This is a genomic window from Acinetobacter sp. IK31 (genome assembly GCF_035615195.1).
GTDB lineage: Bacteria > Pseudomonadota > Gammaproteobacteria > Pseudomonadales > Moraxellaceae > Acinetobacter > Acinetobacter calcoaceticus_C.
Map to the genome: position 1 here is coordinate 1 of NZ_JANBOB010000002.1, position 230,686 is coordinate 230,686.

Consider the following 230,686-nt stretch of genomic DNA (forward strand, 5'->3'; position numbering starts at 1 on the left):
AAGGCACAAGCGTGAAAGATAAACTCAAGGCGATTTATCTTTTACATACCGACTTAGAGGGGCTGTACTATTTGCTATTTAAAGCCATTTTTGAAACGAAAATGAGCTATCCAAAAGCCTATCAAGTTGCGATTAAATATAGAACATGGCTGATCAATGAAATCTATAGCCAGCTTAGAGCACTTAAAACCAATGCGACTTTTCAGGATGCAAAGCTATTTTTATATATGATTGAAGGTGGAATCATTCAGCTTTTAAGTTCAGATGGGGCAGATGATCGGGAAAGGGTGTTAGATTGTTTTTTTTGTGGGGTTCGTTTAAGACATATAAATGAGCTAGCTGATATAACGACTTAAAATAAAATGGATTTCTCTGTTAAGAAATCCATTCAGTAATTTAGATACCTTCAACAAAGCTAACCATCACATCGCAACAGCCTTCGCGTTTACTTTTGGCAAGCTGATATTCAGGTGAAAAATAGCATTCACGTGCAGTTACCATATCTGGAAACTCAATCACCACATGGCGTTCAAATGCTTTTCCTTCTAAGACTTCTGAAGCTCCGCCACGGGCAAGAAATTTAGCTCCATACTTTTGAAAAGCTTGTGGAGCTGTTGCTATATATTGTTTGTACTGTTCCATATCATGAATAGTGACATGAGCAATCCAGTATGCAGACATATCGTATTTCCCTATATTTTTAAGCTAAAACTATCTAAATTTTTCTAAATTGTGTTATCTCAGGCCTCTAAAATATTTTTAGCAATGGCAGCCGCTTCGGTAACATGCTCAGCAACGGCTTGTTTTGCCATTTCAGGGTCTTTATGAAGATAAATTGCTTCACACATATTTTTGATGCGTTGATAACCTGAGATTTCACGTTTTGTCGATTTCATGGTCATGGCACGAAGACGACTAATTCGACCATTTAAGCGTTGAACAACTTCCCATGCAATATAGTGTTTTGCGGTTGTGAAGATGGTTTGATAAAGCTGGGTTGAAGTCGCAATAATAAGATTGATGTCATCGGCAGCAAAAGCAGCTTTAAGATCTTCTAATAGAAGTTTTAATTTTTCAGCAGTTTCTTCATCTAGGTTTTTGGTGCAGTCCACAACAGCACTTTGTTCTAATAAAAGGCGAATTTCATAAATTTGTGAAGCAATTTCCCAGTTAAGTAGAGAGACGATCGGGCCTTTATTGGGCAAAATCTCAACTAAACCTTCTGCCTCTAAATAACGTATCACTTCACGAACCACAGAACGGCTCACTCCGAGCTCTTCACATAACGTTCTTTCAACCAGTCTTTTTCCTGATGGGAAATAGCCGGTAATAATAGCATTACGTACTTTATCTAAACACAGCTCACGTAAAGTTACGGGCGGGTTTTCAATTTTAAGATTCATAAATAATTAAATTTTCCTGTTTTTTAACATGTTGAGTTTCATTACATGTTTTTCAATAAAAATTAGCATAGCAAACTCTTGCTTTTTTTTCAGTATGTATTATGGTATACCATAATACGAATGACAAGATAATTTACTTGCAAGGAAGAGCAATGGAACTCATACGTAAAACAGTGCTTCATGTAGAAACAACTTATGTTGATGGTGGCAAAGAAGCAGCAAAGCCTTTAAAAATGGTGGCAGCCGCAGCGGTCATTAAAAATCCGTGGGCAGGCCAAGGCTATGTAGAAGACCTAGCACCAGAAATTCGCCGTATTGCACCCATCTTAAGCGAACATTTAACCAAACTTATTCTTGATGAAATCGGTTCTGGTGAAGCAGTTGAAGCTTTTGGTAAAAGTGCGGTGGTTGGCTTAAACGGTGAACTTGAACATGCATCAGCTTTAATCCACACCTTACATTTTGGTAATACTTACCGTAGTGCAGTCGGTGCGAAATCTTATTTGGCATTTAATAATACGCGTGGCCCAGCAAATGCACCGATTTTAATTCCAATGATGGATAAAAATGATGAGGGCCGCCGTTCTCATTACTTAACACTGCAATTTGCAATTCCAGATGCACCTGCTGCCGATGAACTTGTTGTTGTGATTGGTGCAGCAACAGGTGGTCGACCACATCATCGTATTGGTGATCGTTATAAAGATTTGGAAGAGTTAGGCCATGATGTCAAAAACCCTGCAGCTGTCAAATAACCGTATTGCTCACTATTTTGAGCAAGGCGAAGGAGAGCCTCTGGTTCTGATCCATGGAGTGGGGATGCAAGCTGCGGCATGGTATCCACAAATTGAATATTTTTCTAAACATTATCATGTAATTTCATTGGATATGCCGGGACATGGGCAAAGTACCAAATTACCGGCAGAAGCAAAATTACAAGATTTTGTTGAATGGACCATCGAATTTATTACAGCCTTAAATCTAGGTCCTGTAAATTTAGCTGGACATTCAATGGGATCTCTCATTACGACAGGAGTCAGTGTTACCCGTCCTGATTTAGTTAAACGGATGGCTGTACTCAATGGTGTATATAAACGTACAGCACAGGCACGTAATGCTGTAATCCAAAGAGCTGAAGAGTTAAAAACAGGCCGTATTGATGTTGAGACTCCGCTACAGCGCTGGTTTGGTGAAAGCGAAGTAGAGCGTATAGCAGCAGCCAAAGTGAAATCATGGTTGGAAAATGTCGACTTGTCTGGTTATACAACTGCATATTCTGCGTTTGCGCAAGGTGATGAAACCTATGCAGATGATTGGTCAAAGATAACGTGTCCTGCTTTGGTGTTGACCGGAACGGATGATCCGAATTCAACAGCAGAAATGGCACAGCAAATGGCGAATCAGGCAAAACATGGCACTGCAATTGTCATTGAAAATGAACGTCACATGGTGAACTTAACTGCACCTGACAAAGTGAATAATGCAATGCAAACGTGGTTGGAAACCAGCGTTTAATTTGCCACACATTGCTGAAGGAATATAACAATGAGTGAAATGGATACTATTAATAAAATACGTGAACTACGTGATGCTTTCGGATCATTTATGACGGGCGTTACGGTGGTCACAACCTGTAAAGAAGATGGAACACCACTTGGCTTTACAGCGAACTCTTTTGCTTCGGTGTCTTTGGACCCAGCTTTACTTCTTGTAAGTATTGCAAAGACATCAAGCAATTATCATAACTTTGCAAACACACCTCATTTTGCGATCAATATTTTGGCAGAAGAGCAAAAAGATGTTTCTAATACGTTTGCTCGTCCAAGCGAAGACCGTTTTGCAAATCTTTCATGGTCAAAAAGTGCTTGCCAAAATCCGCTTATCGATCATGTCAGTGCATGGTTCGACTGTACAACCTATCAAGTTGTTGATGCAGGGGACCATGCAATTTTAATTGGTAAAGTTGAAGATTTTGCTTCAACCGGTTTTGCAGGTCTTGGCTATTATCGTGGTGGATATTTTACACCAGCCAAACTTTCTGCCGAGGTCATCTCTGGTCCGAAAGTCGTGATGAGCGCAATTATTGGTCATGAAAATACCATTTTACTTGAAGAAACTGCCGATCATAAATGGACTATTCCAAATGTAATGGTTGATAAAGACGGTGCAGATAAAGCGCTTGAGAAAATTTTTGCACAATATCAGCCAGATGCTTCTGCTAACTTCATTTACTCTGTATATGAAAACGTTGAAAACCAGCAGCAATATATTTCATTTTTATGCAATACACCCGTAGCTCAAGCAACTAAAGGTCAGTTTGTCGATTTAAATGACCTAGAGAAACTTGAGTTTGTAGACAGCGCTCTAGAAAGTATGTTGATGCGCTATCGTAAAGAAAACCATTTAAAAACTTATGGTGTTTATTACGGAAATCAGACAACAGGTACAGTTCGTCAAATCGTTAAAGAGGAAGTTTAATCATGCGTTTTTCATTATTTGTGCATATGGAACGTGTTTCTGATCAGCAAACCCAGAAACAACTCTATGATGAAATGATTGAGCTTTGCCAGATTGCAGACCGTGGCGGTATGCATGCGGTTTGGACAGGCGAACACCATGCCATGAACTTTACCATTGCACCAAACCCATTTTTAAATCTGGTTGATTTAGCGAATAAAACTCAAAATGTTCGTCTAGGTACTGGCACGGTGGTAGCACCATTTTGGCATCCGATTAAACTTGCAGGTGAAGCTGCAATGACCGACATTATTACCAATGGTCGTTTAGATATTGGTATTGCTCGTGGTGCCTATTCATTTGAATATGAGCGCATGGTTCCGGGCATGGATGCATGGAGTGCTGGTCAGCGTTTACGTGAAATGATTCCCGCAATTAAAAACCTTTGGAAAGGAGATTATGAGCATAAAGGTGAATTTTGGCAGTTTCCAAAAACGACTTCAGCACCTCAACCGCTTCAACAACCGCACCCACCAATTTGGGTTGCAGCCCGTGATCCAAATAGCCATGAATTTGCTGTGCAAAATGGCTGTAATGTACAGGTAACGCCTTTGCATTTTGGTGATGAAGAAGTTGAAAAGCTCATGGGACATTTCAATGCAGCTTGTGAAAAGTTCAATGAAATTCAGCGCCCTGAAATTATGTTGCTGCGCCATACTTATGTTGCAGACAGTGAAGAAGATGCACAACTGGCAGCAGATGAAATCAATGCATTCTATAACTACTTTGGTGCTTGGTTTAAAAATGAGCGTGAAATTACTCAAGGTTTAATTGCGCCTATCACAAAAGAGGAAATGGCTGCACATCCTTTTTATACACCAGAAGCGATGCGCAAAAATAACGTGATTGGACAAGCTCAAGAAGTCATTGAACGCTTAAAAGCTTATGAAGCAATGGGCTACAACGAATATTCTTTCTGGATTGATACGGGCATGAGCTTTGAACGTAAAAAAGCATCATTGGAACGTATGATCAATGAAGTTATGCCGGCATTTGCATAGAGGCGAATATCATGACAGCAGACTTTCAGCTTTATATTAATGGTCAGTTTGAATCTGGTGCAGCAACTTTTGAAAGTATTAATCCTGCAACGGGTGAGGTCTGGGCAAACATGCCGGAAGCTCGAACCGATGAAGTGAATCGAGCGGTTGAGGCAGCATCTCACGCGTTAAAAGCACCTGATTGGGCGGGTTTAACTGCTTCACAGCGGGGTAAATTACTTTATAAGTTAGCTGATTTAATTGAAAAAGCTGCACCGCAGCTTGCTCAAATTGAAACCAGTGATACAGGCAAAATTATTCGTGAAACCTCTAGCCAGATTGCCTATGTTGCTGAATATTATCGATACTATGCAGGTATTGCCGACAAATTAGAGGGTAGTTTTCTACCGATTGATAAAGCGGATATGCAAGCATGGATTGTTCGTGAACCAGTAGGTGTAGTTGCTGCAATTGTTCCTTGGAACAGTCAGTTATTTCTATCGGCAGTAAAGGTTGGCCCAGCTTTAGCGGCAGGTTGTACCGTCGTGCTAAAAGCCTCTGAAGATGGCCCTGGGCCATTATTAGCTTTTGCTAAATTGGTCCATGAGGCTGGTTTCCCGGCTGGAGTGGTCAATGTGATTACAGGTTTCGGACCTGAATGTGGCGCCGTGCTGAGTAGTCATCCTGCTGTTGCCCATGTTGCGTTTACGGGTGGTCCAGAAACTGCGCGGCACATTGTACGTAACTCGGCTGAAAATCTTGCCAAAGTCTCACTCGAATTAGGTGGTAAATCTCCATTTATTGTATTTGCTGATGCAGATATTCAAAGTGCTGTAAATGCTCAGGTCGCTGCTATTTTTGCTGCCACTGGGCAGAGTTGTGTAGCAGGTTCTCGTTTACTGGTTGAAGAAAGCATTAAAGATGAATTTGTTCAGCGTTTGGTTGAGCGTGTACAAACCATAAAAATTGGTTTACCTCATGAGATGGCAACTGAGTTTGGACCACTTTGTACCTTACGCCAACGCCAAAAAATTGAGCAAGTCGTTGCAAGCTCAATCCAGCAAGGTGCAAAACTTCTTACCGGTGGTAAAAGCCTTGAGCGAGCAGGTTATTACTATCCACCGACCATTTTAGATTGTACTGATGCACCTCAAGCAGATTGCATTACAACTGAACTATTTGGTCCGGTTTTATCAGTAGATAGTTTCAAAGATGAAGCGGAAGCCGTGCAAAAAGCCAATAGTACGCCTTACGGACTGGCAGCAGGAGTCTTTACCACCAATTTAAGTCGTGCTCATCGTATGACTAAAGTGATTGGTTCGGGAATTGTTTGGCTAAATACCTACCGCGCTGTTTCTCCACTCGCACCTTTTGGTGGACATGGGCTTTCGGGGCATGGTCGAGAAGGCGGCGCAAATGCTGTTTTAGATTACACCACCACTAAAACAGTTTGGTTACGTACCTCAGATGAGCCAATTGATGATCCATTCGTCATGAGATAAGTCATGACTTGGGTCAGAAACTATATCGGGATTTTAATTTCAAGGATGAAAAAATGAATCAGTCAAATTTAACAATCAACTAAAGCCTTTAAATAGTTAAAAAGTAAAACTAGATGTATTGATGCTCAATAATAGTATCAATCGGACGGGCTTTACCTTTTTCTTGGCTAAAACAACACAAACAGATCAATGATCGGTTTGTAAAAGGAAATAAAAAGATGAAGCCAAGTCATATTGAAATGACTTTGGCTGAGCAGATTTTTTGATGTTGAGGAAATGAATTCCTCAAAGAGAGATTAAGGATATGAGCCAAAACGAAAATAGCAATAATGCTTTCGCAATCGAAAGCCATTCTATTGATTATGTTGCTCCCTCTGAACGTAATGGGAAAGTTCGCGATCTATTCACATTATGGTTTTGTACCAATATTGCACCGCTTGCCGTAATTACGGGAGCAATGTCAGTTTTAACGTTTAACCTCAATATTGTAAGTGCATTGCTTGCGATCTGCTGCGGACATTTTTTTGGCGCAGCAATTCTAGCTTTGACTTCTGCACAAGGACCACAGGTCGGCATTCCTCAAATGATTCAGAGCCGCGCACAGTTTGGGCGTTATGGGGCATTGCTAGTTGTACTGTTTACAACACTCATCTATTTAGGTTTTTTTATTTCTAACATTATTTTGTCAGGGAAAACCCTTCATACCGTTGTTCCAGCGATTCCTGTGCCAATTGCTACAGTTCTGGGGGCAATTGCTGCAACAACGATAGGGGTGATCGGTTACCACTTTATTCACAAGTTCAATAAAATTGGGACTTGGTTCATGGGTGGTTCATTGCTCATTGGCCTAATGATTATGGTGCCGCATATTAATGCAGATGTGTTAGCCAAAGGTTCTTTCCACATGAAAAGCTGGTTTGCCATGTTTGGGTTGTGTGCTGTATGGCAAATTAGTTTTTCACCTTATACCTCAGATTATTCACGATATTTACCAAAGTCGATTGGTATTTATAAACCATTTATCTTTACCTATTTAGGCGCATCTTTAGGAACTATTTTTGCCATGGCATTTGGCACGATTGCGGTCAGCATTGGTTCAACCACAGATGCAATGGAAGCGGTAAAGTCTGGTACTGGGCTATTCGGTTATGTTCTTATGATTTTGTTCTTATGCAATATCATTGGTCACAATGCCATGAACCTATATGGTGCGGTTCTGTCGTGTATTACCTCTATTCAGACTTTTGCAGGGCAATGGATGCCAAGCCGAAATATCCGAGTCGTGTTATCAATCATCGTGTTAATTCTAGCGACTTTAACTGCGCTTTGGGCATCAAGTAACTTTATTAGTTTCTTCTTAAATGTGATTTTTGCCTTGTTATTTATTTTGGTGCCATGGGTTTCTATTAATTTATTAGATTTCTATGTAGTTAATAAAAAGTCTTATGACATTCAATCAATCTTTGCACGTGATGGTGGTATTTACGGCAAATTTAATGCAAAAGCGCTTACGGCTTATTTCATTGGTATCGCGGTACAAATTCCGTTCTTAAAAAATGCGTTCTTTACAGGTGCATTAGCCGATGTAATTCCGGATGCGGATATTTCATGGGTCATTGGATTGGTGGTGAGTCTGGTGGTGTATTACATCTTTAATCTAGGAAAGATTAAATGTTCTGCACCCGCGTTAAATGCAAAATTACCTCAATAAGCATTGTAGTGAAAGGAATCCGACAATGAAAAAAAGCTATTTAAAAGCGGCTCTAAGCACAGCATTGATGGCCGTAATCTATCCGAGTTACGCAGGTGTAAATTTTGGAAATAGCGATAGTGAATACGGGAAGCTCACCGTATCAGGTTATGTTCGCGCTAACTATCAAGATAAACACTATGGAGAGTCTGCTTCTGATCAAAAAATTCGTTTTGATGCTGCGCAATTAAAATTGGACTATGAGCGTGGATCGTTATTTGGTCACGCGGAATATCGTTGTTATCAATATGATCGTCTATGTGATTTCTCAACATTGATTGATGGTTATGTGGGGTACAAATTAAATAAAACAGATCAGGTGGTGGCAGGTGTTCAGCCGATTCCATTTGGACCGGGACGTTTCTGGGGCAATAGCTTATATGGAAGTATGAGCACAACAGCCGGTTTAGAAGATGTTCATAATCTTGGTTTGAATTATCACTTTGAATTGCCAACAGCAACCAAGTTTGATGTAGGGTATTTTGCGGTAGATGGTGGAAACTACACAGGCTCTACCCAAGATTCAGGTCGCTACACTGCAAATTATGTCAGTTCAGACGATCCGAATAAAACTGATTTGCAAGAAAAGAACATGTGGGTAGGCCGAGTGACTCAAGATGTAAATCTTGGAATTAATGGTTTAACAACACAGCTCGGTGGTTCATATTGGACATCCGATATTGAAAATAAAGCTGCTTCGAGTGATGGGCGTCGTCATGCATGGGCACTTTTTGGTAAAGCCAATTATGGCAATTTTAATGTGACCCTTACAGGCGGTAAAAATGACGTAACTAATCAGGACCAGCTTAATCCAAATCATTCGCTTATGGGTTCTTATGACGGTGAATATTATGTGGCGAACAAAGGAACGTTCTATACAGCAGACGTCGGCTATTCTTTCAAAAATGTTAAGCAGATCGGGAACATTACGCCGTACTTTATGTACAGTCAGTACGACAAAGATCAGGACAATATGAAAGATTCGATCCGTAATATTATTGGTGTGTCTATTGACCATAAACAGCTATCTTTGGTGGCTGAATACATCATGAGTAAAAATGACCCATTCATTGGTGGGACTCAAGATTCATTGGCACAAGGGGATGATAACCAGTGGAATAAGTTGCTTAACTTAACGCTGTTTTATTATTTTTAAAGATATTTAAACATTCGGGCATACCGAAAATTTTTTAAATTAATTTTTGGTATGCCATAATACAAAGTTGATGGTGAGCTATTTAATTTATGTATCGCTCCACTATCAATGCAGAAGATCTCAACAGGATAATGATCATGCAGCTTAATGAACTCGCTTTATTTCGTCAGCAAGCCTTTGTTGCTGGAAAGTGGTGCGATGCGGACCATCAACAAACATCCAAAATTTTAAATCCGGCGACATTAGAAGTTATTGGTACTGTCCCAAATATGGGTAAGGCTGAAGCCGAGCGTGCCATTGAAGCTGCCAAAGAAGCTTGGCCGCTATGGAAAAATAAAACAGCAAAAGATCGATCAATGATTTTAAAAAAATGGTTCGATTTAATTATTTTAAATGCAGATGACTTGGCTTTTATTTTAACGAGTGAGCAAGGAAAGCCTTTAGCTGAAGCTAAAGGTGAAATTTTATATGCTGCAAGTTTTATTGAATGGTTTGCCGAAGAAGCAAAACGAGTATATGGCGATATTATCCCAAGCCCATATCCTGATGCTCGAATTGTCGTAAATAAACAGCCTATTGGCGTCGTTGCAGCTATTACGCCGTGGAATTTTCCGGCTGCCATGATTACGCGCAAGGTTGCTCCAGCCTTGGCGGCAGGTTGTCCTTGTATTGTAAAACCGGCGCCTGAAACGCCTTTTACTGCTTTGGCTTTAGTGGACTTAGCCGTGCAAGCTGGTGTACCTGCTGAAATCTTTAGTGTGATTACAGGCGATGCAGTTCATATTGGTGATGCGATTTTTGAAAGTGATGTTGTACGCAAATTTACTTTTACGGGGTCAACTCCAGTCGGCAAAATGCTGCTTGAGCGTTCAGCAAAAACCTTAAAAAAAGTTTCCTTAGAGTTGGGTGGCAATGCGCCGTTTATTGTATTTGATGATGCCGATTTAGATGCAGCAATTGAGGGGGCACTCATTGCTAAATTTAGAAATGCAGGGCAAACCTGTGTGTGCGTTAATCGATTTTTAGTGCAGGCTGGCATTTATGAAAAATTTATTGCTGCTTTGAGCTTAAAAATTCAAAACTTTAATATTGGTAATGGATTAGAAGCAGGGCATGACATTGGACCTTTAATTAATGCCAATGCGGTGAAAAAAGTTGAAGCTCATATTCAAGATGCCTTAGATAAAAAAGGTCGTCTTGTGGTTGGTGGTAAAAAGCATATAGCGGGTGAATTGTTTTTTGAACCGACTCTTATTGCAGACGTTACCGCTGATATGGATGTGGCAACTCAAGAAACGTTTGGTCCACTGGCTGCCATATTCAAATTTGAAACCGAGCAACAAGCTGTTGAAATGGCAAATGCAACTGAATTTGGTTTAGCTGCATATTGTTACACCAAAGATTTAGGTCGTGCTTGGCGAATGAGTGAACAGCTTGAATATGGCATGGTCGGAATTAATAAAGGCCTTATTTCAAATGAAGTTGCGCCTTTTGGTGGAATTAAACAGTCGGGTTTGGGGCGTGAAGGTTCCAAATACGGTATTGAAGATTATCTGGAAATTAAATACACCTTGTTTGGAGGATTGAATATATGAGTAATGAAAAATTTGAAAAGGGTTTAGCAATCCGTAAACAAGTTCTTGGTGAAGAATATGTAAATAATTCAATCAACAATGCGGATGAATTTAATCTTCCTCTTCAAGAGCTAGTTACTGAATATTGCTGGGGAGCTGTTTGGGGACGTGAAGAGTTAAGTAAGCCTGAGCGTAGTTTGATTAACTTGGCAATGATTTCGGCTTTAAATCGTCCACATGAATTAAAACTACATGTCAAAGGTGCACTACGGAATGGTGTGCCTAAAGAGAAAATTCGTGAAGTGCTCTTACAGGTTGCAATTTACTGTGGTGTACCTGCTGCTGTAGATAGTTTTCGTATTGCTAAAGAGGCAATTAAAGAGTTTGAATCTGAGCAATAAACTTTCGCTTTGCGTATTAAAAAGGCCTTGTTCAAGTAGACGAGGCCTTTTTAATACATTATTTAAATCACATTTCTGAGTTCATTTGCCGTGTTGCGCAGCAATGGCAAAATTTGGTGAACCAAATAATCTTCTTGTATACGGTTGGTTTCAGACATGCAGTTAAGTGCTGCTACCGCTTGACCTCGTGCATCAAAATCGATCACGCCAATACGTTCTTGTTGTAATAGTAGTGGATTGTTTTTTGCGCAGTTTAGGTGGTTAATATAATTTGAGGCCTCAGAATGTGCTAGACAATCAATAAAATTAAAAGCCAATTTGTCACCATATCTACGGATGTGGTTTTTTATGTTTTTAACACATTTACTTTATTACTTAATCAAACAAATGCTGAGCTGATAACAAAAAATATTAGACCGGTCGTCTATCAATCTATATAGTTAGGCCTCACTTTGTTGACCTTCTAGTTTAAAAGAGAAAATTAATGTCTATTATTCTTCATCATTTAAATGCTTCACGCTCATTTCGCATTCTGTGGTTACTTGAAGAAATTAAACAACCTTACGAATTAAAAAGTTATTTTCGAGATAAAACTACAAATCTTGCACCTCAAGAATTAAAAAATATTCATCCTTTAGGAAAATCACCTGTGATTGAGCTAGATGGAAAAGTAATTGCTGAATCAGGTGCCATTGTAGAAATTTTGATTGAAAAGTTTGCTCCTCAACTTATGCCCGCGAAAGATTCAGACAGTTATCTTGATTATTTACAATGGATTCATTTTTCAGAAAGTTCGGCTATGGTTCCATATTTATTAAATATTTTTAATTCGATTGAGTTAAAAAATGGCACTCAATTAAAGTTCTTGGATCAATATGCGCATGCTGAATTGGATAAAGTTTTTTCATATTTAGATCAACAATTAGAAGGCAAAAAATTCTTAGTAGACAATTGCTTAACGGGTGCAGATTTTATGATTGGTTTCGTAGTCTATGGTCTAATTAATTCTTTAAATATTCGATCAAAATATCTTAATATTGAACAATATGTAAAAAGTCTAGAAAGCTTAGAAAGCTGGCAAAAAGCCATGTCTATAGAACAAAATCTTCCTCACCAAATCAATGCCTAAAAAATTGCTGTAAGTAATTTTTTCAATATTTTTTAGCGGCTCAATTGGCTCGTATTGGTTCTGGCAAACCAGCGAGTTAAAGGGTTTGCCATTTAAAATCATGAGTTGAAACTCTTGTACCTCTAATTGATGACAAGAGTTTCTATGTCTATTTAAATCACATTTCTAAGTTCATTTGCCGTGTTGCGCAGCAATGGCAAAATTTGCTGAACTAAATAATCTTCTTGTACACGGTTGGTTTGAGACATGCAGTTAAGCGCTGCCACCGCTTGACCTTGTGCATTAAAAACAGGCACAGCAATCGCAATCACACCAAGTTCATGTTCTTCTTTTGAAAGACAATAATCTGATAATGAAATGCCCTTAAGTACTTCAAAAAAATTGGATTCATCTACAACGGTAAATGGGGTTAAGCGTTTTAAACCGTAAGTTTTTACCCATGTGTGCTGAGCTTCTTCAGGCAGTGCTGCAAGCAACACTTTACCTGTGGAAGTTGCATGGGCAGGCAGTCGGTTTCCTAAATGCATGCCGTAAGGGCTTACGCGTAAATTATCTTGCTGCGGTAAATAACTGCGGGCAATCGGCACGACTTCGTTATCGTCCAGAACCACAATTGAAAAAGTCAGAGACGTTTGCGCGCACAAAAGATTTAAAAATGATTGAGCAACTTTAGGCAGATGGGCAGAGCTTAAATAAGAACTTGAAAAGCGCAGCACGCGATGGGTGAGCCAAAAGTAATGTTCATCTGTTTCTAAATAGCCTAAGTATTTTAAAGTTTTTAGATAACGCCTTGCCGCCGTGCGACTAATACCGGTTCGTTCGGCCACTTGAGTTACATTCAGCCGTTGTCGATCTGTTCCAAAAGCTTCCAGTAACGCTAAGCCTTTTGCTAACCCTGCAATGTAGTCTTCTTGACGAATTTTCTCATGCGAGTTCGGGTGCTCTAAAAAAGCATCGAGAGAAGGCATCCTTTCATTCCTGTTATTTTGGTTGTTTCTGTCCGCTATTCGGACAAACTAAATGATAAACGGTTATTTTCGTCTTGGATACATAGTGCACAAAACTTAAAGCCAGTAATTTAAAAGTCAGGATAAAACAAGGATGAAGTTATGGATATTTTAAAGACACAGGTTGCAATTATTGGTTCTGGACCAGCAGGGTTATTGCTTGGGCAACTTCTATATAAAGCTGGGATCGATCATATTATTGTTGAGCAACGTAGTGCTGAATATGTGGCTTCACGGATACGCGCAGGAATTTTAGAGCAAGTTTCGGTCGACTTACTTAAACAAGCAGGCGTTGACCAAAATTTAAAAGACAAAGGATTACCGCATTCAGGCATTGAAATCTTAACCAATGGTGTAAAACATCGGGTTGATTTGGCCGCACTAACGGGTGGAAAACAAGTGACCGTATATGGTCAGACCGAAGTGACTAAAGATTTAATGACTGCGCGTGAAGCAGAGCAGCTGACTTCATTTTATGAGGCTCAAAATGTACAGGTTAAAGATTTCTACAATGCTCCAAAAGTTGAGTTTGAGTACCAAGGTAAAGCCTTTCAAATTCAGTGTGACTTTATAGCAGGTTGTGATGGTTACCATGGCGTCTGCCGTGCCAGCGTGCCTGAAGATAAAATTAAAACTTTTGAAAAAGTTTATCCGTTTGGCTGGTTAGGTGTGTTGGCAGATGTTCCACCTGTAGCCGATGAGTTGATTTACGTACAGTCTGAACGTGGATTTGCTTTATGCAGTATGCGTTCTGAAACGCGTAGCCGTTATTATTTACAAGTCCCTTTAACAGATCACGTAGAAGACTGGTCGGATGAAAAGTTCTGGAATGAGTTAAAAAACCGCCTAGATCCTGAAAGTCGTGAAAAGCTCGTTACTGGGGCTTCTATTGAAAAAAGTATTGCACCGTTACGTAGCTTTGTGACGGAACCAATGCGTTTCGGGAAACTGTTTTTAGCAGGTGATGCTGCACATATTGTTCCACCGACAGGAGCAAAAGGCTTAAATCTCGCTGCGTCTGATATTGCTTATTTATCAAGTGCACTCATTCAATATTATGTCGAAGGTTCAGAACAGGGTATTGATGAATATTCTGAAAAATGCCTACAACGTGTATGGAAAGCAGAGCGTTTTTCTTGGTGGATGACTCATTTATTGCATCGTTTTGAAACAGAAAGTGAGTTTGATCATAAGATTAAACAAGCAGAGTTGAGTTACGTGCTTGGATCTGTCGCAGGTAGAACAACATTGGCTGAAAACTATGTTGGTTTACCTTATGAAATTAAGCAAATTGATAGTTTTAAGCACGCAAGTTAAAGGCTAGATAAAAAATAAAAAGGGCATGAATATGCTCTTTTTTATATAAAAAACTAAATGGGAAGAGATAGGTTAAGAGATTGTTTTGTTTAAAAGATCGGCATTAATAAAAGCTTTTGTCACATTTTTTCAGTATATTGCTATTAATTTCTTTATTTATAAATTTTAAGTTTGTATGGAACAGGACCAAGCACGCATACCTAAATATATTCCTATCCGCGATGCAATTGCCCATGACATTGAATCTGGCGTATTAGAAGCCCACGCAAAACTCCCGTCGGAAAGAGTGCTTTCTGAACAATTCCAAACCACTCGAGTGGCTGCACGTGAAGCTTTACTGGCTTTGGAAACTGATGGTTTGATTTATCGATTAGACCGCCGTGGTTGGTATGTTCGTTCTCCTCGTATTATTTATCACCCGCAATCTACAAAAAACTTTAATCAGTTTGTGATTGAACAGGGCTATGAACCTTCTACGGAAGTGATTTCGAGTGAGCTTACGCAGGCCACTTCTTGGGATGCCAAGCATTTAAAAGTTGAAAAAGAGCATCCGATTTATTCAGTTTGGCGACGTCGTTGCATTAATGGACGACCTGTTTTGGTTGAACATTTACGTGTTAACGCCGAGCTTTTTCCTGAGTTTTTAACTCATGATCTCAAGCAATCCATTACTTTACTCATGGCAAATCAATATAACTGCCATATCACCAGAGCCGATATAAACCTGTATCCAACGGCTTTATCAGAACAACAGGCTAAAGCACTTCATGTGAATGTTGGTGCGCTTGGGTTATATATTCGTCGTAGCAACAGAAATGAAGAAGGTATCATTACCGATGTTGACCAAGAATATTGGCTACATGATGTTTTAGATTTGCATTTCGAAGCGCGAGCATAAAAAAATGCAATCTGGTTTAAACCAGATTAATTAAACTGTCATATAAAACTGTTCAAATACGATCATCAAATAATTGCATTCGATGGTTTGCAGATGAAACAGTATGTTCAACAGACAATTAAACTCAGCACTGCATCAATTTTAGGTGTAGTGGTCGCTATGCAAATGGGATGTTCATCGGCGACATCAAAAAACTCAGAAGAAATTATAGTCTATACGGCAGTGGAAGCCGACCAGCTTAAACAATATCAAAAAAAATTACATCAAGCCTATCCAGAGCTAAAAGTAAAATGGGTACGTGATTCAACAGGTGTGATTACTGCTAAGCTTTTAGCAGAGCAGAAAAATCCTCAAGCAGACGTAGTTTTTGGTGTGGCATTAACCAGTTTGCTGGTCATGGAAAAGAAAGACATGCTTGAGCCTTTTAAACCAGAAGGTGTTGAAAATTTAAAACCGGAATTTGTAAGCCAAGAATCTGTACCGACTTGGACAGGCATGGATGCATGGGAATCTGCAATTTGTGTTAATAAAGTCGAATTAGAGAAACGTAAATTACCAATTCCCAAAACTTGGAAAGATTTAACCAATCCTATTTATAAAAACCTAATTGTGATGCCAAATCCAGCCTCAAGTGGAACAGGGTATTTAGATGTCACGGCTTGGATGCAAATTTGGGGTGAAAAGCAGGCATGGAATTATATGCAGGCTTTAGATAAAAACATTTCACAATATCCTCACTCTGGTTCAAAACCTTGCAAGATGGCGGCACAGGGGGAAATTCCAATTGGCGTTTCTTTTGGTTATCCAGCATTTAAATTAAAAGCAGAGGGTGCACCTTTAGAAGTGGTTTATCCAACTGAAGGTTTAGGCTGGGAAATGGAAGCCTCAGCAATTGTGAAAGGAACTAAAAAATTAAGTAGCGCACAAAAATTTATAAATTGGTCGGTAAGCAAAGCGGCAAATGAAGCCTATGCCCATAACTTTTCAATGGTGGCCTACAAAGGCATTGAAAATACCACTATGGACTTCCCGAAAAACCTTTCTCAAATGCTCGTGAAAAATGATTTTTATTGGGCGGCCGAGCAGCGTGAACGTATTTTGGCTGAATGGTCAAAGCGTTTTGAAAAGTGATCTTTTGGATAAGGGCTTCATTATGCAAATTCCTTCGTCATTACAATCATCGCTGCTTGGTCAAAACCAAAAGGCCAAGTTGGCAGGGCATTTATTGTCGACATTAACGACCTATAAATATCCTGAACATGGCCCCTCGGTTTTAGAAGTGGTGGATATACAAAAAAAGTTCCAACACTTTCAGGCTCTAACTCATATTAATTTAGACCTGAAAGCTGGTGAATTCGTTAGCTTTGTGGGGCCGTCAGGATGCGGTAAAACCACATTGCTACGCATAATTGCAGGACTAGAAAAACCTGATTATGGAAAAGTCATAAAAAAGGGCACAGATATTACATTGTTGAGTGCTGAAAAACGCCACTGTGGCATTGTGTTTCAGAACTATGCGTTATTTCCAAATCTAAACGTTGAAGAAAATATTGCTTTTGGCTTAGACAAAAAAAGGTGGGATAAAGCACAGCGTAGTCAAAGGGTCCAACAGCTATTAGAACTGATTGAACTACCCAATATTGCGAAAAAATATCCGAACCAATTGTCGGGTGGGCAGCAGCAACGTGTTGCGCTTGCTCGGGCAATTGCACCGGAGCCAGATATTTTACTGCTGGATGAACCGCTTTCTGCACTCGATGCACAAGTGCGTCTAAACCTAAGACAAAAGATCCGTTCAATTCAATCGCAGCTTAGTTTGCCAACCATTATGGTGACGCACGATCAAGAAGAAGCATTAAGTATTTCTGACCGTGTTGTAGTGATGAATCATGGTGTAATTGAGCAAATTGACACGCCGCACAATATTTATTACAAACCACAAACCCAATTCGTTGCAAAGTTTATTGGCACCATGAACTTTTTTAAAGCGGTTTGTTCAGTACCGAATCAGCTCGAAGTTTTAGGTTTTATTCCTCTAAATTTGGAGCAGCAAAAGCTTAAAGCTGGGCAAAATTACAGCATTGGTTTTAGACCTGAAGCTGTCGAGTTGGTTGATGATTTAGGCAGTGATAAAGAGTCATTGTATTTACCCGTTAGAGTATTAAGTACTGAATTTTTAGGTGCGAAACGTCGTTTATTTTGCACCATTCATATCGATGGAATTGAGCAGGCAAAACATCTTTTACAAATTGAAATTGAAAATACAAAGTTTAAATCTTTGCAAGAATTCATGTTTATAAAAGTGCCTAATCAACTCATTCATGTCTTTGACGAACAAGGGTACGCACTATGTTAAATGAAGCTGCTTCAGCGGTTTTAAAAACACAGCCGCGTCGAAAAACTGAATATTCGTTAAGATCAAATATTGTTTTGGCTAGCGTCGCAATTGCTTTAACTTTAGCTATTATTGCTCCATTAATGTTGCTATTTCAAACTGCATTTTTTGATGAAAATCAAAATTTTGTTGGTCTTAAAAATTTTTATAATTATTTTGGAAGTCCAGCTTTACTCAGCTCTGTATTTAATTCGATGTGGATTGCTTGTACCGCCACTGTCATTACAGTATTGCTTGCTAGTATTTATGCTTTTGCATTAACCAACGTCAATATGAAAGGTAAAGGCTTCTTTAAATTGGTGGCTTTTTTACCGATTTTAGCGCCATCACTTCTGCCTTCTTTGGCACTGGTTTATTTGTTTGGTAAGCAAGGTGTGTTTAAACCATTGCTGGGCGATATACAAATTTATGGTCCTATCGGTATTTTAATCAGTTATTGCTTTTGGCTATTTCCTGCAATTTTGATGTTGATGATGGTGTCTTTTCGCAGTGTCGATCAGCGTTTAATTGAAGCATCTTTGTCGTTTGGCAAAAATATCTGGAAGACGCATTACCACGTCACACTACCTGCAATTCGTTATGGGCTAATCAGCGCAAGTCTGGTGGCTTTCATTTATGTACTGACCGATTTCGGCATTCCAAAAGTCATTGGCGGTTCATTTAATATGATGGCGCTTGATGTCTATAAACAGATTATTGGTCAGCAAAACATGAGCATGGGTGCAGTGATTTCCATCTTATTATTGCTACCAGCTGTTTTCGTGTTCATTTTCGATCGAATACAAAGCAAGCGTCATGCGCGTTTTCAAGCTTTCCAGACTAAACCTTATGTCTCTGCATCGAATAAAAAACTTGAAGTGGTTCTGAGCTTATTTTGTGGTTTGGTTTGTGGTTCGATTTTACTGATTATCTTTACGGCAGTACTCGCCTCATTTATCCAGTCTTGGCCTTACGATCTATCTTTGACCTTGGCACATTACAGTTTTGAATATGTCGATGGCGGAGGTTGGGCGGCGTACTTCAACTCGGTTCGAATGGCACTCTTTAGTACGGTTTTTGGAACAGCACTGATTTTTATGGTGGCACTATTAACTGAGCGTTTTAAGGCACATCCACTCATTAAAAACTATGTACAAGCTTTGGTTTTATTGCCACTTGCTGTACCAGGGTTGGTTCTAGGTATTGCTTACATTTTGTTTTTTAACCAGCAAAGTAATCCGTTAAATGTGCTGTATGGAACCATGACCATTTTAGTGATTTCAACCATTGTCCATTATTACACTGTGCCACATCTTACTTTAACGAATGCCATTAAACAGATTCCGCTACAACTCGATCAGGCAGCAGAAAGTTTAGGTACAACGAAGTGGAAAACCTTTTGGAAAGTGTATTTGCCCATGTGTTTCCCAGCCCTATGCGATGTGTCGGTCTATATTTTTGTGAATGCTATGACCACTGTATCCGCTGCTATTTTCCTCTATTCACCAGACACCAGTTTAGCTGCAGTTGCTGTTCTAAATATGGACGATGCAGGAGACACGGTCGCTGCTGTTGCTATGAGCATTTTAATTTTGACGACCTCATGTGTTGTAAAACTGGTGCATTGGTTATTTACCAGAAAAATTATGGCAAGAAGTCAGCAATGGCGTGAAGGCTCTCACTAAGTTTTAGCTAAACACAATTTTTATTTAACCGACTGAAAAAGCAATGCTTTGTTAAACAAGGCAAGGGTTTGTTCATCTTAAATTTCGCAAATTGGAAGTCTTATGAATCACATACAGTTTGATTTAATTGTTGTCGGTGCAGGCATTTTAGGTTTGTCCGCTGCAATACAGGCGCAAGAACAAGGCTTAAAAGTCTGTATCTTTGAGAAAAATGCCCAACCTGTGGGGGCAACTCGTCGTAATTTTGGAATGGTCGGAACATCAACATTAACGCATCCAGAGAAACAGTGGCGAAAGTATGCAGTTGCAACACGTTCTTTTTACCAACGAATTCAGGCTGAAACCGATATCTCATTTGCTCAAAGACAAGGCGTATATCTAGCCAATACAGCACTTGAATGGCAAGTTTTAAATGAGTTTGCCGTGCGTGCAAATAACTACCAAATTCCAGTTCATTTGCTAAATCATGATGAACTACTCACCCAATTTTCCTATTTAAATCCTTCGCAGCAGTTTCAAGGTGGGTTGGTTTTCGAAGAAGATTATTCGGTAGAACCGCATGTGATTGGGCAGCGACTATTGGCATATGCCGAAAGTAAAGGTGTAGAGATTTATACCAATGCGTGTGTCGTTCAAACCCAATATCAGCAGGAAAGTTGTCAGGTTCGTTTGGCAAGCGGTGAGACTTATCGGGCAAATAAAGTTTTGATCTGTCACGGCGAAGTCATCGATGTTTTATATCCAGATCTCTTACAAAGTTTGAACCTGAAACGTTGTGGCTTACAAATGGCGCTGACTCAACGGTTCCGCCAAAACTTAAATGCTTCTATCTATTCAGGCTTATCTATTTCACGTTATCCGGCTTTTGAAATTTGCCCAAGTCATGCAGAACTGATTAAAACGTCACAGCAGGGATTCATTAAAGAATTCGGTATTCATATTCTGATTAAACAAAACGAATTTGGTGAGCTGATCGTGGGTGATAGCCACGAATACCATTCGATTAATGAAGCGCCTCAGTTTGAGCAACGTGAAGATATTAACCAGTTTATAAAAACTTACTGTCACGAAAAATTGGGACTGACTTTACCTCCGATCCAAAAACGTTGGAATGGTTATTACCTGACTCATGAACATGAGTTGGCCTGCGTCACTGAAGCTGAAAAAAATATCTTTCTTGTGAGTGCTATCGCGGGGAAAGGCATGACCACAGGGGCTGGATTTATCAAAGAAGTATTAGAACAAAATATTTATTAGTTTGTAATCTGGTTTAAACCAGATTGGCATATATTGAAATTAACACAACCGAAATGAGCAATCTTATGAACATGCAACCACAACTTGATATGGATTTAGAAAACAAATATTTGCTACTAACTCCAGGACCATTATCCACATCGGCAACCGTGCGCCGTGCCATGCAAAAAGACTGGTGTACTTGGGATCAAGAATATAATTCGCTTGTACAAGATATTCGTAATCGACTAGTCAACTTGGCAACCAGTCAACCTAAAAAATATACGACTGTCTTGATGCAAGGTAGTGGTAGTTTTGCAGTGGAGTCTGTGCTTGGTTCAGCTATTCCGCGTGATGGCAAAATCTTGATTATCAATAATGGCGCCTACGGTGCACGCATGGTGCAAATGGTGCGTTGCTTAAATATTGAAGTTGTAGAACTCAGTTATTTAGAAACCCAGACACCAGATTTGCAAGAGATTAAGCGTATTTTAGAAGATAAAACAATTAGCCACGTTGCTTGTGTGCACTGTGAAACAACCACAGGAATTTTAAACCCGATTCAAGAAATTGGCCGTTTGGTTAAAGCAGCAGGAAAAATCTGGATTGTGGATGCCATGAGTTCATTTGGTGGTGTTCCAATGGATATTGCTGAGCTTGAAATTGATTTCCTGATTTCAAGTGCAAATAAATGCATTCAAGGTGTCCCGGGTTTTGGTTTTATTTTGGCGAAGCGTGATTGTCTAGAAGCATGTAAAGGTTTGGCACGTTCGGTTAGCCTCGACTTATATGACCAGTGGAATACCATGGAGCAGCATAACGGTAAATGGCGTTTTACCTCACCAACCCATGTAGTACGTGCATTTTATCAGGCATTGCTTGAGCTTGAAGCCGAAGGTGGAGTTGCTACACGTTATCAACGTTATTTAAAAAACCAAGAAACCTTATCGCAAGGTATGCAACAACTGGGCTTTGAGTTGGTACTCAGTGAGCAGTGTCCACAATCACCCATTATTACCACTTTTCTTTACCCAACAGTCGAAAAATTTAGCTTTCAGTCATTCTATGAAACGCTAAAAAAAACAGGTTATGTGATTTATCCAGGCAAAGTCACAGATCTTAATTGTTTCCGTATTGGCAATATTGGCGAAGTTTATATTCATGACATTGATGGGCTTCTTGCTGCCATTGCCAGCTACTGCGAAAGCCATCTAAACCAAGCTGCAACAGCATAATTTTTATTAAATTATTTAAATTAAAGGGAATACATCATGACGACGAATAATACGCAAATTCAAGCTGTTGTTTTTGACTGGGCTGGCACAACAGTAGATTTTGGTTCACGTGCACCAATTTTGGCTTTTATGGCTTTATTTAAAGACAACAAAATTGAAATTACGGTTGAAGAAGCTCGTGCCCCAATGGGTTTAGAAAAGCGTGACCATATTGCTGCTGTTTTAAAAATGCCGCGTGTGGCAGTTGCATGGCAGGAAATATATGGACAGGCTGCAAATGAAGCAGATATTGACCGTCTATATAAAGACTTTATTCCTTATCAATTAAAATCGATTCCAACATGTTCTGCGTTAATTCCAGGTGCATTGGAAACTTTTGAAAATATTAAAAAACGTGGTGCAAAAATTGGTAGTAACACAGGTTATGCATCAATAATGATTGGGCGATTGGTCAAAGATGCTGCCGATCAGGGCTATCGACCAGACTGTATTGTTACTGCCAGTGACGTAAAATTCGGACGTCCATATCCTGAAATGCTATGGAAAAATCTAATTCAACTTGATGTATCCGACATCAAAACAGTTGTAAAAGTAGATGATACCGTGGTGGGTATTGATGAGGGTTTAAATGCAGGATGCTGGACGGTCGGGCTTGCGATTAGTGGCAACGAAGTCGGTTTAAGCTTTGAAGAGTGGAGTGCATTATCGACAGATGAACAGATTATTCTAAAAGATAAGGCATATCAAAAAATGAATGCGTCGGGCGCTCACTATGTGATTGATAGTGTCGCTGATTTACCAAATGTTTTAGATGATATTGAACGCCGTTTGGGACTAGGTGAACGACCTTAAATATTTTAGGTCAATATCTTTTTAAGCTTAGCTCCCTTGGGAACTAAGCTTACCTAAAAAATTAAAATGAAGAGTAGATAAACTCTACATGTTTGGAAATAAGGAGCAACCTTGCGGAAGAAAACTCCTTATTTGCTTCTAACGATTTAAAACACATGTTTAGACCGTTAGAACCATCAACCATATAGGCACATGACCTATATGGTATTTTGTGATGGATCTTTTTTACGACTTTTGTGGGTCATATAATTTTTCTTTAATGAATAAGGCGGGGATCACACCACAAATCAGATATGCGGCTCCCATTACAACAAAACCTAAACCAATAGAACCGCCAGATGCTAAAAAGCCGATGGTTGCAGGTGCAAGGGCTGCTCCAAGACGACCCACATTATAAGCACCGCCAATTGCTGTACCACGGATGGCTGTCGCAAAACTTTCAGTCATATAGGTTGCATTTACGCCGTAAGGAATACCGTATAGGAAACCGAAGGTAACGAGTAAATATAAAATATTGCTTGGTGAGTTATAAAAAACAATAAGTGGTAAGAAAATAGCAGTACCAATCGCACCAAAGGCATAGGTAAAACGACGGCCTAATTTATCTGCCATCATGCCTGCAAGGACTTTACCTAAAATCATGGCGGTATATGTACCGACCATATAAGCCGTCATTTCTTTAAACTTCATACCTAACTCACTTTCTAAGTAAGAAGGCATCCAGTTATTTACACCATAGTAGCCAAACTGTAAGAAGCCCGCGGTTAATGCCCAAAGGATAAACATATTACGGTTCTGTTTATCTTGAAAAATAAGCTTAAACGCTGAGGTTTTCGATGTGTTTTGAGCCGCAACAGGTTGTTGTAGTCGAGCCTGTTGCCAAGCTAAAGGTTCTGGTACAAAAATATGCATTAAAACGGCAATAATGACGGGAATAATTGCAACGTAAAACAGCATGCGCCAGCCATGATCGGGAATAATCCAGCCTGCAAGTAAGGTCGCAACAATATAGCCGACGGTCCAACCCGCTTGTAAAGTTCCGAGTACGGTTGTGCGGTAACGTGTCGGTACATATTCGGCCATCAATGTATTACAAGCAATGTAGAGCGAGCCGAGCCCAAGTGATGCAAAAAATCTTAAAATACCGAATTGAAGAAAGCTCTGAGTAAAACCTAAACCACAGGTGAGGAGTGAGAAAATTAAAATAGAAATAACAACAATACGCACGCGACCAAATTTATCACACGCCCATCCCCCAAAAATTCCACCAACAGCCATACCTGCTAATGTGAAACTGCCCAGCATACCTGCTTGTACTGAACTTAATCCAAAATCTGCCTTAATACTATTTAAGCTATAAGACAGCAGCATCAAATCTGCACCATCCACCAATAGCGCTAGAAATGCAAAAATAAATGCAATTTTCCAAGTATGAGGCTGTATACGTGAAAGACTTTCTTTGTAATTTGTAGCCATAATCCATTACCTACATTTGATTGAACGCACTTCAAATCTTTTTAAAGTGCTTAAAATTTGATTAAGACGCAGCACGAATCATGTTTCGGGCAATAATCATTTGTTGAATTTGGGTGGTGCCTTCATAGAGACGGAACAGACGAACATCTCGATAAAAACGTTCAATCGCATATTCACTGATGTAACCTGCACCGCCGTGAATCTGTACGCAGCGATCAGCGACTCGACCACACATTTCGGTTGCAAACATTTTTGCGCAGGAAGCTTCAGTGCTGACGTTTTGTCCTGCATCACGTAGACGTGCAGCGTCTAAAACCATGCATCTAGCTGCATAAATTTCGGCTTTTGAGTCAGCAAGCATGGCTTGAATAAGTTGGAATTCGGCAATGGGTTGCCCAAATTGCTTACGTTCGATGGCGTACTTTAAAGAGTCGTCTAGCATTCGGGTTGCTGCTCCAACACTCAAAGCCGTAATATGCAAACGGCCTTTATCCAGTACTTTCATGGCAGTTTTAAAACCTACACCTTCAACCCCACCAATCAATGCAGAAGCAGGGATACGACAATTTTCAAAAATCACATCACAAGTGTGAGCGCCTTTTTGCCCCATTTTTTTATCGCGTTTGCCCAAAGAAATGCCGGGTGTTTGGCTGTCGACAATAAAAGCAGAAATACCACCAGCACCCTTAATATCAGAACTTGTGCGTGCCATAACTGTAAATATGCCAGCATGAGGGGCATTGGTAATAAAGCGTTTGGTGCCATTTAAAATATAAAAGTCGCCATCTTTTACTGCACTAGTCTTTAAAGATGCGGCATCAGAACCAGCATCGGGTTCAGTTAAGCAAAAAGAACTGATTACTTCACCGCGAGCTAAACGTGGCAAGAAAAATGATTTCTGAATTTCGGTACCGTCAATAATGAGACCACTTGAACCAATACCATTATTGGTACCAATAAGAGAACGAAAAGCAGGAGAGGTCCGTCCTAATTCAAAAGCAACATAGACTTCTTCTTCCATTGTAAGTCCAAGGCCTTCGTACTCTTCAGGAATGGTTAAACCAAATAAGCCCAGCGCTTTCATTTGCTCAATAATATCTTGAGGAATTTCATCCGTTTCAGCGACTTCATTCTCATGAGGAATTAATACACCTTCAACAAATTGTCGAATCATATCAACAAGTTGATTTAGTGTTTCCTTATCTCGAATCATAGTCTCATCCTTTTACTACATACTAAAAACATCAATGTGATGTTCGCAAAATCACCAATATTTGAAGCGATAGTAATCAAAGGATGAACGCAAAACAATATATTTTGAAAATTAATTTCGCAATGCGATATATTGTTATTGGTATTTGATTGGCTAATTTATTGATTTATCTAAGCTATATTTTCTTATAAAAATTCATCATTTTTAGTGGAAAATTAAAGTTTGATTTTTAAAATGAGGTGTGTATATTAAAAATATATATCGCTATGCGAAATTTTAAATGGATAAATTTTCCTATAGGAAATGAATCACCAGATAGAGTGGGATGAAGATGGGTGCTTTAAATGGAATTCGGGTGCTTGACTTAAGTCGGGTATTGGCTGGGCCTTGGTGTGGACAAACGCTGGCCGATTTAGGTGCAGAGGTCATCAAAATTGAAAGACCCAAAGTAGGTGACGATACCCGTTCTTGGGGACCACCTTGGATGAAAGATGACTCTGGGTCTGATACTCAAGAAGCAGCTTATTATCAGTCTACAAACCGCAATAAATTATCGGTTGCCATCGATATTGCCAGTCCTGATGGCCAAGAATTGATTAAAGCTTTAATTCAAGACACAGATGTGGTGATTGAGAACTATAAAGCGGGTTCTTTAAAAAAATATGGTTTGGACTATGAGTCTTTATCTCCAATTAATCCGAAATTGGTGTATTGCTCAATTACAGGTTTTGGTCAAAATGGCCCGAGAGCAGAAGAACCTGGTTATGACTTTATTATTCAGGGAATGGGCGGACTCATGTCAGTCACAGGTGAGCGTGATGATTTACCGGGCGGTGGTCCCCAAAAAGTAGGTGTGGCCTTTTCTGATTTAGCTACAGGACTTTATTCTACGATTGCCATACAAGCTGCTTTACTTAACCGTCATGTGACGGGTTTAGGACAATACATTGACATGGCTTTGCTTGATGTCCAAATTGCGACTATGGCAAATCAGGGAATGAATTATCTTTCATCGGGTAATATCCCTAAGCGTTATGGCAATGCACATGCCAATATTGTGCCTTACCAAGTATTCAAAGCTTCTGACCGTGATTTTATTATTGCATGTGGAAATGACACTCAATTTATTCAGCTCTGTAGAAGTATTGGTTTACCCGATTTACCCAATGATGCGCGTTTTGCCCGAAATGCAGACCGAATTAAACATCGTGATGAAGTTATTGAAATTTTATCAAACCATTTCTTAACTAAAACTGCAGATGAGTGGGTAGATGCGATTTATGCTGCTAAAGTTCCGGTAGGGGTAATCAATAACTTGGAGCAAGCTTTTCAAGAGCCACAAGTCATTGCTAGAGAAATGTTGGTCGAGATGAATCACCCGCAACGTGAGAAATTGAAGGTAATTGGTTCGCCAATCAAACTTTCAAGAACCCCTGTTGAGTACAAAACCGCTCCTCCGCTGTTAGGTGAACATACTCAAGTGGTTTTAGGTCGAGTCGTTTCTCTAGAAAAATTAGATGAGCTTAAGAAAAAAGGTGTGATTGCGTAAGCTGGTTTTAAAGCGAAGGGTTAAAATTATTTTTAAAATTAGAAAATAAAATATTTAGCCTTTCGCTTGAATGGTTTAAATCAAGTTATATTTTAGATGCAGACTAGGACGTTTGCTTTTTTGCTATTTATAGAAAAAATAGATTATAATTTTCGCAGTGCGAAACAAAATATGGATTGGTATAAATATGAATGATGCAGTAGATGCAGAGCAAACAGAAAAATTATTAGCGCCTTTAAGACATGAATTATTACATCCGATTCAAGACATGCAGGATGAAAATGATCGCCAATTTATTACTGCATTAGCCCGTGGTTTAGAGCTATTACGTTGTTTTACGCCAAAACATCAGCATTTAGGGAACCAAGAACTCGCACAAATGACGGGTTTACCTAAGCCAACCATTACTCGTCTAACGCACACTTTGTCTCGTTTGGGTTATATCAAACAAGTCCCCAATTCGAGCAAATTTCAACTTTCAGTTGGGGTTCTTGCTTTTGGTTACTCGATGCTTTCTAACGTGTCGATTCGTTCTATTGCTCATCCATATATGAAAAATCTGGCAGACTATGCTGGCGCTGCGGTCGCAATGGCAACACGTGATCGACTCAATATGATTTATCTTGACGTGGTGCAAGGTAAAGGCAATATGACCATGCGCCGTCAGGTCGGAACTTATTTACCGATTCATTTAAGTTCGATGGGACGTGCATGTTTGGCTGCAATGCCTGAAGATGAAAGAGAGTTTTTGCTTGATGCGATTCGTAGCAAACACAAAGAAGACTGGATCAAGATTAATCGTGATTTAGACAAAGCTTTTAAAGACTATCAAGATTTTGGATATTGTTTTTCAATTGGCGAATGGCATAAAGATGTGAACTCAGTTGCAGTTCCATTGATTCATGAACAACATGGTTTACTGGTGTTCAACTGTGGCGGTCCAAGCTTTATTATGAACCGAGAAAAACTTGAAGAAGATATTGCACCACGTCTTTTGCATATGGTGAATAACATCCGTACTGAGATTAGTTAATTGTACTGAATTAAAAAATCAAAAAGGCCAGCAAAGATATTGATTGCTGGCCTTTTTCATAAGTTGTATTTCAAATGACGTGCTTATGGAAATTCGGTTTTCTTTTTTCTTTGAAGGCGCTTAGAGCTTCTTTAAATTCTTCACCTTGCAAACAATGAGAAAAAATAGTCGACTCATGATCAATACGATTGAGTAGATCATCAATCGGCATATCTCTTAATAATTTTTTGCTGAGCTGTAAAGCTTGACTTGGTTTGTGAGCGAGTTTAATTGCCACATCTTCAACTACCTGATTCAGCTCAGTTGCCTCAAATATTTCATTTACTAGACCATAATCTTTTGCCTGTTCCGCCGAAAATTTTTCGCCGAGTAAAATAATTTCAGAAGCCCGAGCAAAACCTAATAATCTCGGTAAGATGTAACTAGAACCTGCTTCAGGCACAAGTCCGAGGTTCACAAAAGGAAACTGAAAAATAGAATTTTGACTTGCATATACGAGGTCACAATGTAAAAGCATGGTGCTGCCAAGGCCAATTGCCACGCCATTTACTTTAGCAATAATTGGTTTTGGAAACGTTGCTAAGCTTTTTAGAAACACAATCGAAGAGGGTGGTTCGGTACTGGTTGTATTACGCATTTCGAATGCATTTACATCATTTCCACTGGTAAATGCAGACCCTTCGCCTGTGAGTATAACAACATGAACTTCTTGATTGATTGCTGCCTCATCTAATGCCTGACTGAGTGCAGAATACATTTCATAATTAATCGCATTCTTTTTGGTGGGATTGCTCATCGTTAGTGTGAGTATGTTTTTATCTAAATGTTGCTTAATCACACCTATTGTCAATTTATTTTGACTCATATCATCGTGCCGCATCATTCATTCCTTTTGCTTAACTATTTGAAAAATATTTACTTTATTTTTGATTTAAACCAAATATTCTTAGATAGATTTAAAATTAAAACTTTAAATTAATAAGATGATCCTATCGAAAATAAATTCCATTATCAATTAATTTGTTTTATATTGTGGTATAAAATTTTGTATTGCGAAATTTTAAGCTTTATAAGTTTAGAAATGTTTATAGGATTTATGGGTAATAAAGTACCTAGACATGCTAAGGAAATCAGAAGCTAGGTATATAAAAATTGAGTGGAAATAATATGAAGACGAAAATTACAGAATTATTTGAAATCGAGCACCCGATTATTCAAGGCGGTATGCATTATGTCGGTTTTGCGGAGCTTGCTGCTGCGGTTTCAAATGCAGGTGGATTAGGCATTATTACTGGCCTGACGCAAAGAACACCTGAAAATCTAGCAAAGGAAATTGCACGCTGTCGAGAAATGACTGATAAACCTTTTGGCGTAAATTTAACTTTCTTGCCTACCGTAAATACACCAGATTATCCGGGTTTTGTAGACGCAATTATTAAGGGCGGAGTCAAGGTTGTAGAAACAGCGGGTCGTAATCCTGAACAAGTCATGCCTTATTTAAAGGCTGCTGGCATTAAAGTTATTCATAAATGTACATCTGTCCGACATAGCCTAAAAGCCCAGCAAATTGGATGCGATGCAGTTTCTGTAGATGGTTTTGAGTGTGGAGGGCACCCAGGTGAAGATGATGTACCGAATATGATTCTATTGCCTTTAGCAGCCGATGCATTAGAAATTCCATTTGTTGCTTCAGGCGGGATGGCGGATGGACGCTCACTCGCGGCAGCTTTAGCCATGGGGGCAGATGGAATTAATATGGGAACACGTTTTATTGCAACTCAAGAAGCTCCAGTTCATGCAAATGTGAAACAAGCAATTCTGAATGCAACTGAAAGAGATACCCGTTTAATTATGCGAGCTTTACGCAATACCGAGCGCGTGCTGAATAATGTAGCAGTTGAAAAAATTGTAGCGAAAGAAAAAGCGCTTGGTGACAACATTAAATTTGAAGATATTATTGAAGAGGTTGCAGGGGTTTATCCTAAAGTCATGATAGATGGCGATGTAAATGCCGGAGCATGGTCATGTGGGTTAGTTGCAAGTTTGATTCATGATATTCCGACCTGTGATGAATTGGTCAGCCGTATTGTTAAAGATGCAGAAGATATTATTCGTGGACGTTTATTGGGGCTTTTATAAAATTTAACTTTAGCTCATAACGTTTATCACGAAATTATTGAAAGTTTCGTTTAAGATCAGTACAAGCTTGCTAGTTGTGCTGATCTTTTGCATCGGCAATACAATAATAAAGACACAAGACGGCAAAAATTAAGCCTAAAATACAGACACCCGTCCAACCAAAATGTTTCCAAGCATAACTGCCCGCTGTGGTGCCTAAAGCTCCACCAGCAAAATAACCCGTCATATAAATCGCATTAAAACGTGAACGTAATTCTTGATTGAGCTTAAATACAATACTTTGATTGGTGACATGAACTGCGGAAAGTGAAGCGTAGAGAATGAGTAGGGCAATAATGTAAAAGGCGAAATGGTAGGGTAAAAGTGAAAAAAGAATCCAACTTAAAATTAGCCCGATACCGCAATAAATTGAAATTTTATGGATATACCCTTGGTCAATAAATTTTCCTGAAAAATTGGCAACGAAAGTTCCTAAAACACCAACAAAACCGAAAAGACCAATCGTAAAGTCACTAAAAAAATAGGGAGCGGGAGCCAAAAGTAATGACATGGTGGTAAAAGTTAAACTCACACAAGCAAATGTAAAACCACCAATATAAGTTCGAGTTCTTAAACGTCGATTTTGAATAAAAATTTGTGGAAGTGAGCGGATGGTTTTTGCATAGTTTTCAGATTTGGTGGGTGGGAATAATCCAATATTACGATGCAAAATAATGGCGATGACTAGTAATAAAAAACCACTGACCAGATAAATTACATTCCATGCAAAAAGCGTAGACATTAGACCTGATAGGGAGCGAGCTAATAAAACTCCCATCATGAGACCACTTAGTAAAAAACCAACCACACGACCACTTTGTTGAATGGGAACCAGACTTGCGGCAAGCGGTAACAAAAGCTGGGCTGAACTGGAAAATAGGCCAGTAATGATTGTACCTAGTAAGAGCAGATAAATATTGTGTGAAAAACCACTAATAATTAATCCACTTGCAGCCAGTAACATAAAGATGAAGAGCAACTTACGCTTTTCTAAAATGTCACCTAGTGGCATTAAAAAGAGTAGACCACATGCATAGGTAATCTGGGCTAAAGTCGGCACCCATGCCGTGGTGGTTTCGGTTAAATTTAAGCTTAAACTAATCGAATGAATGAGTGGTTGGCTAAAATAATTTCCACCTGTACAGATGCCTGCTGCAATAGCCATTAAAAAAATGGTTGGAGTATAGAGTGCGTTTTTCATCATGCCTTTTTGTTATAATGAAAGAGGAACCTTAATCGTCACAACCATTACTTTTTTGAGCAGGGTTGTTAGGGCGTTTAATTCAAAGCATCTTGAATGTTGTGCACCATATGAATTAAACGTGGTCCAATTTCACCTTCAAGTTTTTCTGGATTTAAATGGAAACTTGGCGCGCCGCAGTTAAATACATAAAGACCATGTTTTGAGCTAACCAATGGTACAGCGACCGAGTTCACTTCTTTATGCCATTCACCTAAAGACAAACAATATCCGTAATCTTGGTAATCTCGGAAAGCTCGTTCTAGGGAACGTTTAATTGCAGGCCAGTTTTCAGCGTTTTTTTGTTTAAGCGCATCAAGTAAAAAATTACGTTCGCGTTCTGGGGTTGCCGCTAAACAGGCTCTTCCCATTGAACTACTATGAAGTGGCAAAGTCGAACCAATAGGGCGGCGCATATTTAAGGCAGTTTCAGTTTGTACAACATCGATATACACCATGTTCAGACGGTCACGTGTTGCCATTGCCACAGGGGCTTGCACATATTGGCTCATCTCTTCCATATATTGATGGGCAATAGTACGGATAGAGATATTCGACAACGCTGCATATCCTAAAGATAAAACACCAATATCTAGCGTATATTTGGTCGAATTAGGCAACTGTTTTAAATAACCCAAAGACACTAAGGTATTGGTAATACGTGCAATGGTCGGTTTAGGTAAACCTGTCATTTTTGCGAGTTCTTGGTTACCAAGTACCTGATTGCTTGCAGAAAAACATCTTAAAAGTTCTAAACCACGTGCTAAAGAAGCAATAAATTGAGGGTTATTTTCCCGATGAATATGTGAAATAGGATCTAGACGTATCTCATCAAAATTTATTGGTTTTTCAGTGTCCGAGTTTTGAGACATTCGATCCTCAAATATAATAAAGCAAAAGTTTTGCCATTATATTTCGCTCTGCAAAATAAATCCATTCATCACTGCGCTGTTGTGATGAATGGATATCTAGTTCGATGATTATGAAACGTTTTCAATCACCATAGCGAGGCCTTGGCCTACACCAATACATAGGCTTACGACAGCATATTTTTTATTTCGGCGGATAAGTTCACGTGCCACTGTTAAAGCAAGACGAGCGCCAGAAGCACCAAGTGGATGTCCAATGGCAATCGCACCGCCATTTGGATTTACGCGAGAGTCATTAAAATCAACATTTAAACCCTTTAGGCAAGACAAGACTTGGGAAGCAAAGGCTTCATTAATTTCAATAATGTCCATGTCATCTAAAGTTAGCCCTGCACGTGCAACTGCCTTTTTAATGGCTTCAATAGGACCAGCACCCATAATGCGTGGTTCAATACCAGCTGCCGCTGCTGACAAAATTTTTGCCATTGGTTTTAAACCATATTTTTGGCCTGCGGCTTCTGAACCAATGAGTAATGCTGCTGCACCGTCATTAATACCTGAAGCATTACCAGCAGTGACCACACCGCCTTCAAATAAAGGTTTTAACTTTGTGAGTGCTTCAACAGTTGAACTTGGGCGAGGGTGCTCATCTTCAGACACCAGTTTTGGCGGTAATTTTTTGCCTTGGAAAACTTCAATTGGGGTAATTTCACCCGCAAAAAAACCTTCTTCTTTTGCTTTTTGATATTTGGCTTGTGACTGAGCTGCAAATAAATCTGCTTGCTCACGGGTAATACCAAAATCGGCAGCAACATTATCACCCGTTTCAGGCATTGAATGGCCGCCGTACTGAGCAATAATTTTTTTATTCGGAAAACGAGAGCCAATGGTAGTGTCATAAATTTTAGCATCACGGCTATAAGCACTTTCGGCTTTACCCATCACAAAGGGCGCACGTGACATACTTTCTACACCACCAGCAAGATATAACTCACCTTCACCACAAGTAATGGCGCGAGCAGAGTCAATTACAGCAGCTAAACCACTAGCACATAAACGGTTTACGGTTTGACCGGGTACAGTGACAGGTAATCCCGCAAGTAAAAGTGCGTTTCTTGCAACATTACGGCTATCTTCACCTGCTTGGTTGGTATCACCTAAAATTACATCTTCAATATCAGCACCCGGAACACCAGTTTTTTCAAGTAACTTTTGAATGACTGTCGCTGCTAAATCATCTGGACGAATTGAGGCAAGTTCACCTGCATGGCGACCAATTGGGCTACGTAAACCATCATATATATATGCATTTAACATTGAGAAGTTCCTTTTCAAAACTCATTAGTAAAAGTAAGCGGTAAATTAAGCGCGACGCGACGTTGCAACCATGGGCTAGGGCGGTAGCGTGGATCGTGGGTTAAATTCGATATGCGGTTTAGAATAAGTAAGATTTTTTCGCTACCGATTTGATCGCCCCATTCAATTGGGCCAAATGGATAACCTAGACCTAAGCGGACAGCAGCATTGATATCATCTACTGTTGCAACATTTTGCTGGGCAATATCGCAACCTAAATTAATGACCATGGACAAAACACGCTGAGCAACAAAGCCAATACTTTCAGCAATCATGCTGACCGTATTTCCATCTAAATTGAAAATAGAGTGAGCTGCCTGACGGTAGTCAGCTTTCGTAACAAGTGATGGCATTAAGGTTCGATGCTTTGCAATGCCATAAAGCATGTCTATAGCAACAGCTTGTTCTGGGTTAACCCCTAGGCGAATAGCCGCTTGAGTTGTATCTTCACCGTAACAAGCCAGTAAACATAAACTGTCTGATTGCGGTTCAGGATTGGTGTCTAAAGTAATATTTTGCTGAGTTAAATAGTCTTCGAGCTGTGTTTTATCTTCAGAGAAATCTGCCGCCACCCAAACTTTTGGATATTGTTCTAAACGCTCTACAAACTTAGCGGGTTCTTCACCTGTTTTTGAACTAGTTTCATAATTATAAAAACCTTGATTGGTTTTGCGTCCAAGTTGTTTGGCGTCTAACAGTTGCTTGGTTAAAGGACTTGGTTTGTAGCGTGCTTCTTCATAATATTGATGGTAAATCGATTCCATCACAGGATGTGAAACATCAAGTCCTGTTAAATCGAGCAGTTCAAAAGGCCCCATTCTAAAACCAACACCATCACGTAAAATTCGGTCAATTTCGCTAATATCGCAGACGTTTTCATTTAAAATTTTGAGAGCTTCAGTTCCGTAAGCCCGACCCGCATGATTAATAATAAATCCTGGTGTGTCCTTAGCAACCACCGGGCGGTGGCCCATAGCACGTGATAGTTTATCTAAAGCATCAATTATACTTGGATCAGTTTTTAAGCCTCGAATGACCTCAACAACTTTCATGAGTGGAACAGGGTTAAAGAAATGGTAGCCCACCACACGTTCAGGTTTTTTGCAGTTTGCAGCAATTGCCGTGATAGAAAGAGAAGATGTGTTGGAAGCTAGGATAGTATTTTCGGAAACAACCTCTTCAAGTTGTTGCATCAAACTTTGTTTGATATCCAGACGTTCAACAATGGCTTCTACAATCAGGTCACAATCTTTTAAATCTTCAATTTGTTGCGCAACAATTAAATGACTATTTGCCGATGCTGCTTGTTCAGCCGTAATTTTATTTTTGTCGACCAACTTTTGAAATGTAGCAGCAAGTTTTTCTTTTGCTTGTTCTGCTGCACCTGCTTTAGCATCATATAAATAAGTGGTATGTCCTGATTGTGCAGCAATTTGAGCAATACCGCTGCCCATAATACCGACACCAATCACAGCCATACTTTTAATATCATAAGTCATGTCGATCATCCTGATTATTGATCTGTATTTGAAATTAAGCGGATAAATAAGGGTTGGTGATTTAGCTTAAGCATTGTTTATCACCATCAATTGGTAAGATCTGGCCTGAAATAGAACGACCACTATCTGAGGCTAAAAATAGGCATAAATCTGCAATATGCTTTGGATTTACAAAATATTTGAGTGACTGATTTTTCAGTGCATTTTGTGTGACTTCTTCAAGTGAGCTCTGGGCTACATCTGCGCGGGCCTGTAAAACTCGTTGGACACGGTCACCATCAACAGCGCCCGGAAGAATGGCATTAACTCGAATATTATCTGCACCGAGTTCCATAGAAAGTGTTTTGGTAAAACCAATAAGTCCCCATTTTGAAGTGGAATACGCCAAACGGTATGGATAGCCTAAGCGACCTGCAATTGATGACATATTGATAATCACACCAGAATCTGACTGTTTTAAATAGGGAATCGCTAATTGAGTAATTAAAAAAGTGCTATTCAGGTTTAAATTAATGACCGTGTTCCAATCTTCAAAACTCAGTTCATCTGCTGCAATGGTCGGGCCTGAAATGCCTGTGTTGTTAACTAAAACATCAATATGACCAAGTTTTTGGACTGCTTGGGCAAACATAAGCTTAATTTGCTCAGGCTCTGCTAAATCACATGCATATATGTACAGCTTTGGATAATCTTTCTGAAACTGTTCTAGACTTTGAGCATTAATATCACAAACGAAAACTTCATAATCGTTGTTTAAAAATGCCTCAGCAATGCATCGTCCAATCCCTGAACCGCCTGCACTAATAAATACTTTTTTAGCCATTTTCATTCCTTTGTTGTTATCAATTTAAATTATTTACCTTGATAAGATGGTTTGCGTTTTTCAATAAAAGCTTGAACACCTTCATTTTTATCTTCGGTAGAGAACAGCAGTTGGAATGCTTTACGCTCTAGGGTTAAGCCTGCATTTAATGGAACATCTTCACTCATAAGTGCAACTTCTTTAATTTGTTGCAGAGCAATTGGCGGCATTTTTGCTAGGCTTTGCGCCATTTGAATAGCGGTGGGAATAGTTTGGTCGTCTTCAGTCACTTGTGAAACAAGCCCAATGATATAAGCTTCTTCAGCCTTCACCATTGCACCTGTCATAATCATGCGCATGGCATGAAACTTACCGACTGCACGAAATAAACGTTGTGTGCCGCCAGCACCCGGCATTAACCCGACTTTAATTTCTGGTTGACCAAAAGTCGCACCTTTGCCTGCAATAATAATATCGGCATGCATTGCCAATTCACATCCGCCACCCAATGCATAACCATTTACCGCAGCAATGACAGGTTTAGGGCACTGGGCAATCGCATTCCAGTAGCGCTCGGTATGGCGTAATAACATTTCTGTGGAAGTTGCGGTTGCCATTTCTTTTAAATCTGCACCTGCGGCAAAAACTTCTTCGCCGCCCGTCAGTACAACAGCATTGATCTCATCGTTAAAACTTAATTCTGTGAAGACTTGTGCTAATTGTTTGCGAACTTCAGTGTTGAGTGCATTTTTAGCTTCAGGTCGGTTTATTTTTACTACAGCTATTTTTGAAATAGAAAAGTCGATTTCTACGAAATTGTTCCCTGTGATTGCACTCATTTTCGAATTCCTTGTTTCGCATATCAAAACTATATTCCTTTTATGATGCTTATTTTGGAATTTATTTCAAGTCTTATTTAGTTGAATAGAGTGTTTATAAATCCATTTTGATTGTAAGTTATTGATATTATGTATTGGCTTGTTTTTAAATTTCGTTAAACGAAATTAATTTTCAAAAAAGCTTGAAATTTGTATTTTCGTTCTCGTACTATGAAACACATCCGCAGTAAACAAGATTTAAAACATGGTAGCCAGAAAAGCTAAATATGGCTGATGGGTACGATGGAAATATATAAGAAGGGAGACCATTAATGATCCGTGATGAAGGGATGTTGGAGCAATTACTTTCAACAATTCGAGATTTTGTAAAAAATGAATTGATCCCTCGTGAAAACGAAGTGGTAGAGAAAGATAAAATTCCGGATGACATTGTGCAGCAAATGCGTGAACTCGGTTTGTTCGGACTCACAATTCCAGAAGAATATGGTGGCTTAGGCATCACCATGGAAGAAGAGGTAAGAGTCGCATTTGAGCTGGGACAAACTTCACCAGCTTTTCGTTCTTTAATTGGTACCAATAACGGTATTGGTTCAAGCGCGATTTTGATTGATGGCACAGAAGAGCAAAAACAAAAATATTTACCACGTTACGCAAGCGGTGAAATTATTGGTTCATTTTGTTTAACCGAGCCTGAATCTGGTTCTGATGCTGCATCTTTAAAAACCAGTGCAGTAAAAGACGGCGATTTTTACGTTCTAAACGGCACCAAGCGTTTTATTACCAATGCGCCGCATGCTGCAACTTTCACGGTCATGGCACGAACTAATCCTGAAATTAAAGGGTCGGGGGGTATTTCAGCTTTTTTAGTAGAAGCAAATACACCAGGCATTACTTTAGGCAAAATTGACCAAAAAATGGGACAAAAAGGTTCGCATACGTGTGATGTGATTTTTGAAAATTGCCGGATTCCTGCTTCTGCACTCATTGGTGGTGTTGAGGGAATTGGTTTTAAAACTGCAATGAAAGTGCTTGATAAAGGTCGTTTGCACATTGGGGCATATAGCGTGGGTGTTGCAGAGCGCATGCTAAATGATGCACTTCTCTATGCTATTGAACGTAAACAATTTGGCCAACCGATTGCTAACTTCCAGCTTATTCAAGCCATGCTTGCGGACTCAAAAGCCGAGATTTACGCTGCTAAATGTATGGTTTTAGATGCAGCTCGCCGTCGTGATAATGGTGAAAACATTAGTACAGAAGCATCTTGCGCAAAAATGTTTGCGACCGAAATGTGTGGCCGAGTTGCCGATCGTTGTGTACAGATTCATGGTGGGGCGGGTTACATCAGTGATTATGCCATTGAACGTTTTTATCGAGATGTACGTTTGTTCCGTTTATATGAAGGAACCACGCAAGTTCAACAAATTATTATTGCTAAAAACATGATTAGGGAAGCTACAACCTAATAAAAAATTAAATGCCATGAGGCATTGGATGCCTCATGTTCCTCCTGAGGATATGGACATGACAACAGAAACACTGAAGCAGGAAGCAAGCCCTGAAGGGATTCAAACCCCCAAAAAGATTTGGATTACTGCATTTATCTTTGCCTTTCTTACCTTGTTATGTGATGGCGCAGATTTGGGTTTTCTCGCGCTCAGCTTAACCAGTTTAAAAACGGAATTTCATTTAACGGGTGTACAGGCAGGTACTTTAGGAAGTTTAACACTTTTAGGTTCAGCAATTGGCGGTCTGATTGGTGGTTGGGCGTGTGACCGTTTTGGACGCGTGCGCATTATTGTGTTTTTTATTGCTTATTCTTCAGTTTTAACCTGTGCGCTTGGTTTTACTGATTCTTATATGCAGTTTGCCATTGTACGAGTCTTTGGCTCGATGGGGCTGGGTGCATTATATATTGCCTGTAATATTTTAATGTCAGAAATGGTGCCGACTAAACATCGTACCACCGTATTGGCAACCTTGATGACGGGTTATACCTTGGGTTCATTACTTGCAACCTTGTTAGCAGGTCATATTATTCCTGAGCATGGTTGGCGTTTTCTGTACTGGATTGCAATTACTCCTGTGGTGTTGTCGATTTTGATGCACTTTTGTGTGCCTGAACCTGCATCTTGGAAAAAATCACGTGAACTGAAAGCATTAGCTGCAACGACAGTCGATCCAACCCAAAAAGTGAAACGTCAGAATCCTTATCTTGAAATTTTAAAAGATAAAAAACACGGCACCATGTTTGTGTTGTGGATTATCAGTACAGGTGCATTACAGTTTGGTTATTACGGGGTAAGTAACTGGCTACCTGCTTATCTTGAATCTGATCTGGGGATCAAATTTAAAGAAATGGCGATGTATATGGTTGGTACCTTCCTGATTATGATGTTTGCCAAAGTAATTGCCGGCATTGTTGCGGATAAATTGGGTCGCCGTGCTGTGTTTGCTTTTGGAACCATTGGTACAGCACTGTTTATTCCTGTCATTGTTTATCTAAATACACCAACCAATATTTTATGGATGATGCTGTTCTTCGGTTTCCTTTACGGTATTCCATACGCCATTAATGCCACCTATATGACTGAAAGCTTCCCGACTTCGATTCGTGGTTCTGCGGTTGGGGGTGCCTATAATATTGGCAAGGTTCTGTCAATTTTCTCTCCACTTACAATTGGTTATTTATCGCAAAGTGGTTCTATTGGTTTAGGGCTATTGGTGATGGCAGCTGCTTATTTTATCTGCGGTGTGATTCCACTGTTATTTATTAAAGACCGATTATTTAACCCGCAAAAAGCTGATTAATTCAGCAGTGTTTCAGACTTGATCATGATCAGGTCTGAACCTAAATCATGCACGGTTACCAGTTAATTTATTGCATGAAAAAAAATGATAAATAGAAAGATGGATGATTTTTATAAAAATATTCTCTTTCAAATAAATGAGCTTAGGAATACTCACTTTTATGTAATGGATAGGTAAAAATATGAAAATGGAAGCTATAAGTACATTCCAAGACAATGAGGTTACTCAGACACCTAAAAAAGTCTGGGTTCTAGCCTTTATATTTTCATTTCTCACTTTACTTTGTGATGGTGCTGATGTTGGCATTCTAGCTTTTACTCTGACCAGTATTAAGGCCGAATTTGGTTTAACCACAATTCAGGCAGGTGCATTAGGCAGTTGGTCAATTTTTGGTATGGCGATTGGCGGACTGATTGGTGGCTGGGCAAGTGACCGTTTTGGACGAGTCCGTATTATTGTCATTTCAACGGCAGCATTTGCCATACTGTCGAGCCTGACGGGGTTTGCACAGTCCTATGGCCAACTCGCGATCTTAAGAATTATTACCTGTATGGGATTGGGTTGTCTCTACATCGGCTGTAATACTTTAATGTCTGAGATGGTGCCGACCAAATATCGTACAACGGTGTTAGCAACACTGATGACTGGTTATACCCTCGGTTCTTTAACCATTACAGGTCTATCAGGTTGGATTATTCCTGAATTTGGCTGGCGGATGCTGTATTTCATTACGATTATCCCGATTGTTTTGGCTGTTCTCATGTTCTTCTTTGTGCCTGAGCCTGAGTCATGGAGAAAAGCCCGTGCTTTAAAACTTGTTAACCCTGCTGTTGGCACTGCCAAAAAAGCTGAGAATCCGTATATCGCCCTATTTAAAGATAAAAAACACGGCAAGATGCTCATGCTTTGGTCATTTAGTTCTGGGTTCTTGATGTTTGGTTATTTGGGGGTGAGTAACTGGTTGCCTGCTTATCTAGAGTCCGAGTTAGGGATTAAATTTAAAGAAATGGCAATCTATATGATTGGAACATTTTTGACCATGATGTTTGCCAAAGTGCTTGCTGGTTTTGTAGCAGACCGAATTGGACGCCGAGTTGTTTTTGCCTTCGGTACGATTGGAACCGCACTGTTTATACCAGTGGTGGTGTATATGCATACGCCTGAAAACATTGGTTGGCTGATGCTGGTTTTTGGTTTCCTTTATGGTATTCCGTACGCTATTAACGCAACTTATTTAACCGAAAGCTTCCCAACCTCTATTCGAGGTACAGCAGTGGGTGGTGCATTTAATATTGGACGTATTGGAGCGATCTTTGCACCATTAACCATTGGTTATTTAGCAATGCATGGTTCCATTGGTGCAGGTTTATTACTGATGGGTATTGCATATTTTGTCTGTGGGCTTATCCCAACCTTATTTATTAAAGATCGTTTATACGATCCTCAAAAAGCTGAATAACTAAGGAGAGTGAAGAAATGATTAATAAAGTGACCAGTGATATTGAACCGATTTTAAAAGCTATTCCTGATGGGGCAACCATCATGACAGGTGGGTTCGGTGTTACGGGGCAGCCTGTTGAATTAATTGAGGCCTTAATTGATTTAGGCAAGAAAGAACTTACCATTATTAATAACAATGCAGCTTCTGGTGATCGGGGTTTAACGAATCTGATTATTGCCGGTTGTGTTAAGAAAATGATTTGTTCATTCCCTAAATCTGCTGGGTCAACAGTTTTTCAAGATTTATATCGAGCTGGAAAGATCGAGCTAGAGCTGGTTCCGCAAGGGAATTTGGCATGCCGTATTCAAGCAGCAGGCGCAGGATTAGGAGCTGTTTTTACTCCAACTGGCTATGGCACCAAAGTTGCCGAGGGTAAAGAAACCCGAACCATTAATGGTAAAAATTATGTACTTGAATATCCACTTGAAGCTGATTTTGCATTGATTTATGCAGATAAGGCAGACCGTTGGGGTAATTTAACTTATCGCAAAGCGGCCCGTAATTTTGGCCCGATTATGGCAAAAGCCGCAAAAAATACCATTGTTCAAGTTAATGACACGGTAGAGCTAGGAACGCTTGATCCAGAGTGCATTATCACACCAGGAATTTTTGTTCAGCACGTTGTAAAAGTAGGAGATATCTAATGTCAGTTCAAAAACGTTCTCGTGAAGATATTGCCAAACTCATTGCCAATGACATTCCTGAAGGCTCTTATGTCAATTTGGGAATCGGACTTCCTACTAACGTTGCCAAATTTTTGCCAAAAGACAAAGAAATCTTTTTACATTCGGAAAATGGTGTTTTGGCTTTTGGTCCACCGCCACAGCCAGGTGAAGAAGATGAAGACTTAGTCAATGCCGGAAAAGAACTTGTCACTTTATTAGAAGGTGGGTGCTTTATGCATCATGGCGACTCGTTTGACATTATGCGTGGAGGCCATTTAGACATTTGCGTTATTGGTGCATTCCAAGTCGCGGTAAATGGAGATTTGGCAAACTGGCATACGGGTAAAGCAGATGATGTTCCAGCCGTAGGCGGCGCTATGGATTTGGCGGTCGGCGCAAAAACAATTTACGTCTATATGGAACATGTCACAAAAAAAGGTGAGTCCAAAATTGTAAAAGAACTCACATATCCAATGACAGGTGAGCAGTGTGTAGATCGTATCTATACCGATTTATGCATTATTGAACTAAAAGATCAAAAAGCTTATGTCACGGAAATGGTGGAAGGTCTAAGTTTTGAGGAATTACAGGCAGTTACAGACTGTGAGTTGATAGATGCACGTGTAGCCTAAATTACACACGGAAAAACGCTTCTTTAAGGATTAAAAGATGAAAAAATTAATTTTAGCTGCAGCTTGCGCTGCGGCCTCAGGGACTATTTTTGCAAATTCTTCAGATACGACAGAACAAAGAATTAATTTGCTCGAAAGCGAACTACAAAAGCTAAAAGCAGACCTTGCCGCTCAAAAAGAAACTCAAAATAATTTACAGGTCAAACAGGCTCAAATTGAAGAAAATGTCGAAAAGAATAAGAGCATTGAAACAGCTAAGCCGATTGCTCCGTCATGGGTGACTTGGACCGACAATGTTAAGGTTTACGGTATTGCTCGTATTGATGCAGCGGTCGATTTTAAATCTTCGCCTGATTCGGGAGGCAGAACGACAAGTAGCTTAAACCGCACACCTTTTGAAAGTGAAAAACGTTCAAATCATGCGCGTTCGGATGCCATGATTAATGCGAGTCGACTAGGTGTTTATTTTAATAGTCCCAATAAAGCAGTAACGGGAAATATTGAAGCCGATTTCTTTGATAGCTCTAACATGGGAACGGGTGATGGTAAATTCCGTATTCGTCATGCATTTTTCACTTATAAAGATTGGATATTCGGTCAAACATGGTCACTCATGTCCAACATGGAAACACGTACAGAATCTGTGGATTACACACAATTTGTGGGAACTTCTTATACACGGACTCCGCAAATTCGCTATGACTGGAAAATTGATGCCAATAATGATTTAAAAGTGGCTCTAGAATATACAGGTTCCCGAGTCTCAGCTTTTCCAACTTTAACCGGACGCTATACCTTTAAACAAGGACCTTTAACCGCACTGGCTCAAGGTTTTATTAATGAGAAGTCAGCAGATGTAGCCACCTCAACAGTTAAGAAAGTAAGTTGGGGCGCAGGCGGCGGGTTAAAATACCAATTAACGCCACAGCAATCGGTGCAAGCAAATTATCAATATATTGTTGGTGATCAAAAATTTATGCCGTACACCACGCAAAGTGGCTTGGCAAATTCGACAAGTTTAAATGCTGCGGGTGATTTTTCTTTAAATGAAGAAAAAACAGATTTGGTTATGAATAAGTTGAATAGCGTAAATATTGGTTATTCATATAAATTCAATGAGCAATGGCGTGCAAACTTATCGGCTTCAATGTTTGATTATGATGATGACACGGCTTATGCAAAACTCAATCCCGATGCCAATAAACGTTTAACTGACTATGCCGCTAACGTGTTTTATTCACCGATTGAACAAATGGATATCGGCATGGAATACCATCAAGGTAAACGAGAAGTCTTTGATGGCAGAACAGCTGATGTATCGCGTGTAAACTTTGTGTCGATGTATAAATTTTAAAATAGGGCGTAATTAAAAAATGGAAAAAATAGTTCGACCCGATGCAGACAATATTTTGTCAAAAAGCTTTATTTTTATCATGGCGATGACATGCGGGATTTGTGCGGGCTCGAACTATTATAACCAGCCTTTAATTTATTCAATTGCCAAAGCCTTGCAGGCTAATGCCGAGCAAGTGGCTTTAACCATTGTGATTGGACAACTGTCTTATGCGGTAGGTCTGTTTCTATTGGTTCCACTCGGTGATTTCTTTGAAAAGCGTAGTTATATTTGCTTGCTCATGTGTTGTACGGGGCTTGCGCAAGTGGGGCTTTCTTTTAGCCAAACCTTGCCAGTGTTATATGGCTTTACCTTTTTAGCGACATTCTTTTCTATTGCAACTCAAGTTTTGGTTCCTTTCGCCGCAGGTTTGGCAGGTCCGAAAAAAAGCCCGCAAGTTGTTGGGACTCTCATGAGTGGTTTGTTCTTGGGAATTTTATTGGCGCGCTCTATTGCGGGTTTACTTTCTACGGTTTGGTCTTGGCATGCCGTTTATTTAATTAGTGGCATCGTCATTCTGGTTTTTGCTTGGATCATGTGGTCAAAATTACCAGTTGCGCGTAAATCTCATCAACTCAATATTTTACAAATTTACAGTTCATTATTTTCATTAGCGGTACACCAACCTCATCTGCTTCGCCGTGGTTTTGCTGGCGGAATTGGCTTTGGTATTTTGGCCCTTATTTTTACAACCATGACATTCCTTTTAGCCAATGCTCCTTATCATTTTAATGATTTCCAAATTGGTCTATTTGGGATTGTCGGGTTAGCAGGGGTGTTTGCTACACCGTGGGCAGGTAAGAAAATTGCAGCGGGACTTGAGAATAAAGTTGCACTGGTTAGCATGGTTTTATTAATTACTGCATGGATACCACTATTTTTTGCACAGCAATCTTTAGTGGCCTATGCGGTTGGCGTAATTATGGCTTACTTTGGGCTGTCGGCATTTCATGTACTCAACCAAAATCTGGTTTATCGAATTTCCGCGCAGGCTCGTTCTCGCATTAACTCAATTTATATGACGCTCTATTTCGGTGGGGCGGCCTTGGGCTCTTTTATTGCAGTTTATGCGTGGAAACACTGGGGATGGGAAGCCTGTGTAGCCTTAGGTATAAGTCTAGCCATTGTGAGTTTTATGATTGATCGCTTAGATTTCTATGAAATGGACAAAATTGCCAAGCAAGAAAAAGCTCCATAAGCAGGAGCTTAACACGACTTTTATTTTCGAATAATCATTAATGTGGCTGTGGCAAAAGCATACACTTTTCCGTTTTCATCCACGATTTTACCTTCGGTACTAATAATATTGCGCCCCGCATTAATCAACTCGGCCTTAGCATAATAAGACGTATCAACTTGCATGGGACGAATCATCTTTACATTCAAATCAATAGTCCCATAACCAACACCATGTTCGAGTAAAGTATGCGCAGCACTTCCGGTAGCAGTATCTAAAGCTGTAGCGCAAAAGCCGCCATGTACACCGCCTTGTATATTTCGATGTTCTTTTCTAGGGGTAACTTTATAAGTGGCTTTACCTTCGGAAACTTCTACTAGTTGCATAGGGATGGTGTGAGCCATAGGCGATGGAGAAACTTCGCCATTTTTTAAAGCTGTTAAAAATTCAAGACCTGTGTATTTCGGGCTATCCATAAATCGTCCTTGGATGATTAAGCAATGTAATAACAATACTATAAATTGATTTTTTACGGAATAATATTTTGCAATACAAAATTAAAATAACAATCAATTTTTTATTTCTATACCCGTATATTTAATAATTTTATTTAAATACAATATTTTAAATATTTAATGGATGTTTTTACTTATTAAATTTTATGAAAATAGTGAAAACTAGTTTTGCTATAAGAAATTTTTTGATATTTTGGTTGAGTTGAAAAAATAAAAGTCTATTTAAGGAAAAACATATCTGCCTGCATGAAACAGACAGTGAAGTGAAAGGGAAAAAACTATGCCTTTATACAAAGCTCCATTACGTGATATGCAATTTGTTCTGCATGAAATGCTTCAAACAGAAGAGAACTACCAACGGTTAAGCAAATATCAGGAAAGCGTAAATCGAGAATTAATTGATCAATATTTAGAGGCAGCAGCAGATTTCTGTGAAAATGAATTGGCACCTATTAATCAAAATGGTGATCAAGAAGGGTGTCATTTAAATCAAGGCGTAGTGACTACACCGAAAGGTTTTAAAGAAGCCTACCAAAAATATGCCGAACTTGGGTTTACCTCACTAACCGCCGACCCTGAATATGGTGGGCAGGGTTTACCAACTCTATTACGCATTGCGATTTCTGAAATGTTGTGTGGTTCTAACTGGGCTTGGGCAATGTATCAAGGGTTATCTCATGGTGCGATGAGAACAATTGAACACCACGGAACAGAACAGCAAAAGCAGCAGTTTTTAACCAAGTTAATTAGTGGAACCTGGACTGGAACCATGTGTTTAACCGAATCACATGCGGGCTCGGACCTTGGTTTAATTAGAACTAAGGCTGAACCAAATCCGGATGGTAGTTACTCAATTACTGGGGAAAAGATTTTTATATCGGCAGGTGAACACGATCTTTCTGAAAATATTATTCATATTGTTTTAGCTCGACTACCTCAGGCACCCTCAGGCACAAAAGGTATTTCTTTGTTTATCGTGCCTAAATTTAATGTAGACGATGAAGGTAATTTGCAAGAGCGCAATCAGGTCGTCTGTAGTGCCATTGAACATAAAATGGGTATTCACGGAAATGCCACCTGTGTACTTAATTTTGATGGTGCTCAAGGTTATTTGATTGGTCCGGAAAATCGTGGGCTTAATTGTATGTTTACCTTTATGAATACGGCACGTATTGGAACGGCAGTACAAGGGCTCGCTGCTTCTGAAATTTCATTTCAAGGCGCATTAAGTTATGCCAAAGAACGCCTCGCCATGCGTTCATTATCTGGTCCAAAATATCCAGAAAAGAATGCCGATCCGATTATTGTGCATCCTGCCGTGCGTTCAATGTTAATGACACAAAAAGCATTTGCTGAAGGTGGACGTGCGCTGGCTTATTTTCTAGCTCAACATGTAGACATTGTCGAAAGTTCAGCCGATCAAGAACAGCAAAAACAGTCCGATAATCTACTGGCTTTTTTAACACCTATTGCTAAAGCTTTTCTAACTGAGTCTGGTAATGAGTCTGCAAAACATGGTGTTCAGGTGTTTGGCGGGCATGGGTTTATTGTTGAGCATGGAATGGAGCAAATTGTACGCGATGCACGCATTTCAACATTATATGAAGGAACAACCGAAATTCAGTCTTTAGATTTGCTTGCACGCAAAGTTCTAAAGTCGGAAGGCAAGCTCTTAAAGAATATGACGGATCTAATTGATCAATTCATTATTCAATATCAATCCAATGAAGTGCTGAAACCTTATTTAGAAAAATTAGGTGAACTTAAGCAACAATGGTTATCGCTCACTAAAACAATTGCCGAAAAAGCAAAGCACAACCCCGAAGAAATTGGTGCTGCTTCTATAGATTATCTTTATTTTTCGAGTTACGTCGTGTTTGCCTATCTTTGGGTTCGAATGGCTCAAGTTGCCCATGAAAAATTAGAGGCGGGTACACAAGAGGAAGCTTTTTATAAAGCGAAACTAAGTACAGCTAAGTTTTTCTATCAAAAACTTTTGCATCGTACCCAAAGCCATGCAGCTGCAATTGAGTCGGGGGCTGAATCTGTTATGGAGCTTGATCAAGAAGATTTTGCATTTTAATTAATAGTAGTTTTTGAGAGTCAATGGGCGGGATTTTCATTTGGAATTTTACCCATTGATTAAATTTGTAACTTTAGACTCATGAGTTTTTGGTAGGAAAAACCAATTTAGCCAAAGGAATAGATCACTAATATAAGCATTAAAACGTGAACTTTCATTAAATATTGATGTTTGATAAGGACTAAGGAAAGAAAATCATGAATGCTTATTATCAATTACTGAATAGATCAATTGGTCCTCAAGGTGAAGTCATTGCTCATTATTGCTCAACTGTTCATGCACAAGGGGCTTGGAACCCTCATGAACAGCATATGGCACCCGCAAGTGGAGTAATCGCAGCGGAGTTAGAGCAGTTTTCACCACGACAAGATATGCGAATTGGTCGAATTAGTTTTGATATTTTCGGTCTTATTGCATTTGGTGAATTTACGATTAAGACCCAAGTGATTCGTGCTGGAAAAACAATTGAGCTGATTGAAGCTGAAATGCAAGCACAAGGTAAAACTTGTATTGTTGCCAGAGCATGGCGAATGTGTACTCAAGACAGTTCCGATATTGCCGGGCTTGAAGATCAGCCAGTTCATCATCCGGACTCTTTTACAGAGTGGAAGGGTATGAAAAGATGGCCGGGTGGTTTTATTCAAACACTAGTGACAAAAATTGATGATGAGTATCGCGCTGGTAAAGGCATTGTTTGGCTAAATAATGATAAAGAAATGGTTGAAGGGCAGCCGACCACAGATTTCGCACACTTAATTGGAATGGTGGATACCGCAAACGGAATTGTACCAAGACAAGAAGGTGAATTTATGTGGGGGTTTCCAAATCTTGATTTGCAAATTCACATGCATCGTTATCCGCAAGGTAAATGGTTAGGTTTGGAAACTGTTCAGCAATATGGATCGGATGGCATTGGCTTAACAAGTGCAGTTTTACATGACCTCTATGGTCCATTTGGAAGAAGCGAGCAGATTTTAACTTTACGTAAGATGACCAAATAAATATTTGAACCCATAAAAAAGTCATCCCTGAGGATGACTTTTTTATTTTAAGATTTAATTTTTAAGCAATTTCTTAGCTACGAACTTTAATCAGTGTTGGTGTAAGTTCATCCCAACGTACTTTTGCAGCGTCCATTGCTTTCATTTTGATATGTCCATAGCCACGAACTTCTGCTGGTAATTTTGCAATTTCTTCAGCAACAGCCAAGTTATGATTTTCTGGAGCTTCAATAAGTGCTTCAACAAATGCGATATAACGGTCACGCCATGCTTGTTCATGTTGACGCTCTTCTTGACGCGCAAATGGATCAAGGAAAGTTTCACGAAGCCATTGCAAGCGAGCAAGCATCATCATTGGGAAGCGCATCCAGTAACCAAACGCACGTTTACGCACATTTTTCAGGCCACCGAGTAACGCTGGTGGAGCAAGATGGTATGTTAAACGTAAGCCTTTGCCGAACTGTGTTTCAATCGATTCTTTGAAGCTTTTGCCTGTTAACAAACGTGCAACTTCATATTCATCTTTATACGCCATGACTCTGTATAACTGAGTTGCGATGGTGCCAGTTAATTCTTCTGGTAACTTTTTAGCAGCCAGTTCTACAAGGGTACGGTATTTAGTTGCGTAAGCGTCATTCCAATATTCTGTAAGACGAGCAGAGCGGTCGTCAATAAGTTCAGCCAAGGTTTGCGGTGTTTTGGTTTTTGGCATTGCTGCGAGTAAACGTGCAGCTAAAGTCGGATCACTTGCGAGGTGACAACCCACACGGAAAGCTTCAAGGTTCTTTTCAACTGCCGTACCATTTAACTTAATTGCTTTTTCAATACTTTCACGTAATAGCGGGATGCGGCCAGATTGCCATGCCATACCGAGTAATATCTGGTTGGTATAGATTGCATCGCCCATTAGTTGTGTTGCAATACGAGCGGCTGGTAGAGAAACCAGTTGACCTTGATGAACATGACCACGAAGACGATCAATTAAATCGGTAATCGGTGCAAACCAGTCACGAGATTTAATAAATTCAGAAGTAGGCGTGCTGTCTTCATTAACAATGACTAAAGCATCATCTCTTAAGCGAGAAAGAGCTGCAGTACCACCCGCGACTACAGCATCGGCACCAATGAGTAATTCACATTGTCCTGCCGGAATTTTGGTAGAGGAAATTTGATCATCACTTGCTGCAAGTTGTACATATGAATAAACCGTACCGCCTTTTTGAGCAAGTCCAGCCATGTCCATAACACGTGTCGCTTTGCCTTCTAAGTGAGCGGCCATACCAAGGAGGGCACCAATAGTTACAACACCTGTACCACCAATACCACCGACCATAATACGACTTGGAACATCATATAACTGAGGAATGATTGGTGATGTCGGCCAGCCTGCGCCAATTCCTTCAAATTTTGCTGGACGTTTCATATCACGTGTATGAACCGTCACAAAACTTGGACAGAACCCTTCGGCACAAGTGAAGTCTTTATTACAACTACTTTGGTTAATTTGACGTTTAGTACCTAAAGCTGTTTCTACAGGTTCGATAGATAAACAGTTTGATTTTTTCGAACAGTCGCCACAGCCTTCGCAAATATCACTGTTAATGTATAAACGCTCAGCTGGGTCAGGGTAGGCATCACGTTTACGGCGACGGCGTTTTTCACTTGCACAAGTTTGTACATAAATTAAAGCGGTAACACCTGAAACTTCACGCAATTCACGTTGAACAGCATCAAGTTCATTGCGGTGGCGAATTTCTACACCTGGTGCAATACCATCTTCTTCGTTTAACAGTTTAACTTCATCAGTCACAATGACTTGTTTTTTAATACCTTCGGCATCGAGTTGGCGAGTTAATTGTGCAACGCTCAAATGCCCATCTACATGTTGACCACCCGTCATAGCGACAGCATCGTTGTAGAGGATTTTGTAGGTAATATTAGTTTTTGCAGCGATAGATTGACGGATTGCTAAGTAACCCGAGTGGAAATAGGTTCCATCACCAAGGTTCGCGAAAATATGTTTTTCATTAGTAAAGTGCGATGCACCCACCCAGCTTACACCTTCACCGCCCATTTGAGAGAAGGTTTCGGTACCACGGTCAAGCGAAACAGCAATATAGTGACAACCAATACCACCCAGTGCTCGGCTACCTTCAGGGACTACAGTTGATGAGTTATGTGGGCACCCACTACAGAAATAAGGTTTACGCTCAGCTAGATCGATTACACGTTTTGATTCTTGCTCTGCTTTTAGCAGTAAGTCGATTCTATTTTGAATTTGTACTTTTAAGTTTTCTGGAATATCTAGTTTTAAGAAGCGAGTAGCCAGCATTTTTGCAATAGGTTCAGGCTGAAACTCATAGTGACCAATGAGCGGTGCTTCTTCAATAGAGGTACTCCATTCACCTTTACCATCAGTTGCTTTACCAATCACATGTGGACGTTTGCCATCAGGAAGTGAGTACAGCTCATCTTTAATTTGTGCTTCAATAATTGGCCGTTTTTCTTCAATGACAATCAGTTCTTGCAAACCTTCTGCAAATTCACGAACACCTTGTGGTTCTAAAGGCCAAATCATTCCAACTTGGTAAACACGTAGCCCAAGCTGTTGGGCAGTTTCATCTTCAATACCTAAAATGCGTAAGGCTTCAATTGTATCTAAATAACCTTTACCACTTGCGGCAATACCGATACGGGCATTTTCACAAGGCCATGTTACGGTATTGATTTTATTCGCGCGGGCATAAGCCAAAACAGCAGGTAAGCGATATTTATAAAGACGTTCTTCTTGCTGAATGCCGTGGTCTGGCCAACGAATATTAACGCCGTCGGCAGGGAAATCGACATCTTCTGGTATAACTGGGGTGACTCGGTTTAGATCAACATGAACTGAAGCGGAAGTTTCCACAATTTCACTGACCAGTTTCATTGAAGACCATAGGCCAGAAAAACGTGAAACTGCAATGGCATGAACACCAAAATCTAAAATCTGTTGAACGGATGTTGGATAAAAAATTGGAATACCGCAACCAATCATGACATGTTCTGATTGGTGAGGGATTGTAGAAGATTTACAAGAGTGGTCATCACCAAATAAGGCAACCACACCACCACGTTCAGAGGTACCAGCTAAGTTAGCATGACGGAGCACATCGCCTGAACGGTCAACACCTGGGCCTTTGCCATACCACCAAGAAGACACTCCATCATATTTGCCTTGACCTGAAAGGTTAACTTGTTGGGTGCCCCAAATGGCAGTAGCAGCTAAGTCTTCATTTACACCAGGTTGAAATACGACATTATGGGATTTAAGTAATCCTTCAACTTGCCAAAGGAAACTATCATAGTTACCAACAGGGGAACCGCGATAACCAGAAATAAAACCAGCAGTATGATAGCCATTGATTGCATCACGGCGAGTCTGGGCAAGAGGCAAGCGAACAAGCGCCTGAATGCCAGTCATATATGCTGTACCGTTATCACTTATATATTTATCTTCAAGTGACACATCCTTTGTTGCAATAATATTTGGAGTGACTTTTGTAGCGATGTTCATTTATATCTCCTTAGAATTTTTAGTAGTTCGAACTACTTTCTTTTTTCAACATCCAGTTGAATATTTGGAGCAAGTGACATACAAAATAAAAAAAGATCGGTTCCTCTTCTTAAAAAGAATTAGTGCCAATGTATGTACATTTAGTCATTGTGGTTGATCTAAACTGGTGCAACAATCCGTAATTTAGGAAAAGATATTTACGTTATGCGCAAAAATCTCGATGGTGGACTTTTGCATGCAATGCATGCATTCCTGAAAGTGATTGATAGCGGGAGTTTCACGGCAGCAGCTGAGCAGATGGATCTGACCACAGCACAGGTTTCACGTCTTATCAGCGAGCTAGAAACACGTTTAGGTACAAAACTCATACAACGATCGACGCGCCAACAGGCACTGACCGATATTGGTGCGGCTTATGCGGAACGTTGTCGACAAGTCATTTCAATGGTGGATGAGGCTGAATCAGAAGTCGCTGGAACCGCTTCAAAACCTAAAGGACGTTTACGGGTATTAAGTATGGGAAGCTTTGGGCATCACTATGTTTTTCCAGTCATGGCCGAATTTTGCAAAAATTATCCAGAGTTAACGGTTGAATATACGACATCGCAGTACGTTCCAGATCTGTTGGCGAAAGGGGTGGATGTAAGTCTCTATCTCACTGAATCTTTGACAGATTCCCGCTTTGTTGCTCGCAGAATAGGCACTATTTTTTCTGTTTTATGTGCTTCACCTGCGTACTTAGAGAAACATGGAAAACCTGAGTCACCAGAAGATTTAAAAAATCATGCCTGTTTACGCTTGGTAAACCCATCGATTACAGCAGATTGGCACTTGTTAAATGCAAAAGGTGAGTCATACCAAATTGATATTGGTGGGCAACTCATTGCAGATAACCCAGAGTTATTATTAGATGTGGTGCAACAGGACATGGGAGTGGCCTTATTACCGATGTTTTCGGCATTAGAAGCAGTTCAGAATGGAAGATTATGCCATATCTTGCCAGAGTGGCGTTCGCCCGATATTGGGGTTTATACCTTATTGCCTTCACGCCATTTTATTGATGCAAAAACACGCGCATGGTTGGACTGGGTGGAAGAATATATTTCGCCAAGAATTGAAATGGATGCATCTTATTTTTATAAATAATGAGATCAGTATTTAAAAACTAAGGTATAAAAAGGATGAAGAATAAGACTGATTAGAATAAAAATAGGGTAGAGAATGCTTCTGTTGAGAGAGGCATTTAATACAAAGATTAATTCAAAATTTTAAATAAATTGCATAAAGAAATTTAGTCCCAATTCATGAATAGAATGAGATAGAAAGTAGACGCGATGATCTGGTACTCAGCCTAATATATTCAGCCTCATACCAGATACTGAGCTATTTTAATTATTGAATTTATTGTTACGCACACTTTGTCTGCCAATAGGCATTTGCATAATTCGACAAGCTTTTTCGGTTTAATACATTGCTAATATTTTGGCTGGCTTGCATTAACTTTTCTAAGTCGATACCAGTCTCAAAGCCCATGTGTGACAGCAAATAGAACAGATCTTCGGTGGATACATTGCCAGAAGCACCTTTGGCATAAGGGCAACCGCCAAGTCCCGCAAGGGATGAATCAAAAACGCGAATGCCTTGTTGTAAAGACTGATAAATATTGGCAATTGCCATGCCATAGGTATTGTGAAAATGTCCTGCCAAAATCTTGCTGTCTAGTTCAGAGAGGCACGCTTGCCAAACCTTTTGAACTCGATCTGGCGTTGCGGTGCCAATGGTCTCACCTAAAGACACTTCATAGCAGCCCATGTCATAGAGCCGTTTAACGACTTTCACCACTTGCTCAGGTGCAATCGCACCTTCATAAGGGCAATCGACAATACAAGAGACATAACCACGCACACGTATGTTCTGTGCTTTCGCTACGGTCATGACATCGCTAAATTTTTCAAAGCTTTCATCAATAGAGCAGTTAATATTTTTACGGGTAAAGCTTTCAGAAGCTGCGGTAAAAACCGCAATCTCTTTGCATCCTACCGCTTGAGCCGTCTCAAAACCTTTGATATTTGGAGTAAGCAGACTAAATTGCACATCTGTGGTCTGCGGTAACCGCTTAAATAGCTCATCACTTTGAGCCATTTGCGGCACCCATTTTGCCGAAACGCATGAACCCACTTCAATTGATTTCAGACCTGCATTTATCAAGTCATTAACGAAGTTTAAGCGTTGTTCAACCGTTAAAGCCTGCTTTTCATTTTGGAGGCCGTCTCTGGGGCCGACCTCCACAATTTTGACAAACTCACTCATGCAACTTCCTCCTGAGCAGGCTGAAATTCCACAAGCTCATCGCCAGCTTTGACTTGATCGCCAACTTGGAAATAGGAGTCTACAATCACGCCATCTTTAGGGGCGCGGATGGTGTATTCCATTTTCATGGCTTCAAGCGTCATTAAAATATCGTCTTTTTTCACGTTATGATTTGCACTCACCAGAACTTGCGTGACTACACCCGGCATTGGTGCTTTTAAGTGGCCTTCATCGGCTTGGCTATCTGCCTGATTAAAGTCTTGGCGAATATAAGCAAACTTATAGCTTTGCCCATTTTGGAATAGCGTAATGCCTTGCTGACTTTGATTAAAAGATAGCTTTTGCTTAGTACCATCAATTTGAACAGAGGCAGTATGTGAATCAATCAATTGACCAGAAATAGGGTAGCTTTGTCCGTTATATTCTGCGGTAAAACCGTGCTCATTTGAGGCAAATTTGATTTGGAAATTTTGGTTTAAATAGTTCAGTTTAATACTGTGCTGATAGGTAATATTTAAACGCCATAGCGGTTGAGCCTGCCAAAGCTGTTTTTGGCTTGAGCTGTTGTTGTTAAGTTTACTTAAAAACTCAATAAATGCTGCTGCCACCACAAGTTCTGGTTTGATCTCTTCAGGGCTAAACAAGAAGTTTTGTTCGCGTTGAATCAGGTTGGTATCAAGCTTGGCTTGTTTGAATGAGTCGCTGCGAACAATCTTTTCAAGAAATGCAATGTTGTTCCCTAAACCGTCAACATGGAATTGACTTAAGGCATGTTGCATTTGAATGAGTGCAGCTTCACGATTTTTACCCCATACAATGAGTTTGGCAATCATAGGGTCGTAATACGTCGTGATTTCGTCGCCTTCAACAATACCGCTGTCTACACGCACATATTGGTTTTGAGTTGGGTAGTGCAAATAGTCAATTTTACCAATTGCAGGTAAAAAGCCTTTTTCAGGTTCTTCGGCATAGATTCGTGCTTCGAGCGCATGCCCGTGAATCTGCAATTCGTTCTGTAGTTTTGGTAAAGGTTCGCCATAAGCTACGCGAAGTTGCCATTCAACCAAGTCTTCACCGGTAATCATTTCAGTCACTGGGTGCTCGACTTGTAAACGGGTATTCATTTCCATGAAATACGCCGTACCATCTTGTTCCACAATAAACTCGACCGTACCTGCACCGACATAATCTACGGCACGAGCAGCATCAATTGCAGCTTGACGCATTGCATCAAGCTTTTCGCTCGGCATTTGTGGAGCAGGGGCTTCTTCTAGCACTTTTTGGTGACGACGTTGCACAGAGCAGTCGCGCTCAAATAAATGAACATAGTTGCCATGTGTGTCACCAAACACTTGTACTTCAATATGACGCGGTTGAATCACATAGCGTTCAATCAAGACATCATCATTACCAAAACTTGATTTGGCTTCACGTTTACACGAGGCTAAGGCATGCAGAAAATCTTCACTGCGCTCAACCAAACTCATGCCTTTGCCACCACCGCCAGCACTGGCTTTAATTAAAACTGGATAGCCAATTTGGTCTGCCTGTTGTTTTAAAAAGTCGGCATCTTGGTTGGTTCCGTGATAACCCGGTGTTAAAGGGACGCCTGCTTTTTCCATTAAAGCTTTAGACGTGGCTTTTAAACCCATAGCTAAAATGGCATCGACTGGCGGGCCAATAAAGCAAATATTGTGTTGCTGGCAAGCAAGTGCAAACTGGTCATTTTCGGATAAAAAGCCGTAGCCCGGATGGATCGCTTGGCTACCTGTATCAATGGCAGCTTGAATAATGTGGTCAGCTTGTAAATAACTTTGCGTTGCAGGTGACTGACCAATGTAAATCGCTTCATCTGCAAGTTTGACGTGTTGTGCATTTGCGTCTGCGTCTGAATAAACAGCAACTGTAGCGATACCCAGTTTTTTTGCGGTACGAATTACACGGCAGGCAATTTCACCACGGTTCGCAATTAAAATCTTTTCAAACATAATGATCGTCCTTAATTGTTGTTATTTGAGGTGGCAGTCCACGCAGGCTGTTGCTTATTTAAAAAGGCACTCAGACCTTCTTTTGCCTCGGCACCTTGACGAACTTGAGCAATATGATGCGCCGTCTGTTGTAGCAAATCATTACTCATAGATTGGTTGCTCACCATTTGAATGAGTTGTTTTGATGCAGCCTGAGCGTGGGGTCCACCAAGTAATAGAGCATCAATAATTTCTTGAACTTTTCTGTCTAAGTCTTCCGCATCTGCGACTTCATGTGCCAAGCCAATTTGTTTGGCGTCACGTGCCGAAATACGCTCAGCAGTTAAGAAGTAACGAGAGGCTTGTCTTGCACCAATCGCACGAATCACATAGGGACTAATCGTAGATGGGGCAAGTCCTAAACGAACCTCAGAAGTTGCAAATTTGGCATCTGTACTGGCAATGCAAATATCACAAGCCGATGCCAAGCCCATACCGCCACCAAAGGCAATGCCATGAACACGGGCAATAGTTGGCTGTTTAAGCGTTGCAAGTGCATCTAACATTTGCGCGAGTTTTAGAGCATCTGCTTCATTTTCTGCTGAAGATGCTTGACCTGCCTGTTTCATCCAATTCAGGTCAGCGCCTGCCGAAAAACTTTTGCCACGACCCGCTAAAACCAGAACACGAATATCATCACGTGTATTAATTTGATTAAAGCAGGCATGTAGCTCTTCAATCACTGTGGTATTGAAAGCATTGTGCAGTTCAGGGCGATTCAGCCAAACATAGGCAACTTGACCTTGTTGTTCGAGTTGTAAAAATTGATAGCTCATATACACCTCTTACATGCGGAACACGCCAAATTTGGTTGGCTGGATAGGGGCATTCATGGCAGCAGCAAGGCTTAAACCAAGTACTTGACGGGTTTGAGCTGGGTCAATTACACCGTCATCCCAAAGGCGGGCAGAAGCATAATATGGATGGCCTTGGCGCTCGTATTGCTCACGAATGGGTTGTTTAAACTCATCTTCTTGTTGAGCTGACCACTCGGCACCTTTTTGCTCAATTTGATCGCGTTTTAAAGTTGAAAGTACGCTGGCTGCTTGTTCGCCGCCCATCACTGAAATACGAGAGTTCGGCCAAGTCCATAAAAAGCGTGGTGAATAAGCGCGTCCGCACATACCGTAGTTACCTGCACCAAATGAACCGCCAATAATCAGGGTGAGTTTTGGTACATTTGCGGTTGCAACTGCCATGACCAGTTTAGCGCCATTTTTTGCAATCCCTTCATTTTCGTACTGGCGCCCCACCATAAAACCAGTAATGTTTTGCAAAAATAACAATGGAATATTGCGCTGTGTGCAAAGTTCAATAAAGTGTGCACCTTTTTGTGCAGACTCTGAAAATAAAATCCCGTTATTGGCAATAATCCCGACTGGCATACCATAAAGCGACGCAAAACCAGTAATGAGGGTTGAGCCAAAACGTGCTTTAAACTCATCAAAACGCGAACCATCTACAATGCGAGCAATCACTTCACGAATATCAAAAGGCTTACGTGCGTCACTTGGCACCACACCATAGAGTTCAGATGCGTCAAAAAGTGGTTCATCAATTTGCTTGTTTAAATCATTTGGCTTTTTATTTAAGTTCGCGACAATGTTCCGTGCAATCGCAATCGCATGTTCATCATTTTCTGCTAAATGGTCAGCCACACCTGAAAGACGTGTGTGTACATCACCACCGCCTAAGTCTTCACTGCTCACTACTTCACCAGTTGCAGCTTTTACCAGAGGAGGACCGCCTAAGAAAATGGTGCCTTGATTACGTACAATAATGGTTTCATCAGACATGGCAGGTACATACGCACCACCTGCGGTACAGCTTCCCATTACGACAGCAATTTGGGCAATACCTAGGCTCGACATACGTGCCTGATTATAGAAAATACGCCCGAAGTGATCGCGGTCAGGGAAAACCTCATCTTGCATTGGTAAATAGGCGCCACCTGAGTCCACCAAATAAATACAAGGCAAGTGATTTTGTTCGGCAATTTCTTGGGCGCGTAAATGCTTTTTAACCGTAAGTGGGTAATACGTTCCGCCTTTAACCGTTGCATCGTTGGCAACGATCATGCAAGTTACGCCGTTCACCTGACCAATACCTGCAATTACACCCGCGGCAGGAACATCATCTTCGTAAACGTTGTACGCTGCCAATTGACCAATTTCTAAAAATGCCGTTCCGACATCAATCAGTTGATCAATACGTTCACGGGGTAGAAGTTTCCCTCTAGCCAAATGTTTTTGACGGGCATTTTCACCACCACCTAAAGCAATACGCTGGGCAACTTGGTTTAGATCTGTGACCAATGTTTGCATGGCTTGCTGGTTTGTTTTGAAGTCTTCACTTCGAACATTAATCTTGCTTTGTAATTGGTTCATAAGATGCGTCCTTATTTATAATTATTATTTGGTTTCATTGAAGAGTTCGCGGCCAATGAGCATGCGGCGAATTTCAGAAGTTCCAGCACCAATTTCATAAAGTTTTGCATCACGCCATAAACGACCAGCAGGGAATTCATTGATGTAACCATTACCGCCTAAACTCTGGATTGCTTCGCCTGCCATCCATGTGGCTTTTTCAGCAGAATATAAAATGGCACTTGCAGCATCTTTACGTAGGCTGCGGTCATGGTCGGCTTTGTCACAAGCAGCACCAACCGCATAAACTAATGCTTTACATGCCAACCAAGTTGAATACATATCGGCAAGTTTGCCTTGCATAAGCTGGAATTCACCTAAAGCCTGACCAAACTGTTCGCGTTGATGCAAATATGGAATTACCACATCTAGACAGGCATCCATAATACCTAAAGGGCCGGCACTTAAAACTGCACGTTCATAGTCCAAACCACTCATGAGTACTTTTGTACCATTACCCACGCCACCAAGTACGTTTTCAGCAGGCACTTCCACATTGTCAAAAAACAGTGGGTAAGTGTTAGAGCCACGCATACCTAACTTGTCTAAATGGTTACCGTGACTAAAGCCCTTCATGCCTTTTTCAACTAAAAAAGCAGTCATACCTTTTGCACCAGCTTTAGGGTCAGTTTTTGCATAAACTACAAGTACATCTGCATCACCGCCGTTTGTGATCCACATTTTTGAACCATTCAAAACGAAATGATCACCTTTTTGCTCAGCACGTAATTTCATGCTAACCACATCAGAACCAGCATTGGGTTCAGACATAGCAAGGGCACCTACATATTCGCCAGAAATCAGTTTTGGTAAATATTTCTGTTTTTGTTGCTCGTTACCGTTTCGATTAATTTGGTTTACACATAAATTAGAATGAGCACCGTAAGAGAGGCCAATGGCTGCCGAAGCACGAGAAATTTCTTGTAAGGCAATAATATGAGCTAAGTAACCCATATTGGCACCGCCATATTCTTCAGAAACCGTCATACCTAAAAGGCCCATATCTCCGAATTTTTTCCAGAGATGTGCAGGGAATTTGTTGTCTTGATCAACTTGTTGGGCAATTGGTGCAATTTCCTTTGCACAAAATGCGGCTACTGAATCTTGAAGCGCAATTAAAGTTTCATCTAGACCGAAATTCAAGCTGTGGAGGTTCATGATATTTTCATCCTATTGGTTATATTTGTTGTCCATAAAATATTTTGTGGGTATTTGATATGTACCATACAATGATTTTTTAAAAAAGTGAATACAGATTCATAAAATGATTTACAATTCATTTTATTTGTTAGAGAATAAATTATGAGCTATAAACGATCATCTTTAATGCAAGAGCGGATGGAGCAAAATCGAAAGTCGATTTTGAGTTCAGCCAGAAAATTAATTTCAGAGGGAGGGTTTAAAGACGCGCAAATACAAACAATTGCAGAGCAAGCGGGCGTTTCAAGTGGTCTGGTTTATCGCTACTTCGATAATAAAAGCCAAGTGCTCATTGAAGTTTTGTCTGAGGCCATTAACACAGAACTATTGGTGATTGATTCGATTACTGAAAGTGATTTATCGGCAAAACAGAAATTACATAAGGCTGTGGCAACTTTTGTAAAACGGGCACTCAATAGTCCTCAGCTTGCATATTCACTCATGTTTGAACCCGTCGATTCAACGGTTGAACATGAGCGTTTTCGTGTGAAGCAGTTGATTAAACAAAGTATTAAAAAAATACTTGCAGATGGAAATGCAAGTGGTGAGTTTATCTTGGATGATTTAAATACAGCAGCACTTTGTGTTGTTGGTGCAATGACCTACGTGGTCGTTGAACCCCTTGATCCTGCTCAAAATACAAAGTTTGATCATGCGCACAGAGACTATTTTTCAAAACAGATTGCTGACTTTTGTGTGGATGCTGTGCAGAAGAAATAGGGCATATAAAGGATAAACATTACAAAGTAGGCGGTTTGGAAAAGTAGTTGCAGTAACAACAATTAGATCAGGTACGAAGAGAATTACAAAGAATCAAGGAGAATGATTCAATGCAACAAGAACGGTTAAGCTACGCCTCGGGACCAAGCACACAGCCCTTATTGGGTATGACCATTGGTGAACAATTTGATCAGGCTTGTCGGCAATATGCAGAAAAGGAAGCAATTGTCAGTTTTCATCAAAACAGACGGTTAACCTATAAAGCTTTACAGGATGAAGTAAATGCTTTTGCTTGTAGCTTGTTGAAATTAGGTTTAAAAAAAGGAGATCGGTTAGCCATCTGGTCGCCTAACTGTGTGGAATGGACAGTTACCCAATTTGCAGCTTTTAAAGCAGGCATTATTTTAGTCAATCTAAATACAGCTTATAAAAGCCATGAGCTTGAATATGTGTTGAATAAAGTCTCATGCAAAGGATTGATTATTGCTTCTCAATTCAAAACGACTGATTACCAAGAATTACTCACAAAAATTGCCCCTGAGTTAACCAACAGTTCTGATAAAGTGCTCAGTTCAGAACGACTGCCATATTTAAAATTCGTGATTAAAATTGATGACCAGCAACACACCGGCATTCACCGTTTTAGTGATTTAGTTACAACACCAAACTCCGAGCAGCTTGAACAATTAAAACAGTTAACCAAGCAACACCAGTTCGATGAAACCATTAATATTCAATTTACCTCAGGTACAACGGGTAACCCCAAAGGGACCATGTTGACCCATCATAATATTTTAAATAATGGTTACTTTGTTGGCGAAGGGATTCGTTTAACCCCTCAAGATAAAGTCTGTATTTCTGTGCCATTGTTTCATTGTTTCGGTATGGTGATGGGGAATTTAGCGTGTGTTACACATGGGGCAACCATGGTCTATCCATCGGCGGTATTTAATCCTTTAGAAACGTTAAAAGCGATTCATCAAGAACGTTGTACGGCAGCATATGGCGTACCAACCATGTTTATTGCAACCTTAGAACACGAACAGTTTAATGAGTTTGATCTATCGAGTTTAAGAACGGGCATCATGGCAGGCAGCCCGTGTCCACGTGAAATTATGCAGCGGGTCATAGACCGAATGCATATGTCTGAAATCACGATTTGTTATGGCATGACTGAAACCTCGCCAGTCAGTGTACAAAGCTCGGTAAATGATTCAATTGATAAACGAGTAAGTACAGTTGGGCATGTTCATCCGCATGTTGAAATTAAAATTGTCGATTTAGAAGGACAGATTGTTCAGCAAGGAACTTTGGGCGAGCTATGTGTTCTTGGTTATTCAGTGATGGCTGGCTATTGGGGCGAAGAAGAAAAGACAAAAGAGGTCATTGATTCAGCTGGCTGGATGCATACGGGTGATATTGCAGAAATGGACCAAGACGGCTTTATTAAAATTAAAGGTCGTATTAAAGACGTCGTGATTCGTGGTGGGGAAAATCTCTTTCCTAAAGAAATTGAAGACTTTTTATATACCCATCCCGATGTGAGCGATGTGCAGGTAATAGGCTTGCCAGATGCGAGATATGGCGAAGAACTCTGTGCTTGTATTATTTTGCATGAACATCATCAAATTGATGAAAATAGTATTCGTCAATTCTGTAAAGAGCATATTTCCCATAATAAAGTGCCGCGCTATGTCCGATTCTTTAATGAATTTCCAATGACTGCTTCAGGCAAAGCCCAAAAGTTTAAGTTACAAGAAATTATGCGTGCTGAACTTAATTTGACAGGAAATGTCTTTGACTAAACAAGCCAAAAGCCCAGTCAAAATGCAGCAAACTATAAATTGAAAGGCAGTTTAAATAGAGGATAAAACAAAATGGCAAAAGACTTTAATAGCCCAAAAGTAGTCGAAGGATATGATGAGCATATCCGTAAATTAATTCCGGGTTATGAAGTGATCCATCAACAGGTGGATGCCATTTTGCAATCAGTGTTGAAACCGAACTCTCACATATTAATTGTGGGATGTGGCACAGGTTATGAACTCGAATATTTACTTAAAAGACATCCGAACTGGAAATTTACAGCCGTTGACCCATCTTTAACGATGCTTCAAAAAGCCCAAGAACAGGTTGAACTTTTAGATAAATCTTCACAAGTAACCTTTATTCACGGTGAAACTTCAGCTTTACCTCTTGAGAATTGCTTTGATGCTGCACTGTCTATTCTTGTAGCACATTTTATTGCTGATGATATAAAACCTGCGTTCTTTAAAGATATTTATGATCGCTTAAAAGAAAATGCTGTTTTGCTCACCTACGATTTAATGACGTGTATAAACCCTCAGCAGCTTCAAGCTTTACGTTATTTATGCTTGGCACAAGGCTTAACTGAGGAACAATGCCAGAAAATGTTAGAGCGTATGGCTCAAGACTTTTTTAGCCTAACCATAGAAGGTTATATAAAACTTTTGCAAAAGACTGGCTTTGAAAGCGTGCAGTCTTATGCACAGGTTCTGACTTATCAGGGTTTTATTGCAAAAAAATAATGCCAGTAGAGACATAGGAATGTTGTCTTAACACCCAAATATTCTCAATGAGGAAGAGAATATGAAAACTGAAAAAAAATAGAAGAACTCGCTTTACTTAAAACAAATTAAAAAGTGGTCCTAATGCCGCTTTAGGGAGGTTTTGTCTAAAAATATGATGGAAGGTCTTTCTTGAGAAAGAAAGTCAAATTTTCAAGGACCTATCTAAATAGTTACATAACAAAAAGGATGTCGAGATCTTTGAGTCAATTTAAAGATCAAAAAAGGAAAGTTTTATGATAAATGCTTTAAATACAACGGTTCAAAAAAGCCTATTGGCGGTTTCTGTGACCCTGTTTGTGTCTTCTGCCTTTGCAGGCAAAACAGATCCTGAAATAGAACAACTTCGACAAGAAGTGAAAGAACTACGAGCTATGCTACAAGCAAATATACAAGCTCAAAAATCTTTATCGCAAGGACGAGTTGAACTAGCAACTTCTGCAACTCCTCAAGCTGCGCAGCCAATACAGCAAGGGTTAACTAAGTCTGGTGCAGAATTTAACCTCTATGGATATATACGGGCAGATGCTTCTTATCAAATGAAGGGCGCATCTACGATGTATAACAACATTAGTGGGGTTCCACTCGAAAATACTCCTGAAGAATCTGCTCAAAAAGACCAGTTGCACAGCACAGTTAATGTGACACGCTTTGGGTTGAATTTTAAAACTCCAACAGCCGTGGGTGATGTGGGTGGAAAGTTAGAAATGGACTTTTTTGGGGCAGCCACTCGTGATCAGTTCCGTATACGCCATGCTTATTTAACTTTTGATAAATGGCTTATCGGTCAAACGTGGTCGACATTTATTGCACCAGAATATTATCCAGAAACGATTGATGCAGGCACATTTGTAGGTGGAGCATTATTAAGATCACCGCTGGTTCGCTATAGCGACAACTTAAGTGCAAATACAAGCTTTGCAATATCGGTTGAAGATCCGAAATATACCGCTACATCAGACCCTGATAACAAAATGCGTTTACCAGCTTTGGTAGGGCGCTTAAATCATAAATTTACAAATGGCTCGATGCTATCAGGTCGTAGTTTTGTGGCCGAAAAGAGAACCAATAATGATGAAGAAGTGGCTTGGGGTGTAGGCCTAGGGGGGAAATATCAGATTACGCCAGATACATTACTCAAAGCTGATTATTACCATGTCAAAGGAGATGGACGTTTCCTACTATGGAGTAACAGTGGCTATGCAATAGATGATCAAAACAATATACATAGCAATGAATTTGACACTGTTTCATTGGGCATAACTCATCAGTTTACGCCACAAATTCGTTCAACCTTAGGTTATGGCTATATGAAAGCCAAAGATGATAACCGTTTTGCCGAATTACAACGCACTAGCACAACTCAAAACAAAGAACTTTGGCAGGGCTGGGTGAATGCACTTTATAACCCTTACAAACCAATTACTTTGGGTGTCGAATATGTTTATGGCGAACGCGAAACTTTTGATGGGCGTAACGGGACCGATAACCGCTTCAACATGATGGCGAGTTACGATTTTTAATTAATTCAATAAGACCTTGAATAATCTTTTTTTCTTTAGGGTGCAGTATGTCGTTTTAAAAAATTGAATATGAATTTATCTCACAGGAGGTGAGTAAATGACAACATCTAAATTAAATGTAAATGAAATTATTGATCAGGCCAAATTTAGATCTTATCACTGGAGTATTTTGCTTTGGTGTTTATTAATTATTATCTTTGATGGTTATGATCTGGTTATTTATGGTGTCGTGCTACCTTTGCTGATGCAAGAGTGGTCATTGACGGCTGTACAAGCAGGGATGTTAGCGAGTACGGCTCTATGCGGAATGATGTTTGGAGCAATGTTCTTTGGAACTTTGGCAGACAAAATAGGCCGTAAAAATGTGATTTTAATTTGTGTCGCCCTTTTTAGTGGCTTTACCTTTTTAGGTGCTTTTGCATCAAGCCCACTTGAGTTTGGGGTGCTTCGATTCTTAGCGGGACTAGGCATTGGTGGAGTCATGCCAAATTTAGTTGCGCTCACATCAGAATATGCACCCAAACGTATACGCAGTACCTTAGTGGGGACCATGTTTAGTGGCTATGCCATTGGGGGGATTCTTTCAGCATTGATTGGCAGTTATTTGGTTGAAAGTCAGGGATGGCAAATTATGTTTTTGATTGCAGGCATCCCTTTATTTTTGCTGCCTGTTATATGGAAGTTTTTACCTGAGTCTTTAACCTTTTTGGTTAAAACTGGTAAAACGGAACAAGCACAGCGCATTATTCAAAAAATTTCACCTGAACAAACCATGACGATCAATACGCAGTTAGTGCTTAATGAAGATAATGTTCCAACAGGTAGTTCTGTAAAAGGATTATTTCAACAAGGCCGTGCATTCAATACACTCATGTTTTGGTTAGTTTTCTTTATGTGCTTACTCATGGTATATGCCTTAAGTAGCTGGTTACCAAAACTCATGCTTGCCGCAGGGTATTCACTCGGAAAGAGTATTTTATTCCTATTTGCCCTAAATGTCGGTGCAATGATCGGTTCGATCGCTGGTGGTATTCTTTCTGATAAATTCCATTTAAAACCTGTAATTATGGTAATGCTGCTAGCGGGTGTTGTGGCATTAATCGGTTTAGGCTTTAACTCACCAGCCTATGTTTTATATGGTTTGGTGACTGTTGCAGGAGCTGCAACCATTGGTACCTCAATTCTTCTTTATAGCTACGTTGCTCAATATTATCCATTAAGTGTGCGTTCTACTGGAATTGGCTGTGCTTCCGGTGTTGGCCGAATTGGGGCAATTGTTGGGCCAATCTTAACGGGAATGTTATTAGGATTGGAATTACCACATACGATGAATTTTGTGATGATCGCAATTCCTGCAATTCTTGCTTTTTTAGCAGTCATGATGTTGAGACGACATGCTATTGAGAGACCAACCATTGCACCAAAAATTACTGCTGAACTAGAGGGCGGTTAATAAAAACTGGTACAGGTGGGAAAATACCTACCTGTACCTACATTTTATTTCTTAAGTAATAAGTTTAAATGAACCAGATTTGCCATTTGTTGATTACCGCGATCATTGGGATGCAAATGATCACCTGAGTCATAAATCGGGTTTAATCGATCAGGATGTTTCGGATCTTTCAGACCTTGATCAAGATCAAGTACGCCGTCAAATGTACCGCTCGTTTTAATCCAGCCATTAATACGCTGACGTAATTGATCTTTATCTAGTTGATAATAATTGTCTAAAGGAGTGTTAGGCAGCGCACCTGCAAAAGGTGGTAGGGTTGCCCCAATCACCTGAATACCCTGACGATGTGCTTCACTCACAAGTTGTTTATAGCCTTGAGTTAATGCTTCAAAAGATGGCACATTTTTTTTAGGGTCAAAGGCTGTGCCAGGCCATGAAATATCATTAATACCAATTAATACAATTAAGGTTTTAATGCCCGAATATTGGGATATCTCGTTTTTTAAACGTTTTAAAGCACTATCTCCCATACCATCTGTAAGTAATCGATTTCCTGAAATTCCACTATTAATCACGGCCATTTGATGAGGTGATAAACGCTTAGCTAAGAAATCAGTCCATCTACTATCGGCATCTAAAGTTGCAGTAGCACCATCGGTAATTGAGTCTCCAATGACTGCAACCACATGAGCTTTGTGTTTGGGCTTCACCTCTATTGCCGACAGTAACAACCTTGCTGTTGTTGTTTGAGCATTGAGGGGCGTAACAACGTTGTCTGTCTGGTTTCCAGCAATGAGCCAGCTCGTTTGTTTAGCATCCCAATGGAAAGTTTTAAAATGGGTGGGCTTTTCAATAAATGCATTTACCATCAATTTACTATGGTTGGGGACAGGCAGGGCAATTGTGTCACTCAAAAGCTGTTTACCTGGCAAAATTTCGGCTGTGGCTTGTCCAGAAAAATGAACAGGATAAAGTTTTTTTGCTTGAATATTTTTCCCATTCACTAGCCCGACCGTTGTTTTTTTAATATGAAGCGGTTCGTTTCCATATTGATTGGTAAATACCAATCGAATTGATTGACCACCTAAACTAATTTGGCTGATTTGTCGGATTGTTTGGTTAGATAATTGCTCAGGAATATGAGTAGGGAAAATAAAGTTCTTATCCCAAACTATTTGTGGGCTAGCAGACCAACTGGTGACCCATTGACTCGTTTGTACCTCTGCTTGTGCTACGGTAGAAAATAAGGCTAAAGACAATAAAGCGGATTTATAAAGTTTCATCTCGTGAATCCTTTAAAACGAATTAGAGTCATCTTGAAACAAATGAGTGGCTTGTTATAGCGGTCTAAGCGGAATAAGATTTGTGAATATAATTCATAGATAAATTTTGTTATGGCTAATTTTGATATTAATCGATCTGGCGAGCTGGCAATTTTTATTCGCGTGGTCGAGTTAGGAAGCTTTTCTGCTGTAGCAAGAGCATGCGACATGACGCCGTCTGCTGTCAGTAAATTAATTGCTCGGCTCGAAAAAAGACTTGGCATAAGATTACTGAATCGTTCAACACGTCAGTTTCAGCTCACAAGTGAAGGGTGCCAGTTTTATGAACAAGGCCTGCAAATACTCAGTGAGCTAGACGAGCTTGAACAATCTGTTACTGCAAATCACACACCTCAAGGACGAATAAGAATCCATACCAGTCTTTCATATTGGACCCATTTTTTGTTGCCGTGTATTTCTTTATTTAATCAGCGCTATCCACAAATCGAAATAGAGGCTCATTTAAGTGATGAAGTGATCAATTTGGTTGAACAGCGAATTGATGTTGCAATTCGGACAGGTCCCTTAAAAAATTCAAATCTAGTGGCGCGCTCACTCGGAAGTACTACAAAACATTATGTATGTTCATCCACATACATTGAGCAATATGGCTGTCCACAGCATCCAGATGAACTATCTGAACATCAGCTTTTAGATGTGAGTTATCAACGCCAAAATAAAACATGGCTGTTTAAAAAAGCGAATCAAGAAATCACACTCGTACCTACTCAGGTTTTAAGAGTAAATCATGGAGAGGCGATTTTGCAGTTAGCACTTGCCGATGTTGGCATTGCACAGCTAAATGAATTCCAAGTTCGAAAAGCGCTAGAACAAAAGCAGTTAATTAAAATTCTTGAAGACTGGAATATTAATGCTTCTGAAGAATTTCATGCTGTCTGGATCGGCCATGATAAATATGTTCCTAAACGTGTAAGGGTTTTTTTAGATTTCTTGGTAGAGCATGCAAATATCAGTTAGGTTGGCTTTTTCTTGCACTTAACTGACATTGGTGAATTGTTTCATTCATGGTTTCCACAAAGTTCATGTCCGCATCAATATTTTGTAAGCTTACTTTTGGTAGGTTTTCTACAAATTGTGGCGAATAATGTTCTTCTAAAGCGTTATAAATACAATTGCATTGTGAGAGCGCACGGCCTGACCACATACAATGAGTATTGAATTCGTTTTTACTAATAGGTCTGCAACCTAATAAACTTATTAATAGGGTGCACACTAAAACAATACGATATGAAAAAAACATCACTATTGCTCTTCGTTGGTTGTTGTTATCGTTAAGTTATGCTTATAGAGGGGGCTAATCTTTAGCTGGGGTTAAATCTTGAGATTTTTTCCGTGTAAAGATAAAAGTCGGAATAGGCGAAAAGATGAGAGGAATTCTTTAAAAGTGTTTTAAGCTGAACGTTAAGATAATGAAGTTTAAGAAAAATAAAATAATATAAAATAATAGTCATTAGAGACTCCTTGATAAAAGAAGTTGCGCCCAATCACTGCTATTAATTATGGTGGTGAAACGAAAGAGGGTTAGCAGACTGATACCTAAGAAACCAGCACACCCGAAGGTGTCCCACTCCCGTTCCTCCGTCAAAGGCACGAGGGGCTTCACACCAAAAAACGTGTTTTTAGTGCACTTAGGTAGACGATCTGCTAAAACCGACTGACAAAATAGGTCAGCCGGAGCATGATAAGCTGAGCATTAAAGCGGGTCAATTGCAAAAATAAAAGATTGGTTTATATAAACAAATAATAATATTTTTAAATTGTGATTAATAAAATAAGCAATTATTTAAAATTTAAACGACAGATTATTTATTATACCTAATCTTAATAATTGATTTTAAATGTTTATATATCAAATATTTATTAATTGTTAATTTATATATTGTTTGCAATCATTGACTTAATAAGACACAAACTCAGAAAGGGTGAGCAATTTTATTTTTACGAATATAACAATCTTAAATAATTAGCTAATGCCAAAATTTAATTAAAATATCAATTGCAAGAATGGTATTTTTTAATCATTTACTTAATTTTGATTTTTACAAAAGCTTGCATAATCTACAAAAGTTAAGAGAACCACAGCGGTAGGCCAACAGAAGATCATGTTATTCATAAGCCTACATCTTAAAACTTATAAGGGTGACCTCAATGTTAAGAATTCTTTGTGCAGTTAGTATGGTCGTTGCAATTGCTATGGGTATGAGTGCATGCCAAGATCGAGATTCAAGAGATGAAGGAACTCATGGCGCGAATGACCCCACAACTCCTCAACAAATGGATAAAAATTCATAAGTATTTTTTTTAAGAAAACTCACTTTGAAGTGGGTTTTCTTATCGTTATTTTCTATAAAATATGTAACATAATAAAAAAGATAATTATATGAAAATATAAAATTAATCAATAAATTAGTGGGTTATTGTCTTTCTATGAATTTGTTGTTACTGAATTGTTTCTAGGTTAATTTATAGTTTCAAAAAATTAATAAAATAAACACAACAAATTACTTATATTCATCCAAAATTCATTTTAGTGATGACAGTTTTATAAAGGTAAGGATATGCCCCAGTACTTAAGAATAGCTGAGAAAATATATCAAAATGTTAAAGAAAAAAAAGGCTTTACAGATGAGCCTATGGAAGATCTTAATAATTTGATGATTGAACTCAGACATGAGCTTAAGGGGACAAAGCTTAAGCTTTTATATAATTATATTGATTTTGCTGAATTACTTATTAAACCTCTACAAGAATCTAAAATTAAATTGGATTTAAGTATTATTCCAAAGAGCAAGAATACTCAAGAATTTGTACTATGGCTTGCAGGTTTTATTGAGCGGATTACAACGGGCGGGCAAGAAAAGTTGCCCCCCATTCGAGCTAAGGTTGTTTTACCTACCTATGTTTACGACGAAACTTATCCTTCTTCAGCAAATCCTATAAATAATGGAGAAGAAATTATTGAATATTTTAAGAAAAAAGAAAGTTAAATCGTAAATTTTCTTAATGCCTGACATGAGTAAAATCATGTCAGGCATTAAATAATAAGACAGACGTTCAGCTTAGTTGGTTTTCAATTTAATATTTAAAGGTGGTTAAACATGTTTGTATATTTTACGGATGGAACCTGTATTAACGACTCTGAAATTTATGGCGTAAAAGCAAAACATGAGCAGAATAAATATATTGTAGAAGTTACTATTAAGCCTACCCATACGCTATCTAATGTTTCTAGCGTTCAGTTCAAAAAAGAAGTGTTTGATGATCCAAAATTAGCAAATCAATACCTCCACAATAATTTTAATATGCCGCCTTTTTTCTAAAATATTATGAATTTCATGATCTTAATAGATTTTTTTTATAGACATAAAAAGAGCTTATTTCCGAGGGCCAATCAGAAATAAGCTCATATTTTTAAAGCAAAAGAAGATGTTGTATTAAATATTATCTATCGTTCCAAGCATCTTTAATTGCTTGTTTAGCATGTTCCCATTTTAAACGAGATTCGGCTTTAAGCTCTTCCCATTTTTGTTGGAGGCTGCCTTCCATATCTTCAAACTGAGCACCTTCCTCAGCTTCAGTACGGGCGCGATGACCTAACTCATAGGCTGCTGAAAAATCTCGATCGTAATCTAAATCTGGAGTAGTAAGCTGAGCTTCTTGATAATAAGGACGAGTAAGGTAACTTTCGCGCCAATAAGTGTCAGAATAATTATGGTCGCCAGCTGGCAGTCGTGCGTGATCGCTATTTTGATCTGTCATCAGTTTTTCCTCATCTATTATTTAATTTTATGCTTATGTTAAATTTAGGAAGGTGAATTCACCTTCCTAAATAAAATGAATGACCGCATCAAATGACATTTAAATCAACAACGGATTAACGTTGCTGATTGTTGTTATTTGAGTTTTGTTGGCCTGAATCTTTTTGATTAGAGCCTTGTTGTTGGCGGCGGTTGTCATTTTGCTGTTGTTGCTGATTGTTTTGTTGCTGTTGATCGTTTTGCTGTTGGTTGCCGTTTGGCTGCTGTTGGTTATTACGGTTGTCATTTTGCTGCTGTTGTTGCTGTTGATTATTGCGTTGATTGCTTTGATTATTAGTAGTGCTCATCTTTAATTACCTCATATCATTTATGATGTGTGTTTTATCTGAGAGCTTCAGATAGGTTTATTAAAACATGAAATTTTTTAATGTGTAGCATAGGGGTGTTACCCTATATTTAACTGTAACTTTAAAAAAATAATAAAACCTTGATTTTTATAAAATGTAATTTTTATCAATAAACATAATTAATATGAAAATAGATAAAATTACATTTGAGTAAAATGGCGTTAAAGAAATACTATGGTCATTTCTAAATGTGTATATGTTATCTTTTATTAAAAACTTCTATTTTTTATTATCTAAGATTATATATTCTATATCCTGATTAATATAGTAGAGAAGTTGTCTAAGTTTGAGACATGGTAATCCTCTAAATACTCGTCTAAAATTGTAAAATTGATTTTTATAATAAATAGAATAAAAGAAGGTGCCCACCGGTTTTTCTTTAGTTTCTGAACCACCTTTTTTTAATAGACCAGTACAAGCGACATAAAGATCGGCATGTAGAAGTTCTTTTCCTTTTTTGATCATCTCTACAGTGACAGGCATTGATTCTGCTGTATATTTTTCAACGAGTTCAGAAGAAATATGAAGTGTATTTTCTTTAACTCGTAAGTCATAGCTCACTAAGCTTCCAATAAGAATATCGCCAGAGTAGGGGCTTAAAGAAAAGCGGTAAGCTAAATAGCCAGCAGAAGCACTTTCGAAAAAAGCGATTTTAATTTTTTCTTGTGCTAATAATTTATAGCATGAGTTAAACATTTGCTTTCTCCTTTCATTTGTTTTTAAATTAGTTATAAAATTATTTTTTTAAATTTTTTGTTAATTTTTTAATCTTTATAATTTTAAAGGTAACTATAATGTAATAAAGGTTTAAAATTTACATATTTTTTATAAAAACAGGCATTTAAATTATTCTAAAGATGAGAATGTAATTTTATGTGAGAAGTTATGTTTTTGAATTTAAATGATTTGTATGAAAACAACTGTTTTTAATAACGTAATATAACAAAGAGGAGCTGGGATTATAGGATGAGTAAAGTATGGTATTTTATATCTCACAAAAGGAGAATAGAAATGCCTGTTGTAGTGAAAAAAAGATTATTAGACTTATTACAAGATAATCAACAGAACTATTACGAATTATTTGTTTTTTTCCTTGATCCTGATATTTCAAGTTTTGAGAAAGAGAAGAAAGCACGAGATTTTCTTTTTAAAGAGATAGATAAGATAGATCAGACAGAAATTGATTTTCCTTCTGATATAAATATGATTAAAGGATGGTGTGAAAAAAATAATAAAGAAAATTGTGAGGTATTTCAGGATTATTTAAACCGCCGGCAAGCTGGAGGTGAGAGAGAATACTTTAAAAATGTTGGTCAGGCGTTCGAATTTTTAATTAAAGTTTCTCCAACCAAAAAAGTAGACGGTGCATGGCTATATAGTTCAGTTCACTATTGGAATGATCCGGTTTTCCATGACCTGATTATTACCTATCTGGAAGAGCTAGGGTTAGGTGAGCCGAAGGCAAACCATGTCTGTATTTATGATGACTTAATGCGTAATTTGGGCCTCGATAGTTTCGATCTGCTTTTAGAAGATGAATATTATTATCATGCTGTAGTCCAATTGGCACTTGGTTATGCTCCACCTGAATTCATTCCAGAAATAGTTGGTTTTAACTTGGGTTATGAACAGCTGCCCCTTCATCTATTAATTACCAATTATGAGCTTGCTGAACTTGGCATTGACTCGAAATACTTCAATCTGCACATTACCATTGACAATATTGATAATGGTCATGCTGATAAAGCAATTAAAGTTATAAAAAATATTTTTGATAAATATCGGGATAAAGAACTTTTTCTTACTAAATTAAAACGTGGCTTTGCGCTAAACAATCATGGCGTGGGTTCTTCGAAAATTATAAAAAATTTAAATCTTGAAGATTTTGTTCTAAAAATTTTAAAGAGAAAGGCGCTCGTAGGGCAGTTAATTCATAACGAGACCAGAAAGTTCGGATGTAAAACAATTAATCAATGGCTATCTAACCCAGACGACGTTCAAGGACTGGTATCGCATTTAATTGAAAATAAATGGATTAAGTTTAATGCCAATCCTGAACAAAGTATTTTTTGGAGATTAATTAATGATGAGAATGGAAAAATGTTTGGAGTGTTTACTCCTGTAGAGCGTCAGATCATTCATGATTGGATTGCTGGAGATGACCATTCTTCTAATTTCTTAAAATATAGTAGGGCACTTAATAATAGTCGACGTATTCAAGACTATTTATTTAGCTATATCTCTGATGGGGAGCTTGATGCCCTGCAAGAACGTATCCGTCAAACACCTGATCTCGCTATAAAAATATGCAAACTAACCGCATTTTTGGCACCCGATTCACATCATAAGAGCATTGGACTTTGGAGCACACGAAAATATGTCGAACTTCTTTTCCCATACTTAAGCTCTTTTAACAAAAACTAATTTTTAAGCTTTCAATTTCACCCCAGGTTTAACTTTAAAACATAGGTAATGAACATGACTGATAATAGTAAATTAACGAATAAAACAAGTGATATGGCTGGAGCTGATGCTGCAAATAAAGCCAATACCACTCAAAAAACTGAACAGTTAGACACAGTAAGAGAAGATGCGACAAATCAGGCTTTAACCACAAATCAGGGGGTTAAAATTGCTGATAACCAAAATAGTTTAAAAGCGGGAACTCGTGGGTCAACGTTATTAGAAGATTTTATCTTACGAGAAAAGATTACTCATTTTGACCATGAACGTATTCCCGAGCGTATTGTGCATGCGCGTGGGGTAGGTGCTCATGGTTATTTTCAGGCCTATGAAGGTAATGAGCGTTTAACAAAAGCTGGATTTTTGACTGATCCAACCATTCAAACTCCGATTTTTGTACGTTTCTCGACGGTGCAAGGACCACGTGGATCTGCCGACACAGTTCGTGATATTCGCGGCTTTGCCATTAAATTTTATACACAAGAAGGTAACTTTGATTTAGTGGGAAATAATGCCCCAGTTTTCTTCGTTCAAGATGGTATTAAATTCCCCGATTTTGTACATGCTGTAAAACCCGAACCAGATACAGAAATGCCTACTGGCGCGACTGCTCATGATACATTCTGGGATTTTGTTTCTTTAGTGCCAGAGTCTGCGCATGCCGTGATTTGGGCGATGTCAGACCGCGCAATTCCACGTAACTTTCGCTCAATTCAAGGGTTTGGTGTGCATACTTTCCGTTTAATTAATGCTGAAGGTAAAGCTCATTTCGTTAAATTCCACTGGACACCTAAACAAGGTTTGAGTGCTTTGGTTTGGGATGAAGCACAAAAGCTCGCAGGTAAAGATCCTGATTTTCACCGTCGAGATCTTTATGAAGCTATTGAACAAGGAGTATATCCTGAGTGGGAATTAGGAGTTCAAATTGTCGAAGAACAAGATGAAATGAAATTTGATTTCGACTTGCTTGACCCAACCAAAATTATTCCTGAAGAGTTAGTGCCAGTAACACCTATTGGCCGTTTTATTTTAAATCGAAATGTCGATAATTTCTTTGCTGAAACCGAGCAGGTTGCTTTTTGCCCTGGCCATATTGTCCCGGGTATCGATTTTACAAATGATCCACTCTTACAAGCACGTCTATTTTCATATACCGATACACAGCTCAGCCGTTTAGGTGGACCAAATTTCCATCAAATACCAATTAATAAACCTATATGTCCATTCCATAATAATCAGCGTGATGCAATGCATCAACATACGATTCATAAAGGGCAAGCTTCTTATCAACCGAACTCGATTGATCAAAACTGGCCAGTTGAGACACCTCCAGCTGCACAAAATGGTGGGTTTGAAAGTTATTATGAAAAAGTGAGTGGTCAAAAGATTCGTGAAAGAAGTGAGTCTTTTTCCGATCATTTCTCTCAGCCTCGTCTTTACTACAAGAGCCTTGCGCCTCATGAGCAAAAACATGTAGTTGATGCTTATACCTTTGAGCTCAGTAAGGTGAAAAGAAAACATATTCGAGAGCGCCAAGTTCAACAAATTTTAGCAAATATTGATCTCGATTTAGCACGCCAAGTGGGTGCAAATTTAGGTATCGAAGTCCCTGATCTAAGCCTTGATTTCAAACCTCAGGCGATTGAAAAATCTGCTAAGTTATCCATGTTGGCTTTTCCACCAGCAGATATTCAAGGCCGTAAAATTGCCGTACTTATTCATAATTTGGTTGAGTCTGAGGCACTAGAAACCATTAAAAACTGGGCAATTAAGGAAGGGGCTATTGTTCATTTATTGGCACCAAGCTTAGCGCCAGTTAAAGACCACAAAGATAATGTAATTATGGCAGATGGCATGCAAATGTCAGAACCTTCAATTGCATATGATGCGGTAATACTTCCGGATGGCGATAATTTAAATGCGGTGATGCAAGATGGCGTAACACGTCACTATGTACTAGAAGCCTATAAACATTTAAAACCAATTGTCTTTTTAGGAAATAAATCTGATTTACTTGAGCCATTAGGCTTGGTAGCAGATGAAGGCACCTTAATTGAAGATGACTTCAAACATGTTTCAGAGAAGCTTAAAAACTTACTTAAAGCACACCGAGTGTGGTCGCGCGAGCAAATAGCTCAACACGTTCCAGCTTAAAGAAAAAGCCCTGAAAGCTTTTTAACTTTCAGGGCTTTTTTATATAAAAAAATCTATATTTTAACTATTTACAATTTGACCGCCATTTACATGAATAACCTGACCTGTAATGTAACTCGCGTCATCTGAGGCAAGGAATAAATAGGCAGGTGCAACTTCACTCGGTTGGCCCATTCTTCCCATTGGCGTATCTTTACCAAATTTTTCAACAGTCTCTGCATCAAAACTACTTGGAATTAAAGGTGTCCAGATTGGACCAGGCGCAACGCCATTTACCCGAATTCCTTTTTTCTGTTTCATTAAATTATTTGAAAGACTACGTGTAAAAGAAGTGATTGCACCTTTGGTACTTGCGTAGTCTATTAACTCATCATGGCCTTGATAGCTGGTAATACTGGTTGTATTGATGATGCTATCTCCCTCTTGCATGTGAGAAATTACTTGTTTGGTAAGATAGAACATAGCGAAAATATTTGTTTTAAATGTTTTTTCTAATTGTTCATTACTAATATTAACGATATCTTTTTGCTGATATTGAACACCAGCATTATTCACTAATATATTGATTTTGCCATAGTGAGCCAAAATTTCATCAATTGCCTGTTTGGCAACTTCAGGATCAGAAATATCACCTTTAAATAGAAGACATTTTCGTCCTTCATTTTCAACCAATTGCTTGGTAATTTCAGCATCTTGCTGCTCTTCAAGATAGAGGATAGCAACATCAGCACCTTCACGGGCAAAAAGTACAGCCACAGATCGACCAATACCACTATCACCACCGCTAATTACGGCAATTTTACCTTGTAGTTTTTCGCTACCTTTGTGTGAAGCTTTAATAATTTCTGGTTCCGGATGCATTTTTTCTTGATCACCGGGTTGGTGAGATTGAACTTGAGCTGGCACTGAAGAAGGATATTGCTTTGTTGAGTTTTCCATGTTGAAACTCCTCTATTAAATATTGGGTTAATCTATTTTTGCTGAACTCAGCGTGAATATGAGTAAAATGTCTGCTTCGAAAAGTTGCCTTTGTTATCTTATTTATACGAATGTAAAAAAATATATCTAAATTAAATTATTAAATAACTGTTAATAACTTAATTTTATTTTTATCAATCATACTTTCAATAATTGATCTATTACCCGTATCATTTAACCAATTTTCAATAGGGATTTTATTTGACAAATCTAGTACTTTTTTTATAATTTTTTTTGCTTCTTCAATATTAGTGTTAATTTCATCACTATTAATCTGGTTGCTTTTTATAATGATATTATCGAGAAGAGTTTTTATATCTTCTGAAGTAATATTGTTAGATTGAATAATATATAAGTCTCTTTGGAATGGATGAGTTGCATGGGGAGGGTCAAGTCTGTAACTCCACTCTTTGTCATAATTTTGCCATTTATTCTTGATATTAATATGGCCTAATAAAATTTCAGGTATAGCAATGTGAATGTATTGCACAGGTGGTTTGTTAACTTTTAATTGCATGACAGATCTACTCTTAAAATATTAATTAAAATTTTTGAATATTATTTAGCACTATTCAAGTAAATTATTTTTTTAAATGTAATGCTATATGTTGTTGTTTTAAAATTAATTTATTTGTTTTTGGTTTGTCTTTTTTGGTTTTTTTGCTGTTCCTGTTTTTAATCGATTTGTATGTTTTGAAACTTTTTGTTATTAAGAGAGCTGTTTTTAATAAAATTGTAAAACATTATTATAATGTTGAATTAAGTAATAATAATTGGTTTGAATATTTATAAAGTAAAAAAATAAAAATTTATAATATATTGGTGTGAGTATAATTCTTTTATAAATAAAAAACTTATTTAAAAAACTTATAGATTTATTAATATACATTTAAAAAGGTTGATACATAGCTTGGGTAGGAAAATATTTTATATCTTTTATCTTTATTTTATCCGTTAACGAAAAGCGGTAGTGACTATAATTTAAATATAGGAAGATATAACTATGGCTAATACTAGATATGAAGATCAAGATAATAATAGTTCGGGTACTTCAAATCGTGGATTTGCGAGTATGGATCCTGAAAGAGTTAGAGAAATAGCCAGTAAAGGTGGGCGAGCTGCACATGCAAGTGGTAACGCGCATGAATTTACATCTGAAGAAGCTCGGGAAGCTGGTCGAGCAGCACACGCAAGTGGTAATGCTCACGAATTTACGTCTGAAGAAGCCCGTGAAGCTGGTGCATTAAGCCATAAGAACGATAGCCGTAACGGTCGTGGCCGTGATGATGACGATGATGATCGTGGCCGTTCAGGTGGTCGAGGTCGTAGCCGTTATGATGACGACGATGATGACGATCGCGGCCGTTCAGGTGGTCGAGGCCGAGGTCGCAGTCGTGATGACGATGATGATGATGACGATCGTGGCCGTTCAGGTGGTCGAGGACGTGGTCGCAGCCGTGATGACGATGATGATGACGATCGTGGCCGTTCAGGTGGTCGAGGCCGTGGCCGCAGCCGTGATGACGACGACGATTACGATGGTCGCGGACAAAACTCCCGCAACCAAAAACGCGATGCATATGGACGTTTTACGTCTTAAGCATCAGGTTTTAAAAAATAAAGGAGGCTCATTGCCTCCTTTATTTTTATCTTTAAATTATTTACTGGGGGAGAGGCTGTAGTCCTTTTACGATATCGATATATTCAGAACCATTTATCCAAAAAGATTTTTTTAAGAATAGCGTTGTCATAATGCTTTCTGCTGCTTCGCTATCTGGGTTTTCACAAAATATTCCATAGCTTTCACCTAATACCGCGTCGTTTTCAATGAGACGAATATAGTAAGCATGTTGTTCATTTGCATAGCCTAAAACCGCATCGCGTTGATTTTTCATTTCGCATGTCTCCATACCAAAAACTGAATTTAACCAAAATGTTAAGTGTTCAGAAGCTCATTTGATAAAAATCAAGAAACAGTCAGCGATAAAGACTATTTCGAAATAGGTTTTGATTTTCTTCAAACCACCACCTTAATTTTAACATCCCTGTTAAAAGTAAAATGGATTAAAATCTGATCATGAATTTATTGTTATGCAAAAAAAATATTTCGTCAACTTGAAAATGTAACTTTTTCAAGTTACATTGTCTGTGTAGGATTTGAACGGTGAAATGGAGGCGATATGTCAAAGAAAAAAGAGTTTGAACATGGCGGTGCCCGAGAAAATGCCGGCCGTAAAGCACAGTTCAATGAACCCACCAAAGTGATTCGTGTGCCAGAATCTCAAGTGAACTTTATCAAAAATTGGTTACTAAATAATGTCAAAACCGATAATCAGACAGATTTTAGCTCAAAATTAAAAGTTCAACAGGTCCATGCCAACAACGATAAAATTTATCATATTCCTTTAGCCACTGAACGTGTTGCTGCGGGTTTTCCTTCGCCAGCCCAAGACGATATTGAACAAGCACTTGATTTAAATGAATATCTCATTAGAAATGAAAATGCTACCTTTATTGTAAAAGCTAATTCTTTGTCGATGTTAGATGCCGGAATTGATATTGATGATCCGCTTATTGTTGATCGTAGTCTTCCCGCAAAGTCTGGTGACATTGTAATTGCGCTTATTGACAATGACTTTACCGTTAAGCGCTTAATGATTGATAACAATTATCAGCCGTCTAAAATTTGGCTGAAAGCTGAAAATTCCGATTATCAAAATATTTATATTGAAGAAGGGCAAGAACTGGTTATTTGGGGAGTGGTAACTTATAACCTGAAACGAATGAGATAAATTTATTTTTATATTTTATGGTTTTAGTTACTGATCCGAGATAAGGAGCAGTAACTTTAAGTTGAGACATTTCTTAAATTTGACCAATCAATAAGCAAGTTGCAATGACGACCATTAGGCCTCCTGAAAACCGTCCTACTAACTGTGCTGCCTGTGGTCTGGTTTTAAGAATTGCTTGTGAACCATAACCTACCATTAAGTAAATAATCGCGCAGCTAATCATATGTACGACGCCGAACGCAACAATTTGTGTAGTCACTGACCATGACGCAGTGGTGTCAATAAATTGAGGCAGCAAGGCTAAAAAGAGTAAAAAAACTTTCGGATTTAAGCCACTCACATAAACACCTTTTGTCGCCCAGCTCAACCATGACTGAGCTTTTTCAGAATCGGATTGATTGGGAGTAGGAGGGGTAATTAATAAATTTATTCCCATCCACAATAAATAAGCAGAACCCGCAACAGTAAGAATCATCAGAGCCGTCGGGTTATTTGCTACAAGCAGACCAACACCAGCCGCGACCAATAAAATAGTAATAAAGTGCCCAAATAACATACCCGCAACGGCAGGCACTACGACTTTACCTTTAATTCCTGCCGAAATGGCATAGGCCCAGTCTGCGCCCGGGGTAATAATAAAGAGAATGGAAACACTCCAAAATGCAATAAAAAGGTTAAAAGCCATATGCTTATCTCGGCAAACTATTTTCTACGGGCTTCGCTCGTTTTTAGAAAAAATTTCTATTCATTCGAACTTGTTGAAAATAATATGCTTATGTATTTAGAATGTGCTTTTAAATGTTTGCTCATATCACACTCATTTGGGGTAAATTTTTCTAAATGGATCGCACAGATAAGAAGATTCTTGCTGAATTACAGCTAAATGGCCGATTATCTATTACTGAATTGGCAGAAAAAGTAGGCTTGAGCATTTCACCTTGTCATAGGCGAGTGAAGGCATTAGAAGAGTCAGGAGCAATCAAAGGCTATCGGGCAGAACTCGATCCCAATTTAGTTGGGTTTGAGTTTTCAGCCATTGTTTTTATTACGCTTAAAGAGGGTGATAAGCAGGCAGTTGAGAAGTTTGAAAATGCCGTGATTGATATTCCACAAATTATTCAGGCCCAGCGCCTTTTCGGGGAGCCAGACTATTTACTACATGTGGTTGCAAAAGACTTACCCGCATTTCAACGGCTATATGATGAAAAGTTATCGGCTATTCCGAGTGTACAGCGGCTCATCTCAACCATTGTGATGAAAGATGTGGTGCCTGAACGTTTGTTTCCGATTGGTTAAACGTTTTAAAGACAAAAAAAAGAAGCTTTAAAAGCTTCTTTTTTATTTTGATGAAATTTAGACATCTAGTGTTTTACACAAAGAACAAATCGTACCGTTATGTTTATGAGAGAACATAATGTCTGGACGCTCATAACCTTGTTCACATACACGGCAGTGGTAAACAGTCGCAACCGGTGTACCTTCAGCGTCGTAACGTGGTTCTTTAACGCCATCATCATGCTCTTTAATATAATATTTTCCTTTGGTGATTAAACCCATGATAGGCGTAAGTACGAAGGCAAGAATAAGAGCAATAAGCGGTGAATACGGTGCAAGGAAGCTACCCAATAAGCCAAAGAAGGCTGCAATTGATAATCCTGCTGCTACCAGAAACGACACCATGCCTACAGGGTTTACGTTGTACAACATGTCACGACGGTATTCAGGCTCTTTTGGTGAAAGTTTTAATACATGTTTATTAATGGCAATATCTGTTGCAACCACGACAACCCATGCAATGGCAAAGTTTGAGTAGAACCCTAAAATTTTACCGAGTACTGCAAACATGTTGCCTTCCATTAAAGCAAGGGCAATCGCTAAGTTTACAATCACAAATACAATACGACCCGGATAATGCTTACTCATGCGAGTGTAGGCACTTGTCCATGCAAGTGAGCCAGAGTAGGCATTGGTTACATTAATTTTAATTTGGGAAATGACGACCAGAATAACTGCAAGTGTTAAAGCCGCCCAGCCCGGAAGCATGTCATGAAATGCCGCATTAAATTGTTGCACAGGCTCGGTACTGTTTACACCTGGTAATTTTGTTAATAAGTAGAAACCTAAAAATGCCCCAATAATTTGTTTAATTGCCCCTAAAATTACCCAACCTGGACCTGCGGAAATAACAGCTATCCACCATTCTTTGCTATTTTCTTTAGTTTTAGCAGGCATGAAGCGTAAATAGTCAATTTGCTCACCAATTTGCATAATCAAAGATAGGCATATACCCGCACCTAACATGATTGCTGCCATGTCTACTGGGGCAAAACCTTCTTTACCTGTAAAAGTAGCAAACTGGCTGACTAGGGTTGGTTCTTGGTAAATAAGATAGGCCACTGGACCAATCATGAGAACAAGCCAAAGTGGAGTGGTCCAGACTTGTAATTTACTTAAGGCTTTCATGCCGTAAATCACCAGCGGAATCACCATAACGGTCGAGATGAGATAGCCCGCCCACAGAGGAATGCCCAAACCAAGCAATAACCCTTGCGCCATGATTGAGCCTTCAAGGGCAAAGAAAATAAATGTGAAACTGGCAAAAATGATGCTGGTGAGGACTGATCCGATATAACCGAAACCTGCGCCACGGGTAATCAAGTCAAGGTCGATGTTATAGCGTGCTGCGTAGTAGGCAAGAGGAATACCGGTTAAGAAGATAATAATTGCTGCAAATAAAATGGAGAAAACCGCATTGGTTGTTCCATAAGACATACCAATACTGGCACCAATAGAAAAGTCAGCAAGATAGGCAATACCGCCAAGTGCAGTAATAGCCACAACTTTGGGACTCCAGCGCCGAAAGCTGTGTGGAGCGTATCGTAAAGTATAATCTTCTAAGGTTTCGTTTACTGCTTTTTGTGAATCTGTGTCTGGCACAGTATCTAGATTTGGGTGTTCAGATACACTCATAACATCAATCTCCCAATCATTTTCGGTCAATCAACACAAATATTGATCATTGTTTTTTGATGAATTTGAGTGTGTGATTTTTGATAAAAATTAGAAATACGTTATTTTGCGTATATTGGCGTATCAGAAGAAATCGCTTTGATAAATAACTTTTGGCATAAGGATTGCTGGGTTTAATATCTGCCACATCCTAAACAAGAGTGTTATGCCAGATTCCCGACGCCCACAACAAGCCCCACAACGTGTAATCAAAACACGCCGTGAATATAATATTTGGGTGGCGGATGAAAGCATTGAAGATTATGCATTGCGCTATGCACCTACATCGGTACGTAAGTGGTCGCCTTGGACTGTAACCAACACCGCAATTTCTACAGTTAGTTTTCTTGCAATGGAAGCCATCGGGGCGACCATGCTTTGGCAGTATGGCTTTAGCAACGCAGTCTGGGCGGCTATTGTCGTATGTACCATTATATTTCTGACCAGTTGGCCGATTAGTTACTACGCTGCAAAATATAATGTAGATGTCGACTTGCTTACTCGTGGTGCAGGTTTTGGCTACATTGGCTCGACCATTACTTCTCTGATTTACGCCAGCTTTACCTTTATTTTATTGGCATTTGAAGCCGCTATTATGGCAATGGCACTTGAGCTAGCCTTAGGCATTCCCCAAGTTATTGGTTACTTAATTTCCGCTTTGGTTATTTTACCCTTAGTGGTTAAAGGTATTGGTTTTATTAACAAAGTTCAGGCAGTAACGCAGCCAATTTGGCTATTGTTGCTGTTGTTGCCATGGTTTTTTGTACTTTGGAAACAGCCACAAATTTTAAGTAGTAGTCTGCATTTTGTTGGTGCGGTTTCACATTCTACTGATTTTAATCTGTATTATTTTGGTGCAGCATGCACTCTTATTTTTTCATTTGTGATCCAGATTGGAGAGCAAGCTGATTATTTACGCTTCTTACCGCAGCAAGAAAAAAATAGAACTGCATGGCGTTTTGCTGTTTTTTTAGGTGGTCCATCTTGGATTATTTTTGGTTTTTTAAAAGTTTTGATGGGCATGTTGCTGATGGTTTTAGCCTTTCAGCTTTTGATTCCAGTTGCTGAACTTGATAACCCCACATATTTATATTGGATTGCTTACCAGCAATTTATTCCAAATCCCCAAATTGCCTTAATACTCACTTTAGCCTTGGTATGTGTGGCGCAGATTAAAATTAATGTGACCAATGCGTATGCTGGCTCATTGGCATGGTCAAACTTTTTTGCCCGTTTAACGCATAGTCATCCAGGACGAATTGTCTGGCTTCTTTTTAATATTTTTATTGCTATTGTTTTGATGGAAATGGGTATTAGCCATGCGGTTGAGCGCATTTTAGGCTTATATAGCAATGTTGCTTTGGCATGGATTGGTGCTGTTGTTGCCGATTTAATTATTTGTAAACCTTTAGGTTTAAGTCCGAAAGGAATTGAATTTCGCCGTGCTTATTTATATGACATCAATCCAGTAGGTGTGGGTGCTTTACTGATTGCCTCTGTTTTATCGATGCTTAGCTATTTGGGCTTTTTCGGATTAATGGCGAAAGGATTAGCAAGTTTTATTGCCTTAGGAAGCGCTGTGTTATGTGTTCCTATTATTGCCTACTTAACCAAAGGCAAATATTACATTGCACGCCAGCCTGAAAAAATTCAAGCGACTTCAGTTGCTAACTGTGTGGTGTGTGAACGGGACTATGAACTGGCTGATATGGCAGGTTGTCCAGCCTATAACGGTACAATTTGCTCTTTATGTTGTTCGCTAGAAGCACGTTGTCACGATTTGTGTAAACCCGAAGCCCGTTGGTCGGTACAACTAAAAAATGCGATTTGGCGTTATTTACCAGCACGATGGGCTAGCCGATTAAATAGTCGGGTCAGTTTATATTTATTACTGACTTTAGGGCTTTCTATTGTTTTGGCTGTGAGCTTGAGTCTGGTTTATATTCAAGAAAAAGCATATCTGGAAACCATTAATGCAGCGGCAGTTCCTCAACTATTTACACTGTTTGTAAAAATTTACACCATTTTATTTCTATTGCTCAGTGTGGCTGCATGGTGGTTAGTGTTAAACGATGAAAGCCGCCGTAAAGCTGAAATCGAGACCCATCAACAAACAGCATTATTGATTGATGAAATTGCTGCTCATGAAGTTACATCTCAAAATTTGCAAGATGCAAGAATTGTCGCTGAACGGGCGAATGAGGCAAAAAGCCGCTATGTGATTGGAATTAGCCATGAACTTCGAACACCATTAAATAGTATTTTGGGTTATAGCCAATTAATTCAAAAGCAAGAACAGCTATCTGAACAGGGCAAAATGGCATTAGGTGTCATTAGCAGAAGTGGACAGCATTTGACGTCACTCATCGATGGTTTACTCGATTTAGCACGGATTGAAACGGGTAAAATTTCTTTAAATATGGTGGATATCCATTTTCCAAATTTTATAGAACAAATAATTCAAATGTTTCAACCGCAGTTTGAGCAGAAGCACTTAAATTTCATACACCAGATTAGTGATAAGCTTCCGCACTATGTACGTACCGATAAAAAGCGTCTTGAACAGATACTTATTAACTTATTAGGCAATGCTTTAAAATTTACCAATACAGGTACCATTACTCTAAAAGTCGATTATCGTTTTCAAACAGCTTATTTTGAAATTATAGATACAGGCTGTGGCATTGCCGAGGCTGATCTGGAGCGGATTTTTAATCCGTTTGAACGAGGCAGTAATGTGGTTCAAGGTGGCTTCACCGGAACAGGTCTGGGTTTGCCTATTGTAAAATTATTGGTTGATTTACTCGGTGGGCAGTTATCTGTGAGTAGCCAACTTAATCACGGGTCACAATTTAAAATTAAGTTTTATTTGCCCTCGAAAGAACTGGTTCATCCAATATCAAATGTACATTCTAATCAGATTATTGGTTATCAAGGCGAACGCAAAAGAATTTTAGTGGTTGATAATGAGGCCGTAGATCGAGGGCTGGTGGTCAACTTTTTAAAACCTTTAGGATTTATTACAGAAGAAGCCGAATCTGGTATTGATTGTTTAAGACAGGTTCCTCTATTTCAGCCCAATCTGATTTTAATGGACTTGAATATGCCGTTCATGGGAGGACGAGAAACCGCTCAACTATTACGGCAGAATAATATTACCAATGTGCCGATTTTAATTATTTCGGCCAATGCGGGTGAGCGCGAGGTCAATCCGCAAGAGGCGGTGTTAAGTGAAGACTTTATGTTAAAGCCAATTGATTTGAATTTATTGCTAAGCAAAATTGGTGATAAGCTTGGATTGAGCTGGATTGATGATGCAAAAGAGTTACCCCCATTAGCACAACAACCGACCGACTCATTTGTTTTAACCACTATTTCACCAATATTGGCAGCACAGCCAGAGTCCGAGATGCGTGAGCTAAATAATAAAACAATAAATCATGCTCAGAACCTGCCACAAGCTTTACAGCATTTAGATGAGTTGATTGGACAAGGTTATATTCGTGGAATTCAACAGGCATTAAAGCAATATTTATATGATTTTCCAGAACAGGCTGAATTGTGGGAGCAGATTTCTCAATTAATTCGTAAATTTGATTTAAAACAAGCACAACGATTGATTCAGGATAAACGATGAGTACGCAACCAGTTTCTTTTCCTTATTCTTCATCGGCTGAACAGGCCGTAATTCTAATTGTTGATGATGTTCCAGAAAATTTAGGCTTATTGCATGAAAGTTTAGACCAGGCGGGCTATCGTGTACTCGTAACCACAGATGGGTTAAGTGCAATTGAAATAGCAGACCGATGCTTACCAGACATGATTTTACTCGATGGCAATATGCCACATATGGATGGTTTTGAAAGTTGTATACAGCTTAAAGCAAGTCCAATTACCCAGTTTATTCCTGTTATTTTTATGACCGGTTTATCTGAAACAGAGCATATTGTGCGTGGCTTTCAGGTGGGAGGAGTGGACTATGTGACCAAGCCTTTAAATATTGAGGAAGTACTTGCAAGAGTCAAAACGCATCTGGCACATGCCAAACTGTTACAACAACAAAAACAGGTCATTGATGCTACTGACACAGCCATTATTGCGGTTGACGTTCATGGGGAAATTGTCTGGAAGACACAAAAAGCCAATGATTTGCTAAATGATCATTTAACGGAAATAACAGGTTTTGAATTAGGTCTAAAAACATGGTTTGCAGACTTGCAGCAAGAAAAAGATCCCAAAAAGTTAAAAAGCTGTTTTTATTCAACTCCGTCACAACAATTACAGTTGTTGTTGTTAAGCCCTTGGCAGACAGAAGCGACCATTGCTAAAAATTATCTAATACAAATTAAGATATCTACACCTGCTCTTGAAGTCACTGATATTTTAAAATATTGCCCACAGTTGACTCAACGTGAAGCAGAAGTCATGCACTGGTTATTGTTAGGGAAAACCAATAAAGATATTGCGGAAATATTAGAATTGAGTCCACGGACGATAAACAAGCATTTAGAACATGTTTTTGAAAAGCTTAGTGTAGAAAACCGAACTGCAGCCGTGGCGCATATTAATAGTCTGGTGCAAGAATTCCATTAAACCTATAGGGGTTCCGTAAAACCCCTATAGTTACTCAATTATTTTAAATTTTGAGTAAAGAATGAAGTTAATTTATCAAAAGGAATTAAATCAACTCGGTCATATAGATCTACATGCCCAGCACCTTTAACATAGTAAAGCTCTTTCGGTTGGCCTGCGAGTTTATAAGCTTCTTCACTAAACTCTTTTGAATGAGCCTGATCACCCGTAATAAAAAGCATTGGACGTGGTGAGATCGTCTCGATGTCATTAAATGGGTAGAAGTTCATAAATTTTACATTACTGGTTAACGTCGGGTGTGTTGTTAACAGAGGTGATGAACTTTTTGGTGTATATTCACCGCGAGGTGTACGATAGAAGTCGTAAAACTCACGTTGAATAGGGTGGGTATCTGCGGTTAACTCATGCGTAGTCCCGCTAGTATATTTTGTTTCACCGCCTTTGAACTCGACATAACGTTGCGCAGCAGCCTCAGCAATAATTTGCTTTCTTTGCTCTAAGGTTTGGCCATGGCGCAGGCCATTACGGTTAGCAGCTCCCATGTCATACATACTAACTGTTGCAATTGCTTTCATTCGTGGGTCAATTTTTGCGGCGCTAATGACAAAGCTACCGCTTCCGCAAATACCAAGTACACCAATACGATCACGGTTAATAAAAGATTGCGTTCCTAAATAATCTACAGCTGCACTAAAGGCTTCTGCATAAATATCTGGAGCAACTACATTTCTAGGTTGGCCTGCGCTTTCACCCCAAAATGATTGATCAATCGCCAACGTTACAAAACCTTGTTCAGCTAATTTCTGTGCATAAAGCATAGAACTTTGTTCTTTCACTGCACCCATGGGATGGCCAATAACAATTGCAGGGGCTTTAACTTTTTTATTTAAATTTTTAGGGATGACCAAGTTCCCAACAATGTCCATATTGTACTGATTTTTAAAAGTCACTTTTTGAATAGTGACTTGCTGACTTTGATAGAAATTATTTGCGCCGTTAGACATATCTGCCGCCATACCTGAGGTTGAAGAAAATAAACCAATCGTTGCAGCACAAATTGCCGCTGCTGTGTGGTTTTTGAGCTTTTTAAACAGGGGAGATGTAGTCATAAATACCTCAATTTAAACAATGTAAATGGATGAATAGATAGATGCTTATTTGATTTGGGAAATTGAAATTTTGACGGGTTGCTTTTGCTTGAATGCTTGGGGAATAGCATCAAGTTTCCCAAGAAAAATGAGACCATTAGCGTAGCCAACAGTGGAGTCTTTATAGAAAAAAGCCAGATTACCCCATGGCGCATAGTAGGTAAGGTCACCAGCTTTGCCCGCATAGCCCTGAGGCGCATTCTGGGTAGATAGCTTGTGGGGTAGATCGGCTATTTTTTCAGTAGAGTCATAATCTTTAAGGATTAATGTCAACGGAAGCTGCTTGGCAAAATCTTGAACGGTGGGTGTCATGGCTAATGTTGCAAATAGCGGTTGCTTTGATCCCTCAATATCAATACGGATTTTCATCATCGATAACCTTTGTTGATTTTTGTCAATCGGTTTTGTCGCATAACAAATCGATGTGACTGATAACAATAAAAATATACTAAGCAAACCTCGAAAAAATTTGTGATTAACCATTATTGAATAGCCTCACTTCTTTAAGAGAAAGCAAAAAAATACAGAAAAGTTATGAATAGTTAGCCTAAAGTTATGAGTAGAATTTATTAATCTCTTGTCATAATAAAATCATGCATCTTTTATACTTAAGCTGGTCTATATCTTAATAATCACTGCTTGATAGAGATTGTAGCTAATCTTCTTTTTAATAATTAGTCTAAAAAATAAACATGGACTTATGAGTAATATTCATGAATAGTTTTATCATCTATAATGAGATTGAACTTTGAAAAGAGATAAAAGCAGATGATAAACAAAGAAAACTATAATGATCTCTATGCTTTTTTAATGGTGGCGCGAGAGGGTAGTTTTACGAAGGCTGCAGGAAAAATGGGAATATCACAGTCTGCGCTAAGCCATACCATTCGTGGTTTAGAAGAGCGTTTGGGGATGTTGCTTTTGACTCGAACCACACGTAGTGTTTCACCAACGGCAGCAGGCGAAAGATTAAAACAAACCATTAGTGCCAGCTTCGATCAGATTGATAATGAATTATCGCTTTTAACATCATTTCGGGATCAGCCTGCCGGCACAGTTCGGATTAATGCCAGTAGCCATGCAATACGGGAAGTGCTTATTCCAAAACTTGAAAAGATTGCAGGCCACTATCCTGATGTGCAAGTTGAGCTAGCTGCCAATAGCGGTATGGTGGATATTGTTGCAGAGCGATTTGATGCAGGCGTTCGTTTCGGGAGCCGCGTGGCTGATGGCATGATTGCGGTACGTATTAGCGCAGATGTCAAAATGGCAGTGATAGCAACGCCCGCATATTTTGAACAATATGGAATTCCCACAACCCCTAAAGAACTGGTCAATCATCAATGTATTGGCTTTCGTTTGACGACCCAAGGCAGTGTGTATGCATGGGAATTTGTGAAGGATGGACAAGAAACAAAAATCAAAATCCAAGGACAATGGATATTTAATGAAAGCTACGATATTGTCGAGGCGGTTAGAGCTGGATTTGGATTGGCTTACATTCCGCAAGAACTGATCCAACAAGATCTCGATCAAGGCAAACTTGTGCAAGTATTGGAGGAGTACAGTATCCAGTTTCCCGGATATCACCTGTACTATCCACATCGCAGACAGCTTTCGCCTGCATTAAGGTTGGTTATTGATGTGTTGCGTGAGTAGCACTGCGCCATGTAATAAAAGCAATAAGAGTGCCTAATAGCAAAATCGTGGCGCTCATATAAAATGTAGCACTATAGCCATGTGAGTCATATAACAAGCCACCGACAGTTGCTCCTAAAGTAATTGCAAACTGGATAATCGCAACCATCAAACCGCCACCAACTTCGGCATCTTGATGTAGGGTTTGTGCAAGCCATGTGTTCCATGCGACTGGTGCCGAAGTACCAATAAAGCCCCATAAGCCCATTAATATGGCAACAAACCACAAATGCTCACCACCCAGTACAAAACCTCCCGCAATTATTGCCATGATGAATGGAATGAGAATAAGATAACGATAAACATGCCGATGAAGGATGAAACTAATCACAAATGTACCGATTAAACCTGCTAAACCCAGTATCAATAATAAAATGGATAGTATTGCTGCATCGACACGAGTAACAGTTTCTAGAAATGGGCGCAAATAGGTAAACAGCGCAAATTGCCCCATAAAGAGCAATAAAATTCCTGTCATGCCATAAAACACAATTGGGCGTTTTAGTAGGCCAAAAGGGTTTTTAGATTTCTTGGCTGAGACGATTGCTGGAAGGGCAGGCATACTTTTAAATTGCCAAATAAGTGCAATGATCGCGATAGGAACAATACAGAAAAAAGCGCCACGCCAGCCAATAATTGAACCCAAAAAACTCCCTAAAGGCGCTGCAATTGTGGTGGCTAGTGCATTTCCACCATTTAGCAGGCCAAGTGCTTTTGGCACTGACAGAGGTGGGACAAGCCGCATGACAATTGAGGTCGACATCGCCCAAAAACCACCAATGACTACGCCTAAAATCGCACGACCGATCATAAACAAAATAGCAGAATGCGCAAATGTAACAACAATGCCAGAGGCAATCATAAGTAGAGTCAGTAGCAAAATGATATGACGTCGGTCCCATGTCTTAAATATACGACTAATCGACAGACTGCTAATAACAGCAAAAATACCTGAAATTGCGATTGCTTGACCGACTTGGCCTTCACTCATATTTAAGTCTGAAGAAATGGGCGTGAGTAAACTTACGGGCATGAACTCAGATGCAATTAATACCGCACAGCAGAGCGACATTACAAATACTGCACCCCAAGAAGGTGTTATATTTTCATGTGTATCTTGCTCAATTTGACCAAAAGAAGACATAAAAGTTCCAATTTCAAAGCCATTGAATGTTCATAAATAAAATGAATAAATCTGGTCAGAGAGCTTAGCAGCAATGGTTTGAGAGGATTAGGCACAGAATTACGAATAGAATTATGAGTTTTATGCATGAGTTGTATTTAAAAAGCATACAGACTCACTGCTAAAAACAGACTATTTTTTTACACGTAAATTTGTTCTTATAGTGAAAGATATATAAAGTCATTTTTAAATAAATATGAGTTGTAATACGAGGAATTCATTGTGAATGTTCAACAAAAAGATGATGCAAAACACGGCAGCTTTAGCTTACTTGATGGCGAGACCGTTGCAGGCGAAATGACTTATACATGGGCGGGCGAAAATATGTTGATTATTGATGCCACAGATGTGAATGAAAATTATCGGGGGCAAGGCGTAGGTCGACAATTACTTGATGCTTTAGTAGCTTTTGTTCGAGAAAAAGAGGTGAAGGTGATTCCACTTTGCCCATATGCAAAATCAGTATTTGATAAAGACCCAAGCATTAGCGATGTTCTTAGAAAATAACTCGTAGACTGAAGATTATTGAATGAAAGTCGGGCATTTGTGTCCGATTTTTTTATTGGTTTTTTTGAATATTATCGCCGTAGTGAATATGTTTTAAGCGGTTGCATACAGCTGGTTTCAATGTTTTCTATTGGCAGATCGAATTTATTAAACTTATAGAAAAGCTTATCTAATAAAAATAGTTTTAGACCAGTTGGGAAAAAAATAAACTCGGTACACAAATATTCGATTGCTGACTAAAGTTAGATATTTATAACGTTTTAATATTATTTGGAATTTTCCTTGAACTGGCAGTATATCCATAGTGTGTTGCCGCAATTTTTCTCTGCAACTTTGACCACGCTGAAAATTTCAATTATCAGTATTATTTTGGCCATTATTGTAGGGCTGATTTGCAGCATTTTAATCACATATCGCGTGCGGGTGCTAAATAGAATTGCCCAGTTCTATATTGAGTTATCTCGAAATACCCCTTTATTAATTCAACTGTTCTTTTTGTATTACGGTTTGCCAAAACTTGGCATCAAAATTGATGGTTTCGCTTGTGGTGTAATCGGCCTTACATTTTTAGGCGGAAGCTATATGGCGGAAGCTTTTCGGGCAGGTTTGCAATCTATTGCCATTGGGCAGATTGACTCCGCTAAAAGTATCGGTTTGCAGCCAAGTCAAATTTTTAGATATGTGATTTTTCCTCAAGCGCTTGCTATTTCAATTCCAGCCATTGGAGCAAATTGTCTGTTCTTGATTAAAGAAAGTTCAGTGGTCAGTGCGATTGCTGTCGTTGAGCTGCTTTTTGTCACCAAAGACTTAATTGGCATGGATTATAAAACTACGGAAGCTTTGTTTTTACTCATCATGGCTTATCTGATTATTTTATTGCCCGTGTCTATTTTAACCAGCTATCTGGAGCATAGAAGTCGGAAGGTGAGCCATGGAACTTGATTATTTGTTTCAAACGAGTCATCTCGAACGCTTAATGTGGGGACTCTGGGCAACTGCGAAAATTGCTTTTATTTCAGTATTTTTCTCTGCGATTTTAGGCACGATTTTAGGCGTCATTATGACCTCTAAAAACATAGCAGTTAAAGCGCTGTGCCGCCTGTATTTAGAAGCGATTCGAATTATTCCGATTTTGGTTTTGCTTTTTGTTTTTTATTTCGGTTTTGCCACATGGTTTAACTGGCAGTTTTCCGCAATGTGGGTTTGCGTTGTGGTGTTTGTTTTGTGGGGCACGGCTGAAATGGGCGATTTGGTTCGCGCAGCCATTACCTCAATTGATCGGCATCAACGCGATTCTGCCTATGCGCTTGGACTGACTCATGTTCAAGCATTGGTCTACGTTATTTTTCCGCAAAGTCTAAAACGAGTAACACCAGGCGCGATTAATTTATTTACCCGAATGGTGAAAACCAGCTCTTTGGCAGTTCTGATTGGGGTGGTTGAGGTCATTAAAGTAGGCCAGCAAATTATTGAAAATTCGCTGTTAACCGTACCCAGCGCTTCTCTTTGGATTTATGGCTTTATTTTTATTTTGTATTTTCTGATTTGCTATCCCTTATCTCGTTTGGCGGCACATTTAGAAAAGGTCTGGGAGTAATTATGCCTTTGTTATCGATACAACAATTACAGAAATCATTTGCACAAAGTCATATTTTACAGGGCATTGATCTAGATGTAGAACAAGGAGAAGTGGTTGTTATTTTAGGACCATCGGGCTGTGGTAAAAGTACCTTACTGCGCTGCATTAATGGCTTAGAACCGATTCAAGGTGGTGAGATTCGTTTAACAGGTTCGGGTGTGTTGGGTAAAGATGTTGACTGGACTAATGCTCGTCAAAAAATTGGCATGGTTTTTCAAAACTATGAGCTGTTTGGGCACATGAATGTGATTGACAATATTTTGCTTGGGCCACTCAAAGTGCAAAAACGCCACCGTGATGAGGCGGAACAAGTAGCAGATGAGTTGTTAAAGCGAGTGGGACTATTTGAACGAAAACTTGATTATCCGCGACAACTTTCTGGTGGACAAAAACAACGTATCGCCATTGTCCGTTCACTGGTCATGCAACCTAAAGTCATTTTGCTTGATGAAATTACCGCTGCGCTTGACCCGGAAATGGTCAGAGAAGTGCTCGATGTAGTTTTGAAACTAGCCAATGAGGGGATGACCATGTTGATTGTGACTCATGAAATGTCCTTTGCCCGTAAGGTTGCCGACCGCATTATTTTTATGGATAAGGGCAAAATTATTGAACAGGCATCACCAGAAGAATTTTTTGAAAACCCTAAAACAGAGCGGGCTAAAACCTTTTTAAATATTTTGTCGTATTAAAAATTTTATGATTTAAATGATGAGGAAATAAATGTTTAAACGTAATTCAATAAAAATATTAAGCAGTATTGCTGTTGCTGGGGTGTTATTAACGGCATGTAGTAAAACACCCTCAACAGAGCAAGCAAGTAATACTCAAGAAGACCAGTCTTTAGAGCAAGTCAAAAAAAATGGAGTTCTGCGAGTTGCTGTTTTTGCTGACGATCCGCCGTTTGGTTATGTAGATAGTGCTGGCAATAATCAGGGCTTTGATGTGGCTTTAGCAAAACGAGTGACTAAAAATCTGCTCGGCGATGAAAAGAAAGTTGAGTTTATTGTGACGGAAGCTTCAAATCGGGTGGAGTTTTTAAAGTCAAATCGTGCCGATGTTGTATTTGCGACATTTACAGTAACGCCTGAACGTAAGGAGGTTGTAGATTTTGCTGAGCCTTATTTAAAAGGTGCTTTCGGGATTGTCTCGCCTAAAGCCAAACCCATTACAGACATTGCTCAATTGGAAGGTAAAACATTAATTGTAAATAAAGGCACCAGTTCTGATACCTATTTTACTAAGCACTATCCGAAAGTGAATTTACTCAAGTTTGAAAGAAACTCGGATGCTTTCAAAGCTTTAACCGACGGTCGTGGTGACGCAATTTCACAAGATAGTACATACGCTTTAGCGTGGGCCGCGAAGAACCCAAGTTATGTAGCTGGTATTCAGTCTATAGGTGATCAAGAGTTTATTGCGCCAGCAGTGAAAAAGGGCAATACCCAATTATTGAATTGGCTCAATACCGAAATTAAGCAGCTGAGAACAAGTGGTGAAATTAACAAAATTTATGATGAAACCTTAAAATCAATTTACGGTGATTCGGTTAATCCTAATGTGTTTTTAGATGTAGGCCAATAATTTCCGATATAGCTAAAGCAGTGCCTAAAAGTAGGCGCTGCTATTTTTAAATAAGACTTTTACAAAAACGATAGGGTGAAATAATGACAACACTAACTTTACAAAATATAAAGCATGTCCTCGCTGCATCTTTGCTGAGTTTAGGTTTGGTTGCATGTGATAAAGGCACGCAATCTAATGAAAAAACAGCTGACAGCACTCAAACTGTGTCGAGTATTGAGCAGATTAAAAAGAATGGTGTCGTGCGTATTGGTGTATTTAGCGATAAACCGCCGTTTGGATATTTAGATGCTCAAGGTAAAAATCAGGGCTTTGATGTAGAGATTGCCAAACATGTTGCGAAAGATTTGTTGGGGGATGAAAACAAGGTTGAGTTCGTTTTAACTGAAGCTGCAAACCGTGTCGAATATTTAAAAGCCAATAAGGTCGATATTATTTTTGCCAACTTTACGGTTACACCAGAACGTAAAGAAGTCGTCGATTTTGCTAAACCTTATTTAAAAGTTGCTTTGGGTGTGGTGTCTCCTAAAACTCATCCAATTACAGATATTGCTCAACTTAAAGATAAAACTTTGTTGGTGAACAAGGGCACGACGGCTGATTCATTCTTCACCAAGACTCATCCTGAAATTAAACTGCAAAAATATGAGCAAAACACTGAAACCTTTGATGCTTTAAAAGACGGCCGTGGTGCTGCTTTGGCACATGACAACTTGTTGGTTTTAGCTTGGGCTAAAGAAAATCCAAATTACACGGTTGGCATCACAAGTTTAGGTGAGCAGGACTTAATCGCACCGGCTGTGAAAAAAGGTGATAAAGAGTTATTGGACTGGTTGAACCAAGATTTAGAAAAATTGGCAAAAGAAGGCGTAATTCATCAGGCTTATGAAAAGACTTTAAAACCAGTCTATGGCGATACGATTAATCCAAAAGATTTATTGGTTGAGTAGTCGTACTTATAGCCCTAATGACTAGGACGCTAGATAGGATTTGCTTGAGCTAGGATTCATCTACAGCCTGCCCATAATTTATAAATAATATTTTTTATAGATGGAAACAGTGGTCAGGCTCTGTAGATGGCAAAGTTTTTTGGTTACTTTTTTCAAAAAAAAACAGAATTAGCTGATTGCTTTAGAGATAGAAAGGTAGGATTCCATCGTGTTAATTCCTTGATCTATATCATTTGAACTTAAATAAAGTCGGCTCTGCTGCCAATTTATCTGCCAAATATTGAATAAAAACACTTAATTTAGGCGGGACATGCCGTGTGGGAGGATAGAGTAGCCAAAGCCCACCACTGTAATAGGTCTTAAAATTCCAGTCGGGTAAAACTTGAACTAAAGTTTGTTGTTGTAACGCATGACGGGCAACAAAGTATGGCAAGCTGGCTACGCCTAAATGCTGTAGGGCTGCGCTTAAACGCACACCTGTATGGTTTGCAGCATAACGGCCACGCACAGCAACACTAATCGACTTATTCCCTTGTTGAAACTTCCATTTTGAATCACTGGTTTGTTCACCCAAATAGATACATTCATGCTGTTTTAAATCATGAGGATGGCTTGGTATGCCATGTTTTTCTAAATATTCAGGAGTAGCACAAATCAAGTGATCGATATCAATGAGTTTTCGCCCCATCAGGCCGCCAGAGGGTTGCTCTGTAATTCGAAGCGCTAAATCGACTTCATCATCAATTAAGTCAACGTAACGGTCTTCTAAAAGCATTTGAATATCAATTTTTGGATAGCGTTCTAAAAACTCAGGTAAATGTGGATGAATCATAAAATGTCCAACGGCTTTTGGAACACTCAGGCGAATGATTCCTTGCGGTTCGACATGAAATTGGCCCGAACTTTCCATCACTGCCTGTGCCGCATTGACCATATCTAAACAACGTTGATAGACCTGTTGACCACTTTCACTCAAACGAAGCTTTCGGGTGGTTCGATAAAGTAAGCGTGTTCCTAAAGCACGTTCTAAGCGAGCAATCGCACGGCTTATCGCAGATGGTGTAGTCCCGAGTTGTCGAGCCGTTTCAGAAAAACTCCCTGACTCGACCACTTTAACAAAAGTCGCCATTTCATTTAAAAGAACTAAACTTTGATTTGTGCTCATGAGGCAAAAGTTATTTGGATTTAGAGTGGATTATCGCGTTTAAGAAATCGCAATACAATCTTTTTCATCTTAACGTATATGTAGAAAAATATGACACAAGCATTGTATTTAACAGGTGCTCTTGCCGCTGAGGTTGAAGTTCTAGCGCGTAATCCTTGTGAAGATGGGCGTTTCGCCGTGCATTTATCGGCAACACCATTTCATCCTCAAGGTGGCGGTCAACCGAGTGATATGGGAAAAATCGCAGAAGTTGATGTAGTACATGTGGCGATTGAACAAGGGGAAATCATTCATTACTGCACACAACCTGTTGAGTTGGGAGTGGCTTTCGCACAAGTGGATGAAGCAGGACGTCGTTATCATAGCCGCTTACATTCAGCGGGACATTTGCTTGGACATGTAATGCATTTATTTGGCTGGCAAGCTGTAAAAGCACAGCACTGGCCACATGATGCACGAGTTCAGTTCATTGCTTTAGACACAGCTCAGCAGTTAGATGCTCAAACGCTTGAACAGCATTGTTTACAATATATTCAGGCTAATTTACCAGCCAATCTTCAGCAACATGCAGATGGTTTTCGTGAAATCGGTTTTGGTGAGTTTTCTGCATTTCCCTGTGGCGGGACTCATGTTGCAGCATTAGGTGAAATTGGCGTTATAGAAATTCAGACTTATCAGATTAAGAAAGGAAAGCTCAGTGTCAGCTATAGCGTTACCAAGGAGGCTGAATAAATGTGGCAGTTGTATGGACATGAGTTTTTAACGCTGGCACTTATTCACTTTATGGCAGTCATTTTACCCGGGCCAGATTTTGTGGTTACGGTAAGACAAAGTGTACGTTGTGGCTACTTAATAGGGTGTATGACCGCGATTGGTATTGGTGTTGGCATTTCTGTTCATGTGTTTTATACCCTTGTTGGCATTGGTTTTTTGATTCAACAAAGCGAATGGCTCATGTCTCTTATCAGAACAGCGGGGGCTGCTTATTTGCTTTATTTAGGATGGCAGTGTTTGCGTAGTCAGCCGAATAGCAATATTGAAATCAATAGCCAAGCAGATACAGATGCGCCGAGTTTATTTAAATCTTTCTCGATGGGCTTTTTAACTAATGCGCTGAACCCGAAAGCCACGATCTTTTTTCTGGCAATTTTTACTACGATTGTGAGTGCAGCAACCCCCATGAAAGTTCAGGTGTTTTATGGCGTTTGGATGTGTATGGTTAATGCGATTTGGTTTATGGTCGTGAGTGTAATGTTTGCTCATCCGATAGTACGTAAACGGTTTTTGGAGTTTGGGGTTTATTTTGAGAGGGTGATGGGGCTGTTGTTAATTGGGATTGCATTGAGATTGATTTGGGGATTATTTGTTTAAGTTGGTTTTATTTGTAAGTGGTTGGGGTAGCACGACGGAGTTCATACCTGCATTTGCTCGTACTGAATTTCATCCACAGCCTGCCCATAGTTTATAAAGATAATGTATTTGCAAAATTTTTGATAAATGAAGGCAGAGAACAGGTTCTGTGGATGAGAAAGTTTCTCTTGCGTGACGTTGTCACTCATTTTTTAAAAAAGTAATAGAATTAGCTACTTTGTTTGGAGGTAAAACGGTAGGACTCCGCCGTGATAACTAGTTTGAATTGTCTAGAGTATTAATGACGCTTAGCTCGAGCTAGAATCATCTGCAACCTGCGTGGTATTAAAAAGTTTATGTTTATGTGATATATCAATCAGATATAAGAGCAGGACAGGTTTTGCAGATTAAAATACTTTTGCTCTTACGAAGCTTTGGACGCTTCTCAGGGCGGAACCAAAGTAAGTCGAGCCGAAGGCTAATCCAGAAATCAAATTTAAAATAATAAGACTCCGCCGTGATAACTACTTTGGCTTATTCTTGTTCTAGACGACGTTTAGCTCAAGAAATTTCAGTAAACCTACCCATAAAAAAGACCACCGGAAAGCAGTCTTTTTTCAAAAATAGATTTAAACAGTACGCTTATTACGTGTTAACTGGTGTAAAACAGAAACTAATAAATCAATTTCTTCAGTTGTATTATAAAAAGCTAAAGACGGGCGCACGGTTTGTTCTACACCAAAACGACGTAAAATTGGCTGTGCACAGTGATGACCTGAACGTACAGCAATACCATGTTGGTTTAAAGCCTTACCAACCTGTTCAGTTGAATAACCTTGTAAGGTAAACGACATGACACTGGCTTTGTGATGCGCAGTTCCTATGAGACGTAAACCAGACACACTGCTGAGTGCATTTTGACCATATTCAAGCAAATCATGTTCATAGCGCGCAATGTTATGAATACCTAAACTTTCTACATATTCAAGTGCTGCCCCTAAACCGACTGCATCAGCAATGTTTCCAGTTCCAGCTTCAAACTTGTTTGGTGCAGGTTGGTAAACTACCTGTTCAAAGGTGACGTCCTGAATCATGTTGCCGCCACCTTCCCAAACTGGCATGGTTTCTAACAGTTCTGGTTTCGCATAGACTGCACCAATACCTGTTGGACCAAACACTTTATGCCCAGAGAACACAAAAAAGTCTGCATCAAGGGCCTGAACATCAGTGGGTATATGCGAAACAGATTGAGCGCCGTCCACTAAAACCCGTACACCTTTGGCATGGGCAATTTTAATGACTTCAGCAACAGGGGTAACTGTTCCCAAAGCATTAGACACTTGAGTAATAGACAGCAGTTTAGTGCGTTCATTAATCAGTTTTGGCAGCTCTTCTAAAATAATTTGACCCGTGTCATCAACAGGAATGACTCGTAATTTTGCTCCAGTTTTTTTAGTGAGTTGATACCAAGGCACAATATTGGCATGGTGTTCTAAGTGAGAAACAATAATTTCATCACCTTCACCAATATTTTGTTCACCCCATGTTTTTGCAATCAGGTTAATGCCTTCAGTGGTTCCTCGAACAAAGATAATTTCTTTGGAAGAGGGTGCACCAATAAAACGGGCAACTACATTTCGTGCATGTTCATAGGCGTCGGTTGCACGAGCAGCCAACTCATGTGCAGCACGGTGAATGTTCGAGTTTTCATGCTGATAAAAATAAGCAATTCGATCAATCACACGCTGCGGTTTTTGTGTAGTTGCAGCATTGTCAAACCAGACCAGTGGGCGACCATTGACGCGTTCCTGCAAAATTGGGAAATCACGACGAATGGCATGCACATCTAAGGGCTGAGCACTACTTGCTACAAAGGTAGGTTGAGATGGTTGATAGTGACTATAACTTTGCCCGCTTTGTGGTAAGTCTAAAAAGTAAAATCCAGAGCTTGGTGGGGTTTTTGCTGGTGTGTCAGCTGCAAAACGATCTTCAATGAGTAAAGACTTTAGCTGGTTGCCATGCGGCAACTGAAAAGACTGCGCAATTGAATAGTTATCTTCAACACCAGTAACAGAAGGTTCTGCTGCATTTGGAACAGAAAAATCATTTAAAAAATAATAAGGTGATTCACCAGCACCCGTCGGTAAGTTTGGTTCAATACGTGGCACATTCGGCTCACTATGAACAGCTTGTGGCAAATGTGGCTCAAATGGAGGACGAGGTAAATTTGCACCACCAACCACAGGTGCAGAAGCGACAATCCGACGTTCAGGATAGTCTGGCAAATTTGGAATATGCTCAGGATATTCTGGATTAAGACTTTTCTGAAAGGCGATGTTAGGTGCGCGACCACTGAGTGCCGAAAATGGTTCACCCGGTTGTGGGGGATGTGGTGGTGTACCTACAGGTAAGTCCAGATTGAGTCCCGATGAAGAAGCCGAACTGCCTGAACTTGGCAATGCTGAAAAAAACTCATTGGCAAGACGGGCAATGGTAGATTCATCGGGGAAGTTGGATGGTGGGTGAGCACCAGCCAATTCCGACCCTGTTGGACTACCTTGCAGATTACTTGTAGTTAACTGGGTAGTCATGATATTTGTCCACCTCCACATCATCTAATACTGCTAAAGCATCATCAGTCAATACTGCAAGCGAGCAATATAACGAGATCAGATAAGATGCAATCGCGTTACGGTTAATGCCCATAAAACGTACTGAAAGACCCGGCGATTGTTCACCTGCAAGCCCCGGTTGGAATAAGCCGACAATACCTTGACGTTTTTCACCGACACGAAGCAGTAAGATTTTAGTTTTGCCATCTTCTACCGGAATTTTATTAGATGGAATGAGGGGAATCCCGCGCCATGTAATAAATTGCGAACCGAATAAACTCACTGTTGGAGGCGGTACGCCACGACGCGTACACTCTCGACCAAATGCTGCAATTGCATCTGGATGTGCTAGGAAAAATCCTGGTTCTTTCCAGACTTTACGTAATAAATCATCTAAATCATCTGGGGTCGGTGGGCCATTTAAAGTCGAGATACGTTGGTCATCGGTCACACTCGCCAGTAAACCATATTCAGGGTTATTGATGAGTTCACTTTCTTGACGTTCTTTAATGGTTTCGATGGTTAAACGTAGCTGTTCTTTAATCTGATCGTGCGGGCTGCTGTAAAGGTCAGCAACACGTGTATGTACATCCAGAACAGTCGATACACCATTTAAAAAGTATTCGCGTGGTTCAGGATCATAATCAACAAAAGTTTGAGGTAAAGTCGCTTCATCACGTTGTGTGCAAGCCACCTGAATGTCATCAGTATTATTCACACGGTTTAGACGATAAATACCTGCTTCAACAGGAAGCCATTGAAGTAAGTGAGTTAGCCATCTGGGAGTAATTGTAGAAAGTTGAGGAGCTGTCTTGGTTGCATTGGCCAGTTGGCGAGCTGCATGGTCCCCAAGAGCAAGTTGGACTTTGTCTGTATTTTTCGCCATGAATCATTTTTCCTTATTACAGTGGCTTGGTGAAATCAAAAAATTAAAAACTCTAGTGTTGCTATAAACTAGAATTAGTTCTGGTTTTAAAAATAAAAAAGGTTTTATAAACTTTGAATAGATAGCTTATTAATTAAAAATCTATATTTAAAATAAAAATATATTTAAATGAGAAATAAGCATTAAATTAATTTTAGTTAGCTCTTACTATTTATTTTTCTCCTTATCTATTTATTTCACATCTATAGTTTTTAACCGGCAATATGATTTTTTTGATAAGACTCATTTGGTGACTGTAAAATCTGGCTACCTGCAGCAATGCTATGTGTCAGCCAGACATTTCCCCCAATAATGGACCCTCGACCAATCGTAATACGGCCTAAAATAGTGGCACCTGCATAGATCACAACGTCATCTTCAACAATTGGATGGCGTGTATAATCTTTTTTCAAAGCACCATCATCATTGGTTTCAAAGCGTTTTGCCCCAAGTGTTACAGCTTGATAAATACGGACACGCTCCCCAATCACACTAGTTTCCCCAATTACTACACCAGTACCATGATCGATAAAAAAGCCCTTTCCAATTTGCGCACCCGGGTGGATATCAATTCCCGTTGCAGAGTGTGCTAACTCAGAAATAATGCGAGACAATAGTGGCACTTGGGCATAGAGCTGATGTGCAATTCGGTGATGAATAATCGCAAATATGCCCGGATAGCAGAGTAATACCTCGTCTACGCTATGTGCCGCCGGATCACCTTCGTAGGCTGCACGTACATCGCCATCTAAAAGTCGTCGTATGGAAGGCAAAGTATTGGCAAAATCTTGAACAATATTTTGAGCAAGCTCTTGTGGCTGTTGGGTTGCACTTAAATGACCCAAATGACGCTTTGCCTCATAATTTAAAGCCAGTTGTACTTGAGCATGTAATGCAGTCAGTACCCGATTTAAGGTATAGGCAATATAAGAGTCTTCAGTTTCTTGGCGTAAGTCAGCAGGACCTAAACGCATTGGAAATAAAATGCCGCAGAGATCATCTAAAATGGCTTTCAAAGCTTCTTTAGATGGAAGTTCACGGCCACCGAATTCTTTGATTCTGTGCTGTTGCTGACGCCAGTCATGCCTTGCTTGTTGTAAACCCTGTACAACAGCATTAATGTTCCATTGAGTCACAAGCTTTCCTTGATTCACTGAAAATTTATTGAGGTTTTAGTCTTGTTGCCAAGGGAGTTGATGAATACGCCAGCCATTTTTTTGATTACGCTGCTGCTGATCATCTAGGTCACCTTCAAAGCCTTCAAGAACGTTATAAATGTGCTCAAAACCGGCATTAAATGCGGCTTCGGCTGCTAGTGCTGAACGGTTGCCACTACGACATAACAAAAGAATGGTTTTATCTTTTCCAACTTTCGATTCGAGTTCTTTTAAAAAGCGTGGATTACGATTGAAAGAGGTGCCTGTTGCCCATGCAACATGAATACTTTCAGGAATATATCCTACAAATTTGCGTTCTTCATTGGTGCGTACATCAACTAAAACAGCTTGACCATTTTGAACGAGCTGCCATGCGTCGTTGGGTGATAAACTTCCGCTAAAATTAAGTTCATGCGCTTGTGCATATTGCTGTGCTTTAGAAAGAATATCTTTAGTTGAAAAGGATGTATTTGAACCATCTGAGATAAAGCTTTGAGGGGCTTCTGTATTTAATTTAGCATTCATTGAAAATATCCTTATCTTTGATTCAGATTGTTATTGTTCAATTTACGCCGTTTTAAATATAAGCAAAAATAAGGATTATCTATTTATATATAATTTTTTAATCAATAAGTCATATTTATTTTTATTGGATATTATTAATTAATCTTATTAAGTATTATGAAAATGAGATAAGGGTAAAAGATAATAATGGAGCGGTTAGTTAATATCATGTCGATAAAATAGGAGCTGATATTAAAAATAAGAAAAATATTATTGACCTATATGTCTTGTGACTTAACCGAATGTGTTGCAGATGAGCCAATTTGGCAATATAACTTGTATACTCAATTTTGCTTAAAAGTATAAAATTTTGGTGAATATGTGATTGAACTGCCCAATACAAATGATTGGATTGTCAGGAACACTGATTCTAATAGTCTGGAACGAATCGAAGCATTTTTTACAGATCATGCTTACGAATCGCATCGCCATGATACATTTGCAATTGGTCGAACATTAACCGGTGTTCAAAGTTTTCATTATCGGGGAGAGATGAAACATAGTTTGCCGGGAATGACCATGGTTTTACATCCTGATGAGAAACATGATGGAGAAGCAGGTTCACAAGATGGTTTTAGATATCGGATGGTGTACGTAGAACCTGCCACACTACAAGAAATTATGAAGGGCAAACCTTTACCATTTTTTGAAAATGGCTTGAGTCAGGACCCTCGCTTATTTAAGGCAACAGATGTTTTATTGCAAGGAATAGACCAACATATCGATGTTTTGGAAAACCAAGATGCTTTATATGATTTAGCAACTGCACTTTATGAAATTTCTGATAAAAAACAGAGAACTTCTCACTCGTATGATTATGTTGCAGCGGAGCGCGCTAGAGAATTTATACATGCTTCTTTATTTGAGAATATTTCTTTAGATGATATTGAAAAAAATGTTGGACGAGACCGTTGGAGTCTTTCACGCGACTTTCGACTGCTATTTGGTACAAGTCCACATCGATATATGACCATGCGTAGGCTGGAAGTAGTAAAGTCTTGTCTGAGATATGGCGAATCATTAACTCAAGCTTCATTAATTGCCGGATTTTTTGATCAAAGCCACATGACACGTCATTTTCTAAAAACTTTTGGGTTGACCCCAGCCAGATGGCGAATGATTAATAAGTTATCTTCTTAGATAAATTCTTTAAAAGTCAGCCTGCTTTAGGCCGACTTAGTCTGGGTCTTAAATGAGGTTTATACCTTTAAAAAAATCATAAAGCATAAATATGCCAGAAATGATTAGCATGATTCCCATGGCTTTATTCAAGCGATTAAACCAAATTTTGTTTTTAATTTTTTTGCCTAACATTGCACCTGCCCAAGAGTAAAGACAGGGCGCACCTGCTGCACCAATCGAAATGAGCAATGATACTAAGAAGATTTGAATACCAGTGATGTGTGCTGTTGGGTACATGATCGTGGTTACTGGCAAAATTACTAAGATACCCTTTGGATTTAAAGTTTGTATCCAAAAGCCATTCCAGAAAGAAAGCGTCTGAATTTCAGTGGTTTCATCCTTAATATCGATATCTGCCTTTAACATCTGAAACGCAAGGTAAAATGTATAACATGCGCCGAGCAAGGCAATATAGTGCAGGGCTTTTTGTGGAATGATAGCCGCACCAGCGTATCCAAAAATCATGAATAACATCAGCATTGCACAGCCGACACCCATAAAAAAATAAATCGTTTTTTTGAACTGTCCTGTAAGTCCCGCATTCAAACCCATGAAATTTACTGGGCCGGGGCTATACATCACACTCAAGGTATAAAGAAAGATTTCCATAACGCATCTACTGAATCAAAAACAACTCAGCATACTGACTCGTAAATTTAGGGTCTTGTACGTTTGTGATTGCGCTTGCACAAACGTACAAGACGAGAAAAATCTGGATTAGGCATGATGAGGGACTTGAGATAACTGATTCTGGATAGAGCTGTATGTTTGACACAAAAATTGCGTTGATTGTCCGTAATGATCTTGCGACTTGGCAAAGATTAAATGTGGTGGCTTTTTTGGCAACAGGGATTGCCTCGGCTGTACCTGAAATGTTGGGTAAACCTTATATTGATGCAAATGGTTATGAATATGGCAATATGCTCGGGCAGCCAATGTTGGTATTTGAAGGTGATTTATCCGGACTACAAAAAGCGCATCGTAAAGGAATTGAGCAAGATCTAACGATTATTCCATATGTACATGCCATGTTTTCTACAGGAAATGATGAGGATAATCGAGCGGCTTTTTTGGCCGACGATGCAAATCAATTAAATTTGGTCGGGGTAGCATTAAGAGGACCTAAAAAAGCTGTTGATAAGGCAATTAAAGGACTTTCTTTACATCAATAGATTAAATAATTTTTAGTATTGAAGATTAATAAAACCCACTATTTGAGCAAAAGTGGGTTTTATTTTAAAAATAACGATTAAACTTTATCTTGCGTTTTGGTCTCGAAATCACTGGCATCATGACGTTCATGTAACTGTGTTTCTAAATCGCCAAAAGTACGATTAACCATCCGTCCACGCTGAACAGCAGGGCGAGCCAGAATTGCATCTGCCCAACGTTTTACGTGTTTATATTCATCAACACCCAAAAACTCCGCGCCGTTATAGACCCAGTTTTTAACAAGTCCACCATACCAAGGGAAAGCAGCAATGTCGGCGATGGTATATTCAGAACCTGCCAAATATTCATGCTTTGCTAGATGCTGATCTAACACATCAAGTAAGCGTTTTGTTTCCAGAGCAAAGCGGTTAACCGCATATTCAATTTTAACGGGCGCATAGGCATAAAAATGTCCAAAACCACCCCCTAAATATGGCGCGCTACCCATTTGCCAAAATAACCAATTAAGACATTCAGTCCGTGCAGCAATATCAGTCGGAATGAAAGCTTTAAATTTTTCAGCTAAGTAAAGCAAAATTGAACCTGACTCAAACACTCTTATTGGAGGGTTTTGGCTATGGTCAACCAATGCTGGAATTTTAGAGTTTGGATTAATTTCTACAAAACCACTGCCAAACTGTTGGCCTTCACCAATCTTAATGAGCCAAGCATCGTATTCAGCATCTTGATGTCCTAATGCTAAAAGCTCTTCAAGTAAAATAGTGACTTTTTGACCATTAGGTGTTGCCAAAGAATAGAGTTGAAGCGGATGTTTTCCGACGGGCAGAGTATGTTCGTAGCGAGGGCCTGAAGTTGGCTGGTTTAAATCGGTTTTTTCTCCAGTCCATTGCCAAACTTGTGGAGGAATATAATTTGAATCACTCATTTTTTATCTCATGTTTGGTTGAAATATAGGGGGTTAGTTATGTCGCAAAGCAAGCCATTTTTGAACGCTCGGGCGTTGCCACTGTTGTAATGCATAATTTTTTAGTCGTTCTGGTACAGCATCACCATTTTGAATAAGACGTTGCAACATCAGCGCAAGTTCAGCATCCGCAATACTCCATGAACCAAAAAGAAATTCGGCATGAGGTGCTAGAAGTTTTTCTGCAACAAAGAAAAGTTTCTCGGCTGCCTTTTGACCTTCTTCTGAAAGTGCTGCTGAGGTAGGCTGAATAAAAATAACATCAGTTGGACGTTCAGTTCTTAAAGCAACCAAATCTGATCTGAGCCATGCTTGAATTTGTCGAGCTCTTGCACGTGCCTGAATATCTGTTGGATAAATTGGTGTGGCTGGATATAACTCTTCAAGATATTCCAAAATGGCAGATGATTCTGATAAAGCAAAATCATTATGTTCAAGCACAGGCACTTTGGCTGTTAATGATTTTTCTATATAGGATTTTTCAAATTGGCCTTGTTGTGCCAAGTTGATGGTTGCTATTTCAAATGGAATTTCTTTTTCATGTAGTCCTACAAAAACTGTAAAAGCATAGGGACTTAGAAATTGTGAATCTGTGTACAGCTTAAAAAGTTCATTATTCATTGTTATTGTCCATGTCATAAAACAGAGTGAATTAGTCTAAGTGAGCTTATCAGAGATTGGGTAAGTTTTTTGTGGCAAAGCTTTATCGGTTTTGAATCATACTATTTCAGTGTTTGAGGTCACGGTTTAATGTGCTGAAAATGTTTATGAACAATGCTGAGCCAAGCTTGTACTGCTGGTGAGATAGGAAGATTCTTCTTCCATGCCATAGCTAAATGCCATTGAATGTTTGGTTTTTCGAGGGGAACTGCGGCAAATAGAGTGGGGTCGAGCATATCGGTATAGTATTGGGGCAAGAGAGCAATTCCCATACGTTGCAAAACCATATCTGCCAATAAATTCCATTGACTCGTTCGGCAGGCAATGGTCGGATAGAAACTGTGCTGTTTACAGGCATCGAGAATAATACTATTTAGAGAGAAGTTTTCTGGAAACATTAAAAACGATTGGTGTTGTAATTCTTCTAGATTTAATTTTTTACGTGAAGCCCAAATTGCATCGCGCCGTAAAAGTACCATTAATGGGTAATTACATAACTCAATGCTATTGAAAATTTGTTCATCAAAGGGCTGCAACAATACACCCACATCAAGCTCATTATCTAACAGCGCCTGTTCAATAGCTCTTGACCCCACCTCTAAAAAAGAAAGTTCTATGTCAGGCCATTGCTGATGGAAATCAAATAGGGCTGTCGTTAAGAGTTGAGAACCTAAAGGCGGAACGCCAAGTTTTAAAGTACCTGTTTTGAGTTGTTGATAGTTTTCAATTTCAAGAAATATGTTCTGTTCTGCCTGAAGAAGTTCAATCGCATGTTGATAAATACGTTCTCCAATTGCAGTTAACTCAATTTGCCTTTTTCTGCCATGATCGGGCTTGATCAGTAATGCAACCTGAAGTTGTTCTTCAAGCTGCTGTAAAATTTTAGTAATAGTGGGCTGGGTTAGGCATAACTCTTCAGCGGTACGGGTAAAACTTTTCGTTTTTACTAGGGTAACAAAGCATTGTAACGATTTTAGAGAAAGCATAATAAAGAATAGATTATTCGATTTTGGAATAATTTTAACATGAATGATTCATATTTAGTAGGTTCAATCGAGATAGCATAATCATGTAACTAACCATTTACTTTCGCAAAATGAGTACTGAATCTGTTTCTGGAACACCCACACAATCCTCACTTTTAGAGTTAATTAAGCAAATTTTGATTTTGGCTGTTTTTTGGTGGGTTGGTTTTATTTTTCACCATAAGTTGGGCGTTCCCATTTCCGCAGGTATTTTGGGAATGTTTTTCTTGCTTCTGTGTCTATTTCTGAAAATTATCAAAATAGAACAGGTCGCAACTGACGCCACTGTAGTATTGGGCGAATTACTTCTATTTTTTATTCCTGTTGTGGTTGCAGTTGTGCAATACAAAACCTTGTTTATGACGGAAGGCTGGCAAATTGTATTGAGCATTGCAATAGGGACTATTTCAGTCATGTTGAGTACATGTTTAACCATTCACTATTACAACCGTTTGAAGGCTTATTTACAGGCTCGAAAACGTCTTCAACATAAGCATATCTAAGAGCACGACGACATGAATATCTGGTCAATTCTTTGTCTTATCTGGACGTTGGCAGCCTATGTTGTGGCAAAACGAATCTATCAAAAACATCCTAAATTATGGCTTTCTCCAGCGATTAGTGTGCCTGTCATTACCATTGTTTTGATGACGATTTTTGGAATTTCTTACCAAACTTATGCAGAAGATACCCAGTGGATTGTTAATTTATTAGGACCTGCAACAGTTGCATTTGCTGTTCCGATTTATCGTTATCGCGAGACAATCCGTAAAAACTTAGGGGTATTATCCATTGCAATTGTAGTGGGAATGAGTGTTGGCGTAATGTCTGCCTATGAAATGGCACAGTGGTTTCATTTTAGTCCTGAAGTGACCAACAGTTTAATGGCTCGTTCGATTTCAACGCCTTTTGCCATGATTTTAGCCGAAGATATTCATGGTTCAGCCGCATTGGTTTCATTATTTACCGTTATTACCGGTTTGGTCGGAATGATTTGTGGCGATGCGATTTTAGCGATTACTAAAATCCGTTCCAATGTGGCAAATGGAGCTGCCTTTGGGAACGCAGCCCACGGTTTTGGTACAGTTAGAGCTCAGCAGCGCAATAGTGAAGAAGGTGTGATCGCTAGTTTAACCATGGTGATTGCTGGCATTTTGATGGTGTTAGTTGGTCCATTCGCAATTCATTTATGGTTATTACTCTAAGGTTCAAATTGAAAGGTTGATGCTTAACGGCAGGACAGCTAACTGTACTGTTGAATAATGTCAGCCAGTTTTTTTATAGCTTGCTCCATAAGCACAAGGTCAAAATCTCCGAGACCAATGACCAGACCCGAACGCTGCCGTTCTTTTGAAAATGTGGGTGAAACTGCTTTAATCGCAATGCCGGCATTTAATGCTGAGGTGGCGACCTCAACATCCTTAATATGTTCAGCAAGCCACAACACCATATGCATGCCTTGATCACCCGGTTGTAACCATGCAAGTTGTTTCGGCATATGCTTTTCTATCATTTCAATAAGTTGTAGACGGTTTTCCGCATAAACATTGCGGATACGTCGAATATGACGCTCTAAATATCCTTCTTGAATAAATGCTGCTAAAACGTGCTGATCTGCGGTTGGTGAATGGCGGTCTATTAAAACTTTCAGTCCACAAAACGGAGCTACAAGTTGTTTTGGAAGAACTGCATAGCCGAGCCTTAGAGACGGAAATAATACTTTACTAAATGTGCCCAGATAGATGACTTGATCGGGTGCCATACCTTGTAATGATGGAAAAGGTTGGCCGTTATAGCGAAGCTCGCTGTCATAGTCGTCTTCAATGACCCATGCATTTTGCTGTTTGGCCCAATCTAATAAAGCAGTACGTCTTGCCAGACTCATTGGCATGCCAAGTGGATATTGATGGGAAGGGGTTACAAAGGCAGCGCGTGCTTGTTTTGCAATTTTGATACCAGCTTTTACGTCAATCCCTTCTTCATCCACAGGAACACGAACCATTTCAATATTTTGTACAGTATGTTCAAGAATGGCAGTTGTGCCACGATATGCCGGATCTTCTACCCAGACCTGATCGTGAGTTTCAAATAAAATCTGGCTACAAATATAAAGTGCTTGTTGAATGCCTGTTGTAATCACGATTTGTTCAGGTTCACAGTGGACAGAACGTGACCGACGAACATAATCTGCTATGGCAACTCTCAATGAAAATATACCTTGAGGTTCATCATAACCTGCAGGAGAACCAGCACCACGTGCGCGAAAACGATTGCCAAATTTTCTCCACACATCATTAGGCTGAGTGCGTCCTACAGGAACGGACACAGCAAACGGCCGATGTGGTAGAGGTTTGAACTCTTTAACGACGTTGGCGTAGGAAAGAGCTGATGCAGTAAGTGACATAGCGCTTTGAGCTAAGGATTTATTTTGAGTCGATTTTGTTAATGCATGTGAAACATAAGTACCCGCGCGCGTGCGAGATTCAAAAACGCCTTCTGCTAAAAGCTGATCATAGGCTTCAATGACTGTACCACGCGCAACATTTAGTGTCTGAGCCAGTTCACGAGAAGAAGGCAAAGGGTCACCTGGCTGTAAATCACCATTTTGTACAGCTTCACGCAGGCCTTGAGTAAGCTGAGCACTGATTTGCCCTTGGGTTTTATCAATCTTTGCAATTAATGGAAGGTCAACAGCTTTGGCTATTCTTGCCATAATTCTGGTCTACTTAAAAAAATATAAAGTGGTACTTTTTAATAATCCACATAAACCAGAGAATTTACAACAGAAATTATCAAAACCTCATCATTTATTAAGGATTTTTACGATGTATGTTCCTGCTGAGTTTGTAGAACCTCAACGAGATGTATTACATGATCTTATCTTGAAAAACCCTTTTGGTATTCTTTTTAGCCATGGCTGTAATGGTCTGGATGCAAATCATCTTCCGTTTGAGTTACAGCCTAACGAAGGGGAGTTAGGTGTATTACATGCTCATGTTTCTCGGAATAATCCAGTTTGGCAGGACCTTCAAAATGGAGATGAAATCCTTGTCGTATTTCAAGCTGAAAATGCTTATATTTCTCCAAACTGGTATCCATCCAAACACGAACATCACAAACAAGTACCAACGTGGAACTACAGAGTAGTGCATGCTTATGGCAAAGTGACGATTCGAGATGATGAACGTTATGTTCGTGGCGTGGTGGCTCGTTTAACCCGTACACATGAAGCATCTCAACCCGAACCTTGGAAAATGTCAGATGCGCCAAAAGATTATCTTGAACCCATGTTAAAAGCGATTGTTGGTCTTGAAATTGAAATAAAACAACTGCAAGGTAAATCAAAGCTAAGCCAAAACAAAGATTATAAAGATGTTTTAGGTGCGGCTCATGGTCTGGCAGAGACAGGGCATCAAGAAATGGCTGATGCAATGTTTGGTGTTGCCGAGACGAAAAGATAAAGAATATTTATATTTAGCGCTTATTTTGGAGATAAACATGCCGTGGATTAAACCTGTTGAGTTAATGGGCGAACATGTCATTTTAAAACCACTAGATTTAACGCATGTTGACTCATTGATTGAGGCAGTCCGTGATGGGGAGTTGTGGAATCTTTGGTATACCCGTATTCCTTCACCACAAGAAATGGCGGATGAGGTTGAAAGACGACTTTCCTTGCAAACAGAAGGAAGCATGCTGCCTTTTTATATCGAAGACCGTAAAACAGGTCGTGCTTTGGGAATGACCAGTCTTATGCATATTGAACAGGCTCATCGACGTGTAGAGATTGGTTCGACTTGGTATCGTAAATCTGCACATCGCACACCAGTAAATACTGAATGTAAAAAATTATTGCTATCTCATGCATTTGAGTCTTTAAACTGCATTGCGGTTGAGTTACGTACTTCTTCTTTAAATGTCCAAAGCCAAGCTGCAATTGCACGTTTAGGTGCAAAGTTGGATGGGGTACTTAGAAGCCATCAAATTGTGAAAGATGATATTTTGCGGGACACCCATGTTTATAGCATTTTGAAACATGAGTGGCCCGCGGTTCGTCAAAACCTAGAATGGTTACTGAGCAAGCCACGTTAGACATAAGTCTTAAGTTAAAAGTCCGAAAACTCTTTCAGCAATAGCTGTTCTTTATTTCAACCATTAACTTCAGGTTAATAACGGCTCAGGTAGGTTGATTGATCAAAGTTCCATAAAGCGGTTTTATAGGTCCAGAACAAAACTGGGATCTATAGGTAAGCACATGGAAGGATCAGTTCAGAATAAAGAACGGTTATGGACAAAGCGGCGTCACGCTAAACAGCTAAAACTGGAGATGGCAAGCCAATATACCGATGGTATTGTCATTCCAACTCAAGACATTATTCAAGTCTTAGAAACCCTGATTACACCAGGGGACAAAGTTGTACTCGAAGGGAATAATCAAAAACAAGCAGATTTCTTATCTCGCTCTTTGGCTCAAACCAATCCGGATGTTTTACATGATTTACATATGATCATGCCGAGCGTTGGACGTTCAGAACATCTGGATCTGTTTGAAAAAGGCATTGCACGTAAGCTCGATTTTTCATTTGCTGGTCCGCAAAGTTTGCGTATTAGCCAGTTGATTGAAGATGGATTATTAGAAATTGGTGCTATCCATACCTATATCGAGTTGTATTCACGTTTAGTGGTCGACCTTATTCCAAATGTGGTGCTTTCGGCCGGTTTTATGGCAGACCGCCAAGGTAATATCTACACAGGCCCAAGTACCGAAGATTCTCCTGCACTCATTGAACCAGCAGCATTTAGTGACGGCATTGTGATTGTGCAAGTCAATGAACTGGTCGACGACGTAACGGATTTGCCACGTGTCGATATTCCTGCTTCTTGGGTTGATTATGTGGTTGTGGCAGACCAGCCTTTTTATATTGAACCGTTATTTACTCGCGACCCGAAACATATCAAACCTGTTCATGTGCTTATGGCCATGATGGCAATTCGCGGAATTTATGAAAAGCATAATGTGCAGTCGTTAAACCATGGGATTGGTTTTAACACTGCGGCTATTGAGTTGATTTTACCGACCTATGGTGAGTCTTTAGGTTTAAAAGGAAAAATCTGCCGAAACTGGACTCTTAATCCGCATCCAACCTTAATTCCAGCTATTGAGACAGGTTGGGTGGAAAGTGTGCATTGCTTTGGTACAGAGCTCGGTATGGAAAAATATGTTGCCGCTCGTCCAGATGTTTTCTTTACAGGTCGTGATGGGGCGCTACGTTCCAACCGTATGATGTGTCAGCTTGCAGGTCAGTACGCGGTTGATTTATTTATTGGTGCCACTTTACAAGTTGATGGTATGGGGCATTCTTCAACTGTAACCAAAGGCCGTTTAGCTGGTTTTGGTGGCGCACCGAACATGGGGCATGATCCGCGTGGTCGTCGTCATGCTACACCTGCATGGTTAGATATGCGTTTGCAAGGTGCCAATGAAACAGAAACCTATTTGGCTCGTGGTAAAAAATTAGTTGTGCAAATGGTGGAAACCTTTCAAGAAGGTGGTAAGCCGACTTTTGTGGATCGTCTTGATGCGATTGATGTTGCTAAAACAGCAGGTCTGCCTTTAGCACCGATTATGATTTATGGCGATGATGTCACCCATCTACTGACCGAAGAAGGCATTGCTTATTTATATAAAGCAAGTAGCCAAGAAGAGCGTCAAGCCATGATTGCTGCGGTGGCAGGAGTGACCAGTATTGGTTTAAGCCAAGACCCTAAAACCACAGCACGTTTAAGACGTGAAGGTTTAGTGGTGTTCCCAGAAGATTTAGGCATTCGCCGTACCGATGCAACACGTGAGCTTTTAGCTGCAAAAAATATTGCCGACTTGGTGACATGGTCAGATGGTTTATATCAACCACCTGCAAAATTCAGGAGTTGGTAATGATGGCTCAAGTTAAATATCAAACACTCAGCCATAGTCAGTTTTTGGCAGACATGGCGGTCGAGGCTTTAATTGATGAAGTTAATCTGACACCAAAGCCCGCCTTGGTTGACCGTCGTGGTAGTGGCGCACATGATGATCTGACTTTGGAATTAATGGAACGCTCTGCAAAAAGTTTAGGCCCGATGTTTGAAGCGATGGCCCAAGCAGCAATGCGTCACGGAAAAATATGTCAGGCCTTGCGTGAAGACATTGGAGAAATTGGACGCCAAGGTGAAAAGGTCATGATGTTGGCAACAGCTGGGGTCAATACACACCGAGGTGCAATTTGGGCCTTGGGTTTAATGGTCACGGCAGCAGCACTTGCATGCACGAATCAACAATATTTATCAGCCGTTGAGCTATGTCAGTTAGCAGGCCAGATTGCTCAGTTAGATGACCGTTTTATTCCCAAGCTAGCTTTGAGTCATGGTCAGCAGGTACAAAAAAAGTTAGGTATTCACGGCGCTAAAGAGCAGGCACAACAAGGCTTCCCAACCATTGTGAATTTTGGTTTAAAACAGCTTCATCAAAGCCGCCGTAAACCCATGAAAGAAGAGTTCGCTCGTCTAGATGCTTTGCTTGCAATGATGACTGACTTGACCGATACCTGCGTGCTTTATCGTTCTGGAACAAATGGTTTAAAGCGTATGCAACAAGGTGCTCAGCAAGTACTCGATTTAGGTGGCAGCTCAAGCTTGGAAGGTCGACGTGCTTTGCATTTTTTAGAGATTGATCTACTTAGGATGAAAGCTTCCGCGGGCGGAGCAGCCGATTTGTTGGCAGTCACCTTGTTCATAGATCGTGTTGAGCAGTCATCTTCAAAAAATAAAGAGGGATTTTGATTATGGAAACACTTTATTTTGAATTTGTGGCGACAGAGCCACCGATAAAAAAAGCACTGGTAGGGTGTGTTGGCTCGGGTGATCTAGAAATTTTGATGGAACCCGGCGACACAGGAAAAACCACTATTCAGGTGGTGACTTCGGTAGATGGTAGTGGGGCACGTTGGAAAAACCTTTTTGAACGGATTTTTACCGCGCAAATACCACCAGCCGTCAATATTGATATTCATGACTTTGGCGCAACTCCCGGTGTCGTTCGCTTACGTCTGGAACAAGCTTTGGAGGAGGTCGCTCATGATTGATATCCAGAGCTTGTTAAATAAACAAGATTTTATTGAACTCAGTGCAAGAGAACGTGCCAAGGCATTGTTGGATGAAGGGACATTTAGAGAGTTACTTGATCCATTTGCACGTGTCATGTCGCCTTGGTTGGTTAAGCAAAATATTGTGCCGCAAGCAGATGATGGCGTGGTGATTGCAAAAGGAACTATTCAAGAGCGACCAGTGGTTTTAATTTCAATTGAGGGTTTATTTCAGGGTGGAAGCTTAGGCGAAGTTGGGGGTGCCAAAATTGCCGGTGCCTTAGAGCTTGCGGTTGAAGACAATCTTAAAGGCATTCCAACAGCTGCGATTTTACTGTTAGAAACAGGTGGGGTTCGCTTGCAAGAAGCAAATCTAGGCTTGGCTGCTATTGCTGAAATTCAGGCTGCAATTGTGAACCTACGTCAATATCAACCTGTTATTGCTGTGGTGGCCGGTAGTGTAGGGTGTTTTGGTGGAATGTCGATTGCGGCTGCGTTATGTAGCTACACTGTAATGACACAAGAAGGACGTTTAGGACTAAATGGCCCGCAAGTGATTGAACAAGAAGCTGGCGTACAAGAATATAACGCTAAAGATCGTCCGTTTATTTGGAGCGTAACTGGCGGAAACCAACGTTTTGCTAGTGGTCTGGCAGATAGTTATGTTGATGATGATCGCCAGAAAATTCGTCAACAAGTCATCGATTATTTAGAACAAGGCGTACCTGATCAGCATCGTAGTTCAAATTACTCATTTTATTTAGCACAGCTACAACAAGTCGATACTGCCGAGCAAATCACTCCTGCACAGGTTCAGGCTTTGTATCAAGGAGAGCAAGCATGAATATCGCCGTTGATACATTAAAAGCCTCCACGCGAGGTGCACATTGGTTTAAAGCAATTACGCAGGGCTTTAAGACAGTTGAAGGTTTTCCAGCTTCTGTTTGGGTGGCAGATGGACAGATTGATCAGCAAGCAGTACGTGTAATTGCCGTTGTTCAAGACAGCAATAATCTATTCCCGCGAGCGAGACAAGGTGAAGTTGGATTACTAGAAGGCTGGAGCTTGGCGAAAGCAGTTGATGAGGTGATTCAAGCCGATGCACATGCTGAAACTAAACGTGGCATTTTATGTCTGGTTGATGTCCCAAGTCAGGCTTATGGTCGCCGTGAAGAATTATTAGGTATTCATCAAGCGTTAGCTGGTGCGGTAGACAGCTATGCCAGAGCCAGATTGGCAGGTCATCCTATTGTTAGTTTATTGGTGGGTAAGTCAATGTCTGGCGCTTTTCTGGCTCATGGTTACCAAGCCAATCGTATTATTGCGTTAAAAGATTCAGGTGTTATGGTTCATGCAATGGGTAAAGAATCTGCTGCACGTGTTACCCAACGGTCGGTTGATGAGTTAGAACAATTAGCTGCAAGCATTCCTCCAATGGCTTATGACATCGAAAGTTATGCAACGCTTGGATTGTTATCTGAACTATTATCTGTTGAAAACCCTGAACAGCCAACAAACGATGATCTTTCATTAGCGAAGCAAGCAATTGCTCAAGCATTTAAAGAAATTAATGCTGAGCAATCTACAGGACTGGAACAAAGACTCCACGGTCAAAACCGTCAGATGTCTAAAAAAGTTCGTGAATTATTGCGCGAGCAATGGTCATGAAACTTGTTCTCGAAGCCCATGATTTGTTGTGGGGCATGTCGGTCGATTGCTTGGCTGAAGATGCACCGCTATGGGTGAAAGAGGTATTACAGCGAGGTGATCCTGTTGTGGTTCGGCGGGCAATTACCTCGGCAGATCAGGTTGCTGTGGGTATAAGAGGACAATTACGTCATCAACGATATGCAGCGCAAATGCCACGATCTGCTATTACCAGACAACTTAAACCAGAAGCATTGACTCACGTGAATACACAGCAGTTTGAGCATTTGGCAGAACGTTTGCAGACCATTTCTAGCATTATGAAAAAATTTTCAGAGTGTTGGGGTTATACAGGAAGTTTTGGGTTTGAGCTGGCAACTGGTATTCAAACAGTCACTCAGCAAAGTGACATAGATTTGTTGATTCGAGCTGAGCAGCCTTTTGCCAAAAAGCAGGCGATTGAGCTACTCGAAACTTTTCAGCAAGCGGGGCTAAATGTAGATATACAGCTACAACTTCCACAGGGTGGTTTGGCTTTAAAAGAGTGGGCTAGGAATAGCGGAAAAGTTCTATTAAAACGTGCTGAAGGTGCTGTTTTAGTAGAAAACCCATGGAATTAGGGAATAGATATCATGGCTTCGATTTGGGTATATCCGGGACAAGGCGTGCAAAGGAGCAATATGTTGCACGACCTGCCACAAACTGCTCTGGTAAATGAATATTTTGAGCGTGCGTCAGATGTACTCAAAGAAGATGTTTTGATGCTAGACAGTTCGGTTGCATTGCAATCGACGCGAGCCGTACAGCTTTGTTTACTCATTTCAGGCGTGGTGAGTTCAGCCATATTAACTGCTGAAAACTTAAAACCAGATTATGTAGCGGGCCTATCGATTGGCGCATGGTCGGCTGCGGTTGTAGCAGGAGTTTTAACCTATGAAGATGCTATTCGTTTAGTTGCTTATCGAGGTGAACTCATGCAAAACGCATATCCAGCAGGTTATGGTATGACCGCGTTAATTGGTGCAGACCTTGCAGCTGTCGAAACATGGGTGAAACAAATTTATGAAATAACGCCACAGGTTTTTGTCGCAAATATTAATGCACATAACCAGATTGTTATTTCAGGAAGTCATGATGCCATGCAACAAGTTGCTATTTTGGCAAAACAGCAAGGCGTGATAGCAAAGAGACTGGATGTATCCGTGCCATCGCATTGTGAACTACTAGATCGACAAGCCGAGCAACTTGCAGCGTCTATGGAGGGAGTCACTTTAAAGCAGCCTAAAATTCGTTATTTAAGTGGTACAACGGCTCGTACACTGAGTAAATCAGAACAAATTGGTGATGACTTGGCTTTTAACATGAGTCGAACAGTAGATTGGGAAAGCACCCTCCAAGCTGCATGGGAGCGTGGTGTAAGACTACAGATAGAAGCTTTGCCGGGGACGGTACTCACTGCACTCGCACGTCGGATATTTAAAGAAGGAACTGTGTTGTCATTTCAAGGAACACGTTTAGACAGCATTCAGATTGTAATGCAAAATAGTGGTTCTTTATAGCAATATGGATTAAAAGTTTAGTAATAACCCAAGGATATGAGGGATTTACAATGATTATATATGGAACAGCAATATTAGCGATCTGTCATTTATTAGGTGATTATTTTGGCAATACTTTAGGCATGCTATTAGGCGTAAAAGCCAATGTAGGAGGCGTTGCTATTTCAATGATTCTTTTAATTTTATCTAAAGAATTATTGACACGAAAAGGCTATTTGCCACAAGTCACTCAATTTGGCGTTTTATATTGGTCAGGAATGTATATTCCGATCGTGGTGGCAATGTCGGCAGGACAAAATGTTGTTGCTGCACTATCTGGAGGAATGTTAGGACTGATCGTTTCTATTGCATCGTTAATTGGCACGGTTTTAGTCATCCGTTATTTAAATAGAATTAGTGGCGACTATGAAACCTATGAATGGACGATAGAAGCTAAGGAAAAAATAGCCTAAGCAAACATAAACTACAAAAAAGTTCAATCAAAAAAGGATTTAAATGATGGACGCTATAATTGCTGTGTTATCAAAAAATGCATTAGTGACTGCCCTTGCCGTAACGGGTTTAATGATGTTTGTTTCCCATTTACTCTCAAAATATTTGACGAAGGGAAAACTACAAAGCTCTGCAATCGCGATTACTTTAGGTTTAGTTGTAGCTTACTTTGCAGGGGTCTATACGCAAGGAACCAAAGGTGTTTCTGATATCGCTATATTTTCTGGATTTGCATTGCTAGGCGGAGCCATGATTCGGGATCTGGCTATTGCTTCAACAGCCTTTGAAGTCGATGTGAAAGAAGTGAAGAAAGCAGGAAAAATTGGTCTAATCGCATTAATGCTTGGTTGTGTGGTGCCTTTTGCTATCGGTGTAATGGTGGCATGGATGATGGGGTATAGAGATCCAATATCAATGACGACGATTGGTGCAGGTGCAATGACTTATATTGTTGGTCCAATTACAGGAACAGCAATTGGTGCTAGCTCAGATGTAATCGCACTTTCTATTGCGATTGGTTTAATCAAGTCTGTATTCTTTATGGTCGGCACACCACTGCTTGCGAAATTCATGTATTTAAAAAGTCCGCGTTCAGCGATGGTATTTGGCGGTTTAGCGGGAACAACAAGCGGTACGGCAGCCGGTTTAGCTGGAACAGATGTAAGACTTGTTCCTTATGGTGCTTTAGTTGCAACCTTCTATACAGGACTTGGTTGCTTACTTGGACCATCCTTATTTTTTATAACGGTTAATGCAATTTTTGGATAATGAAGTGAGTCTAAAATGGTAGCAACTTATTAAATTTAATGAGTTGCTACTTATTCATTTTATGAAAATTCGAAGCAAACATACGACACTCTGCAATCAGTGCGAGTAAATTAGGATCTCGTTCCTTACTTTTTAAAAAAACCAAACCAATTTCTTGTTGCATATGGTATTGCTGTTTTAGGGGAATAAGCTTAACTGAGCTTTCATAAACCGCCGAAATACGACCTGGTAAAAGGGCAAAGCCAACGCCTGAACTGACCATACTAATTAAGGTAAAAATATCGTTCACTTGCAAAGCAACTTTAGGCGAGAAGCCTGCTTTTTTAAAAATAATATCGCTATCGTTATGAGTCGCAAAGCCTTTGGTTAAAGTGAGGAAGGTCTCTTCTTTTAATAGGCTTAAATCAATTTCTTTAAACTCTGCATATTTAGAATCTTTGTTTACCGCCAGAAAAATATCATCTGAAAACATAGGTAAAATTTCAAAGTCATCATCTTGAGTGGTTTCATTTAAAGCCACAATAATCGCATCAAGTTCCGTTGCTTTAAGCTTTTTAACCAAGTCCTGATTTGAGCTGAGTAACAGTTGAATATCAAGTTCACTGCGTCTGAGCTTAAGCCCGCTAATTACATTTGGAATCGTATTTACAGTTAAAGAATAAAGTGAACCTAAATGTAAAACCTTAGCTGCAAAACCTGCGGCTTCTCTAGTTTTATTAACGGTAATGAAAATGTCTTGAACGATTTTTTGCGCCCGTTCTTCAAAAACGTAGGCACTTTTTAAAGGAATGAGATTACGTCCTTCATTTTTAAAAAGCGGGCAGCGTAAAGCGCTTTCTAAAGAGTGCAGTGCTTTGTGAACACTGACATTACTAAGCTCCATTTCTGTCGCAGTTTTAGACAAATTGCCACAGCGCATAAATGCTAAAAAAATCTGTATCTTTTTAAGGGTGAGTTCTTCATCAATTTCCATATTAATCCTTTGAACCTGTTTCCTTTAAAAATATAGATTTAAGCTCTAAAGTTACCACAAAACAGTCACTATAAAATTGGGCTTAGGTCGAAGTACGTTATTTAAGAAACAGCTTCAACCCGCTGTTGAATTGTCTTAATGATTTGTTCTAATGCACTTTGAATTTTGGGTGTCCATTCAAAAGAGCAGTTGATTCTTAAATAATGCTGCTGTGCGGGTAAAACACTAAACAGTGGACTTGGAGCCACCCCAATGTTTTGTTGAATTAACTCTTCATAAATTTGCATACTATCTAAACTATTCGGTAGCTTAACCCAAAGAAAATAACCACTTGGATGGTAATAAACTTCGCAAGAGGATGGCAGATGCTGCTTTAAATAGTAATAAAACTGCTTTTTATAGCGTTCAAGTGAAAGTCTGAGAGTACGTAAGTGCTTTTCATAATGATGATGAGACAAAAATTCAACTAATGCATTTTGAATGAGTGCATTTACTGAAATGGTACTCATGAGTTGTAAATGCTGAATATGATTAGAAAACTTACCTGCATAGACCCAACCAACCCGAAAACCTGCACCTAAAGTTTTAGAAAATGACGAGCAGTGAAGGACTAGATTTTGCTGATCAAAATACTTCATTGAAAGAGGCTTTTGTCCGCCATAAAACAGCTCTTCATAGACATCATCTTCAATTAAATAAATTTGGTGCTCATGAAGTAGCTTAGCAATTTTATATTTAATATCGTCGCTCACCGTAAACCCGATTGGGTTATGGCTGTTTAACATCAACCAACAGACTTTAATTGGGTAATTATTAATAACTTGTTCAAAAGCCTCTAGGTCAAAACCATGTTGAGGATGCTCAGGAATCGTAATAACTTTTAGCCCTAAACGTTCTGCTGCTTGCCAAGCGCCATAAAATACGTTTTGTTGTAATAAAATATAGTCACCCGGTTGAGCAACCGCTTGTAAGGAAAGATTGAGTGCATCCAATCCTCCAGATGTAATGACGATGTCATCTGGGTCGGTCTGAATCCCCTGCATACAGTAGCGTTGAGCAATGAGTTTTCGTAAAGCTAAATTGCCGGGTGGTAGGCTTGTAGTTTGGTCGTAACTTTGTTTCTGACGGGCAAGCTGCCCCATAATTTGAATAAGTTTAGGCGCATATAAAAGCTGACTGTCAGGAAAGGCAGAGCCAAACGGTATGACAGATTCATTTTGAATTGATTTAAGATATTTAAAAACTAAAGAATTAATTTCAATTTTTGAGTTGAGTGAAACAACAGAATATTGCTCTAAAGGTTTAAGCGTAATGAGCTCGGCAACGAAGTATCCCGATTTTTCTTTGGAATAGATCAAACCCTGTGATTCAAGCTCTTGGTAAGCATTCATTACCGTCATTAAACTAAAACCAGAGCGTTGCACCTGATCTCTTAAAGAAGGTAACTTCTCGTGTGCATTTAAAGTGCCACTCTCAATGAGTTGGCGAATGCTATGGGCAAGTTGTTCTGATTTATACATGTATGGGCTGCAAGAAATGACAAAATGAAAGATGCACTGAATCAATAATAAATGCCGCTTGTAGAATCTACAAACGGCATTTGCTTATAAAAATAATTTTACTTCAGATAAGGGGCTGCATAAATCAATATCACTTTAAACAAACCAGCAATAACAGCTAATGCTAAAAATCCACCTAACCATAGCAGAATAAACCATTGGGTTTGAGTCAGTTTAGAAGATAAATTTTTCATAAAACCCTCCTAACTTTAATGATAGCCTTCATCGCCTACACGAACTTTGTCTCGGAATACCCAGTAAGACACAATAGTGTAAGCAATAATAATTGGGATAAGAATGAGTGCACCGACCAAAGCAAACATCTGACTTGAATGCGGGGCTGCAGCTTGCCAGATGGTGACTGATGGCGGAATAATATATGGCCATAAACTAATCACAAAACCTGTAAATGCAAGGAAGACCAGCGCTAAGGTGTATAAAAAAGGTTTTAGGTCATGTTGCTGCTTTTTACACGCTGATAAAATCAGGCCAACAAACAATAAAACCAAAATAGGTACGGGGCTAAAATAGAACAGATTTGGTAAAGAGAACCAGCGATCTGCGATTTCAGGATGAGTCAGAGGTGTATAGAGACTCACACCACCAAAAATAATAAGCAGTGCAATAATCAGCTTTGGCATAAGCTCATACATGCGCTGTTGCAAGTTCTTTTCGGTTTTTAAAATAAGCCAACCACATCCTAACGTTGCATACATGGCAACTACACCAATACCGGTAAAGAAGGTAAATGGGGTCAACCAATCAAGTGATCCGCCAGAAAAAATACCATTGGTGGTTTTTATGCCTTGAATATAGGCACCCAAGATAATGCCTTGGAGGAAGCTGGTTAAGATTGAACCCCAAATAAAAGCTAAGTCCCAAAGGTATTTGGTGCGATGTGCCTTAAAGCGGAATTCGAATGCGACTCCGCGGAAAATTAAGGCAATTACCATAAAGATAATAGGTAGATACAGTGCTGATAAAACCGTTGAGTAAACCAGTGGGAATGCAGCATAGAGACCAGCACCACCCAGTACCATCCATGTTTCGTTACCATCCCAGACAGGAGCCACGGTATTCATCATTACGTCACGTTCCTGACTGCTTTTGATGAAGGGGAACATAATTCCGATCCCTAAATCAAAGCCATCCATGACCACATAAATCAGGACACCTAAACCGATAATACCGACCCATATTAAAGAAAGATCAATCATGACGGTTCTCCCCAGAATTTTGTTTATCGTCAATATTTTCCTCGACAGCACTGAGTGGACGCATTGGTGTTTTAAAGTGTCCAACACCACCAGTTTCAATATTTGGCGTATCGATAAATACAGGGCCTTTATTAATGAGTTTTAAGGTGTAGTAGATACCACTACCAAAAACGATGGTGTAGACCACCACAAAAATAAAGAGACTCAGGCCGACCTGATCTGCAGAAACGGTATGAGAAAGCCCATCTTTTGTTCTCATAATTCCATATACAACCCAAGGTTGACGGCCAACTTCAGTGGTAATCCAGCCTGCGAGCATTGCGACATAACCCGCTGGCCCCATGAGCAGTGCAAATTTATGGAACCAAGAGGTTTCATATAACTTACCGCGTTTACGTAACCAAAGAGCAATTAAAGATAGCGTGACCATGAGTACACCAAGGCCCACCATTACACGGAAACTCCAGAAAATAATGGTTGAATTTGGACGATCTTCAGGTGCGAATTCTTTTAAACCTGTGACTTGGCCATCTAAACTGTGAGTTAAAATTAAACTACCTAAATATGGAACACCCACTTCAAAATGGTTACGTTCTTCTTTCATATCTGGAATTGCAAATAACAGTAGTGGCATAGGTTCATTATGGTTTGTTTCCCAATGACCCTCCATCGCTGCCAGTTTAGCGGGTTGATGCTCACGAGTATTTAAACCATGGTTGTCGCCAATAACGACTTGTAAACATGAAGTCACAAGTACCATCCAGAGGCCCATCGAAAACGATTTTTTAACTAATTCATCACGACGGCCTTTAATTAAATGCCAAGCAGATGTTCCTACGACTAACAAAGAAGAAACTAAAAAGGCTGCGGCACCCATATGGGCAAAGCGGTAAGGGAAGGATGGATTAAAAACGATAGCAAACCAGTCTTTTGGCACAATAATGCCATTTTCGATGGCAAAGCCTTGAGGCGTCTGCATCCAGCTATTGGACGATAAAATCCAGAACATGGAAATACAGGTACCAATTGCAACCATCAGTGTTGCAAAAAAGTGGGCTCGAGGACCGACGCGCCCCCAACCAAACAACATGATGCCTAAAAAGCCAGCTTCTAAAAAGAAAGCACTTAAGACTTCATAGGTAAGTAAAGGGCCGGTAATACTTCCTGCGACTCGTGAAAATTCACTCCAGTTGGTACCGAACTGGTAGCTCATAACAACGCCCGAGACCACTCCCATACCAAATGCAACCGCAAAGATCTTAATCCAATATTTAAAGAGATCTTTATAAATCGGATTTTGAGTTCTTAACCATTTCCATTCCAGAACAGCTAAAAAGCAGGCAAGACCAATGGAGGTGGCCGGAAAAATAATATGAAAGGATACTGTGAAGGCAAATTGTATTCGTGCTAATTCTAAAGCGGTTAGACCGAGGCTCATAAAATTTCCCCCTGTGAACTAGCTGATGATGATAGTGTTAAATGCTTAATTTCAGGTGAAAAAACATTTGGACGATAAAACTTGTAGCTGTGATAAATATTCTTAGCAAGTAAAATGCCAAATGTGTAAAGCAGTGTAATTGCTTGATATTTCAAGAGAATAGAACGATTAATTGTTTTTAATCTGTTAATAAAGTTTAGGCTTGATGTTGCATTTGTAAAAAAGCATGTTGCATTGAAACATTGATGAAATATCTGTTGGTACACATACGTACGTTTCATGAAAACTACCCACCTTAAGAAGTTTTCTTAATCATGCACTGGCAGCTTTTGTATATGTAGATACAGAAATTTTTTATAAAACTATAACAGTCTGGAGCACTTATTATGGGTGCTATAGTTTTTTTTCAATTATCTGTAGCTATGTATCCCTTCATCTAAAGTTCAAAATAAAAATGAACAAGATTTACGGATGACTAAAATCAGCCTTCAAAAACAACATGAATGCGATTTTGTGTTTACATATAAGCACATGATAAATTTCTTCTTTTCTATTTCCTTGTTGTTTTGTTTGAGGTCTGATTATTACGTGGATGATGAAAGACCTTGTTTTAAGTGTAGCTCTTCTAAAATAGCTTGGATGTTAAAAAATGTTTATTACTTCTCAACTAAATATTTTAAATAAAATTATTAAAAATCAGTCTATTCCAATATCAATATCCACTCAATTAGAGCAGACATATGTTAACCTTGAAGCAACTTTATTAAGATCAAAGGTATTAAGAGATTTTTCTAAATCTCACACTGTATATTTAATTCAATCGCATATTCAGGCACAGCAAAGCAGTTTGGCTTATCTATTTTCACCTTTTATTTTTGCGAATCTCAATAAAGCAGCTATTTATACGACGCCCGCTACCGAGCCTGTACTTACTATTCTCAATAAATATTATCAAGCCGAAAAGAAAGTCTTGTTTAAGGTAGATGAGATTCTTGAGAGTCTAAAAATATATTTAGATTTAGAGTTGACCGAACTAGATGATGTTGATTTTGTTTATTTAAGCTTAATAAAGGCACTATGTCGAAGTGATATTTCTACAATTTTTTTAATCACACATTTAGAAGTTGATCTAGACGCTTTAAAGCAACTCGGACAATTTCTAAAGATAAAGATTTATTGGATCAGGTCGGTAAAAAACACTGATTTAAAAGACTTAAATGGGTTAGATATGCGTCAATTATTATTCAAAAATAAAGATGATACTTATGTGCAACTGTGTAGCCAATTTGCACAAATGAATGCACAACTTGTAGGTTTATGCGATACCTTCACTACGTCTCAAATGACCCATTTAATTGATGATATGTTTTATTCAGAGCATATTTTTGAGAAGTTATCTGTCTATTCAGAATACATGCAAACACTCTTGCAAAGCCAACAGAGCGTAAAGCTCAAAAAGATATCTTAGCTTATTGCTTATATAAAGAATGAATACTGTTATATAAAAATAATCGTTTTCATGTGAAATAAATATTTTATGGTAAAGCAAAGCAATAGTGGTTTTCCATAAATGACAAATTTAAATTTTGAATATCATCTCGGTTCATTGACACATGCTGCACTTAGTCAAGCGTCTCAAATCTCGCGAGTTTGGGGACAAGGGCCTTCTGAACGTTATGATGAATTAGCTCAACATTTTAGACCGACCTTCGCGCGTATTAAAGAAGGTGCCTTGGTCCGTGAGCAACAGCATATTTTGCCATATGAACAACTTCAGTGGCTCAAAGATATTGGTTTTACAAGATTACGACTTCCTAAAGCACATGGTGGCTTTGAGGCAACCATTCCTGAGTTGTTCGCATTATTAGTTGAGTTGGCTGAAGCAGACTCAAATTTACCGCAAGCTTTGCGAGTGCATTTTGGTTTCACTGAAGACGTGCTGGTCACCAAGAATAAAGCGTTTCAACAGCGCTGGCTCAGTCGAATTGCACAAGGCGAAACAGTGGGCAGTGCATGGTCTGAAGGTGGAAAAGAGTCAATTGATCAGTTCGAAACTCATTTATATCGGGATGCTGACGGAAAAATTCGCGTTAAAGGTCAAAAATATTACACCACAGGGAGTCTATATGCGGACTGGGTTGATGTTGGGGTAACTGATTTAAACGGTGAATCCGGCTCAGTCGTTGTGCGCCGTGAAACTGAAGGTGTCGAAATTGTTGATGACTGGAATGGCTTTGGTCAGCAACTTACTGCAAGCGGTACGGCATATTTTCATGATGTACAAGTCGACGAGGCCGAAATTTTACCCGATGATGACCGCTTTAAATATTCGGCTGCTTATTATCAACTCGTGCAACTTGCAATCATTACTGGTTTAGGGCGTGCTGCGACTTATGAGGTTTCACAAGCGGTGGCTAAACGTACCCGCAACTATACTCATGCGAATGCTCAGTTTGTAAAACAGGACCCGCAAATTTTACAAGTAGTTGGGCAAATTCGTGGAGCAGCATATAGCGCAGGGGCGATTGTTGAAAAAGTTGCGCAAAGTTTACAACGTGCTTACTTGGCAGCATTTCAAAATAATGAGCAGCTTGAAGAAGAACAAAATGCGCTTGCTGAGCTTGAAAGTGCGCAGTCTCAAACCGTCATTACCGATTTAATTTTAAACGCATCGACAATTCTATTTGATGCATTAGGTGCATCAGCGATAGATAAAGATTTGAGCTTAGACCGATATTGGCGAAATGTACGCACTTTAGCTTCCCATAACCCAAGAGTGTTTAAAAATCGGATTGTGGGTGACTTTAGCGTGAACGGGACATTACCACCTTATCAATGGCGAATTGGTGAAGTTATTAAAGAGTAAGTTTTAAGTTTATATATTAAGCTGTCTTTAGGACAGCTTAATATTATTTGTAGTATTAAAATAAATTATAAAAATGTATTAGAATAAAATCATATTTTGTTTGGGGTTTATATTATAAAGAATAGATAAAAATTGCTTTAGTATAAAAGTAATTAAAATGCTGGCTGATATTTTATGACTAAGAAGATTAGTTTTAATGCTTTTGAAATGAATTGTATTGCACATCAATCTCCCGGATTATGGAGACATCCTCAAGATCGATCTGTTGAATATAAAGATTTAGAATATTGGACAGATTTAGCACAAATTTTGGAACGTGGTTTTTTTGACGGTATTTTTATTGCAGATGTGCTTGGTACTTATGACGTTTACCATCAAAGTGCTGAGCATGCCTTAACAGGTGCAGTGCAAGTTCCAGTCAATGATCCATTACAGATAGTTCCTGCCATGGCTGCTGTAACGAAGCACTTGGGCTTTGGTGTGACCACATCAATTTCCTTTGAACATCCTTATCCTTTTGCTAGACGTATTAGTACCCTAGACCATTTGACCAAAGGACGAGTTGGATGGAATATCGTGACTTCTTATTTGGAGAGTGGTTCAAAAAACTTAGGCTTAAAAACTCAGGTCAATCATGACAACCGTTATGATATTGCCGATGAATATTTAGAAGTGCTCTATAAACTTTGGGAAGGTTCTTGGGAAGAAGGTTCGGTACTACGCGACCGTGAAAACGGTATATTCGCTGACCATAAAAAAGTGCATCCAATTCAGCACGAAGGTAAGTATTTTACTGTACCGGGCATCCATATTTGTGAGCCATCACCACAGCGTACACCTGTGTTATATCAAGCAGGTGCATCATCTCGTGGCCAGAAGTTTGCCAGCCAAAATGCCGAATGTGTATTCATTGCAGCACCTTCTAAAATTGCGACTAAAAAGATTGTACAAGGCATTCGCCAGAAATTGGCTCAAGAAGGCCGCGACCCTTACTCAGTTAAAATTTACGCGCTCTTGTCGATTGTGACAGATGAAACCGATACAAAAGCTCAAGCTAAGTTTAAAGAATATCAAAGCTATGGAAGCTATGATGGCGCTTTAACTTTGCTCTCGGGTTGGTCAGGAGTTGATTTTTCACAATACCAACCGACTGATAAAGTGGAATATATTCAAACCAACGCGATTCAATCTTTACTAGACTCTTACGTGAATGCGGACCCTGAGCGAGTCTGGACTATTGAGGAAATCGCAAACTGGAATAGTCTAGGTGGGAACGGACCAGTATTGGTGGGTTCAGCAGAAACAGTTTCCGATGCTTTACAAGAATGGGTTGAAGATACCGATGTAGATGGCTTTAACCTTGCCTATATTTTGGCTCATCAGACCTTTGCAGATGTTGTAGAGTTTATTGTCCCAGAGTTGCAAAAACGCGGGGTATATCAAACTTCATATGCACAAGGAACATTAAGAGAAAAATTATTCGGTGCAGGACCATATTTACCAGAAAATCACCGCGGTGCAAAATATCGAAATCTAAAAGAATTAAAACTGGCACAAGCAAGTTAATATCTTGAATTTTATTTAAATGAAAGCTGGTTTAATACTGGCTTTTATTTTATTTGTTTTTATATCGGTTTTATTGCTGAGTTAATGATGAAAAGATAATTCTATAATTCAGATTAAAAAATAAGATTAATTTGTTTTTATATTATCCCAGTAGCCATTATGTTGTTTCTGTTATTAAAATATAGGAAAGATTAAGTGAGCGTACAAGAACTAAATCATGCGCATCGCCATGAAATTAAATCTCCCGATGATGTATCACAATTAATCTCCAAATTTGCGGGAAAGGGTAAATCTAATAAAGTCATTTGGTTGGCACTGATTGGTGTATTTATTGATGCCTATGATTTGACGACGCTCTCTTTCGGTATTGAGCAGGTCATATCAGAGTTTTCTTTAAGTCCTGTTATGACTGGTGTGGTTGCTTCGGCAATTGTCTGTGGAACCATTGTAGGTAATTTAATTGGCGGTTGGCTAACGGATAAAATCGGTCGTTATCGAGTGTTTATGGCTGACATGGTGCTGTTTGTTATTGCGGCCATTGTGGCAGGCTTTGCACCAAATGTGTGGGTACTCATTTTAGCCAGATTTATTATGGGTATTAGTGTCGGGGTCGATTTACCTGTAGCGATGTCTTATTTATCTGAGTTTTCAAAGTTTAACGGTAGTAGCAACAAGGCAGCGCGTTTAGCCGCTTGGTGCCCAATGTGGTACGCCGCATCTTCTGTCTGCTTTGGATTAGTTTTGGCGCTTTACTTTCTTTTACCACCAGAGCATAGCAACTGGTTATGGCGAGCTTCTTTAATTTTTGGAGCGGTGCCAGCGTTACTCATTATTTTTATTCGTGGTAAATATTTAACTGAATCACCAATTTGGCTGGCTAATCAGGGTGATTTAAAAGGGGCAGCTAAAGTTCTGCAAGAATCCTATGCAATTAACGCTGTAGCAACAGTTGAAAAAGTAGAAAGAAAGGCTGAAACAAAACAACGCGAAGGCTTTGCTGTTTTATTTAATAAAACCTATTTGCCAAGAACGATTGTGGCGATTGTGATTCATATTTCGGTGGCATTTCAGTACACCACAATTGCTTTCTTTTTACCGTCCATTTTGACTCGTTTTTTCCATACTGATGTTTTGACGACCATTACTACAACACTCGGGCTAAATTTACTGTTTGCATTTACAGGAGGGTTGTTGGGGGTATTTGTTGCCAGTAGATTTAAATCTCGTCATGTGTTGCTCACAGGCTTTTTACTCCAATTTATTGCCCTTATTGCATTGGCATTAATTGGTGAGCCGGGCAATAGCTTTTTACTCTACACTGCCATTGGCATGCTCGGTTTATGGCTTTTTGCTGAAGGTTTTGGACCTGGTGCGCAAATGATGGTCTATCCAACTATGGCTTATCCTGCTTCGATTCGTGGTGTTGGCGTTGGGTTTAACCGTGCTGTAACCGGAGTGGCTCAGGCAATTGCTTTGTTTGTGTTGCCGATCTGGATGGCAGGCTACAAAACAGATGTATATCTGATTATTTCTGTGTTTGCTTTTATTCCTTTAATTGTGATTGGACTACTTATTAAGTTTGAGCCAACTGCACAAGATGTAGATGTCATTGACGAAAATAACCCAGACCTTCCACTTAATAATTCACCAGTAATTGATTAGTTAAACCTAAATTTTTTAGATAAAAACAAAGGCCAACATGTGTTGGCCTTTGTTTTGAATTAGAAATAATAAGCAAAGATCACAAACGCTTTTTTATTCCATTTATCGTTAGTTCCGCCAGCCGCTAGGCCCTCACTATCCCCTAAATAAGGGTCATGTTTGCCAATTAGCAACTCGGCTTGTACCGTCAGTTTTTGATAGTTAAACGCAATGCCGGGGATAAAACGGGTTGAGTCTTTAAAGCCGTCTTGCTCTTTTTTATAAGCACTATAATTTAGATAAGGGCGCACCGATGTAATGGGGCCAAATTGTTGAGGAAATAGATAGCTCACTTCGGCTGAATATATCTGGCCTTTGGTTGCTGAGTTAAATGAGTAATCAAAACCACCTAAAGTAAGATGATCTTTGTATTGAGAGTCAGCATTATCAATGTCTTGATAACCTGCCAAAAGCTGTAAGTTCCATTGTTTATAAGTGGTGTTGTTAAAAATTGAATAGACTTGACGATCGCCATCTTGGCCTGAGCGTTTATTTTCAATGGTTGAATACCAAGCAGAGGCACCAAGTTGGCTAGAGAAGTCTTCTTGCCCAGCTATTTTTTTAAATGTATGCGCCCCGCGAACAACAATTGAGTTCTTTTCTTGGGTATTGGTGCCTTGTGGTACAGAATCATCAGCGTTGACAGGGTTGATACTAAATCGACTTGAGTCTTTGCTTTTGCCTCTATAGTTGCCGCCATCGGTAGGATAAAAGGCAAGTTGTGCTTCATTGGTTCCATCATTGAAATCATATTTCACCCCAAGGTTGTGCACATCTTCCCAACCAGCACTATTGGCAATGCCTAAATAATAAGTATTTCCCCAAAAGCGACCCAAGCCAAAAGGGACGGGGTTTAAGCCAGCAATAATTTTACTGTTGTCATTAATTTTATAACCCACCCATGCGTCGGTGAGCCAATTGGCATCGCCTAAACGGCCATAATATTCATACAGCCGATAATCTAGACGGCCAATCCATTTGGGAGAGTTATAGTCTAGCCAGAGCACCGCGTCATTAAAAGAAAATTTGCTAGTCGTGGGATCTGAATCAAAATCATAAATGTATTTTGCCCGAATTGTGCCACTCACTTTGAGTTGACCTTCTTCAGCATTGCCAAAAGTAAGTGCCGCTTGGCTTGAAAGACTGCAACCTATAAGTGCACTGGCAATAAAAGTTTTCTGGATAATTTTATGATGTTTAAGCAAAAGCCTGTTTCTCCTTTTATCAATAAAAAATTAAATTTGTGTCATATATAAACTAGAAAAAATATTGATCAAATCTCAATATTTGCTGAGGTTTTATGATAAAAAGATAATAAAATCATATCATTGTATAAAATAATGAAAATTAATTAGATGCAAAACTCTAGATACGAGAAGCAAAAATAAAAATGATGAAATGAGTAGGATAAAATAATTAGAAGGTCTATGTCAGGTTTTTCTAATCATGTGTTTTTGAATATCGTTTTTAATTATTGATATATAAGTATTTTAATTTTACCTCTAACCTAAAAGATTGCTTGAAGTTTTCTTTTTACCAAAAGATAAAAACTTATGAAGAAAAGTTATTTATCAAAAATAGATAAGCAACTCAGATTTTTTTATTTTTCATTATAAAGCCTGCTGCATACCATGAGCTTATATTATTGAAAGATCATGAAATTATGAGCACAAAGACCAAACCGTTAATTATCACGGCAATTGTGGTAGTCGCAATTGTTGCATTTATCGTATGGCAAAATAAAAAAGACAATAATACAAGTGCCTCAGTTGGTGACAGCAAACCAGTCATCATTGCTTATCAAACTGGAGTTGACCCAAGTAAGGTCGCACAAGCAAATGGGGAATATGAAAAGCATAGTCAACGTACCATTCAATGGAAAAAATTTGATGCGGGCTCAGATGTTGTTAACGCATTGGCTTCTGGTGATGTCGTGCTTGGTAATATTGGTTCTAGTCCACTTGCAGCGGCAGCAAGCCGTGATTTACCGATTGAAGTATTCTTAATTACTTCAAAACTTGGTGCCTCTGAGGCATTAGTAGTCAACAATAAATCTGGTATTAAAACCCCTCAAGATTTGATTGGAAAAACCATTGCTGTACCTTTTGTTTCAACCACGCATTACAGCCTTTTGTCTGCGCTGAAGCATTGGAATATTCCAGAAGATAAAGTAAAGATTATTAACTTGCGTCCACCTGAAATTGCAGCAGCGTGGGAGCGTGGAGATATTGATGCAGCTTATGTGTGGGAACCTGCTTTAAGTAAAGCGAAAGCGTCAGGCACGGTATTAATCGATTCTAAACAAGTGGGTGAATGGGGCGCTCCAACCTATGATTTATGGGTTGTGCGTAAAGACTTTGCAGAGAAAAATCCTGATTTCTTAAAGTCGTTTGTTAAAACCACACTTGAGCAACTCGAAAAATATAATCAAGACCCAGCTGCATACGTTAAAAATGCCGATAACGTTGAAAAAATTGCTCAGTTAACAGGTTCTGATCCAAAAGATATCCCGCTTTTATTAAGTGGAAATATTTACCTTGACCACGCTCAGCAAAAACAAACGTTAGATGGTGAATTCGCGCAAAATATTTTTGATACAGCGAAGTTCTTAAAAGGTCAGGGCAAGGTCGATCAACTTAAAGCCGATTATAAAGGCAATGTGAATTCTTCATTTTTGCAGCCTTAAGGAGTTGTCATGAGTGTACTAGAAGCCAAACATATTCATCTGACTTTTCCTAAACAGCAAAAGCCAGTTTTACAAGATATTAACCTTAAGATTGAAGAAGGTTCTTTAACCGTGATTTTAGGCGAGTCAGGTTGCGGCAAAACAACTTTGCTTAATATTTTGGCAGGGTTTCAAAAGCCGAGTTCAGGTGATGTGCTTGTAAATCATGAAGTGGTAACTGGACCAGATGTAACCCGCGCTGTGGTGTTTCAGGACCACGCATTACTTCCTTGGCTGAATGTTGCAGATAATGTTGGCTTCGCTTTGCAGTTAAAAGGTTTAAAGCGTGCAGATATCGAAGCGCAAGTGAACGCAATTTTGAAAATTGTGGGTTTAAGTCACGTTGAAAAAGCCAATATTTGGGAGCTTTCCGGTGGTATGAAACAACGTGTGGGTATTGCTAGAGCTTTGATTAGTCACGCGCCGTTTATTTTACTCGATGAACCTTTTGCCGCATTAGATGCTTTTACTCGTGAAAATATGCAGCAGTTAGTGCTTGATTTATGGATTCAGCAAAATAAAAGCTTCTTTTTAATTACTCATGACATTGAAGAAGCATTATTGCTGAGTAATCAATTAGTTCTGATGACTGCGCATCCAGGCAAAATTGTAGAAACTCTATATCTTGATTTTGCGAAGCGATATCGTCAGGGCGAGTCTATTCGTTCAATCAAGTCGGATCTTCAATTCATTCAGCTTAGAGAACAGTTATTTGAAAGCTTAAGAGCACAAAAACAAACCGAGGAGGCGTTAACCACATGAGTACTAAAGATAACGTCTATGAATATGACAAAGCAGGGCTAAAACTTAAGCCAGATGTGCAAACAGAAAATCCTTCATTTTTATCGTCATTTTTTGAGAAACATCGAACTCTGGCGGTAAGCATAATCAGTGTGGGAAGTGTTGTTGTGATCTGGTTTCTCATTACTGCTTTGCATGTAGTACCTGAACTGTTTTTACCGAGTCCACAGGCAGTATGGCAAAAATTTATATCGGTAAGCCAAGAAGGCTTTATGAAGGCAACCTTGTGGCAACACTTAGCAGCCAGCATCTCTCGTGTATTTTTAGCTTTGATTGCTGCTGTGGTGATTGGTGTTCCCTTAGGTTTGTGGATGGGGCTGAACAAATGGGTACGTGCAGTTTTAGATCCTTTGGTTGAGTTATTGCGTCCAATCCCACCGTTAGCTTATTTGCCATTACTCGTGATTTGGTTTGGTATTGGTGAAACCACTAAAGTACTTTTGATTTTCTTCTCGATTTTGGCGCCTGTCATTATTAGTAGTGCGCATGGCGTGTTAAGTCATCAGCTTAATCGTGAACGTGCTGCACTGTCGCTAGGAGCGAGTCAGACACAAGTATTTTGGCATGTCATTTTACCAACGGCTTTACCTCATATTATTACCGGTATTCGTATTGGTCTTGGGGTGGGCTGGTCCACATTAGTTGCAGCAGAGTTGGTTGCAGCAGATCGTGGTATTGGTTTTATGGTGCAATCAGCAGCACAGTTCTTAATTACCGATACGGTGATTTTGGGCATTATTGTGATTGCGATTGTCGCAGTTAGTTTTGAGCTGTTTTTACGTTGGTTACAAAAGCAGTTTTCTCCTTGGTATGGTCAGCAGTTGTAGTAAAGAAGATGAATACAGTAATAGCGAACTTAAATATTGAAGTGATCAAGCCTACCATTGGCGCAATTATTCATGATATTGATTTGAATGTCTTGGATGAAAATACAACACAGCAAATCCAACAGGCTTTGCTTGATCATCAAGTCATCTTTTTTCGAAAGCAAAAATTAGCACCTCAGGCTCAAGCAGATTTGGCACGAAGTTTTGGCACCTTACATGTGCACCCGATTTATCCTTCTATTGAAGATGTGCCTGAAGTGATGGTACTTGATAGTTGGAAGCAGGACCTGCGTGATAATGAGCTTTGGCATACAGACGTCACTTTTAGCAATACACCACCATTAGGTTGTGTATTGCAAGCCATTAAAATTCCACCTGTAGGTGGCGATACTTTCTGGTCAAGTAACACGGCAGCTTTTAAAGGGCTTACGTTAGAGCTACAAGAAAAATTACAAGGTTTGACTGCGACACATGATATTCGTAAATCTTTTCCACTCGAACGTTTTGCAAATAATGACGAAGAGCGTGAAAAACTGCTACAAGCCTTTAAGCGTAATCCACCAGTGGTCCATCCAGTTGTGCGTACTCATCCAGTCACAGGCCAACCGCTGCTATTTGTGAGTGAAGGTTTTACCACTCGGATTAATGAATTACCTGAACAGGAAAGCGAGCAGTTGCTTAACTTCTTGTTTGAACATGCCACACAAGAAAAGTTTCATTTGCGTTGGAAATGGCAAGAGGGTGATGTCGCAATCTGGGATAACCGCTGCACCCAACATAAAGCATTATTTGATTATGGTGATGCACACCGCATTATGCACCGTGCCACCATTAACGGTGATGTGCCATTTTATAAAAAGGAACAACAGCCAGAGCTTGCTGGAGTTTAAGCAGAGCAAAATTTATTTAAAAATAAGAAGATTGAAATTACTCAAACCAACTAAAAATGCTGGGCCAGTTCTTATTGAAAAGGCCCAGATCACTTATTTTATGGCAATCATTTGATGTGTCAAAAAATCAATAAATAGTTTTACTTTCTTCGATAAAATTTTACGATTGGGCCATGTCACATATAAATGAAGTGGCTGACTGGTGTAGTCCTCCAAACATTTCTGTAATTTACCTTCTTTGTAGTAATGGTCTGCAATAAAATCGGGAAGAAAGACGATGCCGTGATCTTTTAGGCACATATCTAATAAGAGTTCGCCATTATTACAGGTCATTACAGGGAAGCAATTAAAAGACACTTCTTTTTGATCTTTTTGAAAAATCAATTTTTTATGTCGGTTATCTTGATAATAAATTAAAAATTTATGATCTTTGAGTTCCTCTAAAGAGGCGGGTAATCCATGCTGATTAAAATACTCAGGTGTTGCGTATAAGTAACGTTGATAGGTATTTAATATTTTGCTATTTGCCAAATTTGGAGGGGAGCCATCTACACGAATTGTTAAATCAAATTTATTATTATTCATGTCTAATAGCTGATCTGTCATGAATAAATCGATTTTAATACTGGGATATTTCTCAATAAAGTCTGAAATGATATTTTGAAGAAAAATATTGCTAAAAGACATGGGCGTATTGAGCTTGAGTTCACCTTCAGGGTACTGCTGATTGTAGCTAATTTCATAGGCAGCCCATTCAAACTCACTTAAAATGACTTTGCTGTGTTGATAGAACTTTTCTCCACAAGAGGTTAAGTTCATCTGTCTTGTTGTTCGGTTTAAAAGTGTGGTTTTTAGGTCATTTTCAAGATAGCAAACACGTTTGGCAACCAAGTCGCGAGAGATATCGAGAGCTCTGGCTGCGCTACTAAAATTCCCATGTTCTACGACACTTACGAAAGTGGAAATACAGTCTAATCGATCCATGGATAAGCGAAAGTTAAAAAAATATATATCAATGATTAAACTATAAAAATTAAAAAGCAATCATTGTTTTAATTGTATTCGCACAGGATACAGATTCGTGCTGATTTAGTGTCTATGCCTTTACATTTTTATCTGTTTTGATAATGACCAGTAAGCAATTTAAATGCATTACACATAAGGAATAATGGAGTTTACCCATGAATAAATCACTTTTAGAACAACTTTCACCAACGAATTGTCAGATTATTTTTATTGATCACCAACCACAAATGGCTTTCGGGGTACAGTCGATAGATCGTCAAGTATTAAAAAATAATACGGTAGGTCTCGCAAAGGCAGCTAAAACATTCAATATTCCTGTCACCATTACCACTGTTGAAACAGAAAGCTTCTCTGGTCATACCTATCCAGAGCTTTTAGACGTATTTCCAGATGCGCCACTTTTAGAACGTACTTCAATGAATTCATGGGATGACCAAAAAGTACGTGATTCACTTGCAAAAAATAATCGTAAGAAAGTGATTGTTTCAGGTTTATGGACTGAAGTGTGTAATAACACCTTTGCTTTTGGTGCCATGCTCGAAGGCGATTATGAAATTTATATGGTAGCTGATGCCTCAGGTGGCACCTCGAAAGAAGCGCACGATTATTCTATGCAGCGCATGATTCAAGCAGGCGTTGTTCCTGTAACTTGGCAGCAAGTGTTGCTTGAGTGGCAGCGTGATTGGGCACACCGTGATACTTATGATGCAGTCATGGCAATTGTACGTGAGCATTCTGGTGCTTATGGTATGGGCGTTGATTATGCCTATACAATGGTTCATAAGACACCTGAACGTACAACATCAAAACATGAAGTACTTGCACCCGTTCCTGCAAAATAAAAAAGTACTTATTTAGGTAAAGGCATGTCTAGTATTCAATATTGAAGTGATATTAATACGGATATGCCTTTATTTTTTAGAACGATAATTCACAAGAATGGAGTTCAGAATGACCGAAATAAACCTCATATTCAAAAACGGTAAAATCACAACACTAGATCCTAAAAATCCAGAAGTACAAGCAATTGCTATCGCAGAAGGTAAAGTAGTACGGACAGGTACAAATGATGAAATCATGAAGCTGGCAACAGCGACCACCAAAGTTGTAGACTTAAACGGACGTCGTGTCATCCCAGGTTTAAATGACAGCCATCTACATATTATTCGTGGTGGCCTGAACTACAATATGGAACTGCGTTGGGAAGGTGTGCCATCTGTAGCGGATGCACTACGCTTACTCAAGGAACAAGCAGATAATACTCCAGCGCCGCAATGGGTGCGGGTAGTGGGTGGTTGGACTGAATTCCAGTTTGCCGAAAAGCGTTTACCGACTTTAGAAGAAATCAACAAAGCTGCACCAGATACGCCAGTTTTTGTTTTACATCTATACGCCAGTGCCATGTTGAACCGCGCTGCTCTGAATGTACTAGGTTTTAATAAAGACACACCAGATCCACCGGGTGGCAGAATCGAGCGTGATGCAAAAGGCGAACCCACGGGTTTGCTACTTGCAACACCATCGGCCATGATTTTGTATTCAACCTTAGGTAAGGCTCCGAAATTACCAGTTGAAGAACAAGTCAATTCAACTCGTCATTTTATGCGTGAACTCAATCGTTTGGGCATTACCTCTGCAATTGATGCGGGAGGTGGTGGGCAAAACTATCCCGAAGATTATGATGTTATTAAGCAATTACACGATCAAAACCAAATGACGGTGCGAATTGCATATAACTTATTTGCTCAAAAAGCAGGTGAAGAGCTTGATGATTATCGCCGTTGGACAGAAATGACATTTCCGGGCGATGGTGATGAACTATTTAGAATGAATGGAGCGGGTGAGAACCTGACTTGGTCGGCGGGTGACTTCGAAGATTTCTATGAGCCACGTCCAGATTTACCAGAAAAGATGGAAGGTGAACTCGAAGCCATTGTTGAGCATTTGGCTGAAAAGAAATGGCCTTTTCGTATTCATGCAACCTATGATGAAAGCATTAACCGGTTACTCAATGTTTTTGAGCGAGTAAATGCTAAACAGCCATTTGCGACCCGATTTATTATTGACCATGCCGAAACGGTATCAGAACGTAATATTGAGCGTATTGGTGCATTGGGCGGGGGAATTGCAATTCAACACCGAATGGCTTATCAGGGCGAAATTTTTGTAAAGCGCTATGGTGCCGATGCAGCCAAAAATACGCCACCAGTTAAAAAAATGTTGGAACTCGGTGTGCCAGTCGGTGCAGGAACAGATGCGACACGTGTTGCATCTTATAATCCTTGGGTCTGTTTATATTGGCTAAGTACAGGTAAAACTGTTGGTGGTTTGCCGCTATATGATGAAAAAGATTTATTAGACCGCCAGACAGCACTGAAACTCTGGACTAAAGGTTCTGCATGGTTTTCAGGTGAAAAAGAAGTCAAAGGTTCATTAACAGCAGGCGAACTTGCTGATCTGGTTGTACTCTCTGATGACTATTTCAAAGTTGAAGCAGACGATATCCAATGGATTGAATCTGTACTGACTGTACTTGGTGGAAAAGTCGTTTATGCAGGTGCTGAGTTTAAGCAAGATGATCCGCCTTTACCGCCAGCCTTGCCAACATGGTCGCCTGTAAAACGTTTTGGTGGTCAATGGCGATTATCTGAAAACCGTAATGCACCTTCAAATCAGACTCTACAGTCAGAAAGTGCGCTATGTGCATGTGCTAGCAGTTGTGGCATGCATGGACATAGCCATTCATGGATGCTTGATGTTCCCGTAAATGATAAAGATAAAAAATCTTTCTGGGGTGCGTTGGGCTGTTCATGTTTTGCATTTTAAATAGAACAGTGTGGGAACTTGCCTCTTTAAATGGCTTGATTCCCTAAGGTATGTAGCATGAAAATGTACTTATTATCTTTGGCTGTAGGGCTGCTCGTTGGTGTCTTATATTACGTTTTAAATGTTAAGTCACCAGCTCCACCTCTTGTAGCATTAGTCGGTTTATTAGGCATGGTGATAGGAGAACAACTCCTTCCTCTTATTAAGTCCTATTTTTAACCGCTTTCATTCAACAAAAAAGCTAAATGGTATTGCGCCATTTAGCTTTTTATCTATGAAAATTTTAAATTATTTTACTCGTTGACCTTGTTCATTAATGATCACTTCACCATCTTCTTTCGCAAAATAGCTTAAGTTTTCTGAATCTAAAATATCAAGGACAATTTCAGAAGGGCGGCATAGACGCGTACCTTTAGAAGTCACCACAAATGGACGATTAATTAAAATTGGATATTCCACCATGAAATTAATCAATTGCTCATCTGTCCAGTGGTTTTGTTCCAATTCTAAATCTTTATATGGATCAACATTTTTACGAATTGCATCACGAACAGTTAATCCAGCTTGTGAAATGAGTTGAGTAAGCTCATCTTTACTAGGAGGTGTCTGTAAATATTCAATAATAATGGGTTCAATCCCCGCATGACGAATAAGTGCCAGCGTATTACGTGAGGTTCCGCAAGCAGGGTTATGGTAAATCTTCACTAGCTCAGACATGACAAATTTATCGCCGAATTAAGATATTGCATTTATATATGGATATCCGTATATTTGCAATAACGAATATGAAATGTTGCTGACATGATCACTCAAGTCGATTTTTTTAAATGTCTTTCGGACCCTACTCGGTTAAGCATTCTTAAATTGGTTTTAAGCAAACAAAACATATGTGTTTGTGAACTGACCGAGCAACTTGATTTAAGCCAACCAAAAATTTCCCGACATTTAGCGCTATTACGTACTCATGGCATTTTACTTGACTCAAGACAAGGGCAATGGGTGTATTACAGCGTCAACCCAGATTTACCAAGTTGGGCCGTTGAAGTTTTGAAAATTATAGGAAACCAAGATGAAAATTTAGTGAATCAATCATCTCCACAGTTTTCTTCTATTTCAACTTATTGTGAGTAAGACCATGAAATTCTTATTTTTATGTACCGGAAACAGTTGTCGTAGTATTTTGTCAGAAGTTTTATTTAATAGCCGTGCACCAGAAGGTTGGAAAGCGTATAGCGCAGGCAGTAAACCATCAGGTCAGGTGCATCCTTTAACTCTTGAAACGCTTGAAAATTTAGGTCTTTCAACAGAAGGTTTATGGAGCAAAACCATTGATGACTGCGAGCAGTATCAACCAGATGTTGTGATTACAGTCTGCGACTCTGCTGCACAAGAAGCATGCCCACTTTATTTAGGTGGTGCAATCAAAGCACACTGGGGCTTAAGTGATCCATCTCATTTAGACTTGCCAAAAGAAGAAAAATTAAAAGCTTTCCAAGAGACTGTAGATCATATTAACCGTCGTTTAGATGCATTGTTTGCATTAGATGTTGCGAACTTAAACCGTTCACATTTGATTGCTGAGATTAATAAAATCTCTCATATTGAGTAAGAGAGCCGAGATGACTAAGCAAAAGCTTTCTTTTTTAGACCGGAATCTGACGCTATGGATTTTTATTGCCATGGGTTTAGGTGTGGCAATAGGTGTTTTCTTTCCTCAAGCCTCGGTTTCTTTGAATCAACTCAGTGTAGATAACGTTAATATTCCGATTGCAATTGGTTTAATTTTAATGATGTATCCACCTTTGGCAAAGGTAGATTACGCAGCTTTACCGGAAGTATTTAAAGATAAAAAAACGTTGGCTTTGTCTTTAGTACAAAACTGGTTAATTGCGCCAATTTTGATGTTTGCTTTAGCGATTATTTTTCTACATAACTATCCGGAATATATGACAGGTCTAATCTTGATAGGCTTGGCACGCTGCATTGCAATGGTATTGGTATGGAACGGTTTGGCATGTGGGGATAACCAATATGTTGCTGCTTTAGTTGCTTTTAACAGTATTTTCCAAATTTTATTCTTTAGTACTTATGCATGGCTTTTCTTAACTTTCTTGCCGCCGTATTTTGGTGTGGCGGGTCAAGTCATTGATGTGAATTTCTGGACCATTACCCATGCTGTATTGGTGTATTTAGGCATTCCATTTTTAATGGGTTTCCTCACGCGATTCATTTTAGTGAAAGCAAAAGGGTTAGATTGGTATCAAACTAAATTCTTACCAAAAATCAGTCCGATTAGTTTGCTTGCATTACTTTTCACCATTGTGGCGATGTTCAGCTTAAAAGGTGGTGATGTGGTGAGCTTACCTTTAGATGTACTGCGAATTGCGATTCCACTGACGATTTACTTTGTGGTGATGTTCTTCATTAGCTTCTTTATGAGTAAACGTATGGGGAATAACTATCCACGTACTACTGCCATTTCATTTACCGCGGCTGGCAACAACTTTGAGCTAGCTTTAGCGGTTGCGATTGCTACTTTCGGTTTAGCATCACCTGTAGCATTCACCACAGTGATAGGACCATTAGTTGAGGTTCCGGTTTTAATTTCACTCGTTTCTGTTTCTCTTTGGCTCAAGAAAAAGTATTTCTCACATGAACAGTCTTAACAATGATTTATCAAATGTAGCGTTAAATCTTTTAGATAAGCCTACTTTTGAACAAGTGCAAGCACAGCAACTTGAACATCCACCACGAATTTTATTAATGTACGGTTCTAATCGTGAGCGTTCTTACAGTCGTTTTGCTGTGTTGACAGCAGGCCGAATTCTTGAATATTTAGGCGCCGAGGTCAAAATCTTTCATCCTAAAGGTTTACCTTTACCAGAAGATGCAGAAACAGATCATCCCAAAGTGCAAGAGTTGCATGAGCTTTTGACTTGGGCAGAAGGTATGGTGTGGTGTTCACCAGAACGTCATGGTGCAATGAGTTCTATTTTAAAAGCTCAAATTGATTGGATTCCCTTAGCTGGCGGAGCAATTCGTGCAACACAAGGTAAAACCTTAGCCGTTATGCAAGTCAGTGGAGGTTCTCAATCTTTCAATGCTGTGAATCAAATGCGCATTTTAGGGCGTTGGATGCGTATGATTACCATCCCAAATCAGTCTTCAGTTGCTAAAGCTTTTTTAGAGTTTGAAGAAGATGGAAGTATGAAGCCTTCTTCGTATTACGATCGAATTGTCGATGTAATGGAGGAACTCTATAAGTTCACTTTATTAACACGTGGACAAAAACAATACCTGACAGATCGTTATTCTGAACGCAAGGAATCGGCAGAAGAGCTGTCAAAACGAGTCAATCAAAAATAAACTATTTATGAAAGAAGTGCTCCACTTGGGGCACTTCTTATTGCCCAGCTTTTAAACTCAAGTCATTGTGGGTAATAGTTTTTGTAGTAGTTCAATAAAGTTTGAAACTTTTGCAGAGTTTTCATTTTCTCTGGTAATTAAATAAATTGGCGCTTTAGGTTTAACAATATCATCAAATTCACGATAAATAATTTCGTTATTCCAAAAGTTATGCATAGACGCGGGTACAATACTAATTCCGATTCCGGCGGCAACAAGGTTTAAGGTTGCAGTAGGGCGAGGAGCTTCTTGAATAATATGCGGACTAAAACCGGCTTGATAACAGGTATATAAAATATTGTCATATAAACCTTGCCCAGATGAGCGTCGGTATAAAACAAAATTTTCATCAGACAAATCACTTAAAAGAATTTTATCTTTCTGAGCAAGCGGATGGCCTAAGGGTAAAGCCATAATCATAGGCTCATCAAGTATATGTATGTTTTTTAAACCAATATCTCGGCTTACCGGTGTACGCAAAAAAGCCACATCAAGTTTCTCGGATAACAACCAATCTAATTGCTTTTGACTACCTGCTTCTTCAAGTTTAGTTTGTACGGCAGGATACATTTCTCGATAAGAACGTAATAAAAGTGAAATGAGTGGATGTAAACCTGCGGAACTGGTAAGGCCAATATTGAGTTGTCCTGTTTTACCTTGACTAACATTTTGTACAATTTGTGGAATATGTTTGGCGTGTTCTAATAGTAATTTCGCTTCTTTAAATAATACAGTTCCGGCTTCGGTAGGCTCAATGCCACGTGGCTGACGAATTAAAAGTTGTACTCCTAGCTCTTGTTCTAATTTTTTTAATAATCGGGTAAGGGGAGGTTGTTGAATAAATAATCGATTTGCTGCATGAGTTATATTCCTTTCTTCAACTACAACAACAAAAGCATGTAGTTTGTGCAAATCGAGCATAGGAATACCTTTTGAGTATGGTTCAGAGAAATAAAAGCATTTGTAGATATATCATAAAAGTAGCATTCTATCTGAGTCAAATAAAGTGAAAAGTAACGAAAATGAACCATGTGGAAATTGCAGTGCAGAAGGAGAGCGTACCTAGTTGCACCGAACTTTTTTTGGGTTTTTTGACACTAGGTTTAATTGGATTTGGCGGTGTATTACCTCTGGCTCGTAAAGTTATTGTGGAACAGCGGCAATGGCTAAGTCCTGAGAAATTCACCGAGTTACTTGGTCTGTGTCAGTTTCTTCCGGGCGGGAATATCATTAATTTGTCGGTTGCGATGGGTATGGAGTTTCGAGGTATCCGTGGGGCAGTTAGTGCCTTAATCGGTCTTATTCTGGCTCCGACTATTATCGTTGTTCTTTTACATTATGTGTATGAACAATTCCAAGACAATTTAATGGTAAAGCACCTTTTCGAAGGGTTGGCGGCAGCAGCGGCGGGGCTTTTAGTTGCAACAGGCCTAAAAATGTTAAAGCCATTATTGCGTAATCCTTTAGCGATGTGCGTTGTGGTGGCAGCTATCATCAGTATTGCATTTTTGAAAATCTCTTTGCTCATCACCATGCTGGTTTTACTGGCGATTTACTCGACCATTATTTGGAGACGTGTGTAATGGGTGCAGTTTTACTTACATTAGCTATCATTTTTACTCAGTTGTCACTTATTGCTTTTGGTGGTGGAAATACGATTTTGCCGGAAATGCAGCGACAAGTTGTTGATATCCATCACTGGATGACAGCACAAGAGTTCAGTGCACTGTTTGCTATGGCTCAGGCGGCGCCCGGCCCTAATATGATGATTGTGCCACTTGTGGGTTGGCATGTAGCTGGATTGTCAGGTTTGCTAGTGACCTCTACGGCTAAATTTTTACCTTCATCCATTATTACGGTGTTGGTTATGCGAGGCTGGTCAAAATTTAAAGACAAAAAATGGCGCCGTGTTTTACAACTTGCATTACAACCCGTCACGGTCGGAACGGTACTTGCCAGTGCTTGGATCATTTCTGAAGCAGCAGCTATAAATACTTTACTTGTCATTATGGTCATCGTTGCAACCTTATTATCTTTAATTAAAAAAGTTCACCCATTACATGTCTTGATTGCTGGTGCAGCATTTGGTGTTGTTCTACTCTAGTTTAACCAGTTTGCCGACCTGCGCTGGATGAGTTCAGGTTGGCTTTTTTTGATTGAAGTGAATAATAATTAAATCTAAAAAACCGATCAAATCTATAAAAACATACTGTTTTACCTATTTCATGTTTTGACGTACTATGCATCTATTGAAAGAATTTGGATGCATTGGAGTAAAAACAGATGTTAGATCAAAACATTAAAACTCAATTAAAAGCTTATTTAGAACGTTTAGAAAGTCCAATCGAATTAGTTGCTGCTTTAGATGAATCAGATAAAGCTGCTCAAATTAAAGAGCTAGTGAGCGAAATTGCTGAACTTTCTGACAAGGTCACTGCCCGTTTTGATGGTAACAATACACGCCGTCCAAGCTTTGGTGTGGCTAAAACAGGTGAACAACCTCGTGTGTTTTTTGCCGGCTTACCAATGGGTCATGAGTTTACGTCTTTGATCTTGGCACTGTTACAGGTGTCTGGCTATGCGCCTAAAGTGTCTGATGAAGTATTGAACCAGATTAAAGGTTTAAACCTCAAAGCTGACTTTGATGTGTTTGTATCGCTAAGCTGTCATAACTGTCCGGACGTGGTGCAAGCGCTTAACCTGATTGCCATTTATAACCCGAACACAACTGCAACCATGATTGATGGTTCATTCTTCCAAGACGAAGTGGAACAACGCAAAATCATGGCTGTTCCAATGGTGTTCCAAAACAATGAACACATTGGTCAAGGTCGTATGACCCTTGAAGAAATCGTAGCAAAACTCGACACCAACTCTGCTGAAAAAGATGCAGCAGCGCTGAATGCCAAAGATGCCTTTGATGTGTTGGTGATTGGTGGTGGACCTGCAGGTGCAACTGCTGCGATCTATGCAGCACGTAAAGGCATTAACACAGGTATCGTGGCTGAACGCTTCGGTGGTCAGGTCATGGATACCATGGACATTGAAAACTTCACTTCTGTGCAAAAGACTCAAGGTCCTAAGTTTGCTGCCGAAATGGAAGCCCATATTCGTGAATACGATGTCGATATCATGAATTTGCAACGTGTCGGCAAAATCGTTGGTGCAGATCAGACTACAAATGGCTTAGTTGAAGTTGAACTTGAAAATGGCGCAAAGCTTGAATCGAAAACTGTGATCCTTTCAACAGGTGCGCGTTGGAGAGAAATGAACGTACCGGGTGAGCAAGAATACCGTACCCGTGGTGTAGCGTACTGCCCACACTGTGATGGTCCATTGTTCAAAGGTAAACGTGTTGCGGTGATTGGTGGCGGTAACTCAGGTGTAGAAGCTGCAATTGACCTTGCAGGGATTGTTGAGCATGTCACTTTGGTTGAATTTGACACCAAACTACGTGCTGACCAAGTCTTGCAAAACAAATTGCATAGCTTGCCAAACACGACTGTGATTCTAAATGCATTAAGTACAGAAGTGTTAGGTGACGGATCACAAGTGACTGGTCTTAAATATAAAGATCGTGCCACTGATCAAGAGCATGTGGTTGAGCTTGCAGGCATCTTTGTACAGATTGGTTTGTTACCAAACACTGATTTCTTAAAAGACAGTGAACTTGAATTAACCAATCGTGGTGAGATCATGGTGAATGACCGCAACGAAACCAACGTAAAAGGTGTGTTTGCTGCGGGTGACTGTACGACAGTTCCGTACAAGCAAATCATTATTGCCACAGGTGAAGGCGCTAAAGCATCACTCTCTGCTTTTGACTACATCATCCGTTCTGGCCAGTAAGATGTAAATCCAGAAACAAAAAAGCCAAAGGTGATCCTTTGGCTTTTTTATTTTTACGGTTTATATAAACCATGTTCGACTAAGTGCTCTCGTAAAATACGACGCAGTTCTAAGACGGCTTGCGGTGTAAGTTGTATTGAGTGACCACCTGGAAGAATTTTCTCAGATTTGGCACCTTCTAAGTGAGCACTCTTATAGGGAACAATTCCATCCGTAATTACATTTGGATCATCGCTCTTGGTAATATTTCCCATAATTGAGTGAAAAACCAAACCTTGATGTGGATTAATATTTTCCGTGAGTTCCATAAACTTGGACTGATGACTCAAATCACTTGGACCATTTTGAATCAAACCATTATCAATATTACTTAAGAAATCTTTAACATCTAAATTTTCAGTGGTGAGCGAAGTCGCTACGGCTGACAAAAATGCGCCCGGTAAACGAATAATTTTACGCGCAGCTAATGTAAACCATCGATCTGCATAATCTGTACCCCGATGAGGGGAAGCCAAGAAAATTGCACGATCAAAATTATTGATTGAATGCATTTGCAATCGTTCAGTAACCATTGGATGTTTCTTAAAGCGGTTTTGCTGACGAATCGTCATTAACTCTAAAGCAGGCTTGGTAATATCACCATCACTTACTAGTAATCGGCTGATAATACCTCCCATGCTATGTCCGACAAGTACGGCATCATGTGTAGCAGGATCATTAGGGTTCAAAGAACCAAAAGCTTGCTTAAGTAGGGCATAAGTTTGGAAACGGCTTTCCAGAATCGGCATATTGGTCGAATAGAAAACTTGCCAAACTTGATAATTATCTCTTAAAACCGTATCACCCATAACATCATTGGTCAAAGCAATCCATGCCTCAGGGCTACTTGCGAGCCCATGGACTAACACAATAATTTTCTTATTTGGATTATAAGGTTCAAGCATGTATAGATGTGGCATGGTCAAATGCTGATCACGATCAATCAGACTTAAATAAGCTGCGACACCTAAATTATTTTCAGCTAACCATAGCCCATAAGGCGCGGAAAAGTTGGCCGCTAGAGGGTATTGTTTACCTGCTACACTAATATTATCGGTCCGGTATGGATCATAAACCCGAATTATGAATTCAGGATTATTAATAATTTCTTCAACAGTGGTTGCATGTTTTGGTTCAGCTACAATAGTCGCAGCCAAATAACGTGCATGATGAATATTTGGATTAACACCATTTTTATAATTGTATTTAAGTGGGTCTAAAATATATTCATTAATATCTTCGCTTCCTGAACTCGGAAAAACAGCGACAAATTCAGACCCAAAACCATCACGACGGTTAATCGTTCTTAACCCTGAAAAATTTAAGTTATAACTTGAAATTAATTTTTCTAATTTTTGTCCCGTTAACTGTCTATGAAATTCAAAGTCAATTGAATAAACACTTTTACCAATATGAATTTGGGGTTCGACACCATTTTTTTGGGGATGTCTCAAATCATAAACACCGACCATTTTGGCAATTGCCTGATTATAGAAGTCTCGAATCTGAACTTGTCTATTATCAAAAATACGATCAGTGGGCTGACGCTTTGTTGCAAATAGATAGGCATAGCTATAACGAATACTTTTATCTAGTAAATTTAATTGCTGGTCTAAGCAATCATGATATTTATTTTGAATATTTGTTTGTTCTTCTTCAGACTTATGTTTAGCAAATCTACTCATTTTGCAATCCGAAGAATCTGATAAAGCCATTGCTTTTGCCAGATACATTTCACTTGCAGCTGATAAGAACTGTTCATCTAAAATTTGAGGAAGTTTTTTGAGTTGATTTACACAGTTATCAGGGGTGTCTGTACAAATTTTAGCTTCCTGACCAGACATCGATAAAACATTCAGACTTGCTTCGCTGAGTTTATCTTGCGTAAGAATACTATTACGTTCATTTGCAATCGTTACATTCAAAGCTTGCTGTTTAACATTAACGACCTGACAACCACTCAGAATTGAACCGAGTAGCATGACCGTCAATAGTGTTTTGCTTCTTTTTATTGGAAACATTATGGTCAAAATATAGTGGCTCAATGGTAGGTAGATCATACAAATTTTAAAGTATTTTTCAAATGATCAAATAAAAAAAAGGGCTGTCAAAACAGCCCTTTTTATCTAATTAAGCTTATTTTTTTGATGTTGCAGTAGAAGTAGCGGGAGACATTGCAGGGTTAGTTAAAACTTGCCATACATTCCAACGACCTTGCTTTTCAATCTCTTGAATTAAACGATCAGCAATTTCCGATTCATCTGGATATTTAACTTTATAATTTTTAAGCGTCTGGATCGCATTTTTCTTTTGCTCCATCGCAATATAGTTATTTGCAGCAGCTAGATATGCTTCTTGAACATTACCTTTAATTGCTTTATCTAAATATGGAATGGCTTCACGTTGGCCACCACCTTCAGATAAGCCAAAACCGAACCAGAAGTTTGCTTCTGCATCATCTGGGCTAATTTTTAAAAGTCTTTGAGCATATTCTAAAGATTTGGTAGTGTGAACGGTTCCTAAATCAAGGTTACGTGCAAGAACACTTGCTTTAAAAGCACGAAGCAAAATATCAAATGATGCATTTTCATTTGCAGCAAGTGTATCGAGTTGCTGTGTTACTTCTTTAAGTTTACTTTCAAAGCCTTTACGTTCTTGACGGTCAGTAAAGCGTGGTGGATAGTGACGAGCTTTGCCTTCTACTAACTGTAAGAAGTCATCAATGCTCGTAACATCAATTTCATTCTCACCAGCTAAAACTGCGTATTTCATTGAACGCTGTGAATTATTTACAGTCGGGACAATCAGTTTATTGACGTCGAGAGTAAGTTGTTTAGTTGGGTCATCTTGACGATTAACTACCATTTTCGTTACTGGCTGTGCAGCAGCGTCTTTTAATGCAACTTCAAATGCCGGAGGCTGATCATAGTTAAAAGGATTTAATGCATAAAAAGGAGGAGTAAGCTCTGGTTCCTTGAAAACAAAAGGCTCAATTTTTTGTTGTTTTACAGGTGCCATTGTACAAGCTGTTAAACTTGAGGTCGCAAGGATGATATATGCCAAAGGCTTAAAATTCATAGGATCTTCCGTTCATTTTAGTAAAGTCAGATTTGGTAGTGGTAAGTCTAGGAAAAGCTAAACCGACATGCAAGAGTAAGCGTGTTACATTATGAATCAAGAATATTACGTTTTTGATATCTTGTTTTGTGCACCACATTCACGACGCACTTCTTCAAGAATTTTTAGCTCTTCATCACTAAAAGGTTGTTCATCTTGATTTTCTTTTTTGAAGCTAGGGTCTAGCTCTGATAAACGCTGGCATAAATTATTCATACGCGTTTCATTGTGCTGAATACGATCAAGCAAAACGCGCATACCTTCTAAAATAGGGTCTGACTGATCAGCAGTTGTCGCATATGGGGCAAAACCAATACTTTGTGCATAGTCACGACGACGTGCTTCATCTTTATCGTTATTTTTGTCGGCATCTTTATAAATATAGCGAGCAGGATTTCCTACAGCAGTTACACCAGCAGGAACAGCTTTAGTCACCACGGCATTTGAACCGACTTTGGCGCCTTTACCTACCGTAAATGGACCCAAAATTTTCGCACCGGCACCAACAACAACACCATCTTCTAAAGTTGGATGGCGTTTGCCTGTCTTCCATGTTGTACCACCTAAGGTAACACCATGATAAAGCGTAACATCATCACCAATTTCAGCAGTTTCACCAATCACAACCCCCATGCCATGATCAATAAAAAAACGCTTACCGATTTTAGCACCCGGATGAATTTCGATTCCTGTGGCAAAACGGCTAAATGAAGAAAGTAGGCGAGCTGCACCTTTACAATCTTTTTGCCATAATTCATGTGCAACACGATGCATCATAATTGCATGAATACCTGGGTAAGTCGTAAGAACTTCAAGTGTATTGCGGGCAGCAGGATCTCGCGCAAATACAGCCTTTATATCTTCTTTAAGCTGCTTAAGCATTGGGTTGATCCTCCTTGTCAGATAATGCTTTTTTCCATTTACCACTTGTTAAAGCTTGCACACGACTAAAAATACCGCGAAGTAAATGATATTCCATACGATCTAATTGTATACGACCAAACAGACGACGCAAGCGTAAAGGCAATAAACGTGGATTTTCTGGATCTAAAAATTCAATTTCAGTCAGCATTTTTTCTAGATGAGGATAAAACTCTTCCATTTGTTGCTGAGTAACCAAAGGTTCATCCCATTGCATGCTTTGGCCTTGCACCAATGGCATTTCATCTACATTCTGGTCGACTTGGTCTTGTTCCAGAGCAGACATGCGAAGCTCATAACATACCACCTGAATTGCCTGAGCAACATTTAATACACCATAGTCTGGATTTACAGGGATGGTTAAATGGTAATTTGCCAGTGCTAATTCTTCGTTAGTTAAACCACGATCTTCACGACCAAAAACAATCGCAATTTGTTGTCCTTGAGCGGTTGCTTTAATAGCTTCTTTAGCCGCAGGTCGCACATCAAGTAAAGGCCAAGGAATGGTGCGACTACGCGCACTTGTTCCAAAAACCAAATGGCAATCTTTAATCGCATCTTCTAAGGTGTCTACAATCTCAAGGTGCTCAAATAAATCTTGGGCACCAGCAGCAAGCGCTTGTATATCTGGATGAGGATATGTTTTGGGTGCTACAAGAACTAATTTAATGAGTCCCATTGTTTTCATGGCACGTAAAGCACTGCCAATATTAGCAGGCAAAGTAGTATTTACCATGACAATACGCACTTGTGCTAATTGTTTTGACACGGTGGTGTGGTCAAACGAATTCATAAGATTTCCAGAAATTACGAATATTGAGAAACTTCGCTTTGGTATAAATCCAATGCATCGTCCATAGACATACCCGCAGGAGGAGAGGCAACAGCATGTGGACGAACAGGGTCTACTGCTTTAGCTGCTTTCGACTTTACTTGATATTCAATATAAATATTATCTTTACCAAAATAATCTCTGAGTTTAGCAAGTAATTCATCTAGAGGAGCGACTTTCCATTGCGGACCAAACTGAAGTTCAGCTTGAGCATAGGGTTGATCAATCTGTAACTGTAGAGCGATATGTTGATGCATATCTACATTGCAAAATGGCAAGATCATGTTTTGTAGATCTTTTGCCAATGTGGGCTGCATGAACTCTTCTGTTAATTTGATTTGAATACTGTTAGCTCGTTTTTGTCTTATTTCATTTAAGGTGAAAGCTTTGGTCAAACGTCCCATTGGACGTTCAAAGCCTTCTCGTTCATAGATTTCGCCTTCGAAAACTACAACACGTTCCACTTGAACGATATCTTTAAAACGTTGGAAGCGCTCATGATTACAGCTGACTTCAATACGTCCTGTACCATCATCAAGTACAATAACAACTCGGTTAGGGAAGTTTGCGACATCAATAACCAAACCTGCATAAACTGTAGTAACGCCACGACGTGTAGCTGTAATTTCATTTAGTTTTACAGGAACAAAAGCTTTGAGTTCTTGTCGGTAAACATCAATTGGATGGCCGGTTAGATATAAACCAAGGGTATCTTTTTCGCCTTTTAGACGAACTTCATCGCTCCACGGTTTTACAGGCTTAGCTGGTTTACGCTGAACTTCTTCAACTTCACCAAATAAATCCATAATACCGCTTTCACGGTTACTTCGAGCTTGTTCGGCAGCTTGAACAGCTTCAGGCAATTGTGCCATTAAGCTTGCACGTTCAATTCCTAAGCAGTCGAGTGCACCCGCGCGAATTAAAGCTTCAAGAGTACGTTTATTGATTTTTTTCAAATCAATACGATGGCAAAAATCGAATAGATCTGTATAAGGACCAAGTTGTCGACGAGAGTCAATAACTGACTGCATTGCTTGTTCGCCGACGCCTTTAATTGCACCTAAACCGTAAACAATCGTTTTATCATTACTTGCATGGAAGTGATAAGTCGACATATTGACCGATGGTGGTAAGACCTCAAGATTATTATTTCGACAGTCATCAATCAAGAATACAACACTATCTGTGTTTTGCATTTCCGATGTCATTACCGCTGCCATAAATTCAGCAGGGTAATGCGCTTTCAACCATGCTGTATGGTAAGCAACCAGCGCATAAGCAGCGGCGTGGGATTTGTTAAAACCATAGCCTGCAAACTTTTCCATATAGTCAAAGATATGGTTGGCTGTGCTTGCATCAATACCTTTTTCAGCAGCACCTTCTAGGAAAATTTGGCGTTGCTTAACCATTTCCTCAGGTTTCTTTTTACCCATTGCACGGCGTAATAAGTCTGCGCCGCCTAACGTGTAACCTGCACAGATCTGTGCAGCCTGCATAACCTGTTCCTGATAAACCATAATCCCGTATGTCGGCTCTAATACACCTTCAAGAAGGGGATGAAGATATTCAAAATCTCCACCATGCATACGGTGAATAAAGTCAGGAATAAGGTCCATTGGACCTGGACGATACAATGATACGAACGCAATAATTTCTTCGAATTTACTTGGACGCGCTTCTTTAAGCATCCGTTTCATGCCGACGGATTCAAACTGGAATACCGCTGTCGTATTTGCATCGGCAAAGACAGAATATGCTTTAGCGTCGTCTAGAGGAACATGCAAGATATTAAGCTGATCATTACTGTCGCGGTTTTTATTAATATTTTGGATCGCGTCTTCAATAACAGTTAAGTTACGTAAGCCCAAGAAGTCGAATTTGACTAGACCTGCTGCTTCTACATCGTCTTTATCATATTGAGCAACACGGTTCGTTCCATCTGCATCACAAAGTACAGCCGAGAAATCGGTAATTTTACCAGGTGCAATGACTACACCTCCGGCATGTTTACCCGTATTTCGGGTTACACCTTCTAATTTTAATGCCATTTCCCAGATTTCGCTTGCATCGTCGTTATCTGGGTTAGATGGGTTAGTCACAATATCTTTAAGCTGGGGTTCCATATCAATAGCGGTGGCTAAGTCCACACCAAGCGGTTTGGTAGGCACCATTTTTGAAATACGGTCAGCTAAACCGTAAGATTTACCTAATACACGCGCAACGTCACGGATTGCACCTTTTGCTGCCATGGTTCCGAAAGTTGCAATTTGTGAAACGGCTTCGCGACCATAAGTACGCGATACGTAATCAATGACGCGGTCACGTCCAGCAATACAGAAATCGACGTCAAAGTCAGGCATCGACACACGTTCTGGGTTCAAGAAACGTTCGAAGAGTAGATCGTAACGAAGTGGATCAAGGTCTGTAATTTTTAAGCTATATGCGACTAATGAACCTGCACCTGAACCACGGCCTGGCCCCACAGGAACACCATTGTTTTTTGCCCATTGAATAAAGTCCATGACGATGAGGAAGTATCCAGGGAAACCCATTTTTAGGATAATACCGACTTCATAATCAATTCGTTCATCGTAAGGCTTACGAATCTCTGGCCAATCTTCGCCACGTTTTTCAACGGGATAAAGATAATTTAAGCGTTCTTCCAAACCTACTTTAGATAAATGTTCAAAATAAGTATCGATGGTAAAACCATCTGGAATTGGATAGTCAGGTAAAAAGTAAGTGCCGAGTTGTAGTTTAACGTTGCAGCGTTTGGCAATATGATAGGTGTTCTCGATAGCACTAGGAATATCAGAAAACAACTCGATCATTTCATCTGAGGTTTTAAAGTGCTGCTCAGGGCTATACGTCCGTGGACGGCGATTATCTGCTAGTACATAACCATCAGCGATACAAACACGTGCTTCGTGTGCCTCGAAATCTTCTTTTTCTACAAAGTGCACATCATTATGTGCAACTACGCCCACATTATATTTTGCAGCAAGTTTTGCAGCTTCTTGAATAAAGTCTTCTTCACCGGGACGGTCAGTACGTGTTAAAGCAAGATAAACACGGTTACCAAACTTTTCGAGCCATGCTTCTAAAAGAGGTGCAGCTTTTTGAGGGTTAGATGAGCAAAGCATCTGACCAACATCACTATGCTGGCCAAGTAAAACAATAATATCTTGATGCTGTTCAAGCACCCATTCTTTTTGTACACATGGAATACTGAGCTGTTGTCCTTCAATAAAACCGCGTGAAACGATTTCGGTGAGACTTTTCCACCCGACCTCACTCATTGCAAGTAAAGTTGCACGATGTTGAGCATCATCAAGGCGAATTGTGCTACCTAAAAGCGGCTTAATTCCCTTTTTTAAACAAGAGTTATAAAACTTTACCGCCGCATGGAGGTTAGAAAGGTCCGTTAATGCCAATGCAGGCATTTGGTCCTTAACCGCAGCATTGACCAAGTCAGGTATGCGAACTATCGACTCCGTAATCGAAAATTCTGTATAAATACCTAGATGAACAAACTGCATAAACCAATCCTTAATGCGACTACAGCATAGTTTAACACGCAAAGTTAAAAGGAAATGGTTAATATTTTGGCAAACTGTTAAGGATTTTATTATTTAAGAAGAGTGAGTTGAACATCTATTGTACAGATTTAATATAAAGACATTATTTTTATAAAATATGACCAGCCCAAACATCTAGGTTTGAGCTGGTTGAAAAATTTAGTACTGCCAGAACATACGTTGAATTTCTTTAGCATCTGTCGTTTTAGTAAGCGCTAATGCAGTAAGAAGACGCGCTTTCTGCGGGTTTAAATCATGTGCCGCTACCCAACCATATTTAGAGTCAGGTTGTTCTGCATCACGCACTACAAAACCTTGTGCAACACGTGATGAACGGATAATTTGAATACCGTTCTTGTCGTGAAGATTTTGTAAAGTTGGGACGATATATTTTGGTACCGAACCGTTACCAGTGCCTGCATTGATAATCGCTTTAGCACCTGCTTTTGCATATGCTTCATAAGCATCTGGAAGCATAGAGCCTGAGCCATAAACGATCTGTACTGTTGGAAGCGCATCGCCTTTAATATTCTCGATATTAAATTCAGAAGCATTTGTAAAACGTTTTACAGACTGTCTGAACCAGTATGGCTTGCCTTCAACTAATGTACCTAAAGCGCCCCATTGGCTAACAAAAGCATTTGTATGAATGTTAATGCCTTTAGTTACATCACGTGCAGCAAAAATAGAGTCGTTCATAAGAACCATAACGCCTTTATTTTTTGCATCATCAGAAGCTGCTAAAGCAACTGCACTATAAAGGTTAAGTGGTCCGTCTGCTGAAAGAGCAGTTGATGGGCGCATTGAACCAACAATAACAATCGGCTTATCAGTATGAACAACCAGATTTAAGAAAAATGCTGTTTCTTCTAAAGTATCTGTACCGTGAGTAATCACAACACCATTAACAGATGGCTTTTTTACCAGCTCATTTACTTGACGAGCAATTTGTAATAATTCCTTGTCAGTAATACTTTCAGAAGCGACCTGTAATGCCTGAATACCAGTTACATTCGCCAAATCTTTGATTTGTGGAACTGCATTAATTAAGGCATCAACTGGAACTTTTGCAGCAGTGTAAGTCGCACTGTTTGCTGAACTTGCACCAGCACCTGCGATAGTGCCGCCAGTGGCAACAACAACGACATTGTTTTTTGCATAAATTGGGAGAGAGCAGGCCAATAAGCCCATCGCTAAACCTAAAGATTTAACAGTTTTAGTCAACATCGAAAATATCCTTATGAAGTGACGAAAGTAAAAAAAAGTTTGTCGAATATGTCTGCTTTTCCTAAGCAAAATACATACCATGTAAAACATATTCGTAACTTGCTGAATAAGAAGCATCCTTGAATAGCATTTTGTTTTACCAACAATTACTTAGTCATTGCTTTTATTCAGCGTTAATAAATATCATGAATAAATAAAAAAATCTATTAAGTTTTTCTAATTTATCTCAATTTTTTTACTTTTTTATATAAAGAAAACAAATGATTTTTTTATCATTATAAAATCAAAAAATAATAGGTGTAATGAGGGCTTTATTTACTATTTGGTATTTATAATATATTGATTATAAGATATATTTTTTAAAAAATGGAATTGTATGAATTTTTAGATGGAGAAACTAAATAATAATTTAAATAGCTTAATATAATTAAGTTTTAATAAATGAATTAAAATTTAATCAGTTGATGTTTATTTTTGAGAATATAAATTCTGTTTGGGTGGTTTTTGTTCTCTTTTTAAGGTTTGTTTTGAGAAAATTTAATAGGAGTTAAATCTCATTATTTAATATAAAAATATAGATAAATTTTTATTGTTTAATTTTAGAATAAAAAGAAGAGCAATTTTATAAGGTCATATAAAATTGCTCTTAAGTTGGGAGAGTGGGAGAGAAGAGAAACTTAAGCGGTCGTTTGTTCTTGAGTTGATTTAATTAATACAGGCTCTGGTAGTTCTTCAGTATCAGCTACTTTCTCACCTTCAAGCTTGGCAACAACTGCTGTAGCAATACTATTACCTACTACGTTTGTTGCAGTACGACCCATGTCAAGGAACTGATCGATACCAAGCAATAAGAGAATACCTGCTTCAGGTAAATTGAACATGGTGAGTGTTGCTGAAATAACGACGATAGAAGCTCGTGATACACCCGCAATACCTTTACTTGTCACCATAAGAGTTAACAGAATTAAGATTTGTTGAGTGAAGCTCAGATCGATGTTGTAAGCTTGAGCAATAAACAGTACTGCAAAAGTGGTGTACATCATTGAACCATCTAAGTTAAATGAATAACCTAAAGGTAGTACGAAGCTAGTCACTTTTTTAGGTACACCAAATTTATTTAATGCATCCATTACTTTTGGGTACGCAGATTCACTTGAAGCTGTAGCAAAAGCAAGCGTTACAGGTTCACGAATTAATTTGCCTAAGCGGAAAATATCTTTTTTCAGTACTATTGCACCGACAGAGAATAAAATGATCCAAAGTAATAGAAGACCGAAATAGAACTCTGCGATTAAAATACCGTAGTCAACGATTAAGCCTAAACCTTGTACAGTAATTGCAGAAGCCATTGCTGCAAATACTGCAAAAGGAGCGAACATCATGACGTAATCGGTAATGCGGAACATGATCTTACTGAGTTCTTCAGTCAAACGCACAATAACTGAGTCTTTTTCTTTGCCTTGATTTACAAAAGCAAGAGCGGAACCAAAGAAGATTGAAAAAACAAGTACTTGTAGTATGTCATTGTTGGCCATTGCTTCTGCAATGCTGCGTGGGAAAACATGGCTTAAGAATGATTGTAGGGTGAAACCAGTAGTAGTTGGGAGAGAAGAGCTACTAATTTGTTGTGCTGTTGGTAATGCTAAATCTAAAGCTGCACCAGGTTGGAAGAAGTTAGCTAATCCCATACCGATTGCAAGCGATACAAACGAAGCAGTAATAAACCAAGTCATTGACTTAAGTGTAATACTTCCAATTGATGTTGATTTCCCCATTGATACAATGCCTGCAACAATAGTGGCAAATACCAATGGCGCAATAATCATTTTGATTAAGCGTAAAAAGATGTCTGAAATAATGCTGAAATAAGAAGCGATCTGTTTGAGTTGTTCACCTTCATTGAAAAAGTGGTGACAAATCCAACCTGTCAGTACGCCGAGTAAAATAGCAATAACAATATACTTGAGCAATTTCTTTTGCTTCATATGAACCTCTATCCATTTGATTCAATCATCCTTTGATGGGATTTGAATGATTGAAAGCTTTCCTTGTTAGTTCAGTCCGGTCGTTTTAACGATTTTATCTTCCTAGATCTGTATCTGTTTAAACCGAATCGAATATGGTGATGTTGTTATGGAAGGGGATTGTTGCTCGATTTTGATGCAGTGTGAAATGCAAAAAAATATTGATCCATGCATTTTTTGCATAGTGAAGATAGAGGAAAATGCGAAATTACATATAAATTTAAACGTATGGTAAAAATATATAAATAAATTTTTAAGCTGAATTTAAAGGTTAAAAGAATTAAATTTCTAATGAAAAACACTTAAATTCAAAGTGTTGTTTTTGAATAGATAGGAAGGTAGTAGCGTTTGGGATAATTATTTTTTTAAATAATAAAATAGAATTATCAAAAAAGGCATCCAATTTAAGATGCCTTTTTCGATATGCATTTTTTTTAACGACGATTGGCTAAGAAACGACCTAAGCGAGTAATTGCTTCTCGTAATTCATTTTCAGCAGGTAAGAAAACCACGCGGAAATGATCTGGAGTTGGCCAATTAAAGCCTGTACCTTGCACCAATAACACTTTTTCTGCACGTAACAAATCAAGCATTAACTTTTCGTCATCTTCAATTGGATAGATGTTCGGATCTAGGCGAGGGAAACAGTACATTGCTCCATCTGGTTTCACGCAGCTTACCCCAGGAATCTCATTTAGCATTTCCCAAGCAATATTACGCTGTTCGTATAAACGGCCACCCGGACGAATCAAGTCATTAATTGATTGATATCCTCCGAGAGCAGTTTGAATCGCATATTGAGCTTGAACGTTTGCACATAGGCGCATAGATGCCAACATATCTAAACCTTCGATATAGTCAGCAGCACGGCTTTTATCCCCAGTAATTGCCATCCAGCCTGAACGGAAACCTGCAATACGATAAGCTTTTGACAAGCCATTAAAAGATACACAAAGCTGGTCACCCGCTAATGAAGCCACTGAAACATGTTCAATGCCGTCATAAATAATTTTGTCGTAAATTTCGTCAGCAAATAAAATTAAGTCATGTTTCTTTGCAACTGCGACAATCTGTTCAAGCACATGACGTGGATATACTGAACCAGTCGGGTTGTTCGGGTTAATAATGACAATGCCACGTGTGTTCGGCGTAATTTTACTTTCAATATCAGCAATATCTGGATACCAGCTATTTTCTTCATCACATTTATAGTGGATTGCTGTACCACCTGAAAGATTAACGGCTGCTGTCCAAAGTGGATAATCTGGCATTGGAATCAGCATTTCGTCACCATCATCTAACAAACCTTGCATAGCCATGACAATCAGTTCGGATACGCCGTTACCAACATACACGTCATTGACATGCATATTTAGAATCCCTTTCTGTTGATAGTACTGACAAATTGCTTTACGAGCAGGGAAGATACCTTTTGAATCAACATAACCAATTGCATTTGGCAGGTTTAAAGCAACGTCATTAATAATTTCTTGTGGTGCTTCAAAACCAAATGGAGCAGGGTTACCAATATTTAATTTGATAATTTTATGTCCTTGCTCTTCCATTTCATTGGCGGCTCGCAATACCGGCCCACGGATGTCATAACAAACATGCTCAAGTTTTGATGATTTTTTAATTTCTCGAGAAGTTGGCATGGATTGGAGAGTAGCAGTATTTTTAGACATAACTGGATTCACTTTTGCATATCGGTATAAATAACTTTTAAATGTTTTAACTGTTACCAAATTTAGATCGTGTTGATCTTTTAGCAATTCAACAATTTTTTCATGGGTATAACCCGATTGTTGATATTGTTTGATAATTGGTAGTAGTTGTTGGAAAACCACACTTTTTTTCTGAGACATGTTTTGTCCTATACAACCGTGCGCAATAAGAATAGCACTATGTTTGCTTGCTTTAAAGAGGAATAGTAATAAATTTGCTTACTTTTGATTTTGTGGTTTGCTTACTTTTTGCTTTTTGTTCTTTATATGTTTAAATTCCAACAAATTTTACGTTCAGAGACTAGTGTTTTTGTGATGAATGGCGTAAATATAAAACTCAATCATCAGAAATGTTTACATCAGAATAAAAGGTGCATGTCATGGGAAAAGTCAATAAAACAGACCGGGAATGGCAAAGAGAGTTATCACCAGAAGAGTATCGGATCACACGACAAAAGGGCACTGAACCTGCATTTACGGGGCAATACTGGAATACTAAGCAACATGGTACCTATGTCTGCCGTTGCTGCGGCGCAGAATTGTTCTCATCAGATACTAAATATGACAGTGGTTGTGGTTGGCCTAGCTTCTTTAAACCGATTGAGGCAACTGCAATTGAAGAACATGACGATTTATCGCATGGTATGGTCAGAACAGAAATTGTTTGTCATGATTGCGAAGCCCATTTAGGGCATGTTTTTGAAGATGGACCACAGCCGACTGGTTTGCGCTATTGTGTAAACTCGGCATCATTACAACTGAAATCACAAGAAAAAAATGATGAGGAAACCTATCCATGAGTAATATTTATCAGTTTGAAGCTGAACTGTTAGAGGGCGAAGTTAAGCAATTAGCTGATTACAAAGGTAAAGTTTTACTAATTGTAAATACCGCAAGTAAATGTGGCTTTACACCACAATTTGCGGGCCTTGAAAAACTTTATGAGAAATATAAAGATCAAGGATTGGAAGTTTTAGGTTTTCCCTGCAACCAGTTTGGGGGGCAAGATCCAGGCAATAATAAAGAAATCGGTACTTTTTGTCAGCGCAACTATGGGGTGAAATTCCCGATGTTTGCAAAAGTGGATGTAAAAGGACCGGAAGCCCACGTGATTTTTAGATATTTAACACGTGAAGCTAAAGGTATTTTAGGCAGTAGCACGATTAAATGGAACTTTACCAAATTTTTGGTGGGAAGAGATGGCGCTGTGCTAAACCGCTATGCACCTACGACTAAACCAGAAGCTTTAGAAGCTGATATTGAAAAAGCATTAGCAAGTTAATAAATTCAATGAACGCTATTCCCCAAGCTTTTGAGTTTTGGCAAGATGAGCGAATGCCTTATGTTGAAACCAGAAGAACTTGTTTTAGCAGAACATGTTATAAATCTCATAGTCATCCAACATTTTCAATTGGAGCTATAGATGAAGGGAATAGCGTTTTCCAAAGCTCATTTGGTACAGCACAAAAGATTTCTGCTGGTACGTTAGTCATTGTGCCAGCTCACATTGAACATTCTTGTAACCCGCTGCCTGATCAGGCTTGGAGTTACCAGATGCTGCATCTGGATATATCTTGGCTTAATCAATGGTACGCCGAATTTCAAAAAGAGGGCTTTGATTTAAATTTGCCCCAGCATAGACCTCTCATTATTAAAGATGAAAATTTATATCAGACTTTTTCTGATATGAATGAGACTTTATTTGATTCAAAAAAGTTGATTTTTGAAAAAGAACAGTCGCTTATCTATTGCCTTACACAGCTGTTATTACCCAATTTTATTTTAGAAGAAATACAGAAAACTCAATATTTGTATGAAAGCTTTTTGGACTTAATTCATATTATTAAATCATCCGAACGATTTATTTCTTTAGAAGAGCTTGCCCAACAGGTGGGCCTTAGTCGATATGCAATCATTCGTCTGTTTAAAGCCAATGTTGGTTTAACACCGCATGCATTTCAAATTAATTTAAAGATTAATCAGGCCAGAGCACAATTAAAGCAAGGCATTCCACTCGCAGAGCTGGCTGTAAATTTAGGCTTTAGTGATCAGAGCCATTTTCATAAAGCTTTCAAAGCCCATACAGGAATCACTCCTCGACAGTTCCAACTTGCTGCCGCGCAATAATTTACAAGAAATTATTTATCTCTATTTTTAAGATATTCCATATTGTTTTACAGATGAAACCGTTATGGAAGCTTTTTTAGTTATCGCCTTTACTCACTTTTTAGCTTTGTTATCTCCGGGACCTGATTTCTTTCTTATTTTGACCAGCCTTTTACAAAAAGGCTCGCGCTATACGTATGGCGTCATTGTAGGAATTACTTTGGGTAATGCCTTAATTTTAATGGCTTGTCTGTTTGGATTTATGTTGCTTGGAAATTTAAGTACGAACATTCTTTTAGTACTTAAATGGCTTGGAGCAGGGTATTTAGCTTATTTAAGTTATCTTTGTTTTAAGGCTGCTCGTTCTGACAACTTAACTTTCGCGGTTGAAGAAAATGGCTTAATAAATCAAGAACCACAACACCAGATTAAAATTAAAAGTTTAATGTTAGGAATACAATCTAGTCTTCTTAATCCTAAAAATATTATGTTTTATAGTAGCTTAATGTTGCTCATTCAGCATCAATTTAGTCTGGTTCAAAAATTGCTAATCAGCACGTGGATGACTGCGATGGTACTTGTTTGGAACTTACTGTTGGTTCATCTATTGCTTCAAAATCGAGTTCTAGAACAGATTAAACGTTCAGCGATAGGCTTATATTATTGTTCTAGTCTCGCTTTTATATTTTTCGCAGTACTACTGGTTGTTTATAGTTAATGTAGTGTACAGCCTTTAATATTACTAAAGGCTGTACAAGTTACTTATGCTTAGAGAATTGCTTTTAAACGCTTAACTACTTCTTCACATTGCGCTAAATCGGCGACTAAAGCCATACGTACATGATTTTCCCCAGGGTTACCTTGTTCGGTATCACGAGATAGGTAACGTCCCGGTAAAACTTTAATATGTGCTTTTTCCATTAACATCTTGGCAAAAGTTTCGTCGTTATCAACTTTTAACCAATAATAAAAACCAGCATCTGGTTTTTGCAGAGGTAATAAGTGACCGAGTTCGGTTTGGAATAAATCAAATTTTGCACGATATTGCTTACGATTTTCTTCAACATGGCTTTCGTCATTCCATGCTGCAATTGATGCAAGCTGATGTTGAACAGGCATTGCTGCACCATGATAAGTACGGTACTGCAAATATGGTTTTAATAATTCTGCATCACCCGCTACAAAACCTGAGCGTAAACCCGGTAAGTTTGAGCGTTTAGAAAGTGAATGGAATACGACACAGTTTTTATAGTCATCACGACCAAGTTCTGCACAAACTTCTAATAAGCCTGTAGGTGCTTGATCGAACCAAAGCTCTGAATAGCATTCGTCAGAAGCAATAACAAAATTATATTGATCAGATAAGGCAATTAACTTTTTGAATTGCTCTTTAGAAAGCACAGTACCTGTTGGGTTGCCCGGTGTACATACAAAAAGAAGGGCTGTTTTTTCCCATACTTCTGCGGGCACAGCATCAAAATCACCTAAATAGCCATTTTCTTCTGTGCAATTTATGAAATAGGGTTTTGCACCAGCCAGTAGAGCTGCACCTTCATAAATTTGATAAAACGGATTCGGCATGACCACATACGGTGCGTCTTCACGGTTAATGAGCGCCTGAACAAATGAGAAAATTCCTTCACGAGTACCAGACACTGGCAAAATATGGTTTTCTGCACTAATGCTATTGAGTTTGAAGCGTTTGGTTAACCACTCTGCAATACTTTGGCGAAGCTCTGGCAAACCCTTACTATTTGGATAAGTTGATAGATGGTTAAAGTTATCAATAATTGCCTGTTTAACAAACTCTGGTGCTGGATGCTTAGGTTCACCAATTGATAGTGGAATCAATGGAAGATGAGCAGGAGTGATATCCTTAAAAAGCTGGTTTAACTTTTCAAATGGATACGGGTGCAATAACGACAAGCTAGAGTTCATTAAACAGTTACCAATTAGTTGAGTTTCAGTGCTGACAAATTTGATTAGATGCTTCATCTAATGCAGCTTTAAGCTTTTCCGAGAAGAGTTTGACCTCTTCATTATTTAACGGCTTTCCATCTTTTTTCGTGACAAAGAAAATATCTTCTGCACGTTCACCTAAAGTTGCGATTCTAGCTGAATGGATGTCTAAACCTTGCATCATAAATAAACCACCCACACGTGCAAGTAGGCCAGGGTGATCAAGTGTTGAAATTTCGACCATGTTTTGCTGTAACGCTTCATTCAATGTAACGTCGACTGTATTTTCAATATCAAAATGACGTAGTTGACGTGGAATACGGCGTTGCATAAGTCCTGGGTATTGATCTGGCTGACTAAGCGCTTTCACTAATGCAGTTTTAACGGTTTCTTCGCGTTCAGGGTCGGTCAGTAATGTCCCGAAACGATCAAGTACAACATAGGTGTCTAAGCTAAATGCTGTACTTGCCGTGATAATTTTTGCATCTTGAACGTCTAAATTCATTTTGTCCAAAACTGCAACAGTGGTGGCAAAAAGGTTGGGTTGGTCACGTGTATATATAAAGATTTGCACTGCATCTTGGGCAGCTTTACGGTGAGCACGCAACAGTACTAATGGCTCTGAATTATCACCGTGTTTCAAAATTGCTTGAGTGTGCCATGCAATTTCATCTGCTGATTCTTTAATGAAGTATTCATCGCCGAGTTCTTGCCATACTTTTTCGACGTCTGCTAATGAGAAGTTATTCACCAGTAATTCACTTGCTGCAAATTTGGTGTCTTCAATCAGCATTTGATAGTCAACAGGACGACTTAAACCTGTACGAATGACATCACGGGCATGCGTATAAAGTTGACGCATAAGTGAGGCACGCCATGTGTTCCACAGTTTTGGATTTGTCGCATTAATGTCTGCAACCGTTAAGGTATATAGATAATCGAGATGTTCCATATCGCCAAGTTTTTCGGCAAAATCTTTAACAACATCCGGATCTGAAATATCCTTTTTCTGAGCAGTCAGTGACATGAGTAAATGGTTGTGGATGAGCCATGCAATTAATTTGCATTCACGCTCTGTAAAGCCGTGCGCACGTCCAAATTCGATTGCATCTTCTGCACCGAGTTCACTATGGTCTCCACCGCGGCCTTTGGCAATGTCATGAAATAATGCAGCGATAAATACAATATCTTGACGTGCGAGACGCTGAAAAACAGAGCTTACAACAGGGAACTCTTTAGCAAACTCAGGTTCTTTAAAACGGTTTAAGTTGCGCAGCAATAATAATGTGTGTGCATCGACTGTATAGATGTGGAATAGGTCATATTGCATAAGGCCCATAATTTGACCAAACGCTGGAATATAGTTTCCTAAAACACCATAGCGTTTCATCGCAACCAAAGTATCGTATAGACGATAGGGTGAACGAATAATCGACATAAACAGCGCTTGATGTTCAGGATTATCTCGATAATTTTGGTTAATCCGTTTTGCAGCAAGAATAAGTAAGCGTAAAGTACGAGCGCGAATGCCTTCAATATCTGGTCGATTAGCCAAAATATAGAATAGTTCTAAAATGGCACTTGGGTGTTCTGCGAATATTTTGTGGTGCTGTACGGCAAGCTTGTTATCAACAATTTTAAAATGATTATTAACTTCCTCAATTTTACGTTCGTAATTGGGTAAGCGCGGAGTAATGACCGATTCGCTAAAATACGCCAACAACATTTCATTGAGTGTTGAAACCTGCTGAGCAGTACGGTAGTAACGTTTCATGAACTGCTCGACACCGTAATTTACAGGCTGACCTTCTTGACGGACATAGCCAAATTGAGCAGCGATTTCTCTTTGATGATCGAACAGAAGACGGTTTTCATCACGTTTCGCTAAGCGATGTAAATGGTGACGAATTTCCCAAAGAAAACTTTCAGCTTCTTCTAAAACTGTTAATTCAAACTCTGAAATAAAACCTAAATGTACTAAGTCATAAATGCGGTTTACACGGAAATGACGCTTGGCAATCCAGCCAATCTGGTTAATATCACGAATGCCACCCGGTGCATTTTTAATATCGGGTTCTAAATTGCTTTCAGTATTGTTGTGTTGGTGGTAACGCTTAGCTTGTTCAGCCATTTTTGCATCATAAAAGGTTTTGTCTGTCCACGTTTGCGAAACAATACGACGCGGCCATTTTGCAAGTTGACTATTACCCGTAATTAGACGCGCTTCAATGAGTGTAGTTGCGACGGTTAGATCTGTCGCTGCCTGTTCAACACAGCTTTGAATGGTACGAACGCTAATTCCAGGTTTGAAATTGCCAACATCCCATAAAGAGGAAATAAATGTAGAAATACGCTTTTCATTTTCTTCGTTAATTTCATGTTCTGACAAAATCATGATATCAACATCGGAATAGGGCAGCATTTCACGGCGCCCATAACCACCTACAGCAAAAAGACCTAGATCAGTCTGGTCGAGTTCAGCATGTCTCCATAAAAAGATCAGTGCTTCGTCAACTAAATCTGAGCGTGCTTTAATGACTTCCCGAATAGATTGCCCATTTTCATATGAATCCTGCAATTGCTTTTCTACATCTGTTCGCCATTGATTAATGGCTTTAATATCATGATGGCTTGTAACGTAGTTCAGCAATGGCGATGTATTGATCATGAAGATGGGTCTACCAATAAGTAAATATTAAGAGTTGGTTTTTACGCTTACTTGATCAGCGGTTTCTTTCGCTAAAGTGCGGGCAAGATCAGTATTTTCTGCACGAGCAGTTGCCACACCCATACGACGTCGTTTGAAACCTTCTGGTTTGCCAAACAGGCGTAGGTCGGTATTTGGATTAGTTAATGCCGTATTTAAGCCGCTATAGCTTAAGTTGTTGGCATCTACACCAGCATAAATAACTGCGCTAGCAGCAACACTATGGCGAGCTGTGCTCACTGGTAATCCTAAAATTGCACGAGCATGCAGTTCAAATTCGCTTTGAAATTGCGATGCTAGAGTCACTAGACCTGTATCATGTGGGCGAGGTGATACTTCACTGAACCAGACTTTATCGCCTTTAATAAACAGCTCTACACCAAAAATACCACAGCCCCCTAGTGCTGTCGTAACTTTATTCGCAATACGTTTTGCTTCTTCAAGTGCAGCAGCTGTCATAGGTTGGGGCTGCCAGCTTTCTACATAATCACCTGCATCTTGTCGGTGACCAATTGGGTCGCAGTAGTGAGTTTCGATTTCACCAGTTTCAGGGTTTTTAGCACGAACGGTAAGTAATGTAATTTCAAAATCAAAATCAATTTGAGATTCAATGATGACCGTACCTTGGTTAACACGACCACCTTGCATCGCATATTCCCAAGCAGCATCGACTTCATCGAAGCTTTTTACACGAGATTGGCCTTTACCTGACGATGACATTACTGGTTTTACAAAGTTTGGATAACCAATATCATCAGAAGCAGCACGGAAGCTTTCTAGTGAGTCGGCAAATCGGTAAGCAGAGGTAGGTAAACCAAGCTCTTCAGCAGCAAGACGACGAATACCTTCACGATTCATTGTCAGGTTTACCGCTTTAGCAGAAGGAATAACGGTTGCAGTTTGGCTCGCTTCAATTTCAACAAGAACTTCTGTAGCGATGGCTTCGATTTCTGGAACAATTAAATTCGGTTTAATTTTTTCGATGAGCTGTTTTAATTGAGTTGAATCAGCCATATTTAACACATAAGAAAAATGTGCAACTTGCATGGCTGGCGCATGATCATAACGGTCGGCTGCATGTACTTCTACACCAAGGCGTTGTAAGGAAATTACAACTTCTTTGCCAAGCTCTCCTGAACCTAACAATAAAACTTTGAATGCAGAAGATTGAAGTGGGGTACCGAGTGTCACGCTCATGCGAATCATCCTGACAAAATTATTTTTTTAAGCATAGCAGAACTTATGGTGGAGTTAAGCCTTATCATGCATAAAAAAAGTAATTTTGTCGGACAATTAAAAATGTACTTTTTAGATATTAACTTGGTAATTTAAAAGTAGCTCATCAGCATTTTTACCGCGTATACCCCAATTCTCTTTAGGGGTTTCAAAAATCGTAATTTCAATATCTTGAGGTGCTATTTTGCATTGTTCTTCAATATTGCGAAATAAAGTTTGAATGAGTTGTTTCTTAGTAGCTGGGCTACGTCCCGCAAACATTGAAAGTTCAAGAATAATGTAGTGTTGGCTACGATCAGAAGGATAGATAAAATTTCCAGGTTTAAGACTGATAAAACGCTGAAATCTTTTCTCGATAGGATATTTCAACTCTTCAATGAGGGCTTGATGAATAGCATGAGAAAGTAGTTCTCGATACTGCATAATGGTTCGTTCATTTGCGTAAATTTTAACTTGTGACATTTTTATCTCTATTAAGTAAATGAAGTTATCTTTTTAATCAATTCGAAAATTAGTTTTTACACCAGAAGTCTCAACACCTCTGACTGTGAGTTATTTTATATAAGGATGACAAGTTTATCTATTTATAAAGGTAAGTAAGTATAGATCAGGCCATACACAATTGCGGCGGTTAATGTTGCTGGAACAATTTTTTTAAATTTAAAATAAAGACCTGCTAAAACCAAAAAGCCGATAAGCATGGCTAAACTTTTATCTGGATTTTCAAGCAGCGGTGGAAGTGTTGCTACCACAAGCATGGCACTAATTGCAGATATACCAATACAACCCAAAGCAATTTTTAACCAGACTGAACCGCGTCTTTGCTGTGTACTTTGTAGCTTTTGTATAACAAAGAATGGTCCAAAACGTGAGGCGAAATTAGCAATACCGACAATTATACCTACCAGAATAATCTCTAAGTTCATTTTAAACTTCGACCTCTTCTTGTTGTCTTAATACATAATGTTTAAACAAGCCTGCTAAAATGCCTGAAAGAATACCAATAAAAATGGCAGCAGATAAGTTAATCCAATAGCAGGACAAAGCTGAAACGACTAAGGATACCGCGACTACAAGGCTATGTTTGCGTTCAAACGCAGCTAATAAAAAACTCAAAAATAAAGCTGGAAGTAAGAAGTCTAATGCTGCTTGTAGAAATTTTGGCAGATGAGTGACCTGATCTGCAAATAATCCGCCTAGTAAAGAGCCGCTTGCCCAAGCTATCCAGCTAAATAGGCTTAGACCTAACATCCAAGACTCGGACCATTGTTGACGACGTTGCGAAAGTTGGATCATCCCACTCGCAAAAACTTCATCGGTTAACCCCCACGCCCAAACCGCCGTTTTTTTAAGATTTAATTTGTTCGGAATAAGGTTATATAGGGCTGGTCCATAAAGCACATGACGAATATCAAGTGCAATGACTGTTAGCGCAGTTAACCAAATCGATGAACCACTGGCTAAAAGGGCTACAACCAAGAATTGGCTGGCTCCGGCATACATTGAACAAGATAGGAAAAAAGCTTCCCATGGGGTAAAACCAAACTGAGATGCAGAAACACCAAAAGCAAAAGAAACGGGCAAATAGGTAAGTACGATAGCTTGACTATCTTTAGCGCCTTGCCAAAAAGTCGCCGTTTGATCAGCCATCAATTGTTGTTTGGACACGATACACCTTGGCAATAAACCAAATGATAAAAATACTTGAAAGATTGAGTATTGTAGCCGAATTTAATAGCATAGTGCCGAAATGTTTAATCGGCAGTTTGCTATGTTCAACGCTAAGATTCGTTTAGTTTATATCGCCATGTTGAGTGCAGGTATTTTTACATTGCAGGGCTGTGACAATGGTCATCAAGATGCAGAAAAAAAAGTAGAAATTAAGCCAGCACCGAAACTAACTAATGATGCAACTGTTTATGCTCAAAAAGCATGGACGCTAATTAATACGGTTGAGCATTTGGTTTATGAAAAGCAGCTCAGTCAAATTAATGACAACGTTCGTAAACCTCTACGTCAATTAAGTACGGACTGGCGTATTAATGTGAAAATGACTGACTCGGTTACGGAAGGGAAATATGCGCTTTGCCGTAAAGCATTAACCAGTTTAGATGTATGGGCGCGTGAAACATTAGAAAATAATAATTCAGTTGCTCAGAAGCAAGCTGATTATGAGCGTGATAAAGCCCAGTGTAAGGATGCAATTGATAACCCTAATCTTGGCAATACCTCTCCAAAATAAAAACTTGTAAATATAAAAAGCGAGATGATCAATCTCGCTTTTTTACTTTTAAATGATAATGAGTGAATGTTAATTAAGGTTTTGTTGCTGGTTTCATCGCGTCATGTTTCATTTGATTTGCATCATGCTGAGCATGCATAGATTTCGTCATGGCTTCATGCTTTTGTTCAGTCATATCTTTTTTAACATCTTGTTTTGCTTTTACTACTTCTTTTTTAGCAGTTGCTTTGCCGTGTGCAGCAACACATTTTCCGCCTTTATGATTTGGTCCTGTACCACCTTGTAATTGAGTTCCTTTTGGACATGCAAATGCCGAAACACTTAACATAGCCAATACGCCGGCTGTAAGAATTTTTGATAATTTTTTCATGTTAATCAGCGCCTTGTTGAGTATTATTGCTCAGCTTGAGTGTAAGATGAAAATATCTGCTTTAAAACATTTATTTTGTGAAATAGAGTTTGAACAATGTGTTGTTTTGCAGTGTTATCTATTTTTTTAATTTAGTTTTAAGTTTTTGTTATATAGTCGCCTTTACAAAAAATTACGCATGAGCTTGAGCAATTACTTTCAATTGCTCAATATCTAAAATCTCAATTTTTCTAAAAGCAATTTTGATGATTTTTTGTTTTTCGAGCAGGCTCAGTTCATGATTGATTGTCTGTCTAGATGTGGTCAGCATATTTGCCAATTGTTCTTGAGAAATATGAATATGATGATCTTGAATGAGAATATGATTGCCATAACCCTCTAAAATAAATAGAAGACGCTGAGCAAGTCTTTGAGAAATACTGCGTGTTTGGATAGCAATCTGTTCTAAAAAAACATACCTGAGTTTTTGGCTGGTTAAACGCGCAAAATAGTACCAGTAATAAGGATTTTCTTTGAGTAGCTCATTTAAGGGCTTCGCAGGAATATGCAGAACCGTACTTTTTTTCAAAGCAATTGCATCGTGTGAGCGCGGTTCATGGTCAATGAGGGATATTTCACCAAACCACATAATAGGTTCTGCAATTGCAGCGAGTGCTTCATTCCCATTTACATCGACATAACCTAAACTGATTGAGCCTTCGAGTACAGTATAAATGCCATCGAACACATCTTGGGCACGAAAAACATAGCTGTTTTTTTCAAAGATTATTTGCTTGCCATGCTCTAGAATAAAGTTTTGGAATGCTTCTGGAAGGGCACTGAACCATGTGTTTTCTTTCAATCGATTAATATAAATAAGGTCCAATATTCGGCCATCCATGAAAAAAATCATTACTTTGTCAAATAGCTGACAACTTTAAGTTTTCCTTATTTGTACAGTATGACTATATGTTGATGAATAGGGAATAACTCATGTCGAATCTGGAGCAACAGCTTAGCAAATATGCGGCTTATCATTTAAATCATAAAAATATTTTGACGCATTTTATTGGTATTCCACTCATCGTGTTTTCAATTTTATGTTTAACAGCAAGAGCAGGAATCGATATTGGTAGTTTTAAAATGACTTTAGCTATTGTGTTGATTGCAGCGAGTTCAATTTATTATTTTATTTTAGATAAAATATTTGGTTTGCTTATGCTGGTTCTTTTAGCCGCTGTGTATCCACTGGCGAGCCAGATTGCCCAATTATCTTGGGGAGAATGGTTAGCAGCAAGCGTTGGTTTCTTTGTGGTAGGGTGGGTCTTTCAGTTTGTTGGACATTATTTCGAAAAGAAAAAACCAGCTTTTGTGGATGATGTAATTGGACTTGCGATAGGGCCGTTATTTGTGTTGGCAGAATTTATATTTATGCTGGGTTTTAGAAAGCCATTGCATGAGCGAATTTTGAAAGAAGCACGTAGTAAACGAGAGATGATGGATTGAATCATTCCTTATAGATATAAAAAAAGCCCCAATATTATGGGGCTTTTTTTTAAGCTTTAACTTAAACGTTAAAACGGAAGTGCATTACATCGCCATCTTGAACGATGTAAGTTTTACCTTCTAAACGCCATTTACCAGCTTCTTTAGCGCCATTTTCACCGTTGAATTGTACAAAGTCATCATATGCAACAACTTCAGCACGGATAAAGCCTTTTTCGAAGTCAGTATGAATCACACCAGCTGCTTGAGGAGCGGTTGCACCAACTTTTACAGTCCATGCACGTACTTCTTGTACACCAGCAGTGAAATAAGTCTGTAAACCTAAAAGCGCATAACCTGCACGGATAACCACATTTAAACCAGGTTCTTCCATGCCCATTGCTTCTAGGAACTCAGCACGGTCTTCATCTTCTAATAATGAAATTTCAGCTTCGATCTGGTTGCAAAGAGGGACAACAATTGCGTTTTCTTCCGCAGCAAGTTTTTTTACTGCATCTAAATGCGGGTTATTTTCAAAACCATCTTCTGCAACGTTTGCAATATACATCGTTGGTTTTAAAGTCATTAAACCAAAACCACGAACTAATTTACGTTCGTCATCAGACAAATCAGCTGCGCGTGCTGGTTTACCTTCGTCAAGTAATGGTTGGATTTTTTCTAAAACTGCTTTAGTTGCAACAGCTTCTTTGTCACCGCCTTTAGCAACTTTAGTTAAGCGTAAAATTGCTTTAGCAACAGTTTCAAGGTCTGCAAGTGCAAGTTCAGTATTGATGGTCGCGATGTCATCTAATGGATCAATTTTGCCATTTACGTGAATAACGTTTTCATCTTCGAAACAACGTACAACATGAGCAATTGCATCAGTTTCACGGATGTTAGCAAGGAATTGGTTACCCAAGCCTTCACCTTTTGATGCACCAGCAACAAGACCTGCAATATCTACAAATTCCATTGTAGTTGGCAAAATACGTTGCGGTTTAACAATCGCAGCAAGTTTGTCTAGACGTGGATCTGGTACAGGAACAATACCTGTGTTCGGTTCAATGGTACAGAAAGGGAAGTTTTCCGCTGCAATTGCTGCTTTCGTTAATGCATTGAAAAGGGTAGATTTCCCTACGTTTGGCAGACCAACAATACCGCAATTAAAACCCATGAAAACCACTCACAAATGTGTAAATTAAAAATTGTCGCTGATTTTACATGAAAGCCATGACAAAGTCATGGCTAGAGCAGGGTTCTGTTGAGTTTAAACTTTACGTTTATCAAGTTGCTGGGCTAATGCATCGCCTGTCGCTTGTATTAACATCACCAAAACAATTAATATAAAAATGACAGCTAACATAATTTGCATATCAAAACGTTGATAACCATAACGATAAGCTATATCTCCTAAGCCACCAGCACCAATAGCACCGGCAATGGCAGAGGAGTTAATCATGGTCACAATAGTCACAGTAAAGCCTGCCACAATACCTGGTAGAGCCTCTGGTAAAAGCACATGCCAAATAATTTGTTTACGGTTACACCCCATTGCTTGAGCCGCTTCAATTAAGCCTTGATCGACTTCACGTAAGCTGACTTCTGCAATACGGGCAAAGAAAGGAATTGCCGCAATTGTCAGCGGAACAACGGCTGCCCAAACACCGTAACTGGTACCCACAATCCAGCGAGTCAATGGAATAAGAGCCACCATTAAAATAAGAAAAGGTACAGAGCGAGTAATGTTGATGACCCCACCCAAAGCCTGATTAATCTTTTGTGATGGGTGAATGCCATGCTCAGAAGTACTCACTAGAACAACAGCAATCGGTAAGCCAATTAAAAAAGCAATCAATGCAGATGCGCCCACCATCAGTAAGGTATCTACAGTTCCAGTAATTAATAAATCAATGAGCTGGTCGGGCATAGCCAAGTACCTCAAATTGTGCAATTGCAGTTAATGCATCTTGTTGTATGGATGAAATATCAATTTCTACATTAGGGATACCGACTAAAAGTGAACCAATAATATGCCCTTGAATCGTGTCGACCTGACTTTGATATAAATTGACGGGTGCTTTAAACCTAGAAAGTAATTCTTGAATATCTGGAACTTGATGTGCTTCAGCCTCATATTTAAGTTTTACAATAATATGAGTCGAATCTTCATCGGGTAGAGGACTGATTTTAAAAGGTAGCGTGATTTGTTCAAGATTAAGTAGCTCTTGAGTAATGGGTTGCTCTGGTCGTGAAAACACGGACCAAACCTGTCCAGCCTCAACAATTTCCCCTTGATCAATGACCACGACTTGATCACAAATTTCTCGAATGACCTGCATTTCGTGAGTGATTAATACAATGGTTAAGCCCAATTCCTGATTAATCTTTTTAAGTAAAGCCAAAATAGTGGCGGTACTTTCTGGATCAAGTGCTGAAGTGGCTTCATCACACAGTAAAATTTCAGGGTGGTGAACCAGTGCTCGTGCAATGCCAACACGTTGTTTTTGCCCACCAGAAAGTTGTGACGGATAATAGCCAGACTTATCAGACAGTCCAACTAAAGCCAAAACCTCATTTACACGTTGGTCGATATCTGCTTTGTTGTAATTGGAAACTTTTAAGGGCAAAGCCACATTTTCCCAAACTGTTTTTGCAGACATCAAATTGAAATGCTGAAAAATCATTCCAATTCGTTGACGGGTTTGAATGAGCTCGGCATGACTCAATTCAGCAATGTTTTGTTGATGAATATGAATACTGCCAGTATTCACTTGCTCTAAGCCATTTAAGGTACGGAGCAAAGACGATTTGCCTGCGCCACTTTTCCCAATAATGCCTAGGATTTTACCTTGAGGAACATCAAAGTTAATCTCTTTTAAAGCATGCAGTTTTTGACCCTGCGATTGGTAAAACTTATTTAAACCACGAATTTTGATATGAGGTAGAGAAAAATCAACTTGTGATCCAAAACTCACCATTGTCATTCTCCTTATTTCCAGCCTTGAAACCACATACCTTGGCCAAAGTCTTTATCCAGAATATTCTGTGCTTGTTTTGAGTTCTGGAAAGCTTTAACAAAGGTTGCAAGTTTTTGGTTTTTATCTTGGTAATCGCGACGGGTGACAAACAAAATTGCATATTTTTTATCGATTGGATCTAAAAATAATGCGCTATGCGGGTCGGTTACCTTTGCCATTTTTAAGTAGTGAGGGAAGCCGAAAATTAAATCGACATCGTTATATGCATGTGCTGTTTGGGGACCTTCAACTTCAATAAAACTCAACTGTTTAGGATTAGCAATAATGTCTTGGGTTGTTGAAAGTTCATTGTTGCTGTCCTTTAGCTGAATTAAGCCAGCGCGATGCAACAGAATTAAAGCGCGAGCTAAATTGACTGGATCGTTTGGAATAGCAACGCGTGCTTTTGTAGGTAAGTCTTCAAGTGTTTTATATTTTTTTGAATATAAACCTACATGACTTCCTGAGCCCACGGCAAATGCATGTAAGTCATAACCCGTTTCTTTAACAGCATTGCCTAAAAATACGCTTTGCTGGAAAAAGTTTGCGTCAATATCGCCGTTTTGTACGGCAACATTTGGTGCTCGCCAATCAGAAAATTCAACGAGTTTGACATGAATACCTTGCTTTTCTACTTCATTGACAACGCTTTGTAGTAACTCTGCATAAGGCGGGCTAATGCCAATTGTTAAGACATCATCAGCTTGCTTATTTTTAATATAGCGATACCCGACGAGACTTAGAATCACGATTAAAATCGTAATTCCAAGTAACCACGGCTTATGCTGTTTGAACTGAATAGCCATAATCTTTCCGTTATTACTTCCAGCCCGGGAACCAAAGTGTTGGTCCAATCTCAGCATCTAAGACCGCTTTAACTTTTGGCGAGTTTTGATAAATCTCAACAAATTTCTTTAACTTATCGCCCTTGTCCTGATAGTCATCACGCACTACAAATAAAATGGCATAACGTTTATTCGTATTGTCATCAAGTAAAAGTGCACTTTCAGGGTCAGCTGTTTTTGCTAAACGTAAGTAATGTGGATAGCCAAAAGCCAAGTCAGCATCATCAATTGCACGTGCAGTTTGTGGTCCTTCAACCTCTACGAATTGCAAATTTTTAGGGTTTGAAACAACATCTTTGAGTGCAGATAAATGATTGTTTGAATCTTTAAGCGTAATTAATTTAGCTTGCTGTAAGAGTAGTAGGGCCCGACCTTGGTTCACTGGGTCATTTGGAATGACTACACGTGCGTTTTGTGGCAATTCATCAAAGCTTTTATATTTCTTTGAATAAAGTCCGACATGTGATGCTGCACCGACTGCAAATGCCTTTAATTTAAAGCCTGTTTCTTTAATTGCATTGTCTAAGAAAGGTTGATGCTGGAAAAAGTTCGCATCAATATCCCCATGATTTAAGGTAATGTTTGGTGTGTTCCAGTCAGAAAATTCTACCAATTTTACATTTAAACCCTGTTGCTTTGCCTCATCGGCAGCAGCTTGTAAAGTTTTTGCAAATGGTGGGCTAATGCCAATTACAAGTTCATTTGAGTCACTTTGACGGTGTTTATTCCAAAAGAATAAAGCAACAAAAAGGACCACAACGACTAAGCCTACGCCTAGCCATTTTTTAGAGGCTGTTTGAGCCATGTCTATCTCCAAATTTAAGCAGTTATTTCTTCAATTGTTGTTAAGTTTTTGCTGTTGTTATAGGGACTACATCGGAACGCTTGAACAGGGTGCTGTTTTGGTAGTTGATCACCCCGATTAAAGATTTTGTTCCGTAGTGAACCCGTTTTATATGCAGTTTTATAGCGGCCACGTTGTTGTAGTTCAGGAATAACTAAACGAATAAAGTCGTGGTGAGACTCAGGTGCAACAGTACGCGTCAAATTAAAGCCATCAATATCGGTTTCATCTAAAAGATGAATTAAGTATTCAGCAACTTCTTCGCCACTACCCACAATGAGCGGATAACGACCACCCAAAACATGCTGAGCTTTTAAATCATTTTTAGTGATTTGCTGTTCTTTAAATTTTTCGGTAATGGAAACAATGCTGTTACTTTTCTGGTAGGGAATCGCTTCATCGTCGGCAAACTTACTTAGGTCAATACCTGTTGAACTCGCATAATGCGCTAAGCCTGCTTCAGGACTTGCGTACTGACGATATTCATTAAGTTTCTGTACAGCTAAGTCATGTGTTTCGGCAACAACAACGGTTATGCCAACAAAGACTTTAATGTCATCTGCTGCACGTCCTTGCTGTTCGGCAAGAGCGCGAATCTTTTTCACTTGTTCGCGGATTTTTTCGGGCTTGTCACCACCAATAAATACACATTCGGCATGACGAGTCGCAAACTGCATACCTTTTGGTGACGCACCCGCTTGAAACAATGTTGGGGTGCGTTGCACCGAAGGCGACACCTGAAATACGCCTTCACTCTGGTAATATTTTCCGTGATGGTGGATGGTGTGAACTTTAGTTGGGTCTGTAAAAACACGATTTGTTTTATCTTTTTTGACTGCGTCATTTTCCCATGAACCTTCCCAATATTTATAGCAAAGCTCTAAAAATTCTTCGGCTTGTTCATAACGTGCATCGTGGTCTTTTAAACCTTTTTGACCAATCAAACGTTCTGCACTATCTAGATAACCGGTAACAATATTCCAGCCAATACGACCTTGAGTTAAATGGTCAAGACTCGCAAAGCGACGAGCAAATTGATACGGATGCTCATAGCTTAAGTTAACAGTGACCCCAAAACTCAAGTTTTGAGTGACTGTTGCCATAGCTGAAATGAGTGTGGAAGGGTCATGGCTCGGAAGTTGAATTGACTCTTTTAAAGTGAGATCAATACCGTTTTGATAGACGTCATATACGCCGGTAATATCGGCAATAAACAAGCCGTCAAACAGACCACGTTCTAAGGTTTTGGCCTGTTCTGTCCAATAGCTCAGTTCATTAAAACGGTGTGACTCATCACGTGGATGTGTCCATAGACCATGGTTGATATGTCCAACACAGTTCATATCAAAGGCATTCAGCAAAATTTCTTTAGCTTTAAAATCAGTCATCACAATGTCCCCCGACGAGGTGGTAGAACACCATTCAGGACATAGTTCCCAATAAAGTAATATTTCCATCGTGCAGCATCATGCAACGTATGTACGCGTGCATTTCGCCAAAAACGGTCTAGACCATCTTGTGCTTGACTACCACGGCTTCCAGCAAGTTCAATCAGCTTTGACGACGCTTTTAATGCGATATCGCTACTATGAGCACGTACTTTGGCAACATCAATTGAAGCCTTAGCGATCCTTTCAGGGGTAGTTTCAATTTTTGCGGCATCAATTGATTGAGCAGCTTGTTTTAATAAAACTTCACTTGCTCGTACATCTACAGCAATGCGTCCTAATTCATAAATCGTTAAAGGATCTTGGTTTGCCGTTGCAACTTGTGAATCAATCCATGGGCGAGCTTGATGTACTCTTTGCAAGCTTTCTTCAAAAGCTGCACGTGCAATACCTACTTCAATAGACGCATGCATAATTTGGGCAAATGGACCAACTAAAGTGGGCTGTAAGAATGCAGTATCAAAAGGAATGACATCATCTGCATCTACAAAAACCTGATCAAACTTGACTGTGCCGCTGCCTGTGGTTTTTTGTCCAAAACCAGACCAGTCATCTACAAGTTTTAGCCCTTGCGAACCACTTTTAACAAATGCCAGATATTCTCGGCCTGCATCGTCTAAAACTAGAGTTGGAATACGGTGAGCAAATAAGCTTCCTGTGCAGTAAAACTTTTCGCCCTGAATCAAATATCCATTTTCGTGAGGACGGATATTGGTTTGTTTATGGGTAGAGGTTTTTGTTTTGAATTCGGCTAGAGCATTACCAAAGCGCGTACCATTTAACACTTCGCCATATAAGCGTTGTTTTTGAGCTTCTGTTCCCGTATTGCGTAATACTTCCAAAGCATAGAAATGGTTTTGTGGAATTTGTCCAATTGAACCATCTGCACCGCTTAAAAGCGCAATTACTTTAGCAACGGTATGACTTGAAACTTCGGCACCGCCATATTGCTTGGGTACTGTAATTGCCCATAGCCCAGACTGGCTTAAGGCATCAATTTCGGTATACGGTAAAATTCGCTTTGTATCGCGTTCTACTGCGGTTTTTTTAAATTGCTCAGCAAATTGTTTTGCAACTTCTAAAGCTTCAGCATCATTTTGAATAATCTGTGCTTGGTTTGATGCCGATGTTTGTTTAGTTTGAACCGATTGATATGAAGTCATGACAATTTCTCCTTAAATCCACGCGTGTCGGGCAGGGAAATGACCATTCAGGTAATAATTGCCAATGGCATGTAATTTCCAGCGAACAGGGTCGTGTAACGTATGCACACGGGCATTTCGCCAATGTTGATCTAAATTGTGCTGGCTTAAACTTGAGCGACTTCCCCCAAGTTCCAGTAATTTTTCAGAGATTTGTAGAGCAGCATCATTGGCATAGACTTTCGCTTCAGCAACTAAAATAGATGCTTTTGCTGTTTGTTCATCAGTCACATTTTGAAGTTGGTCAAGTTCATCTAAATATTCAGCAGCTTCGTCAAGCAATAAAATTGCAGCATCGAGCAGAATATTTAACTTACCCACCTCTTGCAGGGTGTAATGTTCAAAACTGGCTTTTTCAACTTTTGCATCAATAATCGGGCGTGCTTTATGAATGGTTGATAAAGTATCTTCAAAAGCGGCTTCTGCAATGCCTACATCAATGGCAACCTGTAATAATTGTGAGTAAGCACCGCGATAGGTTGGGGCTTGTGTTAATAAGCGTTCATCAAAAATAAGTTCAGGATTAACTTCAACATCATTTAATTTAACTGTACCGCTCGCAGTTGTACGTTGGCCAAAGCCATTCCAGTCATTAATAACTTCAATGCCTTGGGTATCTCGATTCACAATCACTAAAACGACATGGCCTTCAGGATGAACAGCCTTAATTGCAAGCCAGTGAGCAAAACTTGTTCCAGTCGAATAAAATTTTTCGCCATTTAAAATATATTTGCCATTTTCAATTTTAAGTGTGGTTTCTAAAGTTTTTGAGTCATGTGTATTACGTTCTGGGCCACCGTTAGCAAGACGTTTTCCTGCTAATATTTCTGAAAAGATAAATTGTTTTTGTTGTTCTGTACCCATAATTTCGATCAGGTTTAAAAGGCTAATCTGATTTTGTGGAATCTGACCAACATTCGCATCGCCTTTACTTAAAATACGGAAAACTTGTGCCAAGGTTTTATTTGAAACAAAAGCTCCGCCATATTTTTTTGCAATTCGGATTCCGCCTAAGCCTTTTTGGCTAAAGCTTTCGATTTGCTCATGAGGTAATAAGCGTTGTTGATCACGTGTATTCCGACCCTCTAAAGCATAATCCGCCACTTGATAAGCGGCATTAATGGCTTGTTGATCATTTTGAATGACTTGGACGTATGCCGTCGTTTTAGATAGAGAATTAGACATAATGACACCTTGTATTGCTGTCACTACCTTACAAAAGAAATATTTTTCCACTAAACGAGGACTTATGCTCAGCTTATGAAATAAAGTGCAAAGCATTTTTTTAGATTTTTAATGAAGAAATAAGTATATTAAAAACTTTTATAAATCAATTGGTTATTGTTTTTATGCAAAAAATTAATAATAAAATTAATTTTAATATGAAAAAGAGCAATAAGTACGGTAAAAAAAGATATAAAAACAATAGACTTAACTGTCAGCAAAAATGAGCACAATATCCATTGTTTTAAATAAAAATAGCTTTTAAAGTATCTACTTACCATCGACCATTTTTGTACAAATAGTCAAATAAAAATAAACGTGGAGATTTTATGCGGGTTTTGTATCAGTTTCCTTTGTCCCATTATTGTGAAAAAGCTCGCTGGTTGTTAGACCATAAAGAACTTGATTATGTGGCTCATAACTTGATTCCTGGGTTTCATCGTGCTTTCGCACAACTCAAAACGGGACAAAATTTACTGCCAATTTTGAAAGATGATCATCAATGGATCGCTGAATCAACCAAAATTGCACTTTATCTGGATGATACCTACCCAGAACACGTGCTTTTACGCCGTGATGAGCAACTTAGACAACAAACCCTTAAAATTGATAGTTTGGCTGATGAGTTAGGTATACATGTGCGCCGTTGGGCATTAGCACATAATTTAGCCCAAGGGGACCATGCTTTAGAAATTATGATGGGTGAACAAGGTTATTTACGGCAATTTGAAAAAATATCAAAACCTTTCCTTAAGACTTTAGTTAAGAAGAACTATAAGCTTGAAGAGGAGTTAGTGAGCCAGTCCAAAGAGCGCATGGACGAACTCATAAATGAACTAAACCAATATCTAATAGAAAATCAAGCGCGTTATATGGTCGGAGATCGATTAAGTCTTGCCGATATTTCTGTCTGTTCAATGCTTGCACCACTTTTAGAGGTAAAAGGTACGCCGTGGGAGCGAGAAGAGGCAGAAGAAGTTTCTACAGAATGGGGTAATTATCAAAAATATTTACTTGATTTACCTCTAGGGCAATATGTTTTAAGAATATATCAAACTGAAAGAAATGCTCGCGTAGATTGGCGAGGAATTTAAACTTTATAAAATGCCCTGATTTTCTCGGGGCATTTTTGTAATATTTCTAAGTTCACTCATTTAACTAAATATTACTATCAATTTACTAAATGATTTTTATTAAACCATTTGTATATATTATTTTGATGTTTAAGTTGCTTTTTACAAAGTGAATTTATTGTATTGCTAAATCTTTAATAAAATTAATTTTTATAGTTTTTCATAAAATAAAATTTTTCTAAAAACAGTTTTTAGCTGAAGTTAAGCCACTTTATTGTGCATGTGTTTACATTGTAATCAATAATTGCCACATTTAAGTGTAAATAGATGAGCTTAATAATAGACAGAAGATTAAAACATAGATTAAAGTAGAAACATGTTAGCAGTTTTAAAGGTATTAACTCTGCAAAACAGACTGAATAAAATAAGTGAAGCAAATGGATGTGTCCTACTTAGGAAAGTTGGCGCGATAATTGCAATTTAATAATAAATCACTCTATTGCTCTATATGAATGATTCTATAGATAAATAGAGAGAATGATCATCAAGGAGTTCTTATGAAACGTTCTGCAACCTCTCTCATTGTTTCAACATTCATGCTTTGTACGGTTGGTGCTACTTCTCAAATTCAGGCAGCAGATACATTAGCTAAAATTAAAAGTACCGGAAAAATCGTAATTGGCCACCGAGAATCCTCTGACCCAATTTCATATGTTGTTGCAGGTAAACCAGTAGGTTATGCAGTCGATATCTGTAACCAGTTTGCAAATGACATTAAAAAAGAATTGAAAATGCCTGGGCTAAAAGTTGAATACAAGGCAGTAACTTCATCAACACGTATTCCTGAACTTTTAGCAGGTAATATTGATATGGAGTGCGGTACAACTACTAACTCTAAACAACGTCAGCAACAAGTTGGCTTTTCAACGAACTACTATGCAACTGAAGTACGTATGGCAGTTAAAGCGACTTCTGGCATTAAAAGTTTGGGAGATTTAAACGGTAAGGCCGTTGTTACAACTCAAGGTACAACATCTGATAAATACATTAAGATGAATGAAAAAGGTCAAGCGATCAATGTTCAAAATATCTATGGTAAAGATCATGCAGATTCTTTTGCCATGATGGCATCAGGTCGTGCGGCTGCATTTGTAATGGATGATAATATTTTAGCGGGCTTAGTTGCCAAGTCTTCAACCCCTAAATCTTTTGCAATTGTTGGTCCAGTACTTTCATCAGAACCATACGGAATTATGGTTGCTAAAGATGATCCGAAATTTAAAGCGATTGCTGACCGCACTGTAAATAATTTATGGAAAACCGGACAAATGGACGCTTTATATAAAAAGTGGTTCTTGTCACCAATTCCACCAAAAAATACAAATTTGAACATGCCACAAAGTTCATCTTATAAAAAATTAAAAGCTCGTCCAACAGATGCAGGGATCTAATAAGGTCTTTTTGTCCTAAATTTACTTGTGCAAGTTAAAGCTTACTTGCACAAGTGGTCTATTTTTCTAAAGATATTCATTAAGGGGCAAACATGTCAGTCGGCTCACTAAACTGGACTATATTCTGTGCGGAGTCTAATGAATATGGTGTCGATAAAGCCGCATGGGCAGAATCAGTCTGTAAAGCGATTGGTAGCACAAGCTACAATGCTTATTCAGAAGCGCCCACATGGTTACAAATGTTAGGCTCAGGCGTCTTTACTATGGTTTGGACAGCGGTTATAGCCTTTCTTATCGCATTTTTATTAGGTTCTCTCCTTGGGGTAATTCGTACGTTACCCAACAAACCTCTCGCATTTATTGGCAATTGTTACGTTGAAATCTTCCGTAATATTCCGCTTATTGTGCAGCTATTTTTCTGGGCTTTTGTTTTTCCGGAATTTTTACCAGATAGCTTAAGCGCTGGTAGTGGGGATGTAGTTGCAGGTGGATGGTGGAAAAACATTCTGAATCAGCAACCCGCTGTTATTGGTGTTTTTGCATTAGGTCTCTACACTGCTGCACGTGTATCTGAACATATACGTGCCGGAATTAATACCGTTTCAACAGGACAAAAATTTGCTGCTTCCGCAGTAGGCTTTACCACTGCACAAAGCTATCGTTATGTCATTTTACCTGTTGCATATCGTACTGTGTGGCCAACGATTACTTCTGAAGCAATGAACGTTTTCAAAAACTCGGCTGTTTTATATGCTCTGAGTGTCTTGAACTTCTTCGCTTATACAAAAACTATGCGGGAAGAAACTTCTCAGGACATCATTATTCTTATTCTCTCTACACCTGTTTATTTAATTATTACTTATAGCATTAAATTTATCATGGCATGGATTGAGAAACGAATGGCTGTACCTGGCTTAGGTTCGGGAGGGAAGTAATTATGGATTTTTCTTTATTACAGAATCCTGATGTGATCGCGGCACTCAAAGAAGGTTTCGTTTTTACCCTTACTGTGACTGTATTGGCGATGATGGGTGGTATCCTGATCGGAACCCCATTGGCAATGATGCGTTTGTCTAGCAATGCCATCGCAAGTAATTTCGCAAAATTTTATGTCGATCTGTTTCGTGGTATTCCATTGATTCAGGTCATCTTTATTTTCTACTTTTTGTTGCCGAAAATATTTGAGTTTCAATCTGATACATATTGGGGACCGTTGTTTTCGAGTGTTGTGACTTTTGCTATTTTTGAGGCTGCATTTTTCTCGGAAATTGTACGTTCAGGCATTCAGTCTATTTCAAGAGGTCAGGTAAATGCAGGTTACGCGCTAGGTTTTACCTATGGTCAATCAATGCGTTACGTGGTTTTACCTCAAGCTTTTCGTAACATGCTCCCAGTGTTATTAACTCAAACAATTATTTTATTTCAGGATATCTCATTAGTTTATGTAATTAGTGCCCCAGACTTTTTAGGTCGTGCAGATACATTGGCTAATACTTATGGTCCTGAAACGAAAGCAACATTCTATTTAATCGTCGCTGTAGTGTACTTCTGTAGCTCGTTTGTGCTGTCGCAATTAGTCAAACGCTTACAGCAAAAAATTGCCATCATTCGCTAATTGGAGATTTTAAATGCCAATGATAGACATCCAACATATCTCTAAATGGTATGGTGATTTTCAGGTTTTAACAGATTGCACGACGAGTATTGAAAAAGGTGATGTCGTTGTTGTTTGCGGGCCGTCTGGTTCAGGAAAATCAACACTCATTAAAACAGTAAATGCGTTAGAACCATTTCAACAAGGCGATATTATTGTTGATGGCGTTTCTCTGAAGGATCCAAAAACGGATCTTGCTAAATTCCGTTCACGAGTGGGAATGGTCTTTCAGCACTTTGAACTTTTTCCACACATGACCGTTTTGGAAAATTTAACAATTGCTCAAGTTAAAGTGTTAAAGCGTTCAGTTGCCGATGCTCGTGCAAAAGGTCTGAAATATCTAGAGCGTGTAGGTTTGCTTGCACATAAAGATAAGTTTCCGGGGCAATTGTCTGGTGGACAGCAGCAACGTGTAGCGATTGCACGTGGCTTGTCCATGGACCCAATCTGTATGTTGTTTGATGAACCAACTTCTGCACTTGACCCAGAAATGGTCGGTGAAGTACTCGAAGTAATGGTGCAGCTTGCACATGAAGGTATGACCATGATGTGTGTTACACATGAAATGGGCTTCGCTAAAAGAGTATCTAACCGTTTAATTTTTATGGATGAAGGTAAGATTTTAGAAGATTGCCCAACGCATGAGTTTTTTGATAATTTAGATGCTCGTCACGAGCGCGCTAAACTTTTCTTAGAAAAAATTCAAGCCATGCACTAATAGTGTTAATAAAAAAGAGCCTTTTAAAGGCTCTTTTTTATTACATCGAATTTTTAGAAATTATATTTTGCTAATAAATTGACACGCGAGTAATCACCCTTATCGCCTGCGAAAGTTTCTCGCTGACCATAAGTATATTCTGCACCTAAATCAATATTTTTAACTGGATTCCAGATTAAATTGACTAAGGCATTATAAATTTCTTTGTTATAACTGGTACTGGTTAAATTGCTATTTGCGTAAACGCTATCATCTTTATATTGGATACCGCCTATTGCAAAAGTAGAACGAAGAATAGGACTCCATTTTCGTTGATATCCAATCACGGCACTATCAAATTCACCTAAATTAATATCCTGTGTTGTTGTGTCATAGGCATAAGCAGAATTACTATAAGATAAATAACGGCCATCTCCTTTAACATGATAATAATTAGCAACCAAGCTATCTTGAGGAGTTAAATCATATTTACCGCCAACGCCTACACCCCAACCAAATTTTTCTTCAGAAGCGCCATCTTTCGGTGCTACACGATTTTCATGTGCAAGACCATGTAATTGTAATAGGCCTTTATTATCAGCAGTTTTAAAATCATATCGGGTTGTGAGAGCAGGGAAACGACTTCCTCCAGCAGCATTACTCACTTTTTCAACATCACCACCTTCTAAAGCAACTAATATTTTCTGTTGTGCATTAATTGGCTGAGTGTAACGAACTTGTACTGTACGCGTAGTGCCTGTACCAACAGCTCCAGTGAAATCTAGAGTTTCTGGCGATGTATCTGTATTTACAAAAGGTGAAGTTGTTTGACCTGCTAACCATTTACCTAAAGACATATAGGCATGGCGAACACGGAAGGTTCCATTGCCATTATCTCCATTTCCACCCATGAAATCGGCTTCAATTTTACCCGTTAAATCTCCGTATTGAGTAGGTCGAGTAATATCTAAGCCAATTCGTGAGGTTGCCGCAGATACATTTAACGAATCTTGTCTTGGGTCATCTTTGTTTAAAGGATAGTTGGCGCCATTTGAAATGCTACCATTTGATCCTTTAAAGTCATAGGTTGCATCTACACGGACATTACCATAAAGCTTAACTTGGGTTTGCCCATCCGTCATTGCCATCCAACCCGGTTTTGATACAGGAGAGGTAGAAGCAGTAGATGTTGCTGGAGCACTGACTGACAAAGCTGCCTTTTGTTGATCAGATAGTTTCTGGACGAGTTGTTTTAAATCATTTACTTCATTCCGTAATGCATTAACTTCAGCATCTGTGGCGGCATGTAAAGGCATTGTTATGCTAGTTATGCCTAAAGTGCTCATTGCCAATACTAATGTTTTGATCTTATTCACAGGAACTCCCCGACATGGATAAAAATTTTCCTGTAAATACATAACAATAATAATGCCAACTTTAAGAGTTTAGAAAAATAATCAAATTTCCATGATTATCATCGGTCTGCGTCCGAATAGTAGTGGGAATAAGACTTTATATTGAAAAAATTAAATAAGAGCATGAACTGTTCTCTCTAAAATGATTCATATGCATCGCTATTTGCACGGTTAAAATGCATAGCTGTAATAAAATATATAAAAGAAATAAACGTTTTAGCTATTTTTAAATCTTCCTATTTTAAATGCAGAGGAGTTGTATAGGGTATACTGTCCTCACTGTAAAATGCTGGCTGGAGATAACAATGGAGTTGGATCGTTTTGATAAACAAATTCTAGAAATTTTGTCTCATGAAGACTTAAATTTGAATGAACTTTCAGAACGGATCAATCTGTCAGTCAGTTCTGTGCATCGCCGGATTAAGCACCTGATTGAAGCCAACGTTATGGGACAGCTCAAAAGGGAAATTAATTTTAGTAAACTCGGCTTTACCTTGCACATCTTATTGCAAGTTTCATTGAGTAAGCATGACACTGAAACATTTGATAAGTTCCTTTCCGAAATAGAAGCAATTCCAGAAGTGACCAATGCATTTCTAGTAACAGGGCAAAGTGCCGATTTTATTTTGGAACTTGTAGCACGTAACATGGATGATTACAGTGAAATTTTATTAAGACGTATTGGAAAAATTGACAATGTTGTTGCGTTGCATTCCAGTTTTGTTATTAAAAAATATAATGTTTTTAACTGTTATAACTTACTAAATAAACTATAAAAAACGCACCTAATGGTGCGTTTTTTTAATTCAAATGTTTGATTTAGGCATCAAGTTGAGCCAAAACCTCATCTGTGAATTCAACGTTGGTATAAACGTTTTGCACATCATCGAGATCTTCAAACATATCAATCATTTTAAGAATTTGTTTTGCTTGGTCGACATCAGTAATTTCGGCTTTTGTTGATGGACTCATGACCACTTCTGCGTTGTCAGATTTCAAACCAGCAGCAGTAAGAGCATCTTGAACTTCACCAAAAGTTTCTGGCGACGTGATGACCAAAATTTCATCTTCAGAAATTTCAATATCTTCAGCACCAGCTTCTAAAGCAACTTCCATGATTTTGTCTTCTAAAGAAACGTCTTCAAAAGTAATTTCACCACGTTTAGTAAATAGATAAGCGACAGAACCTGCTGTACCTAAGTTACCATTTGTTTTACTAAAACAGTGACGTACATCTGGTACTGTACGGTTCAAGTTGTCTGTCATTGTTTCAACAAGAACAGCAACACCGCCAACACCATAACCTTCGTAAGTTACTTCTTTTAAATCATCATTATCTTCACCACCGGCACCACGTTGGATTGCACGGTTGATGGTGTCACGTGTCATATTAACTGAAAGAGCTTTTTCAACTACTGCACGCAGACGAGGGTTGCTAGCAGCATCTCCACCACCAAGTCTGGCAGCAGTCACAATTTCACGAATATATTTAGTAAAAACTTTACCGCGACTTGCATCTTGTTTCGCTTTACGATGCTTAATATTGGCCCATTTAGAATGACCCGCCATGGACGTGAACTCCAAAAAAGAAAATGCAAAAGTGCTGGAATATTAGCATAGGCTTAGTTTTGTTGAAAACTGTTGCCCTGCGTTTTGTTAGCCAATTGAATAAGAATAATAAGCTTAAGGCCTAATGAATGAGATTAGGCTGAATCAAGTCCAATTTGATTTAGTTAATTTTGACGTCTATGTCAAATTGCGCATATAGCTCTTTAATCGTTTCCAAATCTTTTTGTAAGTCTGTTGGGTAAATTTTGCCTAGAATCCCGCCTTGTTTACTTCGTGCGTTGGCATACATAAGTACAATAGGAACATTAGCTGCCTTCGCAATATGCCAAAAACCTGTACGGATAGCTTTACGTTCAGAGCCATCTTTGGCACGAGTAGCTTCCGGAGCAATCACCAAGTTAAATGTTTCATGATTTTGAAATTGTTCAACCATTTGAGAAACAATATCTTTACTTGCTTTACGGTCAACGGGAATGCCACCAAGTTTTTCTAAAATTGGCTTAAGGGGACCTTTAAAAAGTTCTTTCTTTATTAAAGTATGAATCTTAATATCTAAAATTTGGAAGAGAGCAATAGATAGCACTGCGTCTAGATTTGAGGTATGTTCAAAGCCAATAATAACTTGTTTTTTTTCAAGAATTTTGGGATCTACATTATAGGTCCAGCCAGCAGCTTTAAAGATAGAGTTACCTAGAAATTTTTTCATAGATCAGTGCAAGGTGATAAATTTTCAGGATTCTAATATGAGTTTGTAAAAAAGCCTAGAAAAATTATGAAAGCTAAAGTAGCGCATTAAGAATTAAGCTTATCTAAGCTATAGAAGATTTAAAAAGTTCTTTTTTATTTTTCTTTTAAACTTAATAAACCTAGATAATTTTAAAATTAAGAGACCTGCTGAGGTATCTCTTCATGAATTAAATATTCAATATATTGCCAAATTTTTTCAGGGTTAATAAGCGTTTTATCTGTTGTTCCATCAATAATCATCCCATCAATAATAGAAATAATGATGTGAGTAAGTGGAGTAGGGTTTTCTATACCTAATTTAGTGAGCTGTTCTTGTAGTAAATGAGTTAACCACTTCGTATATTCGTAAAATGGTTCACGAATTGAAGTATATTGTTTAGATACTTCAATAAATGCTTTTTTAAATAAACATCCATTAAATGTTTCACTATTGATCCATTCAATATACCAATTAAAGATAATTTGAATTTTCTCAAGTGGGTTAGCATCTTGACGTAAATTTAGTTGTTCATTAATTGAATTTTGAATATTTAAATTTCGATGCTGCAAACACTCCATAATTAATTTTTCCTTCGAAGGGAAATATTTATAAAATGTCATTTTTGCAACGTTAGATTCAGCAATAATACGATCAACACCTGTTGCATTATAGCCAATCTGATTAAATAAATTTAAAGCAGTATTTATAATATCTTCTTTTTTTGACATTACTATTCCATATAGTTAGAACTAATTATAACTTAATCTAAAAAATTAAAATTTTAATATCAATTATCATAGTAAAAAAAGGGCTTAGATACAAGTTTATATTGTGATAATGATTATCATTATCTTAAGTTTTTTTAAATTTCTATTTGATTTCGTATGATTTTAATTCTAATATTGATTAATGAGGGAACATATTTAAATATTAATTTAAGTCATTGTTTTTATAATAAAATATGTAAAAATCGATCAGGCTTCAATAAGTTTAATGAGAGTAGATATGCCTAAGAAATTTGAGAATTTTAATAATCCTAGAAAGAAAGCTCTCGCAGGGATGAAGCAAAGCATTTCAGCCGAACTATGGGAAAAAAATTCAGACTTTTTGACCCAATTAAGAGCAAAAATTGCTAAACATGCTGTGTCACATCATCCTGCAATTGATATTTTAAATAACGGAAAAATTAATAAAGAAAATTTAAAAAAAATTCACTTAGAATATCGTCATGCAATTGTACAAACTTTTACTGATGCACTGCTCATGGCCCAATTTCAAACTAAACAATTAGAGCCAAGGTTGCATGCTGGCGCAAAAATGTTTCCACGTTTTCTTTTAAGTCTAAATATCTTTGATGAGTTTGGGTTTCGACCAGGTTTAGACAAAGATGGTTATTATCAGGGAAACCCAGAATATGCCCATTATCCTTTATTTGAAGATGTATTAAATGATTTTGGTATTACAGAAGAAGATCGTTTAACTTATCAACCAAGTGATATTGCAGATCAAGTGAGAGTATTTTTAGAAAATGCTTATCATGACTATAAAGCTGTTTCAGCCTTATTAGCCGTCGCAGAAGAAGAGGTCATTCTTTACAGTCCACCTTTACGTAAAGCAACTAAAGCCGTCGGTTTGGAAGTGGAGGGTGGTGGTTATTATCATGTACATGGTATTTCTGAAGATGAGAGTGCCGAAGCCGCGGATGATGATCATGAAGAAGACTTATGGTATGTCTTGATGCAAGCTTGTACAGAAGAAGATTATAACTATATTGAAAAGATATGCTTAGAGTATTGTGATTTATGGGAAAAGTTCTGGGATACTCAATTAGAGCATTCGGAACCTATGCGGAAACAAAACTTAGCCTAATGGATGCAATAGGAATATTCAGTACAAGAAGAAAATTCATTTTAAAAAAGTTAAAATTTGGAAATAAAAATATATTTTAAAATTTGATAATTAAATTTTAAGTATTATTTATAACGGGGAACCATATTCTGTTCGAATACATATTAAAAAACCCCATAAACTTTTTGGTTTATGAGGTTCGTATTTGGTGGGCCCACACAGACTTGAACTGTGGACCAACGGATTATGAGTCCGCTGCTCTAACCAACTGAGCTATAGGCCCGATATACAAGAAAAGCTTTTAATCTCAAGGCTTTTCAGTGCGTGCAATACTAATCAATTTTTTAATTAAACACAAGTCATTTTCTAAAGTAGGTGCATAGCAGACTCAAAAAATATTGTGTTATTTTGGTTAAGTATCACAAGCGATATGGATTCTAGCGTATGAGCACTTCACGAGTAAAGTGTACTAAGTTATTTATCGATCAATTAGAACTTATTCCAGCCAGCAGTTTATAGCGATAGAGTCCTCATTGTCTTTTCGATTCAAATTATTAATGCTTTTAAAATACGTATCGTTTGAAATTTAACCAAGTTGTGGGAGGTTGTTTGGATAATGCTGACAAAATAAAATTAGATAAGTTTACTCAAAAATAGTACAGCACAAGCTGGCTTGTACATATATGTATCGCATGCAATTTATAAATTTGTGATCGAAAATGATTTTAATAATCACATAAAAATATTTTGAATAGAATTAAATCAGCAAATTATATTTGTAGAATTGATGACTGACTATTATTTTAAGTTTATATATTTTTAATATTAAGTTCCCTTTGAATTTAATAGAAACTATAATAAATATATTAAAGATAATTAAATTTTTTCTAAGTGATTTGAATCAGAGCCCCTAATTAACATTCTAAAACTAAGAATAAAAATAATATTTATAAAATTAATTTTGTTTCAGAGCATGTGAATAATTTTTTTCATGCTTTTAAATATAGGATATGATCTTAAATTACTCATAGAATATTAAGAAGCAAAGTATCTAAAGTTGATAAGTAAAGCTTTAAGGGTGAAATAAAAAAATAATGAATGAAAGTGAGGTCATCTTACAATTAAGCGATTTATCTCATTTTATTAAAAAATTAGTGCTTTTTGGTAAAGAAAATAAGATTTTTTCATTGAAATTTCTTTCTTTTTCTAATATGTTTTCTATATAAAACTTAAAATGTGACTGTTTTCACACTGAGGTCAAATGATTGTATTTTATTGATTTTATTTTTGACTAAAATGCTAGGTTTTAATAAAGTATAAATGTATTTTTCCAAAATAAAAAACTATTGCTTAGTCCTGAAATACAGTAAGAAGCCTGCTTTTTTAAGTAGGCTTCTTGCTTTTTGTAATATTGAGAAAATAGGGCAGAACAATATTCTAAACTTTTAAAATAAATACATATAACCAGAAATAAAACCATAAAGAGATTTATGCGTGCCCAGAACTAAAGTATAAAAATTATAAATTTTCTTGAATCATTTGGATGAGTTCTCGAGCTGCTTTAGATAAGGGGCGGTCTTGAAGCCAAATTAAGTAAATAGATAGAGGTAAATGATTTTTGGTATTTTTAAAATCTAAAAGAACTAACTGACCTTGATCGATTTTTTCTTGTACTAATGATAAAGGAAAATTTCCCCAGCCGAGTCCTGCTTCAACCATATTAATTGCTGTTTGTAGACTATTCGTTTTCCAGTACATTGCACCAATAATTGAACGAGAATCTGTCATTTCATGGTCACTACTCGCTACTACAATTTGCCTAATATTGATTAACTCTTCAATAGAAAACTGCTTTGTTTTTTCTTGTAGAAGACTATGAGTAGACGAAATCGTGGCAACTACTGTTTCCGTCATTACCAATTGCAAATTCTCACGCATTTTTATATTTAGGTCTGAGCCGGCTAAGCAGAGACTAATTTCTTCTGTATAAAGTAAATTGACGATGTCATCTTGAGGGGCAGTAATAACCTCTATATTAAGTAATGGGAATTTATCGGCTAGTTTTTTTATTGAATAGAATAATAATTTGGTATTTACATCTGAGACAACGCCAATGCGTAATTTAGTTTCAAGCCCTAGAGAAAGTTCATGGGCATGTGTACTAAATAGCCTAAGCTGTTCAGAAATAATGCGAGCTTGAGGCTCTAAAGCTAATGCCGTAGAGGTTGGAATGACCTTTCGAGAAGTTCGTTCAAATAAGGTGTACCCCAATTCTGCTTCCAAATTAGCAATGGCCATGCTGACTGCTGAGGGGACTCGATTTAGTTTACGAGCGGCCGCAGAGAAAGAACCCGTATCGAGTACAGTAATGAAGAGTTCAATATTTTCACTGTTAAAATTCATTTTGATATCAGCCAAACTGAAAGCTATTAACTTTATATATGATTTTGACTGAAATTAAAATATAAAGAATTAAGTAGAGTTTGTTGATTATGCAAGGTGTAAAGCGTCGAATCGTATATGTTTCTTCTTATGAAGTGATTGGAATGATTATTTCATCAGTAGGGTTAGCTTTTTTGGCAGGTGATAGTGTGGAACATACAGGACCACTTTCTGTCATGATTACGACCATCGCTGTAACTTGGAATTTTATCTACAATGTTTTATATGAAAAATGGGAGGCAGGGCAAAGTAGTAATATTCGTACAGTCAAACGTAGGGTTGGGCATGCAATTGGTTTTCAGCTTACCTTAGTTCTGTTTTTAATTCCTCTTATTGCATGGTGGATGGATATCTCTCTGATTGCTGCTTTTTGGTTAGACATGGCCTTTATTATCATTATTCCCATCTACACTTTTATTTTTAATTGGAGCTTCGATAAATTATTTGGGCTACCTATTTCAGCACAGGGTAAAGCCTTACAAGAATAGCCACAAATGATATTAGTAAGCTATCAAGGTATTCGACTTTGATAGCTTATTGAGTTTTACTATTTAATTTGGTCAATGACTAACTGTTTAGAAAATTTGAGTTGAGCCTTTTTTGCGAAAATATAATAAATCAGTGCTGTAGTGATCAGTCCAACAAGCCATGATAAATCGATTCCTCCTAACATGGCAGCAATTTGCCCCGTATAGAATTTACTATCAATAAATGGCAGTTGAATCAAAATACCTAAAAAGTAGCAAGTAATACCGATTCGATTCCAACGGCCATACTTGCCATTTGGATCATAGAGCGCATCTACATCACATTCTTCTTTAGAGATAAAGTAGTAATCAACCAGATTAATTGCACTCCATGGAATAAAAAAGGTAAGTAAAAACAAAATAAATGCTTTAAAAGCACTTAAGAAAGTGTGCTCGCCAATAATTGCTATAAAGGTAGAAATGACCACCATAGCAAGAACAATGAATAATCTTGTTATTTTTGAAATTTGATTTGTCGATTTAAAACTATTCCAAATCGTAGCAACACACATAAAACTACCGTAGGCATTTAAGGTCGTCAGAGTAACTTTCCCGAAAGCAATACTAAAATATAAAAAGGTCACGGCTAGGGCAATAGGGTTCATTCCAACCACATATTGAACCTCATTTCCAACAAAATTCCCGTTTGCAACCTGAGCAATCAAAACGCCTAAGGTCATTGAAATTTGTGAACCTAATAAAGAACCTAAGCCAACCGCCCAGAAAACGCGAGATGAAGATGTTTTGGTTGGAAGATAACGAGAGTAGTCTGCAACATATGGTCCAAAAGAGATTTGCCAAGAAGCAGAAAGTGAAACTGCTAGTAAAAATGAAGACCAACTGAAATGACGTACTGCTAAGAGTTCTGAGAAATGAGAAAGAGCTAAAATTTGAGTCAAAATGATAACAAAAGCAATCAAGCCAATAATACTGGCTACTTTGCCTACCACATGAATTAAACGATATCCAATCGTTGCAAATAAGATAATAAAGCAAGCATAAATTAAGATGCCAGTTGTATTGCTGACATGTGCTAGGTGCGCTATTGCTTTACCTGCGAGTACTTCTCCAGTTGCTGTAAATCCAATATACATGAGACAGACGAGTATGATTGGAATACACGCACCATATACCCCAAATTGAACACGACTTGAAATCATTTGCGGAAGGCCAAGTTTTGGACCTTGAGCAGCATGTAGAGCCATGACAGCAGCACCAAAACACTGTCCCACAAATAAACCAATAATCGACCAAAAAACATCTCCACCTAATACAACTGCTAGTGCACCCGTCACAATGGCCGTGATTTGCAAATTGGCACCAAACCAGAGAGTGAATTGAGCAAACACTCTGCCATGTCTTTCATTCTCTGGAATAAAATCAATACTTCGGTTTTCAATAAAACTACTATTTGGTTTCTCAGCCGATGAGTCCATTACACTCTCCCTGTCCTTTAAGAGTCCACTCTATTTTTATTAAGTCCGCATTTGTACAAACAAATACAAACATGTATATACAAGTAATTTTGGAAAGAATCAAATACTTTTTGAGGCTGTAGAACCTAAAAGTGGCTTAAATATTTCATAGATAAATAAAAAATTAATTAGATTGATTTTGTTTTTAATAGATTTAAAAGATAAAAAAATAATATATAAAAAAGCCCTCTATTGAGGGCCTGACTTTATACATTCGTGTCTAATATAGCTTGAAAAAAAGTTGGAAGTTCAGAGAATTGGACGAGTTGAGTTTTATCTTCTTGTTTATAATAATATTGATAGTTTGGAGTTTCTGAATAATTATCTAAATATTGAGTTGCATCGGTAAATTGTGCTTTTGCAACTGGCTTGTCTTTTTTAAATTTAACAATAACAGGGTTCACCGAATTTAATTTTACAGGAACACCGTTCTCAAATTTAGCAGTTTCAATTAATAAAGAAATTTTAAAATTTCCAAAATTCACACAAAAATGACCTCCATTTTCTGTTTTAATTTCATGGTCAGAGAAAAGATCTTTAAATAAATTCTTTAAAGATTCTCTGTGTTTATCTAAAGCAACTTGAAAGTCATGATCTTGTTGCTCTATTTTTTCTTGCTCTTCTTGTAGCAATTTAGCTTGCTTTTCAATGGTTGTAAAATCCAGCTTCATTTTAATATCTCCATTGGTTGTTTTAAAACTATATATGGCAATCTTTGATTAAGTTTTAAAGAAACATATATTATTTGTTACAACGGAATAATTAAGATGAGCTTTTGTGATAAATAATCAAAAATGTAAAAATATATTTTAAAAATAAAACTTATAAAGTTAAAGAAGTTATTAAATAAATAGTTTTTTATATTTGAAAATACTGCTACATGATAAATATAGAATTTTTAATGTAGCAGCATATTTCCTATTTTGTACAATGTTTAACTATAAGAGGAGTTCCTTTAATTTTTAAAAGACCTCCGCTACTTATTACACCAAGCATGACTAAAGCTGTACCTACCAATTGCCAGATATTGAGAGACTGTCCTGTAAGGAGGGCGATCAGCATACTGAACACTGGTACAAAGTTAAAAAAGACGGAAGCACGTCCAGCGCCTAACTTTTGTATGCCATTAAACCAGAATAAATAAGCAATCATTGTAGAGCAGATAATTACATATCCCATGGCTAAATGGGCATTTACAGGCGCAGAAGTGATGGCTGTAAGAGGATCTTCAAATATCATACTCAACACGCCAAGTGTTATTGCCCCGAACATCATAGAAAAAGTCGTTGTTTCTAGCGGAGTGGCATTTTTTACATAGCGGCGAGATAAAACATTAGCTAAGCAAAATCCAAAAGCCCCTAACAATATAAATAGGTCTCCAATATCTATTTTTAGGTGAAGTAACGTTGTTATATGTCCTTGACTAATGACGAGTAATACGCCACTTAAGCCGAATAAAACGCCTAAAAACTTACTAGGGGTAAGTTTTTCACCGTCCAATACAATTGTCATTAATAAGGTCATCAACGGTGTAGTTGCCATAATTAAGGCCCCATTCACCGCAGATGTAGTCTGTAAACCATAAAAGCAACCTATGTTGAATCCCGCAATGCCGACAACCCCAATAATAAGATAGATAAATAAATTCTGACTTAAGGCTGCCCATCTTAGTTTGCCTGTTATTGAAAAGATCAGGAGTAAGCCTAGGCTTGCAATTGAAAACCGTTCAGATGCGGCAGATAGCGGAGGCATATGTTGAATAATATAAGACATTGCATTAAATGCTGATCCCCAAAAAAACATCGTTATTACAACACCAGCATAGGCATAAGCCACCGTTCTGTTCATCGACAGGCTCCCTTAAGAAAGGTTTTATTCTGGGCAATTATATAAAGGTGTACAATTCCGTATTAATACACTTCTGATGTGAAAATTTGCACAATGATAGATTGGGAAAATTTACATTACTTTTCAGTTTTTACTGAAGAGAAGTCACTGTCTGCTGCCGCAAGAAAATTGGGCGTAGATCATGCAACTGTATCCAGAAGAATTGCGCAGCTAGAACAAAACTTAAAACTTAAATTAGTGGATCGTAGACCACGCACATACATACTTACCCCAGATGGGGAACGTCTTGCACAAGTCGTCGGTCGTATGATGGAAGAAACTTTTTCTATTGAACGTTTAACTCAGGCAGGTCAGCAAGAAGTAATGGGGAGTGTTTCTATTAGTATGCCTCCTTTAACGGCGGCGCATCTTATCATGCCTCATCTGGGAAGATTTTATCGTCATTATCCACAATTAAAATTACGTGTGCTCGGTGATGTTCATTATGTATCTTTACAGCATAGTGAAGCTGATATTGCTGTACGATTTGGACGTCCTAAGGATGAAAATTTAGTTGCTCGTAAAGTAGGTGAAATTCCTTTTGGAATATATGCTGCTTCAAATTATTTGGCTTCAACAGAGCCTGAAAATTATGAGTGGATTAGCGTAGAGGTAGGTGGAGTACATGGCCAAAAACAGCAGAAATTAAAAGAAAAATTAGGCCATAAAGAACCTATAATGGTCACAAACCATCCTGAACTTCAGTGGAGAGCAGCATGTGGTGAAGCTGGGTTAGCTGTCTTACCTGATTTTTTAGGAACACTGAGTAACTTGATAAGATTGCAAGACGATCATCCTATGAGTGCTGAAATCTGGTTGGTAACCCATGAAGATTTACGGCATAGCCCTGCAATACGTGTAGTCATGGATTTTCTGGTGAGTTGTTTCGAGTCTTTTAGAATATAATTAATAGGTAAGGGATAGGGGAAATTACGAGAATAGAGATAGTTTCATCCATGCATTGAAATAGCCACATTGGTAATTTTTTGAACTATAGGCGTAGCTTTACCCCTAATAGATTTTTTCCTAATTTAAACTCTTCTCTTGTCCACCTTTTAATGATCAGGAAAGAAACCCGCATCTTCACGTGCTTGTTTTAAAGCTAAGATAAAGGAGGTTAATAAAAGTAAACCTATAAAAAAAAGAAAAAGATCAATGTTACTAATCGCAAAACCTATACTTGTAGCACCTAGACTTAGTAATAAGATACATAATATTTTCCAAAAAATGAGCATGTTACGTTCTGATAAAAAGTCTAAAGATATTATTGGCAATTGAAGGGGATTTCTAAATTTATTTATGTTTTTTTTATTATAAATTATGTAATTCTCTGAAATTTAAATTTTTATGGTTTTGACTAAAATATTTGAAATTAAAAATAAATTTTTATTTGGGTGACTTGAGGGCTATCTTTTAATTTTTCTTAAAATTAAGTTTTTATTAATTAATAGAATGATAATTCTTTAGAAACACTATAAAATAGCTTTTGTAAATAAAATTTATTTATTTAATTTATTTAGAACAATGTCTTATGTTGTCTTTTAGAATTTTTGTTAAAAAAAAGACTTGATCTTTAAGCTGATTTTTGAAATTATACTCATGCAAATTGTGATCTATTTCCCACAATTTGTATTTCAGGTTAAGTGGTTATCACTAATGCTCATTTGCTATTTTTGCTTATGAGCATTTTTTTATGTGATTTTTTAATAGAACTACAAAGTTTGAAAATTATGAGTTTTTGAGTTCTCTTGGTAGCATTGAGCTTATTTTTTAGTAATTTTATAGATAGTTGTTAATCATATTGAATAGTCACCGTCGCTGTGGCTTTAACCTCACCTGCGGTTACATTGGTGGCAGTCTGATAGTAACGAGCAGTTAAAGGAATATCATATTCAACAGTTTGGTTGGAACTCACCATACCTATATTTAGTTTGCTTGCTTTTTGAATCGGCTGATTTGCTCCATTCATATTCCATAACAGTTCGACACCCACACCGTTGGCTTTGATTGAATTCGCGGCACTGTTGTTAATCACCTGATTATTTGAGTTATCAGAATTATAATCAAAACTTAAGCTGATCGTATTGCTCGTAGCGATCCCAGAGTTGTTTTCGCCGCCATTACATAAGATCGACAGATTAAAATTCTGTTCTCCTTGGGTTGACCCAATCGCTCTAAAGCCTGATTTCATCACGGTTGGAAGTTGAACTGGTGAATCTACACCATTTTGAATTTCACAAGATGAAGACGCAATAAGAATAGGGGCATTACTTAATACAGTAGTGGTTAAAAATGGGCGATTTTGTTGTCCTGATACATAATAGGTGCTGTAACGACCTGCGACTAGTGCTCCAGAACCTGTTGTCATGGCAGTTTTAATCACCTCCATAACAAAATACCCTGGGGAAAGCGTATATGCTTTATTTGGTGTTAATGTGCGTCTATAGGGATAATATCCTGAAAAATCTGAAGCATCGGCTGCTTCGCGATAAAGACGGATACCGATACCGGGAATATTGGTCGCATAAACATTATTACCTATTGGGCTAATTGGATAATTTAAGGGGAGAGCTGCAATAATTTGATCACTCGCACGATTACAAGTCGCGGTTGAATTATTGGGAGATATTGTAAAAGTATTCTTTTGTAAGATTGTTCCTATGGGATCATTTGGTTTTACTACGATTTTACCTATATTCATTGGAATATCGACGGTAGTAAATCCTTTACTTAAATTACAATTTGCATTTGTATGGCTATAAGCAAATAGACTCACTGCCAAAAATCCAATTTTTTTTAAAATATTATTCATTTACAGACTGCCTTTGTCATAATAATTGGTTGGTTGTTATGCTTTATTTGATCCGCTATATCGTATTCAATCTCGCATTTTTCAGTACTTGTATTTCCCCATTTCACATATAAACGGTCATGAGTTAAGGGTGTTCGTAAATAAATGCGACTGCCTTGCGCGACAATGCCTATTACTTCGTTATTCTGGTTGTATACCTGTGCGGCAAAAGGTAGATGTGAGCCATCTACTGTTGTTGTACTAATAAAAAGTGCATAACCTTTTTTTGTTGAGAATTGAACTTTAGTGATCGAGCCTGCATAGGGGGCAATCCGTAAACTGCTCTCACCAAGTTCAACTTGTGTGGACATGTTTTGTGGATCAAGGCTGATGTCATTCATACGGTAAGGCGTAACATAGGGAATAAATGCATATCCCTTTTTGTTAATACTGAGCCCTGGTGTGTTACCAACCTGTGCTCCAGTAGCATCCGGTGCATAGACCAGTACCATAGTTTGAGCCTGATCTGGCCCAAACAGAATTCCTTGGGAATGTGCAACAACATTGCCACTTAAGTTAAGCATTTCTTGTTGGTATGAATCTGCGTGACTTAATGAGGCACCTAGTGTTGTATAGTTTGTTTTATAGGTCCCATTAATATTTAGGTTGGTTTGACCATGGTCCTGATTAGAAATTGATGCGCCGTAGTTTAAGCGACTTCCTGTAAAGCCACTGAAGCTTAAAGTCTGACTATCCTCACCAACAACACTATTAAAAGTTAAAGAATTTTTCTTAAAATCGAGTGGAAAAGATAAAGAAGCTAGGTACTGCGTATCTTGACCTGTGCGAGTACCACCTTCTTCAACTTTGCTGCTCATTGCAGATAAACTATAAGTTAAATCTTTAAATTGATTGCTATAACCTAATTGGAACTGTTTATTGGTCGTGGGTTGATTCCAATAGTTTATCCATGAACCCACTAAATAAAAATTTCCCCATTGCTTTGGAAGAACTTGATTTAAAGTAATCTGGAATTCACTTTTTTGTTTGCCTACGGAAAAGCTATCAATATTTTGTTGTTGTAAATCTTGAATTAAAATTGCATTACGTAATTTGAGGTAGTTCTCTGTTGAATAGCGGTAAGTAGCTAATGTTAAATTAGTATTTGTTGGAGAAAATAGTCTACTGTAACTTAAGCGATAACTTTGACCTGTCATTTTAGATTGATGATCAAACTCAGCTTTTGATTGAGTGGCATCAAACGAGACAGCTCCAATGGGTGTTGAAAAAGCTGTGCCTACTAATAACGAGAGATACTGCTGGGTTGCTTGAACCGCACTGTAAGTTGTGAGGTAGTTATTAATTCCTCGTTGATATTTACCCTGTATCAGCCATGGATTTAGGCTAAGGTTTGAATCTCGAAACTGCCCTAAAGTAAAAGAGTATCGACTCATTTGAGGGCGTAGCATTTCGACGACAGAGGCATATGGAATAGAGAATTTTTGAATTACTCCATTAGACTCAATTACAGAAACTTGTAGCTCGCCTCCAAATCCTGTTGGGTAAAGATCATTAATTTCAAAGTTTCCGGGGGGGACCGTTGTCTGATAAATTAAATTGCCTTGTTGCCTAACCTCGACTTTCGCATTGGTTTTTGCATAACCTCTTACTCTGGGAGCATAACCAAGCATACTGTTGGGAAGCATTCGGTCATCACTTGAAATATTTACGCCGCGATACGGTAACGAATCGATAAAATCACTATTAGTAAAATAATCGCCTAAAGTCAGAACGCCATGAATTTTCGGAAATGCTTTTTGTATATATGTATTTGTTGAAGTATAAGAAGAATGATCAGTTTGAAAATCAGTATGGTCTTGCCATTTCCATTGTCCATTATGGCGAAATTGCCAACTTGCTAAATTTGCTCCAAGATTAGTCCCCATAAAGGCATATGTACTTTCATGTTGTTCGTTAACTATCCGATAAGCAGTCGCGTTATATGTCAAAAAAGCTGCATTAATACCTCGATCCCACAAATGTGGGTCGATATAGCCCTGTGCATTTTTTTCTAATGTGACTTGGGGAATAGAAATATCAATTCTTAAACGGGAGCTATCAAATAAATAAAAAGCATTATCTATCCAAGTTCCGAGTGCGTCACAAGAAAGAGACGATGTATGAGAATGTTTGTTAAGCACATCAGCTTTTATGCCATATTCTAGTAACATGGCTTCTGTAAAACAGGTTTCGGCATGTAGGTTAGGAGAGCTGGCATTAAAGCGCATGCGCCGCTTACCCAGCCATTGACCATTAATATAGACATCTAAGCTATATTCACCAGCTAAGATGGGGTTTCCATATTTGAAACGACCAATATCAATTTTTTGCGCATTACCTACTAAAAAATTACTATCAAACTCTGCTTTTGAGAAACCTGAAACATCAGTACTATTTTCGGCATATGCAGCCAAAGGCATACATACCGCAATACTTGAGGCCACATAATAAGTAAAAGGGCTTTTTAAACATATATAAGGTATAAACCATTTAGACATAGTTTTAGAGCCTATTCATGATAGGTATTTAGGTTTTTTAAGTAATACAGTAAGGTTAGAACTTTATTGGGTGCTCAACTCTTCCACCATAATCATTGATATATACAAAGCTCATATCTGCTACATTTTTATTTTTTATTTTTATTTTATCTTCGGAAAATGGAGCAACCATTAAACCTTGTTGTAATAAGTCTGTTTTATGGCTTTCACCTCCTTGAAAAATGGATGTAATAGTGAGGAAAAAGGGTGTCGGGTTCTTCACTACTAGATATTTATCATTCATTTTCCATTGAACTTTCTCACTTAGTTGTTCAATATTTTCTTTTAGATTTATAGGGCGATAAAAAAATTTAATGCGCGAACGAACAGCAAGCTGTAAAAAATTATTAGAAATAGAAGTGGTCTGGTTTTGTTGAGTTTTACCTTCAGGTTTAGGAGGTATATCTAAAACATTAAGCCAAAAAATTGATTCTTGTTGCTGACTTAATTGAGAAGTATTAGGTAGAGCTGTAATTCTTAAAGTTTGGCCCTTAGTTGCTTCTACTCGTGAAATCGGTGGAGTAATAATGAAAGGCACATTTGCTTCATCAGGAGTTAATTTTGCATTTCCATCATCAATCCAAGCCTGAACAAGAGACGGAGCTGTACCGTTATTACTCAGTTGCAAAGTGATCTCACGTGCATTTGAAGGATAAACGACACGAGTTCCATGTAAAACAATTTCAGTATGACCGGTGGTAGTCAGTGCTACCTGTAGGCAAACTAATCCCCAAAAAAACTTACGACCACGAAAAAGCATGAGTCATATTCTCAATAATGAATAATAGATAGGAGATAGCTTCTATCTTTAAATAGAAGCTTCAATTTTAATTTTATTGATAAATAATGGTGTATTTTACTTGCGATGTTACCGTACCCGCAGTAGAAGCACCTGTAGCATAGTATTCAGCATAATAGTTAAGGTCAGCATCACCACCTGCCGAAACATTCACCCATTGTGAGTTGGTCTGAGCCGCATTCGTGCCTGTAGCGAGTACAGGGATTACAGCATTATTACTGCCTAGCAACTGGATATTCACGTTTGTTGCGCCGCCTGAAGTTGCTTGGTTTAATAAACGACCAGTATTAAAGTCAACGGTAGCACCCGGTTCAAAATAGGTGGCTACTTTACCAGCCGAAGCACAGTTCGTTAAATTAATTTGAAATGGGGTACGGCCAGCTACATCACCTGCATTTTTTAAGGTTTGAGATGAAACTGTAGGCAGGTTAATTGTTAGATTTTTATCTCCAGTATCAATTGTACAAGTATTATCCGTGACAAGACCATTAATAGTAATTGTGCCATCTGCAGCTTGTGCATTTGTTATATTTAAGAGAGAAACTGCCGCCATAAAAATAAATCTTTTCATAAAATCCCCAGAATAGCCTTTTTAAAATAAATTCCATTACTTTTCAGCAAGTTTATTCTGCTTAAGTAAGGCGAAGGAAATATATCACTTTTCAACTAAAAAACAAGAGAAACATTATATTTATATATATTTTGATCGGTTGTTTTTATTAATGAATATTTTGGAAATATATTTTTTATCATTTGGTAAAATATCTTGTTATTCATTATTTAAAATAAAATGAAAAAACTCGTAATATTTAAGTATTTGTATTTTATTAAATTAATTTATTTTTGAAATATTTAAGATAAGAATTACTTGTTATTTTTGTTTAAGATGTTGTTTTATATATAAAAAGTATTTTTTAATTTATCTTGTAAATATATTTATTTTTTAAGAATTTTTTAAGATTCAATTCCTACTGTCTTAGTTGTAATTCAATAAAAGATAATCTGGAGTTCCGTTCCATGAATAGTATGAAGTATAGCTATAAACCTAATTACTTTTTCTTTGCTCATAAACTAGTTTTGTTTTTGAAGGATTATCTCATTAAGCACCCAACGGAGCAGCAGACTTCGTTTAACTTACAAACGATTTATGACATCTTTAGCCATGATCTTGCTTCAAGTACAACTAATCTTGAAGGTATCTTAAATATTGCAGATGAATATGTCTTTGAAACAGAAGAAGGGTTACTTCCATTGATCAGTAAGCACTCTGTTAATCTTAAGAATCATGTGCTTTCTTTGGAATTTTCACCACAAGCTTTGACAAGCTTATTGTCAGGTCGTTCTTTAGTAAACCCTAAAGCAGCTTAGATTTGCTTTTAAGGTAGAGTTAACTCATATAAAATTCATAAAATTTATTTTTAAGAGTTGTTTATGAGTAAAGACTTTAAGGCCTTAACTTATATTGCGGATGATAATATAGCAGATACAGTGTCTTGGCTTTTACATCATCAAGATGTTTTTGATGCTTTTAATTTTGATGTGTTGAGTCAAGAGTTGTCTGTAACGCATGCAGCAGGAAAAGACATTATTCGAGTAGGGACATTTCTTAATGCCACTTATGGAATTTTAGTTACTTCTGTCTAAATAAAAAAAGCCCTGAAGAATCAGGGCTTTTTTATTGCCTTGAGTTATGCACTCATGGCATTTACTGATAATTCAGCAACTGTTGCTTTTGGTTTTTCTGCAGTTAAGCCTAGCTTATTAAACAACGCTTGGTCTTTACCTTCACCTGCATTTGGTGTGGTGAGTAACTTATCACCAGAGAATAATGAGTTTGCACCTGCCATAAATGCTAATGCTTGATCTGAATCACTTAATGATTCACGACCAGCAGATAAACGAATATAGCTATGCGGCATAATAATACGTGCAACAGCAATAGTACGGATCCATTCAATTACATCAAGCTTTTCAACATCTGCTAAAGGCGTTCCTTCAATTGGAACAAGCATGTTAATTGGTACAGATTCAGGATGAATTGGTAGGGTAGCTAATTCATGCAATAAACCAACACGGTCTTCACGACTTTCGCCTAAACCTACAATGCCGCCACTACAAACTTTCATTCCAGCTTGGCGAACATAATCTAGGGTATTTAAACGATCATCAAAAGTACGCGTGCTAATAATGTGAGAGTAGTACTCACGAGATGTATCTAGGTTGTGGTTATAATAATCTAAACCAGCAACTTGTAGGCGCTCTGCTTGAGATTGGTTAAGCATGCCTAAAGTCATACAGGTTTCCATACCTAATGCTTTTACTTCACGTACCATTTCTAACACATAAGGCATATCGCGTTCATGCGGGTTACGCCAAGCTGCGCCCATACAAAAACGTGAAGAACCTGAATCTTTTGCAGCTTTTGCTTCGCTAATCACTTTTTCTACAGCAATACGTTTTTCTGCTTCTAATTTTGATTCGTAATGTGCAGATTGTGAGCAGTACTTGCAATCTTCAGGGCATTTACCCGTTTTAATTGATAAAAGGGTGCTGACCTGAATCGCATTGGCAGTGAAGTGCTCGCGATGTACTTGCTGAGCCTTGAAAACTAAATCCAAGAAGGGTTGTTCATATAAAGCTTGGATTTCTTCACGATTCCAATCATTACGTAGAGTCATTGTCATATCCATGATGATGGCATTAATTCACTACACATAATCATACAGAATTCGTATTAAAGCTATAGGGCAAAAAACATCATTTTTTTAATTTGATCATCGAAGTTGGTTGAGTTGTTGCTCAATTGCCCAATCAATATGCACATTCACAATATCATCATGCAAAATTTTGCCATTTTGTAGTTGAGCTACAATTTCCGTTGAATAGGGAGCATTTCCTAAACCAATAGCAATATTACGTTTAAATGATTGATAACCTGTTCGGCGAATTGGACTACCTTCTGTATTAGCTAAAAAAGTAGCTTCATCCCATTGCCAGATGTCTAAAAGACTGATGCTGTCTAATCCATTTCTAGGATTGAAATCGCTAATGGACGCAGTTTTGGCAAAACTATTCCATGGACAGATTAATTGACAGTCATCACAACCAAAAACTCGGTTACCAATACCAGCACGTAATTCTTCTGGAATGATTCCTTTATATTCGATGGTTAAATATGCAATACAACGTCGTGCATCGAGCATATAAGGCTCGACAATCGCTTGTGTAGGACAAATATCAATACAAGCACTACATGAACCACAATGAGAGATTGTTGGGCCATCAAAAGGTAAATCGAGTGATGTAAATAGTTCGCCCAATACAAAAAAAGAACCTGACTTTTTGTGAATGAGCAATGTATGTTTACCCGTCCAGCCCATTCCGGCACTTTCAGCTAGTGATTTTTCAAAAATAGGGGCTGAATCAGCGAAAGGACGTGATTCAAAATCACCAACTTTTTCACGAATGCGTGTGGCTAAAGTTTTCAATCGACCACGCATGACCTTGTGATAGTCTCGACCACGCGCATATCGGGCAATAATTGCAGAGTTCGGTTCGAAAGGTACATAACGTGGCTTTGGTGACTCAACCAAATAATTCATGCGAACGCAGATAATACTTTTTGTGCCGGGAACTAATAACTTGGGGTCAGCCCGCTTTTCTAGATTTTCCTCTAAATAGGTCATATCTGCATGATAGCCACGTTCAAGATACTCTAAAAAACGTGGCATTTGCTCTTGAGCATCTGGTTTTGCAATGACACAATCAGCAAAACCCAAGTCTAATGCTTGAGCCTTGATCCATGCTTTTAATTCATGAAGATCAAGTTGTTGCATCGTAATGCGTGATGTATCGGAAGATGTCATAAACCAAAACAGAAGAGGATAATAATATGCAGACGGTAGTTTACCATAGCGATGATATTCAAGCATGGGAGCAACGCTGGTTTGCTGCACAAAACTCATCATTAGGTTTAATGCAACAAGCGGCTTGGTCAATTGCTCAACAGTTAATTAAATTTTTTAAAGAGCAGTCTATTAAAAATATTGCTGTTTGGTGTGGACAGGGCAACAATGCTGGCGATGGCTACTTTATAGCAAGTTATCTAAAACGAGCAGGATTCCACGTTGAAATATTTGCGGCTGAATTAGGCCAGTCAGTTAATCTACATTGTGCTGTGCAATTCGCTATAGAAAAGAAAGTCCCGATTCATCAAAATTTTAATGTTGAAAGAATTTTTGATTGCCATATTGATGCTTTATTTGGTATTGGCTTGAATCGTGAGTTGAATGCCGATTGGGAACAGGCTATTCAACAATTTAATGAACAAACGGGCCTAAAAGTTTCTGTTGATATTCCAAGTGGTTTACAGGCAAATACAGGCTGTACCTTACCTTGTGCAATACGAGCTGATCATACATTTACAGTTTTAGGACTTAAAGCCGGATTATTTACAGGTCAAGGCAAAGAATATACAGGAGAGCTTCATTTAATTGATTTAATTCCTATAGACCAAGAGCTGAAACCGTTAGCCTATTTAACATCAACAAATATTAAACTTCCTAAGCGATTAGCATTTGGTCATAAAGGGAGTTATGGACATGTTTTAGTCGTTGGCGGGCATGAACAAATGGGCGGTGCTGTAATTATGGCTGCCGAAGCTGCTTTTCATGCGGGAGCGGGTAAAGTCACGGTGGTTTGTCATCAAAAGCATCATCAGGCTATTTTGTCACGGGCTCCTAATATTATGCTCCGTAATATTAATGACTTAACTGAAAAGTCTATTAAAGATATTTTATCTCAGGTTGATGCAGTATGTTTTGGAATGGGGTTGGGGCGTGATGATTGGGCAAAGCAGATCTATCAACAATGGTTTAATTTGTTAAATCAGAGTACACACCTAGAAATTGTTTTAGATGCGGATGCTTTATGGTTTTTAGCAAAACAACCCCAAAAATTGAATGCACATATTTCTTTAACGCCTCATCCAGGAGAAGCTGCAACATTACTTGAGTGTTCCATTACTCAGATTGAGAATGACCGAATCTCCGCGATTTATGCCTTACAACAAAAATATGCAGGGCTGTGGGTGCTTAAAGGAGCGGGTAGTCTGATTTTAGAAGATACTCTTTATATTTGTACCCAAGGGAATGCTGGTATGGGAACTGGAGGGATGGGAGATGTGCTAGCGGGAATGATTGCAAGTCTAAAAGCACAATTCCATAAGGCAATTGCATTACATGAAATTGTTACCCTTCACGCTCAAGCTGGCGACCGACTTGCAAAACAAGGTATGCGGGGTTTACAGGCTTTTGAGATGAATCAGGCCATTACTCAAGTCGTGAACCAATAAAACTTTAACGTCTACGACTGCTAGAGCGACTTCGTCCACGTGCCATACCACCTAAGGCATTAAGGACAGACAGTTTACTCATACTTCCAGATGCATGAGCATGGCAAATTGCTGCTGCTAGTGCATCTGCCGCATCCGCCTGAGGTTTAATGGTCAGGTTAAGTAGTCGCATGACCATCATTTGTACTTGTTCTTTATCCGCGGCTCCATAACCAACAACAGATTGTTTAATTTGACGGGCAGTATATTCTGCAACTTGTAAATCTAAATTGACCAAAGCGGCTATTGCTGCGCCCCGTGCTTGCCCAAGTTTTAGAGCCGAGTCTGGGTTTTGGGCCATAAACACTTGCTCAACAGCAGCTTCAGTTGGACCATGAAATTTAACAATACGTTCAATACCAGCAAAGATACGTTTTAAGCGTTCGGGCATTTCCTTAGTTTCTGTTCGAATAGTTCCTGCATCGATAAAACGTAATTTGCTACCATCTTTTTCAATGATTCCATAACCTGTTAAGCGTGAACCAGGGTCAATCCCAATAATCAAAGACATGCGAAGGCTTACATAAATAATTTAAAGGTATTGTTACATACCAAAATATGATCTGCATGAGTTATTTAAGCAAGTCATTTATGAATGGTTATTTTTCGTTTTTTAAATAGATTTTTTGGGATTATTACAAAGTATAGTTTTTCAAGATTTCTAAAAAAGAAAAAATCTTTGATAATTGACAAGATTCTAGTTTAGTGGAATATTTATCTTGAATTTTGGAAGTGAAGTTTGTGGTTGTATGGAAGATATTAATATTCGCATTGCACAGCAAGTACGTGAACTGCGTTTAGCTCGTGGATATACCCTTGATGTTCTTGCTACACGATGTCAAGTAAGCCGCTCTGCAATTTCTTTAATTGAAAGAGGTGAGGCGAGTCCGACAGCGGTTGTCCTTGAAAAGCTAGCAAATGGTTTAGATGTGCCTTTGACTCAACTCTTCGCTAACCAACAAGGCAATCAATCACCTGAGCCCATTGTTCGGCGTAGTCAACAATCAGAATGGAAAGACCCAGAAACAGGTTATATTCGCCGTCAAATTTCACCTCCAAATTGGAAGTCTCCATTTCAGATTGTTGAAATTGAGTTTCCAGCTCAGTCACGAATTACTTATGAAATTAGCGAAACTTCCAAGGTCGTACAACAGCAACTTTGGGTAGTGGAAGGGAAAATTGATATTCAATTAGGTAAATCTTCTTATGCTTTAAGCACAGGGGATTGTTTGGCAATGCAACTAAACCAGCCCGTTATATACAGTAATAATTCATCTCAAGTCGCTCGCTATATTTTAGTCGTCTCTAGTCAACTCGTCTCTGCCGTTAAGGAATCTTTATGACCTATGCCCTCGATTCTAATTTTCGCTTAATTGATTGTAATGAAGCAGAACATTCAGTGGCTATATTAGAGATTCTGAATGAAGCAATTATCAATTCTACCGCTCTATATGATTATGTACCGCGTTCCGAAGAGTCGATGAAAAATTGGTTCTCAGTTAAAAAAGAAAATGGCTTTCCCGTGATAGGGGTTGTTGATGAGACTGACAAGTTATTGGGTTTTGCGAGCTGGGGAACCTTTAGGGCTTTTCCTGCCTATAAATATACCGTTGAACACAGTATTTATATTCATTATGAGCACCGTGGTAGCGGATTAAGCAAAATTTTAATGCAAGAGTTGATTCGGCGAGCTCAAGAGGCCGAGCTCCATGTATTGATTGGTTGTATTGATGCGACCAATCAGGCAAGCATCGGTTTACATGAAAAAATGGGCTTTACTCATGCAGGCACTTTTAAACAAGTCGGTTTTAAGTTTGGGGAATGGCTCGATGCAGCTTTTTATCAGTTAAATTTGAGCACACCATTACATCCAGTTGATGGCTAATACATTAAGATTCAACTTTTAAAATCAAAGAAATAGCCCAGCATAAAATTCAAAATCTAAACTGGGCTATAGGTTATAGAATCCCTAATTGTTCTAAGCCTTTATAAGCAATTTCTTTGCGAATAGAGCTAGGAGTTCCTTTTTTCATTTCTAAATTAAGTGAGAATGCCACAATTTCTCCTTGTGGTTGAACGACCCAGCCTGTTAACCAACCAACTTGTGGTTCAACATCCCATCCCCAACCACTTTTGGCATAAATTCTACGTCCATTCTTTTCCTCGATGAACACCATTGATTGAACTTGTTCTTGTACATCTTTGCTGAATGGAAGTGTTTTATGGGCCAATTGATAAGCAAACTGGGCTTCTTGTTGAGGTGTGATTTTTAGTAGACCAACAAGCCAAAAATTATCTACTTTTGAACCAATATTGGCATTACCGAAACCAATTCGTTTCACCTCTTTAGACATAAGGTCTAGACCAATTCGTCGGGCTAATTCTTGATAAACTGGAATAGCAGAAGCTTTCATGGCATTGCCCAGAGTCATATCTTTTTCCCAGTCAGGAAATAAACGTTTTTGCCCATCCCATTTAAACACTTCAGTTGCAGTTGCCTTATGGTGTTCAAGTCCAATTAAAGCATTTAACATTTTAAAGGTAGAAGCTGGAACATATTCAGTTGATGCTCTTTTAAGGTCATTGCCATAAATTTTTTCTTTTTGCTCTCGCTTAATAACCAAAACGCCTGTGGTCTGCGCTTGATCAAACAGCGATTTAATTTCTTCTGAATTTTTATTGGCAGCAATAGAATATATTTGATGTTGTTCCACTGTATTAGAAGAACAGGCAGATAAAAATAGGAGGCTTGTTGCAACGATAAGGGCTTTTTTATACATAAGTTTGACTAAGTTTAATTTGAAATATTACTAATTAATTTAACTTGAATAGAACAGCCTTAGATAGTGGAAATGTAAGCTATCTAGGAAATTTTATATTAGGTATTACTTTTAAAGTTCTCTAAAAGTAGAACATAAACAAAGAAATGCTTCTAATTTCGCTCAGCAAATAAGACTTTATTTGACTAAAGAAGTGCTTTTTTGAACGAATTCTCACTTAAATAGAGTAAAAAAATTAAAATCTGATTGAAGTGGCACTTGATAAAGTTGATACCGCACTCATTAATAATAAAGCATGTTTGTTTTTATCGAGTTAAAATCAAATGTACTCCAGTATTGCAGACTCTTGCCGATGCGATAGTTTTTGTTAATTTTTAGAAATTAGACAGAACAATCCAAGCTAAGAGAAATGCTTAATCCTTATTTGCAACTTAGATAAGGTTAGGTCAAATAAAACTGCAATGAATTTTCTTTTTTAGATAGATAAAGTTTTACATGAATTTACTTCTTATTGTAGTTCTGGGCGCGATTGTTGAAATTGCCGTATGGATTGGCGTAGCACAGTTCATCAGTGGATGGTATGTGTTCTTTTGGTTCATTATTGCTTTCTTTATTGGTTTGGGGCTTATTCGCAGAAGTACTGCCGGTATTATGCCTCAATTACAGCAAATGCAGATGACAGGCCAGCTAGGTAGTGATCCAACAGTAACTAAAAAACTTGCTTATGCTTTTGCAGGTTTTTTATTAATGTTGCCAGGTCTTGTATCAGATGTTTTGGCTGTTTTAATTTTGATTCCTGGTGTTCAAACCGCATTTCGTAATATAGCGATGAGAACTCTTGCAAAACGCCAACAAGCTATGATGAATAAAATGATGGGTGGTATGGGCGGTAATGCTTCGGGACAAAATCCATTTGCTGATTTAATGCGTCAAATGCAAGATATGCAGAACCAGCAGGGTGGTGGTCAAGGCCAATACCATGATTCAAACATTATTGATGGTGAAGCGCGAGATGTTACCCCAGACCACAAAAAAATAGAGCATAAAAATAAAGATTAATAAGTAAGTGTGTTATGAAAAAGCTTAAACCTCATGGGTTTAAGCTTTTTTATTTTTAAATGATTATTTATTCTGGCAATCTGAACTCGATGAATCAATATCATCCATTTCTAATTTAGTTTCTTCTTGTGGTTTCGACTGCGGTTGATATTTATTTGAAGGTAGAGCAGTTTGCTTGTTTTCAGATTGTTGATAACCTCGACTTCGGTTCGCTCTTTCGCGAAAGCCACCTTTATTAATGAGCTTTGTATGTGACATGCATTTGCCTAGAATGTGAGATTATTCGCTTATTTTAACAAATTCGGTAAAATATCAAAATAAGAAAAATAGTGCTAAAAAAATAATATTTAACTTATCTTTTTGTATTTTAATGAAATTTTTAAATTGACTCAATTGTTCATTCAGATTGAATTATCTTTTCATTTCACATAGGATAAATATAAAGGATGTATAAATTAAAAATGTAGCAAACCTATTAAAACAACAACGGTTGAAATGAGGGAAGGAGGGTTACCTATGCTATATCAATACCATTGTGCGTGTTGTGACAAAGTTGTGGCATCAACTGATAAATCATGTCCATATTGCGGTTCGCAACATATTCGAAGTCCATATGGTTTGTGGATGTTTTGTGTGATGGCCTGTCTAGCGGTTGTCGTCGTATTTAAAGTTGTCCATATTTATGTCCAGAACCATCAAGATACGCCAATGCAGTCAACATTACTTGATGTGCTAAATCAGGATGATAAAACGACAAGGCAATAATTTTGTTCAAAGTTACAAATGATATGGCATCAAGGATGGTTGCTAGAAGAGTAAACCCTACATACTAGAAAATTTTAACTATAAAAAAACCCGCTCATTGGCGGGCTTTTTTATGAAATTCTATTAGAGGCCAGCAGCATCTTTAAGAGCTTCAACTTTATCAGTTTTTTCCCATGTAAATGCAGTGTCTGATCCTTCGCGACCAAAGTGGCCATAAGCCGCAGTTTGTTTATACATTGGCTGAATAAGATCCAACATACGAGTAATACCAAACGGTCTTAAATCGAAATGATCACGTACAAGTTGAATAATTAACTCATCAGAAACTTTTGCTGTACCAAAGGTATTAATTGAAATTGAAGTAGGTTCTGCTACACCAATTGCGTAACTCACCTGAATTTCACATTTGTCAGCTAGACCCGCAGCTACAATATTTTTTGCAACATAACGACCTGCATATGCAGCAGAACGGTCAACTTTAGATGGATCTTTACCAGAGAAAGCACCACCGCCGTGACGAGCCATACCACCGTATGTATCAACAATAATTTTACGACCTGTTAAACCACAGTCACCCACAGGTCCGCCAATAACGAACATGCCAGTTGGGTTAATATGGAATTTAGTAGCAGCATGGAACATTTCAGCAGGAATGATCGGCTTGATAATTTCCTCAATGATCGCTTCTTTAAGCTGGCTTTGAGTAATTTCAGGATCATGTTGAGTAGACAAAACGACTGCATCTAAACGTACAGGCTTGCCATTCTCATATGCAAAAGTAACTTGGCTTTTTGCATCTGGGCGTAACCATGGAAGTGCGCCTGAGCGACGAAGTTCAGCCTGACGTTCCATTAAACGGTGAGCATAAGAAATCGGAGCAGGCATTAACACATCTGTTTCACGGCTTGCGTAACCGAACATCAAACCTTGGTCACCGGCACCTTGATCTTCAGGTTTTTGACGATCTACACCTTGTGCAATCTCAGGTGATTGTTTACCAATCATATTGATTACAGCACATGTCGATCCATCAAAGCCAAGATCAGAGTGGTGATATCCAATACCGTTAACGGTATTACGAACAACAGCTTCAACATCAATATTAGCAGTCGTTGTTACTTCACCAGCAAGTACAACAGCGCCTGTTTTTACCAGTGTTTCACAAGCAACACGTGCGTATGGGTCTTCTTTTAAGATTGCATCCAAAATAGCGTCGCTAATTTGGTCGGCCATTTTATCGGGATGACCTTCGCTTACAGATTCCGAGGTAAAAACAGCGTACTCGCGCATGAAAGTCCTATCTTGGTTATTTCAAAAGACATAATATGTTACATCGACTTGAGCTTGAGGACCAGTTCATACTGACCAAAAAGCATGAATTTGTTTCATTTATACTGTGTTTTAATTGATAAGTGTATTAGTAAAATTGATATAAAGGGTGTTTAGTTAAAGTATTGATATTTTAATAAGTTGTTATTAGTACATTTTTTAGACATATGACTTAACAAAAAGATGATGTCCTACAAACTAGATTCTAAAGAAAAGAAACATGATTGAATCAGATAGACATTTCAAAATATTTTATCTATATATCAAAGTCTAATAGAACTGCCTGCTCGCATATGGGAGCAGTATTTAAGAAAATGATCACTGTTTTGTATAACTTAAAGATCTAAATGTTTTTTGTGTAACCAAGAAACGATTAAAAATAAAGAAATATACTGTGTTGGGGTTTACCCTTAGCCTTTTTTTTAAGACAATATAGCGGCATTGAATTGTTATTCATCTTCTTCTTTTCATCAATCTATTAAAATTGGATTCTGATCTTATGACGACCCCTTTAAACGAACGTCGTATTGCAAATGCAATTCGTGTATTGGCAATGGATGCTGTGCAACAGGCAAACTCAGGGCATCCTGGTGCTCCAATGGGGATGGCAGATATTGCTGACGTCGTCTGGCGCGAGTTTTTAAATCACAACCCAACTAACCCACAATGGGCAAACCGCGACCGTTTCGTTTTATCAAACGGCCATGGTTCAATGTTGCAATACGCTTTGCTTCATTTAACAGGTTATGATCTTTCAATTGAAGATTTAAAACAGTTCCGTCAATTGCATTCTAGAACTCCGGGCCATCCTGAATATGGTTATGCGCCGGGTATAGAAACAACGACTGGTCCTTTAGGTCAAGGTATTGCTAATGCTGTTGGTTTTGCATTGGCAGAAAAGACTTTAGCTGCCCAGTTCAATAAAGATGATTTAAAAGTTGTAGACCATTTCACTTACTGTTTCTTAGGTGATGGCTGTTTAATGGAAGGTATTTCTCACGAAGTATGTTCTTTAGCAGGTACTTTACAACTTGGTAAATTGATTGCTTATTATGATGATAATGGCATTTCAATTGATGGTGAAGTAGAAGGCTGGTTCAGCGATGATACAGAAGAGCGTTTCAAAGCCTATGGTTGGCAAGTTCTTCGTGTAGATGGTCATGATGCTGATGCGATTCGTCAAGCAACAATCGAAGCAAAAGCTGAAACTCAAAAACCAACCATTATTATGTGTAAAACCATTATTGGTTTAGGTTCACCAAATAAGCAGGGTAAAGAAGACTGTCATGGTGCACCATTAGGTAAAGATGAAATTACTTTAACTCGTGAAGCATTAGGCTGGAAAGAAGAAGCATTTGTTATTCCTTCTGACGTATATGCTGCATGGGATGCGAAAGCAAAAGGTACTGAATCTGAAGCAGCTTGGAATGCAGTATTTGCACAGTATCAAGCAAAATATCCAACTGAAGCAGCTGAGTTACTTCGTCGTATTAGCGGTGACTTGCCAGCAGAATTTGCAGCGCAAGCAGAGGCATTCATTCGTGAAACAAATGCGAAAGGCGAAACAATCGCAACACGTAAAGCGAGCCAAAACACATTACAAGCATTTGGTCCTTTATTGCCTGAATTGCTAGGTGGTTCTGCTGACTTAGCGGGTTCTAACTTAACGCTTTGGAAAGGTTGCCAAGGCATTCAAGAAAACCCAGCTGGTAACTACGTATATTATGGCGTACGTGAGTTTGGTATGACTGCAATTGCCAATGGCGTTGCATTGCATGGTGGTTTTGTTCCTTACGTTGCAACATTCTTAATGTTTATGGAATATGCGCGTAATGCAGTACGTATGTCTGCATTGATGAAACAACGTGTAATTCATGTTTATACACATGACTCAATTGGTTTGGGTGAAGATGGTCCAACTCACCAACCAATCGAACAAATTGCTTCTTTACGTGGTACGCCTAACCTAAATACATGGCGTCCTGCTGATACCGTAGAAACTGCTACTGCGTGGAAATCTGCTTTAGAGCGTAAAGATGGCCCTACAGCACTCATTTTTTCTCGTCAAAACTTACCATTCCAAACACGTTCTGAAGAGCAAATTCAAAATGTTGCAAAAGGTGGTTATGTTCTTGCTCAAGAAAAAGGCGAATTAAAAGCAATTATTATTGCAACTGGTTCTGAAATTTCTTTAGCAATGGAAGCTTATGCTCAACTTGACGGTGTACGTGTAGTTTCTATGCCATGTGCAGAAGAATTTATGAAACAAGACGCTGCATATCGTGAAGCTGTATTACCAGCTCATATCCGTGCGCGTGTTGCTGTTGAAGCTGCTCATGTTGACTACTGGTGGAAGTTTGTTGGACTTGATGGCAAAGTAATTGGTATGACAACTTATGGTGAATCTGCACCAGCAAAAGATTTGTTCCAATTCTTTGGTATTACAACTGAAGCTGTTATTGCAGCAGTAAAAGAATTAACTGCTTAAATATCAAATTAGTGTAAAAAAGCGCTCCATAGGGAGCGCTTTTTTATATCTGAAAGGTTAAATGCTAAGTTCGGTTTGAATATTGATTTGTGAAGTGAGTAACTTATGAATAGGACAGTTCTCAGCAACTTTTAATAAACGCTTGTGTTGATCTTCACTGAATTCACCTTTGAGCGTGATTTTGCGTTCAATATTATTTTGACCTTTCTCAGGTTCACCATTTGGGTTTAATACTAAATCAACTTGAACATGATCAAGCTTAATACCTTTAAGATTCGCATACATCTCTAATGTGATGGTGGTACAGGCGCCTAAAGCAGACAGTAAGATTTGAACTGGGTTTGGAGCAGTATCTAGACCACCTTTATCTGTAGGTTCATCAGCAAACCATTGGTGACCCGAAGGATCGGTCAGAGTTACTCGATATGGAGTGGAAGTACTTTGTGCTTGAGCAGTATTAGCCATGTTTTACCTTGTTATTGATCAATAAAGCCGAAATAAAAACGAATTAATTTGAAAATTCGGAAACGGTATGACAATACCGATATTTTATAATATTGTTTTTAAATAATAACTGTAACGCTTTTATTGTTGCATGGATGAAACATATCGTTTTATAAAGAATAGTGAATTAAATTACTTGATGTATACACTAACGACTATATCAATAAAGGATACGAAAAATGCATCTTAAAACATTAAGCTTCGGTTTGGCAGTAGCATTGGCTAGTTCAGTTACTTTAGCTGCGCCAGTGGACTACAAAATTGATCCAACACATACAGCTACTGTTTTCTCGTGGAATCACTTTGGTTTCTCTACTCCAAGCGCTAACTTCTCGGATATCCAAGGTGTAATTAAAGTTGATAATGCTAAACCAGCAAATTCATCTGTAAATGTGACTATTCCTTTAAGCAGCGTAAATACAAACGTTCCTGCTTTAGATAAAGAGTTCCAAGAAGAAGCTTGGTTTAATGCTGCTAAATATCCAAATATCACGTTTAAAAGTACTAAAGTTGAAACAAAAGACAAAAAACACTTTAAAATTACTGGTGACTTAACGGTTAAAGGCGTAACTAAGCCTGTGGTACTTGACGCTGTTTTAAACAAGCAAGGCGAACACCCAATGGCAAAAGTTCCAGCAATTGGTTTTAATGCTACAACTTCGTTCAAACGTTCTGACTTTGGTTTAGGTAATTACGTTCCAAACGTGGGTGATAAAATCACTGTAAATATTACAACTGAAGCAACAGTTGATAAAAAATAAGTTTTAAGTTTTCTAAAAGCCCTCATATTTGAGGGCTTTTTTATTAAATTGGTTCTTCTTTATCTGGATCTATAAATACTAACGGTACTGAAGGGTCAATATTCCTTTTTTCAGATTTTTCTCTAAGGAATTGGTAAGTAGGGACTTTCATTTTTGCCTGCTCGCGTAGTTTCTTTTTAATGTAAAGTACAAGAGCAAAACATGTCGTTGCAACAGTGAGCATCATACCATTCATATAGCTCATAATTGAGCTTACATAACCAATGGTCGTTAATCGATGCATCATACGTTCGACTTGGGTGCTACTTTCAACGCCGGTAATTGCCCAACTACATAAATGTTCACAGTTATTAATAATCAGATGATAGTGGTTTTCATTCATGCGTGAACGCATTCGGCGCACGACAGCTTTTCCTTTATAACGTGGCGTGTCATAAGAGCGAACATGTATTTTTTTGCCATGCGAGAATGTATCTATTGAAGTGATTTCAATCGGTCGTTTTTTGATGAAATGCGCTAAGCCTGAATAATGGATAACTCGACCTCTCCCTGCATAGATACCATGATGGCTATAGCCGAGATGCTTTACAATGAGGTGAGCCCCTAAAGGGTAGAGCTTATTTGGTTGTTGCATGCTTACGCTGATCCAATAAAGTGTAAATGGCTTTTATTGAAAAGCTGCTCATCATTATAACCAAGATAGACATTTTCGAGTGTATTGATTACGTCGAATGGATGAGTTTGGTACATATCCAATTATAATTGTGTTTATTGTATCTAATTTAAAGATTTAATATGAAGAAAAAATGTCATGTATGGTGGTAGTAAATGAAATGGTTGATGTGGTGCTTAACTATATATGGGCTTCTGATTCAGTCTGTCTATGCAATAGAACACCAGCAAGTTAAAACAGCGGAAGGCGACCAATATGATGTGGTTGCAATTAGCAATTTAAAACAGTTACGTTTGTTTCTTAAGAATTCTAATAATCAACAGTATTACAAAAGCTTTAATAGTGTGCAGGAACATTTAAAGCAATGTGAGCGACTTTCTTTTGCAATGAATGCAGGAATGTTCCATCCGGGATTTTCTCCAGTAGGGCTGTATGTTGAACGAACTAAGGTGATTCAGCCACTAAATAAAAGTAAAGGATTGGGGAATTTCTTTTTACAGCCTAATGGCGTGCTAGGTTGGAATAAAAAACAGGCATTTATTTTAACAACGCAGCAATATAGTCGACGAGATTTTAACGTTGATTATGCGACGCAATCTGGACCGATGTTAGTTATTGATGGAAAGATAAACTCCCTTTTTTTACCAGATTCTCAATCAAATAAAATTCGTAATGGGGTCGGAATTCGGAATAATAAACTCTACTTTGTAATATCAAAGAATAGCGTGAGTTTTTACAAGTTTGCTCAGTTTTTTCAAAGAAATCTTAGGGTGGAGCAGGCTTTATATCTGGATGGTTCTATTTCTAGTTTATACGTTCAAAAAGACAAACGTAATGATCAACAATTTGCAATGGGGCCAATTGTTGGTTGGGTAGATCAGACAGATTGTCGCTTGAAGTGAAATATAAAAAAGCCAGTACAAGACTGGCTTTTTTTATTAGTGAATAGATGGTTTTTGAGTGAGTTCATTCAACTCTTTTCGGCTATAACCACGGGAAATAAGAACTTTCTTTATTCCCTTAATGACATCTTCATCTGTTGCTAGTGCAAGAGCACTTAGAAGTTGTTCATTTGTTTTACATGAGCAGTCATTTTCAACACAAGCAGTTTGGTTCTTATGCTCGTTATGCTGTTGATCTGCCAAGAACAGCTTTTGCCAAAAACTCATAGAGCCTTCATATACAATCTAACATAGCTCGAAATATAGCCAATCTAAAATAAAATACAAGTCTCTATAAGTGATAAATCGACCAATTGAACTCAAGAATTTTCGATAGGAATGCTCGAGTTAAACGAAATTATGACGAATAGATGACTTGATATTTTTTGAAAATTTAATTACTTAGATGAAAAGGCTATAAAAAATAAGGAGGTATATAACCTTCTTATTTTTAGCATTTACAATGAAAGATTTTGTTTAAATCTTCTCAAGTAATACACCTGATTCAACATGATGGGTATAGGGGAACTGATCAAACAAAGCGAACTTGCTAATACGATGAGTTAAACCTAATATTTTTAAGTTCTCATACAGTGTATCTGGGTTGCACGAGATATAAATAATACGCTCAAAACCTTGTAGCAATTTTAAGGTTTCATCATCAATCCCTGCGCGTGGGGGATCAACAAATACGGTATCAAAGTCATAACTTTGAATATCAATATTCGCTTCTTGTAAGCGGCGGAATTCACGTTCACCTTGGTAGGCTTGAGTAAATTCTTCGGCTGAAAGACGAGCAACCTGAATATTATCAATCTGGTTTTGCTCAATATTCCATTGAGCTGCATAAACAGAAGACTTGGCAAGTTCGGTTGCTAAAACACGTTCGAACTTTAATGAAAGTGGAAGGGTAAAGTTCCCATTGCCACAATAGAGTTCTAATAAATGCTTTTTAGATCCTTCAGCAGCATCACAGGCCCATTGCAGCATTTTTTTGCAAACCTCTGCATTAGGCTGAGTAAAGCTACTTTCAATTTGCTTATATTTAAATGAACGGCCTAATAGTTCGAACTCTTCAACAACAAAGTCATCACCAATAATAATTTTCTGGCCACGACTACGACCCATAATTTTAATATCTAACTTCTCAGCAAGCGCTTTAGCTGCTTGTTCCCATTCCTGATCAAGCTTACGATGATAGATTAATGTAACTAACATTTCACCGCTAAGAGTTGCTAAAAAATCAGCTTCAAATAAACGTGCGGAAAGTTTAGGCTCTGCTTTAAGTTCTTCTAAAAGCCTTGGCATTAAATCATTAATGCTTTTATCAGCAATAGGGAATTCGTCTATGCGGACAACAGTTTTTTGCTTGTCATCATCATTACGTTCAAACATTGCATAGAACATATCATGATCTGTATGCCAGATTCGGAACTCAGCACGCATCCGGAAATGTTGTTCAGGTGACTTAAACACTTCTAATGCAGGTGGTGTATATTCAGAAAATTGCGCAGTAATGCGAGCAATTTTAGTTTGAAGTTGTTGACGATAAGAAGAGGTCATAGACAAAGAAAAATTGGACAGAATCAAATAGTGAATGGTATCAAAAAAAACGGGGTTACAGGAGCCAATTTTAGCCCGATATTATTAAGGAGCGAGCATAATCTAAAATGAAGAGCTTTTTAGAACATGGCTAATAAAATCTGATTTTATTGTTCTATATTGATCGGGATCTAAATGACTACATTGTAATTTTAATTGATTATATTCGTTGACCAAGGTTGGAGAGACCATAAGCTTATCTCTAAAGGTTAAGAAAAATATGAACTCCGAATGAGATGTCACTATTTGAAAAGCAACTTCATCATTGTTGAGTGATTCAAGCATACAAAGTTCATGTGTTCTTAGCGTATTTTGCTTTTCGATAAAGTTAAGTGTTTTTAACTGTTCAATTGCAAAGTCGCATTGCTCAGGCATAACTTCAATATAAATATCGAGATCACCCTTTGAAATTGCATTAGGAATTGCAGATGAACCAATATGCTCAATTCTTGCAAGAGGTAAAAGAGTAGAGATATCTTTTTGATAGGAATTAAAAAGTTGGGCGCATTTTTGTTGATATTGTTCGGGTTCTAAAAAATCATGATTAGATTCTCTAAGAGATAAAATTTATATATTTAAGAATAGATATACTTCAGTATATAAAAAAGCCCAAATACTAAGATTTGGGCTTTTTTTGAAAAAGTTATGCGTTAATCAGTCATTGTCATTAAGCTTGCGTTACCACCAGCCGCAGCTGTATTCACACTAATTGCACGTTCAATTACTAAACGCTCAAGTGGAATATTCTCATTTGGCTCAACATGTGTAATACCTACAATTGCTCCAGAACGAGTAGCCACTTCTTGCTGTAATGAGAAGATTTCTTCACGGTTACCGTGATGTAAAACTGCATCAAAAGCATCTGATGCGATGTTTTTGACCGTAGTAATTGCAGCAAGCACATCTTTTGGTAAAGTTTGTTTATATTTTGCCAAGAGTGGGCTGTTCGGCATTACCGCCGCTTGACTACCAACTGCAAAAATTGCGAGCAATTGATGTAGTTGGTTTTCTTCTGTGTCAGCAATAGAAAGAACTCGATGACGCGGCAAAATAATATATTGGTTACTTTCCCCAGTAGGACCTTGTAACTCATAAAACTTACCAACACCAAATGGTTCAATGTCGCGATTTGCCTGCGGTAAATGCTGTTTCGCCCAATTTTGTAAGCTCTGATAAACCTCACGGTTAAAGCCTTCAAAAGCAGTTTGCTCAGTCTTCATGGCAAATGGTGTTGCCAATACTTTGTTTGAACACTGCTGCATTAAACGATACATGTAAAGCGGACCACCAGCTTTCGGACCTGTACCCGATAAACCTTCACCACCGAATGGTTGAACACCAACAACAGCACCAACAATATTTCGGTTGATATAAAGGTTACCAACTTCCGCATGTCGAATTACTGTTTGGATCGTTTCATCAATACGCGTATGAAGACCCATTGTTAAACCATAACCTTTGGCATTAATTCGCGAGATGAGCTGTTCCAGTTCACCATACTTATAGGTAATGATGTGTAAAACTGGACCAAAGACTTCACGTTGTAAATCATCAAGGTTAGGTAACTCAATTGCTGTTGGTACAACAAAAGTTCCTTTATCTAATTCATTTTTGCTCGTTGCACCAAACATTAGCTGATGTACTGGATAGCCCTTAGACTTCATTTTTTGGATATGCTGATCAATTGTCTGTTTTGCTTCATCATCAATTACAGGACCAATGTCAGTTTTCAAAATAGCAGGGTTACCTACAATCAACTGTTGCATTGCACCTTTAAGCATTTTTACGACGCTTGCAGCACTGTCTTCTTGTACACATAAAATACGTAAAGCAGAGCAACGTTGACCAGCGCTATCAAAAGCTGAACTGACAACATCAAGTACAACTTGTTCAGTTAAAGCTGATGAGTCCACAATCATTGCATTTTGACCACCAGTTTCCGCAATGAGAGGAATGGATTGGCCATTTTCAGATAGGCGTTTTGCAACAGTTTTCTGTAAAATCTTGGCAACTTCAGTTGAGCCAGTAAACATGATGCCATCGATACGATTATCTTGGCTAAGCTGAGCACCAACTGTTTCACCACGACCAGGAAGTAGCTGTACAGCACCATGTGGAATACCAGCTTCCCATAAAATTTGAACTGCTTGAGCCGCGATTAATGGTGTTTGTTCAGCAGGTTTAGCAATAACACAGTTACCACTGCCTAAAGCAGCTGCAATTTGACCCGAGAAAATTGCAAGAGGGAAGTTCCATGGACTAATACAAAGTACAGTACCTAAAGGCTGAATTTTTGTATTTGCAGGAAGGTTCTCAACTTGAGTTGCATAGTAACGTAAGAAATCTACAGCTTCGCGAACTTCAGCAATCGCATTTGCATATGTTTTACCACTTTCACGGCTTAGCAGAACCATAAGTTCTTGCATACGACCTTCCATAAGGTCTGCTGCACGTTTTAAGTAGTGAGCACGCTGATCTTTAGATGTATTTGACCATTCAGATTGAGCTTGCTCAGCTGCATTAAGTGCAATTTCAACATGCTTAAGATCAGCTTCTTGCACATGCCCAACAATTTCATCATTTTGTGCTGGGTTTGTAATTGCAATGGAATGACCTTGCTCTAATGTTTCTGTCGTTGCCAATAATGGATGACTTTGCCAGATACGATTACGGAGTTGTTGAGCTGTATTGTCAAGTGCTGAAAGCGGTTCGTCATTTGCTAAATCATAGCCTTTAGAGTTTTTACGGAGTGATCCATACATGTCTAAAGGTAACGGGATAGATGGGTGTTTTAAACCGACCAAACCTTCAAGTTTAGCTGCGTTGCGAATATCGTAAATTGGAGATTGAATGAGATCTTCAACTTTAAGCGTCTTGTCTGCAATGCGGTTAACAAATGAAGTATTCGCACCATTTTCAAGTAAACGACGAACTAAGTAAGCCAACAAAGTTTCATGGTTACCAACCGGAGCATAAATACGGCATGGCACGCCTAATTTATTTTGCTCACGTGGGCCAACGACTTGTTCATAAAGTGGTTCACCCATACCATGCAAGCATTGGAACTCATATTGACCAGCATAATATTTGCTTGGGTCAGCTAAATGATAGATCGTTGCCAATGTCTGTGCATTATGAGTTGCAAATTGCGGATAGATATAGTCATGTGCAGCAAGTAGCTTTTTAGCACAAGCAATATAAGATAAATCTGTATGTACTTTACGGGTAAAGACAGGGTAGTCATCCATACCATCGATTTGAGCTTTCTTGATTTCGCTATCCCAATACGCGCCTTTCACGAGGCGAATCATGAGACGTTTTTGGCTACGTTTCGCAAGGTCAATAATATAATCAACTACGAAGAAACAGCGTTTTTGATAAGCTTGAATGACAAAACCGATGCCTTTCCAGTCTGCAAGTTCTGGTTCGAAGCAAAGACGCTCAAGCAACTCAAGAGAAATCTCTAAGCGCTCTGATTCTTCGGCATCAATATTCAAGCCAATGTTGTATTGTTTAGCCAAACGCGCTAACTCAAAAACTTTGCCGTAAAGCTCTTGATGAACACGTTCAATTTGCGCACGTTGGTAACGAGGATGTAAAGCAGAAAGCTTAATGGAAATACCTGGGCCATCGTAAACACCTTTACCGTTAGATGCTTTGCCAATTGCATGAATGGCTTGCGTATAATCGTTAAAATAACGTTCAGCATCATGTTCGGTTAAAGCAGCTTCACCCAACATGTCGTAAGAATAGCGGAAACCTTTGTCTTCCAATACTTTTGCATGGTCAACGGCTTCTTCAATGGTTTCACCAGTAACAAACTGTTCGCCCATCATACGCATTGCAACATCGACTGCTTTACGAATAATGCCACGGCCACTACGCGCTAATAAGCCAGTAAGTACACTTGAAAGACTAGTTTGCTTTGGCGTTTCCATGAGTTTGCCAGTCAGCATAAGGCCCCATGCAGCAGCATTTACAAACATTAAGCTGCTTTGGCCAACATGTTCTTTCCAGTTACCTTGATTGATTTTATCTCGAATAAGCAAATCACGTGTTGCTGAGTCTGGAATACGAAGCAAAGCTTCAGCAAGACACATTAACGCCACGCCTTCTTGAGAAGAAAGAGAGAATTCTTGTAATAAACCTTGAACAATTCCAGCTTTACCCGAAGAAGTTTTACGTTCACGTAAATTATGGGCAAGATTAAAAGCAAGATCATAAATTTTATGATCTAAATCGTCAGATACAGCCGCAGCTTGTAATAATTCTTCTACAGCTTCTGGTTCCGCACGTCGCCAAGCTGTATTAATGCGTTGTTCAAACTCACTTTTATCGTTGAATTCGGTGATATAGCCTTGGTGAGATTTATCCATTTGATGAAAAGTATCCATTGTGTTCATATCTGTGTCCGCCAACTAGCTCTCATACTATTTATCTTGAGTAGAGAGGTTTAGATAATTTATCATTACAGAAGAAACACCGAATAACTCACTATATTTAGCCCATTTTTTAGAGGAAAATTCAGATGAATGGCCCATTATTAAGCCTTGATCGCACTGATTTAAAAATTTTGGATATTCTTCAAACAGATGGGCGAATTTCTAACAGTAAATTAGCCGAACTTGTAAACTTATCACCAACCGCTGTTATGGCTCGAGTGCAAAAATTAACGAAAGATGAATTCATCTTGGGATATGAGGCTAAGTTAAATCCTGTCAAATTAAATGCTAATTTTCTGGTGTTTGTTGAGATATTACTGGATAAAACGACACCTAACGTTTTAGATGAGTTTATTGATGCTGTGGTGCACTATCCAGAAATTGTGGAATGCCACATGGTAAGTGGAGGCTTCGATTTTTTAATTAAATTACGAAGTGGAAGTATGGAAGAATTTAGACGTATTGCAGGACAAGTGCTATGGCAGTTACCTGGGGTAAAAGAAACCCGAAGTTACCCAGTGATGCAGGCAGTGAAAGATACTTCAAAAATTAAAATCAAAACTAAAAATAAATAAAGGGGCCGAAGCCCCTTTATTTATTTAGATGGTTTTATACGCTTTCTTTGTAGAGTTCATCTGCTTTTTCAAAGCGTCCAGTTACTGTTGAATTTGGCGCTTTAGTTAAAAGACTAACAACAATGATGCTGATAAATGCAAGGATAAAGCCAGGAATAATTTCGTAAACGCCAGTATCTGCGAAAAGATTTTTCCAGCCAATAACCACAACTGCACCAACGATCATACCCGCTAAAGCACCTTGTAAATTCATACGTTTCCAGAACAATGACAAGATGATAAGGGGGCCAAATGCTGCGCCGAAGCCGGCCCATGCATAAGCAACAAGACCAAGAACCTTACTGTCTGGGTTGCCTGCAAGAAAAATTGCAAGAACTGCAATTGCAAGAACCATGAGACGACCAACCCATACAAGTTCTTTTTGAGATGCATTTTTACGAAGGAAGCCTTTGTATAAATCCTCAGTTAAAGCACTTGAACATACCAAAAGTTGACAGCTTAATGTGCTCATAACAGCAGCTAAAATTGCAGCCAAAATGATACCAACAATCCATGGATTGAATAAAATTTTAGTCAATTCCATAAATACAGTTTCAGGATTTTTACTTACAACTGCTGCTAACTCAGGGTGTTGTTCAAAATAAGCAATACCGAAGAAGCCAGCACCTACAGCACCGATTAAGCATAAAATCATCCATGTCATACCAATACGACGAGCAGCAGGAATAGATTTTACTGAATCAGCCGCCATGAAACGTACAAGGATGTGCGGTTGACCAAAGTAACCGAGACCCCAAGCCATGGAGGATAAAACTGCTACTACACCAAAATCCGAGATGAGATTAAACGCATGCGGACGAGCAGTTTCAATGAGGGTAACGAAATGAGTTGTGTCACCGATCGCAAGGTAGGTCACGATTGGAGTTAACAACAGAGCAAAAATCATCAGGCCAGCTTGAAAAGTATCCGTCCAGCTGATGGCAAGAAAGCCGCCAACACAAACATAACTGATGGTCGCAATAGCACTGAGCCAAATTGCAGTGTTGTAGGACATTCCGAATAAATTTTCAAACAAACGTGCGCCAGCTACCATGCCTGAAGCACAGTAAATTGCGAAGAAAACTAAAATAATAACCGCCGAAAAGATACGAAGTATTTTTTTCTGGTCATCAAAACGGCTAGTAAAATAATCTGGCAGAGTTAATGCATTATTTTGTATTTCAGTATGAACGCGTAATCGACCAGCAACCAGTAGCCAGTTAAGCCAAGCACCGATAATTAGACCAATTGCAATCCACGCTTCCGATAAACCAGAAAGATAAATCGCTCCTGGTAAACCCATGAGTAGCCAGCCACTCATGTCTGATGCGCCTGCGGATAACGCAGTAACGAAACTGCCTAAACTAC

At 38.6% G+C, this 230,686-nt stretch carries 215 protein-coding genes, 1 tRNA gene and 6 pseudogenes (1 of these 222 cut by a window edge); 117 read left to right on the forward strand and 105 right to left on the reverse strand.

Going from position 1 to position 230,686, the window contains the following annotated elements:
* Window positions 1-356: pseudogene (locus tag MSG66_RS00840) on the forward strand (TetR family transcriptional regulator); the annotation flags it as partial.
* Window positions 357-396: 40 nt separating this feature from the next.
* On the opposite strand, the gene MSG66_RS00845 reads toward MSG66_RS00840, so the two are convergent.
* Both MSG66_RS00845 and MSG66_RS00850 read right to left on the reverse strand, forming a co-directional pair.
* Entirely contained in the window at window positions 397-681 is a 285-nt protein-coding gene (locus tag MSG66_RS00845) for a DUF1330 domain-containing protein (protein ID WP_324651538.1), read from the reverse strand.
* Between the two features lie 59 nt (window positions 682-740).
* A complete protein-coding gene (locus MSG66_RS00850; RefSeq protein WP_324651540.1) occupies window positions 741-1,403 on the reverse strand; it encodes a GntR family transcriptional regulator in 663 nt (220 codons plus the stop codon).
* Window positions 1,404-1,555: 152 nt separating this feature from the next.
* On the opposite strand from MSG66_RS00850, the gene MSG66_RS00855 reads away from it, so the two are divergent.
* The 10 genes from MSG66_RS00855 to MSG66_RS00900 all read left to right on the forward strand — a co-directional run bounded on the left by MSG66_RS00855 (window position 1,556) and on the right by MSG66_RS00900 (window position 11,283).
* The gene (locus tag MSG66_RS00855; protein ID WP_042896754.1) at window positions 1,556-2,158 is read left to right on the forward strand and encodes an amino acid synthesis family protein; all 603 of its coding nucleotides are present in this window, start codon (window positions 1,556-1,558) and stop codon (window positions 2,156-2,158) included.
* Window positions 2,127-2,918: an alpha/beta fold hydrolase gene (locus MSG66_RS00860; protein ID WP_133974216.1), complete on the forward strand. Its 792-nt coding sequence runs from the start codon at window positions 2,127-2,129 to the stop codon at window positions 2,916-2,918. The genes MSG66_RS00855 and MSG66_RS00860 overlap by 32 nt, the downstream gene beginning before the upstream one ends.
* Before the next feature lie 30 nt (window positions 2,919-2,948).
* The gene (gene tgnA / locus MSG66_RS00865; protein ID WP_042896751.1) at window positions 2,949-3,881 is read left to right on the forward strand and encodes a flavin-dependent trigonelline monooxygenase reductase component; all 933 of its coding nucleotides are present in this window, start codon (window positions 2,949-2,951) and stop codon (window positions 3,879-3,881) included.
* A gap of 2 nt (window positions 3,882-3,883) precedes the next feature.
* The gene (tgnB, locus tag MSG66_RS00870) at window positions 3,884-4,921 is read left to right on the forward strand and encodes a flavin-dependent trigonelline monooxygenase oxygenase component (RefSeq protein ID WP_262471606.1); all 1,038 of its coding nucleotides are present in this window, start codon (window positions 3,884-3,886) and stop codon (window positions 4,919-4,921) included.
* Between the two features lie 11 nt (window positions 4,922-4,932).
* On the forward strand, window positions 4,933-6,402 hold the full coding sequence (gene tgnC, locus MSG66_RS00875; RefSeq protein ID WP_042896750.1) for a (Z)-2-((N-methylformamido)methylene)-5-hydroxybutyrolactone dehydrogenase: 1,470 nt from the start codon (window positions 4,933-4,935) through the stop codon (window positions 6,400-6,402).
* Window positions 6,403-6,530: 128 nt separating this feature from the next.
* A complete protein-coding gene (locus MSG66_RS00880) occupies window positions 6,531-6,668 on the forward strand; it encodes a hypothetical protein (protein ID WP_128814422.1) in 138 nt (45 codons plus the stop codon).
* Between the two features lie 38 nt (window positions 6,669-6,706).
* Window positions 6,707-8,113: a purine-cytosine permease family protein gene (locus MSG66_RS00885; protein WP_075431355.1), complete on the forward strand. Its 1,407-nt coding sequence runs from the start codon at window positions 6,707-6,709 to the stop codon at window positions 8,111-8,113.
* A 25-nt stretch (window positions 8,114-8,138) separates the two neighbouring features.
* Window positions 8,139-9,308, forward strand: a complete 1,170-nt coding sequence (locus MSG66_RS00890; RefSeq protein ID WP_324651550.1) for a hypothetical protein — start codon at window positions 8,139-8,141, stop codon at window positions 9,306-9,308.
* Window positions 9,309-9,445: 137 nt separating this feature from the next.
* A complete protein-coding gene (locus tag MSG66_RS00895; RefSeq protein WP_133974212.1) occupies window positions 9,446-10,903 on the forward strand; it encodes an NAD-dependent succinate-semialdehyde dehydrogenase in 1,458 nt (485 codons plus the stop codon).
* Window positions 10,900-11,283: a carboxymuconolactone decarboxylase family protein gene (locus MSG66_RS00900; RefSeq protein ID WP_000064100.1), complete on the forward strand. Its 384-nt coding sequence runs from the start codon at window positions 10,900-10,902 to the stop codon at window positions 11,281-11,283. The genes MSG66_RS00895 and MSG66_RS00900 overlap by 4 nt, the downstream gene beginning before the upstream one ends.
* Window positions 11,284-11,345: 62 nt before the next feature.
* Here the strand turns inward: MSG66_RS00900 and MSG66_RS18675 are convergent.
* A pseudogene (locus MSG66_RS18675) lies at window positions 11,346-11,489 on the reverse strand (IclR family transcriptional regulator); the annotation flags it as partial.
* A 278-nt stretch (window positions 11,490-11,767) separates the two neighbouring features.
* On the opposite strand from MSG66_RS18675, the gene MSG66_RS00910 reads away from it, so the two are divergent.
* Window positions 11,768-12,412, forward strand: coding sequence for a glutathione S-transferase (locus MSG66_RS00910; RefSeq protein ID WP_324651556.1), 645 nt, complete (start codon window positions 11,768-11,770; stop codon window positions 12,410-12,412).
* Window positions 12,413-12,564: 152 nt separating this feature from the next.
* Here MSG66_RS00910 and pobR read toward each other — a convergent pair whose 3' ends face one another.
* Window positions 12,565-13,380 (reverse strand): IclR family transcriptional regulator PobR, encoded by an 816-nt coding sequence (gene pobR, locus MSG66_RS00915; protein ID WP_324651558.1) that lies wholly within the window; start codon window positions 13,378-13,380, stop codon window positions 12,565-12,567.
* A 141-nt stretch (window positions 13,381-13,521) separates the two neighbouring features.
* On the opposite strand from pobR, the gene pobA reads away from it, so the two are divergent.
* From pobA to phnX, 8 genes are all read left to right on the forward strand, one after another.
* Window positions 13,522-14,736, forward strand: a complete 1,215-nt coding sequence (gene pobA, locus MSG66_RS00920) for a 4-hydroxybenzoate 3-monooxygenase (protein WP_324651560.1) — start codon at window positions 13,522-13,524, stop codon at window positions 14,734-14,736.
* Between the two features lie 175 nt (window positions 14,737-14,911).
* The gene (locus tag MSG66_RS00925) at window positions 14,912-15,634 is read left to right on the forward strand and encodes a UTRA domain-containing protein (protein ID WP_133974204.1); all 723 of its coding nucleotides are present in this window, start codon (window positions 14,912-14,914) and stop codon (window positions 15,632-15,634) included.
* A gap of 93 nt (window positions 15,635-15,727) precedes the next feature.
* A complete protein-coding gene (locus tag MSG66_RS00930) occupies window positions 15,728-16,765 on the forward strand; it encodes a putative 2-aminoethylphosphonate ABC transporter substrate-binding protein (RefSeq protein WP_324651563.1) in 1,038 nt (345 codons plus the stop codon).
* A 22-nt stretch (window positions 16,766-16,787) separates the two neighbouring features.
* Window positions 16,788-17,990, forward strand: coding sequence for an ABC transporter ATP-binding protein (locus tag MSG66_RS00935; protein ID WP_324651565.1), 1,203 nt, complete (start codon window positions 16,788-16,790; stop codon window positions 17,988-17,990).
* A complete protein-coding gene (locus MSG66_RS00940; RefSeq protein WP_324651567.1) occupies window positions 17,984-19,693 on the forward strand; it encodes a putative 2-aminoethylphosphonate ABC transporter permease subunit in 1,710 nt (569 codons plus the stop codon). Before MSG66_RS00935 ends, MSG66_RS00940 begins: the two co-directional genes overlap by 7 nt.
* 102 nt (window positions 19,694-19,795) lie before the next feature.
* On the forward strand, window positions 19,796-20,950 hold the full coding sequence (locus tag MSG66_RS00945) for a TIGR03364 family FAD-dependent oxidoreductase (protein ID WP_324651569.1): 1,155 nt from the start codon (window positions 19,796-19,798) through the stop codon (window positions 20,948-20,950).
* A 65-nt stretch (window positions 20,951-21,015) separates the two neighbouring features.
* Complete coding sequence (gene phnW, locus MSG66_RS00950; protein WP_324651571.1) at window positions 21,016-22,164, forward strand: 2-aminoethylphosphonate--pyruvate transaminase; 1,149 nt, start codon at window positions 21,016-21,018, stop codon at window positions 22,162-22,164.
* A gap of 36 nt (window positions 22,165-22,200) precedes the next feature.
* On the forward strand, window positions 22,201-23,016 hold the full coding sequence (gene phnX / locus MSG66_RS00955; protein ID WP_324651573.1) for a phosphonoacetaldehyde hydrolase: 816 nt from the start codon (window positions 22,201-22,203) through the stop codon (window positions 23,014-23,016).
* 225 nt (window positions 23,017-23,241) lie between these two features.
* Here the strand turns inward: phnX and MSG66_RS00960 are convergent, their stop codons facing one another.
* Entirely contained in the window at window positions 23,242-24,492 is a 1,251-nt protein-coding gene (locus tag MSG66_RS00960; protein WP_324651575.1) for an MFS transporter, read from the reverse strand.
* 61 nt (window positions 24,493-24,553) lie between these two features.
* Window positions 24,554-25,705, reverse strand: a complete 1,152-nt coding sequence (locus MSG66_RS00965) for an acyl-CoA dehydrogenase family protein (protein ID WP_324651577.1) — start codon at window positions 25,703-25,705, stop codon at window positions 24,554-24,556.
* 331 nt (window positions 25,706-26,036) lie between these two features.
* On the opposite strand from MSG66_RS00965, the gene MSG66_RS00970 reads away from it, so the two are divergent.
* Window positions 26,037-27,254, forward strand: coding sequence for a CaiB/BaiF CoA-transferase family protein (locus MSG66_RS00970; protein WP_324651579.1), 1,218 nt, complete (start codon window positions 26,037-26,039; stop codon window positions 27,252-27,254).
* Window positions 27,255-27,441: 187 nt separating this feature from the next.
* Complete coding sequence (locus tag MSG66_RS00975) at window positions 27,442-28,287, forward strand: IclR family transcriptional regulator (RefSeq protein WP_003651125.1); 846 nt, start codon at window positions 27,442-27,444, stop codon at window positions 28,285-28,287.
* A gap of 70 nt (window positions 28,288-28,357) precedes the next feature.
* Here the strand turns inward: MSG66_RS00975 and MSG66_RS00980 are convergent, their stop codons facing one another.
* Entirely contained in the window at window positions 28,358-29,167 is an 810-nt protein-coding gene (locus tag MSG66_RS00980) for an enoyl-CoA hydratase (protein WP_324652355.1), read from the reverse strand.
* 287 nt (window positions 29,168-29,454) lie between these two features.
* On the opposite strand from MSG66_RS00980, the gene MSG66_RS00985 reads away from it, so the two are divergent.
* Window positions 29,455-30,426, forward strand: a complete 972-nt coding sequence (locus MSG66_RS00985) for an NAD(P)H-dependent flavin oxidoreductase (protein ID WP_202742412.1) — start codon at window positions 29,455-29,457, stop codon at window positions 30,424-30,426.
* A 70-nt stretch (window positions 30,427-30,496) separates the two neighbouring features.
* Here the strand turns inward: MSG66_RS00985 and MSG66_RS00990 are convergent, their stop codons facing one another.
* The 6 genes from MSG66_RS00990 to MSG66_RS01015 all read right to left on the reverse strand — a co-directional run bounded on the left by MSG66_RS00990 (window position 30,497) and on the right by MSG66_RS01015 (window position 37,070).
* Window positions 30,497-31,669, reverse strand: a complete 1,173-nt coding sequence (locus MSG66_RS00990) for an MFS transporter (RefSeq protein WP_324651584.1) — start codon at window positions 31,667-31,669, stop codon at window positions 30,497-30,499.
* 74 nt (window positions 31,670-31,743) lie between these two features.
* Window positions 31,744-32,577, reverse strand: coding sequence for an IclR family transcriptional regulator (locus MSG66_RS00995; RefSeq protein WP_042896736.1), 834 nt, complete (start codon window positions 32,575-32,577; stop codon window positions 31,744-31,746).
* Window positions 32,578-32,685: 108 nt separating this feature from the next.
* Window positions 32,686-33,891, reverse strand: coding sequence for a 3-oxoadipyl-CoA thiolase (locus MSG66_RS01000; RefSeq protein WP_324651587.1), 1,206 nt, complete (start codon window positions 33,889-33,891; stop codon window positions 32,686-32,688).
* A 14-nt stretch (window positions 33,892-33,905) separates the two neighbouring features.
* Window positions 33,906-35,429, reverse strand: a complete 1,524-nt coding sequence (locus tag MSG66_RS01005; RefSeq protein ID WP_324651589.1) for a 3-hydroxyacyl-CoA dehydrogenase — start codon at window positions 35,427-35,429, stop codon at window positions 33,906-33,908.
* 61 nt (window positions 35,430-35,490) lie between these two features.
* Window positions 35,491-36,252 (reverse strand): SDR family oxidoreductase, encoded by a 762-nt coding sequence (locus MSG66_RS01010; protein WP_324651591.1) that lies wholly within the window; start codon window positions 36,250-36,252, stop codon window positions 35,491-35,493.
* Between the two features lie 29 nt (window positions 36,253-36,281).
* Entirely contained in the window at window positions 36,282-37,070 is a 789-nt protein-coding gene (locus MSG66_RS01015) for an enoyl-CoA hydratase (protein ID WP_133974175.1), read from the reverse strand.
* A gap of 311 nt (window positions 37,071-37,381) precedes the next feature.
* On the opposite strand from MSG66_RS01015, the gene MSG66_RS01020 reads away from it, so the two are divergent.
* From MSG66_RS01020 to MSG66_RS01050, 7 genes are all read left to right on the forward strand, one after another.
* Entirely contained in the window at window positions 37,382-38,536 is a 1,155-nt protein-coding gene (locus MSG66_RS01020; protein WP_202742406.1) for an acyl-CoA dehydrogenase family protein, read from the forward strand.
* Window positions 38,537-38,594: 58 nt separating this feature from the next.
* A complete protein-coding gene (locus MSG66_RS01025; RefSeq protein ID WP_004642397.1) occupies window positions 38,595-39,881 on the forward strand; it encodes an MFS transporter in 1,287 nt (428 codons plus the stop codon).
* Between the two features lie 181 nt (window positions 39,882-40,062).
* On the forward strand, window positions 40,063-41,340 hold the full coding sequence (locus tag MSG66_RS01030) for an MFS transporter (protein WP_202742404.1): 1,278 nt from the start codon (window positions 40,063-40,065) through the stop codon (window positions 41,338-41,340).
* 17 nt (window positions 41,341-41,357) lie between these two features.
* On the forward strand, window positions 41,358-42,026 hold the full coding sequence (locus MSG66_RS01035; RefSeq protein WP_324651596.1) for a 3-oxoacid CoA-transferase subunit A: 669 nt from the start codon (window positions 41,358-41,360) through the stop codon (window positions 42,024-42,026).
* Window positions 42,026-42,679 (forward strand): 3-oxoacid CoA-transferase subunit B, encoded by a 654-nt coding sequence (locus MSG66_RS01040; protein WP_324651598.1) that lies wholly within the window; start codon window positions 42,026-42,028, stop codon window positions 42,677-42,679. Before MSG66_RS01035 ends, MSG66_RS01040 begins: the two co-directional genes overlap by 1 nt.
* 37 nt (window positions 42,680-42,716) lie before the next feature.
* The gene (gene dcaP / locus MSG66_RS01045) at window positions 42,717-44,033 is read left to right on the forward strand and encodes an outer membrane trimeric porin-like protein DcaP (protein WP_324651600.1); all 1,317 of its coding nucleotides are present in this window, start codon (window positions 42,717-42,719) and stop codon (window positions 44,031-44,033) included.
* Window positions 44,034-44,052: 19 nt separating this feature from the next.
* A complete protein-coding gene (locus MSG66_RS01050) occupies window positions 44,053-45,270 on the forward strand; it encodes an MFS transporter (RefSeq protein WP_262471623.1) in 1,218 nt (405 codons plus the stop codon).
* 20 nt (window positions 45,271-45,290) lie between these two features.
* On the opposite strand, the gene MSG66_RS01055 is transcribed toward MSG66_RS01050, so the two are convergent.
* Window positions 45,291-45,740 (reverse strand): PaaI family thioesterase, encoded by a 450-nt coding sequence (locus tag MSG66_RS01055; protein ID WP_324652357.1) that lies wholly within the window; start codon window positions 45,738-45,740, stop codon window positions 45,291-45,293.
* A 304-nt stretch (window positions 45,741-46,044) separates the two neighbouring features.
* Here MSG66_RS01055 and MSG66_RS01060 point away from each other — a divergent pair, with 304 nt between their 5' ends.
* Together MSG66_RS01060 and MSG66_RS01065 are read left to right on the forward strand one after the other, a co-directional pair.
* Window positions 46,045-47,847, forward strand: a complete 1,803-nt coding sequence (locus MSG66_RS01060) for an acyl-CoA dehydrogenase C-terminal domain-containing protein (protein WP_324651603.1) — start codon at window positions 46,045-46,047, stop codon at window positions 47,845-47,847.
* A 197-nt stretch (window positions 47,848-48,044) separates the two neighbouring features.
* Entirely contained in the window at window positions 48,045-48,848 is an 804-nt protein-coding gene (locus MSG66_RS01065; protein WP_324651605.1) for a thioesterase family protein, read from the forward strand.
* A gap of 73 nt (window positions 48,849-48,921) precedes the next feature.
* On the opposite strand, the gene MSG66_RS01070 is transcribed toward MSG66_RS01065, so the two are convergent.
* Window positions 48,922-52,404, reverse strand: a complete 3,483-nt coding sequence (locus MSG66_RS01070) for an indolepyruvate ferredoxin oxidoreductase family protein (protein ID WP_324651607.1) — start codon at window positions 52,402-52,404, stop codon at window positions 48,922-48,924.
* A gap of 204 nt (window positions 52,405-52,608) precedes the next feature.
* On the opposite strand from MSG66_RS01070, the gene MSG66_RS01075 reads away from it, so the two are divergent.
* Window positions 52,609-53,550: a LysR family transcriptional regulator gene (locus MSG66_RS01075; RefSeq protein ID WP_042896715.1), complete on the forward strand. Its 942-nt coding sequence runs from the start codon at window positions 52,609-52,611 to the stop codon at window positions 53,548-53,550.
* Window positions 53,551-53,811: 261 nt separating this feature from the next.
* On the opposite strand, the gene MSG66_RS01080 is transcribed toward MSG66_RS01075, so the two are convergent.
* The 5 genes from MSG66_RS01080 to MSG66_RS01100 are packed head-to-tail and all read right to left on the reverse strand — an operon-like array spanning window position 53,812 to window position 60,325.
* Window positions 53,812-54,714: a hydroxymethylglutaryl-CoA lyase gene (locus tag MSG66_RS01080; protein ID WP_324651610.1), complete on the reverse strand. Its 903-nt coding sequence runs from the start codon at window positions 54,712-54,714 to the stop codon at window positions 53,812-53,814.
* On the reverse strand, window positions 54,711-56,702 hold the full coding sequence (locus tag MSG66_RS01085) for an acetyl/propionyl/methylcrotonyl-CoA carboxylase subunit alpha (RefSeq protein WP_324651612.1): 1,992 nt from the start codon (window positions 56,700-56,702) through the stop codon (window positions 54,711-54,713). The genes MSG66_RS01080 and MSG66_RS01085 overlap by 4 nt, the downstream gene beginning before the upstream one ends.
* A gap of 11 nt (window positions 56,703-56,713) precedes the next feature.
* Window positions 56,714-57,517, reverse strand: coding sequence for an enoyl-CoA hydratase/isomerase family protein (locus tag MSG66_RS01090; protein ID WP_324651614.1), 804 nt, complete (start codon window positions 57,515-57,517; stop codon window positions 56,714-56,716).
* Window positions 57,518-57,526: 9 nt separating this feature from the next.
* On the reverse strand, window positions 57,527-59,128 hold the full coding sequence (locus MSG66_RS01095) for a carboxyl transferase domain-containing protein (RefSeq protein ID WP_324651616.1): 1,602 nt from the start codon (window positions 59,126-59,128) through the stop codon (window positions 57,527-57,529).
* A 24-nt stretch (window positions 59,129-59,152) separates the two neighbouring features.
* Window positions 59,153-60,325 carry an isovaleryl-CoA dehydrogenase gene (locus MSG66_RS01100; RefSeq protein ID WP_324651618.1) on the reverse strand — a complete coding sequence of 391 codons (1,173 nt, stop codon included), beginning with the start codon at window positions 60,323-60,325 and terminating at the stop codon, window positions 59,153-59,155.
* 144 nt (window positions 60,326-60,469) lie between these two features.
* On the opposite strand from MSG66_RS01100, the gene MSG66_RS01105 reads away from it, so the two are divergent.
* From MSG66_RS01105 to MSG66_RS01125, 5 genes are all read left to right on the forward strand, one after another.
* Window positions 60,470-61,087 (forward strand): TetR/AcrR family transcriptional regulator, encoded by a 618-nt coding sequence (locus tag MSG66_RS01105; protein ID WP_324651620.1) that lies wholly within the window; start codon window positions 60,470-60,472, stop codon window positions 61,085-61,087.
* 110 nt (window positions 61,088-61,197) lie between these two features.
* Entirely contained in the window at window positions 61,198-62,892 is a 1,695-nt protein-coding gene (locus tag MSG66_RS01110; RefSeq protein WP_324651622.1) for an AMP-binding protein, read from the forward strand.
* Window positions 62,893-62,964: 72 nt separating this feature from the next.
* Window positions 62,965-63,636, forward strand: coding sequence for a class I SAM-dependent methyltransferase (locus MSG66_RS01115; protein WP_324651624.1), 672 nt, complete (start codon window positions 62,965-62,967; stop codon window positions 63,634-63,636).
* Window positions 63,637-63,914: 278 nt separating this feature from the next.
* Window positions 63,915-65,198 carry a DcaP family trimeric outer membrane transporter gene (locus MSG66_RS01120; protein ID WP_324652359.1) on the forward strand — a complete coding sequence of 428 codons (1,284 nt, stop codon included), beginning with the start codon at window positions 63,915-63,917 and terminating at the stop codon, window positions 65,196-65,198.
* 97 nt (window positions 65,199-65,295) lie between these two features.
* A complete protein-coding gene (locus MSG66_RS01125; RefSeq protein ID WP_324651626.1) occupies window positions 65,296-66,651 on the forward strand; it encodes an MFS transporter in 1,356 nt (451 codons plus the stop codon).
* 44 nt (window positions 66,652-66,695) lie between these two features.
* On the opposite strand, the gene MSG66_RS01130 is transcribed toward MSG66_RS01125, so the two are convergent.
* Window positions 66,696-67,934 (reverse strand): SGNH/GDSL hydrolase family protein, encoded by a 1,239-nt coding sequence (locus MSG66_RS01130; protein WP_324651628.1) that lies wholly within the window; start codon window positions 67,932-67,934, stop codon window positions 66,696-66,698.
* Between the two features lie 111 nt (window positions 67,935-68,045).
* Here MSG66_RS01130 and MSG66_RS01135 point away from each other — a divergent pair, with 111 nt between their 5' ends.
* Window positions 68,046-68,951 (forward strand): LysR family transcriptional regulator, encoded by a 906-nt coding sequence (locus MSG66_RS01135; RefSeq protein ID WP_324651630.1) that lies wholly within the window; start codon window positions 68,046-68,048, stop codon window positions 68,949-68,951.
* On the opposite strand, the gene MSG66_RS01140 is transcribed toward MSG66_RS01135, so the two are convergent.
* Window positions 68,944-69,237, reverse strand: a complete 294-nt coding sequence (locus MSG66_RS01140) for a hypothetical protein (RefSeq protein ID WP_324651632.1) — start codon at window positions 69,235-69,237, stop codon at window positions 68,944-68,946. The two genes, MSG66_RS01135 and MSG66_RS01140, sit on opposite strands and share 8 nt — an antisense overlap.
* A gap of 905 nt (window positions 69,238-70,142) precedes the next feature.
* Here MSG66_RS01140 and MSG66_RS01145 point away from each other — a divergent pair.
* From MSG66_RS01145 to MSG66_RS01155, 3 genes are all read left to right on the forward strand, one after another.
* Window positions 70,143-70,286 (forward strand): hypothetical protein, encoded by a 144-nt coding sequence (locus MSG66_RS01145; protein WP_075431360.1) that lies wholly within the window; start codon window positions 70,143-70,145, stop codon window positions 70,284-70,286.
* A gap of 266 nt (window positions 70,287-70,552) precedes the next feature.
* Window positions 70,553-70,981 (forward strand): hypothetical protein, encoded by a 429-nt coding sequence (locus MSG66_RS01150; RefSeq protein WP_324651634.1) that lies wholly within the window; start codon window positions 70,553-70,555, stop codon window positions 70,979-70,981.
* A 111-nt stretch (window positions 70,982-71,092) separates the two neighbouring features.
* Complete coding sequence (locus MSG66_RS01155) at window positions 71,093-71,314, forward strand: hypothetical protein (protein WP_324651636.1); 222 nt, start codon at window positions 71,093-71,095, stop codon at window positions 71,312-71,314.
* A 121-nt stretch (window positions 71,315-71,435) separates the two neighbouring features.
* Here MSG66_RS01155 and MSG66_RS01160 read toward each other — a convergent pair whose 3' ends face one another.
* From MSG66_RS01160 to MSG66_RS01170, 3 genes are all read right to left on the reverse strand, one after another.
* A complete protein-coding gene (locus MSG66_RS01160) occupies window positions 71,436-71,753 on the reverse strand; it encodes a hypothetical protein (protein ID WP_042896698.1) in 318 nt (105 codons plus the stop codon).
* 115 nt (window positions 71,754-71,868) lie between these two features.
* Window positions 71,869-72,099 carry a hypothetical protein gene (locus tag MSG66_RS01165; protein ID WP_133974133.1) on the reverse strand — a complete coding sequence of 77 codons (231 nt, stop codon included), beginning with the start codon at window positions 72,097-72,099 and terminating at the stop codon, window positions 71,869-71,871.
* Window positions 72,100-72,378: 279 nt separating this feature from the next.
* The gene (locus tag MSG66_RS01170) at window positions 72,379-72,855 is read right to left on the reverse strand and encodes a CinA family protein (protein ID WP_133974131.1); all 477 of its coding nucleotides are present in this window, start codon (window positions 72,853-72,855) and stop codon (window positions 72,379-72,381) included.
* Window positions 72,856-73,170: 315 nt separating this feature from the next.
* Here MSG66_RS01170 and MSG66_RS01175 point away from each other — a divergent pair, with 315 nt between their 5' ends.
* Both MSG66_RS01175 and katE read left to right on the forward strand, forming a co-directional pair.
* Entirely contained in the window at window positions 73,171-74,583 is a 1,413-nt protein-coding gene (locus MSG66_RS01175; protein ID WP_324651640.1) for an iron-containing redox enzyme family protein, read from the forward strand.
* Window positions 74,584-74,631: 48 nt separating this feature from the next.
* The gene (gene katE / locus MSG66_RS01180; protein WP_324651642.1) at window positions 74,632-76,776 is read left to right on the forward strand and encodes a catalase HPII; all 2,145 of its coding nucleotides are present in this window, start codon (window positions 74,632-74,634) and stop codon (window positions 76,774-76,776) included.
* Window positions 76,777-76,836: 60 nt separating this feature from the next.
* Here the strand turns inward: katE and MSG66_RS01185 are convergent, their stop codons facing one another.
* Both MSG66_RS01185 and MSG66_RS01190 read right to left on the reverse strand, forming a co-directional pair.
* On the reverse strand, window positions 76,837-77,715 hold the full coding sequence (locus MSG66_RS01185; RefSeq protein WP_324651644.1) for an SDR family oxidoreductase: 879 nt from the start codon (window positions 77,713-77,715) through the stop codon (window positions 76,837-76,839).
* Between the two features lie 139 nt (window positions 77,716-77,854).
* A complete protein-coding gene (locus MSG66_RS01190) occupies window positions 77,855-78,271 on the reverse strand; it encodes a DUF6367 family protein (RefSeq protein ID WP_202742380.1) in 417 nt (138 codons plus the stop codon).
* A gap of 486 nt (window positions 78,272-78,757) precedes the next feature.
* Between MSG66_RS01190 and MSG66_RS01195 the strand changes: the two are divergent.
* Window positions 78,758-79,327 (forward strand): annotated as a pseudogene (locus MSG66_RS01195) (KGG domain-containing protein); the annotation flags it as partial.
* An 88-nt stretch (window positions 79,328-79,415) separates the two neighbouring features.
* On the opposite strand, the gene MSG66_RS01200 reads toward MSG66_RS01195, so the two are convergent.
* Window positions 79,416-79,649: a hypothetical protein gene (locus MSG66_RS01200; protein ID WP_133974122.1), complete on the reverse strand. Its 234-nt coding sequence runs from the start codon at window positions 79,647-79,649 to the stop codon at window positions 79,416-79,418.
* A gap of 285 nt (window positions 79,650-79,934) precedes the next feature.
* Between MSG66_RS01200 and MSG66_RS01205 the strand changes: the two genes are divergently transcribed.
* A complete protein-coding gene (locus MSG66_RS01205) occupies window positions 79,935-80,546 on the forward strand; it encodes a LexA family protein (protein ID WP_042896688.1) in 612 nt (203 codons plus the stop codon).
* A 73-nt stretch (window positions 80,547-80,619) separates the two neighbouring features.
* On the opposite strand, the gene MSG66_RS01210 is transcribed toward MSG66_RS01205, so the two are convergent.
* The gene (locus MSG66_RS01210; RefSeq protein ID WP_324651649.1) at window positions 80,620-81,231 is read right to left on the reverse strand and encodes a LysE family translocator; all 612 of its coding nucleotides are present in this window, start codon (window positions 81,229-81,231) and stop codon (window positions 80,620-80,622) included.
* Window positions 81,232-81,386: 155 nt separating this feature from the next.
* Here MSG66_RS01210 and MSG66_RS01215 point away from each other — a divergent pair, with 155 nt between their 5' ends.
* The gene (locus MSG66_RS01215) at window positions 81,387-81,842 is read left to right on the forward strand and encodes an Lrp/AsnC family transcriptional regulator (RefSeq protein ID WP_000376211.1); all 456 of its coding nucleotides are present in this window, start codon (window positions 81,387-81,389) and stop codon (window positions 81,840-81,842) included.
* 57 nt (window positions 81,843-81,899) lie between these two features.
* On the opposite strand, the gene MSG66_RS01220 is transcribed toward MSG66_RS01215, so the two are convergent.
* A complete protein-coding gene (locus MSG66_RS01220) occupies window positions 81,900-83,516 on the reverse strand; it encodes an allantoin permease (protein ID WP_324651651.1) in 1,617 nt (538 codons plus the stop codon).
* 205 nt (window positions 83,517-83,721) lie between these two features.
* Between MSG66_RS01220 and MSG66_RS01225 the strand changes: the two genes are divergently transcribed.
* Complete coding sequence (locus MSG66_RS01225) at window positions 83,722-87,192, forward strand: ATP-binding protein (protein ID WP_324651653.1); 3,471 nt, start codon at window positions 83,722-83,724, stop codon at window positions 87,190-87,192.
* Window positions 87,189-88,148 carry a response regulator transcription factor gene (locus MSG66_RS01230; protein WP_324651655.1) on the forward strand — a complete coding sequence of 320 codons (960 nt, stop codon included), beginning with the start codon at window positions 87,189-87,191 and terminating at the stop codon, window positions 88,146-88,148. Before MSG66_RS01225 ends, MSG66_RS01230 begins: the two co-directional genes overlap by 4 nt.
* A gap of 38 nt (window positions 88,149-88,186) precedes the next feature.
* Here MSG66_RS01230 and MSG66_RS01235 read toward each other — a convergent pair whose 3' ends face one another.
* On the reverse strand, window positions 88,187-89,257 hold the full coding sequence (locus MSG66_RS01235) for an alpha/beta hydrolase (protein WP_324651657.1): 1,071 nt from the start codon (window positions 89,255-89,257) through the stop codon (window positions 88,187-88,189).
* A 45-nt stretch (window positions 89,258-89,302) separates the two neighbouring features.
* The gene (locus tag MSG66_RS01240) at window positions 89,303-89,779 is read right to left on the reverse strand and encodes a cyclophilin-like fold protein (RefSeq protein ID WP_324651659.1); all 477 of its coding nucleotides are present in this window, start codon (window positions 89,777-89,779) and stop codon (window positions 89,303-89,305) included.
* Window positions 89,780-90,064: 285 nt separating this feature from the next.
* Between MSG66_RS01240 and MSG66_RS01245 the strand changes: the two genes are divergently transcribed.
* Window positions 90,065-90,955, forward strand: coding sequence for a LysR family transcriptional regulator (locus tag MSG66_RS01245; RefSeq protein WP_133974112.1), 891 nt, complete (start codon window positions 90,065-90,067; stop codon window positions 90,953-90,955).
* Here MSG66_RS01245 and MSG66_RS01250 read toward each other — a convergent pair.
* A complete protein-coding gene (locus MSG66_RS01250) occupies window positions 90,933-92,138 on the reverse strand; it encodes an MFS transporter (RefSeq protein ID WP_324651663.1) in 1,206 nt (401 codons plus the stop codon). The genes MSG66_RS01245 and MSG66_RS01250 overlap by 23 nt on opposite strands.
* Before the next feature lie 261 nt (window positions 92,139-92,399).
* Between MSG66_RS01250 and MSG66_RS01255 the strand changes: the two genes are divergently transcribed.
* Window positions 92,400-92,684 (forward strand): GNAT family N-acetyltransferase, encoded by a 285-nt coding sequence (locus MSG66_RS01255; RefSeq protein ID WP_133974108.1) that lies wholly within the window; start codon window positions 92,400-92,402, stop codon window positions 92,682-92,684.
* Between the two features lie 110 nt (window positions 92,685-92,794).
* Here MSG66_RS01255 and MSG66_RS01260 read toward each other — a convergent pair.
* A pseudogene (locus MSG66_RS01260) lies at window positions 92,795-92,905 on the reverse strand (hypothetical protein); the annotation flags it as partial.
* 61 nt (window positions 92,906-92,966) lie between these two features.
* Here MSG66_RS01260 and MSG66_RS01265 point away from each other — a divergent pair.
* From MSG66_RS01265 to MSG66_RS01285, 5 genes are all read left to right on the forward strand, one after another.
* Entirely contained in the window at window positions 92,967-93,626 is a 660-nt protein-coding gene (locus tag MSG66_RS01265; protein WP_227549193.1) for an amino acid ABC transporter permease, read from the forward strand.
* Window positions 93,616-94,281 (forward strand): amino acid ABC transporter permease, encoded by a 666-nt coding sequence (locus MSG66_RS01270; RefSeq protein WP_324651669.1) that lies wholly within the window; start codon window positions 93,616-93,618, stop codon window positions 94,279-94,281. The genes MSG66_RS01265 and MSG66_RS01270 overlap by 11 nt, the downstream gene beginning before the upstream one ends.
* Before the next feature lie 2 nt (window positions 94,282-94,283).
* On the forward strand, window positions 94,284-95,015 hold the full coding sequence (locus tag MSG66_RS01275; protein WP_202742366.1) for an amino acid ABC transporter ATP-binding protein: 732 nt from the start codon (window positions 94,284-94,286) through the stop codon (window positions 95,013-95,015).
* Between the two features lie 31 nt (window positions 95,016-95,046).
* Complete coding sequence (locus MSG66_RS01280; protein WP_324651673.1) at window positions 95,047-95,907, forward strand: transporter substrate-binding domain-containing protein; 861 nt, start codon at window positions 95,047-95,049, stop codon at window positions 95,905-95,907.
* Window positions 95,908-95,990: 83 nt separating this feature from the next.
* Window positions 95,991-96,857, forward strand: a complete 867-nt coding sequence (locus tag MSG66_RS01285; protein WP_086398872.1) for a cysteine ABC transporter substrate-binding protein — start codon at window positions 95,991-95,993, stop codon at window positions 96,855-96,857.
* A gap of 49 nt (window positions 96,858-96,906) precedes the next feature.
* Here MSG66_RS01285 and MSG66_RS01290 read toward each other — a convergent pair.
* Window positions 96,907-97,013, reverse strand: a pseudogene (locus tag MSG66_RS01290) (hypothetical protein).
* A 73-nt stretch (window positions 97,014-97,086) separates the two neighbouring features.
* A complete protein-coding gene (locus tag MSG66_RS01295; protein ID WP_324651677.1) occupies window positions 97,087-98,022 on the reverse strand; it encodes a LysR family transcriptional regulator in 936 nt (311 codons plus the stop codon).
* A gap of 90 nt (window positions 98,023-98,112) precedes the next feature.
* On the opposite strand from MSG66_RS01295, the gene MSG66_RS01300 reads away from it, so the two are divergent.
* A complete protein-coding gene (locus MSG66_RS01300; protein WP_324651679.1) occupies window positions 98,113-98,754 on the forward strand; it encodes an alanyl-tRNA editing protein in 642 nt (213 codons plus the stop codon).
* On the forward strand, window positions 98,755-99,393 hold the full coding sequence (locus MSG66_RS01305; protein WP_324651681.1) for a LysE family translocator: 639 nt from the start codon (window positions 98,755-98,757) through the stop codon (window positions 99,391-99,393).
* A gap of 608 nt (window positions 99,394-100,001) precedes the next feature.
* On the opposite strand, the gene MSG66_RS01310 is transcribed toward MSG66_RS01305, so the two are convergent.
* The 4 genes from MSG66_RS01310 to MSG66_RS01325 form a co-directional block, all read right to left on the reverse strand.
* A complete protein-coding gene (locus MSG66_RS01310) occupies window positions 100,002-101,963 on the reverse strand; it encodes a family 2A encapsulin nanocompartment cargo protein cysteine desulfurase (protein ID WP_324651683.1) in 1,962 nt (653 codons plus the stop codon).
* Window positions 101,938-102,870 (reverse strand): family 2A encapsulin nanocompartment shell protein, encoded by a 933-nt coding sequence (locus tag MSG66_RS01315; RefSeq protein ID WP_042896665.1) that lies wholly within the window; start codon window positions 102,868-102,870, stop codon window positions 101,938-101,940. The genes MSG66_RS01310 and MSG66_RS01315 overlap by 26 nt, the downstream gene beginning before the upstream one ends.
* Window positions 102,871-103,121: 251 nt before the next feature.
* Window positions 103,122-104,063, reverse strand: coding sequence for a serine O-acetyltransferase EpsC (gene epsC / locus MSG66_RS01320; protein ID WP_324651685.1), 942 nt, complete (start codon window positions 104,061-104,063; stop codon window positions 103,122-103,124).
* Window positions 104,064-104,081: 18 nt separating this feature from the next.
* Entirely contained in the window at window positions 104,082-104,591 is a 510-nt protein-coding gene (locus MSG66_RS01325; protein WP_133974083.1) for a rhodanese-like domain-containing protein, read from the reverse strand.
* A gap of 360 nt (window positions 104,592-104,951) precedes the next feature.
* On the opposite strand from MSG66_RS01325, the gene MSG66_RS01330 reads away from it, so the two are divergent.
* Complete coding sequence (locus MSG66_RS01330) at window positions 104,952-105,770, forward strand: AraC family transcriptional regulator (RefSeq protein WP_324651688.1); 819 nt, start codon at window positions 104,952-104,954, stop codon at window positions 105,768-105,770.
* Window positions 105,771-105,818: 48 nt separating this feature from the next.
* On the opposite strand, the gene MSG66_RS01335 is transcribed toward MSG66_RS01330, so the two are convergent.
* Entirely contained in the window at window positions 105,819-106,421 is a 603-nt protein-coding gene (locus MSG66_RS01335; protein ID WP_324651690.1) for a LysE family translocator, read from the reverse strand.
* A 155-nt stretch (window positions 106,422-106,576) separates the two neighbouring features.
* Between MSG66_RS01335 and MSG66_RS01340 the strand changes: the two genes are divergently transcribed.
* A complete protein-coding gene (locus tag MSG66_RS01340) occupies window positions 106,577-106,984 on the forward strand; it encodes a DUF2000 domain-containing protein (protein ID WP_191000259.1) in 408 nt (135 codons plus the stop codon).
* 77 nt (window positions 106,985-107,061) lie between these two features.
* Here MSG66_RS01340 and yghU read toward each other — a convergent pair whose 3' ends face one another.
* The 3 genes from yghU to MSG66_RS01355 all read right to left on the reverse strand — a co-directional run bounded on the left by yghU (window position 107,062) and on the right by MSG66_RS01355 (window position 109,595).
* Window positions 107,062-107,910, reverse strand: a complete 849-nt coding sequence (gene yghU / locus MSG66_RS01345; protein ID WP_324651694.1) for a glutathione-dependent disulfide-bond oxidoreductase — start codon at window positions 107,908-107,910, stop codon at window positions 107,062-107,064.
* Window positions 107,911-107,943: 33 nt separating this feature from the next.
* Entirely contained in the window at window positions 107,944-108,570 is a 627-nt protein-coding gene (yfcF, locus tag MSG66_RS01350; RefSeq protein WP_262471660.1) for a glutathione transferase, read from the reverse strand.
* Window positions 108,571-108,689: 119 nt separating this feature from the next.
* Window positions 108,690-109,595 (reverse strand): LysR family transcriptional regulator, encoded by a 906-nt coding sequence (locus tag MSG66_RS01355; RefSeq protein WP_324651696.1) that lies wholly within the window; start codon window positions 109,593-109,595, stop codon window positions 108,690-108,692.
* 110 nt (window positions 109,596-109,705) lie between these two features.
* On the opposite strand from MSG66_RS01355, the gene MSG66_RS01360 reads away from it, so the two are divergent.
* Both MSG66_RS01360 and MSG66_RS01365 read left to right on the forward strand, forming a co-directional pair.
* The gene (locus MSG66_RS01360; protein WP_324651698.1) at window positions 109,706-110,137 is read left to right on the forward strand and encodes a CidA/LrgA family protein; all 432 of its coding nucleotides are present in this window, start codon (window positions 109,706-109,708) and stop codon (window positions 110,135-110,137) included.
* Between the two features lie 12 nt (window positions 110,138-110,149).
* The gene (locus MSG66_RS01365; protein ID WP_324651700.1) at window positions 110,150-110,839 is read left to right on the forward strand and encodes an LrgB family protein; all 690 of its coding nucleotides are present in this window, start codon (window positions 110,150-110,152) and stop codon (window positions 110,837-110,839) included.
* A 38-nt stretch (window positions 110,840-110,877) separates the two neighbouring features.
* Here MSG66_RS01365 and MSG66_RS01370 read toward each other — a convergent pair whose 3' ends face one another.
* Window positions 110,878-112,347 (reverse strand): PLP-dependent aminotransferase family protein, encoded by a 1,470-nt coding sequence (locus MSG66_RS01370; protein ID WP_324651702.1) that lies wholly within the window; start codon window positions 112,345-112,347, stop codon window positions 110,878-110,880.
* Window positions 112,348-112,459: 112 nt separating this feature from the next.
* On the opposite strand from MSG66_RS01370, the gene MSG66_RS01375 reads away from it, so the two are divergent.
* From MSG66_RS01375 to madM, 11 genes are all read left to right on the forward strand, one after another.
* Entirely contained in the window at window positions 112,460-113,095 is a 636-nt protein-coding gene (locus MSG66_RS01375; protein WP_324651704.1) for an FMN-binding negative transcriptional regulator, read from the forward strand.
* A 37-nt stretch (window positions 113,096-113,132) separates the two neighbouring features.
* Entirely contained in the window at window positions 113,133-113,726 is a 594-nt protein-coding gene (locus tag MSG66_RS01380) for a GNAT family N-acetyltransferase (RefSeq protein WP_324651706.1), read from the forward strand.
* 163 nt (window positions 113,727-113,889) lie between these two features.
* Entirely contained in the window at window positions 113,890-115,569 is a 1,680-nt protein-coding gene (gene mdcA, locus MSG66_RS01385; RefSeq protein ID WP_324651708.1) for a malonate decarboxylase subunit alpha, read from the forward strand.
* Window positions 115,569-116,453, forward strand: a complete 885-nt coding sequence (locus MSG66_RS01390) for a triphosphoribosyl-dephospho-CoA synthase (RefSeq protein ID WP_324651710.1) — start codon at window positions 115,569-115,571, stop codon at window positions 116,451-116,453. The genes mdcA and MSG66_RS01390 overlap by 1 nt, the downstream gene beginning before the upstream one ends.
* 2 nt (window positions 116,454-116,455) lie before the next feature.
* Window positions 116,456-116,755 carry a malonate decarboxylase subunit delta gene (locus MSG66_RS01395; protein ID WP_324651712.1) on the forward strand — a complete coding sequence of 100 codons (300 nt, stop codon included), beginning with the start codon at window positions 116,456-116,458 and terminating at the stop codon, window positions 116,753-116,755.
* Complete coding sequence (locus MSG66_RS01400) at window positions 116,748-117,599, forward strand: biotin-independent malonate decarboxylase subunit beta (RefSeq protein WP_324651714.1); 852 nt, start codon at window positions 116,748-116,750, stop codon at window positions 117,597-117,599. Before MSG66_RS01395 ends, MSG66_RS01400 begins: the two co-directional genes overlap by 8 nt.
* The gene (gene mdcE, locus MSG66_RS01405) at window positions 117,596-118,423 is read left to right on the forward strand and encodes a biotin-independent malonate decarboxylase subunit gamma (protein WP_324651716.1); all 828 of its coding nucleotides are present in this window, start codon (window positions 117,596-117,598) and stop codon (window positions 118,421-118,423) included. Before MSG66_RS01400 ends, mdcE begins: the two co-directional genes overlap by 4 nt.
* Window positions 118,414-119,022 (forward strand): malonate decarboxylase holo-ACP synthase, encoded by a 609-nt coding sequence (locus MSG66_RS01410; RefSeq protein WP_324651718.1) that lies wholly within the window; start codon window positions 118,414-118,416, stop codon window positions 119,020-119,022. The genes mdcE and MSG66_RS01410 overlap by 10 nt, the downstream gene beginning before the upstream one ends.
* 12 nt (window positions 119,023-119,034) lie before the next feature.
* Window positions 119,035-119,961, forward strand: coding sequence for a malonate decarboxylase subunit epsilon (gene mdcH / locus MSG66_RS01415; protein ID WP_324651720.1), 927 nt, complete (start codon window positions 119,035-119,037; stop codon window positions 119,959-119,961).
* Window positions 119,962-120,011: 50 nt separating this feature from the next.
* Window positions 120,012-120,413, forward strand: a complete 402-nt coding sequence (gene madL / locus MSG66_RS01420) for a malonate transporter subunit MadL (protein WP_262471671.1) — start codon at window positions 120,012-120,014, stop codon at window positions 120,411-120,413.
* Between the two features lie 46 nt (window positions 120,414-120,459).
* Window positions 120,460-121,221 (forward strand): malonate transporter subunit MadM, encoded by a 762-nt coding sequence (gene madM, locus MSG66_RS01425; protein ID WP_042896639.1) that lies wholly within the window; start codon window positions 120,460-120,462, stop codon window positions 121,219-121,221.
* Between the two features lie 46 nt (window positions 121,222-121,267).
* On the opposite strand, the gene MSG66_RS01430 is transcribed toward madM, so the two are convergent.
* The 5 genes from MSG66_RS01430 to MSG66_RS01450 all read right to left on the reverse strand — a co-directional run bounded on the left by MSG66_RS01430 (window position 121,268) and on the right by MSG66_RS01450 (window position 126,408).
* Window positions 121,268-122,194: a LysR family transcriptional regulator gene (locus tag MSG66_RS01430; protein WP_324651723.1), complete on the reverse strand. Its 927-nt coding sequence runs from the start codon at window positions 122,192-122,194 to the stop codon at window positions 121,268-121,270.
* Window positions 122,195-122,295: 101 nt separating this feature from the next.
* On the reverse strand, window positions 122,296-123,714 hold the full coding sequence (locus MSG66_RS01435; protein ID WP_324651725.1) for a PLP-dependent aminotransferase family protein: 1,419 nt from the start codon (window positions 123,712-123,714) through the stop codon (window positions 122,296-122,298).
* A 98-nt stretch (window positions 123,715-123,812) separates the two neighbouring features.
* On the reverse strand, window positions 123,813-123,947 hold the full coding sequence (locus MSG66_RS01440; RefSeq protein ID WP_075431368.1) for a hypothetical protein: 135 nt from the start codon (window positions 123,945-123,947) through the stop codon (window positions 123,813-123,815).
* Window positions 123,948-123,962: 15 nt separating this feature from the next.
* The gene (cydB, locus tag MSG66_RS01445) at window positions 123,963-124,970 is read right to left on the reverse strand and encodes a cytochrome d ubiquinol oxidase subunit II (protein WP_042896635.1); all 1,008 of its coding nucleotides are present in this window, start codon (window positions 124,968-124,970) and stop codon (window positions 123,963-123,965) included.
* The gene (locus MSG66_RS01450) at window positions 124,963-126,408 is read right to left on the reverse strand and encodes a cytochrome ubiquinol oxidase subunit I (protein ID WP_202742337.1); all 1,446 of its coding nucleotides are present in this window, start codon (window positions 126,406-126,408) and stop codon (window positions 124,963-124,965) included. The genes cydB and MSG66_RS01450 overlap by 8 nt, the downstream gene beginning before the upstream one ends.
* A 649-nt stretch (window positions 126,409-127,057) precedes the next feature.
* Here MSG66_RS01450 and MSG66_RS01455 point away from each other — a divergent pair.
* The 4 genes from MSG66_RS01455 (at window position 127,058) to MSG66_RS01470 (ending at window position 132,502) form a co-directional block, all read left to right on the forward strand.
* Complete coding sequence (locus MSG66_RS01455; protein ID WP_324651728.1) at window positions 127,058-127,876, forward strand: hypothetical protein; 819 nt, start codon at window positions 127,058-127,060, stop codon at window positions 127,874-127,876.
* Window positions 127,877-127,978: 102 nt separating this feature from the next.
* Complete coding sequence (locus tag MSG66_RS01460; RefSeq protein WP_324651730.1) at window positions 127,979-129,274, forward strand: acyl-CoA dehydrogenase family protein; 1,296 nt, start codon at window positions 127,979-127,981, stop codon at window positions 129,272-129,274.
* A 174-nt stretch (window positions 129,275-129,448) separates the two neighbouring features.
* Complete coding sequence (locus tag MSG66_RS01465) at window positions 129,449-130,840, forward strand: LLM class flavin-dependent oxidoreductase (RefSeq protein WP_324651732.1); 1,392 nt, start codon at window positions 129,449-129,451, stop codon at window positions 130,838-130,840.
* A 195-nt stretch (window positions 130,841-131,035) separates the two neighbouring features.
* A complete protein-coding gene (locus MSG66_RS01470) occupies window positions 131,036-132,502 on the forward strand; it encodes an MFS transporter (RefSeq protein WP_133974033.1) in 1,467 nt (488 codons plus the stop codon).
* A gap of 59 nt (window positions 132,503-132,561) precedes the next feature.
* On the opposite strand, the gene MSG66_RS01475 is transcribed toward MSG66_RS01470, so the two are convergent.
* On the reverse strand, window positions 132,562-133,746 hold the full coding sequence (locus MSG66_RS01475; RefSeq protein ID WP_202742333.1) for a hypothetical protein: 1,185 nt from the start codon (window positions 133,744-133,746) through the stop codon (window positions 132,562-132,564).
* A 440-nt stretch (window positions 133,747-134,186) separates the two neighbouring features.
* Between MSG66_RS01475 and tauA the strand changes: the two genes are divergently transcribed.
* The 4 genes from tauA to tauD are packed head-to-tail and all read left to right on the forward strand — an operon-like array spanning window position 134,187 to window position 137,784.
* A complete protein-coding gene (tauA, locus tag MSG66_RS01480) occupies window positions 134,187-135,227 on the forward strand; it encodes a taurine ABC transporter substrate-binding protein (RefSeq protein ID WP_324651737.1) in 1,041 nt (346 codons plus the stop codon).
* A gap of 9 nt (window positions 135,228-135,236) precedes the next feature.
* Window positions 135,237-136,028, forward strand: coding sequence for a taurine ABC transporter ATP-binding protein (locus MSG66_RS01485; protein WP_324651739.1), 792 nt, complete (start codon window positions 135,237-135,239; stop codon window positions 136,026-136,028).
* On the forward strand, window positions 136,025-136,894 hold the full coding sequence (gene tauC, locus MSG66_RS01490) for a taurine ABC transporter permease TauC (RefSeq protein WP_045125344.1): 870 nt from the start codon (window positions 136,025-136,027) through the stop codon (window positions 136,892-136,894). Before MSG66_RS01485 ends, tauC begins: the two co-directional genes overlap by 4 nt.
* Window positions 136,895-136,902: 8 nt before the next feature.
* Window positions 136,903-137,784 (forward strand): taurine dioxygenase, encoded by an 882-nt coding sequence (gene tauD / locus MSG66_RS01495; RefSeq protein WP_324651741.1) that lies wholly within the window; start codon window positions 136,903-136,905, stop codon window positions 137,782-137,784.
* 93 nt (window positions 137,785-137,877) lie between these two features.
* Here the strand turns inward: tauD and MSG66_RS01500 are convergent, their stop codons facing one another.
* Window positions 137,878-138,768, reverse strand: coding sequence for a LysR family transcriptional regulator (locus MSG66_RS01500; RefSeq protein ID WP_262471682.1), 891 nt, complete (start codon window positions 138,766-138,768; stop codon window positions 137,878-137,880).
* 197 nt (window positions 138,769-138,965) lie between these two features.
* On the opposite strand from MSG66_RS01500, the gene MSG66_RS01505 reads away from it, so the two are divergent.
* The 3 genes from MSG66_RS01505 (at window position 138,966) to MSG66_RS01515 (ending at window position 141,855) form a co-directional block, all read left to right on the forward strand.
* The gene (locus MSG66_RS01505) at window positions 138,966-139,652 is read left to right on the forward strand and encodes a hydrolase (RefSeq protein WP_324651745.1); all 687 of its coding nucleotides are present in this window, start codon (window positions 138,966-138,968) and stop codon (window positions 139,650-139,652) included.
* 109 nt (window positions 139,653-139,761) lie between these two features.
* Window positions 139,762-141,636 (forward strand): amidohydrolase, encoded by a 1,875-nt coding sequence (locus MSG66_RS01510; RefSeq protein ID WP_324651747.1) that lies wholly within the window; start codon window positions 139,762-139,764, stop codon window positions 141,634-141,636.
* 57 nt (window positions 141,637-141,693) lie between these two features.
* Window positions 141,694-141,855, forward strand: coding sequence for a DUF1427 family protein (locus MSG66_RS01515; RefSeq protein WP_075431371.1), 162 nt, complete (start codon window positions 141,694-141,696; stop codon window positions 141,853-141,855).
* Window positions 141,856-141,924: 69 nt separating this feature from the next.
* Here the strand turns inward: MSG66_RS01515 and arsC are convergent, their stop codons facing one another.
* Complete coding sequence (gene arsC / locus MSG66_RS01520) at window positions 141,925-142,353, reverse strand: arsenate reductase (glutaredoxin) (RefSeq protein WP_324651749.1); 429 nt, start codon at window positions 142,351-142,353, stop codon at window positions 141,925-141,927.
* 84 nt (window positions 142,354-142,437) lie between these two features.
* Between arsC and MSG66_RS01525 the strand changes: the two genes are divergently transcribed.
* Genes MSG66_RS01525 through arsH form a run of 4 tightly spaced genes read left to right on the forward strand, consistent with a single transcriptional unit; the run spans window position 142,438 to window position 145,002 of the window.
* Window positions 142,438-142,767 carry a metalloregulator ArsR/SmtB family transcription factor gene (locus MSG66_RS01525; RefSeq protein WP_324651751.1) on the forward strand — a complete coding sequence of 110 codons (330 nt, stop codon included), beginning with the start codon at window positions 142,438-142,440 and terminating at the stop codon, window positions 142,765-142,767.
* Between the two features lie 4 nt (window positions 142,768-142,771).
* Window positions 142,772-143,245, forward strand: a complete 474-nt coding sequence (locus MSG66_RS01530) for an arsenate reductase ArsC (protein WP_262471686.1) — start codon at window positions 142,772-142,774, stop codon at window positions 143,243-143,245.
* A 10-nt stretch (window positions 143,246-143,255) separates the two neighbouring features.
* Window positions 143,256-144,302, forward strand: coding sequence for an ACR3 family arsenite efflux transporter (arsB, locus tag MSG66_RS01535; protein ID WP_003651286.1), 1,047 nt, complete (start codon window positions 143,256-143,258; stop codon window positions 144,300-144,302).
* On the forward strand, window positions 144,289-145,002 hold the full coding sequence (gene arsH / locus MSG66_RS01540; RefSeq protein ID WP_133974009.1) for an arsenical resistance protein ArsH: 714 nt from the start codon (window positions 144,289-144,291) through the stop codon (window positions 145,000-145,002). The genes arsB and arsH overlap by 14 nt, the downstream gene beginning before the upstream one ends.
* A gap of 57 nt (window positions 145,003-145,059) precedes the next feature.
* Here the strand turns inward: arsH and MSG66_RS01545 are convergent, their stop codons facing one another.
* Window positions 145,060-145,962, reverse strand: a complete 903-nt coding sequence (locus MSG66_RS01545; protein WP_202742322.1) for a LysR family transcriptional regulator — start codon at window positions 145,960-145,962, stop codon at window positions 145,060-145,062.
* Between the two features lie 101 nt (window positions 145,963-146,063).
* On the opposite strand from MSG66_RS01545, the gene MSG66_RS01550 reads away from it, so the two are divergent.
* From MSG66_RS01550 to ahpF, 3 genes are all read left to right on the forward strand, one after another.
* Window positions 146,064-146,624, forward strand: a complete 561-nt coding sequence (locus MSG66_RS01550; RefSeq protein ID WP_133974004.1) for a chromate transporter — start codon at window positions 146,064-146,066, stop codon at window positions 146,622-146,624.
* A complete protein-coding gene (locus tag MSG66_RS01555; RefSeq protein ID WP_324651758.1) occupies window positions 146,624-147,145 on the forward strand; it encodes a chromate transporter in 522 nt (173 codons plus the stop codon). Before MSG66_RS01550 ends, MSG66_RS01555 begins: the two co-directional genes overlap by 1 nt.
* 179 nt (window positions 147,146-147,324) lie before the next feature.
* Window positions 147,325-148,890: an alkyl hydroperoxide reductase subunit F gene (ahpF, locus tag MSG66_RS01560; protein WP_324651760.1), complete on the forward strand. Its 1,566-nt coding sequence runs from the start codon at window positions 147,325-147,327 to the stop codon at window positions 148,888-148,890.
* 53 nt (window positions 148,891-148,943) lie between these two features.
* Here ahpF and MSG66_RS01565 read toward each other — a convergent pair whose 3' ends face one another.
* From MSG66_RS01565 to MSG66_RS01600, 8 genes are all read right to left on the reverse strand, one after another.
* On the reverse strand, window positions 148,944-150,950 hold the full coding sequence (locus MSG66_RS01565) for an esterase/lipase family protein (protein WP_324651762.1): 2,007 nt from the start codon (window positions 150,948-150,950) through the stop codon (window positions 148,944-148,946).
* A gap of 115 nt (window positions 150,951-151,065) precedes the next feature.
* The gene (locus tag MSG66_RS01570; protein WP_324651764.1) at window positions 151,066-152,007 is read right to left on the reverse strand and encodes an ABUW_2363 family tetratricopeptide repeat lipoprotein; all 942 of its coding nucleotides are present in this window, start codon (window positions 152,005-152,007) and stop codon (window positions 151,066-151,068) included.
* 105 nt (window positions 152,008-152,112) lie between these two features.
* Window positions 152,113-152,928, reverse strand: coding sequence for a serine O-acetyltransferase (gene cysE, locus MSG66_RS01575; protein ID WP_202742316.1), 816 nt, complete (start codon window positions 152,926-152,928; stop codon window positions 152,113-152,115).
* A complete protein-coding gene (locus MSG66_RS01580) occupies window positions 152,921-153,760 on the reverse strand; it encodes an RNA methyltransferase (protein ID WP_197730906.1) in 840 nt (279 codons plus the stop codon). The genes cysE and MSG66_RS01580 overlap by 8 nt, the downstream gene beginning before the upstream one ends.
* 14 nt (window positions 153,761-153,774) lie before the next feature.
* The gene (gene dnaE / locus MSG66_RS01585) at window positions 153,775-157,338 is read right to left on the reverse strand and encodes a DNA polymerase III subunit alpha (protein WP_042896609.1); all 3,564 of its coding nucleotides are present in this window, start codon (window positions 157,336-157,338) and stop codon (window positions 153,775-153,777) included.
* Window positions 157,339-157,536: 198 nt separating this feature from the next.
* Entirely contained in the window at window positions 157,537-158,604 is a 1,068-nt protein-coding gene (locus tag MSG66_RS01590) for an asparaginase (RefSeq protein ID WP_324651768.1), read from the reverse strand.
* A 677-nt stretch (window positions 158,605-159,281) separates the two neighbouring features.
* Complete coding sequence (locus tag MSG66_RS01595; protein WP_324651770.1) at window positions 159,282-160,589, reverse strand: dicarboxylate/amino acid:cation symporter; 1,308 nt, start codon at window positions 160,587-160,589, stop codon at window positions 159,282-159,284.
* Between the two features lie 473 nt (window positions 160,590-161,062).
* The gene (locus MSG66_RS01600) at window positions 161,063-162,493 is read right to left on the reverse strand and encodes a pyridoxal phosphate-dependent aminotransferase (protein WP_042896604.1); all 1,431 of its coding nucleotides are present in this window, start codon (window positions 162,491-162,493) and stop codon (window positions 161,063-161,065) included.
* A 239-nt stretch (window positions 162,494-162,732) separates the two neighbouring features.
* On the opposite strand from MSG66_RS01600, the gene msrB reads away from it, so the two are divergent.
* The 4 genes from msrB to MSG66_RS01620 all read left to right on the forward strand — a co-directional run bounded on the left by msrB (window position 162,733) and on the right by MSG66_RS01620 (window position 165,176).
* Window positions 162,733-163,152, forward strand: coding sequence for a peptide-methionine (R)-S-oxide reductase MsrB (gene msrB, locus MSG66_RS01605; protein WP_005041267.1), 420 nt, complete (start codon window positions 162,733-162,735; stop codon window positions 163,150-163,152).
* A complete protein-coding gene (locus tag MSG66_RS01610; RefSeq protein ID WP_003651303.1) occupies window positions 163,149-163,634 on the forward strand; it encodes a glutathione peroxidase in 486 nt (161 codons plus the stop codon). Before msrB ends, MSG66_RS01610 begins: the two co-directional genes overlap by 4 nt.
* Entirely contained in the window at window positions 163,634-164,479 is an 846-nt protein-coding gene (locus tag MSG66_RS01615; RefSeq protein ID WP_324652361.1) for an AraC family transcriptional regulator, read from the forward strand. Before MSG66_RS01610 ends, MSG66_RS01615 begins: the two co-directional genes overlap by 1 nt.
* Window positions 164,480-164,543: 64 nt before the next feature.
* Complete coding sequence (locus tag MSG66_RS01620) at window positions 164,544-165,176, forward strand: LysE family translocator (RefSeq protein ID WP_262471698.1); 633 nt, start codon at window positions 164,544-164,546, stop codon at window positions 165,174-165,176.
* A gap of 50 nt (window positions 165,177-165,226) precedes the next feature.
* On the opposite strand, the gene dapC is transcribed toward MSG66_RS01620, so the two are convergent.
* From dapC to MSG66_RS01650, 6 genes are all read right to left on the reverse strand, one after another.
* Complete coding sequence (gene dapC / locus MSG66_RS01625; RefSeq protein WP_262472466.1) at window positions 165,227-166,396, reverse strand: succinyldiaminopimelate transaminase; 1,170 nt, start codon at window positions 166,394-166,396, stop codon at window positions 165,227-165,229.
* A gap of 25 nt (window positions 166,397-166,421) precedes the next feature.
* Window positions 166,422-169,085, reverse strand: a complete 2,664-nt coding sequence (gene glnD, locus MSG66_RS01630) for a [protein-PII] uridylyltransferase (protein ID WP_324651775.1) — start codon at window positions 169,083-169,085, stop codon at window positions 166,422-166,424.
* 27 nt (window positions 169,086-169,112) lie between these two features.
* Complete coding sequence (gene purT, locus MSG66_RS01635) at window positions 169,113-170,330, reverse strand: formate-dependent phosphoribosylglycinamide formyltransferase (RefSeq protein ID WP_324651777.1); 1,218 nt, start codon at window positions 170,328-170,330, stop codon at window positions 169,113-169,115.
* Between the two features lie 102 nt (window positions 170,331-170,432).
* Complete coding sequence (locus MSG66_RS01640; protein WP_324651779.1) at window positions 170,433-170,822, reverse strand: tautomerase family protein; 390 nt, start codon at window positions 170,820-170,822, stop codon at window positions 170,433-170,435.
* Window positions 170,823-170,944: 122 nt separating this feature from the next.
* On the reverse strand, window positions 170,945-171,286 hold the full coding sequence (ygaH, locus tag MSG66_RS01645; RefSeq protein ID WP_324651781.1) for an L-valine transporter subunit YgaH: 342 nt from the start codon (window positions 171,284-171,286) through the stop codon (window positions 170,945-170,947).
* A gap of 1 nt (window position 171,287) precedes the next feature.
* The gene (locus MSG66_RS01650) at window positions 171,288-172,010 is read right to left on the reverse strand and encodes an AzlC family ABC transporter permease (protein WP_324652365.1); all 723 of its coding nucleotides are present in this window, start codon (window positions 172,008-172,010) and stop codon (window positions 171,288-171,290) included.
* Window positions 172,011-172,131: 121 nt separating this feature from the next.
* Here MSG66_RS01650 and MSG66_RS01655 point away from each other — a divergent pair, with 121 nt between their 5' ends.
* A complete protein-coding gene (locus tag MSG66_RS01655) occupies window positions 172,132-172,602 on the forward strand; it encodes a hypothetical protein (RefSeq protein WP_197730905.1) in 471 nt (156 codons plus the stop codon).
* Between the two features lie 73 nt (window positions 172,603-172,675).
* On the opposite strand, the gene MSG66_RS01660 is transcribed toward MSG66_RS01655, so the two are convergent.
* Together MSG66_RS01660 and MSG66_RS01665 are read right to left on the reverse strand one after the other, a co-directional pair.
* Entirely contained in the window at window positions 172,676-172,972 is a 297-nt protein-coding gene (locus MSG66_RS01660; protein ID WP_133973974.1) for a hypothetical protein, read from the reverse strand.
* Window positions 172,973-173,144: 172 nt separating this feature from the next.
* Complete coding sequence (locus MSG66_RS01665) at window positions 173,145-173,852, reverse strand: Crp/Fnr family transcriptional regulator (RefSeq protein ID WP_133973972.1); 708 nt, start codon at window positions 173,850-173,852, stop codon at window positions 173,145-173,147.
* 92 nt (window positions 173,853-173,944) lie between these two features.
* Here MSG66_RS01665 and MSG66_RS01670 point away from each other — a divergent pair, with 92 nt between their 5' ends.
* Complete coding sequence (locus MSG66_RS01670) at window positions 173,945-174,457, forward strand: DUF962 domain-containing protein (RefSeq protein WP_133973970.1); 513 nt, start codon at window positions 173,945-173,947, stop codon at window positions 174,455-174,457.
* 61 nt (window positions 174,458-174,518) lie between these two features.
* On the opposite strand, the gene ychF is transcribed toward MSG66_RS01670, so the two are convergent.
* From ychF to MSG66_RS01710, 8 genes are all read right to left on the reverse strand, one after another.
* Entirely contained in the window at window positions 174,519-175,610 is a 1,092-nt protein-coding gene (ychF, locus tag MSG66_RS01675; protein WP_005047532.1) for a redox-regulated ATPase YchF, read from the reverse strand.
* Window positions 175,611-175,703: 93 nt separating this feature from the next.
* Window positions 175,704-176,363, reverse strand: coding sequence for a methionine ABC transporter permease (locus MSG66_RS01680; RefSeq protein ID WP_324651788.1), 660 nt, complete (start codon window positions 176,361-176,363; stop codon window positions 175,704-175,706).
* On the reverse strand, window positions 176,344-177,420 hold the full coding sequence (locus MSG66_RS01685; RefSeq protein ID WP_324651790.1) for a methionine ABC transporter ATP-binding protein: 1,077 nt from the start codon (window positions 177,418-177,420) through the stop codon (window positions 176,344-176,346). Before MSG66_RS01685 ends, MSG66_RS01680 begins: the two co-directional genes overlap by 20 nt.
* 5 nt (window positions 177,421-177,425) lie before the next feature.
* The gene (locus MSG66_RS01690) at window positions 177,426-178,259 is read right to left on the reverse strand and encodes a MetQ/NlpA family ABC transporter substrate-binding protein (protein ID WP_324651792.1); all 834 of its coding nucleotides are present in this window, start codon (window positions 178,257-178,259) and stop codon (window positions 177,426-177,428) included.
* A gap of 13 nt (window positions 178,260-178,272) precedes the next feature.
* Window positions 178,273-179,103, reverse strand: coding sequence for a MetQ/NlpA family ABC transporter substrate-binding protein (locus MSG66_RS01695; RefSeq protein ID WP_324651794.1), 831 nt, complete (start codon window positions 179,101-179,103; stop codon window positions 178,273-178,275).
* Window positions 179,104-179,117: 14 nt separating this feature from the next.
* The gene (locus MSG66_RS01700; RefSeq protein WP_324651796.1) at window positions 179,118-180,530 is read right to left on the reverse strand and encodes an LLM class flavin-dependent oxidoreductase; all 1,413 of its coding nucleotides are present in this window, start codon (window positions 180,528-180,530) and stop codon (window positions 179,118-179,120) included.
* Window positions 180,530-181,753, reverse strand: coding sequence for an SfnB family sulfur acquisition oxidoreductase (locus tag MSG66_RS01705; protein ID WP_324651798.1), 1,224 nt, complete (start codon window positions 181,751-181,753; stop codon window positions 180,530-180,532). The genes MSG66_RS01700 and MSG66_RS01705 overlap by 1 nt, the downstream gene beginning before the upstream one ends.
* Window positions 181,754-181,765: 12 nt before the next feature.
* Complete coding sequence (locus MSG66_RS01710; RefSeq protein WP_133973956.1) at window positions 181,766-183,001, reverse strand: SfnB family sulfur acquisition oxidoreductase; 1,236 nt, start codon at window positions 182,999-183,001, stop codon at window positions 181,766-181,768.
* 344 nt (window positions 183,002-183,345) lie between these two features.
* On the opposite strand from MSG66_RS01710, the gene MSG66_RS01715 reads away from it, so the two are divergent.
* The 5 genes from MSG66_RS01715 to MSG66_RS01735 all read left to right on the forward strand — a co-directional run bounded on the left by MSG66_RS01715 (window position 183,346) and on the right by MSG66_RS01735 (window position 187,912).
* Window positions 183,346-184,110, forward strand: coding sequence for a glutathione S-transferase family protein (locus MSG66_RS01715; RefSeq protein WP_042896583.1), 765 nt, complete (start codon window positions 183,346-183,348; stop codon window positions 184,108-184,110).
* 536 nt (window positions 184,111-184,646) lie between these two features.
* Window positions 184,647-185,540 carry an amino acid ABC transporter substrate-binding protein gene (locus tag MSG66_RS01720; protein WP_262471708.1) on the forward strand — a complete coding sequence of 298 codons (894 nt, stop codon included), beginning with the start codon at window positions 184,647-184,649 and terminating at the stop codon, window positions 185,538-185,540.
* Window positions 185,541-185,632: 92 nt separating this feature from the next.
* Entirely contained in the window at window positions 185,633-186,475 is an 843-nt protein-coding gene (locus MSG66_RS01725; RefSeq protein ID WP_133973952.1) for an amino acid ABC transporter permease, read from the forward strand.
* A gap of 2 nt (window positions 186,476-186,477) precedes the next feature.
* Complete coding sequence (locus tag MSG66_RS01730; protein WP_133973950.1) at window positions 186,478-187,155, forward strand: amino acid ABC transporter permease; 678 nt, start codon at window positions 186,478-186,480, stop codon at window positions 187,153-187,155.
* A 13-nt stretch (window positions 187,156-187,168) separates the two neighbouring features.
* The gene (locus tag MSG66_RS01735) at window positions 187,169-187,912 is read left to right on the forward strand and encodes an amino acid ABC transporter ATP-binding protein (RefSeq protein ID WP_042896581.1); all 744 of its coding nucleotides are present in this window, start codon (window positions 187,169-187,171) and stop codon (window positions 187,910-187,912) included.
* Window positions 187,913-187,965: 53 nt separating this feature from the next.
* Here the strand turns inward: MSG66_RS01735 and MSG66_RS01740 are convergent, their stop codons facing one another.
* Window positions 187,966-189,267 carry a DcaP family trimeric outer membrane transporter gene (locus tag MSG66_RS01740; RefSeq protein WP_324651805.1) on the reverse strand — a complete coding sequence of 434 codons (1,302 nt, stop codon included), beginning with the start codon at window positions 189,265-189,267 and terminating at the stop codon, window positions 187,966-187,968.
* Between the two features lie 344 nt (window positions 189,268-189,611).
* On the opposite strand from MSG66_RS01740, the gene MSG66_RS01745 reads away from it, so the two are divergent.
* Window positions 189,612-190,082: an Lrp/AsnC family transcriptional regulator gene (locus MSG66_RS01745; RefSeq protein WP_004642558.1), complete on the forward strand. Its 471-nt coding sequence runs from the start codon at window positions 189,612-189,614 to the stop codon at window positions 190,080-190,082.
* Between the two features lie 43 nt (window positions 190,083-190,125).
* On the opposite strand, the gene MSG66_RS01750 is transcribed toward MSG66_RS01745, so the two are convergent.
* The 3 genes from MSG66_RS01750 to MSG66_RS01760 all read right to left on the reverse strand — a co-directional run bounded on the left by MSG66_RS01750 (window position 190,126) and on the right by MSG66_RS01760 (window position 192,330).
* Window positions 190,126-190,875 carry a YebC/PmpR family DNA-binding transcriptional regulator gene (locus tag MSG66_RS01750; protein ID WP_003651352.1) on the reverse strand — a complete coding sequence of 250 codons (750 nt, stop codon included), beginning with the start codon at window positions 190,873-190,875 and terminating at the stop codon, window positions 190,126-190,128.
* Window positions 190,876-191,035: 160 nt separating this feature from the next.
* Complete coding sequence (locus tag MSG66_RS01755; protein ID WP_042896580.1) at window positions 191,036-191,581, reverse strand: 1-acyl-sn-glycerol-3-phosphate acyltransferase; 546 nt, start codon at window positions 191,579-191,581, stop codon at window positions 191,036-191,038.
* Between the two features lie 176 nt (window positions 191,582-191,757).
* Entirely contained in the window at window positions 191,758-192,330 is a 573-nt protein-coding gene (locus MSG66_RS01760; RefSeq protein WP_133973948.1) for a TetR/AcrR family transcriptional regulator, read from the reverse strand.
* Between the two features lie 277 nt (window positions 192,331-192,607).
* Between MSG66_RS01760 and MSG66_RS01765 the strand changes: the two genes are divergently transcribed.
* A complete protein-coding gene (locus MSG66_RS01765; protein WP_324651810.1) occupies window positions 192,608-193,471 on the forward strand; it encodes an iron-containing redox enzyme family protein in 864 nt (287 codons plus the stop codon).
* A 185-nt stretch (window positions 193,472-193,656) separates the two neighbouring features.
* Here MSG66_RS01765 and MSG66_RS01770 read toward each other — a convergent pair.
* Window positions 193,657-193,733, reverse strand: a tRNA-Ile gene (locus MSG66_RS01770).
* Window positions 193,734-194,968: 1,235 nt separating this feature from the next.
* Window positions 194,969-195,853 carry a LysR family transcriptional regulator gene (locus MSG66_RS01775; protein ID WP_324651812.1) on the reverse strand — a complete coding sequence of 295 codons (885 nt, stop codon included), beginning with the start codon at window positions 195,851-195,853 and terminating at the stop codon, window positions 194,969-194,971.
* A gap of 89 nt (window positions 195,854-195,942) precedes the next feature.
* On the opposite strand from MSG66_RS01775, the gene MSG66_RS01780 reads away from it, so the two are divergent.
* Complete coding sequence (locus tag MSG66_RS01780; RefSeq protein WP_324651814.1) at window positions 195,943-196,380, forward strand: PACE efflux transporter; 438 nt, start codon at window positions 195,943-195,945, stop codon at window positions 196,378-196,380.
* A gap of 59 nt (window positions 196,381-196,439) precedes the next feature.
* Here MSG66_RS01780 and MSG66_RS01785 read toward each other — a convergent pair whose 3' ends face one another.
* The 3 genes from MSG66_RS01785 to MSG66_RS01795 all read right to left on the reverse strand — a co-directional run bounded on the left by MSG66_RS01785 (window position 196,440) and on the right by MSG66_RS01795 (window position 199,742).
* Window positions 196,440-197,855, reverse strand: coding sequence for a purine-cytosine permease family protein (locus MSG66_RS01785; RefSeq protein ID WP_133973940.1), 1,416 nt, complete (start codon window positions 197,853-197,855; stop codon window positions 196,440-196,442).
* Window positions 197,856-198,100: 245 nt separating this feature from the next.
* Complete coding sequence (locus tag MSG66_RS01790) at window positions 198,101-198,565, reverse strand: hypothetical protein (protein ID WP_133973938.1); 465 nt, start codon at window positions 198,563-198,565, stop codon at window positions 198,101-198,103.
* 247 nt (window positions 198,566-198,812) lie between these two features.
* The gene (locus MSG66_RS01795; RefSeq protein WP_202742293.1) at window positions 198,813-199,742 is read right to left on the reverse strand and encodes a DMT family transporter; all 930 of its coding nucleotides are present in this window, start codon (window positions 199,740-199,742) and stop codon (window positions 198,813-198,815) included.
* 93 nt (window positions 199,743-199,835) lie between these two features.
* On the opposite strand from MSG66_RS01795, the gene MSG66_RS01800 reads away from it, so the two are divergent.
* Entirely contained in the window at window positions 199,836-200,687 is an 852-nt protein-coding gene (locus tag MSG66_RS01800; RefSeq protein ID WP_202742292.1) for a LysR family transcriptional regulator, read from the forward strand.
* A 149-nt stretch (window positions 200,688-200,836) separates the two neighbouring features.
* Here MSG66_RS01800 and MSG66_RS01805 read toward each other — a convergent pair whose 3' ends face one another.
* From MSG66_RS01805 to MSG66_RS01825, 5 genes and pseudogenes are all read right to left on the reverse strand, one after another.
* On the reverse strand, window positions 200,837-201,016 hold the full coding sequence (locus MSG66_RS01805; protein ID WP_003651366.1) for a hypothetical protein: 180 nt from the start codon (window positions 201,014-201,016) through the stop codon (window positions 200,837-200,839).
* Between the two features lie 557 nt (window positions 201,017-201,573).
* Window positions 201,574-202,593 carry a fimbrial protein gene (locus tag MSG66_RS01810; RefSeq protein WP_324651820.1) on the reverse strand — a complete coding sequence of 340 codons (1,020 nt, stop codon included), beginning with the start codon at window positions 202,591-202,593 and terminating at the stop codon, window positions 201,574-201,576.
* Entirely contained in the window at window positions 202,590-205,046 is a 2,457-nt protein-coding gene (locus MSG66_RS01815) for a fimbria/pilus outer membrane usher protein (protein WP_324652367.1), read from the reverse strand. The genes MSG66_RS01810 and MSG66_RS01815 overlap by 4 nt, the downstream gene beginning before the upstream one ends.
* Window positions 205,047-205,185: 139 nt before the next feature.
* Window positions 205,186-205,929, reverse strand: a complete 744-nt coding sequence (locus tag MSG66_RS01820; protein WP_262471714.1) for a molecular chaperone — start codon at window positions 205,927-205,929, stop codon at window positions 205,186-205,188.
* A 73-nt stretch (window positions 205,930-206,002) separates the two neighbouring features.
* Window positions 206,003-206,576: pseudogene (locus tag MSG66_RS01825) on the reverse strand (fimbrial protein).
* A gap of 409 nt (window positions 206,577-206,985) precedes the next feature.
* Here MSG66_RS01825 and MSG66_RS01830 point away from each other — a divergent pair.
* Both MSG66_RS01830 and MSG66_RS01835 read left to right on the forward strand, forming a co-directional pair.
* On the forward strand, window positions 206,986-207,336 hold the full coding sequence (locus MSG66_RS01830) for a hypothetical protein (protein ID WP_133973924.1): 351 nt from the start codon (window positions 206,986-206,988) through the stop codon (window positions 207,334-207,336).
* 63 nt (window positions 207,337-207,399) lie between these two features.
* Entirely contained in the window at window positions 207,400-207,612 is a 213-nt protein-coding gene (locus tag MSG66_RS01835) for a hypothetical protein (RefSeq protein ID WP_042896569.1), read from the forward strand.
* 44 nt (window positions 207,613-207,656) lie between these two features.
* On the opposite strand, the gene bioB is transcribed toward MSG66_RS01835, so the two are convergent.
* Entirely contained in the window at window positions 207,657-208,646 is a 990-nt protein-coding gene (gene bioB / locus MSG66_RS01840) for a biotin synthase BioB (RefSeq protein WP_262471717.1), read from the reverse strand.
* A 96-nt stretch (window positions 208,647-208,742) separates the two neighbouring features.
* Window positions 208,743-209,834 carry a tRNA epoxyqueuosine(34) reductase QueG gene (queG, locus tag MSG66_RS01845; protein WP_324651827.1) on the reverse strand — a complete coding sequence of 364 codons (1,092 nt, stop codon included), beginning with the start codon at window positions 209,832-209,834 and terminating at the stop codon, window positions 208,743-208,745.
* A gap of 26 nt (window positions 209,835-209,860) precedes the next feature.
* Between queG and MSG66_RS01850 the strand changes: the two genes are divergently transcribed.
* Entirely contained in the window at window positions 209,861-211,321 is a 1,461-nt protein-coding gene (locus MSG66_RS01850; RefSeq protein ID WP_324651829.1) for an NAD(P)H-hydrate dehydratase, read from the forward strand.
* A 4-nt stretch (window positions 211,322-211,325) separates the two neighbouring features.
* Here the strand turns inward: MSG66_RS01850 and ruvC are convergent, their stop codons facing one another.
* Entirely contained in the window at window positions 211,326-211,871 is a 546-nt protein-coding gene (gene ruvC, locus MSG66_RS01855) for a crossover junction endodeoxyribonuclease RuvC (protein ID WP_003651385.1), read from the reverse strand.
* A gap of 238 nt (window positions 211,872-212,109) precedes the next feature.
* On the opposite strand from ruvC, the gene MSG66_RS01860 reads away from it, so the two are divergent.
* Both MSG66_RS01860 and MSG66_RS01865 read left to right on the forward strand, forming a co-directional pair.
* On the forward strand, window positions 212,110-212,703 hold the full coding sequence (locus MSG66_RS01860; protein ID WP_133976314.1) for a helix-turn-helix domain-containing protein: 594 nt from the start codon (window positions 212,110-212,112) through the stop codon (window positions 212,701-212,703).
* Window positions 212,700-213,245, forward strand: coding sequence for a GNAT family N-acetyltransferase (locus tag MSG66_RS01865; protein WP_133973920.1), 546 nt, complete (start codon window positions 212,700-212,702; stop codon window positions 213,243-213,245). The genes MSG66_RS01860 and MSG66_RS01865 overlap by 4 nt, the downstream gene beginning before the upstream one ends.
* 73 nt (window positions 213,246-213,318) lie before the next feature.
* Here MSG66_RS01865 and blaOXA read toward each other — a convergent pair whose 3' ends face one another.
* On the reverse strand, window positions 213,319-214,140 hold the full coding sequence (blaOXA, locus tag MSG66_RS01870) for an OXA-213 family carbapenem-hydrolyzing class D beta-lactamase (RefSeq protein ID WP_324651833.1): 822 nt from the start codon (window positions 214,138-214,140) through the stop codon (window positions 213,319-213,321).
* 495 nt (window positions 214,141-214,635) lie between these two features.
* Between blaOXA and MSG66_RS01875 the strand changes: the two genes are divergently transcribed.
* Complete coding sequence (locus MSG66_RS01875; protein ID WP_017390537.1) at window positions 214,636-215,199, forward strand: FxsA family protein; 564 nt, start codon at window positions 214,636-214,638, stop codon at window positions 215,197-215,199.
* Window positions 215,200-215,262: 63 nt separating this feature from the next.
* On the opposite strand, the gene MSG66_RS01880 is transcribed toward MSG66_RS01875, so the two are convergent.
* On the reverse strand, window positions 215,263-215,457 hold the full coding sequence (locus MSG66_RS01880) for a hypothetical protein (RefSeq protein WP_324651836.1): 195 nt from the start codon (window positions 215,455-215,457) through the stop codon (window positions 215,263-215,265).
* Window positions 215,458-215,715: 258 nt separating this feature from the next.
* Here MSG66_RS01880 and MSG66_RS01885 point away from each other — a divergent pair, with 258 nt between their 5' ends.
* On the forward strand, window positions 215,716-215,964 hold the full coding sequence (locus MSG66_RS01885) for a hypothetical protein (RefSeq protein ID WP_016138343.1): 249 nt from the start codon (window positions 215,716-215,718) through the stop codon (window positions 215,962-215,964).
* Window positions 215,965-216,087: 123 nt separating this feature from the next.
* Here the strand turns inward: MSG66_RS01885 and metK are convergent, their stop codons facing one another.
* Window positions 216,088-217,254: a methionine adenosyltransferase gene (metK, locus tag MSG66_RS01890; protein WP_016138342.1), complete on the reverse strand. Its 1,167-nt coding sequence runs from the start codon at window positions 217,252-217,254 to the stop codon at window positions 216,088-216,090.
* A 538-nt stretch (window positions 217,255-217,792) separates the two neighbouring features.
* Here metK and tkt point away from each other — a divergent pair.
* Window positions 217,793-219,781, forward strand: coding sequence for a transketolase (tkt, locus tag MSG66_RS01895; RefSeq protein WP_324651840.1), 1,989 nt, complete (start codon window positions 217,793-217,795; stop codon window positions 219,779-219,781).
* Between the two features lie 57 nt (window positions 219,782-219,838).
* On the opposite strand, the gene MSG66_RS01900 is transcribed toward tkt, so the two are convergent.
* Window positions 219,839-220,246: an OsmC family protein gene (locus MSG66_RS01900; RefSeq protein ID WP_045432773.1), complete on the reverse strand. Its 408-nt coding sequence runs from the start codon at window positions 220,244-220,246 to the stop codon at window positions 219,839-219,841.
* Window positions 220,247-220,464: 218 nt separating this feature from the next.
* On the opposite strand from MSG66_RS01900, the gene MSG66_RS01905 reads away from it, so the two are divergent.
* Window positions 220,465-221,046 (forward strand): YceI family protein, encoded by a 582-nt coding sequence (locus tag MSG66_RS01905; RefSeq protein WP_133973910.1) that lies wholly within the window; start codon window positions 220,465-220,467, stop codon window positions 221,044-221,046.
* A 43-nt stretch (window positions 221,047-221,089) separates the two neighbouring features.
* Here MSG66_RS01905 and MSG66_RS01910 read toward each other — a convergent pair whose 3' ends face one another.
* The gene (locus tag MSG66_RS01910; RefSeq protein ID WP_133973908.1) at window positions 221,090-221,680 is read right to left on the reverse strand and encodes a lecithin retinol acyltransferase family protein; all 591 of its coding nucleotides are present in this window, start codon (window positions 221,678-221,680) and stop codon (window positions 221,090-221,092) included.
* Window positions 221,681-221,874: 194 nt separating this feature from the next.
* Between MSG66_RS01910 and MSG66_RS01915 the strand changes: the two genes are divergently transcribed.
* Complete coding sequence (locus MSG66_RS01915) at window positions 221,875-222,621, forward strand: phosphodiester glycosidase family protein (RefSeq protein WP_262471724.1); 747 nt, start codon at window positions 221,875-221,877, stop codon at window positions 222,619-222,621.
* Window positions 222,622-222,657: 36 nt separating this feature from the next.
* Here MSG66_RS01915 and MSG66_RS01920 read toward each other — a convergent pair whose 3' ends face one another.
* The 4 genes from MSG66_RS01920 to putA all read right to left on the reverse strand — a co-directional run bounded on the left by MSG66_RS01920 (window position 222,658) and on the right by putA (window position 228,665).
* Complete coding sequence (locus MSG66_RS01920) at window positions 222,658-222,888, reverse strand: hypothetical protein (protein WP_003651412.1); 231 nt, start codon at window positions 222,886-222,888, stop codon at window positions 222,658-222,660.
* Between the two features lie 249 nt (window positions 222,889-223,137).
* The gene (gene trmA, locus MSG66_RS01925; protein ID WP_324651846.1) at window positions 223,138-224,223 is read right to left on the reverse strand and encodes a tRNA (uridine(54)-C5)-methyltransferase TrmA; all 1,086 of its coding nucleotides are present in this window, start codon (window positions 224,221-224,223) and stop codon (window positions 223,138-223,140) included.
* 102 nt (window positions 224,224-224,325) lie between these two features.
* A complete protein-coding gene (locus MSG66_RS01930; RefSeq protein WP_133976312.1) occupies window positions 224,326-224,829 on the reverse strand; it encodes a GrpB family protein in 504 nt (167 codons plus the stop codon).
* A gap of 83 nt (window positions 224,830-224,912) precedes the next feature.
* A complete protein-coding gene (putA, locus tag MSG66_RS01935; RefSeq protein WP_324651848.1) occupies window positions 224,913-228,665 on the reverse strand; it encodes a trifunctional transcriptional regulator/proline dehydrogenase/L-glutamate gamma-semialdehyde dehydrogenase in 3,753 nt (1,250 codons plus the stop codon).
* A gap of 125 nt (window positions 228,666-228,790) precedes the next feature.
* Here putA and MSG66_RS01940 point away from each other — a divergent pair, with 125 nt between their 5' ends.
* Window positions 228,791-229,279, forward strand: a complete 489-nt coding sequence (locus MSG66_RS01940; RefSeq protein ID WP_042896550.1) for an Lrp/AsnC ligand binding domain-containing protein — start codon at window positions 228,791-228,793, stop codon at window positions 229,277-229,279.
* Between the two features lie 34 nt (window positions 229,280-229,313).
* Here the strand turns inward: MSG66_RS01940 and putP are convergent, their stop codons facing one another.
* Window positions 229,314-230,686, reverse strand: partial view of a sodium/proline symporter PutP gene (gene putP, locus MSG66_RS01945; RefSeq protein WP_133973901.1) — the 3' portion only. The gene runs 118 nt beyond the window's last position; 1,373 of the gene's 1,491 nt are visible here — the last part of the coding sequence; its start codon lies beyond the right edge, outside the window; the stop codon is at window positions 229,314-229,316.

Excerpts from the sequence above, each read along its gene's own strand:
- MSG66_RS01750 (WP_003651352.1), bottom strand. The coding sequence starts at position 190,875 with ATGGCGGGTCATTCTAAATGGGCCAATATTAAGCATCGTAAAGCGAAA.
- MSG66_RS01280 (WP_324651673.1), top strand. The coding sequence starts at position 95,047 with ATGTTTAAACGTAATTCAATAAAAATATTAAGCAGTATTGCTGTTGCT.
- MSG66_RS01835 (WP_042896569.1), top strand. The coding sequence starts at position 207,400 with ATGAGTAAAGACTTTAAGGCCTTAACTTATATTGCGGATGATAATATA.
- MSG66_RS01590 (WP_324651768.1), bottom strand. The coding sequence starts at position 158,604 with ATGTTGACTAAAACTGTTAAATCTTTAGGTTTAGCGATGGGCTTATTG.
- MSG66_RS01005 (WP_324651589.1), bottom strand. The coding sequence starts at position 35,429 with ATGACTTATGATATTAAAAGTATGGCTGTGATTGGTGTCGGTATTATG.
- MSG66_RS01110 (WP_324651622.1), top strand. The coding sequence starts at position 61,198 with ATGCAACAAGAACGGTTAAGCTACGCCTCGGGACCAAGCACACAGCCC.
- MSG66_RS01200 (WP_133974122.1), bottom strand. The coding sequence starts at position 79,649 with ATGAAAAATCAACGCGATGCGGTTTTAGGCTATGCAAATGAACAACAT.
- MSG66_RS01075 (WP_042896715.1), top strand. The coding sequence starts at position 52,609 with ATGCGCAAAAATCTCGATGGTGGACTTTTGCATGCAATGCATGCATTC.
- MSG66_RS01790 (WP_133973938.1), bottom strand. The coding sequence starts at position 198,565 with ATGAAGCTGGATTTTACAACCATTGAAAAGCAAGCTAAATTGCTACAA.
- MSG66_RS01735 (WP_042896581.1), top strand. The coding sequence starts at position 187,169 with ATGCCAATGATAGACATCCAACATATCTCTAAATGGTATGGTGATTTT.
- MSG66_RS01310 (WP_324651683.1), bottom strand. The coding sequence starts at position 101,963 with ATGACTACCCAGTTAACTACAAGTAATCTGCAAGGTAGTCCAACAGGG.
- MSG66_RS01275 (WP_202742366.1), top strand. The coding sequence starts at position 94,284 with ATGCCTTTGTTATCGATACAACAATTACAGAAATCATTTGCACAAAGT.
- MSG66_RS01690 (WP_324651792.1), bottom strand. The coding sequence starts at position 178,259 with ATGGCTATTCAGTTCAAACAGCATAAGCCGTGGTTACTTGGAATTACG.
- putA (WP_324651848.1), bottom strand. The coding sequence starts at position 228,665 with ATGAACACAATGGATACTTTTCATCAAATGGATAAATCTCACCAAGGC.
- MSG66_RS00900 (WP_000064100.1), top strand. The coding sequence starts at position 10,900 with ATGAGTAATGAAAAATTTGAAAAGGGTTTAGCAATCCGTAAACAAGTT.
- katE (WP_324651642.1), top strand. The coding sequence starts at position 74,632 with ATGAACATGACTGATAATAGTAAATTAACGAATAAAACAAGTGATATG.
- MSG66_RS01355 (WP_324651696.1), bottom strand. The coding sequence starts at position 109,595 with ATGCTTTCTCTAAAATCGTTACAATGCTTTGTTACCCTAGTAAAAACG.
- blaOXA (WP_324651833.1), bottom strand. The coding sequence starts at position 214,140 with ATGTATAAAAAAGCCCTTATCGTTGCAACAAGCCTCCTATTTTTATCT.
- MSG66_RS01400 (WP_324651714.1), top strand. The coding sequence starts at position 116,748 with ATGATTGATATCCAGAGCTTGTTAAATAAACAAGATTTTATTGAACTC.
- MSG66_RS01795 (WP_202742293.1), bottom strand. The coding sequence starts at position 199,742 with ATGAACAGAACGGTGGCTTATGCCTATGCTGGTGTTGTAATAACGATG.
- dcaP (WP_324651600.1), top strand. The coding sequence starts at position 42,717 with ATGAAAAAATTAATTTTAGCTGCAGCTTGCGCTGCGGCCTCAGGGACT.
- tgnC (WP_042896750.1), top strand. The coding sequence starts at position 4,933 with ATGACAGCAGACTTTCAGCTTTATATTAATGGTCAGTTTGAATCTGGT.
- MSG66_RS01620 (WP_262471698.1), top strand. The coding sequence starts at position 164,544 with ATGGAAGCTTTTTTAGTTATCGCCTTTACTCACTTTTTAGCTTTGTTA.
- MSG66_RS01150 (WP_324651634.1), top strand. The coding sequence starts at position 70,553 with ATGCCCCAGTACTTAAGAATAGCTGAGAAAATATATCAAAATGTTAAA.
- MSG66_RS01905 (WP_133973910.1), top strand. The coding sequence starts at position 220,465 with ATGCATCTTAAAACATTAAGCTTCGGTTTGGCAGTAGCATTGGCTAGT.
- MSG66_RS00845 (WP_324651538.1), bottom strand. The coding sequence starts at position 681 with ATGTCTGCATACTGGATTGCTCATGTCACTATTCATGATATGGAACAG.
- MSG66_RS01655 (WP_197730905.1), top strand. The coding sequence starts at position 172,132 with ATGTTCAACGCTAAGATTCGTTTAGTTTATATCGCCATGTTGAGTGCA.
- MSG66_RS01765 (WP_324651810.1), top strand. The coding sequence starts at position 192,608 with ATGCCTAAGAAATTTGAGAATTTTAATAATCCTAGAAAGAAAGCTCTC.
- MSG66_RS01555 (WP_324651758.1), top strand. The coding sequence starts at position 146,624 with ATGGGTGCAGTTTTACTTACATTAGCTATCATTTTTACTCAGTTGTCA.
- MSG66_RS01025 (WP_004642397.1), top strand. The coding sequence starts at position 38,595 with ATGACAACAGAAACACTGAAGCAGGAAGCAAGCCCTGAAGGGATTCAA.
- pobR (WP_324651558.1), bottom strand. The coding sequence starts at position 13,380 with ATGCCTTCTCTCGATGCTTTTTTAGAGCACCCGAACTCGCATGAGAAA.
- MSG66_RS01940 (WP_042896550.1), top strand. The coding sequence starts at position 228,791 with ATGAATGGCCCATTATTAAGCCTTGATCGCACTGATTTAAAAATTTTG.
- MSG66_RS01800 (WP_202742292.1), top strand. The coding sequence starts at position 199,836 with ATGATAGATTGGGAAAATTTACATTACTTTTCAGTTTTTACTGAAGAG.
- mdcA (WP_324651708.1), top strand. The coding sequence starts at position 113,890 with ATGGAAGGATCAGTTCAGAATAAAGAACGGTTATGGACAAAGCGGCGT.
- MSG66_RS01370 (WP_324651702.1), bottom strand. The coding sequence starts at position 112,347 with ATGGCAAGAATAGCCAAAGCTGTTGACCTTCCATTAATTGCAAAGATT.
- tgnA (WP_042896751.1), top strand. The coding sequence starts at position 2,949 with ATGAGTGAAATGGATACTATTAATAAAATACGTGAACTACGTGATGCT.
- MSG66_RS01745 (WP_004642558.1), top strand. The coding sequence starts at position 189,612 with ATGGAGTTGGATCGTTTTGATAAACAAATTCTAGAAATTTTGTCTCAT.
- MSG66_RS01875 (WP_017390537.1), top strand. The coding sequence starts at position 214,636 with ATGAATTTACTTCTTATTGTAGTTCTGGGCGCGATTGTTGAAATTGCC.
- MSG66_RS00985 (WP_202742412.1), top strand. The coding sequence starts at position 29,455 with ATGAAGACGAAAATTACAGAATTATTTGAAATCGAGCACCCGATTATT.
- MSG66_RS00860 (WP_133974216.1), top strand. The coding sequence starts at position 2,127 with ATGATGTCAAAAACCCTGCAGCTGTCAAATAACCGTATTGCTCACTAT.
- MSG66_RS00935 (WP_324651565.1), top strand. The coding sequence starts at position 16,788 with ATGCAAATTCCTTCGTCATTACAATCATCGCTGCTTGGTCAAAACCAA.
- arsB (WP_003651286.1), top strand. The coding sequence starts at position 143,256 with ATGACTAAGCAAAAGCTTTCTTTTTTAGACCGGAATCTGACGCTATGG.
- MSG66_RS01450 (WP_202742337.1), bottom strand. The coding sequence starts at position 126,408 with ATGAGCCTCGGTCTAACCGCTTTAGAATTAGCACGAATACAATTTGCC.
- MSG66_RS01375 (WP_324651704.1), top strand. The coding sequence starts at position 112,460 with ATGTATGTTCCTGCTGAGTTTGTAGAACCTCAACGAGATGTATTACAT.
- MSG66_RS01230 (WP_324651655.1), top strand. The coding sequence starts at position 87,189 with ATGAGTACGCAACCAGTTTCTTTTCCTTATTCTTCATCGGCTGAACAG.
- MSG66_RS01035 (WP_324651596.1), top strand. The coding sequence starts at position 41,358 with ATGATTAATAAAGTGACCAGTGATATTGAACCGATTTTAAAAGCTATT.
- MSG66_RS01440 (WP_075431368.1), bottom strand. The coding sequence starts at position 123,947 with ATGAAAAATTTATCTTCTAAACTGACTCAAACCCAATGGTTTATTCTG.
- ygaH (WP_324651781.1), bottom strand. The coding sequence starts at position 171,286 with ATGAACTTAGAGATTATTCTGGTAGGTATAATTGTCGGTATTGCTAAT.
- MSG66_RS01610 (WP_003651303.1), top strand. The coding sequence starts at position 163,149 with ATGAGTAATATTTATCAGTTTGAAGCTGAACTGTTAGAGGGCGAAGTT.
- MSG66_RS01395 (WP_324651712.1), top strand. The coding sequence starts at position 116,456 with ATGGAAACACTTTATTTTGAATTTGTGGCGACAGAGCCACCGATAAAA.
- metK (WP_016138342.1), bottom strand. The coding sequence starts at position 217,254 with ATGCGCGAGTACGCTGTTTTTACCTCGGAATCTGTAAGCGAAGGTCAT.
- MSG66_RS01050 (WP_262471623.1), top strand. The coding sequence starts at position 44,053 with ATGGAAAAAATAGTTCGACCCGATGCAGACAATATTTTGTCAAAAAGC.
- MSG66_RS01550 (WP_133974004.1), top strand. The coding sequence starts at position 146,064 with ATGAACCATGTGGAAATTGCAGTGCAGAAGGAGAGCGTACCTAGTTGC.
- MSG66_RS01080 (WP_324651610.1), bottom strand. The coding sequence starts at position 54,714 with ATGAGTGAGTTTGTCAAAATTGTGGAGGTCGGCCCCAGAGACGGCCTC.
- MSG66_RS00885 (WP_075431355.1), top strand. The coding sequence starts at position 6,707 with ATGAGCCAAAACGAAAATAGCAATAATGCTTTCGCAATCGAAAGCCAT.
- trmA (WP_324651846.1), bottom strand. The coding sequence starts at position 224,223 with ATGACCTCTTCTTATCGTCAACAACTTCAAACTAAAATTGCTCGCATT.
- MSG66_RS01130 (WP_324651628.1), bottom strand. The coding sequence starts at position 67,934 with ATGAAACTTTATAAATCCGCTTTATTGTCTTTAGCCTTATTTTCTACC.
- tkt (WP_324651840.1), top strand. The coding sequence starts at position 217,793 with ATGACGACCCCTTTAAACGAACGTCGTATTGCAAATGCAATTCGTGTA.
- MSG66_RS01885 (WP_016138343.1), top strand. The coding sequence starts at position 215,716 with ATGCTATATCAATACCATTGTGCGTGTTGTGACAAAGTTGTGGCATCA.
- MSG66_RS01250 (WP_324651663.1), bottom strand. The coding sequence starts at position 92,138 with ATGTCTTCTTTTGGTCAAATTGAGCAAGATACACATGAAAATATAACA.
- MSG66_RS01145 (WP_075431360.1), top strand. The coding sequence starts at position 70,143 with ATGTTAAGAATTCTTTGTGCAGTTAGTATGGTCGTTGCAATTGCTATG.
- MSG66_RS01285 (WP_086398872.1), top strand. The coding sequence starts at position 95,991 with ATGACAACACTAACTTTACAAAATATAAAGCATGTCCTCGCTGCATCT.
- cysE (WP_202742316.1), bottom strand. The coding sequence starts at position 152,928 with ATGCTTAAGCAGCTTAAAGAAGATATAAAGGCTGTATTTGCGCGAGAT.
- MSG66_RS01335 (WP_324651690.1), bottom strand. The coding sequence starts at position 106,421 with ATGGAAATCTTTCTTTATACCTTGAGTGTGATGTATAGCCCCGGCCCA.
- MSG66_RS01135 (WP_324651630.1), top strand. The coding sequence starts at position 68,046 with ATGGCTAATTTTGATATTAATCGATCTGGCGAGCTGGCAATTTTTATT.
- MSG66_RS01205 (WP_042896688.1), top strand. The coding sequence starts at position 79,935 with ATGTCAAAGAAAAAAGAGTTTGAACATGGCGGTGCCCGAGAAAATGCC.
- bioB (WP_262471717.1), bottom strand. The coding sequence starts at position 208,646 with ATGACTCTACGTAATGATTGGAATCGTGAAGAAATCCAAGCTTTATAT.
- ruvC (WP_003651385.1), bottom strand. The coding sequence starts at position 211,871 with ATGTCTTTGATTATTGGGATTGACCCTGGTTCACGCTTAACAGGTTAT.
- MSG66_RS00965 (WP_324651577.1), bottom strand. The coding sequence starts at position 25,705 with ATGATTCGAGATAAGGAAACACTAAATCAACTTGTTGATATGATTCGA.
- MSG66_RS01920 (WP_003651412.1), bottom strand. The coding sequence starts at position 222,888 with ATGAGTTTTTGGCAAAAGCTGTTCTTGGCAGATCAACAGCATAACGAG.
- MSG66_RS01755 (WP_042896580.1), bottom strand. The coding sequence starts at position 191,581 with ATGAAAAAATTTCTAGGTAACTCTATCTTTAAAGCTGCTGGCTGGACC.
- MSG66_RS01155 (WP_324651636.1), top strand. The coding sequence starts at position 71,093 with ATGTTTGTATATTTTACGGATGGAACCTGTATTAACGACTCTGAAATT.
- MSG66_RS01065 (WP_324651605.1), top strand. The coding sequence starts at position 48,045 with ATGAATGCTTATTATCAATTACTGAATAGATCAATTGGTCCTCAAGGT.
- MSG66_RS00990 (WP_324651584.1), bottom strand. The coding sequence starts at position 31,669 with ATGATGAAAAACGCACTCTATACTCCAACCATTTTTTTAATGGCTATT.
- MSG66_RS01095 (WP_324651616.1), bottom strand. The coding sequence starts at position 59,128 with ATGAACCAATTACAAAGCAAGATTAATGTTCGAAGTGAAGACTTCAAA.
- MSG66_RS00945 (WP_324651569.1), top strand. The coding sequence starts at position 19,796 with ATGAATCACATACAGTTTGATTTAATTGTTGTCGGTGCAGGCATTTTA.
- MSG66_RS01455 (WP_324651728.1), top strand. The coding sequence starts at position 127,058 with ATGTTTATTACTTCTCAACTAAATATTTTAAATAAAATTATTAAAAAT.
- MSG66_RS01360 (WP_324651698.1), top strand. The coding sequence starts at position 109,706 with ATGAGTACTGAATCTGTTTCTGGAACACCCACACAATCCTCACTTTTA.
- MSG66_RS01900 (WP_045432773.1), bottom strand. The coding sequence starts at position 220,246 with ATGGCTAATACTGCTCAAGCACAAAGTACTTCCACTCCATATCGAGTA.
- MSG66_RS00855 (WP_042896754.1), top strand. The coding sequence starts at position 1,556 with ATGGAACTCATACGTAAAACAGTGCTTCATGTAGAAACAACTTATGTT.
- MSG66_RS01880 (WP_324651836.1), bottom strand. The coding sequence starts at position 215,457 with ATGTCACATACAAAGCTCATTAATAAAGGTGGCTTTCGCGAAAGAGCG.
- MSG66_RS01485 (WP_324651739.1), top strand. The coding sequence starts at position 135,237 with ATGAGTGTACTAGAAGCCAAACATATTCATCTGACTTTTCCTAAACAG.
- MSG66_RS01780 (WP_324651814.1), top strand. The coding sequence starts at position 195,943 with ATGCAAGGTGTAAAGCGTCGAATCGTATATGTTTCTTCTTATGAAGTG.
- MSG66_RS01860 (WP_133976314.1), top strand. The coding sequence starts at position 212,110 with ATGGAAGATATTAATATTCGCATTGCACAGCAAGTACGTGAACTGCGT.
- MSG66_RS01760 (WP_133973948.1), bottom strand. The coding sequence starts at position 192,330 with ATGTCAAAAAAAGAAGATATTATAAATACTGCTTTAAATTTATTTAAT.
- MSG66_RS01380 (WP_324651706.1), top strand. The coding sequence starts at position 113,133 with ATGCCGTGGATTAAACCTGTTGAGTTAATGGGCGAACATGTCATTTTA.
- MSG66_RS01775 (WP_324651812.1), bottom strand. The coding sequence starts at position 195,853 with ATGAATTTTAACAGTGAAAATATTGAACTCTTCATTACTGTACTCGAT.
- MSG66_RS01020 (WP_202742406.1), top strand. The coding sequence starts at position 37,382 with ATGATCCGTGATGAAGGGATGTTGGAGCAATTACTTTCAACAATTCGA.
- MSG66_RS01340 (WP_191000259.1), top strand. The coding sequence starts at position 106,577 with ATGTTTGACACAAAAATTGCGTTGATTGTCCGTAATGATCTTGCGACT.
- MSG66_RS01215 (WP_000376211.1), top strand. The coding sequence starts at position 81,387 with ATGGATCGCACAGATAAGAAGATTCTTGCTGAATTACAGCTAAATGGC.
- tauC (WP_045125344.1), top strand. The coding sequence starts at position 136,025 with ATGAGTACTAAAGATAACGTCTATGAATATGACAAAGCAGGGCTAAAA.
- MSG66_RS01865 (WP_133973920.1), top strand. The coding sequence starts at position 212,700 with ATGACCTATGCCCTCGATTCTAATTTTCGCTTAATTGATTGTAATGAA.
- MSG66_RS00930 (WP_324651563.1), top strand. The coding sequence starts at position 15,728 with ATGAAACAGTATGTTCAACAGACAATTAAACTCAGCACTGCATCAATT.
- MSG66_RS01100 (WP_324651618.1), bottom strand. The coding sequence starts at position 60,325 with ATGAACCTCCACAGCTTGAATTTCGGTCTAGATGAAACTTTAATTGCG.
- MSG66_RS01225 (WP_324651653.1), top strand. The coding sequence starts at position 83,722 with ATGCCAGATTCCCGACGCCCACAACAAGCCCCACAACGTGTAATCAAA.
- MSG66_RS01695 (WP_324651794.1), bottom strand. The coding sequence starts at position 179,103 with ATGGCTCAAACAGCCTCTAAAAAATGGCTAGGCGTAGGCTTAGTCGTT.
- madL (WP_262471671.1), top strand. The coding sequence starts at position 120,012 with ATGATTATATATGGAACAGCAATATTAGCGATCTGTCATTTATTAGGT.
- MSG66_RS01565 (WP_324651762.1), bottom strand. The coding sequence starts at position 150,950 with ATGTTTCCAATAAAAAGAAGCAAAACACTATTGACGGTCATGCTACTC.
- MSG66_RS00970 (WP_324651579.1), top strand. The coding sequence starts at position 26,037 with ATGGGTGCTTTAAATGGAATTCGGGTGCTTGACTTAAGTCGGGTATTG.
- MSG66_RS01545 (WP_202742322.1), bottom strand. The coding sequence starts at position 145,962 with ATGCTCGATTTGCACAAACTACATGCTTTTGTTGTTGTAGTTGAAGAA.
- arsH (WP_133974009.1), top strand. The coding sequence starts at position 144,289 with ATGAACAGTCTTAACAATGATTTATCAAATGTAGCGTTAAATCTTTTA.
- MSG66_RS01325 (WP_133974083.1), bottom strand. The coding sequence starts at position 104,591 with ATGAATGCTAAATTAAATACAGAAGCCCCTCAAAGCTTTATCTCAGAT.
- madM (WP_042896639.1), top strand. The coding sequence starts at position 120,460 with ATGGACGCTATAATTGCTGTGTTATCAAAAAATGCATTAGTGACTGCC.
- yghU (WP_324651694.1), bottom strand. The coding sequence starts at position 107,910 with ATGAGTGATTCAAATTATATTCCTCCACAAGTTTGGCAATGGACTGGA.
- MSG66_RS01090 (WP_324651614.1), bottom strand. The coding sequence starts at position 57,517 with ATGAGCTATCAATTTTTACAACTCGAACAACAAGGTCAAGTTGCCTAT.
- MSG66_RS01105 (WP_324651620.1), top strand. The coding sequence starts at position 60,470 with ATGAGCTATAAACGATCATCTTTAATGCAAGAGCGGATGGAGCAAAAT.
- phnX (WP_324651573.1), top strand. The coding sequence starts at position 22,201 with ATGACGACGAATAATACGCAAATTCAAGCTGTTGTTTTTGACTGGGCT.
- MSG66_RS01530 (WP_262471686.1), top strand. The coding sequence starts at position 142,772 with ATGAAATTCTTATTTTTATGTACCGGAAACAGTTGTCGTAGTATTTTG.
- MSG66_RS01830 (WP_133973924.1), top strand. The coding sequence starts at position 206,986 with ATGAATAGTATGAAGTATAGCTATAAACCTAATTACTTTTTCTTTGCT.
- MSG66_RS01650 (WP_324652365.1), bottom strand. The coding sequence starts at position 172,010 with ATGGCTGATCAAACGGCGACTTTTTGGCAAGGCGCTAAAGATAGTCAA.
- mdcE (WP_324651716.1), top strand. The coding sequence starts at position 117,596 with ATGAATATCGCCGTTGATACATTAAAAGCCTCCACGCGAGGTGCACAT.
- MSG66_RS00940 (WP_324651567.1), top strand. The coding sequence starts at position 17,984 with ATGTTAAATGAAGCTGCTTCAGCGGTTTTAAAAACACAGCCGCGTCGA.
- ychF (WP_005047532.1), bottom strand. The coding sequence starts at position 175,610 with ATGGGTTTTAATTGCGGTATTGTTGGTCTGCCAAACGTAGGGAAATCT.
- MSG66_RS00980 (WP_324652355.1), bottom strand. The coding sequence starts at position 29,167 with ATGCGGCACGATGATATGAGTCAAAATAAATTGACAATAGGTGTGATT.
- phnW (WP_324651571.1), top strand. The coding sequence starts at position 21,016 with ATGAACATGCAACCACAACTTGATATGGATTTAGAAAACAAATATTTG.
- arsC (WP_324651749.1), bottom strand. The coding sequence starts at position 142,353 with ATGTCTGAGCTAGTGAAGATTTACCATAACCCTGCTTGCGGAACCTCA.
- mdcH (WP_324651720.1), top strand. The coding sequence starts at position 119,035 with ATGGCTTCGATTTGGGTATATCCGGGACAAGGCGTGCAAAGGAGCAAT.
- MSG66_RS01910 (WP_133973908.1), bottom strand. The coding sequence starts at position 221,680 with ATGCAACAACCAAATAAGCTCTACCCTTTAGGGGCTCACCTCATTGTA.
- dnaE (WP_042896609.1), bottom strand. The coding sequence starts at position 157,338 with ATGCAGTTTGTTCATCTAGGTATTTATACAGAATTTTCGATTACGGAG.
- MSG66_RS01515 (WP_075431371.1), top strand. The coding sequence starts at position 141,694 with ATGAAAATGTACTTATTATCTTTGGCTGTAGGGCTGCTCGTTGGTGTC.
- MSG66_RS01175 (WP_324651640.1), top strand. The coding sequence starts at position 73,171 with ATGCCTGTTGTAGTGAAAAAAAGATTATTAGACTTATTACAAGATAAT.
- MSG66_RS01010 (WP_324651591.1), bottom strand. The coding sequence starts at position 36,252 with ATGGCTAAAAAAGTATTTATTAGTGCAGGCGGTTCAGGGATTGGACGA.
- glnD (WP_324651775.1), bottom strand. The coding sequence starts at position 169,085 with ATGATCAATACATCGCCATTGCTGAACTACGTTACAAGCCATCATGAT.
- MSG66_RS01430 (WP_324651723.1), bottom strand. The coding sequence starts at position 122,194 with ATGGAAATTGATGAAGAACTCACCCTTAAAAAGATACAGATTTTTTTA.
- MSG66_RS01500 (WP_262471682.1), bottom strand. The coding sequence starts at position 138,768 with ATGGATCGATTAGACTGTATTTCCACTTTCGTAAGTGTCGTAGAACAT.
- MSG66_RS01640 (WP_324651779.1), bottom strand. The coding sequence starts at position 170,822 with ATGTCACAAGTTAAAATTTACGCAAATGAACGAACCATTATGCAGTAT.
- MSG66_RS01190 (WP_202742380.1), bottom strand. The coding sequence starts at position 78,271 with ATGCAATTAAAAGTTAACAAACCACCTGTGCAATACATTCACATTGCT.
- yfcF (WP_262471660.1), bottom strand. The coding sequence starts at position 108,570 with ATGAATAATGAACTTTTTAAGCTGTACACAGATTCACAATTTCTAAGT.
- pobA (WP_324651560.1), top strand. The coding sequence starts at position 13,522 with ATGGATATTTTAAAGACACAGGTTGCAATTATTGGTTCTGGACCAGCA.
- MSG66_RS01015 (WP_133974175.1), bottom strand. The coding sequence starts at position 37,070 with ATGAGTGCAATCACAGGGAACAATTTCGTAGAAATCGACTTTTCTATT.
- tauD (WP_324651741.1), top strand. The coding sequence starts at position 136,903 with ATGAATACAGTAATAGCGAACTTAAATATTGAAGTGATCAAGCCTACC.
- MSG66_RS01270 (WP_324651669.1), top strand. The coding sequence starts at position 93,616 with ATGGAACTTGATTATTTGTTTCAAACGAGTCATCTCGAACGCTTAATG.
- MSG66_RS01240 (WP_324651659.1), bottom strand. The coding sequence starts at position 89,779 with ATGGTTAATCACAAATTTTTTCGAGGTTTGCTTAGTATATTTTTATTG.
- MSG66_RS01160 (WP_042896698.1), bottom strand. The coding sequence starts at position 71,753 with ATGACAGATCAAAATAGCGATCACGCACGACTGCCAGCTGGCGACCAT.
- MSG66_RS00890 (WP_324651550.1), top strand. The coding sequence starts at position 8,139 with ATGAAAAAAAGCTATTTAAAAGCGGCTCTAAGCACAGCATTGATGGCC.
- MSG66_RS01185 (WP_324651644.1), bottom strand. The coding sequence starts at position 77,715 with ATGGAAAACTCAACAAAGCAATATCCTTCTTCAGTGCCAGCTCAAGTT.
- MSG66_RS00995 (WP_042896736.1), bottom strand. The coding sequence starts at position 32,577 with ATGTCTCAAAACTCGGACACTGAAAAACCAATAAATTTTGATGAGATA.
- MSG66_RS01715 (WP_042896583.1), top strand. The coding sequence starts at position 183,346 with ATGCGGGTTTTGTATCAGTTTCCTTTGTCCCATTATTGTGAAAAAGCT.
- tgnB (WP_262471606.1), top strand. The coding sequence starts at position 3,884 with ATGCGTTTTTCATTATTTGTGCATATGGAACGTGTTTCTGATCAGCAA.
- dapC (WP_262472466.1), bottom strand. The coding sequence starts at position 166,396 with ATGAACTCTAGCTTGTCGTTATTGCACCCGTATCCATTTGAAAAGTTA.
- MSG66_RS01070 (WP_324651607.1), bottom strand. The coding sequence starts at position 52,404 with ATGAACATCGCTACAAAAGTCACTCCAAATATTATTGCAACAAAGGAT.
- MSG66_RS00960 (WP_324651575.1), bottom strand. The coding sequence starts at position 24,492 with ATGGCTACAAATTACAAAGAAAGTCTTTCACGTATACAGCCTCATACT.
- MSG66_RS01915 (WP_262471724.1), top strand. The coding sequence starts at position 221,875 with ATGAAATGGTTGATGTGGTGCTTAACTATATATGGGCTTCTGATTCAG.
- MSG66_RS00975 (WP_003651125.1), top strand. The coding sequence starts at position 27,442 with ATGAATGATGCAGTAGATGCAGAGCAAACAGAAAAATTATTAGCGCCT.
- MSG66_RS01315 (WP_042896665.1), bottom strand. The coding sequence starts at position 102,870 with ATGGCGAAAAATACAGACAAAGTCCAACTTGCTCTTGGGGACCATGCA.
- MSG66_RS01000 (WP_324651587.1), bottom strand. The coding sequence starts at position 33,891 with ATGTTAAATGCATATATATATGATGGTTTACGTAGCCCAATTGGTCGC.
- MSG66_RS01700 (WP_324651796.1), bottom strand. The coding sequence starts at position 180,530 with ATGACTGATTTTAAAGCTAAAGAAATTTTGCTGAATGCCTTTGATATG.
- MSG66_RS01115 (WP_324651624.1), top strand. The coding sequence starts at position 62,965 with ATGGCAAAAGACTTTAATAGCCCAAAAGTAGTCGAAGGATATGATGAG.
- MSG66_RS01435 (WP_324651725.1), bottom strand. The coding sequence starts at position 123,714 with ATGTATAAATCAGAACAACTTGCCCATAGCATTCGCCAACTCATTGAG.
- MSG66_RS01165 (WP_133974133.1), bottom strand. The coding sequence starts at position 72,099 with ATGAGCACTACTAATAATCAAAGCAATCAACGCAATAATCAACAGCAA.
- MSG66_RS01125 (WP_324651626.1), top strand. The coding sequence starts at position 65,296 with ATGACAACATCTAAATTAAATGTAAATGAAATTATTGATCAGGCCAAA.
- MSG66_RS01220 (WP_324651651.1), bottom strand. The coding sequence starts at position 83,516 with ATGAGTGTATCTGAACACCCAAATCTAGATACTGTGCCAGACACAGAT.
- MSG66_RS01300 (WP_324651679.1), top strand. The coding sequence starts at position 98,113 with ATGACACAAGCATTGTATTTAACAGGTGCTCTTGCCGCTGAGGTTGAA.
- MSG66_RS01505 (WP_324651745.1), top strand. The coding sequence starts at position 138,966 with ATGAATAAATCACTTTTAGAACAACTTTCACCAACGAATTGTCAGATT.
- MSG66_RS01040 (WP_324651598.1), top strand. The coding sequence starts at position 42,026 with ATGTCAGTTCAAAAACGTTCTCGTGAAGATATTGCCAAACTCATTGCC.
- MSG66_RS01670 (WP_133973970.1), top strand. The coding sequence starts at position 173,945 with ATGTCGAATCTGGAGCAACAGCTTAGCAAATATGCGGCTTATCATTTA.
- MSG66_RS00910 (WP_324651556.1), top strand. The coding sequence starts at position 11,768 with ATGTCTATTATTCTTCATCATTTAAATGCTTCACGCTCATTTCGCATT.
- MSG66_RS01235 (WP_324651657.1), bottom strand. The coding sequence starts at position 89,257 with ATGACTACATCTCCCCTGTTTAAAAAGCTCAAAAACCACACAGCAGCG.
- queG (WP_324651827.1), bottom strand. The coding sequence starts at position 209,834 with ATGACATCTTCCGATACATCACGCATTACGATGCAACAACTTGATCTT.
- MSG66_RS01850 (WP_324651829.1), top strand. The coding sequence starts at position 209,861 with ATGCAGACGGTAGTTTACCATAGCGATGATATTCAAGCATGGGAGCAA.
- MSG66_RS01660 (WP_133973974.1), bottom strand. The coding sequence starts at position 172,972 with ATGAAAAAATTATCAAAAATTCTTACAGCCGGCGTATTGGCTATGTTA.
- MSG66_RS01295 (WP_324651677.1), bottom strand. The coding sequence starts at position 98,022 with ATGAGCACAAATCAAAGTTTAGTTCTTTTAAATGAAATGGCGACTTTT.
- MSG66_RS01460 (WP_324651730.1), top strand. The coding sequence starts at position 127,979 with ATGACAAATTTAAATTTTGAATATCATCTCGGTTCATTGACACATGCT.
- MSG66_RS01725 (WP_133973952.1), top strand. The coding sequence starts at position 185,633 with ATGTCAGTCGGCTCACTAAACTGGACTATATTCTGTGCGGAGTCTAAT.
- MSG66_RS01730 (WP_133973950.1), top strand. The coding sequence starts at position 186,478 with ATGGATTTTTCTTTATTACAGAATCCTGATGTGATCGCGGCACTCAAA.
- MSG66_RS01210 (WP_324651649.1), bottom strand. The coding sequence starts at position 81,231 with ATGGCTTTTAACCTTTTTATTGCATTTTGGAGTGTTTCCATTCTCTTT.
- MSG66_RS01595 (WP_324651770.1), bottom strand. The coding sequence starts at position 160,589 with ATGAAGCAAAAGAAATTGCTCAAGTATATTGTTATTGCTATTTTACTC.
- MSG66_RS01170 (WP_133974131.1), bottom strand. The coding sequence starts at position 72,855 with ATGTTTAACTCATGCTATAAATTATTAGCACAAGAAAAAATTAAAATC.
- MSG66_RS00895 (WP_133974212.1), top strand. The coding sequence starts at position 9,446 with ATGCAGCTTAATGAACTCGCTTTATTTCGTCAGCAAGCCTTTGTTGCT.
- MSG66_RS01810 (WP_324651820.1), bottom strand. The coding sequence starts at position 202,593 with ATGAATAATATTTTAAAAAAAATTGGATTTTTGGCAGTGAGTCTATTT.
- cydB (WP_042896635.1), bottom strand. The coding sequence starts at position 124,970 with ATGATTGATCTTTCTTTAATATGGGTCGGTATTATCGGTTTAGGTGTC.
- msrB (WP_005041267.1), top strand. The coding sequence starts at position 162,733 with ATGGGAAAAGTCAATAAAACAGACCGGGAATGGCAAAGAGAGTTATCA.
- MSG66_RS01525 (WP_324651751.1), top strand. The coding sequence starts at position 142,438 with ATGATCACTCAAGTCGATTTTTTTAAATGTCTTTCGGACCCTACTCGG.
- MSG66_RS00925 (WP_133974204.1), top strand. The coding sequence starts at position 14,912 with ATGGAACAGGACCAAGCACGCATACCTAAATATATTCCTATCCGCGAT.
- MSG66_RS01685 (WP_324651790.1), bottom strand. The coding sequence starts at position 177,420 with ATGACAATGGTGAGTTTTGGATCACAAGTTGATTTTTCTCTACCTCAT.
- MSG66_RS01665 (WP_133973972.1), bottom strand. The coding sequence starts at position 173,852 with ATGGATGGCCGAATATTGGACCTTATTTATATTAATCGATTGAAAGAA.
- MSG66_RS01785 (WP_133973940.1), bottom strand. The coding sequence starts at position 197,855 with ATGGACTCATCGGCTGAGAAACCAAATAGTAGTTTTATTGAAAACCGA.
- MSG66_RS01305 (WP_324651681.1), top strand. The coding sequence starts at position 98,755 with ATGTGGCAGTTGTATGGACATGAGTTTTTAACGCTGGCACTTATTCAC.
- MSG66_RS01820 (WP_262471714.1), bottom strand. The coding sequence starts at position 205,929 with ATGCTTTTTCGTGGTCGTAAGTTTTTTTGGGGATTAGTTTGCCTACAG.
- MSG66_RS01705 (WP_324651798.1), bottom strand. The coding sequence starts at position 181,753 with ATGACTTCATATCAATCGGTTCAAACTAAACAAACATCGGCATCAAAC.
- MSG66_RS01600 (WP_042896604.1), bottom strand. The coding sequence starts at position 162,493 with ATGTCTCAGAAAAAAAGTGTGGTTTTCCAACAACTACTACCAATTATC.
- MSG66_RS01720 (WP_262471708.1), top strand. The coding sequence starts at position 184,647 with ATGAAACGTTCTGCAACCTCTCTCATTGTTTCAACATTCATGCTTTGT.
- MSG66_RS01570 (WP_324651764.1), bottom strand. The coding sequence starts at position 152,007 with ATGAATTTTAAGCCTTTGGCATATATCATCCTTGCGACCTCAAGTTTA.
- purT (WP_324651777.1), bottom strand. The coding sequence starts at position 170,330 with ATGATTCGCATGAGCGTGACACTCGGTACCCCACTTCAATCTTCTGCA.
- MSG66_RS01030 (WP_202742404.1), top strand. The coding sequence starts at position 40,063 with ATGAAAATGGAAGCTATAAGTACATTCCAAGACAATGAGGTTACTCAG.
- MSG66_RS00850 (WP_324651540.1), bottom strand. The coding sequence starts at position 1,403 with ATGAATCTTAAAATTGAAAACCCGCCCGTAACTTTACGTGAGCTGTGT.
- MSG66_RS01365 (WP_324651700.1), top strand. The coding sequence starts at position 110,150 with ATGAATATCTGGTCAATTCTTTGTCTTATCTGGACGTTGGCAGCCTAT.
- MSG66_RS01085 (WP_324651612.1), bottom strand. The coding sequence starts at position 56,702 with ATGTTTGAAAAGATTTTAATTGCGAACCGTGGTGAAATTGCCTGCCGT.
- ahpF (WP_324651760.1), top strand. The coding sequence starts at position 147,325 with ATGTTAGATCAAAACATTAAAACTCAATTAAAAGCTTATTTAGAACGT.
- MSG66_RS01680 (WP_324651788.1), bottom strand. The coding sequence starts at position 176,363 with ATGCCCGACCAGCTCATTGATTTATTAATTACTGGAACTGTAGATACC.
- MSG66_RS01580 (WP_197730906.1), bottom strand. The coding sequence starts at position 153,760 with ATGAATTCGTTTGACCACACCACCGTGTCAAAACAATTAGCACAAGTG.
- MSG66_RS01060 (WP_324651603.1), top strand. The coding sequence starts at position 46,045 with ATGCCTTTATACAAAGCTCCATTACGTGATATGCAATTTGTTCTGCAT.
- MSG66_RS01410 (WP_324651718.1), top strand. The coding sequence starts at position 118,414 with ATGGTCATGAAACTTGTTCTCGAAGCCCATGATTTGTTGTGGGGCATG.
- MSG66_RS01245 (WP_133974112.1), top strand. The coding sequence starts at position 90,065 with ATGATAAACAAAGAAAACTATAATGATCTCTATGCTTTTTTAATGGTG.
- MSG66_RS01510 (WP_324651747.1), top strand. The coding sequence starts at position 139,762 with ATGACCGAAATAAACCTCATATTCAAAAACGGTAAAATCACAACACTA.
- MSG66_RS01465 (WP_324651732.1), top strand. The coding sequence starts at position 129,449 with ATGACTAAGAAGATTAGTTTTAATGCTTTTGAAATGAATTGTATTGCA.
- MSG66_RS01390 (WP_324651710.1), top strand. The coding sequence starts at position 115,569 with ATGATGGCTCAAGTTAAATATCAAACACTCAGCCATAGTCAGTTTTTG.
- MSG66_RS01805 (WP_003651366.1), bottom strand. The coding sequence starts at position 201,016 with ATGCTCATTTTTTGGAAAATATTATGTATCTTATTACTAAGTCTAGGT.